Genomic DNA, 230,686 nt, shown 5'->3' on the forward strand with positions numbered 1-230,686 from the left:
TGCGCTCCAGGGCCGTCAGGGAGAATTCCGCGGCGACGAACAGCGCGGTGCCGGCGGTGAGCGCGATGAATCCGAGCAGGCTGAGCACCGTGAGTGCGACCGACATCGTCAGCACCCACCGAACATGGTGGTGGGAAGGGAAGGGAAGCGGAACTGGGGAGCGGTACGGAGGGCGCCGGGTTTGTCACCCGGCTCGGTAGAGGAGCCCTCCTGTGCTGCGCCCTCGGACGCGGGTGACAACTGGATCCTTTCGCAAACCGGGGTGGATGGTGCCGGAGACCGGCGACCACCATGATACCGGCCCACGCGCCGGGCAGCGTGGGCCGGTGGTGTCTTCGCGTGTTGTTCACCAACCGCCGGGCAGCGGCCGTCCCTCGGCGAAACCGGCGGCCGATTGCACGCCGAGCACCGCCTTGTCATGCAGCTCGGTGAGGGTGCGTGCGCCCGCATAGGTGCATGCGCTGCGCACACCGGAGCAAATGTGGTCGATCAGGTCCTCGACGCCGGGGCGCTCGGGGTCCAGGCGCATCCTCGACGTGGAAATGCCCTCCTCGAACAGTGCTTTGCGCGCGCGGTCGAAACCGCTGTCGGCGGAGGTGCGCGCGGCGACCGCGCGCTTGGAGGCCATGCCGAAGCTTTCCTTGTAGGCATTGCCGTCGCGGTCGACACGCAGGTCGCCGGGGGATTCGTAGGTACCGGCGAACCACGAGCCGATCATCACGTTGGACGCACCGGCGGCCACCGCGAGCGCGACGTCGCGCGGGTGTCGGACGCCGCCGTCGGCCCAGACATGCACGCCGAGTTCCTTTGCGGCGCCGGCACATTCGGCGACGGCGGAGAACTGGGGGCGACCGACGCCCGTCATCATCCTGGTGGTGCACATCGCGCCGGGGCCGACACCGACCTTGATGATGTCTGCGCCTGCCGCAGCGAGGTCGCGGGTACCCGCCGCGGAGACCACATTGCCCGCGACCAACGGCACACCGAGGGCGAGAGCGCTGATGGCGGACAGGGTTTCGAGCATCTTGGCCTGGTGGCCGTGTGCGGTGTCGATGACCAACAGGTCGGCGCCCGCGTCGACCAAGGCCTTGGCCTTGGCGGCGACATCGCCGTTGATCCCCACGGCGGCGGCGACGCGCAGTTGATCCTTGGCGTCGACCGCCGGGGTGTAGATGCCCGCGCGGACCGAACCGGTGCGGGTCATCACCCCGGCGAGGGTTCCGTCCTCGGCGGTGAGGACCGCGACCGTGGCGCGCGCGGCCTCGAGCAGCGCGAAGATCTCCTTGGGCGCGGTGCTGGCGGGCGCCTGCACGAAGTCGGTGGCGGCGACCTCGCGCAGGCGTGCGAACCGATCGACATCCGCGCAGGCGGCCTCGGTGACCACGCCGACGGGCCGCCCTTCGTCGATGACGACGACCGCGCCGTGCGCGCGCTTGTGCATCAGGGCGACGGCCTCGGAAACCGACCGCTCCGGGCCGAGGCTCACGGGAGTGTCGGCGGTGAGCGAACGACTCTTCACGAACGCGATGGTCTCGGCGGCGGCACTGTTGGGGAGGTCCTGCGGGAGCACGACGATGCCGCCTCGGCGGGCGACGGTCTCGGCCATTCGACGACCGGCTACCGCGGTCATATTGGCCACGACGATCGGGATCGTGGTGCCGGACCCGTCGACCGTCGTGAGGTCGACGTCGAACCGGGATGCGACATCGGTCTGGTTGGGGACCAGGAAGAGGTCGTCGTAGGTCAGGTCATACGGCGGCGCGTGGCCAGGAAGAAACTGCACTGTACCGATGATAACGGCGATGGGGTGTTGTTGTACGCGGCGTCCGACGATCCGGTGCGCGGGTTCACGCCCGCGACGCTTCGGCCGCAGCCTGGGTGCGGGACAACGCGACGGTGGTGACACACATGACCAGCACGGTCAGGGCGACGACGATCAGTCCGAGGGTGCCGGTACGGAAGTGTTCGCCGAGGACGGTGAGACCGATGAAGGCCGCGGCCAGTGGCTCGGCGATGGTCACCGCTGGCAGCGAGGCCGCCAGCGATCCCGCGTGAAACGCCCGCTGCTGCCAGTAGACGCCGAGTAGCCCCGCCACGATCAGCGCCCAGGTCTGCCAACTGCCGAGCACGTGGGCGATGCCGTCGTCGAACAGGTGCGTGACGTCGGCGGTGAGCGCGGCGGCGAGACCGTAGAGCGAGCCGCTGGCGGTGCCGAGCAGTAGTGCGCGCGTCGCCGAAGCGCCAGCGACGCTGCCGAGCACCACCGCGACCGTGACGAAAGCCAGGAGAACGATCAGCGGAACAAGCCAATGCCGCAGTGGCGCACCGGAGTTGCCTTCGGTCGGGTTGCCGACGACGAGGAAGCAGACCAGTGCCGCGGTGAGTGCGAGCGCGGTCGCGGTGGTGCGTGCGGTGACGCGGATGCCGTTGAGGCGGGCCGAGAGGGGGAGCGCGAAGATCAAGGCGCTCACCAGGATCGGCTGGACCAACAGTACGGCGCCGAGCGCGAGCGCGGCGACCTGCATCGTGTATCCGCCCGCGTCACCGACGATGCCCGCCCACCACCGTGGATTACGGACGAGCGCGCGTACCAGTGCTTCGCGTTCGGGCACGGCCGCCGCCGCGTTTTGCTGTGCGACGGCCGCCACCGCGAAGAGAACCGCTGCGATCAGCGCGCAAATGGTCGCGCCGATCGGGTGGTTCACCATCCGATCAGTTTGCCCCGCGGTTGCGCTGTCCCGTAGGCCGCTGCGGACGGACGGCGCGTCGCCGCCCCTGCCTCGGCGTGTCGCCGGACGCGGAGCCCGCGGAGCGTCCCGAAGGTGCGGACGCGGAGCCTGCGGAGCGTCCCGAAGGTATGGACGCGGAGCCTGCGGAGCGTCCCGAGGTTGCTTGCGCGGAGCTTGCGGAACGTCCCGAAGATCCTTGTGCGGAGGCCGAGGAATGGCCGGCGAATCCGGTCCTCGACCCTCCCTGGTGCCCGGAATTTCCGGCGCTCGCGGGCCGACCGGATCCCGTGTGCGGCTTGCCCGACAGTGACCCGCCCCGTGCGGGCGCACCCTTGCTCGCGCCGTTGCGGCGGGGTTCGGCGGCGCTCGCGCCGCGACCGCCCGGTGCGGACGCGCGTCCACGACCCGCGCTCGACCGTGCGCCCGCCCTCTGCGATCCAGCTTCGGCCTCGCGAGTGGACGCTGCGCCCGCACGACCGGACTTGCCGCGACGGCCACGGCCGCCGGACTTGCCGCCCTCGCTCGCCGCCGGTTGCGGTGGCGTAGGCGCCGCGATCGGAACGCCGGAAGGCTTTCGGGCGCCGGTGATTTCGCGTAGGCGCTGATCGCCCGGCCGGACTTCGACGCCGTCGACCTCGACGCCGGCCTTGCGTGCCATGGTCTCGACTTCGCGTCGTTGCTCGTCCATCACCAGCGTGACGACCACGCCGTCCTCACCCGCGCGGGCGGTGCGCCCGGCCCGGTGCAGGTACGCCTTGGACTCGGTGGGCGGATCGACGTGCACGACGAGGGAGATGTTGTCGACGTGGATGCCACGCGCGGCCACGTCGGTGGTCACAAGCACGGGGATCGAGCCGTCGGCGAACGCGGCGAGCGTGCGGATCCGGTTGTTTTGTGCCTTGCCGCCGTGGAGCGCGCCGGACGGGATACCGGCGCCGCGCAGTTGCTTGGCGAGTCGGTCGGCGCCGTGCTTGGTGCGCACGAACATGATGGTCAACCCGTCGCGTGCGGCGATCTCCGTGGCGACATTGCGCTTGGCGATCTTGTCGCGCACGTACAGCAGGTGGTGCGACATCGTGGCGACCGAGGCCGAGGGCGGCGCGGTGGAGTGGGTGACCGGCGAGCGTAGGTAACGCTTGACGAGCTTGTCGACATCGCCGTCGAGGGTGGCCGAGAACAGCAGGCGCTGACCATCTTTCGGCGTGCGGTCGAGCAGCTTGGTCACCTGCGGGAGGAAGCCCATGTCGGCCATGTGGTCGGCCTCGTCGAGCGCGGTGATGGTGACGTCGGACAGGTCGGCACAGCGCTGCGCGATGAGGTCGCTGAGCCGGCCAGGGGTGGCGATGAGCAGGTCGACGCCGCGCGCGAGCTTGTCGGCCTGACGCTTGATCGGCGCGCCGCCGACCACGGAGGCGATGCGCAGGCCGAGCGCGAGCGCGGCTTCGTCGAGCGAGCGTTCGATCTGTGCGGCGAGCTCCCTGGTCGGGACGAGCACGAGGCCGCGAGGGCGACCCGGCTTGGCGCTCGCGCCTGCGAGACGCGTGAGCATCGGGAGACCGAAGGCGAGGGTTTTGCCCGAGCCGGTCGGGCCGCGGCCGAGGACGTCTTTACCGGCGAGTGCGTCGGGCACCGTCGCGGATTGGATCGGGAACGGTGCCTCGATGCCGTCGCGCCGCAGTGCTTGCACGAGCACGGCGGGCAGGCCCAGGTCCGCGAAGGTCACGGTGGGCGCCGCGGCGACGGTGGTCGAGGGGGTCACGAGGTGTGTGCCTTTCGTTGCACGGCGCGTTCTAGTAGCGAACGCACTGTTGGTGGGTCGATCGCGGCGAACGAAGTCCGGTTCGACGCGGGCGCCGCGGCACGATCATTCGGCGCAGCGCGAAAAAAGTTGATGTGACCGACTGGAAGACGGCCCAAGGGTCCAGAGTACGTGCCCTCGGCCATCCATGTGGACCTCGGGCTGCGGTCGGGTGGGTTCGGCGGGGCTTTCGGCCGTCCTCAGCTCCGGAAAAGCCTGCTCAGTTCCTCCAGCCAAGGCACGGCGACCGCGAGGGTGGGGACCACGAGGATGGCGGCCGAGCCGAGGTAGGCGGCGGTGGCGACCCTGGTGTCGCCGATGCGTTCGCTCAGGCGCTGGATTCGGATGAGGGTGGTGGGTCCGCCCGCCGCGAGCGCGCCTTGCGGCGCGGTGGATTTGGCGCAGGTGACCAGTGCGCGGGCCAGCGGCTTGGGGCCGGTGACTTTGACCGCGGAGTCGTCGGCGAGCAGCTCGATGAGCAGTTTGACCGAGCCGAGCGCGGCCTTGCTGCGCACGACGCGTGGAAAGGCCTCGTGCACCGCGGTGAACGCCTCGAGCACCAGGTCGTGCCTGGCCCGAAGGTGCGAGCGCTCGTGGCTGACGATCGCGGTGACCTCGGTGTCTTTCAGGTTGCTCAGCGTGCCTTCGCTGATCACTACGCGTTGGCGCAGGCCGGGCAGGCAGTAGGCGATCGGTTCGGTCGCGGCGAGCACCCTGATGTCGGTGCCGCGGCGCTGCGGGCCGCTCTGGTCGAGCAGGTCGACGAGCATGCGGTGGCGTGCGCGTCTGCGGCGGGTGTGCACCCCGACGCGCAGTGCCGCGTAGCAGAGCCTGGCGCCGACCAGCAGGGTGAGCGCGAAGACGAAAACGTAAGCGGCCCAGAGCGGCAGGCCGAGCGCGTCGATCTCGCGGGTGGGTGCGGTGGTCGGGCGGCCGTCGGAGCCGGGCACCAGCAGCTCCGCGGCGATGGCGAGGCCGGAGCCGAAGGCGCTGAGCACGGCCGCGAGCGCGATCGCCTGCCAGAGCACGAGCGCTGCGCGGGGTGTCCGGTAAGTCCAGGTCGCCCGGCTGAGCAGGGCAGGCGCGGGTCCCGCCAGAAGCAAGGCGAGTCCGGCGAATACCGGTGCGGTCGCGTTCATCGAGTCAGCTCACTGCGTTGTGGGGCGATCGGTGGGAAACCATTGCCCGAGGAACTTACTCCGCTGGTGGCGTCGAGTCCTCGGTTGCCTCGAGCTTAGCGAGTGCTTCGCGTAGTGCGTCGGCCTCGTCCTTGCCGACCTGTTCGACGAAGTGCACGAGCGCGGCGGCGCGGCTGCCCGCGGCGTCTGCCTGTTGCAACGCGTCCACCATCAGGCCCGCGACCAGCTCGTCGCGGGTGTGCACGGGGGCGTACCGATGCGCGCGGTCGTCGCGCTTCTGCACGACGAGATTCTTCTTCGCCAAACGCTGTAGCACGGTCATCACGGTGGTGTACGCGAGCTCACGGCGTGCGGCCAATGCCTCGTGCACCTGCCGGACCGTCTGTGGTTCATCGCTGGACCACAGTTGGTCCATTACCGCCTTCTCGAGTTCACCAAGTCCTGCCATTCCACCGATTTTACGTTCCCAACGACACCGATGCGTACTACGGGGTGTCGTAACCAGGGAATAACTGGTGTGTGGTTTGTCATACCTGGGCTTTTCGGGCGAGTCGAGCCGCCCGGCTTGCTTAGTTAGGTAAGCCTGACCTATAGTGGTGCACGGCGTACGGATCGCGAGAGAGTCCCGAGGGCTGCGGTGACCCCCGATCCCTTGCCGCGGCGGGTCCCACACGGTGGGGCCCGCCGCTTTGTTTCCGAGGTGTGCCCAGGGGAGTGCATCGGCTGGTGTGTCACAGTGGGTCGCATGACGCAGCAGGAAACCGAGAAGGTCGAATCGCTCGCGGGGATCACCCCCGAGCAGATGACGAAGGCGAGCGAGGGAACCTTCACCGACCTGATCGGCCTGCGCTACCTCGAACTCGGCCCGACGCTGGTTCGCGGCGAGTGGGGCGTCGAGCCGCACCTGTACCAACCCGCCGGAATCCAGAACGGCGGCGTCTATTGCACCGTCATCGAGACGCTCGCCAGTATCGGCGGTTCCGTGTGGTACGGCGACCGAGGCACAGTCGTCGGTGTCAACAACAACACCGACTTTCTGCGCGCCGTGCGCGAGGGTGTGCTGACGGCGACGGCCACGGCCGTGCATCAGGGACGGTCGCAGCAGTTGTGGCAGGTGGTGGTCACCGATGAGCAGCAGCGGCCGGTCGCGCGGGGCCAGGTGCGGTTGCAGAATCTCGCGAAGCGGTCCTGACGGTGCGGCCGATCGGTGGTGGCGTAGTCGGTCGGTAGTGGCGTAGTTGCCCTGTCGCCCTGGAACGAGAAACGGCGTCGTGCGGGGTTATGTGGGGTTGGAGAACCCCGCGAGGCGGTTCTGGCGGTGCGGTCGGTAGTGGCCTAGTGGCCTAGTGGCCTCATGGTCGTGGATCGAGAAACGGTGTCGCGCCGGGGAATCCACGGTGGCGAATGGTCCTTGCTTCCCGTCGCGGAGCTGTCGGGAGTGTGGCAGGAAAGCGAACACTCGGGCCAGTCGATTGACGGGTGGTGTGCGCGCGACTTGTAATGGACGACGGCGCGATTCACGCGTCGTGACCATGCGGAGCGAACGAGGAATCGGGGTGAGTGGCGGATGCCGGGTGACTGTAGCCACCGCGCATGCCGCACTGTCGGTTCCCGGCGCCGCATGATGGAACCGGTGGTGCCGGTTCGCCGTTGATTCATTCGTACGCGCGCTAGGCCCGGCGGTTTCGCGGCGCACGCCGAATCGAGGGTTGTTCGACCAGGCGATTGCTCGACCGGATTCGACCGGGTGTCCGGTCGGACGGTGGCGTGTGCCGGTATTCCCGCCCATGCGGGGTGGCCGACGAGAGTGCTCGAATAGTGCGAGACGAGGACGACGAGAAAGGGAGGTCTCGGCATGGCGACCGGTTCACCAAGGTCGGAAGACCTTGCCGCGCACCGGAACCAGGCTATCCGCGTGCGGCGGCGGATGGGTGTGTGTCTCGGGCGCGAACGGTGCTCGGATGAGCGGTGGCGCACCGTCGGATCGGTCCGGCACCGGTGACCGCCATCATGGAATCCGTGGCAGCCGACCGATTCGATACCGAGATCCTGCAACAACATTGGATCCCGCTGGCCTACGCCGACGCCGATACCGCGGCGGTGCTGCGGGAACGACTCGGTGTCGAGTTCGATGCCTTCACCGGTGCTCGCCACCGCGTGCTGGAGACCGATCACTTCCTGTATCTCCCGGTCGTGGCCACCTATCGGCGCGGCGGGACCCTGCGACGCGCCACGATCGTCTTCGCGCTGGGCACCGACTTCCTGGTGACCTGGCAGCCGGAGGAACACTTCCGCCCCTTCGACGCCGCTGTCGCCGAGATGCGACGTGACCCCGCACTGACCGACTCCGCGCCGGGCGTGATGTACGCGCTGTTGGGGGCGCTGAACGAGGCGTCGCAGGAGGTTCTCGAACACGCCTGTGGGGCATTGGACGCGGTGCGCGGGCGAATCGAGGCGGCGAGCGGGGCCGGGTCGGGCGCGGCCATGAGAATCGATACCGGCGAGCTCCGCGCGATCATGACCGACTTGGCCGGGGCCGAGGAGAGCGTCGCGTGGCTGCGTCGGACGCACCTGGAGTCGGCCCGTGCGACCCGTCGGTTGATGTCGGCGGTGCAAGACACCGAAAGGCTCTCGCTCCGAAACGGGTTCGAAGGCAGGGTCGCCGAATTGGCGGCCGATATCGAAGCGGAGGGGCGGCGAGCCGCCGTCGAGCACGACAGGGCCGTCTTCGCTCAGCAGTCGGTAATGAGTTGGCTTGTCGCGCAGGAGAATCGAACCACGCGGGCGTACGCGACGAGTATGGCGCTGGTGGCGGCCCCCGTCTTGCTCCTGGGTGGCTGGGGTATCCATCTGCTGTGGTTGTCGGAGCTCGGCTGGGAGTTGGCCGCGGTGTGCACCGTCGTGTTGATCGCGCTGGTGACGGTGGCTCCGCTCGGCTACGCGAAGCGGAGCATGGCGCGCTGAACGGTTGGCGTGGGTGCGGGTCGACGGTGGGGCGTCGGAACTCGCTGTCGACGGTCCACCCGAGGTGGTGCGTTCGGAGGCGTAACCGTCAGAGTTCGGGAATCGGCAGACGGTGCGGCGTGCCAGAGGCGCCGACTATGACCCTCGAGGTCGTGAAACTCTTACTTCGCGGGTAATCGACTCCGTGCGCGGTGACGGGCATGGTTGGTACATCCGATTCGGACGGCCGGATCGGACGACGAAAACCCTTCCAGCACAGGAGATTCCACCATGTCACGTTACGCGGACGCTGTCGATCGCTATTTTGCCGCCTGGAATGCCGGCAGCGACGAGGTGTTGGTCGCGGCCGTCGCGGCGGCCTGGGTCGAGGACGGCTACTACACCGATCCGTTGGTCGACGCCGTGGGGCACGACCAGCTGCGGTCCGCGATCGAGGGTGTGCGCCAACAGTTTCCGGGATTCCAATTCCGGGTGCACGGCGAGGTCGACGGGCATCACGACACGGCGCGGTTCTCCTGGGAGTTGGTCTCGGTGGCCGACGGGAGCGCTCCGGTGGCGGGGTCGGACGTTCTCACCCTGGCTGAGGACGGGCGAATCAGCGGTGTGCTCGGCTTCCTGGATCGGGTACCGACGGCGTAATGCGCGCGTTGAGCAACGATAACGGCCGGTTGCCTGAAGTCGGGTATTCGGCCGTCTCGGCTGGTCGTGGCTGCCCGTGGGGTAACGATTCGGCGATTAAATGTTTGCTGATCGGTTGCGAATAGACGGTAATTGGGGTTACGGTCGAGGAGTTGGTGGCGCACTTGCCGCGCCATTTGTCGAGTATTACGGGAGATCCGATGCGGAATCTGCTCATAGCTACCGTGTTACTCGATATCTGCGCGAAGCGGGGGAGCGCCGGGGCGGCGGGGGTGATCGCATGATCATGTCGAACGCGGTGCGCGACGATGTGTTGGCGACGAAAGAGTATGTGGAGGACGGTGTCCCGGTCTGGGTCGTCATCGGCAGGCCGGAACCGCACCCGACCGGGGCGGGCTGGCGCTGTGGCGTTCGGGTCGAGCGTGGGGATGTCCGGTTCGAACAGTCGCAGGTGGTCGCGCCGAGTGAGAAGGAAGTGCTTCGACTAGCGCTCGAACTGGTGACCACGCGGCTGGGGATGACCGAAACGCAGTTCTTCGACGACGTCGACACCGAGACCACGCACCGGTAGGTCGGGTTCGCGCGCCAGCAGGCGCCGGACGTCGCCTGCTCGACGAGGGGCACCGCCGAGTAGTGCTCAACCCGAAGCGCACAATCGCCGGTTCTCGACGGTGTGGGCGCAGGTTATTCCGACACGGACACGGGGGCGGGTTCTTCGGTGGGGGCGGTCGTCTTCCATTTCGTATCCACCACCAAGCCGATCACGCCGATCGCGAGACACGTCGCCGAGACCACGATCATCGCGGGATGGGTGCCGCCGGTGAGCGCGTCGGCGAGGATCACCGTGCCGACAGTGCCGGGCAACGATCCGAGGAATGTGGCGACAAGGTACGGCCAGAAGTGCATCGACGACAATCCACAGCAGTAGTTGACCACCGAGAACGGTGCGAGCGCGATCAGTCGCAACGAGCCGACGGCGAGCCATCCTCGTCGTTCCAGTCGCTCATCGATCGCGCGTACCGCGGGATGGGTGAGCCGCGCGGCGACCTGCTCGTGATCGAGTGCGCGTACCAGTAAGAAGGCCAGTGCCGCGGCGACGGTGGTCGCCGCCAGTGCGACGGTGATGCCGAGGACGGGACCGAACAAGACCCCGCAGCTCACGGTGAGCACCGTGCGTGGAATCGGCGCGACGGTGACGACCGCGTAGACGACGAAAAACAGCAGCGGGAACAACGGACCCACCGAACTCGCCCAGTCCTGGATCTGCTGCGGGGTCGGTAAGGGAACCAGCAGCGCGGCCACGAAAACAGCGGCGACAGCGACGAGTAGAGCGACGACGCGCGACGCGCGAATCAGCCTGGTCACTCCGGCGAGGTTACCGGTTGGTAGCGGCGGCCAGGGACGGGTGCGGGTAACACTGGCGCTAGCATCAGAGGAAGCGGGACGAATCCTCGTTAACCAACGTAGGCGCTGAACTGGGCGAATGCGACGGTATCGGTTGCGCAGAGGGGCGTGGCCGTCATCGAGTGGAAGAGGGACAGCAAGCATGCCGATTGCTTCAGACGTCGGAAAAGATGCCGCGTCCAATAACAGCGGGTCCAATAACAGCGGGCCCAATAACGGCGGGCCCGACTACGCGACATGGCGTAAAGGCGTTGCCGGGGTGCTCGCCAAAGCGCGCAGAGTCGACGCCGAGCAGCTGCCCGACGATCCCGAACGGCTGCTGGCCGAGCTCACCGACGACGGATTGACCATCGCCCCGCTCTACACCAGCAGGGACGAACTGCCGGAACTGCCGCTGCCAGGACAGTTTCCGTTCGTGCGAGGACGCGACGCCACCCGTGACGTGCACCGGGGTTGGTTCGTCAGCGGATACATCGCCGACCGGGACGCGGCCGCGGCCAATCGCGCGATTCTGGCCGGGTTGGAGAACGGGCTCGGCGCGGTCTGGCTCGGCGTAGGGGAGCGCGGCGTCCCGGTCGCCGACCTGTCGACGGCCTTGTCGGGTCTGCTGTTCGACTTGGCGCCGTTGAGTTTCGACGCGGGCGCCGAGGCCGCCGAGGCGGCGCGGGAGATCTTCGCCGTGATCGAAGGCTACGGCGCGCGGGATCGATCGAAGATCGAGATCGCCCTCGGCGCCGCGCCACTGACCAGTCGCTTCGCCGAGATCGCCGATCTGGGGCTTGCCGAGACCGTCGCGCTGGCCGCCGCGGCGAGCGAGCGGACCGAGACGGTACGCGCGATCACCGTGGATGCCACCGTCTTTCACGAGGCGGGTGCCTCGGACGCGCAGGAGCTCGGCGCGGCGGTGGCCGCGGGTCTGGCGTATTTGCGCGCGCTCACCTCCGAAGGGGTGGGCATCGCGCAGGCGCTGGCGCAGCTGGAATTCCGGTTCGCCGCCACCGACGATCAGTTCGCCACGATCGCCAAATTCCGTGCCGCACGCCAACTGTGGGCCAGGGTCGCGCACGTGTGCGGTGCCGCGGAATTCGGCGCCGCGCCACAGCACGCCGTGACGTCCTCGGCCATGCTCACCCAGCGTGATCCGTGGGTGAATCTGCTGCGCAGCACGCTGGCCAGCTTCGGTGCCGGCGTCGGCGGCGCGGACTCGGTGACGGTGTTGCCGTTCGACGCGGCGCTCCCGCAGGACGAACTCGGTATCTCGCGTGTCTTCGCCGAGCGGATGGCCCGCAATACCCAACTGCTGCTGTTGGAGGAATCCCACCTCGGCCACGTCCGCGATCCCGGCGCGGGCTCCTGGTACGTGGAGGATGTGACCGCGACGCTCGCCGCGAAGGCGTGGGAGTTCATGCAAGAGCTCGAAACCGAGGGCGGCTATCTCGCCGCGCTGGAGTCCGGGTGCCTCGCCACGCGGATCGCCGCCACCAGGGACGCGCGCGACAGCGATGTCGCCCACCGCAAGTCGGCCGTCACCGGCGTGAACGAATTCCCGAACCTGGCCGAGAAACCACTGTCGGAGCAGGCAAGAAAGCCCGGCAGGGTCGCGCGCTACGGTGGCGCGTTCGAGGCATTGCGCGACCGTTCGGATGCTTATCTCGCCGCCAACGGTGTGCGGCCGAGAGCGCTGCTGGTGCCGTTGGGTTCGGTCGCCGAACACAATGTGCGCACCAGCTTCATCGCGAATCTGCTGGCCTCGGGCGGCATCGAATCGATCAACCCCGGCCCGCTCGACCTCGACGCGATCGAGGCGGCGGCCGAGGAAGCCGCCGTGTCGATCGCGGTGTTGTGTGGCACCGATAAGCGATATGGCACCGAAGCCGGTGCGGCGGTGCGGAATCTGCGCGCCGCGGGGGTGTCGACGGTGCTGTTGGCAGGCAAAGACAAGGCGGTCGCCGACTTGGCGGACGCGCAGCGCCCTGATGGTTACCTCGCGGCCGGGATCGACGCGGTCTCGGCGCTGTCGCAGCTGCTGGAGAAGGTGGGAGCCTGATGACCGACGTCCAACACGTGATCGGCAACTTCGCCGAGGTTCCGCTGCGCGAAAACGCGCCCGAACCCGCCGCGGTCGATGCCGCGCAGGTCGAGAGCTTCACCAGGACGGCCGCCGAGGCGAACAACTACTCGCCGGAGCAATTGGTCTGGTCGACGCCCGAAGGCATCGACGTCCCACCGGTGTTCACCAAGGCCGACCGGGACGCGGTCGCCGCGGCGGGCTACCCGCTCGACAGCGTGCCCGGCACCGCGCCGTTCGTGCGCGGCCCGTACCCGACGATGTATGTCAACCAGCCGTGGACGATTCGGCAGTACGCGGGTTTCTCCACCGCCGCCGACTCGAACGCTTTCTACCGCCGCAACCTGCAGGCCGGGCAGAAGGGTCTCTCGGTCGCCTTCGACCTGGCCACCCACCGCGGCTACGACTCCGACCATCCGCGCGTGCAGGGTGATGTCGGCATGGCCGGTGTCGCGATCGATTCGATCCTCGACATGCGCCAGCTCTTCGACCAGATTCCGCTGGACCAGGTCAGTGTCTCGATGACGATGAACGGCGCGGTGCTGCCGATTCTCGCGCTGTATGTGGTGGCCGCCGAGGAGCAGGGCGTCGCACCGGAACAGCTGGCAGGAACGATTCAGAACGACATTCTGAAAGAGTTCATGGTCCGCAACACCTACATCTATCCGCCGAAGCCCTCGATGCGGATCATCTCCGACATCTTCGCCTACACCAGCACGAAGATGCCGAAGTTCAACTCGATCTCCATCTCCGGCTACCACATTCAGGAGGCGGGGGCGACCGCCGATCTGGAGCTGGCCTACACCCTCGCCGACGGAGTGGAGTACATCAGGGCCGGGATCGAGGCGGGCATGGAGGTCGACAAGTTCGCGCCACGCCTGTCGTTCTTCTGGGCGATCGGGATGAACTTCTTCATGGAGGTCGCCAAGCTGCGGGCCGGTCGACTGCTGTGGAGCGAGCTGGTCGCGAAGTTCGCGCCGAAGAACGCGAAATCGCTGTCGCTGCGCACCCATTCGCAGACCTCGGGGTGGTCGCTGACCGCGCAGGACGCCTACAACAATGTGGCGCGCACCTGTATCGAGGCGATGGCCGCGACCCAGGGACACACCCAGTCGCTGCACACCAACGCACTCGACGAGGCACTGGCTCTGCCGACGGACTTCTCCGCCCGCATCGCCCGCAACACCCAGTTGCTGATCCAGCAGGAGTCCAACACCACGCGGCCGATCGACCCCTGGGGCGGTTCGTATTACGTCGAGTGGCTGACCCATCAGCTGGCCGACCGGGCGCGTGCGCACATCGCGGAGGTCGAGGCGCACGGCGGCATGGCGCAGGCGATCGGTGAGGGCATCCCGAAGCTGCGGATCGAGGAGGCCGCCGCGCGTACCCAGGCGCGCATCGACACCGGACAGCAACCGGTGATCGGCATCAACAAATACCAGGTGGAAGAGGACCAGCAGGTCGAGGTCCTCAAGGTGGAGAACTCGCGGGTGCGCGCCGAACAGCTGGAGAAGTTGGAGCGGCTGCGGGCCGACCGCGACCCCGATCAGGTGCGTCGGGCCTTGGACGAACTGACAAGGGCCGCAGGCTCTTCCGAGGGCGGCATGGGTAACAACCTGCTTGCCCTCGCCGTCGACGCGGCTCGTGCCAAGGCGACCGTCGGCGAGATCAGCGACGCGCTGGAACAGGTGTACGGCCGCCACCAGGCCGAGATCCGTACGCTGTCGGGCGTGTACCGCGACGAGGCAGGCAAGGCGAGCAATATCGGCACCGCGATCACGCTGGTCGAGCAGTTCGCCGAGGCCGAGGGTCGGCGTCCCCGCATCCTGGTCGCCAAGATGGGACAGGACGGCCACGACCGGGGACAGAAGGTGATCGCGACGGCGTTCGCGGACATCGGCTTCGACGTCGACGTGGGCCCGCTGTTCCAGACTCCGGAAGAGGTGGCGCAGCAGGCGGCCGACAACGACGTGCACGTCGTCGGTGTCTCCTCACTCGCCGCGGGCCACCTCACGCTGGTGCCCGCCCTGCGGCAGGCACTGGCCGAGGCCGGACGACCCGACATCATGGTGATCGTCGGCGGTGTGATCCCACCCGGCGATTTCGACGCCCTCTACGAAGCCGGTGCCGCGGCGATCTTCCCGCCCGGCACGGTGATCGCGGAGTCGGCGATCGATCTGTTGAACAAGCTCGCGGTCGAACTCGGTCACGAAACCGGTAGCGGCGCCGAGGAATCCGCCGCCGCCGAATGAGTGCGGCGGGCGCGGTGCGACGGCACGGGCGTCGCCCGATCGATGTCGACGCACTCGCCGAGGCGGTGCTCGGCGGCGAGCGTGCCGGGTTGGCGCGCGCGATCACGCTGGTGGAATCCACCAGGTCCGATCATCGTGACGCGGCGCAGCGGCTGTTGTTGCGGCTGACGCCGGAACCGGGTGCGGCGCTGTCGAATCGGGTCGGCATCACCGGCGTTCCCGGCGTCGGGAAGTCGACGTTCATCGACGCGCTCGGCATGTCGTTGATCGGGCAGGGGCATCGGGTCGCGGTGTTGGCCGTCGACCCGTCGTCCACTCGCACCGGTGGTTCGATTCTGGGTGACAAGACCAGGATGGCGCGGTTGTCGGTGGAGCCGAACGCCTATATCCGGCCGTCACCGACCGCGGGCACCCTCGGCGGGGTGGCGAAGGCGACGCGCGAGACCATCGCGCTGCTCGAGGCCGCGGGTTACGACGTGATCCTGGTGGAGACCGTCGGTGTCGGGCAGTCGGAGGTCACGGTGGCCAATATGGTCGACGTGTTCTGTTTCCTCACCCTCGCCCGCACCGGAGATCAGTTGCAGGGCATCAAGAAGGGTGTGCTCGAACTCGCCGACCTGGTCGCGGTGAACAAGGCCGACGGCAAGCACGAGATCGAGGCGAAGTCCGCGGCGCGGGAACTGTCGAGCGCGTTGCGGCTGATCCACCCGCACGACGCGTTGTGGCGCCCCCCGGTGCTCACGATGAGCGGTCTGGAGGGTCTGGGTCTGGAGAAGTTCTGGGACACCGTGCTCGACCATCGCAGGGTGCTCACGGAGGCGGGGGAGTTCGCGGAGAAGCGGCGCCGCCAACAGGTCGACTGGACCTGGACGATGGTGCACGACCAGCTGTTGCGTCGGCTGGCCGACAATCCGAAGGTCCGAGCGATTCGGGCCGAGGTGGAACAACAGGTGCGTGATGGTTCCCGCACCGCGGCCTTGGCCGCCGAAGATCTCTTGCGCGCTTTCGACGGCGGCTGAGCGGCCACGGCCGATCTGTCTGTCGTCCATCCGTTTTCGGGTGGCGCCGGGTCCCTGTGATATTCCGGTGTCTTCCGGCGCCGAGCTCGACTCGGTGGGGCGGTCGGTCCCGCTCGAATCCACGCTACGGATCGGCTGTCTGTCCGGTTCGGGGACGATCGCCGCTGTCTGGTCACCGGCTGCGCGCGGCGTCGGTGGATTGGGTGCGATCGACGCCGACCCGGATGCGGAGCGGACCGATCGCGCGCGGATCGCCACCATCTAGGACATTGGTTCCCGCAGGAGGTCGGGTGCCGCCGAGGATGAGCTGCGCTGCGCCAGTGCCGCCGCAGTGGCGATGATCGATCGCGCACGGCATGCTGTCCCTCTTGACGTGCGGAATGCCGACGGGCTCAACGATTTCGGTCTGACTTGCCGAGTCCTGAGCTCGCGTCATTGGGCGAGACGGCCGGCTCCGGCGCGTGGTCGCCACGGTTCGGGGATTCGCGTGGCCGATGCGGCGGTCACGGTCCACGGGAGTGGCGAAACAAGGAGGGCCTGGGCGAGCGCTCGAGGGTGGGGGCGCCGGTTCAGCTCAGGTCGAACATGCGGGCCGCGTTCTCGTAGCAGACCTGGCGTAACCAGTCGTCGCCGAGCTCGAGGCGTTCCAGGGCGTAGAGCGAATGTCCGTAGGAGTACGGGATATTCGGGAAGTCGCTGCCGAACAGGATGCGGTCGCTGAAATAGCGTAAGCGGCCGCGTTCGGTGTCGGGGAATGGGCAGTCGGCCTCGGAGAAGTCGGTCCACACCATGGTGGTGTCGAAGCCGACGCCGGGATAATCCTGGGCGAGATCGAGGAATTCGGAGTATTCCGGCATGCCCATGTGCGCGATGATCAACCGCAGCCGGGGGAAGCGACGCAGTACCTCGGCGATCGGGCCTGGTCCGGTGAAGTCGCCGGGTGCCGGGCCGGAGCCGCAGTGGATGACCGTAGGAATTCCGCTGTCCTGCAATTGTTCCCACACCGGGTTCAAGAGCGGGTCGCCGGGGTGGTAGTGCCCTACCTGTATGTGCGCCTTGAAAACTCGCGCACCGGCGGCGATCGCGGCCTCGACATAACTGCCCGCGTGGTGTTCGGGGTAGAACGTCGCGGTGTGCAGGCATTCGGGTGTGTGCGCGGCGAACTCCGCGGTCCATTCGTTGAGCCAGGCGGCCATATCCGGCTTGTGTGGGTATACCAGCGAGGTGAAGCCGCGAACGCCGAAGTCGCGCAAAGTTTTCAGGCGTACCATCTCATCGGTGCGGTAGGTGATCGGCCACTCGCGACCAACCAGCGGGCCCGCCGAGTCGAAATACGCCCAGACCTTGCGTAACACCTGATCGGGCATGAAATGGGTGTGGATGTCGATGATTCCCGGCAGGTCGAGACGCTCGCGCAATCGCGTGAGGTAGGTGATGTCATCGGCGTCGGTCATCGTTATCGCCCCTGTTCGTGCGCTGTCGAGATGTCGCGCGTCGGTGTGGTGGCCAGTTCGTGCGGTGGATAGCGGTTGCGGGCGAAGTCGCCGATCTTGGCGATCATGCTGTCGAAGAATCGCGCGGGGTCGGTGTCGATCACGATGTCGGCGTTGGGCTCTCGGCCCCACATGCCCGACCAGTCGGCGACCGTCGTCGCACGGGTGAGCGTGCCGGACAGTTCGACATCGACCGTCGCGGGCCTGGTTCGCGCGAGCGTCGAGTCGAGGGCGACCGCGGCGGCGAACGGGTCGTGCATGTGTGCCAGGTATCCCTGGTCGTGCTGCTGGTGGAACTCGAAGTAGAAGCGCACCGCGTCGGTGAGGTGGGCGATCACCGGGTTGCTCGTCGCGGACCTACCCGGCGGGGTGGACTCCGAAAGGTGTTCCAGCGGGAGGCTCTGCGCGCGCTCGGCCAGTCGCAGCAGATGGTGTGGCCGCATCTCGATGGTCTCGGTGATATCGAGGGCGCACACGATCGGACGACGCTGCGGCGGCGCGGCGGAGAAGGCGTCGAAGACCGCCTTGGCGGCCTCCGGGTCGACGTGCACGTTCCATTCGTTGGTGGGTGTGGTGTTGCCGGGGTGGTGGAAGGCTCCGCCCATGATCACCAGGCGGCGCAGGAGGGTCGGCAGTCGCGGTTCCTCGCGCAGGGCGAGCGCCAGGTTCGTCAGCGGTCCGGTGCACAGCCCGACGATCTCGCCGGGCTGCGCGCGCGCCTGCTCGACCCACAGGCGCGCGGCCGAACGAGCGGACAGTTCCCGTGTGCTCGCGGGCAATTCGGCGTATCCGATGCCGCACGGTCCGTGGGTGTCCTCGGTGGTGCGCAAGGGGATGGCCAGCGGCTGCGCGGCGCCGAGCGCGACCTCGATCTCGGGTGCGCGGCACACGTCGAGCCAGGCGAGATTGTTCGCGGCCACCTGGGCTGCGGGCACGTTGCCCGCGGTGGCCGCGATACCGATCAGGTGTGCTTCGGGGGAGGCGAGCAGATACAGCAGCGCGAGGGAGTCGTCGATCCCGGTGTCGACGTCGATGAGGATCTTCTGGCGCACGCGTCGAGACTAAGCGCGCCGCTCCGGCTGGTAGCGGGCGGGTTGGTGGGAGTGTTGTGGTCGGGTTGGTGGGAGTGTTGTGGTCGGGTTGGTGGGAGTGGTGCAGCCCGGTTGGTGGGAGAGGTGCACGCGGGCTGGTGAGGTGGTTGCGGGCTGTGCGTCGTTGCACGCCCGGCAAGTACGCACCGACCGTGGGGGGCTGATACGGCTGTCTGGCACAAATGTCTCATCGCCTTGTAGCCTGACCGAATGGGCAATCGCGAAGACCTGCTGGCCGGTGCGCGCAAGGTGATCATCGAGCGCGGCGTCGCCAAGACCACCGCGCGCGATATCGCCACCGCCGCCGGGGTGAGCCTCGCGGCGATCGGCTACCACTTCGGTTCCAAGGAACAGCTGATCTCCGAGGCGCTCTCGGCCGAGCTCGGCACGGCGATCGGTGACAACATGGAAGAGCTCATCCGCGCGCAGCGTGGTAGTTCCCTGTTCGAGGGCTTCAGTGAACTGTGGACCACGATGCCTTCGGTGTTCGCGAACAACCGGGACAGCATGGTGGCGAGCATGGAGAACCTGGTCAGGGTGGCGCGCGAGCCGGACTCGAACAACTACCTGGAGCAGGGACTTCCCGCGATCTACGACGAGATGGCCGTGGCGCTGCGCGCGGCGCATCCCGAACTCGACGAGTGGCAGGCCAGGGTGGTGGCCCAGCTGTATTTCGTTCTCGTGCAGGGCCTGGGCGTGCTGTGGGCGATCGCGCCCGAAGGTGAACTACCCGACGGAGACCAGCTGGCCGCCGCCCTGCTGACGATCACCGCGGGTGCGCCGAAACTCGACTGAGCCTCGCGCGCGAGCTCGGGCTAGGCGTGCAGCCGCCATGCCGGGCGGTCGATCCCGTAAGCCGGTGCGGGCCAAGGGTATCCGGCATACTCCGCGAGAGCGGGCAGCGCGGTGACTACCTTGCCGTCGTCGGCTGTTTCCTCGGCGGCGGGCTCGGTGGCGGGCGGATGGCCAGGGGTGCGGTCGCGGGACGCGAGCAACCAGGAAGCGGTGCGCGCCAGCGAAACCCGCACATCACGCCCCACTCCGTCGATCGATCGGGCGCCGAGCGCGTCGACGACACCGGCCGCGAGCAGATATCCGGAGGCGTGGTCGAGTACCTGGGCGGGCAGCGCGCCGGGCACCGCGGGGGCGCCCTCGATGATCGCGATCCCGGACGCGGCCTGCACGATGCTGTCGAAACCGCGGCGCTCACGCCACGGGCCGGTGTCACCCCACGCGCTGACGCTGCCGTGGATCAGCCCGGGACGCGGCGCGACCGAAAGCCCGGCGCGTTCCAGGGCGCCGGGGCGATACCCGGTGATCAAGACGTCGGCGGCGGCGAGGAGGTCGTTGAACACCGGAAGCTGGGTGCGCAGATTGAGCTGCGTGGACCGCTTGCCCTGGCAGGTATCGGCGTACTGCCAAGGGATTTCGGGCAGCTGTGGGGGATCGACTCGAATCACCTCGGCGCCGAGCAGAGCCAAAGCCCTGGTCGCCACCGGCCCCGCGATGACGCGGGTGAGGTCGAGCACGCGCACGCCGTGCAGAGGGTAGGCGCTGGTTGCTCCGGTGGGCAGGCCCGGTGCGGCGCGATCGGCGCGCGGATCGACCGCCACCAGCGGGCCCGCCGCCGCGGCGCGGCCCTGCGGACTGTCGGCCCACTCGTGTTCGGTACGCACCTGCACCGCGATCGCACCGGCGGCGGCGGCCCTTCGTTCGATCTCCACGGCGCGACTCATCGCGATCTGCGCGATCACCGCTTCGGTGGGCGCGTTCTCGGCCAGCCGCAACGCCGTCAGCAGGCGGGCATGGTGGTGCGGGTAATTGGCGTGGGTGCGCACCCAGCCGTCGAAGGTGGGGAAGAACCCCGACAGTTCGGCGAACGGCGACGCGCTCGCGCCGTCGACACGGAACACGCGATCGCTGGCGAACGAAGCGGTGATGCGGCGCGGGTCGATCCGATGGTCCACCCGATCGTGGCCGCGCACGGCGCGAATGCGATTGGCCGCGGTGGCGAACGCGGTGACCGAACCCGCGGCCAGTGACCACGCGGGCAGCGTCGCGGCGAGCGCACCGGCGGGATCGGCGGTCGGGACGAGTGACGTTGGAGTGATACCGATTCCGGCTTCGTAGTCCTGCACCAACCGGTTCGGCACCGCGGTGTGCGGTGATATTCGATCTTCGGCGGGTACACGACTCACGACTGCCCATACTGTCACAATCGGTCGTGCCCGGACGGGATGTCTCAGTGTGGAAGTGCGGAGCCGCTGACCGGACCGGCCGCGCGATGACGCTGCAACCGCACGTATCCGACCCACGACACCGCGACGCCGACGATCACCAGCGCGCGGACCAGACCCAGTGCGCTGTCCGGGTAGAACACGCCGGTGATGTAGTTGTCGATGAAGCCGCCCGGCGGCAGACCCTCGGTGCCCGCGCTATCGCGCGCCCAGTTCTCCAGAAACGTGAGCGGACAACCCACCGGGTACAGCACCGTGCCGAAACCCCACGCGACCGCGATCACGTGCGGCCAGATGGTGCGGGTCCAGTGCCACGCCAAGAACCCGCCGACCACCACATACCCGATGAAGGCGAAGTGGACGGCCGCGACTAGGTCGGCCAGTGCCTGGAAGAACACCCTTCAAGGATAGCCGTCGGCGCGCGGGGTGAGCGTGGTTCGCGCGTGCTCACCAGGGCGCGGGGCGGTAGTCCTTCAAGAAGCAGCCGAAAAGGTCGGTTCCGTTCTCGCCCTGCACGATCGGGTCGTAGACCCGCGCGGCACCGTCCACCAGATCCAGGGGCGCGTGGAAGCCTTCGTCGGCGAGCCGAACCTTGGTGTAGTGCGGACGTTCATCGGTGATCCACCCGGTGTCCACCGCCGTCATCAGAATGCCGTCGGCCTCGAGCATTTCGCGAGCGCTGGTGCGGGTCAACATGTTCAACGCCGCCTTCGCCATATTGGTATGCGGATGACCGGCGCCCTTGTACGCGCGGGAGAACTGGCCCTCCATGGCGGAGACGTTCACCACGTACTTGCGGCGCGCGGGCGCCGAGGCCATGGCCGGGCGTAGGCGCGAGACCAGGATGAACGGTGCGACCGAGTTGCACAGTTGCACCTCGAGCAACTCTGTGGCATCTACCTCGGCGACGGTCTGCACCCAGCTGTTGGTATGCGCGAGGTCAGGCACCAACCCGCCGGCATCGATCGCGATTCCCCGCGAAATGCGTTCGGGCGTAGCCGATCCCGCGACCAACGCCAACTCCGCGACCTCGGCCGAAGACAGGCTGGGTGTGAGCGAGGAGGTGAGCGCCGTGGGATGGGCCTGCATCGTCTTGCCGAAGGTGATGACGTCGGGCAGCGTTCCCAGCGGCAGGGCGTCGGACTCCGCGGTGACCAGCGCGCTGTAGGAGCCGGGGGAACGGCGCACGGTTTGCGCGGCATTGTTGATCAGGATGTCGAGCGGGCCGTGGGCGGCGACGTCGTCGGCGAGGGCGACGACCTGTGCGGGGTCACGCAGATCGATGCCGACCACGCGCAGTCGGTGCAACCAGTCGGCGCTGTCATCCATCGCGGCGAAGCGCCGGATGGCGTCGTTGGGGAAGCGAGTGGTGATGGTGGTGTGCGCGCCGTCGCGCAGCAGGCGCAGCGCGATGTACATGCCGATCTTGGCGCGACCACCGGTCAGCAGAGCGCGGCGGCCGGTGAGATCGGTACGGGCATCGCGCTTTTCGTGGCTCGCCACGGCGCACTCGGGGCACAACTGATGGTAGAAGGCATCGACGCGGGTGTACTCCTGCTTGCAGATGTAGCAGGGTCGCGCCCGCAACAGCGTCCCGGCGCTGGCTCCGGTGGCCTGCGAACTGATCGGGATGCCCGCGGTCTCATCGTCGATCCGGTTCGGTGACCCCGTCGCGGTCGCGGCGATCACCGCGCGGTCGGCGGCGGCGAGCGCCTCGCGCGCCGCGGACCTGCGGCGTTGCTTGAGCTTCTTGAACATGTGCCCGACCGCGCGCTGCACCGTCAACGAATCGGGGTGGTCGCTGTCGAGCTGCGCTGCCATGTCGAGCACCCGAAGACAGGTCGCCAGGTCGTCGGGATCGATCGTGGTGTCGGCCATCGGTGCTTCGGGAGTCCTTCGGGTGAGCTGGGCAATCGCGCGTCCATTGTCGCAAACACGCGTTGCCCCGTTCCCCGAGGGCAGGTCAGCCGCTGCGCGGGGTGCTCGCGGCGTGATCGGCGCGCAGATCGTCGACGAAGTTGGCGATCGCCTCGGCGACCAGTAGCGGTTCGGTGATCGGCAGCCAATGGTCGGCGGGTACCGCGCACCGCCACAGCCGGTCCACCCAGCGCCCGGAGGCGCCGTACACCGACAGCGGCACGAAGGGATCTGTGGTGTCGACGAGTAGTTGCACCGGCACCGCGGTGCGCCGCAGCCGGGGCTTGCGTAGGTGGTGCGCGACATTGGCGTCGGCGATCCTGGCACCGGCGAGCAGGTCCGAACGCCACGTCGTCGCGACCCGTGCCGGGACTGCCACGGCTCCGCCGAGCTGTCGCACCAGCAGAGCGCGTGCCCTCGGGGTGGCGAGTCTGCGTGCGATCGTCGCCGGTGCCAGCGTGCTCGCGCCGCGCACCCACCAGGCGGGGTCGATCGCGCGACGGCGTGCGATCGGCAGGGCGGCGCGCAGCCAGAGGCCGAGATGGTCGAGGTTGGGTCCGGAGATCGCGGTGAACGAGGCGACCCTGGTGTTGGCGCGGGGGTCGCACGCGGCTTCCCACAGTTGCACCGCACCCCACCCATGTCCGCACGCGTGCACGGGTGTGCCGGGACTGGCGGCGTCGACGATGGCGAAGAAGTCCTCGGCCAGCCGATCGAGTCGATAGTCGCAGCGCCCCGCGGGCACCTCGGAGTGGCCGTGGCCGCGCACGTCGTAGGTGATCACCCGGAAGCCGTCGGCGAGCAGGGTGGCGACCCGAGCCCAGATGTCGTGGGTGTCGGTGAGGCCGTGGACCAGGACGAGTGGCTCGGCGTTCGGATCACCCCACTCGAAGACTGCGATGTCGGCGCCGCCGGTGACCGTCCATCGTCGGTCGGGCGGGAGCGTCCCTGTGTGATCGGATGCGGTGGGGAGATCGGGCTGATCGGCGGGTTCGGTCATGTCGCTGCCTCGTTCACGCGTGGCTCGCGCACCGCGAGCTACCGGGTCGGTGGCACTTCGCCGCTGCGCGTACCGACAATACGTTTCTACCGTTGCCGACAGTACGAAGGATCGCGGTCCGATGGGGGTGTGAAGCCGAGGAATATGGCGTAGCTCACGTTATGGTTTCGTGCGCGGCGCGCGCGAAGTCGGCTACCGGCAAGGGGTTTCGGGGCCGTTTTCTTCCTCGGCGCGATATCCGGGCCGATCCGGATATGCCGTCGACACGGAGGGCGCGCGTGGCGTATCGGCCGACCGCTCGGATGCGCGGATCGTGCGGAGCCGACGCGTCGGCGGTTTGTTGACATTATGCCAATAGTGCGGAAATCTGGTCGTCGGATGGCCCGCGTCGAGTCGGGAAACAGCGAGCAAAGGATCGATCGATGGCACGCGCCGCATGGAGTGACGACGAGGTCGAGGCGGTTCGCGACCTCGCCAAGACCTTCTTCGACAAAGAGGTCGTCCCGCACACCGAAAGGTTCGTCGCCCAGGGGCATCCCGATCGCGCGCTCTACAACCGTGCGGGTGAGCTCGGCCTGTTGTGCACCGCCATCGACGCCGAATACGGCGGTGGTGGTGGCACTTTCGCGCACGAGGCGGCGATCATCGAGGAACAGGCGCGCGCGGGCGACGGTTCGATGGGCATCCCCGTGCACAGCTCCATCGTCGCGCCCTATCTGGCGAAGTTCGGCTCCGAGGAGCTCAAGCGCGAGGTGCTGCCCAAGGCGGCCAGCGGTGAGGTCGTGCTTTCGATCGGCATGACCGAGCCCAGCACCGGGTCCGACCTGCAAAACATCAAGACTCGCGCGGTGCGCGAAGGCGACGAGTACGTGATCACCGGCTCGAAGATCTTCATCACCAACGGCTGGCTCTGCGATGGCATCATCATCGCCGCCAAGACCGACCCCACCAAGGGTGCGGCGGGTGTCTCGCTGATCTACGCCGAAGTCGGCGACGACACCCCTGGTTTCCAACGCGGCCGCATCCTGAACAAGATCGGTGGCAAGGCGCAGGACACCGCCGAGCTCTTCTTCGACGGTTTGCGCGTCCCCGCGAGCAATCTGCTCGGCGAGGCCGAAGGCCAGGGCTTCTATCAGATGATGCAGCTGCTCGCGCAGGAGCGATTGGTGACCGCGGTGATCGCGGTGACAATGGCCGAAGAGGCGGTGCGGCTGACCGTCGATTACACCAAGGGGCGCGAGGCGTTCGGTAAACCGCTGTTCGCCATGCAGAACACCAAGTTCGAGCTCGCCGAATGCGCGACCCTCGCGAAGGTCGGCCGCACTTTCCTCGACAATTGCGTGGTCGAGCATCTGCGCGGCGAACTCGATATTCCCACCGCCGCAATGGCGAAATACTGGCTCACCGATCAGCTCGGTATCGTGGTTGACCGCTGCCTGCAACTGTTCGGCGGCTACGGCTACATGACGGAGTATCCGATTTCCCAGCTATACACCGGCGCGCGGGTCCTGCGGATCCTCGCGGGCAGCAACGAAGTGATGAAGGATCTCATTGCCAGATCACTCTGAGGAACCCAGTGCCGAGACCTCCGGCGTCGAGATCACGGACGCCTCGGGTGCGCTCGGAAACCACGGCGACGGCTCGCCGCGGCGTCGGCGGCTCGGCCCCGACGAGCGCCGCGCGCAGATCCTCGCCTGCGCGATCGACATGTTCGGTGAGCGGCCGTACGCGGCGGTGTCCACCGCGGAACTGGCGCAGCGGGCCGGGGTGGCGCGCGGGCTGATCAACCATTACTTCGGCAACAAGCGCGAGCTCTACCTCGCGGTGGTGCGCAGGATGGTGACGCTGCCGAGGGGCGACGACATGATCGTGCCCACCGGCACCGAACGCGAACGGGTCGAGGCCAGTGTGCGCTGGCTGCTGGATGTGATCGCCGAGCACGGCAATACCTGGGTGAAGGTGACCAGCCACGAGGGCGTCGGCGACGACCCAGAGGTGCAGCAGATCCTCGACCGCGCCGACGATGCCGCCGCCGAACGCCTGCTCGCCATGGTGGGCATGGCCGACTCCGACCACGACGCCGCGATGCGCGCGTTCGTCCGCGCCTACGGCGGACTGGTGAAAGTCGCTGGGCGCGAATGGATCACCCGTGCGACGGTGTCGCGCGAACAGGTGCACGCATTGCTCGTCGATCTGCTGGCCACCTTGGTGGGCGAGTCGCTGCCCCGGCTGCATCGCTCGCACTGACCCGGCGCGGCCCGGACGCGTGCGCCGTCGTGTCGGTATTCGGTGTGTCCTCGCTGACGCTTCGGCCGACCCATCGGACATTTCGGATCGTCTGCGGAGCGTTCTGCCCTTATTGTGTGTCGATATCGGGGCGGGTCCGAGCGGTCGAGGTTCCTGCGCGATGGGTGGAGAGGGACCTGAGATGGCACGGACGACGCAACGCCGTCAGTCGCAGCGCTGGCCTGCGGCCGAGACCGAGGATCGGTGGGCCGCCGAGGAATCCGACGGTCGCTGGGCCGAGGAGGACGACCCCGACGCGGGGTGGCAGGAACCGGCGCCGAGTCGCCGCCGACAGGGTCGGCTCCGGTTGGAGGTGCCGCCGATCGTCAACCCGTACGCGATGGTCTCCTTGGCCGCGGCGCTGGTCGGGCTGTTTCCGGTGGCGATCGTGTTCGGGTTCATCTCCTACAGCCATCCGCGCGGGCGGGTGATGGCGCTGTTCGGGTTGCTGATCGGGTTCGCCGAACTGGTGGTGGCCGCCGGTGCGGTGCTGATCGTCGGGAACTTCCTGCCCGAGGTCCCTCGGCCGGATTTCCTGGCGTCGAGCACCAGCACCAGCGCGGCGACGACCGCGCAGGCGAGCCCGACCCAGCCGACCGTGCCGCCCGATCCGCCGGCGCCGAACGCGGGGACGGGCTCGGCTCCCACGCCTGAACCAGCTGTCGTTCGCAAGGGGTCCGCGTGCACCGACGCGGGCCAGATCGGTGTTGCCGCCGAGGGTGGCGACCTGATCTGCCTGGCCACCTCCGGCGGAGCACACCGGTGGGGTGGGCCGTACACGGTGTCGTCGACGCTCGCCGAACCCGGCACCACATGTGAAGGGGGAGCGGCGAAGACGGCGCGGACGGCGGACGGGCGCGCTCTTGTCTGCGAATCCGCGGCGCGCACCTGGGTGCTCTGGACGGAATAACTCGCGCGGCGTTACTCGGCTTTGCGCGCGCGACTCGGCTGCACCCTCGGCGGTTCGTTGGGCATTTTCGGATACTGCGGCGGCCACGGCGCGTCCAGCAACCCGTCGGCCATGTCGCGCTCGGACATCTCCAGCAGGGCGGCGATGGATTGCGGCGGCCGGTCGGCCCACGGGTCGCCGAGCTCGGCCAGCCGGTCGGGCACCGTCGCGAGGGTGAGTTCGTCGGGGACCACGTCGTCCAATGCCGACCAGTCGATCGGCGTCGAGACCTGCGCACCCACCTTGGGTCGCACACTCCATGCTCCGAAAACCGTTTTGTGCGGGGCATTTTGGTTGTAATCGACAAAAACGCGTTGACCGCGTTCCTCTTTCCACCAGTGCGCGGTGATCTCCTCGGGATGCCTGCGTGCCAATTCGCGCGCCAAGGCCACCGAGGCCGCGCGCACCTGGTAGCCGTCCCATTTCGGCTCCAGCGCCACATACAGGTGCAGGCCCCGCGAACCGGAGGTCTTCACGCGGGAATCGATACCGAGCTCCTCGAAGAAGTCGCGGGTGCGCCGCGCGGCCCGCTTCAGGTCCTCGAAGGTGATGCCGGGGGAGGGGTCGAGATCGATGCGCAGTTCGTCGGCGACCTCGAGGTTGTCGGCGCGGTTGGGCCACACGTGAAATCCCAGGCAGCCCTGGTTGACCGCCCACAGCAGGTGGGCCAGATCGTGGGCGACCAGTGCGTCGCTCGTGGTGCCGTTGGGGGTGGAGACTTCGACGGTGTGTAGCCAGTCCGGCGCCGATTTCGGCACCCGCTTCTGAAACCACGACTTGCCGGACGCGCCATCCGGATACCGCTCCAACAGCACGGGTCGGCCGCCGATCACCCGCAGCAGCGGCTCGGCCACCGCCTGGTAGTAATGCACCAGATCGAGCTTCGTCTCGCCGCGCTTGCTGAAATACACCTTGCCGGGGTTGCTGATCGTGACGAGGGTGCCGTCCACATCGATCTCGACCGATTCGCTCATCGCGGCTGCTCGATCCGCTCGGGCCGCGGGAAGATCGCGCTCAATTCGGCGGGCGCGACCTCGTCGAGTTGACCGTAGGTACACGACTCGGGAGTGCGATCGGAGCGGAAACGCACCAGCCTGCCGCCGTGGCGCAACCGACCCGACTGCACGTGTTCGTAACGCACCTCGGCGACGAGTTCGGTCCGCAAGGGTTCCCAGGAAAGATCCTTGCCGCCGGTCCAGCGACTCACCCCGCCCGGCATCTTGCCGTCCTCCTTGGCCCGTGCCACCGCGTCGGCCCAATCCCGCCACGGATGCCGCGCCAAGGCGTTCTCGCGCAAGGGCGCCAGCTCGTCGACCAGTTCCTTGCGTCGGGCCGCGGTGAAGCTGCTCGCGACCCCGACATGATGCAGCGTGCCCGCGTCGTCGTAGAGCCCGAGTAGCAGTGAGCCGACGCCCGCGCCGTCCTTGTGCCAGCGGAAACCGGCGACCACGCAGTCGGCGGTGCGTTCATGCTTCACCTTCAGCATCACCCGCTTGTCCTGGAGGTAGGCCAGTTCGTCGGCCTTCACCATCACCCCGTCGAAACCGGCGCCTTCGAAGCGGGTGAACCAGTCCTCGGCGACGTCGGGATCGTGGGTGAGCGGGGTGAGGTGCACCCGCGACAGTTCGGTATCGAGGATGGTCTCCAGTAGGCGTCGGCGCTCGGTGAAGGGTTCACCGGTGAGATCGCGATCGCCGAGTGCGAGCAGGTCGAAGGCCACGAAACTGGCCGGTGTCTCCTGCGCGAGCTTGTTCACCCTGGACGCGGCCGGGTGCAGGCGGTTTTGCAGTGTGTCGAAATCGAGGCCGCGCTCGGTCACCACGACGATCTCGCCGTCGATCACGCAGCGCGGCGGCAGCGCATCGCGCAACAATGCGGCGACCTCGGGGAAGTATCTGGTGAGTGGGCGGTCGTTGCGCGAGCCGAGCTCCACCTCGTCGCCGTCCCGAAAGACGATGCAGCGGAAACCGTCCCACTTGGGTTCATAACTCAGGCCGGGGTCACGCGGCACCGAGCGGGTCGATTTGGCCAACATGGGCCGAACGGGTGGTTGCACCGGTAGATCCACGCGATCCTCCTCGGGTGTCGATCCTGGTACCGGTATCGACGTCGCGGCGACCCCGAACTAATCGCCTGGTGTGCGGACTCGCGCTCGATCCTAGGCGCGGGGACCGACAAGAAACCCGGATTCGCGGTGGTGCCACCACCACGAATCCGGGTCAGGGGAGTGAGCGGGACGACCGATCAGTCGTCGAGCCAGCCGTGCTCGTCGGCGAACTCGGTGAGGCGATCGCGGATGATCACGATCTCGCCCGCGGTGAGCGCGGGACTCGCGTCGAGCAGGAGTTCGGTGACCAGTCGCCGGTGTTCCTCGACCGCGAGCCGACCGTCAGCAGGACGGTCGGGCCGAGGTCGCGGCGGGGGTAACGCAGCTTGCTGCCCGCCGACCGCGGTGAGGTTCACCGCCTTGGGTCCACGATCTCCTTCGGTCACCTCGAATTCGAAGACCCTGCCCTGCCGGAGTTCGTTCTCGTCGAGCCCGATGTCGTTGACGTGAACGAACACGTCCGGCCCGCCGTCCTCCGGCCGAATGAACCCGAATCCCCGAGAGCCGTCGAACGACACCAATTTCCCGATGGACACCAACACCCGCTCCTCGTTCCCGCCGTAATCTATCCGGCCACCCTAGCCCGCTTTATCGTGTTCGTCGGACGAAAGCGCCTTTTGCAGGGAATTGAAAACGGTGAGTCCTTGCCCGACCATTCCATTGATCATTTCGCCGACGCCCTCGGGTCCGTTCAACACGGTGAGATTGGCGCCCGACAATCCGCTCGCCGCCTGTCGGACAATTTCCGGCAACTGTTCGATCAGCATCTGATCGAGTGCGATGCGGTTGTTCGACGCCGCGGCGGCGGCCTGGATCTTGGTGCGGTCGGCTTCGGCCTCGGCCAGGATGCGCACGCGCTCGGCCTCCGCCTGCGCCGGCTTGACCACCTCGGCCTGCAACTGCTGCTGACGCAGCTCGGCTTCCTTGCTCGCCTGCACCGCCTGCGCGATCAGCACCTCCTGCAGGGCCTTGGCCTCGGCGAGCGGACCAGCCTGTGCCGCTTCGGCATTCGCCTTGTCGATATCACGCTGGTACTGCGCGCGCAGGATATCGGTCTCGCGTTGGTATTCGGCCTGCTTGCGCAACGATTCCTGCTCGGCCTGTGCCGAGAGCTGCGCGGCCTGGGAATGCGCGATCTGCGCATCACGTTGAATGGCCGCGTTGTGCGGTGCGGCCAATGCCGTGATGTATCCGAGGTTTCCGTCGTCGATCGACTGGATCTGGAACGAATCGACCCAGAGGCCGATGTTTCCCATCTCCACTTTGGAGGCGACGAGAACTTCGTCGGCCAGTTTCTGGCGTTCCCTGATGATCTCCTCGACCGTCATCGAACCGACGATCGAACGCAGGTGACCGGAGAAAATTCGACCGGTCAGTACCGACATCTCCTGTTCCTGTTCGGACAGGAATCGTTGTGCCGCATTGACGATCGACTGCGTATCGTTGGCGACCTTGAACGCGATCACCGCGCGCACTTCCAACTGGATCGCCTGTTTGGTGACGCAGCGTTCCTTGATCTCGGCCTCGAACATCGCCAAGGACAGATAACTGACCTTACGGAAGAACGGAATAACCCAGCTTCCCCGCCCGATAACCACCCTGAATGGTGCATCGTCCCTGACTTTGGCGCCGCTGACCAGCATTGCCTCGTCCGGATCCGGTACGTGGTACCCCAGCACTTGTGCTCCTCAATTGTTCAGATATGTCGTGCTTTTCAGCCTTGCTCGGTCGAATCCGTCGACAAAGGAATCCACGGAACGACATCCACGATCCGACCCGGATGGGCTTCGATGATCAGCACCGTTGTCCCCGCGTCGATCGGCTCGGCCGCGCGCGCGATGTACAACTCGGTTCCCCCTCGAATCGAAACCAGGACCTCGCCAAGCATCCCGGTGTCTCGGATCGGCGAGGTCAGTTTACCCGTGCGACCTCGTACAGGATCGGTCATCGCGGTGATCTCCTCGAATTTGCCGCCGAACCCTCAGCGTACGTGCGACCACCGACCGCGGTGCGCGGGCGCTGGGCGCCGATAGCGTTGTGTTCGAATCGAAAACGCGCTCGGCGACCGGTGTCAGCGGCGATACAGCGACCGATACGCGCCGATCATCTCCACGGTGTGCTCGACGATCTGCTCGCGGGTGGCGCGCAGCGAGCCGTTCAACCACGCGGAGAACATGCCCGCGTTGCCGCTGGCCATCGTCACCGCGGCCAGCCTGCGCTTGACCGGATCCTCGATGTGGGCGAACAGATGATCCTGCATCAACCGGGTGAACACCGGCATCACCGAGAGGGTGGTCTGCCCGAGCCCGGTACTGGAATAGGGCTCCACCAGCAATAATCGGGATTTGCGTGGGTCGTCGAGGATCTTGTCGACCAGGATCTCCGACATCTCGTGGTCGCGTGCGGGATCGTTGGTGGTGGCGAATCCGGTCATCGGGGCGAGGAATTCATCGGCCACCTCGCGGTAGAGCACGTCGAGCAATTCGTCACGGCTGGCGAAACTTTCGTAGAAGTATCGGTCGGTGAGCCCGGCGCCGCGGCAGACGGCACGCATCGTCACACCCGGCGCCCCCGCCTCGCCGATCAGTTCCAGCGCCGCCTCCATCAATGCCGTTCGGCGCGCCTGCTTGCGCTCGGTGAGCGTGGTTCCACCCCAGATTCGGGGCCCGTCGCCATGGTCTGGATGCTGGCCTTTCTGCACCGCACCACACTATCGGCTCGGTCCATGGGGCGACGCACACGCCGCGTCGCGCCGTTCAGCGGCTGTTTTCCATGGCGAGACCGGCATCGCGCCAGGCGATGACACCTCCCGCCAACGCGGCGGCGCGGTACCCGTCGCGTGCCGCGCGGGCGGCGAGACCCAGTGCCAGCTCGCCGACGGGGCAGACGAACACCAGCGGGCGTGAGCGGGGAAACGGGATGCCCTCGGCGAACATGTCGTCGAGTCGATCGTCGCGAATGTTGATCGCCCCCGGCACGTGCGCGATGCGGTAGGCCATCGCGCCCCGGGTGTCGATGATCACCGGTCGCTCGGTGCGATCGAGTTCGGCCAGCTCATGCGGGGTCAGCGTGCGGGTGGCGGCGAGTTCGGCGGCGTCGGGTGGTGCGGCGCGCTCGCGACCACCGAACAGTTCGGGACGGCGTTTTTCGATGTAGGAGAGATAGGGCTCCAGCCGGTCGCAGACGATGAGCACCGCGACAAGGGGACGGCCGTCCGGACGCGGTGTATCGGCGAGCGTGCGGATCGCGGCCGCGTAGCTCGCGCCGCTGGTCGGTCCGGCGAGGATGCCGTATCCGGTAGCCATGCGCAGGGTGGCGTCGATCGCCGCACCCGCTTCGACCGGAAGAATGCGATGGTAGAACTCCGGCTGGAACAGCCCGACATCCCACATCTCGTTCTCCGAACGGATGCCGGGAATGAAGTCGCCGCGCGCGGAAACCACGGCTACGGTGCGCAATTCGGGATTGTGCCGACGCAGATAGGTGGCCGTGCCCCTGGTAGATCCCGTGGTGCCGAGCCCGCCGATCAGGTAGTCGACCGCCTCGATTCCGTCCGCGACGAGGTCATCGTGGATCTCCCGGCCCGTGCCGTCGTGGTGGGCGGTGATGTTGTCCTCGTTGGTGTACTGCGACGGGTGATGGTAGGCGCCGGGCTCACTGGCCATGGCCGCCGCGATCACCGAGGAGACGTCATTGGGTGTTGTGGGATCGGGACACTCCGAAAGCCCTGGCAGCTCCACGATGTCGGTCCCCAACAGGCGCAGCAGCGACCGGACTTCGTCGACCTTGATCCGGTTGGTCACCGCGCGCAGGCCGACCCCGTGTAGCGCGCCGAGCACGCGCAGCGCCTTGGCGGTATTGCCGCTGGAGGCCTCGATCATCGTCTGTCGACCCGCGACGATATCGGGGAGTTTTTCGCGAATCATGGCCCACGCGACCCGGTCCTTCACCGAGCCGAAAGGGTTGTGCGACTCCAGTTTCGCGTACAGCCGCACGCCGTCCAGGCCGTGCACGGTCGGGTCGAGCAGCAGCAGGGGAGTGTTACCGATGAGTTCGGTGATGTGGTGATAACGCATCAGCACCTCCCGTGGGTATCGACGTCGCCGGACGGGCGATAGTCCGCGTCGGGCACCACCCGGAAGTCGTCGCCGTTGCGGGTGACGGCGAGCTTGGGCGGCGGCGGGCGCATCGACGCCGAGGCCGAGGACAGATCCATGTTGTATGCGGCCGTATTGGGAAAGACCACCAGGTCGCCGGTGCGGGGGCGGCGCGGCAACCACACCTTGTGGGTGGTGATCATGTCGCGCTCCAAACACAGCTGTCCGGCGAAATACACCCCGACGCTGTCGGTTTCGGTTTCGTGATCCGTGTCGTCCGTGTCGTCCGTGTGGTCCGGCAGCAGGATCGGGTCGACCATGACCTCCTGGTCGGCGGGGGTGACCCGATCACGGCTGAGGTCGAGATGCACGAGCAGGCTGCCGTCCGCGGCCTCCTTGACGAACTCCACCGTCGCGAGGGTCACGCCCGCGTGATCGACCAAGGACTTCCCCGGTTCGGCCCACACCTCGAGCAGGTTGTCGGCGAGCACTTCGGCGATGGTGCGTGCGCCGTGGCGTGGGAGGGGGGTGGCGAGCAGCTCGGCGAGCATGGCGGTGCTCTCGACGGTATTGGCGTACTTGTGGAAGATCGGTATTCCGTGCACGGCTTGCGCGTCGATGCGGTAGCCGAAGGTGTTGTTGCCCCAACTCATCGGCGTCGCGTGACCGACAAGCGCGGCTCGGAGCGCTTTCGTGTAGCGGTCGAACCGGTCGACGTCAGCGGTGAAGACCTGGCGAAAGCCACCACCGATGTCGAGCACAGCGGCCGTGAGCCCGTAGGCGGCGGCCCGTTCCACGAGCGTCAGGCACCCGTCGATGGCACGTACTCGATCGGCGATCGCGCCGGAATCGAGATGAAAAGCGAACCCGAGGAAGCGGATTCGGTTCCGCTGCGCGGCCAGCAGCTCGAACGCACCGTCGAGCTGGTGCGGAGCGAAGCCGAAGCGGCTGATCGATGCGTTCGCGCCGGGAGGATCGAAGCCGTTGACGCGCAGCAACACTCGGACGGGATTTCCGGTGTCGGCCAGTTCCGCGATACGCGACAATTCCCACGCATTGTCGACATTGACCGTCGCCGAGGCGGCAAGCGCGGCGCGCAGCAGTGCCGCACCCTTCGGTCCGGTCACTTCGATGCGGTCGCAGGAGAACCCCGCGGTGTGCGCGGCTGCCAGCTCCTGCGGGGAAGCGACATCGATATCGATGCCGGCGTGCTCGACGGTGCGGACGAAGGCACGCGAGTGATTCACCTTGTGCGCGTAGCAGAGCCGATATCGCAACGGGTGTGCGTCGAGGACCGCGCGTAATGCGGCGAGATTATCCGCGACGACCTGGGGGAACAGCAGGTGCAGCGGTGAGCCGTTGGTACGCAGAGCGTGGTCCAGGAGGTCGCGTCGATCCAGGAATGCGCGAACCACCGGTGCGAGCTTCGCGGGGAGGGCGGGGGACGTCGGCATGCGGGCAGCTCGCTCTACGGTGCGGGGTTGATCGAGGATGCGGGGTTGTTCGGGGAAGCACTGTTGTTCGCGGATGCTCCGCTCGAGCGCGCGGCGGTGTCGGCAGGTACGCCGGCATTCGGCGGCGACGTGTCCTGCGGGTCGACGGGCGCATCCGACGGGTTGTACCCGCTGTCGCGCAATGCCTCGAACGCGCGCGCACGATTGCGGGGACTGCGGAACTCGGCCACCACACGCTTGCTGAGCAGGTCGATCTCCAGCACCTCGATACCCATCGATTCCAGTACCCCGCCGATCGTGCGAACACAGTGGCGGCAGTTCATGTCCGGGACGGCGAAGATCTGATCCTGCGCGGTGGCGGGGCGTTCGGCGTGCGCGTCGTGGTCCGCGCGCACCTCGACGATCGCGCAGCGCGGCGCGAGCTCGGCGAACACCGCGACGAAGCGGTCGACCACCAGCGACAGCAGGTTGTGATGCTGGCCGCCGCGCCGATGTGCCTGCGCGGCAAGGCATGCTGGCTGCGCACCGGTGGGCAACAGCGCGTACTGGCGTGAAATCAGGTCGAGGTCGTCGTGGTACTTCGCGATCGCGGCGTCGACATCGAGTCCTTCTTCGGTGGTTGCCCGGTGCATCACGGCGTGTGCGTCGGCGATGGTGGCGTCCTTCATGGCACGCAATGTCGTGAGCGTGTCCTGGCTGTAGGCGACGGTGCCGTCGGGACGCGCAACCAGGTCGACCGGGATCATGCCGCGTCGATAGGTCGAGGCTTGCAGCTCCCAGTACCACCTGGTCGCGGCGGCGGTGAAGATCCCGGAATCCCTGAGGCCGTGCGCGAATTCGGTGGCCGTCCGGTAGGGGGTCCGATCGGCGAGCAGGGCGTGTTGCACGAGAGTGCGCGCGGTGGCCTCGATACCGACGCGGAAGATGTCGACCGGCTCACCGTCGGTGGTGGTGGCGTCGAGGATCCTGCGGTCCGCCGCCGGCAGCGCCGAAACGCGGTGCGCGAAACCGGGATCGGTGTCGATCGTGGCCCAGAGTACGCGTGCGGCCTCGCGCGCGACGATCGGTACGGCGGGGCCGAGGCCGCCCACCCGGTAGTGCCCGGTATTGGGTACACCGGCGCTGTCGTTCCAGGTGAGCCGATGGCTGGCGGTGGTGACCTGCTCGGGCGTGCACGGGCGCATGAAGCGTTCGAGGTAGAGCCGCTGCGAGAGCGTGAGCTGCCCGCCGGGCTCGGGCCGGATCTCGGTGCTGGTGTAGTCGAAGCGTCGAGGTGTGAACGTGAGTGACGGTGTAGGGAAGAGATCGGGGTACGCGAGCGCGGCCACGATTGTCGCCGCGGCGTTCCGGTCGTAATCGTCTGCGCCCGAGGTGGGTTCGTGCGGTGCGGCGTTGCCGTGTGGTGACAGGGGTAGGTACTCGGTCATGGCGGAGCTCTCCTTCGTGCTGGTCACCTCAGACGATTCGGGGTCCGATCATCCGAGCTCGTCGGCGATGGCGCGCACCCGCAGGACGAATCGGTCGATGTCGTCGACGGTGTTGTAGACATGTGTGCTGACACGCACGGATTCCGCCTGCGCCGGGTCGCTGGGCGCCGTGGCGTTCCCGCTCGCGGGCACGCAGTGGCCGCCGGTGCGGACCATGAACCCGAATTCGCTGAGCACGAACCCGAGATCCGCCGCGGAGATCCCGTCGAGAGTGAAGGAGACGATGCCGTAGCCGACCCCGCATGCCGCGTGCGCGGGTCCGGGCAGGAATCGCAGCCGACGCACCGGGCGCAGGCCGTCCACGAGACGCACTGTGAGCGCGCGATTGTGCGCGGCGACCTTCGGCATGCCGATCGACTGCAACACGTCCAACGCACGTTCGAGTCCGAGAACGGCGGGAATGTTGGGGGTGCCGCCCTCCAGGAGTTCGGGCATCGCGCCGGGGACCAGCCCGGTGGTATCGATCCGGACCGCCGAGTTGCCGCCCGGCAGGAAAGGCAGCAGCTCGGCGTGCACGCGTCGGCGGCAGTACAAGATACCGAGCCCGGGGGCACCGAGCATCTTGTGCGCGGCGAAAACGGCGAAGTCGGCGCCGAGCGCGGTCACGTCGACGGGCACGTGACCGCCGCTCTGGCTGGCGTCGAAGCACAGCCGCACCGAGGGATCGATCCGACCGCGCAGCTGCGTCAACGTATTCAACGCGCCGAAGACGTGGTGCAGATGGCTGACGGTGAGTAGCCGGGTGCGCGGGGTGAGTTTCGCGAGGATGTCGGCGGTGTCGGCTTCGCCGGTGACTGTGGTCCGGTAGGGGACCAGGGTGATCTCCTGCCCGAAGCGGCCGAGCAATCCGCGCACCTGATGCCACGGAAAGACATTGGCGGCGTGATCGTTCGGACTGTAGAGAATCTCGTCGCCGGCGCGCAGTTCGGCCACCGCCCACGACATCGCGATCGCGTTGAGCGCGGCGGTGGCGCCGCCGGTGAAGACCACCTCGTCGGTGTGCTCGGCGCCGATGAACCGCGCGGTGCGTTCCCGTACTCGGGCGATCGCCTCGGTGAGCCCGGTGGCCCACGGGTAGGTTCCTCGGCCCGAATTGGCGGTGCGCGCACTGTGGTATCGGTCGATCGCTTCGATCACCGGCAGCGGCTTCTGGGTGGTCGCCGCGCTGTCGAGGTAGATGGTCTCGGTGCGCGCGGCGGCGAGGACGGCGGGGAACATGCCGCGAAGATCGCCGAGTGTCGCTGTCTCGGACGGAGAGTCGCGCGGCGGCACAGCATTCGCGGTACGGCCTGAGGCGGGTCCGGTCTGCGGCGCCGACCCGGCGCGCAGGTCCGTGGCTGTTGCCGGTGCGGGCTCGAGCTCCCGGTCGAAACGCGGGGTCGGGATGGCGTCGGTGCTCGCCGTGCGCACACGGGAGCGCTCTCGGGGAGACCGCACCGTCCTCGTCTCCCTTCGCCACGCATCACCACTTCGGCGACGCTGGACCCATTCCCACGATACGCATCCCGAAGCGGCCACGCGGGCAACATGTTTGAGATATGGGTAATGGCGATGCGGTGTCGGTGTGTCGCGGGGTCGGTCAGTAGCGGCCCTGCACGTACTCGACCAGGTGTTGGTGCTCGGTGGTGAGCTCGGAGATCGCGCTCTTGACGACGTCGCCGATGCTGACAAGGCCGACGAGCCGATCGCCGACGACGACGGGCAGGTGGCGGACCCGGTGTTCGGTCATGATGTTGCGCAGGCCGTCCACCTGATCGTCGAGCGCGCAGGTGCGGACATCGGCGGTCATGATCGCCGAGACCGGGGTGTGCAACAGTTCGGCGCCGCGGCTGTGCAGATGGCGCACCACGTCGCGTTCGGTCACGATCCCGGCGAGCCGGATCCCGTCCGGTGACACCACCACCGCGCCGATATTGTGCTCGGCGAGCACCCCGAGCAGGCTGGCGACCGTGGTGCCCGGCGCGACCGTGGTCACCGTGGCACCCTTACTCCGCAAAATCTCCGCAATTCGCATGTGGCACCGTCCCGAGAACGTCGTGGCATTACCAGGGTCGCAAGTTCGTACCCGAGACGACAAGCACGGACGCGTCACGCCTGCCGCGCGATTGCACCGCGTTCAGGTCACGGCGGGAACACTCACAGCGGTCGTGCGGCGTTGCGGTTCAAGTCGTGGGCCAGCAGCGCGATCGCGGCCTGCGAGATTCCCGCCGAGGTGGTGAGGTCGATCGCGGTGAGTTGGCTGATGCGCCGCAGCCGGTAGTCGACGGTATTGGGGTGGACGAACAGTTGTCGCGCGGTGAGCCTGCGGTTCATATCGGTGCCGAGATAGGCGCGCATCGTCTCGAACAGCTCGGCGTGCGCCTCCAGCGGATCGAGGATGGTCGCGATTCTGCGCGTTGCCGGGCCGCCCCGGGTGAGCTGGTATTCCACGGCCAGATCTGTCATCTGGTACAGGCCGGGCGCGCGGTCGCCGACCCGGACGAGGTTGAGTAGTTCGTGTGCCTGATCGGCCGCGTCCGGAACCTCGTCGATCCCGCTCGGCACCATCGTCGCGGTGAGTGGCACCTCGGCGGCCTTGGCGAGCAGATCGAGGGTGGCCTGGGTCATCGCCGTCGCGGCGGGGTCGGCGCCGAGCGGGATGAGGAGGGTGCCGCCCTTGGTGCTCAGCAGCGCGAGGGCGCGGGTGGCGAACACGGTCGCCAGTTCGGATTGCAGCCTGCGCAGCTTGCGCCGGGCCGCGACATTGCCGTCCACCTTGGGATCGCGCTCGTCGGGATGCTCCGGAATCGCCAGTGCCACCACCTGGTAGGACTCGGCGATCGGCATGCCCGCCTGCCGGGCCAGGGCCGAACTGCCTCGTCCGCTCAGCAGCGCCGAGGCCAGGGTCTGCGCCGCGGTCTGATGCTCTTTCGCCACCAGATGTTGTTCTTCCACATAGGAATCCGCGACCGTCGCGGTGATCACCTCGACGAGTTCCATCATCAGGTCGGCGGCAACCAGCAGCTCATCGACGTCGGTGCTCCCGGCATGTCCGGTCACCAAACCGAAAGCGATACGCAGACCTTCGTGATAGGCGCGCAGGATTGTGCTGAGCGGCACGCCTTCTCGCGACCACTGGGTCGCCGCTTCGCGAACCTCGTCGAGCTGGGTGTCATCGGGCACCGCGCGGCGGTCGAACATTTGGGCGGCCAACGCCAGGCAGCTGCGGGTGAGTTTCGTGACGTCCCCGCGCAATTGCTCGCCGGGCAGGGTGCGGCAGGGGGCGAGGCAGGTGGCGAAGTAGCCGACCATGCGTGCGGCCACGTCATCGGTGTTCGCCAGCGGTGTCGAGGCGGGTTGCCCGCCGATCTCGAGCGCCGTATCGGGCGCGCCACCGGACAGGTCCAGTGCGGAGAAGGTCATTCGGATCGCTCCATCACCACGTCGAGCGCGATGCGACTGCACTCGAATCGTTGGCTCACTATACGAAGCGGAGTCCGTTCGGCGAGGCGATCTTCGAGAGGTATTGGGAGGGTTCCACATTGCCGAGGTGCGCGGTCGTGAACAGGCACAAGCACACTGCGCTACCGCGTCGTGCGAGTTACCTTCGCCTGCGAGCGCGCACGAGGCGAACGGCCCACTGCGTCAGGTTCTTTTGGTGACTACTCGTCGTCGAGACCGGCGGAGAGATAGGCGGCGGCGGCCAGCCACTGTCGACACCGGGGGCCGTGGACCTCGTGGGCGTACAGGATGTCTCGCGCCTGCCGGTAGGTGAGTCCGCGTGGCTCGAAGCCACATTCGGACATCGGAAGCTCCGGCGTGGCGCGCGGCTGCGGTGTTCCGGCACCGGGCCCGTCGATCACGGCGACTCGGTGTGGAGTTCGGAATGGCTCACTCATTCGACCGCCCCTCGCTATGGCGTGGTGGGGAGGGTGGTGTGTCGGTGCCGCCGGAACGAACTCCGGTGCGGCCTCCCCGATTCTGAGGTCGAGTCTAAGCCGCTGTCGCTTACAGATGCAAGTACATTTGCAAGCTCGCAGACGAAATATTGCATCGAGAATCCTCGGCAACGAACTGGCGATCAGGACTGTGCTGCTTGTGATTTCGGCATGACGGTAGCCAGTGCATGGCCTTGCCGCTCGTGCGATCGCACGGGTCGATCGCGCGGGTCGATCGCGCGTGATCGCGACGTCGCGATCACGCGCGACGAACGCGGCGCCGGGGTGGAGCTATCGTCGCCGTCGCGGTGTGGCCGCCACGGCGATCGTGAAGGTCGAGTGTTCGCGAATGTTGTTGGTGCGCAGCGGGGTCGCCGTGACCACCGAGGTGCGTGCCGGTGATAGGCGGGTCCGGTCGTTGTCATCCCGTGCGCGCGTACGTACGCGCGCACGGGATGACAACGACGTCGTCGAATGTCGTGGGCGGCCGGAACGGTTCGGCGAGTGGGGATCATGCCGAGCGTCGGGGGTGGTCGGGAGGCTCGGGTGGCTCGGCCTGGTCGTGCGTGGGGGCCAGGTCGTCGACATAGGCGGAACTCCTCGGCGGCAAGCGAACCGGTGTGGTGGGCGAGCGTGCTGCGCCGAACTGTCTGGTGTGCCACGAAGATCCGCGGCCGATCCGGCGCGTTCGAGCTGTTCGTCGACGGTACAAGCCGGCGCCGCGCGGCGGGTGCGAACGGGCGGAAAACCTGATGGTCGTACCGGGAGATCCGCGACCTGTCTGGACCGGTTCGAAGGTTCGAATTGATAGCAGTGCTAGGACGAACGACGTGCTATCGTCCAATCTGTCGGTGCAGATGCAAGAACGTTTGAGCGTGCATCTGCACGAACTTCCATCCACTGACAGACCCGAACTTGAGATACGAGGAGTGGGCACGATGTCGGATACCACCGCGAACAAGGTCATCGGGGCTTGGCGCAAGAGCTCTTTCAGCAATCCGAGCGGCAACTGCGTCGAGTTCGCCGAAGCGTCGAACAACCAGGTGGCCGTGCGTAACTCGCGGGCCCCCGAGAGTGGCACGTTGTTCTACACCCGTCCCGAGATCGATGCATTCGTCCGCGGCGCGAAGGCCGGAGAGTTCGACTATTTGACTAGCTGACAGGTAGCATTGGCGATCGGTGCGGTGCGCTTCGTGACAGGTGGTCGCGACGCGCTGCGGGTAACCCCGAGTATCGGAGACGGAACTCCATGATCGCTGAAGCCGATGACGATGGCCGGACGCAATCCGTTATCGCGGAACGTGGTCCGACAGTGCTACGAATCGCGCTCGGCGGCCAGCTACGGAAACTCCGTGAAGCCAGGCGGATTACGCGTGAGGAAGCGGGCGAGGCCATTCGTGGCTCGCACGCCAAGATCAGCCGCCTGGAGTTGGGGCGCACCGGTTTCAAAGAACGCGACATCCGCGACCTGCTGACCATGTACGGCGTCTTGGACGCCGAAGAACGTGAGACGTTCCTGGATCTGGCCAGAAGGGCGAATGAGCCGGGCTGGTGGCATCGTTACAGCGACCTCCTACCCTCGTGGTTCGGCACATACCTAGGACTGGAGCAGGCCGCGAGCAAGATTCGCACCTATGAGGCGCATCTTGTGCCCGGCTTGCTCCAGACCCCCGAATATGCGAGGGCCGTCATGGCTCTCGGCTACGAAGACGCCGATATGGACCGTCGGGTGGCGGTTCGTCAACGCCGCCAAGAGATTCTGCACCGGACCGAAGCCCCCGTGGTGTGGGCGGTGATCGACGAGGCGGCGCTGCACCGCCCGGTCGGCGGGCCGAGGGTGCACCGCGAGCAGATGGAGCACCTGGTCGAACTCGCGCAGCTACCGAATGTGACCCTGCAGGTGCTGCCGTATTCCGCGGGCGAGCACGCCGCGGCGGGAAGTTCTTTCAGCATCCTGCGTTTCGCGGAGCGGGAGCTACCCGACATCGTGTACCTCGAACACCTCACCAGCGCGCTCTACCTGGACCGCAGGCAAGACCTCGCGCTGTATCTCTCCGTGATGGACCGACTGAGTGTGCAGGCCGAGCGGCCGGACCGGTCGATGGAGATCTTCAAGAAGTACGCCGAGGAAACGGCGGACTGACCACGGACGACGGCACATTCCCCTGATCGGACGCGAACATGTCGGTCGCGGCGTGCCGTGGATGTGCCGGTGACGAGAAGTTCCGTTGTCCGACCGAGCGGCGATGCGCTGCGCGCGATGGGCGGTGGTCGAATGTCTCGAAATGATCACGACGATCGGGCGTACGGCAATCGCGGCACCGGCGGGACGCGTGCGTGTCCGGCCTTCCGACTTGGACGGCCGATAACGAAGTCTTTGCGGCACGGTCGATTACCGCGGCGCCGACGAGTTCGACTATTGGCCGCGCGGATGGTCGTTGACCTGGTGAATCGCTACCTGATGAAGGTTGAGGCGATCCGCCAGAACGCCACGGGCTGCAAGGCGGAAATGTCCCAGTCCTCGGCCATCGAGTGCGCGATGGTGACGATCTGATCAATATCGAAGTCGTGTCGCGTTGCGGCGCCGGTGGATTCGACGGCGTCGACAACGAACGCGACCGCGGTCTCGCGCGAGGACGCGGTATTCGGATGGCCGATTGAGGCCGACGGTGAGTTCATATATTTACCGTTCGCTGACTGGTCGGCCGGTGCGGACCCGGCTGCTCAGCCGGTCGATCTCGGGCCTGCGTGTGCAACCGCAACCCCGAAATATGACGACAGCGAACCCACGGCTATGGCAGCCCTCGGCCCGCTCGCACGGCCTCCCCTTGGTTTCCCCTGTAAAGCGTTGCGCGACTGAGTTTATGCCGCCGTCCCACACGGTTGCAAGTACATCTGCACGGTCAATCGCAATATGGCGAGTTGGGTGTAGCGGCAGCCGTCGGCAGTGCGGGGGTGCCGCCCAGCGGGTGGTGGCGCTACGCCACCACCCGCGCGAGAGATCCGGGTCCGGGATGCGCGGGCGCCATCGCCGCCGCCGAACCCGGTGGGGTGTGTCCGCGTCGGTCAGTCGGTGTGCGACGGGCCGCCCACGCGCTCGACCGCTTCGGCGATCGGCGTTGTGCCCTCGATGAGTTCGAGGGTCAGGCTCGCGGTGGTCGACTTGGGCCGAGATCCGGCGCCGGTGTCCGAGACAGTTGTCGGCGACAGCAGTGCGACGACTACGGCCGCGACGTCGGCCCTCGACACCTCCGCGCGCCCGACAGGAGGTGCGCCGAGGGTGACCAGGCCGGTGGGCTCGGTGTCGACGAGTCGGCCGGGGCGCAGGATCGTCCAATCCAAATCCCTTGTGCGCAAGTCGGTCTCGGCCTTGGTCTTGGCGTCTATATAGGCTGCCCACACCTCGTCGGTGCCCGGTGCCGGGTCCTGCCCCGCACCCATGGCGGAGATCTGCACGAAACGAGAAACGCTCGCGCGCTCGGCGGCGTCGGCTAAACGGACCGAGCCGCCCAGGTCGACGGTGTACTTGCGTTCCGCGCTACTGCCAGGACCCGCGCCCGCCGCGAAAACGATGGCGTCGCTACCTTTCACGGCGTCGGTGAGGTCGCCGTCGGCGGCGTGCTCCAGGTCGAGGACGAGGGGTTCGGCGCCGAGCGCGGTGAGTTCGGGCGCGTGGTCGGGGTTGCGGATGAGCGCGACGGCCTGGTGGCCGTCGCGGACGAGTAGCTCGGCCGCCAATAGGGCGATCTTTCCGTGTCCACCTGCCAGGACGATGCGCATGAAGGTCTTCCTTTCGGTCGCCGAAATGTGCGGAGGTCTCCCTGCATGTCTACCCGGTGTCGCGACCGCTCGGCGCGCTCAGCGCTCGGGACCGCCGGGATTGCACAACGCGTTGACGGTCTCCTGATATCCGACGGCTGGTCTCCACGGTTCCAGGTTCCAGCTCGGCTTGTTCGGTTTCACCACACGCGCCCATTGCCAGTGGCACAGGAACTGGTCGTACATGCCGGGGGTGTCGGCATCGACGGTCGTGGAGTCGTCGACGACCTCCTGCCACGCACGGTGGACGGAGTCGGGAAAGGTGGTGTCGCGTCCCGCCTGGGTGGGGAAGACCAGCAGGCGCGGCCCGTCCACGGCGTCGGTCCATGCGGTGTGGTCGATCAACGCCATGCCTTCGAACGGGTCGACCGCGGGCGGCGCGGGCGCGACCGGCGGTGTCTGCGTCCCGAGCTCGGGTGCCGTTGTTCGGGCGGCTGTCGTGGAAGGTGTGGTGCGGGAAGGGGTTTCGTGCGCGGGGACGGTGGCCGACGCTGGTTCGGCGGTGTCGGCCGCTTCAGTGGCGCACCCCGTCGCGCAGGCAGCGACGGCGAGGACCGCTCCGATAATCCTCGGCCACTTCGCACGGTACGAAGAAGCGAGACGGTCCGGGTACCGCTGTGCCACGGATGATCCTCCTGGGTTGGTCGGTGCGGCGGAAGGTCCGGCCCCTGCTGGCCCGAGCCTAGCGACCGAGGCGGGTGTGGGCGAGCATGCGCTCGCCGCCCAGACCCCTCGTTTGTGGTGGCTTGCGGCGGAGGAGTCGGCTGACGATCATCGGTCGATGATGTGCGCACGGATCGTCGCGGGGCTGCTGGTGGTGGTGTCGGCGAGTCTGTTGCCGACGACCGCGGCGGCGCATGCGCAGCAGCCGGGAGTGGTGACGGACTCGAGTGCGATCGAAGGGCGACTGCATGTCGCGGGGGCCGCGAGCGCGACGCGGTTGACCTACTGGTCGCGGGGGCCGCGTGGCCCGATGCGCAGTACCGGTGTGGTCTACGTTCCGGAAGGCGACGCCCCGGCCGGTGGCTGGCCGATCGTCGCCTACGCGCACGGCACGGTCGGTCTCGCCGATCAGTGCGTTTTCACCATGCAGGCGCGCGATTACTACCTCGATTCGGTCTATCCGGACCTGTTGCGTGCCGGATACGCGGTGGTGGTCTCGGACTATGTCGGGCTGGGCACGGAGGGCACCCATCCGTATCTGGACGGGCCTGCGCAGGCGCGCAGCGTGGTCGACGGTGTCCGCGCGGCGCGTGCGCTGACGCCGACGCTGGGGGTGGATTGGGCGGTGGTGGGTCAGTCCCAAGGTGGGCAGAGCGCGTTGTTCACCGGAAACCTCGGGCCCGGCGACGCGAAGGAACTGCGGTTGCGCGGTGTCGCGGCGACCGGACCCGCCTCGAATCTGGAACTGCTCGTTCCGTTGGCCGGGCCGTGGATACCGCGACTACCGCTGCGCAATACGACCACCTATTTCGCCATGTTGCTGGCCGGGTTGCGGGACAACGCGCCTGAGCTGAACATCGATGGCTATCTGACACCGCTGGGTCGCCGGTCGGTCGAGCTCGCGGCGACGACGTGTATGACCGAGGCCGACGAGCAGTTGGGCGAGGTGTCGATCGGTTCGATGCTCAGCCGTCCGCTGAACGATCCCGCGCTCTTGGCCGAGACGCACCGGATGTTGCACGTACCGACCGACGGGTACTCGGTGCCCGTGTTGATCGGTCAGGGCGCCACCGATCAGGATGTGCCGGCTCCGCTCACCGCCGCATTGGCGGCGCAGCTGCGGTTGTCGGGCACGGATGTGCAGGTCGAGGTCTATCAGGGGGACCATCTGGCGACGGCGCGGGACTCGTTCGCCGATGTCCTGGTGTTTTTGCGTCGGGTGATGGGCCCGTAGGGCCGGTCGGGTTCAGGCCCAGAGCGAGCGGCAGGGTAGTCGCCGCAGTTCGGGGCGGATCTTGCCGTCGACGGTGACCGTGAGTCCCGCCTGGACGGCCGCGGAGGTGAATTCCCAGGCTTCCGCGTCGGTGGCGGCGTATTCGAGGACGAGCGTGTCGCCGGGGGTCGAGCCGTCGAAGTAGACCGTGATCCGCCGTGTCGGTGCGGGGGTGTCGTAGCGACCGGCGATCAGTTGCGCAGTGCTTTCCATGCCACCGTCTCCTTCCAAAGCTCGGTGCTTCGTTGCGCCGAATACCTGTAACGCTATGTGCACACCATCGGTGTGAACATGCTGCGTGGGATCCCTTGGAGAATTCACATGTGCTGCTCGACGAGGGTGGGGGAGTGTCACGAGGCGAAATGCGCTACGGTCACATTCCGCACATCCGAAACTTGTGAATTGCCAACAGCTTCGCTGGAGGGATTGCCGTCGGGGGCCACGACTGTCGAGGATGTTTCACAGCAACACAGCATGCGAGAGGCACTTGTTGTCATGAGTAGGGCCCACCGTTGGACGGGCAGGGGAGTGCACACCAGACGAATGATCCGCGCGGTCGGCGCGGTCACTGCGGGATTGGTGTTGATCACGACTATGGCCGGTGCCGGCAACAGCGCGCCGATCTACCCGAAACCCGACCCCGACCCGTTCTATGCCGCCCCCGCCGATCTGGCGTCGAAGCAACCGGGTGACGTGCTGGCGACGCGGGCGATGCCGCCGCTGGCGATCTTCCCCGCGACCACCGTGACCGAGGTGTTGTTCCGTTCGACCAACTCCACCGGCAAGCCGATCGCGGCGACCACCACTGTGCTGACCCCCGACGCGCATCGTCCCGACGGCCCGTTGCTGTCGTTCCAGCACATCATCAACGGTCTCGGCGCCGAGTGCTCCGTCTCGCGGGTGCTCTACACGGGGGACCCGAACCTGATCGTGCGTGAGGCGCCGGGCTGGAATGTCCTGTTGGCGCGCGGGTGGTCGGTAGCGCTGCCCGATCACCTCGGGCCGACGTTCGCCTACGGTGCGGCGAAGCTGGGTGGTCAGGTCGTGCTCGACGGCATCCGTGCGGTCAAGCAGGTCGACGAGCTGCGGGTGCGTGCGAGCCCGGTGGCGATGGTCGGTTACTCCGGTGGCGGCATGGCCACCGCGTGGGCGGCGGCCGAGCAGCCGAGCTACGCGCCGGAGTTGAAGATCGCGGGTGCCGCGATGGGCGGTGTTCCGATGAACCTGGTGAAGATGCTGGAGACGCTGGGTCTGAACTCGCATCCGGTGTTCGGGCTCGCGCTAGCGGCGGGGGTCGGCCTCGAACGCGAGTACCCCGACCGCTTTCCGCTCAGCGAGCAGCTCAATGAGCAGGGTGTTGCCGCGCGGGATCAGATGTCCAACAGTTGCACCAACGACATCATCGCCGCGGGCGCCGGTCACGGCGCGCTGGACTTCGCCAAGACGACCTCGATGATCCAGGACCCGGACGCACGGGCCGTGGTGGAGGAGAACAGCCTCGAACTCTATGACGGTGTGCCGACCATGCCGGTGTTCGAATGGCATTCGCCCATCGATGGTCTCATTCCGATCGACGCGGTGGTGAATACCGACCGGCGGTGGTGCGAGGCGGGTGCCGTGGTGCAGAGCGAGGAGATCCCGGTTCCCGACCATCTCACCGCGGCGGTGCTCGGAATTCCGATGGCGCTGGACTGGTTGGACGCGCGGTTCCGGGGCGATCCAGCGCCGAGCAACTGTCCAGCAATGCATGATAACTGAAGAATGAGCGACAACCGAGCCGAATGATATTCCCCGCGAGCGGGATTCGGCTCGGTTGTTGCGATCCGGCCACGTGTCACGTACGACTCGACGTCGACGCGGTTTTCGCGCGCAATTCGCACGTAATCTAGTTTTCTGGCCCCGGTGTCACAGGGGCCGTCGGGGGCTTGACTGCATCTCCGGGGGCCAGGCGAATCTGTCGTCGCACCCGAAGGCGTGTGCTATGAGATGCTTACGTGCCCTTGCTGTCGCGTTGCTGTTGGTGCTGGGCTGTACGGTCGGTCGTGCGGCCGCCCAGCCGCCACTTCCGCCGCCACCGATTCTGCCCGGTTTCCCACAACTTCCGCCGCTGCCAGCGCTTTCCGACCTGCTCCCACCGCCACCGCCACCGCAGGATGCTGATCCCGCTCCCGTGCCGGAGGGCCCGCTGCCGCAGTTACAGGACCTGATCGATCGGGTGATTCCACCACCGCCCATTCCCCCTGTGGCGCAGGGGACTTCGATCCCCGTGCCGGTCACCACGCCGCCGTCGCTGGCGGCCCTGCAAGAGGCGGTGCGCCCCCTCGACGTCGGTGACCCGATGTTCGACGCGTGGCCGTCGGGCCTGGCGAACTACGCCGACGGCGCCGTCATCGAGACCAGGGATGTCACTGCCACCACCGCGCCGCTGATGCTCCAACCCATCAGGCAGGCACTGCAACTGAAGTATCGAACCACCGACGCGCACGACGGCGCCTCGTTCGCGACCGCGACACTGATCGTCCCCGCCGCGTCGTGGTCGGGACCGGGCGCACGACCCGTGGTGGTGAACAACCTGCCGATCGATGCGCTCGGGCGTACCTGCACGCCGGGATATACCTTCGCGCACGGCTACAACCCGGATTCCAGTCTCACCGACTACATTCCGCCGACGACGCAGTTGGGACTGTTGCGCGGATACGCGGTGTTGATCCCCGATCACGAGGGCCCGAGGATGGCCTACGCCGAGCCGTATGTGGCGGGACACGCGGTGTTGGATTCGATTCGCGCGGTGCGTGGCTTGCTGCCGGAGGAATTCGGCGCGAGCAGCTACGGCATGACCGGGTACTCCGGTGGTGCGATCGCGACCAACGGCGCGGTGAAGCTGATCGGTAGTTACGCACCGGAATTGGCGCCGTTGATCGTCGGTGCCGCGGTCGGCGGCGTCCCCGCCGACTTCGAATTGTTGACCCACAGCATGAATGCCAACCTCGCCTCGGCGGTGTTCATGGCGGCGACATTCGGCATCGGCAGGGAGCGCCCGGAGATTCTCGGTCAGATGAACAATCTGGCGCAGTGGATCGCCACCTCGCCCGCACGTAACCTGTGCGGCAACACCTTCGGTTTGGCCGGGGTGCTGATGTTGCCCATCGATGTGGCCGCCAACGCGCCGGATCCACTGAATTCCCCGGTCGCCGAGGATATTTATCACGTGACGAAAATGGCGGGCATGAAGTCGGCGACTCCGCTCTACATCTACAACGGTGAGCAGGAGTTCTGGATCCCCGCGGCCGGAGCGCGCGGCCTGTATCACGAACAGTGTGAGCTCGGTGTGCCTTCGGTGTATCGCAGTGTGCCCGGCGAGCACCTGATCGCCGGTGGGCTCGGCTATCCGGAGGCGATGACGTGGTTGGACCAGCGATTGCAGGGGGTGCCCGCGCCGAACGAATGCTGAGTCGGGCGGGCAATCTCCTCGACTATGAGGATTGACCTAGATCGTCGGCGTCGGTTGTTGCGCAGCCCAGACTTCGGCGGCGGGCACCGTGTCGGATGTCGGTCGTGGATACGGTGAGTCGCGTCCCGCGGGGGAGGGGCTCACTATATTCGCGAAAGAGGCACATGAACAGCATGACTACCACCGCATCCGAACAAGCACAGGCACTGGTGGGGCGCCACTATCGCGCCACCGACCATTACGAGGTCGGCCGGGAGAAGATTCGCGAATTCGCCAGGGCGGTCCAGGACGGTCATCCTGCGCATCGCACCGAGTCCGCCGCGCAGGACCTCGGGTACGACGCCTTGATCGCGCCGACGACTTTCGCATCGATCCTATGGGTTCTGGTGCAGCACAACATGTTCGAGTCGGTGCTCACCGGCTACGACATCAGTCAGATCTTGCAGACCGAGCAGTCGATCAAGCTGCATCGCCCGATCACCGCCGGTGACCGGATCCAATGCGATTCGGTGGTCGAATCCTTTCGCCAGTTCGGCGACAAGGACTTCATGGTGGTGAAGAACGTGCTGAGCAATCAGCACAAGGAGCTGCTGCAGACCGCGCACACGACGGTGGTGGCGCAGACGGGAGCCGAGGTCGCCGACGCGGTCGAGGAAGCGGTGGACGGTGTGATCATGAGCGGCCAGTCGCTGGCCGCTCGCTCGCAGGCCGAGAGTTGCCGCGACGAACCGTCGATTGTCGAGTGCTTCGACGAGGTGATTCCGGACAATGTCGTCGACGAGACGCAGTCGCGCACGCCGCGCACCATCCCGGCGTTCGAGGAACTGACCGTCGGTATGGAATTGCCGGTGAGTGAGGCCAGGGTTTCGCGCGGTGACCTGGTGAATTACGCAGGGGTATCGGGAGATTCGAACCCGATCCACTTCAGCGACAAGGTGGCCGCGGCGGTGGGCCTGCCGGATGTGGTCGCGCACGGTCTGCTGACGATGGGACTCGGCGCATCGTATCTGTCGCGATGGCTCGGCGACCCCGCGGCGATCACCGAATATGGTGTGCGGTTCGCGGGCTTCGCGCCCGTTCCCGCCGCGGCGCACAGCGGTGTCGAGTTTCGTGGGCGGGTGAAATCCCTCGACGCCGAGCAACGCAGCGCGACCATCGCGTTGACGGGTACCTGCGCGGGCAGGAAGCTGTTCGGTCGCGCCACCGCCGTTGTGCAGCTGCGCTGAGGTCGGCCGCGCCGCCATCGTGGTCGAAAACCTCGACCGTCGCATCGGGGGTCGTGCCACCGGCAGATCGGTGATCGGAGCAGCCGCGGGGTGACGCGCGGCTGCTCCACCCTTGTGCCACCACGGAATTCGTGTCGACGCGGCCTGGTGCGCTGAGAGTCGGCGCCACGGCCGGGTTTCGCACACGGTGGGCACGGGCACGGGCACGGGCACGGCCGCTGGGCCGCTCGAGCGCGTCGTCGGGTCGGCATCGGCCGTGGCGCGACTACTTCGGCAGTACTGGCACCAAGGGTGTCGCGGTGTCGCGCAGCAGCTCGCACGCCGAGCGTGGCGAGTCGGCCGGTAGCGGCCTCGAATCGACGCGCAGGCGTACCTGGCCACCGTCGGCGGTGTCGAAGGCGAGCGTGCAGTCCGCGCCGGTGTCCTGGCGGTACTGCAAGGCGGTCCGGTCACCGAGGGTGACGTCGGCGAAATCGTGGTTCGCTTGCGCCTCGCGAATCTGTTGTGCGGTAGCCGATTCGGAGAAGTAGACGCGCAATGCCGCGTCCTTGTTGCTCCAGCCGCAGCTGGCCCACCCCGGTTCCGGTGCCGCCGCGATGTCCTTGCGCTTGGTGGCGGGATCCAGCCCGGCCGTGCGCACGAGATCGTCGGGGATGCCCACGCAGGGGTCCCAGGACGGCGCCGGCGGCTGTGCGACCGCCGGCGCGGTGTCCCGGGTGGATTCGGAGCATCCGGCCAGGGCGGCGACAGCGAGCGCGGCGGCGGCGAGGCGGATTGCCGTGGCGGCGTGGCGCATCGGGGAGGGGCGCGGTTCGATTCGGGTGTTTCTTCGCATGTCCGCCTGCCTTCGCTGTGGGGTGCCTCGGCCGGTGTGAGCGTATCGGCGCCGCGGTGTCGGCTCGACCCCGTGAGGTGGTCTCTGTGGGATCTCCAAGCAGGTGTCGGTGGCGCGTGGAAAGATCACAAATCGATACACTCTGAGTCTGCCCGCGCTGCCTCGTCGGCCGAAACGAGATCGACGGCGGCGTGATGTGGGCGGTTCGAAGGGTGGAAAGGGGTGCAGGCCAGCGGATTTACCGCCGCTACGGGTTTGCGGCGTCGAGGAGGTACGTACCGATGTACTTACATTTGCACGAATACTATTGACACCGAGGCGATTTCGATGTGCGAACACAGTGGTCCACGTGGCAGACTCAGCGGATGCGTGCATCGGAAATGAGATTTCCTGACGAGTCCCCGGAGGGGAGAACGCATCCCGCCAGCGGTCCGACGGTGCTGCGGATGATGCTGGGCGGAAGGCTGCGTCGGTTACGTGAGGCGTCCGGGCTTTCCAGGGAGGAGGCGGGAGCGTCGATCCGTGGGTCGGATTCCAAGATCAGCCGATTGGAACTGGGCCGGACCGGCTTTCGTGAGCGCGACCTGTTCGATCTGCTCACCGCGTACGGCGTCACCGATCCCACCGAGCGCGAGGAATTCCGGGAACTGGCCAGGCAGGCGAACGCCTCCGGTTGGTGGCATCGCGACAGTGACTGGCTACCGAAGTGGTTCGACACCTATCTCGGGCTCGAGCAAGCCGCTCGTCTGATCCGGGTGTACGAGCCGAGGGCCGTGCCCGAGCTGCTCCAGACCCACGATTACGCCAGCGCACTGCTGAGCCTCGCGCATCCCGACGAGTCCGGGGAGTCCATCGAGCGCAGGGTGGCGCTACGCATGGACCGCCAGCAGATCTTCGACCGCGCCGATCCGCCGCACGCGTGGTTGATCGTGGACGAGGCCGCGCTGCGTCGTCCGATCGGCGGCTCGGCGGTCTGGCACGACCAGCTCGATCACCTGCTGCGCGTCGCCGCGCGTTCGAATATCACCGTCCAGGTGCTCGCCGATCACGTCGGCGGACCCGCGGTGGCCGACGGCGCGTTCACCATGCTGCGTTTCGCCGAACCCGACCTGCCCGACATCGTCTACCTCCAGCAGCTCACCAGCGCGCTCTATCTGGACAAGGGTTCCGATCTCGGCGCCTACCGCGCGGTCGCCAATCGGCTGTCGGTCTTGGCCGCACCACCGGAATACACCACCGGGCTGCTCGAGGCGCTGCGTGAGCGGCACAAGCCGATCCTGGATCGGCCCTTGCGCGAGGACTAGCCCGAGCCCGACGAGCGCCGATGACGTTGTGGCGCACACCGTCCTGGCGCGCGCGGCGGCCGAGACGGTGTGCGTCGCGGCCGCCGCGATCGATCACATGGGGTACAGATTGTGCTTGCGCGGATTCGGTTCCGCGGAGGCTTCCTTCTCGCGCAGCAGACGCAGGGCGTGGCGGATCTCCAGACGCGTCGAGGCGGGTTCGATGACGGCGTCGACGTAGCCGCGTTCGGCCGCGATCCACGGGGTCGCGACGGTTTGGTTGTACTGATCGATCATGAATTCGCGTGCGGCGCTGCGGTGTTCGGCCGGGACCTGCTGGAGACGACGCTTACCGACGATGCCCACTGCGCTCTCGGCGCCCATCACGGCGATGCGGGCGGTGGGCCACGCCAGGCTCACGTCGGCACCGAGCTGCTTACAGCCCATCACCGCGTACCCGCCGCCGTAGGCCTTGCGGGTGACGATGGTGACGATGGGGACGGTCGCCTCGATGACGGCGCGGAAGAATCGTCCGCCGCGCTTGATCACGCCGTTGCGCTCCTCCTCGATACCGGGCATGACGCCCGGGGTATCGACGAGGAAGATCAGCGGCAGTCCGAACGCATTGCACAACCGGATGAAATGTGTTGCCTTATCCGAACATTGGGCGTCGAGTGCGCCGCCGAGCACCATCGGCTGGTTGGCGACGACACCGACACTGCGGCCGTCCACCCTGGTGAATCCGGTGATGAGATTCTGCGCGGAACCGGCGTTGATCTCGTGGAACTCGCCGTCGTCGAAGATGCGCATGATGATGTCGTACATGTCGTAACCGGCGCGGTCGGAGTCCGGGATGATCGCGTTCAGTTCCAGATCCGTGGCGGTGAGCTCCGGCTCGAGTCCGGGATTGACCGTCGGGGGCTGCTCGAGGCAGCTGCTGGGTAGGTAGCTCAGGTAGGCGCGGGCCCAGTCGTAGGCCTCCTCCTCGCCCCCGGTGACGTGGTGGATGGTGCCGTTGCGCGCCTGATTGTGCGCGCCGCCGAGCTCCTCCATCGTCACCTCCTCGCCGGTGACCTCTTTGATCACCTCGGGGCCGGTGACGAACATGTAGGACTTGTCGGTCGCGATCAGCACATCGGTGTTCACGGGTCCGTACACCGATCCCGCCGCGCACTTGCCGAGCATGATCGAGACCTGTGGCACGAAGCCCGAGAGTCGTTCCTGCTTGCGGCTCATCACCGCGTACCAGGCCAGAGAGGTGACGGCGTCCTGGATGCGGGCACCACCGGAATCGTTGATCGCCACCACCGGGCACGCCTTCTCGTAGGCGAAGCTCAGCGCGTTGGCCACCTTGCGGCCGAACATCTCGCCCACCGAACCACCGAAGACGGTCTGATCGTGCGCGACCACCACCACCGGACGACCGTCGATCCTGCCGTGTCCGGTGACGACGCCGTCGCCGTACATCGCGTCGTCCTTGCCTGGTTGGCGTACCAGCGCGCCGATCTCCATGAAGCTGCCGGGATCGAGGAGCGTCCGCACGCGCTCACGCGCACTCGGAATTCCCTTGCTCGCCCGTTTGGCGATACCGGCGGCACCGGCCGGTTCCGCGGCGACATCCAGGATCTCGTGCAGGTGCTCGAGCTTCTGTTGCGTGCTGGTCATGCGCGATGTGCCCCTTTCGGCAGTCTATGGGGCAGAACGTAGTCGGGCGACCGGTGTGGCGACGATCGGAAACCGACTCGATTGGACAGCTCACAGTCGCGACCGAGTTGGCTTTGGCGGATGACACGAGGTTCGTGACTCACTATTGTCCCGCCGGGACAATAGTCATACACTCGGGGTATGAGCGGCGACGACGTGGTCGGCCTCGACGGCAGACGACTGCGCACCCGACGAAGTCGGGAGGCGATGTCGCGCGCCGCGTTCGATCTGCTCACCGAGGGTGGGCTGGACGCGATCGCGGTGGAGGATATCGCTTTTCGTGCCGGGGTGACCCGTCGAACCTTCAGTCGCCACTTCTCTTCGATCGAAGAGGCCGTGCTCGGCGAACTCGATCAAGACGTGCATCGCTTCAATCGGGCACTCGCGGCCAGGCCGGCCGACGAGTCGCCGCTGCTGTCGTACCGAAACGCCGTAGATGACTGGTGCGCAGCAGAATTCGGGGGCGGCAGGGCAGCTCAGTTGGCCATGCGCTGGCGACTGTTCCGTTGCTTTCCCGACGAGCCGGACCTGTTCGACAGCTACCAGCGCATCAGGACGGCGGGGCAGCAGGAATCGGTGCGCATCATCGCCACCCGCCTCGGTGTCGACCCCGCGCGCGACCCGCGCCCCTCGGCGGCGGTCGCCGCCGGTTCCGGGCTACTGCTCGCCGCACTCCAGGCCTGGGCAGTCGGCGACGACCCGACCGGGTTGCCCGCCGTGATCGATCAATACTTCGACACCCTCGTCGAACTCATCGTCGAATTCCGCAACGAGGAGCCACCGTCATGACCACAGGGTCGGCGAACATGTACCGCAGGACGTGCCGTCGCGTCGGACTGGATCGAAATCCGATGCGGCGCAGAGAAGACCGCGTGCAAACCGGTTGCGCGGCGTGCCTGGCGATGCTGTTCCTGGTCGTCGTGCCGCTGCTCGCCGTCTTGATCGGCGGCTCGGTCTACCGCGAGCAGTCGGCGGCCGTGCAGGCCGAGCGCGCGCGCATGCACGAGGTGGAGGCGACGGTGGTCGAGACCGGCAAGGCGCCGTTGTACGCGCCGATCATGCCGGTGCACGTGCGCTGGCGTGCGGCCGACGGGACCGAGCGCGACGGCGACTACCAGTCGACGGTGGTGCTCGAACCGGGTGCCCAGGTGACGATTTGGCTCGATGACACGCAGCGGATCGTCGAGCCGCCGTCCTCGACCCAGGCGTTGAGCAAAGCGGTGCTGCTGACGGCGGGTGCGGTGTGCCTCACGCTACTGGCGTTGCTCTGCTGCTACGCGCTGCTTCGCTTCGAGCTCGATCGGCGTCGCCTGCGGCAATGGGAAAACGAGTGGGTGGCGGCCGATCTCCTGTGGGGCAGTCACGGCTGAGCGCCGTCACGTCGAGGTGGGCCGCCGCGTTTATTGCGGCGTGCTCGTCGGGCGAGGGTAGGGTACTGGCCGACGAGCACGCCGCGTGCCGGGCGCGACGCGGCGAACGAAGGCCCGACACATCCCGACGTTATGGCATGCGCGCACGGTCGCGCTCGTCCCGAACCGGATCGCCGGAGATTACACCACTGTTTCTCGATCATGTTGTGACACAGCACAAGTCCGTGTTTCGTGCGGGTGAACGAGGGTGGGGCGGCGGTCGGGGTCGCGTATCGGTCGGTGTTCGGGCACACACTCGACGGCGCATCCGCCCGTGTGCTGGGGAGGGAAAACTCGGCTGCGGTTGTGTTAGTTCCCAGTCGCGGCGCCCGGTGCCGATGAAGGTTCCCGAGGACTGCGCCGATGTCTTTTCGCCATGGCTGTCACGGCCTTAGGGTGGCCGTGACGCAGCGCCGGAATGCGCGGTCGGCGCTGCGTCACATAATCTCGGTGTGGGATCGACCGTCGACGTCGGAACATCGGCGTCACGGCATCAACGATCCCTCGCGGTGTTCATCGACCGAACCTCGCGACGTCGCTCCCACGCTGGTGATTTCACCCAACTCGCAGCGACGCGACCGATGACCTGCCCAATCCGGTGCACGCATCCCGATCTGATCATCGGCCGCCGCTAACCTTCGGGAGTCATGATGGGTATGCAGTCGAGGTCTGGGACCGAACGTTTGGCCTTGAAGCTCGTCGAACACTTGGCGCGGCACGGCGACGCCGACGACGCGAACCGTGGTTCCGGACCGCACAGTGCGTTCGGCGCGGGCGCCAGTATCGGACTCAACGGCGATGTCGCGGTCACCACCAGGCACTGTCTGGCGGCGGCGCTGAAACTCAACGCCCGTCGTGTGGACGAGCAGCCGGTGCAACCGCCGGAGGTGGCGGGTTCGGCGACCCGGTGGGCGCGTGAAGGCGTAGCGCTGGAGACGGTGCTTGCCGCCTACCATGAGGAAATCCGTTCCGGCCTGGAGTTTCTCGCCGAACACTCCGAGAACGAGGCCGCCGATCAGTTCGTCGCGGCGCAGTACGTGGTGCGGGTGTTGGAAATGGTGACCGTCGCGGCCTCGACCGCGTATGTCGACGAGCACCGTGAAGTCGCGCGCGAACACCAAACGGCCGCGCAGACCTTGGTCTCCGCGCTGCTCGGCGGCCACGGCATCGGAGAACTGGCCAGGCAGACCGGAATTCGGATCGCCTCGTCCTATCAGGTGGTGGCGCTGGGTATTCCGGCGCATCCGGACGAGCGACGACCGGGATCCGGTGCGCTCGCGGCCAGGCGCAAACTGCGGCGGGTGCAGTCCGCGCTGGCGACGCCGCTCGGCTCGCGAGCGCTTTCGGTGCTGACCGCGGCCGGTGGCACGGTGCTGGTGCCGATCGAGGGCACACCGTCGATCGCGGGATCGCTCACGATGACGCCCGAAGTTCTCGCCGTGGTCAGCGAGGCCGCCGAGGTGCCGGTGACGGCGACGGTGACCGCGGGACGCACCTTACGCATCCCCGAACTCGCCGGCCAGGTGCACGATCTGCTGGATCGTGTGCGCGCGAAGAATCGCCCTCCCGGCCTCTATGAGGTCTCCGAGCAGGGTGAAGCGATCGGTTGTGAGGTCCCCCAGCACCCCAAGATGGCCGTCGTCACCTCACCCAACGATCACCGGATAGGTCGCACCGCCTGACTTTACGGCGTTATGGTCGAGGGTGTCCGGAGGAGATCACGACCGTGCCGTAACCTCCGCGGCGGGTGAAGGAGTTGGGTGTGACCAGGGGCCGCTTACCGATGACGGCGGCGGCTGCCGCTGTGCTCTCGATCGCGTTGGCCGCTCCGATCGCTGCGGCGCCGCAGGTCCCCTCGCCGCCGCCCACCGCGCCGACGGTCGATCCCGCGATGACCAGAACCGGTCTCGTGGATCGGGTTCGCCTCGATGACCAGCGGGAACGATTGTCGATCGCCTCGGCGTCGATGCGCAGGGTGATCACCGTCGAAGTGCTGCACGGTTCGGGGAGTGGGCCACGCCCGACGCTGTATCTGCTCGACGGCGTGGACGGCGATCCCACCTCGGCCTGGTTGACGAAGGGCAAGGCGGCCGAATTCTTCGCGGACAAGCCGGTCGACGTGGTATTGCCCGGCGGTGGCACCGGCAGCATGTACAGCGACTGGGACCGCCACGACTCCGCGCTGGGCCTGAACCGGTGGGAGACCTTTCTCACGGCCGAGTTGCCGCCGATCGTCGAATCCCTGTTGCGCTCGGACGGTGTGCGCGCGATCGCCGGGGTCTCGATGGGCGCACAGGCGGCGATGATGCTGGCGCAACGTCATCGCGGCATGTATCGCGCGGTCGCGGGGATGAGCGGCTGCTATTCGACCTCCGACCCGCTCGGCCACGCCGTCACCGCGATCACGGTGGCCTCGCGTGGCGGCGATCCCACCAATCTGTGGGGTCCGCCCGGCTCACAGGAATGGGTCGACCACGACAGCCTGCTCGGCGCGGAAGCATTGCGGGGCACCGCGATCTATCTTTCGGCGGCCACCGGCATTCCGACGTCCGCCGATCTGCTCGCGGTAGCGCGGGCACCGTCGGTGCCCGACGCGTTGGCGGAGGCGGGCGGCGGCGCGGCACTGGAATCGGGTTCCCGTTCCTGTACCGAGCAGATGGCGAACAGGTTGAACGAACTGCGGATTCCCGCGACGGTGGAATACGAGCCGCACGGTGTGCACGCGTGGTCGGATTTCCAGGCGCAGCTGCCCAAATCGTGGAATGTGCTGTCCCGTGCCTTGGAAATCCCTAAGGCGCAATAACCTTCGGCTTCCGCGCTACCGGTTTTGATCGGCGAATCAACCTGATCGGCGCGATTTCCGGCGACCTCGATCGTCATTGCTGCTGTGTTGCTACAGACGTTGCGTTGCTACAGACGTTGCGTTGTTGCAGATGCTGCGTTGGTGCAGATACTGCGGGGCGACGGATATTTCGTGCGGCGTGCCGCTAAGCCGCGGGGCCGACCTGCAGGGCGATCGGCGGAACCTGTGCGGGCGTGAGCGTCCCGACCACCGGGACCCCCGCGGACCGGAACAGGCCGACCGCACGGTCGATGTGGTTGGCCGAGGTCACCACGACGGCGTCGCGAACGCCGATATCGCGCATGAGCGCGGCGGAGAAATCGGCGTTCTGCTCGGTGGAGTTCGCGGCCGGCTCTAGGTGGATACGTTGCGCGGGAATACCGTGGCCGATCAGCCATCCCGCCATCGTCGCCGCCTCGGTGATGCCATTGTGCGGATTGCCTCCGGTCACGATGATCGGCGACATCGGCGAGAGTGCGGCCTGTAGGTAGCCGGTGCGCAGCCGGTCGATCAATTCCGGACGCATGCTGCCGTCGTCGAGCAGGCCGTAGCCGAGGACGACGATCGCGGTCTGCGGTCCATGGATGCCGGGCAGTGGTCCGGCCGCGGCGGGAATCAGCGCGTCGATCGTGTCGGTGAGATCGGCATGGGCTACGGCCGGTGGGAATTGGGTGAGCGCGGCGGCGACGGCGACCGCGCCGAGCAGGGCGCGCGCGGTCATCCGTGCGGCGCGGGGGAAACCCAGGACAGTCGAAACCATGGGAGCGTTCATGGGATCTCCATAAGGTTTGCCGCCGATTCGCCATCGGCGGTTCGGGAGGGGTGAACACATAATCCGATACCGGCGGGTAATTACCGCGTCGACTCGCTGGATAATTGGAGAAATCACCGAACGGGCACCATTGTTTGGTGTATGCCCACGTGCCGTTTGTGAGTGGGGACATCGGGGGATCGCCCCGGCTGTGAAAGCTGCTCCCACAATTTCCGCAATGTCGGATTTGTGTTGTATCCCTATGCGCGGCAGGGGTATTGGTGAGCTCTCCAGAAGCCGTTGGGAGCTGTCTTCGACGCGGCGGAGTCGACTTAGCGTTGGCGCAGTTTCGGTGTCGACAACTCGCGTCCTTCGGTGCCGACCTCGAACATCGCGGTTCTGTAGAAAGGCCCCTCATGAAGCGAACTACCCTCGGCAGATCCACTGTCGTCGCGGTCCTGATGAGCGTCACGGTGCTCGCGATGGGCTTCGTGGGGAGTGCCGAGGCAGCGCCCGCGCAACCGGCGACCGACCGACAACTGGCGGACTACATCGCCTCGGGTCTGCACGCGGCGCCGGTCGCGGGCAGCGGTTCGGCGTGCACGTCCGGCAGTGGTGCCGGTTCGGGGAACGGCTCGGGCGATTGCTACGGCGGTTCGGGAAGCAGCTCCGGCTCCGCGGGGGGATTCTCCAGCGACACGGTGGGTTTCGGCCCGCCACAGACCTCGTTCCTCGGTGCGTTCGCCTTCGGCCTCACCGCCCCCGACGCGGCGCCGCCGGGATCCAACGATTGGCAGTGCAAGCCCAGCGCCGAGCACCCGAACCCGGTGGTGTTGGTGCACGGGACCTGGAGCAACGCCTACAACGCGTTCGCCTACATGGGTCAGCCGATCAAGGACGCCGGGTTCTGCACATTCACGTTCAACTACGGTCGGTCGAATCTGATCGAGGGCGGTGGTCTCGGTTCGGTACTGCCCGGGGTGAACGGGACCGGATACATCCAGGATTCGGCGAAGCAGTTGAGTGCCTTCGTGGATCGGGTACTGGTCGCCACCGGTGCGCCGGAAGTGGATATGGTCGCGCACTCGCAGGGCGGCCCGATGTCGAACTGGTACACGAAGTTCGAGGGCGGCGCGGACAAGGTCGGGAAGTTGGTGACCCTCGGCGCGACCAACCACGGGACGACGCTGGTCGGCATCGGCGCGCTCGGGCGCGCGGTCAACAACCTCGGCATCGACATCCTGGGATTCATCGAGATGTTCGTCGGCCACGCCGGTATCCAGCAGACGGTGGGCTCGGACTTCGTCAACAAGCTCAACGAAGGCGGCGACACCGCCTCGGGAGTGGACTACACAGTGATCGGGACCAAGTACGACGAGATCACCACGCCGTACAACCTGACGTTCCTCCAGCCGGGCCCCGGCGCCACGGTGCGCAATGTGACGTTGCAGGACGGCTGTGAGCAGGACGTCTCCGACCATCTGACGATGATGTATTCGCCGCGCGCGCTCTCGCTCGCGCTGCAAGCGTTGGATCCCGTCGGGCACCCGAATCTGCAATGCACTTTCAACCCCTGGTTGATCGGCGGCAGCGGAAAGCTGTAGCGCCGAAAAGGCGTGCACCCTTCGGTGGGGGACGAACCCTGACTCCCTCGAAACCCCGCTGAGCCGGTGCACAGACCGTCATGTGACCGCGTGCGCCCGAACAGGAGCCCTTTCCCCCGACCCCCTGTTCCGCCCCACGCCCCGAACACATGACGGGCACACAGCCCGCCGAGCGGTACGTCGCACCGTCCGCTCGGTGGGTTGGCGCGTCCCCGCCGTCGTGGCGGGGTCATCGTTCGACGGAGTTGTCGCGAAAGAGGATTGGCTTGATGAGTAGCGAAAGACGGTGTGGCGCCCGGGCGCGAGCCCTTGCCAAGGCACGGGCGCGAGCCCTTGCCATGGCCGCGGGACTGTTTGCCGCGGTCGCCGCGCTGAGCGTACTGACTCCGGCGCAGGCGCGGGCCGACGACGAGGTCGCGGCGATCACCGGCCAGTGGGACAAGGACGACCGCACGGTGCAGCTGCGGGTGTATTCGGCCGCGATGCACCAGAACATCATGGTGAACGTCCTGCGCCCGGTGGACCGCGCTGCCGCGCGCCCGACGCTGTATCTGCTCAACGGCGGCGGTGGCGGTCAGGACAGCGCGACGTGGCAGGCGAACACCGACGTGCTCGATTTCCTCGGCAGCAAGGACGTCAATGTGGTGCAGCCGGTGGGTGGTCGGTGGAGCTACTACACCGATTGGCGCGCCGCCGATCCGAAACTCGGGTTGTACAAGTGGAAGACGTTCCTCACCGAGGAGCTGCCGCCATTGATCGATGCCGAGCTGAACACCAACGGCGTCAACGCGATCGCCGGACTGTCCACCTCGGGAACGTCGGTGTTGCAATTGCCGATCGCGAAGCCGGGACTCTATCGCGCCGTCGCCGCCTACAGCGGGTGCGCGCAGATCAGCGACCCACTCGGCCAGCAATTCGTGAAGCTGTCGGTCGAGGACTGGGGTGGCGGCGACACCGCCAACATGTACGGGCCACCCGGCGACCCGATGTGGGCCGACAACGACCCGTATGTGCACGCCGACCAGCTGCGTGGGCTGAAACTGTTCCTGTCGACCGGTACCGGCGTGCCCGGCATGTACGACGTCTACAACGGTCCCTACATGCAGTCGGGGCCGCGCGGATATCTGAATCAGTTGGTGATCGGCGGCGTGATCGAGGCGGCGGTGAACCACTGCACCGAGAACATGCGCACCAGGCTGGACGGTCTCGGTATTCCGGCGACCTACGACTTCCAGCCGACCGGAACGCATTCGTGGGGGTATTGGGAACAGGCACTGAAGGATTCGTGGCCGGTACTGGCCGACGGCCTCGGGGTGCCCGCCTGATCCGGTCCGGCGTGCTCGCCGCCAGCGGCTGGCGGGCACGGCTGGCGAGTGCACTGCCGGTGGGGCCGTGGCGTTCGCCTGCTACCTTGAACATCGTTCAAGCTGGTAGCGAGGAATGTCGCCGTGGAAGATATCGAGACCCCCCGAAGCCCGAGGAAATCCCCGGTCCGCTTCTCCGCGCGGGATATGGCGCAGATCGCGGTGTTCGCGGCGTTGATCGCCGCCATGGGATTGCCCGGTGCGATCACCGTCGGATTCAGCGGCGTGCCGATCACCGTGCAGACGCTCGGAGTGATTCTGGCCGGTGCCGTCCTCGGCGCGCGGAAAGGTACCGCCGCGGTGCTGGTCTTCCTCGCGCTCACCATGATCGGCTTGCCGTTGCTTTCGGGCGGTCGCACCGGGCTCACCGCCTTGGCCGGACCCAGCGCCGGATATCTCGTCGGCTGGATCCCCGCCACCCTGTTCATCGGCCTGCTCACCACCCGCATCCTGCCGAAATACCCCACCGCGCTCGGCCTGCTGATCAATGCGATCGGCGGATTGTTCGTGATCTACCTCGTCGGCACCCTCGGCCTGTTGCTGCGCACCGACATCGGGGTGTGGGCCGCCATCGGTACCAATGGCGCGTTCATCCCCGGTGACCTGGTGAAGGTGGTTGTCGCGACGGTCGTCGCGAAGGGTGTGCATCGCGCCTACCCCGGTCTTGCCGGTGGGTAGTCGCGCGCTCGGCGGCGCAGGTTCGCAACCCGCCCTCGCCCTGGCCGGGCGCACCTACACCTACGGCGAACTAGACGCCGCGATCGAGGCCCGCGTTCGTGATCACCCCCCGAACACCCGTTACGACGCCTCCGAGCTGTCGCTCGCGGACGCGCTGATCTGCGTCTGCGCGGCGCAGCGCAGCGGCGTCGGGGTCGTGGTGGAGGACCCACGGGCGCGCCCGGAGCGCACCGACTTCCCGCCCTCGGCGTTTTTGCTGGTGGCGACCTCGGGGTCGACCGGTCGACCGCGTCCGCTCGCGCGGACGGCGGCGTCCTGGTACGACAGCTTCCCGGTGTTCACGACGATCACCGGGATCGAGCCCGTCGACACCGTGCTGATCACCGGGCCGCCGCACGCCACGATGCACCTGTTCGGCGCCTTGCACGCATTGTGGCTGGGCGCGTGCGTTACCGATGATCCCGAGCTCGCGACGGTCGTGCACGCCGTGCCCTCGGTACTGCGCGGTGTTGTCGAGCGTGCCCCGAAGTTGCGCGTCGCGGTCGTGGCGGGGATCGCCCTCGACGACGGCGCGCGGGCCGCCGCCGCGGAATTGGAGGTGATCGAGTACTACGGTTCCGCGGAAGTTTCGCTGGTCGCGGCCCGACGCGTACCCGAGCCGCTGCGGCTGCTCGACGGTGTGCGGGCGCGGGTGCGTGCCGGACTGCTGTACGTGCGCTCGCCCTACACGGTGCTCGACGCCCCGGAATGGTTCGGCGTCGGCGACCTCGCCGAACTGACCGAAGACGGCGAACTGACCATTCGCGGTCGCGGCGACTGTGCGATCAATGTCGGTGGGACGACGGTGCTCGCCGAAGACGTCGAACGCGTGCTGAGGACCATCGACGGAGTCACCTCGGTGGGTGTACTCGGCTCACCGCATGCCGTTCTCGGCGAAACTGTCACCGCGGCGGTGGAACTCGACGGAGTATCGATCGAACAGGTGCGGCGACGAGCACGCGCGCTGCTGGCCAAGGAGTCCATGCCACGACGCTGGGTGGTGTTGTCGACCTTGCCGCGCACCGCCACCGGCAAGGTCGCCAGGGGTGAGCTGAAAGACTTGCTCGCATGAACCCCGTCCTGGTCGCGCCGCGCCGCACGCCGATCGGCAATGCGGGGCACGGATTCGCCACGCTGACCACCACCGACCTCGCCGCGCCCGTCCTGGCGTCGGTGTCGACCACACTGCGGGAGGCGGGTGTGGACGCCGAGATCGACGACGTGATCCTCGGTAACTGTCTGGGGCCGGGCGGCGACCCGGCGAGGATCGCGGCACTGCGGGCGGGGTTCGGCGTGCGTGTGCCAGGCGTCACCGTCGACCGGCAATGCGGTTCCGGCCTGGAGGCGGTGTTGCAGGCGGTCTCGCGGGTGCGTGGCGGTGTCGACGAGTTGATCGTCGCTGGCGGTGTCGAGTCCGCGAGTACCGCGCCGTGGCGCTTCTGGCCACCGGCAGCCGACCGGGAGCCGGTGCGCTACACCCGCGCGCCGTTCGCGCCGTCCGGCTTCCCCGACCCCGAGATGGGTTCGGCCGCCGACGATCTCGCTCGTCTTCGCGGAATCGATCGCGAGCGCCAAGATGCCTACGCCGCGCGCTCGCATGCTCGAGCGGCCGCCGCCGCGGCCGACTCGATGTTCGCGGCGGAGATCGTGCCGATCGGCGCCGTCGGCCGGGATGAACGGATTCGCGCCGGAATGACCGAAGCCAGGCTGGCCCGGTTGCGTCCGAGCTTCGGTGCCGACGGCACCGCGACCGCCGGGAACTCCTGCGGGATCTCCGACGGTGCCGCCGCCATGGCCGTCACCGACGCGTCGATGGCGGCGGGACTGCCCGCGGTGCGTGTGCTTGGCGCGGCGGTCGCCGGTTCGGATCCCGCGCTGCCCGGCCTCGGTCCGGTGCCTGCGATTCGAAAACTGTTGCGGCGCCAGGGTGTCACGGTGGCCGACCTCGAGATCGTGGAGATCACCGAGGCTTTCGCGTCGGTCGTGCTCGCGGTGTCCGACGAACTGGGGTTGGACGAGTCGACAATCTGCCCGCAGGGCGGCGCCATCGCGATGGGTCACCCCTGGGGTGCTTCGGGAGCGATATTGCTGGTGCGGCTCGCGGCGCAGATGTGCGCGCCGGACGGCCCCGCGCTCGGCGTGGCGGCCTGTGCGATCGGCGGGGGACAGGGGATTGCGATGCTGGTGGAGCGGGTGCGGTGAGCGAGATCGTCTTCACCTCGGTGAATCATGCGTACGGTGATCGAAAAGTGCTGCGCGACATCGATATTCGGATTACCGAACGCCGCGTGGGCATCATCGGATCCAATGGCTCCGGCAAGTCGACGATGGCGCGGATGATCAACGGTCTGCTGCGCCCCACCTCGGGCACGGTGACCGTCGACGGAATCGACGCGGCCAAGAAGGGCGCGCGGGTGCGCCGCAAGGTCGGGTTCGTGTTCACCGACCCCGACACCCAGATCGTCATGCCCACCGTGTCCGAGGATCTGGCGTTCTCCCTGCGGCGTTCTGGCGCAGGTAAACAGGAGATCGCGCAGCGGGTCGAGGAGATCCTGGCGCGATTCGGCCTGCACGAGCACGCCGAACATCCTTCGCACCTGCTCTCGGGCGGACAGAAACAGCTGCTCGCGCTCGGCGCCGTGCTGATCCGTCGACCCGAGGTGATCGTCGCCGACGAGCCGACCACCCTGCTCGATCTGCGTAATGCGCGGGTGGTGGCCGATGCGCTCGATTCGGTGGATCAGCAGGTGATCGTCGTGACCCACCAGTTGTCCCTGTTGGACAGTTTCGAGCGGGTCATCGTCATCGCCGAGGGCGCCGTCGCCTTCGATGGGGCGCCCGCCGACGCGGTGCCCGCGTACCGGGCGTCGGTCGAATGATCGGGGTCTATCGGCCGGGCGATTCGCCGATACATCGGCTACCCGCCGGGGTGAAACTGCTGCTGCTGATCCTGGCGATCGTGGCGGCGACGGTTTTCGTGCGCACTCCGTCGACGACTGTGATCGCCGCATTGCTGGCCGCGGGACTGTTCGCGGTCGCCGGTATTCCGTTGCGGGTCGCGGTGGCTCAGTTGCGTCCGGTCTTACTGACGTTGACGGTAATCGCGGTATTCCAGGTGCTGATCACCTCGGTCGAGCGCGCGGTGGTGGTCTGCGGGGTGTTGCTGGTTTCGGTGGCCATGGCCGCGTTGGTGACGCTGACGACGCGGGTCACCGACATGCTCGACGCGGTGACGCGCGCATTGGGTCCGCTGCGACGGGTGGGTGTCGATCCCGAACGGATCGGATTGCTGCTGGCACTGGCCATTCGGTGTGTGCCGTTGCTGGCGACGATCGTGCACGACGTCGCCCAGGCGCGCAGGGCACGAGGATTGCAGTGGTCGATGACGGCGCTGGCGACACCCGTGCTGGTACGCGCTCTGCGCACGGCGGACGCGATGGGTGACGCGCTGGCCGCGCGGGGGGTCGACGATGAGTGACCCGGCGAGTGCGCTGCTGACCGACCGGATCGCGCGCCGGGTCGCCGAACATCCGAGGACACCGGCGATCCTGGCGGGCACGGACGATGTGGACTATGCGACGTTCTGGCACAGGGTGATTCGGGTGGCTGCCGGGCTCGGCGACATGCGCAGGATCGCGGTGCTTCCCACCTCGGATATCGACTCGCTGGTCGCGGTGACCGCCGCGATGCACGCGGGTGTCGGCGTGATCTTGCTGCACCGGCATCTGTTGGCGCACCAATTGACTCGGGTGCTGGACCTGGCGCAGCCGGGCGCCGTCGTCGCGGCTGCTCGCCAACATCGACGGTTGCGCGGACTCGGATTCACCGGTGTCATCCACACCGCCACCGATCTCGAATCCGACGCGACGCCGCGCACGAGCGCGGGGGAGGACGCCGAACTGCTGGTCGGTATCACCTCGGGGACGACCGGCGAGCCGAAACTGTTCGTGCGTGGCCAAATGTCCTGGGCCAGAACGCTGGACCGCTCCGATATGGTCTTCGACATCGGTCACTCCGACCGGGTCTCGGTGCCCGGCGTCCTTGATCACACGCATTTCCTCTACGGCGCCCTGCATGGCTTGACCCGCGGTGCGACGGTGGACCTGCGTTCGGTGACCCATGCGCTGACCGAAGGCGCCACCCACCTCTATTCGGTACCGACGATCGCCTGGGACGTCGTGCGGTCGGGAATCGGTCCACTCGATCAGGTGCGCGAGGTGTTGTCCTCGGCGGCGCGCTGGCCGCGAACCGGGCGCGTGGCGCTGCGGTCGGTGCTGCCGAACGCGTCGCTGGTGCATTTCTACGGCGCGTCGGAGCTGAGCTTCGTATCCTTCGATCGCGGTATCGGCGAAGCAGACGAGAAGTCGGCGGGCGAACTGTTCGACGGCGTCGAGGCACGGATCGCGGACGGTCTCGTCCACATCCGCAGCGACATGCTGTTCGACGGCTATCTCACCGAGGCGGGATTGCGGGACGGTCCGGTCGAAGGATGGATGTCGGTGGGCGATCGCGGCGAGGTGCGTGCTGGCCGGTTGCGGTTGTTCGGGCGCGACAGCGAGCTGCTGATCCGCGCCGGATTGAATGTCGTACCCGCCGAGATCGAGGCCGCGTTGCTGGCGATACCCGGCATCATCGAGGCCGCGTGCGTGGCGATCCCCGATGCGCGGATGGGGGAGGCGCCCGCGGCGGCGGTGGTGCTCGATGAGAATCCGCCCGGTGGTACCGAGGTATGGCGTCGGCTTCGGGCGGCGCTGCCGAGCCCGAGCATGCCGGTGCGAGTCGCGACGATGGCGAGTCTGCCGCGTACTCCTCGGGGAAAGCTGGATCGTCCGGCGTTGTCGGCCACTCTGGCCGCCGGTCGCGGCACCGGTTTCCTCGACGAGTCGGCACCGGAATAGTCGCGCGCTGCTTTCTCGGCCACGCCGATCGGCATCGGGTCGAACACTGTGGGCGACGGCGAAGTCCGTCGCCCGCCAATGGTTTTCGCTAGTTCGTTCGGTAGCTGCGGGCGACCAATGCCGAGCGTAGGTACCAGAGGCCCGAGGGCTGTGACGGGTCGAAGCCGGTGAGTTGGCCGATCCGCTTGAGTCGGTAGTCGACGGTGTTGGTGTGCACGTGCAGCACCCTGGCGGTGCGCTGGCGATTGAGGTTGTTGCCGATGTGGCGTTGCAGCGTCTCCAGCAGTTCCGGGTGCTCGTCGAGCGGGTCGAGCAACGACCCCAGGTATTCGCGGCCGGGGCCGGGCCTGGTCAGCTGGTATTCGAGCGCCAATTCGTCGAAGCGGTAGAGCCCGGGCACCGACTCGAGGCGCTGCACCATGTCGAGCAGTTCGTGCGACTGGTCGGCGGCGTTCGGGATCTGTTCCGGTGTGGCCTCGACCATGGTCGCGGTGATGCCGACCTGCGCCGCCTGCGACAGCTGGGTGACCAGCGGGTCGACCCCGGTCTCGTCGAACGTGTCGGACGGGATGAGGATCGTGCCGCCGTCCACGCTGAGCAGCGACAGCGCGCTCGCGCCGCAGCGGGTGGCGAGTTCGGCCTGCACGCGACGCAGCTTGCGCCGTGCGACCACCTGGCCGTCGAGCATCGGGTTGTGTTCGTCGCGGTGTGGCGGAATCGCCACGGCGAGAACGACATACGACGTGGAGATGGCGATGCCGCATTCGCGAGCCATGGTGGAGGTGCTGTGGCCGCCCAGTAGCGCGGAGGTGAGCGTGTGCACCGCGGTGTGGTGCTCGCTGACCACGCCGCGCAGTTCGCGCACGTAGGCCACGGAGATCGCGGAGGTGATCATGTCCAGCAGCTCGACCACCATCTTGGCGCCGTCGACGAGATTGCCGTAGTCCTTGATCGTCGCATCGGAGACCACGAGGTCCAGGCCCATCTTGAAGCCTTCGTGCACCGCGTGGTGGATGGTGTCGATCGGCACGCCTTCGCGTGCCCAGCCCGCGGCGGCATCCTGGAGGCGCTGGAGCTTCTCCGGGATGTCGCGTCCGTCGAGCATGCTGACGGCCAGCTCGAGACAGACCCTGGTGATGGTGGTGACATCGCCGGAGATCGCATCACCGGGCAGTGTCCCGCACGGTATGACGTTCTCGACGAAGTGGCCGACCATCTGCCGGGATAACGCACGGACGTCCTTTAATGGGGACGACATGGGTTTTCCCGACATCGTGAGACTCGGCCTGGTCGAACTGTCGACGGACATTGGCGACTCCTTCCGCCCCCGATCCAGCTGTGCGGCGAATTCACACTAATTGGTGTGAATGCTGCGCGGACCGATTCGGTGGGTTCTGTGCGACCCGTGCAGCCGGCGGCTGCACGGCTGTGACGAGTCACAAGTCTTTGTGTCAGGCTACGGCGAGATGTGCCTTTTGCCGAGCCGTCGCTGTCCGATTATCCATGTTCTCGGCGACCGATTCACTTCGGTGTGTCGGTGTGGATCCGCGTGTCGAGCGAAATGTCGACATGGTCACTTGACCATATACGAAGTGGGCGTTTGACCAAAAAGAAATGTCGGAATCTCCGCACTGCCGCATATTGCTCGATTCATTCGAGGCCGCATGTTTTGCGACAGCGCTACTTTTGGCTGCCTCGTTCGTCCGGGAAACGAAGGTGCCGAACAACACCGACCGCGCCGCGCGCGACACCGAGCAGCCGGTGCCCCATCCGTTCTTCGCGTTCGGCGCCGAGGGTTCGTCCTTCAGGTGCGTGCACCGCACGATCGACCAGAAAAGACAACCGGCGATCAGTCGAGGAGGAACTTCGCCGCCTGCTCGCCGACGAACACCGTCGGCGCGTGCGTGTGCCCACGCACCAAAACCGGAAGGACCGAGGCGTCGGCCACCCGAAGACCCCGCACACCACGCACTTCGAGCCTCGGTGTCACGACGCTCGCCGCATCGGAACCCATTCGGCAGGTACCCGCGGGGTGGTAGAGGGTGTGCGCGAACCCGTTGAGGGTCCGTTCGAGCGTGCGCTCCACATCGTTCGGCGCTTCGGGTGGGTAGATGAGCGGGCCGAGTACCGCGCGCATGGCCGGTTCCTGCGCGATCGCCGCACAGGTGCGTAACCCCGCCATGAGCGCGGCACGGTCGATACCCGCCTCGTCGGACAGGTAGCGCGGATCGATCAGCGGCTTGTCGGTGGGGTCGGGGGAGGCGAGAGCGATCCGGCCGCGACTGTGCGGGCGAAGGAGCACGGTCGCCAGAATGACGCCGTGCTCGGTGGGCTCGCTGAGCGCCTCGTAATAGAACGGCGCGGGCGCGAAGACGAGTTCGAGGTCGGGCAGCGCCAATTCGGCGGTGCTGCGCACGAATCCATACGCCTCGCCGACATTGGAGGTGAGCATGCCGCGATGGCGGATCAGGTAGTCGAGGAGCTGGCGCGGCTTCTCCGCGTCGAACAACGAGTCCGCGGCCACGCCGTAGCCGATGCCGGTGACGAGGTGATCCTGAAGATTCTCGCCCACCTGCGGCGCGTGGTGTACGACGTCGATGCCGTGGCGCGTGAGCTGGTCTCGATCGCCGATGCCCGAAAGCATCAGCAGTTGCGGACTGTTGATCGCCCCGCCGCACAGCACCACCTCGCGACGCGCGGTGACGCGTTGGGTCCGGTCGCCGACGCGGTACTCGACGCCGGTCGCGCGCGTGCCGTCGAACAGCACGCGGGTGGCGAGCGCCCCGGCGCGCACGATCAGGTTCGATCGCCGCAGTGCCGGACGAAGATACGCGTCGGCGGCGCTCCACCGGCGACCGTCGCGCTGGGTGACCATGGTTTCGCTGAAGCCGACCGGCTCCGGGCGATTCGCGGGCTCGACGACGTACCCCGCCTGCCGCACCGCCTCGAGATAGGCCGCGGTCAGGGCGCGTGGGCTGCGTTGCCGGGAAACGTGCAGCGGGCCTTCGCGTCCCTGGTCCGGGAATTGCGCGTCCTCGACACGCTCGATGCGGCGGAACTGTGCCACCGCCGCGTCGAATCCCCATTCGTCGCCGGCGAGTTCGGCCCACTCGTCGTAGTCCGCGCGGAAGCCGCGCACCCACATCATGGCGTTCATCGAGGACGATCCGCCGAAGAGTTTGCCGCGTGGCCAGTAGATCTGCCGGTTGTCCAGCTGTGGTTGCGGCTCGGTGAGGTAGTCCCAATCCGCCTCGGTGCGAAAAAGTTTCGCGAACGCCGCGGGGATGTGCGCGAACTTGTTCTTGTCGGGCAGACCGGCCTCCAGCAACACCACCGAGGTGGTGGGGTCGGCGCTGAGCCGGTTGGCCAGCACCGAGCCCGCCGAGCCGGAGCCGACGATCACGTAGTCCGCGGTGAGGTCTTGATCTGCTGGCACTGGCGCACTCCGCTGGGGTCGGCGGTGGGTGTCGCGGTTCCCTGCGGCCTCGGCCGCCCTGGCACGACGCTGCCCACCGGTGTCAGCCGGCGGCCTCGGCGTCGAACGCGAGAGGGGCCGAGAACGTGCTGCGCGCTCTCGCTCGGCTCGGAAACAACGGCTCGGTCAGACCGGAGTGTACGTGGGGCGCGTCGTGTCCTGCTGGCGTTCAACGGTGTTCACCGCAAGATCAGCAATGCCGATTTCTCCAGGCGATCGGCGATATCGGCGTAGGAGGCGTACCCCATGCCCGCCCGGACCAGCGCGCCCGCGTACAGCAGTTCGAGTGATTCGATGATGTCGGGATCGGGCTCACCGTCGCCGGTGCGCAGCGCGCGGATGAGACGTTTGCGGATCTCGGCGCCGATGCGCGCACGCAGGTGTTCCACGTCGGGGTCGCGCCCGAGTAGCGCGCTGGTCACCGCGCCGGACAGCTCTTTCTCCTCGGCGACGAGCATCGCGATGCCGCGCAGTTCGGCGACGACGCGGACGGTGGGGTCGCCGTCCTCGCTGGCCGGTGTCGACGCGGCGTTGAGGCGTCGCCAGAAGATCTCGGCGACCAGATGTTCCTTGGAGGAGAAGTAGGTATAGGCGGTCGCGGTGCCGACACCGGCCGCCGAGGCGACCATGCGGATGGTCATTCCCGCGAATCCTTCGCGCGCAAGGACTTCGACCGCGGCCTTGGTCAGTTTGTCCACAGTGTCGGCCTGCTTGCCGGACAGGCGTCGGCGGGTCGCTTCGACGGTGCCGGATTCAGTTTCGGACATGTGTCTGGATACTACTACGATCAGCGGATGGCGACGAAGCGGCCACGGCGAGGCCCGCGCGACGTCCGTAGAAACTGCCGTCCCCCAACGACGCTCCGCTGGCGTAACCGCCGGCGCACAACCCCGAGGTGCACCGCCCCGCCGCGTAGAGCCCCGCGATCGGTTCACCCGAGACGTGCAGCACCCTGGAGTCGAGATCGGTGCGCAGTCCGCCGAGGGTGAATCCCGCGGTGAACCCGCGCATGTCGAAGGCCGCCAGCGGACCACGCAGCGGCCGAAGCCATTCGGGCTTCTTGCCGAGCAACGGGTCCCGGCCCTGCTCCGCGTGCAGGTTGTAGACCTCGATGGTGGATTGCAGTGCGCGGGTGGGCAATCCCATTTCCGCCTCGAGTTCGGCGGAGGTCTCCGCGACCCAGGTCGGCGGCTGTCGGAAGAACGGTGTCGCGGTCTCGGTGGTCAGCGCCTTTTCATAGGATTGCTCGTCGATCACCAGATAGGACTGGTTGTCCTGCTGGATCAAGGTGGCCTGGCCGATCCGGCCGGGGTAGGTGTCCTCGGTGATGTAGCGCTGTCCTCGGCCGTTGACCACGATGCCGCGCGCCATCAGCTGCGGATCGGCCATGAACGCGACCTCGGTGGCGTCCATGTGCGCCAGTTGCGCGCCGAGAGCGTGCGCGAGGCGGATGCCGATGCCGTCGTGCTCCTCGATCGCGGCCGCCGGTCGGCCGATCAGTCGCGGCGCGTACCCCTCGATCATCTCCTTCTGATAGGCGAAACTTCCGGTGGCGAGTACCACGCCGCGGTCGGCGCGGATCGCGATCTCCTTCCCGTACCTGCGTGCGGTCAGCCCGACGACGCGGTCGTCGTCGACGACGAGTCGTCCGATCCTGATGTCGTATTCGACACGCACGCCCAGTGATTCGGCGGTCTCGACGAGCGGTTTCATCAACATGTACCCGCCGCCCTTGGCGCCGGTGCGCTTGTTCGCCATCTGCGGTACATGTCCGCGGGGTGCCGGCACGGCGAGGGTGTTGAACGGTGCGGAATTCTCGCCACCGGAGTACATCAGGCCCTCGTCGTGTGGCGGCTCCCAGCCGGGTTCGCCCCAGAACGCTTCGCGGAACGGCACGCCGCAGTCGACCAGCCAGTTGTAGTGTTCGACGCTGCCGCGGCTGTAATCGGCGATTTTCGCCTTGTCCACGCCGGGCCCGAACGCGGCCAGCATGAAGGTCTCCATGTTCTCGGGAGTGTCCTCGAAGCCGAGCGCCTGTTGCAGTGGCGTGCCGCCGCCGAGGTAGATGAACCCGCCGGCCATCGAGGCGGCACCGCCCCAGCCGCCCGTGCGTTCGAGGATCAGGACGTCGGCGCCTGCGCGCGCGGCCTCGATCGCCGCGCAGACCCCGGCGATGCCGTATCCGGCGATGACCACATCGGCCTGCTGGTCCCATGTGCTGACCTCGGCGGCGCGCAGCGGGCGAATCGTGGTGCTTTCGGACATCGTTGGTTCCTTCACTGACGAGGTTGCGGGTTTCTCAGGCGCTTTCGGGCACGTTCGACACGCCGACGCCGAGGCCGGGCCCGAGCCGAGCGAGCGCGAGTTCGGCCAGCGGGAGGTCGACATCGAGTCGGGCACCGAGGTCGAGGGCGAGGGAAAGGTCTTTCTCGCCGAGGTCGCGGACATGACTCAGGATCGGCAGCCAGAAGTCGCCCTCGGCGATCGGGGAGGTGTTCTCGCGCAACATGATCGCGCCCGCGCCGCCGGTGACGGCGTCGGAATGCCGGACGACCTTGCCGAGTTCGGTGATGTCGAGCCCCGCGCTCTCGGCGAGGCGTTGCGCCTCGGTGGCCGCGGTGAACGCCACGAAATGCAGCAGGTTGCGCGCCAATTTCATGGCCGTTCCCGCGCCGACACCGCCGGCGTGCACGATCAGGTCGGCGAAGCAGCCGAAGGGTGCGCGCACGCGCTCGTACGCGATGTCGCTGCCGCCGACCATCACGGCGAGTCGGCCGTGTTCGGCACCGCCGGCACCGCCTGTGATCGGCGCGTCGACGAATTCGACGTCGCGGCTTGCGCATTCGGTGGCGAGTTCTTCGGCGGTGCGGTCGCTGATGGTGGAGTGGACGGCGACGACGGTGCCGGGTTTCGCGGTGCTGAGCACTCCGTCCTGGCCGGTCACCACGTCGCGGACCTGCGCGTCGTTCACGACGGCGATCGAGATGACCGTCGTGCGCTCGGCGACGGCGGCACCGGTGGGTGCGAAATCGGCGCCCTGCTCGAGGTAGGGGAGTGCGACGTCGGCGCGTGCGTCGCACACGGTGAGTCCACCCGACCAGCTCGCGAGCTTGGTGGCCATCGGAGCGCCCATATTGCCGAGGCCGATGAACCCGACGCGGTCGGTCGGCTCCGTGCGCTGACTGTTCATTGTCGCTCCGATGCTGTCTGGACACGTGTACGGAAAATCTGAAACCGAATGTACACAAGAACGCGTTCTAATATCAGGGGTATCGGCGCGGGGGCTCCGCCCGGGGTGTCGAAACTCGGCTCGTTCGGGGTTTTTCGGGTCGACGGCGGCGGATTGCCCTGATATCCATTGTCGCCAGGGTGTGGTGCTGCTATTGTCCAGACACTTGTCCAGCTGCGTGTCTCTGATGCGGCCGTGCACCTCGATCCGTTTCGAGAACGTGTTATCGAAGTGACCGGCAAACGGTGTGCGCGGCATCGGCCCGTGGTGGAGGAGATCCCGTGCCCCGTTTCGAACCGCATCCCGTCCGTCGACCCGCGCTGGTAGCGGGTGCGTCTTCGGGCATCGGAGCCGCCACTGCCGAGGCGCTCGCCGAGCTCGGGCATCCCGTCGCGCTCGGTGCCCGCCGGGTCGAACAGTGCGCCGAGTTGGCGGAAAAGATCACCGCGAACGGCGGTACCGCCGTCGGCTACCGGCTCGACGTCACCGACCCCGCCTCGGTGGACGCGTTCGTCGCCGGGGCCGAATCCGATCTCGGTCCCGCCGAGATTCTCGTATCCAGCGCTGGCGACATCGAGTTCGGGTTGGCGGGGGAGATGGACCCCGAGCGTTTTCTCGCGCAGGTACAGGTGCATCTGGTCGGTGCGCAGCGGCTGGTGCACCGGGTGCTGCCAGGCATGTTGCGCAGGCGTAGGGGCGACATCGTCCTGATCACCTCCGACTGCGCGGCGATCGTGCGACCCCGCACCGGGGCGTACAGCGCTGCCAAGGCGGGCCTGGAGGCGATGGTCGAGCAGCTGCGGATGGAGTTGGAGGGCACCGGTGTTCGCGCTTCGGCTGTGCGGCCGGGCCCGACGCTCACCGGCATGGGAATGAACTCGACGCCGGAGATGGTGGGGCCGGTGCTGGAGGACTGGCAGAAGTGGGGTTTCGCCCGTCATCCGTACATGCTGCGACCCAGCGATATGGCCGCCGCCGTGACGGCCGTGGTCGGTACGCCACGTGGGTCGCACCTGGTGCTGGTCGAAGTACAGCCCGAGGCGCCGCTGCGGCCGCTGGCCGAAGTGCTCGGTACACCCGAGAGTTCCGCGCAGTAGCGGCGCTGTCGCGCGTCCACGGATGCGGACACCGCGATCCGGTACGGTGGCGAACGGGTTATCAACCGAATCGAGAAGTGGCAGGTCCGAACACAATGAGCATTCGAGACGTACCCGTACGCACCCTGGCCGGTGCCGAGTCGACGCTGTCCGACCTGGTCGGCGACCGCGTGGTGCTACTGGTGAACGTGGCGTCGAAATGCGGTCTGACTCCGCAGTATTCGGGGCTGGTCGAGTTGCAGAAGCAGTTCGGCGAGCGTGGATTCAGCGTGGTCGGCGTTCCGTGTAACCAGTTCATGGGTCAAGAACCTGGCTCCGCCGAGGAGATCCAGGAATTCTGTTCCACCACATACGGTGTCGACTTCCCGTTGCTGGCGAAGACCGACGTGAACGGCGACGAGCGCCACGAGCTGTACCGGACGCTGGTCGAGGTCCCCGACGCCGAAGGCAAGACGGGCGACATCCAATGGAACTTCGAGAAGTTCCTGATCGCCCGCGATGGCGCGGTAGCAGCCCGATTCCGCCCCACCGTCACCCCGGACGCCCCCGACCTGGTCGCGGGAATCGAAGCGGCCCTCTGAGCCCTCCCCGCCACCCCATGTGAACCACCCAGGGTCGCCGACGCGCATCGTCGGCGACCCTGGTTTTGTGCTGTCCAGGAGAACAGACGGCAACCACGGCCCGGTAGCGCGCGCGAGCCGCCCACGCCCTGCGCGCCCGTAGGCGACCCCGCCACAGCTCCCGCGTACCCCGCTGTGTCCTGCGTCGTGACACCCGAGCCTGTCGTGCGCCTATCGCCCCCCGCCTGCGCCCCCCGCATTCCTAATATGTTGCGCCCCAACATGTTTACTGATGCCCGTTATGTCCACCTCGCCTGTGGCACGCACCACCGCTCGGTTGACATCTCATCGATCGGCAAATGATACTTAGACTAGCTAACGTGTTGCCGGGTGTCCGTCCCCGATTCGCGAAGCTCCGACAGTGTCGCCGGAGCGCTCACCGTCTTCTCCCCGGTTGATCACGTGCGCCCAGAGCATGACCGAAGGTTGTCCAATTTCGACTCAGGGAGGCACGCCGTGGAGTTCGATCTCCAGAACCAGCGACTAGAGCAGCGCATCGCCGAGGTGTACGCCGAGCATCCGCAGATCCGTGCCGCGCATCCTTCCCCCGACGTGCGGACCGCGATCGATGTGCCAGGCCTGCGGGTCGCGCAGGTTATGGACGTGGTGACCACGAGCTATGCGAATCGGCCCGCGCTGGGGCGGCGTGCCTCGGAGCCGGTGACCGATCCCGCGACCGGCCGCACCGCGCTGCGTACTCTCGATCGGTTCGACACCCTCACCTACGCCGAGCTACGCACCCGCGTCGACGCGATCGCGTCCGCGTGGCATTCCGATCCCGAAACCCCGCTTCGAGCAGGCGATTTCGTCGCCAGCATCGGATTCACGAGCGTCGATTACGCCACCCTCGAGTTGGCCTGCCTCCAATCGGGCCTGGTTTCGGTGCCGTTGCAGGCCGGCGCGACGGCGACGCAGCTGGCCTCGATCCTCGCCGAAACCGAGCCGCGCGTGCTCGCGGCGACGCCCGAACTGCTGGACACCGTCGTCGAGTGCGTGCTCGCCGGTACCGCACCCGAGGTCGTGACGGTGTTCGACTTCCATCCCGAGGTCGATGATGAACGGGAGGCGCTCGAATCGGCGAAGGTGCGCCTGGCCGAGGCGGGTGTCCGCACGCGTCTGGACACCCTCGACGCGCTGATCGCTCGCGGCCGCGACCTGCCGAGGGCGCCGCTGTTCGTGCCCGCTCCCGACGAGGACCCGCTGTCGCTGCTCATCTACACCTCGGGAAGCACGGGCGCGCCCAAGGGGGCGATGTACACCGAGCGCATGGTCGCCACCCAGTGGTTCCCCGAGATTCCGCTGGCCGGGATCAACCTCAACTACATGCCGATGAGCCACGTCGCGGGCCGCGCGACCCTGATCTGGACGCTCGCGCGTGGCGGCACCGCCTACTTCGCGGCGAGCAGCGACATGTCGACCTTGTTCGACGACATCGCCCGGGTGCGTCCCACGGAATTCTTCTTCGTTCCCCGGGTGTGCGACATGGTCTTCCAGAAGTTTCAGAGCGAGTTGGCTCGGCGTGCCGATCAGGGGGAGCAGTCGGTGCGTGAGGTGAAAGACGAACTGCGCGAACACTTTCTGGGCGGTCGCCTGCTGATGGCGCTCACCGGCACCGCCCCGCTGTCGGGGGAGATGAAGACCTTCATAGAGTCGGTGCTCGACCTGGACCTGCACGACGGTTACGGCTCCACCGAGACCGGCGGTGTGGTGGTATTCGACAACGAGGTCATGCGGCCGCCGGTCATCGATTACAAGCTCGTCGACGTTCCCGAACTCGGCTACTTCGGCACCGATCGGCCGCACCCGCGCGGCGAGCTGTTGGTGAAGACCGCCACGATGATCCCCGGCTACTACAAGCGCCCCGAGGTCACCGCGGCGATCTTCGACGAGGACGGCTTCTACAAGACCGGCGACATCGTCGCCGAACTCGGGCCCGACCGCATCACCTACGTCGACCGGCGCAGCAATGTCTTGAAACTGTCGCAGGGCGAGTTCGTGGCCGTCTCGCATCTCGAGGCGGTGTACGCCGGAAGTCCGCTGATCAAGCAGATTTTCGTCTACGGAAACAGCCAACGCGCCTATGTCCTCGCGGTGATCGTTCCCACCCCGCAGGCGCGCCGTGAGTACGCCGACGACGGCGCACTCAAAGCGGCACTGGCCGATTCGCTGCGGGAATCCGCCAAGCACGCGGACTTGCAGTCCTATGAGATCCCCCGCGATTTTCTGCTAGAGGCCGAGCCGTTCACCGAGGCCAACGGCCTGCTGTCGGGCGTGGCGAAACTGTTGCGCCCCAAGCTGAAAGCGCACTACGGCGAGCGCCTCGAACAGCTGTACGCCGAGCTGGCCGACGGTCAGGCCGACGAATTGGCGCAGCTGCGCCGCGAGGGCGCCGATCGTCCGGTGCTCGACACCGTGAGCCGTGCGGCGGTGGCGTTACTCGGCTGCGCGGATTCGGACCTGCGTCCCGACGCGCACTTCACCGACCTCGGCGGCGATTCCCTGTCGGCACTGTCGTTCTCGACGTTGCTCGGCGAGATTTTCGCGGTAGACGTGCCGGTAGGTGTGATCGTCAGCCCCGCCAACGGTTTGCGCCAATTGGCCGACTACATCGAGACCCAGCGCGGCGCGGGTAACGGAGTCACCGGCTACGACGCCGTGCACAGCGGCTCCGAGGTGCGCGCCGACGAACTGACCCTCGACAAGTTCATCGACGCCGAAACCCTCGCCGCCGCAAGCACACTCCCACCGGTGGTCGAGGCGCCGCGTACCGTCCTGCTCACCGGTGCCACCGGCTACCTCGGCCGGTTCCTCTGCCTGGCCTGGCTCGAACGGGTCGCCGAGCACGGCGGGACGGTCATCTGCCCCGTGCGCGCGACCGACGACGGTGCGGCGCGGGCCCGCCTCGAGGCGGTGTTCGACACCGGCGACCCGCAGCTGCTCGCGCACGTGCGCACGCTGGCCGCCGAGCATCTCGAGGTGATCGCCGCCGATATCGGCGAGCCCGATCTCGGTGTCGGCGAAGAAAAGTGGCGCGAGCTCGCCGAGCGCGTAGACGCGATCGTGCACCCCGCGGCGTTGGTCAACCACGTGCTGCCCTACCGACAGTTGTTCGGCCCGAACGTGGTCGGCACCGCCGAGATCATCCGCTTGGCGATCACCACTCGGCGCAAGCCGATCACCTACCTGTCCACCGTGGCGGTCGCCGCGCAGATCGATCCCGACACCTTCTCCGAGGACGGCGATATCAGGGAGATCGGCGCGGTGCGCGCGGTCGACGACGCCTACGCCAACGGCTACGGGAACAGCAAGTGGGCGGGCGAGGTGCTGCTGCGCGAGGTCAACGACCTGTGCGGACTGCCGGTCGCGGTGTTCCGCTCGGACATGATCCTCGCCCACAGCAGCTACCGCGGTCAGCTGAACCTGCCGGACATGTTCACCCGGTTGGTACTGAGCCTGTTGCTCACCGGCATCGCGCCGCCGTCGTTCTACGAGACCGAGGCCGACGGCGCGCGTCGGCGCGCGCACTACGACGGCTTGCCCGCCGATTTCACCGCCGAGGCGATTACCGTTCTCGGCGCCGAGGCGACGGAGGGATTCCACACCTACGACGTGCTCAATCCGCACGACGACGGCATCTCGCTCGACGAATTCGTGGACTGGCTCATCGAATCGGGCCGGCCGCTGCGTCGCCTGCCCGATTACGCGGACTGGCTGGAACGCTTCGAAACCGCGCTGCGCGCGTTGCCGGACAAGCAACGGCAGGCCTCGGTGTTGCCGCTGCTGCACGCGTTCGCGCGTCCCGAACCCGCTGTGCGGGGGTCGATGCTGCCCGCCAAGCAGTTCCAGGCGGCAGTGCAGGCGGCGAATATCGGTGGGGACGGCGACATTCCGCACCTGTCGCGGGCGCTCATCGCGAAGTACGTCAGCGATCTCGAATCGCGCGAACTCCTGGATTCGTAGCGAGTTCCGTTCCCACACCCATCCGGGTGTCGCGACAGGGCGAATTCGTTACATTCGACGCCATGACGGCCGGATAGGTCGCGCGAGGAACGGACAAGACCATGACATCGACACAACGTTCGGCACCCGACCGCAGCCCGTTTTCGTTCACTCGCTGACCGCGAGAGAGGAACGGATCCATGAGCCCGCTGGCCACGGGTGCCGACGTTGTGTCATTGTGGGTACATCACACCCATCCGACGACGTTTGCGCACCGAAACCCTAGCCATGCACGTATGGGACAGAGTATGAGCTTCGAACCGGAGGCATCTCCGGTCCGTCTGCGTTCCGCGGAACACGACGATTCGAGCACCGCACAGTGCTCCGTCCGACCCGGCGCGGCGGCTGCCGCCGCCGAGAGCGCGCAGCTGGCCGACCTGCTCGGTCGCGTCGCCGACGGCGACCGCGACGCCTTCACCGACTTCTATCGCGCGACGAGTCACCGCGTGTTCGGGCTGGCCGTGCGTGTACTACGTAGCCATTCCGCCGCGGAGGACATCACCCAAGAGGTGTACCTGCAGGCATGGTCGTTGGCCGACCGCTACGACCGCAAGCTGTCCAGCCCGATCGGCTGGTTGATGATGCTGACCCATCGCCGCGCCGTCGACAGGGTGCGTCGGGAAGAGTCCGCCGCCGCACGCGACATCGTGTACGGGCACGCCCATTTGGGTCGCGATCACGATGTCGTCGCCGAGGACGTCACCCAGCGTCTCGACGAGCAGGCGGTCATCGGGTGTCTGGACCGGTTGACCGAGATCCAGCGCGAAGCGGTGGCGTTGGCCTATTACGGCGGAAGAACCTACGTCGAGGTCTCCGAGCACCTCGACGTTCCGCTGCCGACGATCAAAAGCCGCATCCGTGACGGGTTACGGAGGCTGGAGAACTGCCTGACGGGAAGTGACAAGCGATGACCGACATCGAGTCGAAGGACGGGGGTTTACTCGACCTTGCCTATCCGTACGCGCTCGACGCGGTCACCGAACTGGAACGTCGCAGGATCGAAGATCGTGTGCGTACAGCGGATGCGGAGACCGGTGCCGAGTTCGATTCCACGGTGAGTCGGGTGCGCGAGGCGATGGCCGATCTGTCGGCGCTCGATCGGCTCGCGCCACCGGCGCGGGTGGAGGCCGAACTCATGGCCGCGCTCGACCGAATGCCCGCCAAGCGGCAAGCATCGCCGCAGGAAGCCACGAGGACGCCACACCGAGGTGGCCTCCGTTCGGTGCGCAGGGTTCCACGGACCGGTTGGCTGGCCGCGGCCGCCGCCGTGATCGTGGTCGGTGTCGCCGGTGGCGCGATCATCGCCGACCGCACACAAGACCAACCGACCCGCGACCAAGTCGCCGCGCAGGTACTGGAACAGCCCGACAGTCACACCAGCACCGCGCCCATGACCGGTGGCGGGCGGCTCGTCGTGGATTCGTCCATGGAACTCGGTCTCGCGGCGGTCCGCTTCGACGCGGTCGCGCCGCCGCCCTCGGGCTCGTCGTATCAGCTGTGGTTGGTCGGCGCGGATGGCACCCCGCGTTCGGCGGGCGTTCTCGCGCGCATGCCGTCCACGTCGGCGCCGGTCTCGCAGATCACCGCGCAAGACACCCTGGCGGTGACGATGGAACCGGAGCAGGGGTCGCCGCAGCCAACCACTCCGATCATCGCGAACGTCACATTGAGCTGACCAGGCAGCCACCGCGCGCGGTCCTCCCGCCATCGGGCACAGTGGTGGGATGACCGTGGAAGTCCGCACCTTGACCAACGATGCCGATGTCCGTGCCGCCACCGACGTATTCCGTACGGCCATGGTCGGATTGCCGCCGATGACCGAGCCCGACCGGCCACTGTCGGAACCGGGACGCACGCTCGGCGCGCGGCTGGACGGTCAGTTGGTCGGCGCGGCGACCTCGTTCACCAGTTGGCTGGCCGTGCCCGGTGGGGCGCGGGTGCCGCATGCCGCGGTCACCAGGGTGGGTGTGTTGCCGACGCATACGCGTCGAGGTGTGCTCACCGCACTGCTGCGTCGCCAACTCGACGATATCGCCGCGCGCGGCGAGGTGGTGGCGTCGTTGCGCGCCTCGGAGGGGCTGATCTACGAGCGTTTCGGCTACGGCGTCGCGAGTTCGTTCGTTCGGCTGAATATCCGGCGTGCTCGCGCGCGGTTGCGCGACTCGGTGCCGCCCTCGGGGGAGGTGCGACTGCTGGACCGGGCGCAGGCATGGAAGGTGCTGCCGCAGATCTACACGGCCGCCGACATTCGCTGGACCGGCGCTATCGATCGCCCCGAATACTGGTGGCGCCAACAGGAATTGATGACCGGAGATCCCGCCTACGTCGCGGTGCACGGCCCGGTCGGCGCGGAGGACGGGTTCCTGCGCTACCACCCGATCGATACCGCGCAGTGGTTCACCGGTGCCGACCGCACCATCGTCGTCGACGATCTGGTGGCGACCACACCGGCGGCGCTGCTCGGACTCGTGCGGTACCTGTTGTCGGTGGACCTGGTACACACCATCACGATCGCCTTCGCCGCGCCGGACAATCCGCTACCGCATCTGTTCACCGACCCACGCGCGGTGGAGACGGTCGCGGTTCGCGACGAGACCTGGCTGCGTTTGGTCGACGTCCCCGCCGCGCTGAACGCGCGTACTTACCGCGAGAATGCCGCTGCGGTGCTGGTCGAGGTGCGCGATGACGTGCTAGGCGCGAATACCGGTGTCTACCGGATCGCCGCCGACGGCGTCACCAGGGTGGATGCCACCGCGGATCTACGCACCGACGTCGCCGCGCTGGCCGCGGTCTACCTCGGCGCCAGTTCCTGGCGCCAGCTGGTGGTGTCGGGTCGCGCGCAAGAATCGCGTCCGGGTGTCGCTCGGTCCGCGGACGAGCTGTTCGTCACCGACGAACAGCCCTTCAGCGGCACCTTCTTCTGACCGAGGGCGCGGCGTCAGACCGCGGCGCGTGGTGCCCGAGTCGCGATGCGCGGCACGGCTTTCGGCGCGACCGTGGTGTCTTTGTCACCCGACTCGAAAACGCGAGCGATGAGCGCGGAACGCAGATACCACAGCCCGTGCGCGTGTCCCGGGTCGTAGCCGGTGATCTGTTCGATCCGCTTGAAACGGTGGTCGACGGTGTTGGCGTGCACGTGCAGCGCGCGTGCGGTGCGTTGCCGGTTGAGTTCGTTGCGGATGTAGGTCGTCAATGTCTCCAGCAGGTCGGGATATTCGGCCAGCAGGTCGACCAGGGTCGCCAATTGCTGACGAGCCGGTCCCGGCCGGGTGAGCTGGTACTCGAGGACGAGCTCGTCGAATCGGTGCAGGCGGCTCGGCCACCGCAGGCGCTGCACGATGTCGAGCAATTCGTGCGCCTGTTCGGTGAGCGCGGGGATGTCGGCGGGGGCGCCACGTAGGACGGTGCCGATGATCGGTACCTGCGCGGCTTGGGAGAGCTGGGTGATGAGCTCGTCGAGCGAACCGTCGACGAAGCGGTCGGTCGGCAGCAGGATCGTGCCGCCGTCGATGCTCAGCAGCGACAACGCGTGCGAGGCGCCACGGGTGGCCAGTTCGGCCTGCACCCTGCGCAGCTTGCGCCGCGCGACGACCTGCGCGTTGAGTGCCACGTTGAACTCGTCGCGATGCGGCGGGATCGACAGCGCGACAACGAAGTACGAGTCGGCGATCGCGATGCCGCTCTCCCTGGCCATGGTCGAGTTGCTGTGACCGCCGAGCAGGGCGGAGGTGAGCGTGTGCACCGCGGTGTGGTGTTCCCCGGTCACCGCGCGCAGTTCCTTCACATACGCGCGGGTCACCGTGCAGCTGATCTGGTCGAGGATCTCCATGAAGCGGCGCGCGACGTCGACGAGTGTGGGGTAGTCCGGCGCGGTGGCGTGGGCGAAGATCAGGTCGAAGCCGACGCGGAATCCCTCGTGGACGGCGTGCTGGATCGCGTCGATGGGGATGCCTTCGCGCGCCCATTCCGCGGCCGCGGCCTGCACCCGCTCGGTTTTCGCGGGGACGTCGTTGCCGTCGAGCATGTTCATCGCCAACTCCAGGCAGATGCGGGTCACGGTGGTGACCTCGCCCTGGAGCGCGTCGCCGGGCAGGGTGCGGCACGGCACCACATTGTCGACGAAGTGGCTGACGAGTTGGCGCGCGACATTGCGGACGTCACGCAGGTGGGTCGCGGCCGGGCGGCCGGAGACGATATAGGGGGTGGTGAGGGTGTTGTTCTCGGTCATCCCGGCTCCTGATCATCGATCCCGCGTGGAATTCCGCACGGTGCGCTGCGGCGATGTCCCATTGCGGCTTTCGCTCCGTCGCGGCCGATCGAAGCCCATCGCGCGTGGGGTCGCGCTGATGTCTTCGAGGGCTGTGGCCGTCGTCGGTGGTTCAATCTGCAATTAATGCAGCCAGTTCTAACTGGCACAGTCAGAAGACTAAGCGATCAATGCTGACTTGGTAAGTGTTTGAGGCCAACTTGTTTGTGGGTATTGCTGCTTGCTGTACTGCAAGCAGGTGTGCAAGCTGCCAGCTTGCAGTGGCATACTCTGGTCGAAACCCGATCGATGCAGGGTGGCGCGCGACCTGAGCGCCGCTATGGCAGGATCGCACCGATTTCGACCGACGACCGACGAGCCGCGAGGGGTACCGATGGATGAGCGCCGCGAGTACCGCAGCACCGAGCTCGCCGAAGAGGCCGGAGTCCCGGTCCGCACGCTGCGCTACTACCAAGAACGCGGGCTGCTACCACCGCCGCGCAAAGAGGGCCGCAACGGCTGGTACAACGACATCCACCTCGAACGCCTGCGGCTGATCACCGACCTGCTCGCGCGCGGGTATCGCCTCGACGGCATCGAGGAACTGATCAACGCGGCCAGTGAGGGGCGCGCGCTGTCGGACCTGATCGGGTTCGAATCCGCCGCGACCGTGCCATGGGCGCCCGCCGCGCCGGTACAGACCTCGTTCGAAGCGTTGCGCGAGCAGTTCGGCGATCAGGTCGACGACGAGGTGGTGGCCGAGGCCGTCCAGCTCGGCTACCTCGAACGCGACGGCGACCGGTTGCTGGTGAGCAGCCCGCGATTGCTCGACGCCACCAGGGAATTGGTGCGCTTGGGTATCCCGCTGCGCGCGGTCCTCGCGATGGGCTGGGAGCTGGGCGCTGCCTTCGACCGAATGGCCTTCATGTTCGTGCACGCCTTCCGCACGCACCTGGTGACGCCCACGTTGGCCGACGCGTCACCGGAGAACGTGGAGAAGCTCATGCACTCGATGGGTGAGCTGCGGCCGGTGGCCCGTGTGCTGGCCGACGAACATTTCGGGCGTTCGATGGATCGCCGCGTCGGTCACGACATCACCGAGGTGGTGCAGCAGTTGGCCGAAGCGGCCTCTCGCCAGACGTAGTCGCGTCAGAGTGCGTGCGCCAGCGCCGCCGCCGCGCGTGCGCATCCGTGGCCGATGGTGACGCCGGAACCGCCGTGGCCGTAGTTGTGCACCACCGGGATACCGTCGACGGTGTCGTGGTCGATCTCCAACCGGACGGTGGCTCTGCCCGGTCGTAAACCGACGAGCGTCTCCAGCACCTCACAGTCGGCCAGTTCCGGTGCCAGGTCGCGGCACCGTTCCAGGATCGACTGTGTCAGTTCGGGGTTCGGTGTGCGGTCCCAGGCGTCCACGTCGAGCGAACCGCCGAGAACGCAATCCCGTGCGCGCGGATGCACATAGGCGCGGCCGAGGGGGTGTTGCTCATCGCGGATCGACATCGATAGTCCGGGGTTACGCACCCGCACGATCTGGCCGCGAATCGGATGCATCGCGGGGTCGTCCACCAGCGCGCCCGCCCGCAGGCCAGCACAATTCACGATGACGTCCGGTCGAAGATCGGCCACATCGTCCAGGCGGTTCACATACCGATACAGCCAGCGCGCACCCGAGGCGGCGACCTGGTCGTGCAGGTACGGCAGGTAAATCGGCATCTCCACCAGTGGGACGACGAAGCGGAAGCCGTGGGTGTACCCGTCGGGTAGGCAGGCGGGCTCGGCGGGCCGAAAGTCGCGCACCGTCGGCGCCCACTCCGGGATCGCTGGCGGCTCGCGGTAGAGCGCCAGCGATTCACACATGCGCACACCGGGTGTGCTCGCCACCGCGAGCCCCTCGAGGTGAGCGAAGGTCGCTCGGCCCCACTCGCGGACCAGGTCCTCGGGTCCGGCCGCGGTCGGAAACCACACCGCGGCCGCGAGGAACGAGGTGGTCGCGGACACGGCTTCGGCACTGATGATGGTCACCTGATGGCCGTCGCGTAGCAGTTCGGCGGCAGTGGAGAGCCCCGAGATACCCGACCCGACTACGACGACGCGCATGGCTTCGAGCTTACCGGCCCCCCGGCACGGAAAGGTGGTGCTGATCATTATGTGCGACAGGCGAGTTCGGGCCCGGCAACAGCACCCGTCGGCTTTCCTCGCGTGCGGCACCGCCGGCCTTCGGCAAGCGGTGCCGGTGGTGAACCGACCGAGTGACTTCGAGCCGATCCGAACATGTCATGGTTGTCGCTGACGGGGCCTCGAACAGCTGCGCGCCGACGAAAGCCGAGCTATCGAACCCCGCGGCGGGGCCGTCGAGGCAACGCCGCGAACCTCGGCGGCCGAGCCAACGGACATCCGCGTCCTGTCGAGAAGCCACCGCGCCGGATTTGCGCAAACGGTCCCGAATGCGCAGTGACGCAGGCGGTTTCGCTGACCGGGTGGTTCGCGACAATGTCGATGAGGTGGCCGAGGAAGCCGCATCCGGGTCCGTGGCGAGTACCCAGGTCACCGAGAAACTACCGCCGCCAACGGATAAATCCGCGAGCATCGCGACGCTGTCGTCGGCGGCGGCCTGCGATCAGCTCGCCGCCGACGAGTTCTTCACCTCGACGATCGGAAGCACCAGTGCCGCAGGCGAGCTCGCGGGAACGGCGGGACGCGCGGGTGCGACCGGCGCGATCCGCTGGTAGCCGGTGCCCACCGGGGGACGGGTGTCGGCCTCGCCCTTGTTGGGCCAGTAGGCGGCGGCGCGCTCGGCCTGCGCGGTGATCGTCAGCGAGGGATTCACGCCGAGGTTGGCCGAGACCGCCGCCCCGTCGACGACGCTGAGGCTGGGGTAGCCGTACACGCGGTGGTAGCCATCGATCACGCCGTGCTCGGGGTCGGCACCGATCGCCGCGCCGCCGAGGAAGTGCGCGGTGAGTGGGATATTGAAGATCTCACCCCAGCTGCCGCCCGCGATCCCGCCGATCTTCTCGGCCACCCGCCGGGTGACGTCGTTGCCCGCGGGGATCCAGGTCGGATTCGGCTCACCATGCCCCTGTTTGGAAGTCAGCTTGCGGCCGAACAGGCCGCGCTTGGTGTAGGTGGTGATGGAATTGTCCAGGTGCTGCATCACCAGCGAGATGATGGTGCGCTCGCTCCAGTTCTTCGTGCTGAGGAAGCTGATCAGGTCGAAGGGATTGCGCACGAGCAGGCCGAGGAAGCGCAGCCAGCGCGGAATCCGACCGCCACCGTCGACCATCAGGGTTTGCAGCAGCCCCATCGCGTTCGAACCCTTGCCGTAGCGCACCGGTTCGATGTGGGTGTCCTCGGTCGGGTGGATGGACGAGGTGATCGCGACGCCCTTGGTGAAGTCGACGCCGGGTTGCAGCTTCTTGGTGGCGGCGCCGACGATCGACTCGGAGTTGGTCCTGGTGAGCACGCCGAGACGCGGTGAGAGGTCGGGCAGCGCGCCCTTGTCGCGCATGGCGAACAGTAGCTGCTGGGTGCCTCGGGTGCCCGCGGCGAGCACGACCTGGGTCGCGGTGTAGGTCTTCGGGCTCTTGCGCAACCAGGCGCCGGTGCGCGCGGTCGAAATGTCCCACGTGCCGTCGGGGTGGGGGCGCACGCCGGTGACCGTCGTCATCGGAATCACCTCGGCGCCACCCTGTTCCGCGAGATACAGGTAGTTCTTCACGAGGGTGTTCTTCGAGCCGTACTTGCAGCCGACCATGCAGTCGCCGCATTCGATGCAGCCGGTGCGGTCGGGGCCGACGCCACCGAAGTACGGGTCGGACACGGTCTTGCCCGGCTCGCCGAAGTAGACGCCAACGGGGGTCTGCACGAAGGTGTGGCCGACGCCCAGGTCGTCGGCGACTTTCTTGAACACCTCGTCGGCCGGAGTCATATGCGGGTTCTGGACCACGCCGAGCATGCGCTGCGCGCGCTCGTAGTAGGGCGTGAGCTCGTCTTTCCAGTCGGTGATGTCGCGCCACTGCGCATCACGGAAGAACGGCTCCGGTGGCACGTAGAGGGTGTTGGCGTAGTTGAGCGATCCGCCGCCGACGCCCGCGCCCGCGAGGATGAGCACGCTGCGCAGCAGGTGTACGCGCTGGATGCCGTAGCAGCCGAGCTTGGGGGCCCAGAGGAACTTCTTGAGTTCCCAACTGTTCCTGGGCAATTCGTCGTCGGCGTAGCGTTGGCCCGCTTCGAGGATGCCGACCTTGTAGCCCTTCTCGACCAGCCGCAACGCGGTGACGCTACCGCCGAAACCAGAGCCGACGATGAGGACGTCGTAATCCGTCGTCCGCTGGTCCATGGGGAACTCCTTGGGTCGTGCCAACCTTGTGACTCGGCTTACACTACTCCCGAGTAGGTTGTGTTTTCCAATTCGCGTAGCCCAGCGCACAGAGCGCTGCTCTCGACAGTTGACAGCGCTCACTTTCGCGGACGAAGGTGTCCGCATGGCGACCACTCCACGCGACCGTGCCAGGGCGCAAACCATGAACGACATCGTGCGGATCGGCCGCGATCACCTGGCCACCCACGGTGCCGCCGCGCTGTCCCTGCGTGCGGTCGCCCGTGATCTCGGCGTCGTGTCCTCCGCGGTGTATCGGTACGTGAGCAGTCGCGACGAACTGCTCACCTTGTTGGTCGTCGACGGCTACACCGCGCTGGGCGACGCGGTCGACGAGGCGTTGCGGGCCGCTGAAGCCGCCGACGACGACCCGATCGCCCAGATACGCGCACTCGCTCACGCCTTTCGTCGGTGGGCCTTGGCCGAACCCGCGCGCTTCGGATTGCTCTACGGCACACCGGTTCCCGGTTACGCCGCGCCCGCCGAGCGCACCGGAGGACCAGGAACCAGGGTGATCGGCACCCTGCTCACGCTGTTCGCGCGCGGCGAGCAGGCGGGGAAGCTGGCCGCGCCGCGACGAGCGCGAGCCCTCTCGGCCACCCTCGCCGCCGACATCGCGCGCATCCGCGAGGAATCCGGCGCCGAGGCCTCCGATCGGGTGCTGGTGGGCGCCATGACGTTCCTGGTCTCGATGATCGGCGCGGTGAGCGCGGACGTGTTCGACATGTACGGGGTGGATACCTTCACCGACCGCGGTGAGCTGTTCGAGCATCTGCTCGACGACATGCTGGAAACGGTCGGGGCCGAGCCCCGGTGACCGGTGTGCTGCGATGGACGGCATGAACTCGTCGCCGCCCGGACCCGAACGCCATGCGGACGCCGTCGCCTCGACCGCGTGGTCGCGGCGTCTCGGCCTGCGGGTTCCGCTGGTCAACGCGCCGATGGGTGGCGTCGCCGGTGGCGCACTCGCGGCGGCCGTGACCGCGGCCGGTGGGCTCGGCATGATCGGCATGGGCAGTGCGGGATCGGTGCCGGCGCTGCACCGCGAACTGGTCCACGTGCGCGAGACCGAGGGACGGTTCGGCATCGGCTTGGTCGACTGGGTGGTCGCGGCGCACCCGGACCTGCTCGACGTCGCGATCGCGGCGCGCCCGGCGATGATCTCGGTGAGCTTCGGGACCGACATGAGATGGGTGGAGCGCGTCCGCGCCGCCGGAATCAGTACGGCCACACAGGTGTACAGCGCCGAGGAGGCCAAGCGCGCGGCGGAATCCGGCGTCCAGGTCCTCGTCGCGCGCGGCAGTGAAGGGGGAGGGCACGGCGCGGTCGAACAGCCGCTGCGTCCGCTGCTCGCGTCGGTACTCGAGGTCGTGGCGACGCCCGTGCTCGCCGCGGGCGCGATCACGACGCACGCCGATCTCGCCGCCGTGCTCGCCGAGGGTGCCAGCGGAGCATGGGTGGGCACCTGCCTGGCGGCATGCACGGAGTCGCTACTCGCACCGTCGGGTCGGCGGGCGCTGGTGGCCGCTCGCGGTGACGACACGATCGTGACCCGTGCGTTCGATGTCGGCATGGAATTGCCGTGGCCGACAAGGTTTCCCAGTAGGGTGTTGCGCAATCCGTTCGCCGAGCGGTGGACCGGTCGTGAGGACGTGTTGGCGCGGGACGCGCACGCGCGAGCGGACCTCGCCGCCGCTACCTCCGCCGAGGATCCCGCGGCGGTGCCGATCGACGCCGGTACCGGCGTCGGCGCGATCACCGCGGTTCGGTCGGTCGCCGAGGTGATCGAAAGCCTCTGCGCGACACCCTGACCCGCTCAGTCCTCGCTGCTGGTCCGTTCGCCGAGAAAGCGCAATAGGAGCGGGTCGCGCGATGCGATTCGCTCCATCTCCGTACCGCCAGCGCAGTCATAGAGTCCGACGACCACCGAATCGCCCGTGTGTGCGAGCACGCGCCACAGCGCGCCCGACTGCTCCCAGCGCCGCAGCGCCGCCACGTCGGCGGAGTCGTCGAATCGCGGATCTTCCTCGGTCATCGCTCAGCCGGGGACGGTGACGGGGTCGTCGCAACTTGCCGTCGCGTCGGTGAACGAGCAGGCCGCCGGCAGTCGGGTGGGTCGGTAGTTCCTCGGCACGCCACCGGCTTTGGTGATCGCGGTATAGGCGGCTACCGCGTCGGTGGGTTTGCGGGTCAGCGTGGGGTCGGTCAGCACGTCGACGGTGTAGAGGCCGAAACGTGGTGTGTAGGAACCCCATTCGTAATTGTCGGTCAAACTCCAATAGTTGTAGCCGATCACGTCGATGCCGTCGGCCCTGGCGCGTTGCAGCCAGTAGACGGTGTCGCGCAATGAGTCCGCCCTGGTGTAGCCGTCGGCGCGGGTCGCGCCATCGCGTGTCGGCATTCCGTTCTCGACGATGTAGAGCGGGACGCCGGGGAATTGTCGCGAATAGTGTTGCAGCGCATAGTAGATCCCCTCCGGCTGCAAGGGATTGCGCCAGAGTTCCGACAGCGAGAACTGGGTGAGCGAATCGGGGGAGAGGCCGTAGTAGTAGTCGATGCCGATGAAGTCCAGCCGGGCGCTGATCTGATCGATCATCGGCTTGTTCACCACGTCGTCGCCACCCGGAATGTAGGCGACATTACTCGTCACCATGGCATCCGGCTGCACCTCGTGAATGTGGTCGTAGATGCTGTTGTGCGCCTGCGCGATTCGGTCCTGCATCATGGGCACCGCCCACGGCGAGATCCCGCCGTGGCGCAGTTCGTTCACGATGTAGAACGCGGGTTCGTTGAAGGTGACCCAGAGCGGGTCGTAGTCGGCGTAGCGGTCGACGATGCGTGTCGCGTAGGCCAGCCAGTCCCCGACGATCCCCGCGTTGTTCCAGCCGCCTCGATCGACTTCCCAGCCGGGGTAGACCCAGTGATCGAGGGTCAGCATCGGGCGCATACCGGCCGTGCTGATCGCCGCGATCACGTCGTCGTAGAACGCCAACCCATTTTTGTCCCACTCGCCGGGTTTGGGCTGCACTCTCGCCCATTCGATACCGATGCGGTACACCTTCACGCCGAGTCGGGCCGCGAGTGCGATATCGGACCGGTAGCGCGTGAAGAAATCGATGGAATTCAGATAGGGGTCCTCGGTGCCGCCCGCGGCGACATACCGCGACCAATTGCTGTCGGGCGCATGCCCTTCGGATTGATATCCGGATGCCGCGACACCCCAGAGAAAGTCAGGGCCGAGCGGCTCGATCTGTTCGGGCGGCTCCGGGCGCGCAGTGGCCGTGGTGGTTGCGCCGATCGCGAATGCCGCGGTGGCTGCGGCGAAGGTGGCGAATGCGCGACGACGACTGTGTGATCGCATCGAACTCCTGTTTTCCGAACGGACCGACGTGTTCGTGGACCCCCTGCACGTACGCCGGGTCGCCGGTGGTGCCACGAACACAGACTACTGGTCGGTTGTCCGTTTCCGTGGAATTCGCGGTTGTGAGAAAACGGTGTCGTCGCGGCCCCCGATTGGGATTCGCTGTGCCGTTGCCCACCTAACCCTTTACCTCGGTGCGGCAATGGCTCGGGCGCGACCACTCGGCGTTCGAACACGGTGGTTACCATCGGGTGGGCCACGCCATCCGTAGAGGGAGAACAATGTGACTGAAACTTCGTCGCTTCGTCGTCTCGGTAATTCCGGTCTCGCGGTGTCGGTTGTCGGGCTCGGCACCAACAACTTCGGCATGAAACTCGACTTCGAGCACAGCAAGGCCGTGGTGCACGCCGCGCTCGATCACGGCATCACGCTGTTCGACACGGCCGATTCCTACGGTGACTCCGAACATCGGCTCGGCGAGATCCTGCAAGGCCACCGCGACGATGTCGTGATCGCCACCAAGTTCGGCAACGATGTCCGGCGCCTCGGTCAGGACAACGGTCTCGATTGGGAAGCGCGCGGCTCGCGTCGCTATATCCGTCGCGCGGTGGAGAACTCGCTGCGTCGGCTGCGCACCGACTGGATCGATCTGCTCCAGCTGCACCGGCCCGATCCCGCGACCCCGATCGAGGAAACCCTTTCCGCGCTGGACGATCTCGTGCGCGAGGGCAAGGTGCGCTACCTGGGGCATTCGAACTTCAGCGGCTGGCAGACCGCCGACGCCGAGTGGGTCGCGCGCACGCGTCACCTGGAGCGTTTCATCAGCGCGCAGAACAAATACAGCCTGCTCGAGCGGGGGATCGAGGCCGACCTCGTGCCGGCGCTCGAGCACTACGGCATCGGGCTGCTTCCGTTCTTCCCCTTGGCCAGTGGCCTGCTCACCGGCAAGTACCGCCGCGGCGCCGCCGCACCGGAGGGTAGCCGAATCCAGGCGTGGAATCGCGAATCCGTGCTCACCGACGCGACTTTCGATGTACTGGAGCAACTGGAGGCGTTCGCCGAGGAGCGTTCGGTCACCCTGCTCGATGTGGCGATCGGCGGTCTGGCCGCACAGCCCGCGGTCAGTTCGGTCATCGCTGGCGCGACAACGCCGGAGCAGGTCGCGGCCAATGTGCGCGCGGGACAATGGCAACCGACCCTGGCCGACCTCGCCGAGATCGACCGGATCACCGCGCGGGACAGCGCCGCCTGAGCCGTGCCGAGTGCTGGCACCCGGCACGGCCGCTCGATCAGTCGCGCAGCGCGAGTGCTTGTCGCATCGACAGCCGCGCCTGGGTCTGCATCAGCGATCGGCGGTAGATCTTCTCGGCGACGATCACGATCCCGTAGGTCGCCACCGCCATGACGATCAACGACAGGATCGGCTCCCACCACGCGGCGGTGCCCTCGGCCATGCGACTGGGCATGGCGACGATGGAGACGACGGGAATATAGGACGCGACCACGCGGGCGGTGCCGCTGAGGAAGATTCCGGCGAACAGCACGATCATGATCAGCATCGACAGTGGAGTAGCGGTCGACTGCAGGTCCTCGTTGCGCGTCGCGAGCGATCCCGCAACCGCCCACAGGCTGGCCTGTGCGAGGAAACCCACCACGAAGAAGACAACGAACCAGCCTGCGGCGCCGCCGATCTGGGCGACCTGATCACCTCTGCCCGTAGCCGCCAATCCGATCAGTCCCGCCCCGGCGAACAGGACGAGCTGGACGAAGGCCATCACGGTATTGCCGACCACCTTGCCGATCAGCAACTGCCGCAAAGGTATCGCGCTGGCCAGAATCTCGACGATGCGGTTCTGTTTCTCCTCGACCACGCTCTGCGCTATGGACATGCCGAACAGCAACGATCCCAGATAGAACAGGAACGCGAAAACGAACGCGACGACCTTGGCCAGGCCGGGATCGATCGCGGCCGGGTCGAGCAGGTCGTAGGCGACCGATCCGCCCCTGCCGAGTTCCTCGGTCGAGGTGCCTGCCGCGCGAGCGTTCTGCTCGAACGCGATCGCCTGCGCGGCGGCGGTCAAGTAGGTCGCGGCGTCGTCGTCGCGTTCCGACTTGCCGACCAGTCGCCATCCGCCCGGCTGCGTGGGGACCAACCCGACGTCGGCCGATTCCGCGTTCACCTGCTGTCGCACGGCCGCCTCGTCGCGCGCGGGGTGGGTGTTGAAGGTGACGTTCTTGTCCGCGGCCTCGGCGAGCCGGTTGGCGGTGGCGACGACCTGGTCGGCGGAGTCGCCGGTGATCGCGATATCCACGGTCTCGGTGCGAGCCGAGACGAACCCGCTGATGGCCAGCGACGCGATGATCGCCACGATGGTGAAGACCGTCGAGAGCAGAAATCCGCGGTCACGTAGCTTCACCGTGATCTCGCGGGTGGCGACCAGTCGCCACACATCCCTCGGTGCCGAACGCCGCTCGGTCGAGGTGGTCATGCGGTCACCTCGCGATAGATCTCCGATACCGACGGGCGAACTTCGGCCAGTTCACGCACCGAGCCGCGAGCAAGCGCCTCGGTGAGCAGCTCGCGCGTCGAGGTGCCCTCGAGTTCTAAAAGCACCGTGGCCCCCTCGGTTTCGAGTACGCGCACGCCGGGGAAGGCGGCGACCCACCCGCTGTCGCCATCGACAACGAGTCGATATTTGACGCGAGCACTGCCGCGCAGATCCGGCACCGAGCCCTGGGCGACCACCCGGCCATTCGCGAGAATCACCAGTTGGTCGCACAACCGCTCCACGAGATCCAGCTGATGGGAGGAGAACAGCACCGGCACATCCTGTGCGGCGTACTCCTGTAACAGCTCGACCATCGAGTCCACCGCCACCGGGTCGAGCCCGGAAAACGGTTCGTCGAGAATCAGCGCGGCAGGCTCGGCGATGACGGCGGCGGCGATCTGTACCCGCTGCTGATTGCCGAGCGAGAGCGACTCCAGCTTGTCCTTAGCTCGGTCACCGAGGTGAAACCGCTCCAGCAATTGCGCGGCCCGTTGCCTGGCCGAGCTCGCGGAGCTGCCGCGCAGCCGTGCCAGATAGACGAGCTGATCGAGCACCGGTTGCTTCGGATAGAGTCCGCGCTCTTCGGGCATGTACCCGAACGAACGACGATCCGCCGCCGTCACCGGCTGTCCGTTCCAGCGCACCGCGCCGTCGTGAACGGCAAGTACTCCCATGATCATTCGCATGGTCGTCGTCTTGCCCGCACCGTTTCCACCGACGAACCCGGTCAGCACCCCGGGCGGCACCGTGAACGACACATCATCGACGGCGACTTTGTCGTCGAATCGGCGCACCAGGTGCGCGGCTTCCAACATCGAGCTCCCCTGTCTGGCATCGGATCGGCCCCAACCCTACTGGGCGGTGCGCAGTGGGGTGTCCGATACGTCGGGGTCGGGCGTGCCGAGCGTGACCAGGTCCGGGTCAGGTCCGTTTCAACGCGCCGATGCTGAGCGATCCGCTCGCCCCCGCGGGCACACCTTGCTCGACTCGGCGCACATACCCGGACGGGTCCTTGTCGACGGAGCGCACACCCGCGAAGTTCCTGGCCTCGTACGCGGCGAAGGCGACAGCGAGTTGGTGCCGTTGCGACACCCCCGTCAAACGGCGAAAATCGGTGAGCCCCTCGCGTTCTTCCTCGGCCATGTGATCGCTGTTGGCCAGGTTCGACGCGGCGACCGCCGCGAACCAATCGTCGGTGCCGACGGCGTAACGCGCGACTTCGGCGACCGCGTCCCTGATCTCGTTGTGATCCTCGATCGCGTCGAGCGTCTCGTCCTCGACTCCGTCCTTGCGCCGGGCCGCGACGCCGACGCGCAGGAGTTCCGGGTAGAAGATCTCCTCCTCGGCCTGGGCGTGCAGTTCCAGGAAGCTGGCCAGCCGATCCCAGATCAGGGACAGTACGTCGGTCTGCGAGCGGTCGATCTCCTCGAGGATCGAGAACAGCCGCCGCTGCTCTTGATGGTCATCGAGGATCAGCTGGGTGATGTCCACAAATTCCTCCTGATAGGCGCGATGGTTGTGCACGACAGTTCCCGATGTACCTCCCGCCGTGGATGTTATGCGTCGGGGGAGCGGGCGACGGCGTTCTCGCTGATCGCGTCGGGTTCCGGCTTGCTCGAGCCGGGGGAGTGGCGCACCCGGCTCGATGCTGGTCACGTTCGGGGTATCTGTGCGAAAGCGATTGTCGAGGAACGAAATCGGGGTTTTACGGATGGCCGAGACGCGTCGGTTACTCAGGCTATAGGCGGTATATAACATGCGTCTACTGAAATATGCGCATCTAAACATGTGTCTCCGAATCAACGGTCGGCACTGTCACCATCACAAACAAGTTCCAAAAAAGCCTGGACAGGGAAGGGTGGAAGCGCTTCGTGGGAGCGGAGTCGGCTGGTCTGCCGTACGGCCGGGAGCGGTCCTGGTCTCGTCCCTGGCGCACCGCATGTGCGGAGCTACGGTGCGCCAGGAGATCGAGCATCCGCTGGCCTACGACGAGTGCGCTTGTCGCAGGCCGGGTTCAGTGCGCCGCCCGCGCGGGTTCTTGGGGACCGGCGTCGGGGTGTTCGTCCTCGAGGACCGGTTCGGCGAGCCCGATCTTGGCGTGCAGGCGACGCATCCATGCCGGTGCCCACCAACAATCGTCGCCGAGCAGCTTCATGACGGCGGGAACCAGCAGCATGCGCAGGATGGTGGCATCGATGAACAGCGCCGCGATCATGCCGTAGGCGATGTACTGCATCATCACCAGATCGGAGAACGCGAACGCACCGGTGACCACGAGCAGGATGAGCGCGGCCGCGGTGATGATGCGGCCGGTGTTGGCGGTGCCGATGCCGATGGCCTCGGTGGTTGTCGCGCCCTTCGCTCGCGCTTCGACCATGCGTGACAGGAGGAAGACTTCGTAGTCGGTGGACAGGCCGTAGATGATCGCGATGATCAAGATCAACACCGCCGATTGGATGGGCTGCGGCGTGAAATTGAGGAACCCGGAGCCGTATCCGTCGACGAAGATCAGGGTGAGGATGCCGAGCGTGGAACCGAGGCCGAGCGCGCTCATGAGCGCCGCCTTGATCGGCAGAATCAACGAACCGAACGTCAAGAACATGAGCAGGGTGGTGAGCGCAAGCACCACCACGACCATGAAGGGGATGCGCCCGAGTAGTCCGTCGATACCGTCCTTTTGAATGGCCGGTTGGCCGCCCACCAGCATCGTGACGCCCTCGGGCTGGGGCAGCGAGCGCAGGTAGTCGATCGTCTTGTTCGGATCGGCCGTGTCCTCGAGGTGTGTTTCGGTGCGATAGACGTCGTCTCGGGTGGGTGAGCTGCTCGGCACCGGGAAGTTGCCGGTGAGGCCGGGGGCCTTGTCGGCGTCTTCGAGGAGTGAACCGACGGCGGTGGTGTCGTCGGTGACGAAGACGAGTTGGATCGGATCGGTTTTCCGTAACGGGAACGCCTGATCGAAGTCCTGCTGCGCGGTGCGCGTCTCGTTGTCTGGCGGCAGGTAGGTTTCGCTGAATCCGCCGAAGGCGATGTTCTTCATCGGGATGATGAGCAGAACAAGGCCGAGGAAGATCGGCACTGCCACCTTCAGCGGATGGCGCATCACCCAGCGCGTGGTCTTGCCCCAGAATCCGGCCTCGACCTCCTCTGCGGTCTTGGTGCGGCGGAACCATTTGAGGCCGAACCGATCCACGTTCGGCCCGAGGATGGCGAGGACCGCGGGCAGAATCGTCAGCGCGGTGAGTGCGGCCAGGGAAACGGTCGCGATCGCGCCGTAGGCGAGTGATCGGAGGAAGCCTTGCGGGAACAGCAGCATGCCGCCGAGGCTGACGATGATCATCGTCGCGGAGAACACGACGGTTCGGCCCGCCGTCTGTACCGATCTTCGCACCGCGGTAGGTGTGTCGTACCCTGCGGCGAGTTCTTCGCGGAATCGGCTGACGATAAAGAGTCCGTAATCGATGGCGAGGCCGAGGCCCACCATCGAAACGACACTGGAGACAAAAGAATTCACTTCGGTGAATTCGGTGATGAATCGGACGATGCCGTTGGCACCGATGATGGTGAGACCGCCGACGATCAGCGGCAAGGCCGCGGCGACAACGCCACCGAAGATGAAGAACAGCAGCACCGCGACGGCGGGAATGGCGATGACTTCCATGCGGCGAACATCGACTTCGAGCGTTTCGCTGAGTGTCCCCGCGACCGGTTGTAGCCCGGCGACCTGCACGGTGATTCCCGGAATGCTGAAGGCGTCGGACTCCTTGACCTTCCGGTAGTTCTTCATCGTCTCGGTGTCGTTGTCGCCCTTGATCGCGAGCGCGGCGAACGCCTTGTCTTTGTCGGGTCGACCGAAGAGGGCGGGCTGAGCGATTCCGGATTCGGTGGGCCAGTAGGCGCCGTTGATCTTGTCGATCTCGTCGGGGTGTTCGCGCGGCAGGCTGTTGAGGTTGTCGACGACGGCACGAGCGAATTCGGGGTCGTCGACGGTCTTTCCGGTGGGCGCGGTGTAGAGCAGCAGCACGTCGACACTGTGGTCGCGGCTGAACGCGGCATCCGACAGGCGTGCGGCTTCGGCGGATTCGGAGGTGGGGTCGTCGAACCCGCTCGAACCGAGGCGGTCGTTGAGCCCGAGGCCGTAGCCGCCGAGCGCGAGTAGCGCGGCGACGACGAGTCCGATGACGGCGAATCGGCGGCGGACCACGAAATTTCCCCAGCGCGTGAACATTACGCGGCTCCGGGGGTTCGAAGCAGGCGTGGTGCCGAGGGGTGGCGGCCTGTCGGTGGTGCCGGCCGTTGTCGTCGGGCGCCGATCAGCAAGGGCTGCTTCCTTTCAGGGGGTACGCGGGCTGCGCCTCATCCAAGGTACCGACGATTCGAACGCGATCGCGGGTACGGCGAAGATAAGCTACCGGTGCGTAACCAGCAACGTGAGTTCTGCTGTGCAACGGTCGCGGCGATAAAAATGTGAGATGCGCCCCGCTTACGGCTGGGCGCTGCGCATCCGAAAGATACGCGTGCCAATATTCGGGGGTGGCGACGAAACCCTTGACCATGTTCGCTCGGTGGTTCGGTCGGCAGCGGTGGGCGATGCGCACGGCGCCGATGGTGTATCCGCTGGAACGGTTCCTGCGTCGAATCAGCGGTGGGCGCAAGGGGATTCTGGATCTGGCCGGGTTGCCCTCGGTGCGGATTACGGTCGCCGGACGCAAGACAGGCATCCCGAGGACCACTTCGCTGTTGTATGTGCCGTACCGGGGCAACATCCTGGTCGTCGGTTCGAATTGGGGTAGCCGGCAGCACCCCGTGTGGTCGGCGAACCTGCGTGCCGCCCCCTCGGCAACGGTGTGGCGTGCCGGCGAAGAGTTCGAGGTGACGGTGACCGAACTCGCCGACGACGAGCGCGCACGCGCGTGGCAGGCCGCCGTGGACTTCTGGCCCGGCTACCGGATGGAGGCGGAACTGTCGGGCGGTCGGCGCTTCCGGGTGTTCGAGCTCGTGCGGAAGTAGCGCTCGGTACGCAGGGAACGGTAGGGCCGCATGCGGTGGTTCGTTGTCGGCCGTGGGTGATCGCATTGAGGTGGCGCGGCAGTACCGCTGCGGCGTCGGGGACCGTAATAGCCGCACGTGGTGCGGTGGTTTGTTGCCAAGCCTGGGCGATCGCGGTGAGGTAGCGCGACGGTACGGCCGCGGTGCCGGGGTGGGGGACGTGTCGGTGGCTGCCTTTACGGTGGAGGCTATGACCACGCATCTGACGCATTGGGGTGCCTTCGAGGCCACCAGTGATGGGCGGCGCCTGACGTCGGTGCGGCCGTGGGCCGGCGACCCGGAACCGACGCCGTTGATCGAGAATGTCGCGTCGGCTCAGCATCATCCGACGCGTATCGATCAGCCCTACGTGCGGCGCGGCTGGCTCGAGCGCGGGCCCGGCGCCGAGGGGCGTGGTGACGAGCCGTTCGTGCCGGTGTCCTGGGAGACCGCGCTGAATTTGCTTTCGGGTGAGTTGGGGCGGGTGTATCGGGAGCACGGTGCGGAGTCGGTGTTCGGCGGTTCGTACGGGTGGGCCAGTGCGGGGCGGTTTCACCACGCGCAAAGTCAGTTGCACCGGTTCCTGAATTGTCTCGGCGGGTACGTGCGGCACGTCAACAGCTACAGCCTCGGCACGTCGACCGTCCTGTTGCCGCACGTCATCGGCAGCATCGGCTGGGTGTCGGATCAGGCGACCGCGAAGTCGGTGATCGCCGAACACACTGAACTGGTCGTCGCGTTCGGTGGTCTTTCGCCGAAGAACTCCGTGGTGTCGCCCGGTGGAGTGTCGCGGCACAACACGCGCGGGTGGATCGCCGACGCACGGTCGCGGGGGTGTCGGTTCGTGTCGGTCGCACCGTTGCGGGACGATATTCCCGGTGCGGCGCAGGCCGAATGGTTGGCCGGGCGGCCGGGGACCGACGCGGCGCTGATGTTGGCGTTGGCGCAGGTGTTGGATGCGGAAGGGCTGGCGGACAAGGCTTTTCTCGCCAAGTACACCGTGGGTTACGACAGGTTCGTGCGCTACGTGCGCGGTGCGGCCGACGGCGTCGTCAAAGATCCCGAGTGGGCCTCGGCGATCACCGGTGTCCCGGCCGACCGCATCCGCGCGCTGGCGCGGGAAATGGCGGGTTCGCGCACGTTCGTGACGGTGAGTTGGTCGTTGCAGCGCGCGCAATACGGCGAGCAGCCGCTGTGGTTGGGCATTGTGCTCGCGGCGATGCTGGGTCAGATCGGCTTGCCCGGTGGTGGATTCGGCCACGGCTACGGGTCGGCGCACGGTGTCGGCGAGTCCGCGCGGCGGTTCTCGCCGCCCGCGCTGCCGCAAGGCAGCAACGGTGTCGAGACCTTCATTCCGGTGGCGCGGATCGCGGATATGCTGCTGAATCCCGGTGCGTCCTATGAATACAACGGTCTGCGTCTGACCTACCCCGACATTCGGTTGGTGTACTGGTGTGGCGGCAATCCGTTTCATCATCATCAAGATCTGGCTCGGCTGCGGCGCGCGTTCGCCCGTCCGGAGACCGTGGTGGTGCACGACCCGTTCTGGTCGTCCACCACTCGGCACGCGGACATCGTGTTGCCGTCGACGATGTCGATCGAGCGCGATGACTTCGGTGCCGGGCAGAACGACGAGATCATGTTCCCGATGCGGGCGCTCACGCAGCCGCATGCCGCGGCGCGCGACGACTACTCGATCCTTGGCGAGCTCGCCGAATTGCTCGGTGTCGGTAAGGAATTCACCGAGGGTCGCACGGCCGACGAATGGCTGCGCCACCTCTATGATCGCTGGCGCGGCTGGCATCTCGACGAGGTCGAGTTGCCCGATTTCGATACCTTTTGGGCGAGTGAGCATCTGAATCTGCCCGTGCCGGATCGTGCGCAGGTGCTCGGTGTCGACTTCCGCGCCGATCCGCGCCGATTTCCGTTGATCACGCCGAGCGGCAAGATCGAGATCTTCTCCGACACCATCGACGGGTTCGGTTACGCGGATTGTCCAGGGCACCCGGTGTGGCTGGAGCCGGAGGAATGGTTGGGTGGGGCGGCGGCCGCACGTTTCCCTTTGCAGCTGATCGCCAACCAGCCGAAGTCGAAGCTGCACAGTCAGCTCGACGTGGGTTCGCACAGCCGCTCCACGAAGGTGGCGGGTCGCGAGCCGGTGCGGTTGCATCCCGAGGACGCGGCGGCCCGCGCGCTGCGCGACGGTGATCTGGTGCGGTTGTTCAACGAGCGGGGCAGTTGCCTGGCCGGGTTGGTGGTCGACGAGGCGGTCGGTGTCGGTATCGCGCAGCTGTCCACGGGTGCGTGGTACGACCCGGACCCCGCGGATTCGTCGTTCTGTCGGCACGGCAACCCGAATGTGCTCACCACGGACCGTCCGTCTTCGACCTTGAGTCAGGGATGCGCGGGACAGTTGGCGTTGGTGCAGATCGAGCGGTTCGACGGTGTGGCGCCGGAACTCACCGTCGACGGCCCACCCGAGTTGGTGCGTTCGGAGGCGTAACCGGCAGGGTTCGGGGAACCGGCGGTCATCGATCATGGTGGACGGCACTACGATTGCCTGGGTGACCGGATACGACGACTACCTCGACGGGCTCGATACCTCTACGCTGCCGCAGCGTCAGCAACGGATTCTGCTGACGATCCAGGAGTGGGTGCAGCGCCACGGTTACGCGCCGAGTACCCGGCAGATCGGTGACGCGGTGGGTCTGCGGTCTTCGTCGTCGGTGTCGAAGCATCTGAAGAGCCTGGAGGACAGGGGTTTTCTGCGTCGCGGGGACGCGGTGGCGCGCCCGGTCGATGTGCGCATGTTCCTGCGGCATGCCGGTCCCGCTGTGTCCGAGGAGAATTCGGTGACGGTGCCGGTGGTCGGCGATATCGCCGCGGGCACGCCGATCCTCGCGGAGGAGCACACCGACGACATGCTGATCTTGTCGCGTCAACTGGTCGGCAGTGGAACGGTGTTCGGTTTGCGGGTGCGTGGTGATTCGATGGTCGACGCGGCGATCTGCGATGGCGACATCGTGGTGGTGCGTCAGCAGCACGAGGCGCACTCCGGTGACATCGTGGCCGCGATGATCGAGGACGAGGCCACGGTGAAGGTGTATCGGCGACGCAACGGGCACGTGTATCTCGAACCGCGCAATCCGGCCTACGAGGTGATCGACGGCGACCAGGCGGTCGTGCTCGGCAAGGTGGTTTCGGTGATGCGGCGGGTCTAATTGGCGCGCGGTCCTCGCCGCCGCGACTGCCACCGTCTCGCCAGGAGCGCTTTTGTCTTTCGCTCTGCTGCTCCCCGCTCGTCAGCGAGTGCTGCGTGATCGACGGCGAGATCGTCGCTTCCGTACGCCGCACCGCACCCGGTGCGCAGCCTCGCGCAGCACCTGGTGACCGAGTACAGCCTGCTCGCGCACCTCGGCCTCGGCCGTCCGCCGACGACGAGGTCATAGCGACCCGATCCTGCGTGTCGGCGCATGCGCGTGCGAACCGGCGGCGAACTGCTGCGATGCTGACCCACGTACTCTGAGAATCATGTCGGACACCTCGCGATCGCGTGTCGGCGGCGACGTCGAGCAACTGCTCGAGTTGCTGGCTGGCCGCAGGGTCGCGGTGTTGACGGGTGCGGGTTTGTCCACCGACAGTGGCATCCCCGATTACCGTGGGCCGTCCTCGCCGCCGCGCAATCCGATGACCTACCAGCAGTTCGTGGGCGACCCGGTGTTCCGGCAGCGGTACTGGGCGCGTAACCACATCGGTTGGCGGCGGATGGACGCTTCGGTTCCGAACCGCGGCCATCGCGCGCTGGCACGGTTGGAACGTATGGGGGTTGTCTCCGGCGTGATCACGCAGAACGTCGACATGCTGCATACCAAGGCAGGCCACCGCGCGGTGATCGATCTGCACGGGACCTACGCACGGGTGCGGTGCCTCGGCTGTGACGCGGTGATCTCGCGTATGGCATTGGCCGATCAGCTGGAGGCCATGAATCCCGGTTTCGCCGAGGACGTACTGACCGACGGCGTGGAGGTAGCGCCGGACGCAGACGCGGTCCTCGACGACACCGCCAGTTTTCAGATGGTCGATTGCGCGCAGTGCGGCGGCATGCTGAAACCCGACATCGTGTACTTCGGCGAGAACGTCCCGAAAAATCGAGTGGCGGCCGCCTTCGACCTGGTGGAACACTCCGATGCCCTCCTGGTCGCAGGTTCGTCACTCACCGTGATGTCGGGCCTACGCTTCGCCCGCTACGCCGCGAAAACCGCACGGCCGATAGCAATACTGAACCGCGGCCACACCCGAGGCGACGACCTGGCCACCTTGACGGTGCACGAGGGCTGCTCCGAAACCTTGGACGCAGTGGCCGATGGGTTCGCGACGGTGCCGGTGCGGTTGAGCGCTTAGCCACGGGCTTGTGTGCGCGTCGCCGCTGCGCGACCGTTGCCGAGGGAAGGGGTTTCGGGCGCGCGAGCGAGTTCACATCATCTATGCGGTACGTGCGTATTATCAAGCCCTCGGCTTTCGATGGGATGCGGGAGGTGGCGGGGCTCGTGCCACGGTTGGTGGATCATGAGGTGCGGCGCAGGCAGATCACCGATGCGGCGCGGCGCGTCATCGTCGGGGGTGGGCTCGACGCCGTGACTTTCCAATCGGTCGCCGCCGAGGCGGGGTTCTCGGTGCGGCTGGTGCAGTACTACTTCGGTACCAAGCGTGAGTTCCTGTTGGCGACGCATCGCTCGGTGATGGCGGATGCCGGTGCCCGTTTCGCCCGGCGCTGGGCAGAATTGGGGGAGCAGGCAGCACCTCGCGCGGCGCTGCGCGCGCTGTTCGAGGAATTACTGCCGCTGGACGAGCAACGTCGGGAAGAAGAGATTGTGCTCGGCGCGTTCAATACCGCGGCGATCGCGGGGCAGGGCATCAGCTCGGAGGAGACGCTCGCGGCGCCGCGCGCGCTGTTGATGCTCATCGGCGAGCAGTTGAAACGAGCGAACGCGACGAGTGTCGAACTCGACGCCCAGCTGATGGTGGCGGCCCTCGGCGGTCTCGCGCAGGGCGTGTTGTCTGGGTATGCCGATCCAGGGCGTGCGGTGGAACTGGCTGAGCATATACTCGACCGGGTGCTCGGTCCGGAAATCGGCGACAACGGAGGCGGTGCGGACTGACTCCGCACCGCGTATTCCGCTGCGGGGCCGCAGGAGCCCTGACACTTACGCTTTGTGGATGACCGTGGTGCGATCGATTCTGCTGTTCGTTCTGGCCGCCCTCACCGAGATCGGCGGCGCCTGGCTGGTGTGGCAGGGCGTGCGCGAACACAAGGGCTGGATCTGGGTGGGCGCCGGAGTCGTCGCACTCGGCGTCTACGGTTTCGTCGCAACCCTCCAGCCCGACGCCAACTTCGGTCGCATCCTGGCCGCCTACGGTGGAGTCTTCGTCGCGGGCTCCCTCCTGTGGGCCATGGCGATGGACGGATTCCACCCAGACCGCTGGGACGTGACCGGTGCGACCATTTGTCTGCTCGGCGTCGCGATCATCATGTACGCCCCGAGACCTGCTTGACGGCAGATCTTTTCGTCTTTCGCGCGTGTGCTGGGGAGGGCTGATCAGTCGGATTCCCACCGGGCCTCGTGGGCGGATTTGTCGGTGCGTAGGCCGCGCCAGCTGGGGTCGACCCACGGCCGGTAGCGATCCTGAACCGCGGCCGCACCCGAGCCGACAACCTGGCCACCCTCACAGTGAACGAGGGTTGCTCCGAAGCGCTGGACGCATTGGCCGAGGGTCTCGCGACGGCGCGGATGCGAGTGATCGCGTAGCCGTGGAATGGCATTTCGGGCGCGACGCCGGGCGTTCGGGTCCAGCACGCGATGTGCGCTACAGCTGCCCTACGGTCTCGGCGTCCGGTTGTGGGTTCGTCGGAGGCGTCCATTCTCGAAGGTGGCGGACGACAGCGGAGTGAAACGTGTCTGTCGCCGAAGTGACGCTGGCGATGAAGCTTGCCGCCGTCCCAGCTCGTCGATTGCCCATCGGGAAGGTTTGAGTGAGTGTGAAGGAGATGATGACCGCCGAGCGGGTCCCGGTCAGAAGCTTGGGGTTGTCGCGCACCGTGGCGAGATGTTCGCAGACCTCGATGCCCTGTTCGGTATAGGTGGCCTCGACTTGGAGGTCACCAGGTGCGGCGTCGAGCTGCTTCAACAGCCACGATAAGCGACGTGTCGAGGTGCCTTCGGTGGGCGCGTCCAGTGTGGTCCTGCAGGACACTTTGTTGGTTCGCACGTCGGCGGTGACAACGAGATCGGCTGGAGCGCCGGGTATCTGGAGGACAGCCTCGAAGACCCCTTCATTGGCGAGTCGCTCCGCGACGGCGATGGTGCGGGCGGCGGGGTCGCTGCGGTGTCGCCGCGGAAGGACATGTTTCACCGTGGCACCCAGTTCGGCGGTGAGCCGCAATGCGAGGTGGCGCGACAGTGATGTCCATGTATCGGCAACGGACAATGCTTTCTGGTCTCCGGCCCGGAGGATGCCTGCCGTCACCGAATCGCGGACCGCCACCCAGTGCTTGCCCATGTCGGCGAACTCTGTCGCACCGGATTTCGGATGGTCGAGGTAGCGCAGGAATTCGCTCAGTATCCACGTGTGTAGTTCGTTGTCGATTCCCCCGTGCGAGAGGAGCATGCGTGCCTCGTGTGCGATTTCAGCCCAGGACAGGTGACGGAGCGCGACTTTGGTGAGTTTGCGCCGATCGACTTCGACGGGGAGTTCGCCGGGACCGGCCGGGATGTCATTCGACAGACTGACGACTACGTCGTATTTCTTCCGTCGTGCCACGTCCAGATAGCTCTCGAGTTGGTCGCGCCGTAGCTTCGCGTTACCGGTCTTGACCTCCAGTAACCCCGTCCAGATACGGCTGCCTCGTGCGACCTTGAGTACCGCGTCCGGGATGACTTTCGATTCGCCCCGTTCGAACGGAACTTCCACATACCCTTCGAAAACACCGACGGGCGCGCCGATCCGCGCACATACCGCTCGGGCGAAGGGGCGCACGGTCTGCATGGTGGCCAGGAGTGCCGACGTCGCCCGGCGTTCCTGTTCTTCTCCGTTGCCGACGCCGATGACCGAGAACAAACGGGCCGGTGTCCAGCTGTCCGACTCGGCGAGGGTGAGTTCGACCGGTTTAGCCTTGCGTACTGCGCGTTTGGCGGTGCGCACTCCTTGTTTCCTGACCGCGGGTCGAGGGGGCGGCGCGGTGTCGGCAGGCGATTGCGCCGGCTGCTTGTCGACAGGGGCAGCGTCTGAGGGGGGTTCGTCCGGTTCGGTGTCGGCGTCATCGATGGTGACGCCGAAATCTGTCGCCATGCCAGCCAGTCCGGATGCCCATCCCTGGCCCACGGCCCTGATCTTCCATGTCTCGTCGCGACGATAGACCTCGCCGAAAACGAGCGCCGACTCGGTTGTCGCGTCCGCGGTGAGAAATTCAGCGAGTGTACTGCCCGCTTCGTCAACGACCAGAAATGACAGTTTGCCCAGTTTGCCGAATGTTTCGGCGCCGACGCTGCCTGCCACGACGATGGTGTGGACGTTGTTTGGTACAGCGGAGAGATCAATCGCGATCCGCGCCTGAGTGCCGTCCTCGGTGGCACTGGTGCCGAGGAAGCGCACGGATTCGTTCGGTGACTGGGGTTGGTTGTAGAAGACGAAATCGGCGTCGCCGCCGACCTTCCCGTCGTCGCCGAGCAGGAGCGCTGAGGCGTCGAGCTCGGTCTGTGAGTCTGTCCACCCGATTACCACGTCGACGCGGACCACACCGTCGGGCAGCGCCATGTTCTGGCCTTTGGCCAATGTGGGGAAAGCCCGAATCTCCGAAGACGTCACAGCATCCACCCTTCTGGTGGTCCAGCTACAGCCACGGGCTTGTCCACGGCGATCGTCCGATGACGACATCCGATCGCCCCGGTCCCGTAACCAGCAGCGACGCAGTGGTATTCGGCCGTTACGTTGCGCCCGTTACACGGTTATGACGGAACCGAGGATCCGTTCGTCGCCACCCTCCAGCCCGACGCCGACTTCGGCCGCATCCTCGCTGCCTACGGCGGAGTCTTCGTCGCAGGCTCCCCGTTATGGGCCATGGCGCTGGACGGGTTCCGTCCCCGACCGCTGGGACGTGAGCGGCACGACCATTTGCCTGATCGGCGTCGCGGTCATCATGTACGCCCCGAGACCGGCCTGACATCAGACCTTTTCGTGATGCGGTGCCTACCTGGGAGGGATGCTTTTGTCGGTGATGAGGTCGTGGAGCTGCGAAGAGGTGATCGGGCCGAGCAGGGTTCGGATCGGCACGGTCCTGCCGAAGCTCGATTTGATCTTCGTGCGCAGTTCCACGGCCAGTAGCGAGTCCAAGCCGATACCGCGCAACCTGCTTGCCGTGCGGACGGTCGATACCTCGGAGATCTTCAGGGTCTCCATGATCAGCGACTCCACGACGGTGGCTCGTTCCGCCGGTCCAGCCGTGGTAACGACTCCAGCGGCAGCGGAGTCCGAGTCCGAGTCCGTGCGCTCCTGCTGATTGCCGAGATCCAGTTCGTGCAGTAACGCGTCGCGCTGTAGCCGTTGATAGCGCTGGCCGACCGCCTCCCAGTCCGCCGGATAGCAGACCGGGAATTCGGTGTCCGTCGCGGACAACACCTCCTGGAGAAAGGTATGGCCTTCGTCCGCGTCGATTTCGCCGACCCCGACCGGGGTGAAGGCTCGGTTCGGATCCAGATCGTGCAGCATGCCCGCGCCGGCCCAGAAGCCCCACCGAACACCCCGTACTCGCAATCCCTCGGCCGCCGCGAGGATCCCCTCCATCGCGGCATTGGCTGCGGCGTAGTGAGCGAACTGGGGTGAGGGAAGAACCGACGACGCGGACGAATACGCGACGAGCATATGCGCGCCCGCACGTCGGGCGACCTCGACGAGGTGTCGGGTGCCGTCGACTTTCGGGATCAGCACCCGAAGCCAATCCGAACGGTCGAGGTCAGTGATCGGGCCGGTGGACAGTCGTCCGGCCAGATGGAAGACGAACAGCTTGTGCGCGTCGACCTGTTCGAGCCGATCGTGCAGGAGTTCCACCGCTGACGGGTTGCCGATGTCGCACCGCAGATACTCGAAAGGTGTTTCGCTGCTGTCGATGTCGCGGGTTCCGACCAGAATGATCTGGTCGAATCCCCGTGCGGTGAGGTCGGCCGCGAGCGATGATCCGAGTCCGCCGTTGCCGCCGACGATCATGGCGGCTCGTTTGTGCCGGGTAGGCGTCGGATCGGGTTCGCGTTGTTCGCCTGAGGTTTCGGGCAGGCCGAGCAGGGTTTCCTCGAGTTCTGTCGAGGTTGTTCGATAGGTGACCGATCGTGGCCAGTCGCCGGTGGGTGCTAGACCGGGGACGACGAGTGCTGTTCGATCGGGTGAATTGTCGGCTGCCAAACCGGCGTGAATGTCGTTTCCGTCGACGGTGATCGAGACGCGGCGGTCGTGCGCGAGGCCAGGCGTCGCGTGGGGGATCCTGGTGTCGAGGGCGGCCCGCAACAGTGTGGCACGTCGATCCGTGCCGACGACCACGACATCATCCTCGGGCACGAGCCGGGCGATCGACTCGACCTGCTGTGCGGCCTGTGCTGCCCACAGCGCGTCCGGCCACCGCTGTGCCCGTCGATAGGTCTCGAGCAGGTCGCGTGTGGCGACAACGCGCGGCCCGTGTCGGGGGTCGGACCAGACGATGTCGACGTCGCAGGACTTCGCCGAGTGTGGCCGGACTTCGAGTGACCAGCTGTCGAGGTGGCTGCCCGACGGGTGCGAACACCGCGGGATCGAGGCATTGATGTGATGGGAAAGTCGTGCTGCCCAGAGTGATCCGGCGTGATCTCGGCGAATTCGGTACTCGCCTCTGGCCGCGAGTGCCCGGATCGAGGGGAGTTCGCCGAGCGGCTGGTGTGCTTCGGCGCAGACGACCGCGGTCATGAGGGTCGGGAGTTCGTAGGGGAGTGCGCCCGTCAGTGAGAAGACGAATCTGCTGACGGCGCCGTCGAATTCGGTCACGCGTGCGCGCTCGGTGTCGTTCACGACGATACCGAGCGGTGTGTGATACTCGGCCGCGGTTCGGGCAAGGCTGGTCAGCACTTGGCCCAACCCGGCGAGATAATCGATGAGTGTCTTGGCCTTGCCGAGGGTGGGTCGACGCGCGTCGACGAGCAGTTCATGGCCGTCCTCGACCGTCGAGAGTACTGCTGCGCAGGTGGTGTCGATCAGCTCGCGCGTGGCGGGTGCGGTATCGGGTGTGATGGTCTGTGCCGCGGCGTCCACCGCGCGGCCCAGCGACGAGTCGAACATGTCGACGGTGCGCTGTTCGGCCGGAGCGGTGGCGGTGGTCAGTGGCCGCCATACCGGACGAAGGGCGGGGATGCGAGATCGGTTGCGCAGCGGTCGAATTCGCACGCCTTCGCATCGGATGGCGAGACGGTCGTGCGCGTCGAGGATGGCGATGTCGAAACCGGCCCCGCTCGTGCTGGGGGCGATGAGGGAGCGCGAGCTGCCCCGCAGTAGCGAACGATGGACGGTGATGCGGTCGGCGCCCTCGAAATAGAAGGGGCTGTGGATTTCTCCGCCGTCGACGAGCTGATAGTGCACCGCCGCGAGGCCGTGCAGCGCCGCGTCGAACAATGCGGGATCGATAGGGCCGCCGAGTGGGGACGCGTCGTCGAGGCGGGCGGTGACACAGGCATGCGAGGCGGATGCCCAGAGCTCGGAGATAGCACGGAACGGCCCATCCCAGTGGTTTCCGGCCGCGGCGAACCCTGCGTAGAAGTCGGTGACCGACAGCGGTGCGAGATTCAGTGGCAGGGTGATCGATGGCGTCGGTTCCGTGGGGGCGCAGGGCAGCACGGTCGCCGTGCAACACAAGGTCGGTCCGGTGCTGGTGTCGGTGGTGAAGTGGACCTCGACGCGATTGTCGGTGCGCGACACCGTCAGTGCGAGTTGTTCGGCGTTGTCGTCGATGACGATCGCCTCCACGAACCGGACGGTGTCGACGGTCAACGGCCGATCCGCGTGCTGGAGGGCGCGCGCGAGGCAGCTGAGTGTCAGCGTGCCCGGCGCGACCGTTTCGCCGCGAACTCGGTGCCCGGCCAGGGCCCGCACCTGTGGGCCGGTGAACCGGTAGGTCACCGACTCGCTCGCTTCGCCTTCGGGTGCGGTGGGTCGGGACGTCGTTCGCGCGGCGGGAGGCAGTGAAGTGACGTGGCGCGGTGAATGCTGCCAGCTCAGCGTGGCGGCAAGCTCGGATGTCCACGGCGGCAACCGTTCCGGACGCAGGGGGCAGTTCGCCGCGAAGAGCGCACCGAGGACCGTGCGCAGGAAATTGTCGCCACCGAGGGCGTCGGTGGCCAGTACGGTGCCTGGAACCAAGGCGCGCAGGTGTCCTGCCAAGACCGCACGCGGGCCGATGTCGACGATGATGCCGTACCCGTCCTCGCTCAGACGCTGCGCGACCGGTGGAAGTTCGACCGGCGCACGGAGGTTGTCGAGCCAATGTTGCGGGGGCAGCGCAGTTTTCGGTGCGCCGCCGGCGGGGCCGGTCGAGGTGTAGAACGGCACGTCGACAGCACGTTCGCCGAGAGCGGTGGCGGGCTCGAACGCGGGCAGCGCTGGTTCGACGAACCGGCTGTGCGATCCGAACACGACCTCGAGGGCGCGTGCCTCGTGTCCCTGATCCATCGCGAGCTCGGCCACGGTGTCGAGGGTGTCGGCGGTACAGGCGAGGACCACGCAGTGGGGGCTGTTGACCACCGCCACATCCGCCGATGCCGGGATCCAGTCGCGTTCGTGTGCCACCTCGGCGCCGGTGATCACGATCATTCGGGTGTTGTCCGAATGCATGCGCACCGATTCGGTCCGTGCGACGAGCAGTCGTGCCGACTCCTGTAGGTCGAGCGCGCCCGCGACACAGGCCGCCGCGATGTCGCCGAAACTGTGTCCCAGCACCGCGTCGGGGACGACACCGTAATCGCGCAGGGCGAACGCGATGGCCAGTTGCGAGGCCCACGTGGCGTAGGGCTGGAGGGCGGCGGGAGTGTCGGGACGTCCGTCGAGCACGGGCCGGTCCTGGTGGGCGGCATGGTCGCGCACGGCGGAGTAGGCGGCGTCCAAGTGGTTTCGCAGGATCGGGTCGCGCACCGCCGTCGGGTCCAGCCAGTCCGCGCCGAAACCGCCGAACGCGAACACCACCTTCGGCACCTCGCGCCAGAGACCGGCGAGGAGCCCGCTGCCGGTGCTGCTCGTCTCGGGTCGGCTCGCAGTCGGGTCTGTTTGCCCGTCGGCCTGTCGCTGGTCGACGCTGTGATTGACCCGGTAGGCGAGTGCGGGTGCGAGTGGTTCGTCGTCGTCGACGGCGTGGTCGGCTGGCGGGCGGGCTCCGCTGGAAGTCAGGTGCGGCAGTGCGGGAAACGAGGGCGATGCGGTCTCTGGCGAGGTGGGCGGTGCGGACAGTACCGCGTGCGCATTGCTTCCGGTGATGCCGAAGGAGCTGACGCCTATCGCGGCATTGTTCGGCAGTGCGAGGTTGTCTTCGATGTGGGCGAGCAGCCCGCGCGCCGCCGTGGACAGATCCGTGTGCAGCTCGCCGTGCACCAGCATCGGTGGCACCGACGCGTGGTGCAGGCTCAAGGCGGCCACGACGAGCCCCGCCATGCCGGAGGCGGCCTCGCAGTGCCCGATTCGCGTTTTCACCGATCCGATCGGCAACGGGTGCGTGCGATCGGCGAAAACCGTGGCGAGTGCGTCGAGTTCGACCCGGTCGCCGACTGTCGTTCCGGTGCCGTGCGCCTCAACGTAGGAGAAGTCGGCCGGTTCACGGCCCGCCATCGTCATGGCGCGTCGGATGACCTCGACCTGACCCGCCACGGACGGCGTGGCCAGCGAACCGCTGCGGCCGCCGTCGTTGCCGGTAGCCACGGCGTCGAGGACGGCGTAGATGCGGTCCTGATCCTCCAGCGCGTCCTGTAATGGCCGCAGCGCGAGCACCGCGAACCCGTCACTGCGGACGAACCCGTCCGCTCGGGTGGTGCCGAATTTGCAGAGGCCGTCCTCGGCGAGCATGCCGGATCGGTAGAACGAAAGGGTTTCGTACGGGTCGAGGATGAGGTTGGTCGCCGCCGCCAGCGCGATCGAGCAGTTGCCGAGCAGGATGTTGTCCGCGGCGGCGGCCACCGCCGACAATCCGGAGGAGCACGCGGTGTCGATCGTGATGGCGGGGCCGGTGAGACCGAAAACGTGCGCGAGCCGACCCGACAGGCCACTGCCGGTGTTCCCGACATTGCTCATCGCGTCCAGACTGGTGTGGTGTCGGGCACTGTGCCAATAGTCGCGGGTGATGTATCCGCTCACCACGGCGGTGACGTGGCGTTGCAGATACTCCAGGGTGAACCCGGCGTCGCCGATCGCCTCGAACGCGGTTTCCAGCAGAATGCGTTGTTGCGGATCCATCACCTCGGCCTCGCGGGCGGAGACGCCGAAGGCGGGATGGTCGAATTCGTCCCAGCCGTCGACGAATCCGCCGGTGCGGCAGACGGTGGCGAATCCTGGGTCGGGGATGTCGTGGTCGGCGAGATAAGGTGCGCGGCTGTCGGGCGCCGTCCCGATGGCGGTGTCGCGACGGTGCAGCGCGCGCCACAGGCCGTCGGGCCCGCGCCCGCCCGGTAGCCGCACGCCGATGCCGACGATGGCGATCCGTCGATCCATGGCAGTCACTCTCGTTGAGTCGCGGAACAGGTTTTCGACACGGGATCGTCGATGCGCAGGGCCTGTCCAGGGCAACAGCCGACTGCGTGCTGGAGCAGCGCGGGATCGGCGGTGTGTGCCTCGGCCTGGTCGATGACGACCAACCCTCCCTGGTCCTGTGTGAAAATGTTCGGGTCGATGAGGACACACATTCCGGCGCCGCAGCAGCGCGACCGGTCCGCGCGAATCACGGTGAGCGCTTCGGTCGCACGGTCAACCGGGTCAGGCCGTGCACGATGGTGTCGTCCTTCATCGCGTAGGAGTCGAGGGCGAATTCGTCGTAGCGCTCGAGAAAGACGCGTAGTGCGACCGTGAGTTCCACCCTGGCGAGTTGTTGTGCCACGCACTGGTGGACACCGAATCCGAAGGCGAGGTGGCCGCGGTCCTTGCGGGCCACGTCGAGGACGTGCGGGTCGGGAAAGCGCGTGGCGTCGAAATTGGCGGCGGGCAGGGACACCGTGATCGTCTCACCGGGCTGGATGACAACCCCGCCCAGCGACACCTCCGCCACGGCGGCGCGGGATATCCCGTACTGAATGATGGAGAAGAACCGGAGGAACTCTTCCATGGCATGTCCGATCGCGGTGTCGTCGCCTCGGATCGCCTCGGCCGTTGCGGGATTGGCCAGCAGGTGCAGCCAGCTCAGTGCGATCATGTTGGTGGTGGTCTCATGTCCCGCCGTGTACAGCTGGAACGCGACGCTGGTCATTTCCGCGTGGCTCAGCTGTCCGTCGTCGATCATGTTGGTGATGAACCCCGGTGCGTGGTCGCCTTCCCGGCGCAGCACCACTCGACCCAGCTCGTCGAAGATGGTGCCGAACATCCCGCGCACTTCGTCTGCGGAGGACTCGAGTGAGAGCATGCGTTCCAGGCAACGGGTCAGGGTGTGGCTCGTCGTCTCTTCGACGCCGAGCAGTTGGGTGATCACCAAAGCCGGTAGCGGTGAGGCGATACCCGAGACCAGATCGATCGTGTCGCCGCGGCAGGCGTCCCACAGCGCGTTCGCGCGATCGGTAATGCTTGCCTGTAGTTTTCGCATCTCGCCGAGCCGCAACGCGGCGGCGACGATGCGACGATAATGGGTGTGTTCGGGCGGGTCCATGCCGACGAACATCCCCGGCCGGTCTTCCGGGGGCTGTCCGTCACCGATCGCCTCGTGAATGGCCGAATGTCTTAGGTCGGGGCGGGAACTGAACTCCGGCATGGTGAGGACCCTGCGGCACAGCTCGTAATCGGTGACGATCCAGCCGACATGCCCTCCCGCGTAGCGCAGGCGGTGGATCGGTCCGGCCTCGGCCATGGCCACGAGGCCGGTCGGCAGCGCGAAGACACCGGTTCGTCCGCGTGGAATGGTCGGCAGTGTGTGGGTGCGACCGGCTGCGCCGGTGGGTGTTTCCGTCACTGTTGCTCCCCGAACTGAGTGAGTGTGTGCGCGAGGGTGTCGACGATGTGGCGCGCCTCGGTGGGTGTGTAGTCGGCGGGGTCGGCGATCAGCGAGATGTCGATGATGCCGGAGGCCGGTCGTTCGTTCACCGCGATCATGGGCAAGGCCGGAATCGAGGACTCGGGCAGGACGAGAACTGTGCCTGCCTCGGCGAGCCGGGTGAATCGCCGAGCCGCGCCACGCGCGTTCGATACGACCAGCTGTGCGGGCGCATTGTGTTCGGGTAGGTAGAGCCGACCGTCCCGGAACGGTGCCGCGGGGACCTCCGACTCCAATTGATCCATGAGTTCGGTGTCGACAGCTTGCGCCGTCTCGATGAACGCGGCCCCGGTGCGGGCCGAACGCGGGACCGTCACCAAGGCTCCGTGGCTGCAATTACCGATTGCTCGAGTCGGAATGGTCTGTGTCCGTTGCGGATCGGCGAACACTCGGCAGTCAACCGGTGTACCGACGACCACGTCGTCGCCGGTACCGATGAGGGGTGCCAGCGCGGTGGCGATCACGCCTGTCAGTGCGGTGGAGGTGGCGGCACACGCGTCGTCGATGGCTCGTACGAGCGCACGGTCGAGCGAAAGGTGTATCGGTTGTGCGGGTTTCAGCGGTGTGCTCGGCGCTTGGCTGAAGAACTGTCGGGTCGTGCGGATCGTCGCATCGGGTTGGACACCGCCGAGTATTTCCTCGGCGGTGTGGGGCCAGTCGCGCGCCGCCACAGTGGCTATCGAATCGGCTTCGGGCGCAATGCCGATCAGCCCGAGTAGGTGATCGATGACGGAGAGAGCGCCGGTCACATCGCATAGAGCGTGATGCAAGCGTCCGGTGATTCGCGTTTCGCCGTCGCGGGCGGTGTCGATCTCGAATGCCGAGAGCGCCGCCGCCACGTGCGCGCCGTGTGCGGACGTCGCGACCGTCGGGTCGGAATCGGGGGCGTGGAAGGCGAAGCCGTCCGGTGTCCGGACGATGCGGCCGCCGAGTCGAGGGAACTCGGCATGCAGACGGCTCAGCCCCTCGGCGGCCGCGTCGAGCCCTACCGCGGTAGGGATCTCCACCTCGAAACCGGTGTGCCAGTCGAGGAACGCGTGGAATACCTCGCTGGGCGCCAGGAGCCGGGTCACGTCGTTTCATCTCCGGTCGCGGACAGTCGTCGTACCGTGGCGTCGACGGAACCGGGAATGATGGTGGCGAGCGGACGGCCCTTCGGGTGCTGCGCTGCCGCGGATTCGACACGGACCGTCGTCAACATTTCCGCGACGGCGATCCACATCATCTGCCAGGCGTACTGTTCGCCCACGCAGTGCCGAGGACCGAGCCCGAACGGTGTGTAGGAGCCTTTCGTGACCGGGCAGGCACCCTGGGCGAAGGTCTTGGGCTCGAAGCCGGCCCCCGCGGCGAAGTAGGCACGGTCCCGATGCATGGCCCACGGGCTGTACATGACCTCGGTGCCACCGGGCAGCGCGACACCGCGCAGATCGATATCCCGGTTGGTGCGCCGAGAAATGACCAGAATCGGCTGGCGGCAGCGCAGTAGCTCGGAGAGCACTCGCTCGAGCACCGGCGTCTGCGTCAAGTCGGGGCCGTACTCGACGCCGTGGTCGCGTGCCAGGGTGAGCTCCTGGCGCAGGGTGTTCTGGAGGACGGGGTCGGCGGCGAGTTCCACCGTCAGCCACGACAGTGCCGTGGCGGCGGTCTCCGCACCGGCCATGGTGATGGCCACGATCTGATCGGCCATCTCGTCGGCGGTCAGTGGCGCGCCGGACGGGCCACGGACCGAACGCATCACCGAGATGAGGTCGAGGCGCTCGGAATCGACCACTCGCGGTGCGTCCATGGCTGCCGTGATCGCCGCGCGAAGCTGGTCCATCGCGTTGCTGTGCCGCCGATTTCGTGCGGTCGGTATCCGCAGATACCAGTTGGGTGCCACGGTTCGGAACATGATGGCCTCGAGGACGGTGCCGAGCCATTCGTGGATGCGGTCGAATCCTTCGTGGTCGATCTCCGTACCGAACATGGTGGCGGCCAGGATCTTGAAGGTCATCCGGTGTAGGGCGGCATCGATATCGAGGGTGTCTTCCCACTGTGCCAGTTCCTCGCGCACCACATCGAGCATGAGTTCGGAGAGACCGACCACGTGTTCGCGTTTGAAGAACTGGTCGAGGTAGCCGCGTTGTCTGCGGTGTTCTTCGCCGTTGGCCAGCACTACCCCGTTGCCCGCGAGTCGGCGCACGCGGTCGTAGAAGATGCCCTTGTCGAAGCTGGCCTTTCGGTCCACCAGCATGTCGTTGACCAGTAACGGATCGGTGAGAAAGACGAGGTCCTTGCCGAGCGCGCGGAAGACGTGGATGTCAGCGGTGGTGTTGAGTTCGGCGACCCAGGCCAGTGGATCGCGCGGGAGCCCGAGCAGGGTTCGCAGGAGCCCGACACCGGAGTGCACCCGGGTGGTGTATCCGGCGGTGCGCTCATGCCAGTCCGTCGGCGACGAGGTCGCGGTAGGACTTGCCGGTGAACAGCGTGCTTCCCTTTTGGAATTGAACAACCCGAGGATACCGGCCATCCCACACATGCCTTTCTCCGTTGTATCGCGAGGTGCGATAGGACCAGTCGACATTGCCGCACATCATGTGCCACAGCAGCGTGCCGTAGCGGCTCACCGTGTGGTCGGGGCCGAGTGCGGCGACGGCCTGGTGCAGTGTCTGGCGGAAGGTGTTTTCGTTGCGTTGCACTTCGAGGCCCACGCGGTCGAACGCGTCTTGTACCGCGAGGTTCTCGCTGAGCATCAAGGTGGCCACCGCGTTCACGGTGTCGTTGGCGTCGGCTTCGGCGCGGAAGGAAAACAGGTCGTTCGCGAGCGCGATGTGGTCGAGCGCGTGGTCGAGCAGTTGGTCGCGCAACCGCGTCGCTCGCGCCGACTCGTCGATGAACGGTGGTGCGAGGGCCGTACCGAGGGCGAAGTACATGCCCATGCCCACGCTGTTGCGGCGCATCCGCAGGTAGGCGTCGAAGTCGTAGATGGTCTCGGAGTTGCGGTAGAAGACCTCTTCGACACAGCCGATGAAGAAGCGCTCCACCTCGTGGTGGAAGCGTGCCCACACCGGTTCGGTGAGGTAGCCGCGCAGTGTGGTCAAACAGTTGTGCAGCGGCTTGAACCAGATCGCCAGCTCTTCGTTGGCCGGCTCGTCGATATTCTCGCCGTCGAACAGTACATCGATGGCGGCCTTCATCTCCGCGGCGTAGCCGGGGTCGCTGCCCAGCCGGTCCTTGTCCACCAGCGCGTTGTCCAGGATGGAGAGGTACTCGGTGTATCGCGCTGCGGCGACGAGGAATTCGTAGGGTGCGGTGGGTAGGACCAGGATGGTCCACAAGGATGCGCGCTCGGCGAGCAATGTGGTGAGCGCGGCGGGCGAGAGCAGATCGGCGAGGCCTTCTCGACACCAGTTCTGACTGTCGAGTACCAGCTGCTCGGCGTCGGGTCGTTCGAGGGTCGGGACACAGTGTTCGAAGCTCGGCAGCAGCACGTGCAGGCCGGCGAGCGTGTGGGTGAAATTCTCGGCCATGATGTCAAGCGCTCTCGTAGAGAGTTACCGGAAACGGGTTGTGCGGATTCAGTTCGTCTTCGATCCGACCGACGGTGTCGTCGCGGAAACCGACGCTGCGCAGGTGGGAACGGGCCCGGTTCATCAGTGCTTCGAGTTCGGCACAGATGTGCTGGCCGTGCGCGGTGACCAGGAGTCGATACCGTTCCAGGTCGCGTGCGCTGCCGTTGCCTCGGCCGTAGATACGGTCCAGTACGGCACGTTCCGCCGGTGTGGCGTGGGTCGCCACGATGTGGTGCAGCAGGGTTGCCTTGCCCGAGTTCAGATCATCGAGTGGGTTCTTGCCGGTCAGTGCGGCGTCGGTGAGTACCTCGTTGACGTCGTCGAGGAGTTGGAACGCTTCGCCGTACGCCGACCCGGCGCCGATCAACGCACCGGTGCGTTGCTGCTCGATGTTCGCGCACCTGGCGGCCAGCACCATCGGTGCGGTGACGGTGTACCACGCGGTCTTGTTCACCGACATCTGGGTGATGGTGGCCCGGTCGTGGCGGATTCGTCGGTGCTCGAGCATGGAGTCCTGGAGTTCGCCGACCAGGGTGCGGAGTTGGATCTCTTGAAAGAACCCCGACACTCGTTCGCGAACGGGGCTGGCGATGCGGTCGATCGCGCGGGCACACAGCACCAGTACCGCGTCACCGCCGAGCAGTCCTGCGGTAACACCGAGCGACACCGACGTAGGGGACCGGTCGGCGGTGTCGCCCCAGCCGGTGTGGAACGCGGGGTTGCCTCTGCGGGTGGGGCTTTCGTCGATGATGTCGTCGTGGATCAACGCGGCGGCGTGAAAGAGTTCCAGCGCGGCACAAGTGTGTGCGAGCGCGAGGACGGTCGCCTCGTCGGTGCGGCGGAAATTGTCGAGCGTGTGTGCCGCCACTCGGGTGCGGCGCATGCTGCCGAGGCGGAGGACGTAGTCGCGCAGGCGTTGCGTGAATTCGGGGACACCGATGGTCGAATCGGCGGTCTTCGAATCGGCGGTGAGGTGGGCGAAGTCGGCGAGTAGCTCGGTGACATCGGTGCGCACCAGCTCCACGAGTCGGGTGGCCGCCGGTGTGCTGCCACTCATCGCGATACCACGCTTTTGATCCGCATCGGCAGCGCGCCGGGGACCAGAGCGCCCATGGCGGCGGCGGGTACTTGTTGGCCCGGCTGTAACGAAATCTCGTAGCGTTGCAGGATGTTCACGAGGGCGATGGCGATCTCGACCCACGCGAAATGCTCGCCGATGCAGTTGCGCGCACCTGCACCGAACGGCAGAAACGCTGTGCGCGGGTACTTTTTGGGGGTGTCGATCCACCGGCGCGGCTTGAACGTGTCCGGGTCCTCGTACACCGATTCGTCGCGATGGATGGCGTAGACCGAGTAGAAGACCTGGGTGCCCGGTGCGAGATCGAATCCACCGAGGGACGCCTCCTGCACCGTGCGCCGTCCGAGCGCCCAGACCGGGGGATACAGACGCAGCGACTCCTTGATCACGGCTTGCAGCAGTGTCAGTCCTTGAATATCGCCGACCGTGTTGTGCACGCCGAGATCGAAGCCGCCCACCTCGGCGCGTACCTGTTCCTGAATCTCTGGGTGTTCGGCCAGCAGGTAGCACGACCATGCGATCGCGCTCGGCGTGGTCTCCGAACCCGCGGTGAGGAAGGTGAGGAACTCGTTCAGGATCTGGGCGCGGTCGTTGTCGCGGCGGGCGATCTCGTCGTCGGTGTCGGTGAGGACAGCCATGAGGTCGGCATGTGCCTCGGCGTCTCGGTTCGTGCGCAGCCGCTGGTCGACGAGTCGGTTGCCGAGCGCGCGCAGGTCGGCGATGGCCGCGTAGAAGGCGCGGTTCTCCGAGGTGGGGATGGTGTCGAACAGTCGAGGTGGCAGCGCCCCTCGCTTCTCGATACCCGAGATGACGAGGGGCATCTTGGCGCGCACCAGTTCGACATCGTCGTCGGTCATGACGGTGGAGAACAGTGTGTCGATGACGACGCGGGTGGCCAGCCGGAAGAATTCCGGGTAGACCTCGACGACCTGTTTGTCGCGCCACGACTCCACCATCGCCGCGCTGTAGGTGTGCATGGTGTCGACGTAGTCGCTGATCGAGGGCTTGTTGAACATGGGCTGCATCAGGCGGCGTTGCCGCATGTGCAGGTCGCCCTCCGCCAAGAGGACTCCGTCACCGAGCATGGCGCGTGCCCGCTCGAACTGGATGCCCTTGTCGTATTTCTTCGCGTCGGGGACCAGGATTTGGTACAGCAGTTCGTGGTTGGCGATCAGGCAGGCATCTTTCCAGCCGATCTTGATACGAGACAGGGGTGCGACGCTGGCCGCGGAGCTGAAGAATTTCAGCGGGTCCTGCCAGATGTCGAGTGCGTGGCCGATAAGTGGCTTGGTGTTCGGAACGAGCGGTGGCTTGGCAACCATGACGGAGAACTCCCTCACCAACAAATGGGTAGTGAACTGAAACTGCGGAAGACGAAGCCGCCCGGCGTGCGCTCTGGCGGGCGGGCGTGATCCAGACGTGGCATCGCGGGAACGGCCGCGAGCAGGACCTCGAGTGCGACGCGTGCCTCGATGCGGCCGAGGTGCGAACCGACGCAGCGATGTATGCCGTGCCCGAAGCCGATATGCGGGTGGCTCTGGGCATTTGGGTCGGGGCCGGGGGCGCGGCGGCCCGACAGCGCGCCGTACGCGCCGATCGCCAGGTACAACCGCGCACCGGAGGGGATCGTGATGCCGTGGAGGTCGATCTCCTGATCCACCGATCGCGGCGCGCTCTGTACCGAGGGGTCGGCGGCCAGTGTCTCTTCGACGAATTCCGGTATAGCAGCGGGCGTTTCGGCAAGGTGTGACCAACGGTTGGTCTCGATGAGACGGGACACCGCGTTGCCGATGAGGCCGGAGGTGGTCTCGTGTCCCGCGGCGATCATGACCCGGATGGCGACGATGATGTCGTCCACCTCGTGCACCGCGCCCGGCGTGTCGATGGCGTCGGCCATCTCCAGGATGAGGCTGGGCCGACGCTGGGCTCTGATCTCGGCGATCAGGTCGCGCACGTAGTCCTCGTAGGCGCGCGTGGCTTCGGCGGCCTGCACCTGGGCCTCCGGCGGAAGCGGTGCCGCCTGGAGCGCGAGCCACAGATCGTTCCACTGTTTGACCTGCGTGCGGTCGTCTTCCGGGATACCGAGCATGTCGGAGATGATTGTGACGGGCAGGGGGTAGGCGAGCTCCCGCATGACGTCGAAGCTCGTGCGCGCACCGAGATCGCCGCACATGCCCTCGGCCAGCTCACGGATCTTCGGGACCAGTTTCTCCACGGCGGTGGGCGTGAAGGGTCGTATGAAGGTCTTGCGGAACGCCGAATGTGCTGGTGGGGCTTCGTTGAAGAGTGCTCCCCGGTAGAAGAGGGTGTCGCGGAGGATCTCCTGTGCCCCTTCGTAGATCGGGACCTGACCTTCGAGGTTGTGGACACTCGTGAATTTCTCGTGGTCGGCGAAGATTTCGAGCACCAGGGCGGGGTCGGTCACGATGAAATCGGTGGGGCCGATGGCGGTCAGGGGCGCCTGCGCGTTCATCGCTCGATAAATCGAGTACGGGTCGGTGGCGAAGTCGTCAATGGTACCGGAAAACGGCACGGAGATACCTCCTGGTCCGATAAATGGTGCGCCGACATCATCGGTCGACAAATTGGCAGGTGCGAGGGCGCACACCTGCGATTGCTCGGAATAGTTCTCTGGAACCCAGACCCGAACCGTCTGCTCTCCTCCTCCGCGGAGGGCAGTCAGCGACTTGCTGTGGATTCGAGATTAACTCGAACTCCGAAGGCGTGCAACCTGTTTTCCGAATAATTCAAGTAGGTGCCCCCAGGGCTGGGGTCACCCTGTCGCAATCGCCCCTGTGCTGAGCAGTGGACGGGTCGGTGGTGGGCGTTCGTGCTGCGGGCCGGTGGGATCGTCGGTCGGCTCGAGTGCACCGTCTACGGGTGTGGGGCTTCGAGTCGGTTCGTCGACGACCCGCGGTCGACCCGCAGCGGAGTAGTGCGCTGGCTTCTCGTGTAACCCCGTCGTGAACAGTGGATTTCGGACAATTGGCACGGCAAGTCGTCGTGTGAGCCGCTGCCGTGCCGAGCGCGTCGCGTGCGTGTCCGAGTCTGTGGTGGGTGGCGCGGTCGCCCTCGGGTCATCGATCCCCCGCAGGCGTGCATGGTGCCCGTTCAATGCGCCGAATTCGTGGGGGTGTGGGGTTCGCCGCAGGATGTTCGTATCGCGATCATCGATAATTCGACGTACAGCAAATATTCGGCGGAAAGCGTGATGGGCGAGAAATTACCGAGGGGAATTTATCATTCCAACAGTTTCCTTCGAGATATATCGACATGCGGAAACGGTATTTGGCCCAGTGGGCGTATTTCGTCAGTCGAAAAAATGGATGTCGGCCATGCTCCGATACCGAGGTTTCCTGGGTGCTAATTCCGCCTTGTCCGCCACGGCATGAGGCGCGCGCGTTTCCAGCTTTTTTTGTCAGTCGGATTCCCACTTGGCCTCGTGGGCGGATTTGTCGGTGCGGAGGCCGCGCCAGCTGGGGTGGCGGAGGCCGTCGGGGGTGGCTTCGCGGTATTCGACGTCGGCGACCAGTTCGGGGCGGACCCAATGGGCGACGGCGGTGACCGAGCGCGGCGGTGGGGTGGTGAAAGGGTTTGTGTCGGAATGGAGTTCGTTCAAGCGGGTTTGGAGGACCTTGCGGTCGCGCAGTGTCCACCCTGTTCCGACGTTGCCCAAGTACACGAGCTTTCCCTCGGAATCGTAGGCGCCCATGGCGATTGAGCCGAAGGTGGTAGAGAAGCGGCCGTTTCCCGGCACCCATCCGGCCACCACCACTTCCGTCGTCCTGCGCAGCGGTGTCTTGATCCATGTGGGGCAGCGGCGGCCGGGTTGGTAGGTGGAGTCGAGCCGTTTGGCGAGAATGCCTTCGAGGTCGTGTTCGCGCGCGATGTCGAGGAGCGTGGCGGGGGTCACATCGGTGTAGTAGGGCGGCGTGCGGATCGTCGCCGTTTGGAGGTCCAATGCGTCCAAATGGCGGCGACGTTCAACGTAGGGCAGACCCATGATCGATTCTCCGTTTACCTCTAGCAAATCGAAAACAAGGTATTGGACGGGTATTTCTCTCAGCAGTGTGGCGGTGGGCCGGACGACATGCATCCTGCGTTGCAGGAGCGCAAAGGACGGCGCACCGGTGGCGGGATCCGGTGCGACGATCTCGCCGTCGACGGTCACGTCCGTGTCCGGGAAGACTTCGGCAAAAGCGCTGGTGATATCGGGAAACGACCCGCTGATATCGCGCTGATTCCTGCTGTGCAGCCGCAGCGATCCTGCCCTGTGGCGGCCGACCGCGCGGATACCGTCCCACTTCATCTCCAGCGCCCACCCCGCTACCTCCCTCGGGGGCTGTCCCGGGGTGGCCAGCATCGGAGTCGGCGCTGAAAGCATCGGTTCAGCATACTTTCAGCGAACGATTGCTGGGCTCGATGTTCGGAAGTGGTGCTCACCGCGCCGACAGCGATTCCCCCATACGCGACCGTTGCTCCCCTCGACGACAACCCGGCAACGCGCGGTCGAGCTATGGCGCCGAGAGCTGGCCCCGCACTTCGAAGTGCCTTTTGCCAGCCTCCGAATACTCACTCATGATCAGCGCGGCCGGCGTCGCCGCTCGGAATAGCGAGGAGCAGGCGGCCGCCGCCGTGCAGGACTCGCTGATCGCGGAGTTCCTGTCCTCCGGCCCGCGAAAGGCTCCGGCGCATCGGTGCGCCGCAGCTCCTGGAGCGCTGGGCGGCGCAGCTGTCGGTGGCACGAGTCCCCACACGCGGGCAGCCGGACCGAGATCGAGGACGCCCTGGAGAACACGTTCGAGTGCCGCCCTGCCCGCCGACCTCCAGTGCGGTTTGCCGACGGGTGGCCCTCGGTCCCTGTTCTGCCCCATGAGCATCAAGAACAGGCTCTGCATCGCGGCCAGCCCGCGGGCTCGTCGGATCGTGGCCTCGTCTGTCCGCGCGTACACCTCGAAGAACCGTCCCGCCGTGCCCGAGGGCCGCAACACCCACGCGGCCGCAGGATCCCACGCCGGGTTGTGCGAGCCACATGCGGTCGAGGTCGTAGGTGAATTGGCAGTCCCGAGTCAACCGCGGGCGGTGTGGAAGGTCACCGGAGGTTCCAGTACCTTGCGAAGGGCGTCAGGTATCGAGATCGGGCGTGACGGTGTGGGTCAATCGAGGGTCCGGCTCCGTGCCCGCCATCCCGAGTGCTCCCACCAGAGCGCGGGCGAGGGTGAGCAGGTCGGCGGGGTTTTTCTTGTCGAGGCCGCCGACCAATTGCCCGAGGATGGTGAGTTGGTCGAAGTAGATGCGCTCGACGATCAGGTTTTCGTCGGCGTCGAAGAGGAAATACGCGGTCATTCGGGTGCGGTGCTTGGATCCGGTCGGCGGGATCTTTCCCAAGGGGCCGAGGTGGGTGCCGGTCAACCAGAACTCGACGATCACGGCACCGGTGCTGTGTCGGAAGGCGATGATCTCGTGGTTCTGATCAGGAAACGCAACCCGAGTGTCTTGGTAGTACTGGCGGACTTCGGCAGCGCCGTCGTGCACGGCCATCTGGGCGATGAGCTCGTAATGCGGATGCGGAAACGTCGACAGGGTCGCGTCCCAGTCCTGACTCACCTCATCGTGGAAATGGTCGAGCACCACCTTCTCTCGCGCGCGCAGGATGTCTTCGGGCGGCAGGGTGAAGCGGGACATGGCTGAGCTCCTTCGACGTTGGCTCCGTGCCGGTGCGGTACTCGAAGGTGGGTTTCGCTCCCCGCCAACGAGACTCGCCGCGCTAGCAGAATACGGGTCCGTACAGCAGAGTTTCCGCACGCGGCCGTCGAGCCGTCGTTCGCGCCAGCAGGCCGGTGTCCGGACGCGGGATCGAGGCGGCAGGCAGCGAAGCCAGTGGCGGCCCATGTCCTCGGGGTATCGATTGTGGCTCTGCCGCAACATGTTCCGTGGGAGTGTGGCAGTGAGCGCGCGATCGCCGCGGATTCGCCCACGGGTCACTCGCTCTCGAAGGCGGAGTCGGGGACCCGCGATGTAGGGCGCGCTCGTCGCCCGTCATCGCGTCGAATCAACCTTGGCCGCAGGGGAGTCCGCCGGCTCACGACGGTGCTCACTGGACGCGAGGGCGCGCGCGACGATCGGTCGCATCACCCTCGATTGGATTGCGCGCATCGCCCACGCGTTGACCCGGATCCCGAGTGCCGAACTCGGGGCCATCGATGCGACCCGGCCGGGCGGAAGCTGCTGTGCGGAATCGGTTTTGGTTCGCATCGCGGTTTCGAAAGTGTCCCATGCGGCGGGCAGTCGGTCGAGGTCGTCGAGCACGCGGGCGGAGCGGAACGCGGCCGCCGCGTCGGCGGCGCCACGCAACGCCAAGGCTGTGCCGAGGCCGCTGAGCGGACTGGCGCACCACGCGCTGTCGCCGAGCAGGACCACTCGTCCGTCGCGCCACGCGGGCACCCGCACCTGGTCGTAGGTGTCCATGGCGAAGTCGTTGCTCTCCTTGGCCGCGGCCAGGAATTCTGCCGCGCGCCAGCCGACTCCGGCGAAAGTGCTGGCGAGCAAGGCGAATTGGGCTTCGCGGTCGTGGCGGTGCGGAAGTGTGTCGGCGGCGAAGGTGAACCCGATTTCTTGTTCGCCGGGGTGGCCTGGCCTGGCCGTGATCGCGCGGCGACCCGGGGCATTGTGGATCAGGAACCAGCCGTCGAGGGGTGGTGTACCAGGTGTTTCGGTCAGCGTGAACAACGCGTGGGCCAGGCCGAGTGAGGTGCGGAAGTTCGCTTCGGGGCCGAATCGTAGGGCGCGTACGCGTGAGTGGGTGCCGTCGGCGCCGACGACGAGGTCGAATTTCTGCCGTGTTCCGCTGCGGAACCGCACCGCAACGCCGTCTTCCACATCGTCCAGCTCTTCCACCGTCTCGTCGAAGCGGTGGGTCACGCCCGCGCCTGCCGCCTCGTGAATGATCCTGGCGAGGTCGGTGCGCAGCAACTCTTCGTCGGACACCAGACCTTGCCCGCCGAACGCCTCCACCGGCATGGTCGCGCGCCGCCGTTCATCGGCCTTGATCCATGCCGCGCCGCGTTGCGGGATCAGGCAGCGCAATGCTTGTTCGAGCAGTCCCGCTTCCTCGAGCACGGTGCGGGAGTCGCCGCGCAGGTCGACGGTCTGACCGCCGGTGCGCGGAGCGGGCGCGATCTCGGCGACGGTGACCTCCCAGCCGTCGCGTTCCAGTAGCAGCGCGAGGGTGTCTCCCGCGATGCCGCCACCGACGATCAGTGCGTGTGCCATGTGCTTCTCCCTGCTCCGAGCGCCAACCGAGCAGTTGACGCGAAAGTATTCGCGTTAACGGTAGGTCGTCGCGCTCGCTAACGCAATAGTTTCGCGATAGCCTGGCGGTGTGACACAAGCATCGGGCGTCACTCGCCCAGGCGGACGCACCGCGCGGACCAGGGAAGCGGTGCACACGGCCACGCGTGAGCTGCTGGCCGAATCCGAGGACGGCACCGTCGACATCGCCGCGGTGGCAGCACGTTCCGGTGTGCACGCGGCCACGATCTATCGACGGTGGCGCACCGTCGAAGCCTTGATCATCGACGCGGTCGTGGACGAGCTCGGCGCCAGTTCGCCCGTACCCGCGACCGGCGACCTACGCGCCGACATGCTCACCTGGGCGACTCGTCTGCTCACCGGTCTCACTCAACCGGGCCACCTCGCGTTCTTTCGCGCGCTGGCGCGGGCGGGCGGGAGTGGTGCGAACGGGTTGATCGACGTCGCGCAGTTCGTGGCACCCCGCGCCAGGCAGATCCAGGCGAGCTTGGCTGCGAGCGGTACCAGTGTGCTGGACAGCCAGGATGTGCTGGAGGTCATCCTGTCGCCCGCCTACATTCGCGCCCTGCTGTTCACCCCCATGGACCCGGTAACCGACGCCCCACGCCTGGTCGACAATCTCATGGCCATCCGCGATCACCGGGCCCACCACGGCTGACGCCGTGCTCGCCCGCGCTCGCCCGCTCGAATCGCATTGCCGGGGTGGTGGCTGAGACGGAAGAGAAAGTGCCGCAACATCCTACGGCGATCAGGTTGTGCGACGTGCGGTCGAGAAACCCTTGCGCCAGGCCTCAGCTGTGCCGCGCACGATGATCGCGCCCGCCTCGGCGTCGGTGAACCGAGTATTGATCGGCACCAGCACGCGGCGAGCAGGCCGGACGCGGCGAGGGCCCATTCGGCGGAATTCGGTTCCGGCGCGCGGTCGCCGGTGATCGGTGCGTCAGTACAGGTCGACACCTTCCCAGAGCTCGCGGACCCGGCAGGAATCGTCCACCACGGTGGGCTCGAGGTCGAAGCGCATGCTCGATCGGTGGGTCGACTCGTACTGTAGCCAGTCGAGTCGGCCGGATTCGGCGAAGCGCACCCAGGCGCCGTGCACGGAATCGGCGAGTTGTTGTGGCGGGTTCGGGCCGGTAATCCACCGCATCTGCTCGTCGTGGAGTTGGTCGAAGACGAACGGCACTTCGAGGAAGTGACACGCACCGAGTTCACCGTCGAATTGTGGGGAACGCCAGGCGAACTCGTACATGTAGGTGGCCGCCGGTGCGGTGGCGCGTGCTTCGGCGAGCCGGATGCCGGGGATGGTGTAGAACCAGTCTGCTTGCAGAATCGACAGTAGTGCGCCGGGGTTCGCGCCGGGGTAGGCGGCGCGATAGGCAGGCAGCGCCTGCTCGGCGGGGAGCCGGTAGAGCCGCATCGCGGTGCCGAGTTCGGCTTCGGTGACCGAATCCAGGCTCCGGAACGGCACGATCGACAGGCGGCCTTCTTCGGAGTTGTGTCCGATCAACAGGTCGATGTCGGCGCTGGCGCCGACGAGGGCGGCGTCGATGGGTTTCGACGGGAGCGTCTCGCCGTCGAGGGTGGGTCGCCACATATTGATGCGGCAGCCCGGCTCCCCGCCCCACTGTTGTGGATTCGGTTGGCGAGCAAGGTCTCCCATTACCGCGGCTTGCGCGGCGAGCACGCGGTCCACGCCCGCCGCGGCCACCGCCTCGCGGGTCGGGGCGACGTCGAGTTTCGCGATCAGTCGCCGACCCAGCTCGCGCGCCGTGTCAGTGGAGTAACACAGGTTGCCCGCGCCGCTTTCGAGAATGGCCCGCCGGAACAGGCCGTTGGCACGCGGCATGGTCAGCAGCGTGCCGACGGCCATCGCGCCGGCGGACTGACCGAAAATGGTGACGTTCGCCGGGTCGCCGCCGAACGCGGCGATATTGTCGCGCACCCACTCGAGCGTCATGATCTGGTCCAGGAGGGCGACATTCGCGACGCCGTCGTCGAGGAAAAGGAATCCTTCGGCACCCAGCCGGTAATTGATCGATACCAGCAGAACGCCGTCACGAGCGAAGGCGCTGCCGTCGTAGAACGGGGTGGCGCCGGTGTCGAAGCCGCCACCGAAGATCCACACCAGCACCGGCAGTCGCGTCGAACCCGGTTCGGGTGTCCAGATATTCAGGTTCAGGTAGTCCGCGCCGGGAATCGGCGGTGCGAACGCTTCCAGTGGTGGTGGGGTGGGTGGCTGCGGTGAGGTGGGGCCGAAATCGAGTGCGTCGCGCACCCCGCTCCATGCCTCGGCGGGCTGGGGTGGCAGGTAGCGGCGCGCGCCCTGTGGGGGTGCGGCGTAGGGGACGCCTTTGAAGACGTGGATGCCGTCGGCCACCGCGCCGCGTACGCGTCCGGCGCGAGTCGTGACGATCGTTTCGGCCGGGTCGCTGGCGCCGCACCCGGTGGCGGCGAGGCCGGTCAACGCGGACGCCGCAGCGGTGAAATGAAGAAAGTCCCTGCGATTCACCGTGTTTCACGCTCCCTTGGATTGCCGCGAGCGAATCCGATATTCGCTACCTTAAGTATCGAAACCAAGAGTAGCGGAAATCGGTAAGCTGGGGGGATGACGACTGAGTCCGATTCCGTTCGGCCGCGCGGACGACCGCGCGCCGGTGTCAGCGTCGAGGTCTTCGCGGCGACACTGCGCACGGTCGACGAACTCGGTTACGCACGCGCCACGGTCGAGCGTATCGCCGCCTCGGCGGGGATCGCGAAGACGACGATCTACCGTCGCTGGCCCTCGAAGGGCGCGCTGGTCGTGGACTGCCTGCTCGACGCGTTCGGGCCCGCGCCGGTGGCGTCACCGCGGCGAGCCGAGCAGCTGACTGCCCTGGTGGGTTGGATCGCGGCGAAGATCGCCGAGCCGGGCGTGGGGGACGCGTTCGCGGGAGTGTTCAGCGACGCCGTCAGCGATCCCGAACTGCGCGTGGTGCTGTCGACCCGATTGCAGGACCCCTATCGCCGCGCGCTCCAGGAAGCGCTCGGCGAACCGGAAAGCCGCGTGCTGTTCCTGATCGACGTCGTCGTCGGCACCTTGCTGCACCGCATGGGGATGACCGGGGCACCGATGGTGGAAACGGACGTCGACGCGCTGACCGCGATGGTGTTGGCGAGCTTCGGGGCCGAATAACCGTCCGGCGCTGCGTTCGTGGTCGCGACCGCGAGTGGTCGAGTTCAGGACGCCAGCAAGACGATTCCCGCGACGAGTAGTGCGACCACCTTCACAACCTCCAGTCCGACATAGACCCAATGCCCGTTCGAGCGTGGTGCGTCGAGTCCGGCGAGTACCGCGTCGCTGCGCTTGGTGAGCCCCGGGCGCACCGCGACGAGTTGGACCAGGAGCACTACGACCGCGACCGCTGTGGCGATCACCCCGGGCGCGTCTGGCGTGTCGACCACGGCGGTGATCAAAATGGCAAGCGCCAGAACGACTTCCGCGATATTGAGCGCGCGGAATATCAGCCGGCCGATCCCGAGTCCGATGCGCAGCGTCACGTCGGGCGCGCGAAATTTCAGCGGTGTCTCCAGGAATGAGATCGCCAGCACCATCCCCAGCCAGACGAAGATCAGTGCGGACATGACAGCGGCTCCGGTATTCACGGGTGTTTCCTTACTACGCTGGGCTGGGGGATGTCGAGTATCAGTCGGTGCGGGTCAGGTGAGCGATGCAGACGTCGGGTTCGGCGAAGGGTTCGAGGCGCTCCACGGTGACCGGCGCGTCGAGGGTCCGCAATGCGCCGCGCATCAGTCCGAGGTGGATGGAGCACACGACCTCGGCGTGCGAATGCGCCAGATCGAGGAACGGGCATTGATGCAGTTCCACGCGCGGAGTGCTGGTTTCGGTGCTCGACCGAGGAGCGAAACCCATCTCGTCGAGCAGGTGCACGAGTTGGTCGACCGCGTATCGCTCGGTCGATGGTTGCGAACTTGCTGCGGTGACGTGCTCACCGAAGCTGAACCCCGCGCGAGTGGCGCGATCGGTGGGGTCGTCGGTGTCGGCGAGTTCGCCCGCGAGGATGTCGGCCAACAGGAGGTAATTGCGCGGTGCGGCGGGGTCCATGCCCGGATGAGCCTCGAACATCTGGGCGGGGCGACCGGGGCCTTCGGTCGAATCCGCGGCTCGTCGGGCCTGTCCGGTCCGCAGTAGCGCGTCGAGGTGGAACCGAACCGTGTTGGGGTGCAATCGAAGTCGCTCGGCGATCTCGACGATGCTCAGCGATCGCTGAGCTTCCCGCAGTGTCGCGAGCACCGCCGCGCGTCGGCCACCGCGGCGGGGGGTCGGTGGCGACGGTTTTCGAGTCATGAGGTTTACCCAACCCGACGCGGTAGCCGCGCCACCAGGGGGGTGTCCACTCCGAGGGGTCCGAGCGTGGCCGCGCCGCCCGGTGACCCCAGCGCGGCCTCCTGCCCCGGCAGTGGATCGGCGAAGAACGCGGCATTGTCGGCGAGGTGTTCGCCCATCTGCGCCGGGAGGTCGTCTTCGAAATAGATCGCGTCGACGGGGCACGCGGGGACGCACGCTCCGCAGTCCACGCACTCGTCGGGCTGAATGTAGAGGCTGCGTCCGCCCTCGTAGATGCAGTCGACGGGACATTCCTCGACGCAGGCGCGGTCCATGACGTCGACACACGGTTCACCGATGACGTAGGCCATGCTTCGGAGTTTACACAATCTATGATTGTATAAATTACTGACCAGGAGGGCTGTCATGACCACACCCGAGCTCGATGTCCGCACGTTGCCCAAGCCGGACAAACACCCCGCGATTTTCGCCAGATACGACGAGCTGCGGGTAGGAGAGTCGTTCGTGCTGGTGAACAACCACTACCCGAAACATCTGCTCGACGAATTCGAGATCGAACACGCCGGTGGCTTCGTCTGGGAACGTGTGGAGGACGGCCCGCCGCTGTGGCGGGTGCGGATCGGCAAACTGGCCTCCACACCCTTGCCGCGCGTGCTCACCGAGACCGGCATCGAGTCGTCCGGCGCCGACGCCGCCGGGGTCGTCTGGAAGCTGCCGCTGCGTCGACGCGACCTGGATTCCAACATCATCGGCCTCGCGCCGGAATCGCGCATCGCCACACACACGGGTCCCGATCTCGACGTGCTCGTGCATGTTCTCGACGGCGCGGGGACGTGCACGACCGAACTGGGCGAGATCGCGCTGAGCCCCGGTGCGCTGGTGTGGCTGCCGCGTCGGTCGCAACGCGCGTTCACCGCGGGCCCGCACGGTCTGCGCTATCTGACCGTGCACCAACGTCGTCAGTCGCTGCTGCTGGAACCGATCGCGCCACCAGCGAATCGAGCGGGGTCGGACTAACGTGAGATCCGCGCGAGCTCGAAAACCACGCACCGAGGTCGGGGAGACCAGGAGGTAGCAATGACCGCTCGACCTGCGGTGCGCGTGCGCAGAATCTACGAGGAACCGGCCGCCGATGACGGGGCCCGCGTACTCGTGGACCGGATCTGGCCACGAGGGGTCAGCAAGGCGGCCGCGAAGCTGGACGAATGGTGTCGACAGATCGCGCCGTCCACCCAGCTGCGCCAGTGGTACGGCCACGATCCTGACCGCTTCGCCGAGTTCACCGCGCGTTACCACCGTGAACTGGCCGATACCGAGCACGCGCAAGCGCTCGATCGTCTTCGCGACACCGCGGTCGAGCGCGGGCTCACCCTGCTCACCGCCACCAAGGATCCCGGAATCAGTGCCGCCGCCGTGCTGGCGGAGTTGCTCGGGGCAGCATCCGGTGTCGAGAGATGATGTCCGCTCCCGAAGCGAGTGCTATCGCCTGCCCGTGGGTTCCCATCCACAACAGTTGAAGGTTCTCCCACCATGTGCTGCGAGAAGTTCGCAGAAGTCTCCAGCGAAGGTTCAACGATAGTGTTGAGCAGGGCAGTCGCGGCGCTGACGATCGACACAGCGCTCCCGGTTCGTCGCCACCGGCCGTAGTGTGCGATCGCGGTGTTGATCAGTAATGGAGAAGCGCGCGCTGTCGATGTGTCGCTAGCGTGTGAACAAACAGCATTTCTGCTGGTTGACGGTGATGGGAGAACAATGGCCACGAAGGCGGTCGCGGACAGCCACGAGATAATTCGGGTGCATGGCGCGCGGGTGAACAATCTCCTCGACGTGAGCGTGGAGCTGCCGAAACGGCGGCTCACGGTGTTTACCGGTGTGTCCGGTTCCGGCAAGACCTCGCTGGTATTCGGGACGATCGCCGCGGAATCACAGCGGATGATCAACGAAACCTACAGCGCTTTCGTCCAGGGATTCATGCCGTCGTTGGCGCGGCCCGACGTCGACGTGCTCGAGGGCTTGACCACCGCGATCATTGTCGACCAACAACGGATGGGCGCCGACCCGCGCTCCACGGTCGGCACCGCCACCGACACCAATGCCATGTTGCGGATCCTGTTCAGCCGCCTGGGTACCCCGCATATCGGTCCGCCCGGCGCGTTCGCCTTCAATGTGGCCTCGGTGCAGGCCAGCGGTGCGATCAAGGTCGACCGCGGGGTGGGCAAGTCGAAAGCGGTGCGGGCGGACTTCTCCCGCACCGGTGGAATGTGCACGCGGTGCGAGGGACGAGGGTCGGTCACCGACTTCGACCTCACCCAGCTCTACGACGACGCCAAGTCGCTCAACGAGGGCGCGCTCACCATCCCCGGTTACAGCGTCGACGGTTGGTACGGCCGCATCTTCAGTGGTTGCGGATTCTTCGACCCGGACAAGCCGATCCGTTCGTTCACCAAGAAGCAGACCCATGACCTGCTGTACAAGGAGCCGACCAAGATCAAGGTCGATGGCGTCAACCTGACCTATGAGGGGCTGATCCCGCGCATCCAGAAATCGTTCCTGGTGAAGGACGTCGACGCGATGCAACCGCACATCCGTGCCTTCGTGGAGCGGGCGGTCACCTTCACCGTGTGTCCCGACTGCGACGGCACGCGGCTCAGTGCGCACGCACGCTCCTCGAAGATCAAGGGAATCAGCATCGCCGACGCGTGCGCCATGCAGCTCAGCGACCTGGCCGAGTGGGTGCGCGAACTCGACGAGCCCTCGGTGGGGCCGTTGCTGGAAACTTTGCGCCAGACCCTCGACTCGTTCGTCGAGGTCGGACTCGGCTACCTGAGTTCGGATCGGGCATCGGGGACCCTGTCGGGCGGTGAGGCGCAGCGGGTGAAGATGATTCGTCACCTGGGTTCCGCGCTCACCGATGTCACCTACGTCTTCGACGAGCCCACCGCCGGCCTGCACCCGCACGACATCCAGCGGATGAACGCCCTGCTGCTTCGGCTGCGCGACAAGGGCAACACGGTGCTCGTGGTGGAACACAAACCGGAGACCATCGCGATCGCCGACCACATCGTCGACCTCGGCCCCGGGGCCGGGTCCGAGGGCGGCACCATCTGTTTCGAAGGCACAGTCAAGGGGCTGCGGGCCGGAAACACCATCACCGGAAAGCATTTCGACGACAGGGCCGAGGTGAAGGATTCGGTGCGTGAACCGACGGGCGCACTCGAAATCCGGGGCGCGTCCACGCACAACCTGCGCGACGTCGATGTCGATATTCCACTCGGTGTGTTGACGGTAATCACGGGTGTCGCGGGGTCGGGCAAGAGTTCGCTGGTGCACGGGTCGATTCCCGCGGGCGCGGAGGTGGTTTCGGTCGACCAGGGCGCGATTCGCGGGTCGCGGCGCAGCAACCCCGCCACCTACACGGGCTTGCTGGAGTCGATCCGCAAGGCGTTCGCCAAGGCCAACGCGGTGAAACCCGCACTGTTCAGCGCCAATTCCGAGGGCGCGTGCCCGACCTGCAACGGCGCCGGGGTGATCTACACCGACCTCGCGATGATGGCGGGGGTGGCCACCACCTGTGAGGACTGCGAGGGCAAACGCTTCCAACCCGCGGTGCTGGAATACCATTTCGGCGGCCGCGACATCAGTGAGGTGCTCGCGATGTCGGTGGCCGAGGCGGCGGAATTCTTCGGCGAGGGTCCCGCCCGCACGCCCGCCGCGCACAAGATTCTCGAACGGCTCGCCGATGTCGGTCTCGGCTACCTGCGACTAGGACAACCCCTCACCACCCTGTCCGGTGGTGAGCGTCAGCGGCTCAAGCTGGCCACGCACATGGCCGAAAAGGGTGGAATCTACGTTCTCGACGAGCCCACTAACGGCCTGCATCTCGCCGATGTCGAGCAGTTGCTGGGGCTGCTCGATCGGTTGGTCGACTCGGGCAAGTCGGTGATCGTCGTCGAACACCACCAAGCGGTCATGGCACATGCCGATTGGATCATCGATCTCGGACCCGGTGCCGGTCACGACGGCGGAAGCATCGTCTTCGAGGGCACTCCCGCCGAGCTCGTCGCCAAGCGCTCCACGCTCACCGGCGAACATCTTGCCGACTACGTCGACGCGTGAGTCCTGGCCACCAGCGGCCGCCCGATCGATCGCGGCCGTTCATGGCTCGTAACCCGCAGATACCGCCACCGTCATGAGAACCGAGACCGTGCGGGACCCTCACCCAGATCGCCCAGCGCAAAGGGCTGAGCCGCTCGGCGGGTTCGGCGGGACGGGGGTGACCCTTGCGACTACTGGTCGCGTTTGGCGGCTGTGGTCGAAGTGAGGCGCGGGGGAAGTTCGCGGCCCAACAGCTTCTCGGCTGCACGGCGATTCACTTCGTCCTGTCCAGGTGTCAGCCTCGCCCTGCGTGCGTGCCATGTTTCCTGCGTCAACGCACTCACTGCTCGCCTCCCTTCACTATTGATGCGACACGGCGACTGGTGACGTAGCGGTATTGCCTCAGAGACCGAGTTTCGTGACCGCGTTGTCCTCCAACGGATTCGCCGTGCGGATGTAGCCGTGGACGGTGCGCGGGTTGGACCAGCGGCCCTGACGCATGATCTCGCGGTCGCTCGCGCCACCGAGCGCCGCCTGGGTGGCGAAGCCCGCGCGCAGGGAATGTCCGGAAAACAGGTCGGGGTCGAGGCCCGCGCGGGCAGCATAGCGTTTGACGAGTTCCGCGACGGCGCGCCCGGACATCGCGGTGGCACCGATCGTGCCGTGCCTATTGATCGTCGGGAACAACGGCAGGTCGGGATGGTGGGCGAGGGGAGTGCCGGTGAAGCCGTGGCAACGGTGGATCTCGGGATCCTGCGAGTTCTCGTCGAGCCACGCGCGCACGCCGAGAGTTTCCTCGGAGACCTGGATTTCGAGCAGTCGCACCCAATCGGCGAACGCGCACACCGGGCAGGTCTGTGGGCGGCGCCCGCGCGGCAACGCGACCCGCTGCTCCGCGACACCGGTCGGGTCGGTCTTCGTGCTCGGCAGATGAACCAGCAGAATCGGTTCGCCGGTCCCATGATCGATGCTCACCCGAACATCGGCCACCCGTAGCCCCGCCAATTCGCTGCGCCGCAACGCGCCCGCGAAACCCATGAGCAGCGCCAAAGCGTCACGGCGGCGGGCCGGTTCGGTCGGCCACCCCGGATCCGGCAGCCCCGCCAGCAGTTGGTCCAGGGTGTGCAGCAGTACCGGACGTTTGCGCGTCGGGGGAGTGCGGCGGGTGCGACGCATTCCGCGCAGCGTCAACCGCACCACATCCGAACGAGTGGGCGAGGGCAGACCGTTGGCCGCGTGCACGGCGGCGATCGCGGCCGACTTCCGCTCCAAAGTCGCTGGACTGAAGGCCCATTCACCATTCGGGCGGCGCGCGTCGGCGGCGGCCGCGAGGTACACCGCCACATCCAACGCGTCGGCGGGCAACGCCTGCCGCCCCTCGGTCGCACACCACCCCGCCCACGCCACCCAGTCCGTCCGATAAGCGCGCAGCGTATTCGCCGACTGCGAAGCCTCCAGATAACGCCGCAGAGCCGCCGCCTGCGTACCGTCGAATCGCTCCCGAACCAGCCGCAACGCCGCAGTATCGACCAACACACTGCGCACTCCATGCCGCAATTGCGTGCGCACCGAATCAGGCACCGCCACAACAGCATCCAGCTCAGCCACGGTGCTCCTTTCGCGGATGTGGTTGTCGTCGAACGACTTATCCCGCCAAGCCTATGTGTTGGGGCGTCGGATGTGCGGGAGCGGTGTGCGCGTCAGATTGGAATAGTGGGGTGAGTGGTTGTAGGCAAATAGCCGGTTTCGCATGATCCGGAGCGAGAATGCCCCTAAAAGTTGGTGGGTGATCTTGCTTCTACGGGTGAGTAGCATGAGTTATGTGGAATATGCATCAGAACATCAGGCTCTCCTGTCGCGATAGCTGGCGGTGAGTGATTCCGCTCGATGTTCGATGGCAACCAAACGGTTATCAGTGACCGTGCCGTAGAAGGAGGTACCGAGATGATTCCGGATGTGTATGGCTGGTTCCTGGATGCCTTGCGCTGGTTGTTTGTCTGACGAACGGGCGCGGTGCTCGCGGGGGAAACGCGCCCGCAGGCACCGCGCCGCCGTCGGGGGCTGAAGTCGACGCACGGCTGTCACGCATGTAGGTCGATGACTCGGCTGCCCGGTAGGCGGGCGACGGTAGCTCCCGCGCGACGGTTCAGTGCTGTGGGTGTGCGGGCGATCGGTTCATCGGTGTTTCGAGACGTCGTCGTCGGGCACTCGCACCCCGTGGCCTCGAACGGCGCCGTCGTTCTCGCAGGCCACCGCTCAAAGCATGCAGCGGACCGGTGGTCCAATCCGATCCGTTCGCCGACGAAAGGAGCGCACATGCCGCAGAACCTGCAAGGAAAGCGCGTCGCGATTCTGGCTGCCGACGGGGTGGAGCAGGTCGAACTCGTCGACCCGCGCGACGCCGTCCGGGATGCCGGTGCCGAAACGAAGTTGCTGTCGCTGCGTACCGGCGAGATCCAGGCCATGAATCAGGACGTGGAGAAGGGCGACACGTTCCCGGTCGACAGCGTCGTCTCCGACGTCAGCCCCGCTGATTTCGATGCCCTCATCCTCCCTGGTGGCACCACCAACCCCGACAAACTGCGCCTGGACTCCGGTGCGGTCCAGTTCGTGCGGGACTTCTTCGCCACCGGCAAGCCGGTAGGTGTGATCTGCCACGGACCGTGGACCCTCGTTGAGGCCGATGTCGTCCGGGGGAGAACCCTCACCTCCTACCCGAGCATCCGCACCGACATCCGCAATGCGGGCGGCAATGTCGTCGACGAAGAGGTCGTTACAGACAAGGGCCTGGTCTCGAGCCGCAACCCCGACGACCTCCCTGCCTTCTGCGCGAAAATCGTCGAAGAATTCGCCGAAGGCAAGCACCCGGTCCACCCGGAAGGCGCCACCGCGCCCTGAACGCTTGGATCAAGATCACCACGGCGTCCGGAGCCCAGCTGATGCCGTGGTGATCTGGTCTTCGTCCGAGGTCGTAGGCAGCCGGTCCGCCTGGCGATGGGGGCTCGTGTCTGGTCGTAGTCGGTCGAAATGCTAAGTGCCCATGACGAATTCACAAAACGCGCCGAGTTGGATTCCTCGATCACCTAACGGCCGCTCACATAATGGTTATTGCGACTCTTCTCGTAACGTGACGGAACGTAGGTGTGCTCCCGTTACGCCGAATCACGTTGCTGAGCAACGTTGCCAGCGCTTTTTGGCGGCTGTTCCTGCGCTGGTGCGGAGGCAAAGCGCCGCTGTGAGTTCTCATCCGAACATGACCGTCTCCGCGCGCATCGCGGGAGCGTGACGCCGCCCGCCCGGTTCAACCGCGCCTTCGCCGGAGGTCGGACCCGCTCGAATGCGAGCTCTTCACGAATCGGCTCGACGACGCTCGCCATACCCCAATGCCGTTCGACCCGATCATGGCGCGCCATAAGTCGATCACCCACCGGTAGGCTCTCGCCCTTCCGCAGGATCCCGTCGGCATCCGCTGCGCGCCCGCCCGCTCAGCGTCTTCGGTAGCCGGATGCTCGATCAGCGCCCGCAGCAAGCCCCGTGATTCGTGAACCACTCCTGATCGTCACCTGACCACCTTGCTCCGCTACGGCCCGCTGTCGCCTCATCGCCAACCCGGTCCGCGAACGCGACCCTGCGTGCACGGCCGTCAAGATTCCGTCTGCGTCGTCGGATTCGAGGGGTACCCAGTTTTTGAACCATTGCGTAGCAGTTACGTTTCGTATGCAATAACCAAACGAAACGAAACACAATTGGGATTCTGACCGCCGATAATGTTCACTTATCGGTGGTCAGAGGGAATGCGCTCGGCGGCGGTCGATACAGGAACTGTCCTCGCTCGATCAATGTGATTCTGAATCATTGAATCTGATGTTCTACCGGACTTACCTGATGCTGGCCCAATAGAAGTGATGTCGCCATGGTTGTTCCGTCTTGATGGATCTCGGGTCGGCGGGAGTCCTGGACGTCGAGACCGCCTCCGGCGGCCTTGCTCAGAGTCTCGCCGGCATGGGCCCCGGCGGTATCGTCACGATGGGTGCAGCCGCTACGGTGGCGGAGTGCATTTCACGAATGGGGGATCGGTGATCGATCGACGTCCACTGGCCGGCTGGAGCCGCACCGCACCGACTGTCGCGCAGGTGCTGTGCAGTCCCGACATCGAAACGGTGGCGAAGGCCGTAGGCGAGGCAGGGCCACGCGGTGTCATCGCGCGAGGGCTTGGACGCAGCTACGGCGACCCTGCCCAGAACGGTGGCGGCTTAGTCGTCGATATGACCGTGTTCGATCGCATCCATACGATCGACCCGGACAGTGGTGTCGTCGATGTCGATGCTGGTGTCAGCCTCGACACGTTGATGCGGGCGGTTCTGCCGCATGGCCTGTGGGTGCCGGTGTTGCCGGGCACTCGGCAGGTCACCGTGGGTGGCGCGATCGCGTCGGACATCCACGGCAAGAATCATCACTCCGCGGGCAGCTTCGGCAACCACGTGCTGTCGATGGATCTGTTGACCGCGGATGGCACGGTCCGGACGATCGGTCCGGATGGCGCCGATGCGGAGCTGTTCTGGGCCACGATCGGCGGTATGGGTCTGACCGGAATCGTTGTGCGGGCCCGGATCCGGATGAAGCACACAGAGACCGCGTACTTCATTGTCGACTGCGACCGCACCCGCAACCTCGACGAGACGATGGAGCTGCTGACCGGCGGATCCGACGAAGGATACGAGTACTCGGTCGCGGTGCCGGACACGATCAGCACCGGCACGAAACTGGGACGTGCGGGGTTCAGCCGCGGAAACCTTGCCAAACTCGATCAGCTGCCAGCCAAGCTGCGCAGGAATCCGCTGCATTTCACTGCGCCGCAACTGCTTACAGTGCCCGACGTTTTCCCGAGCGGGATGGTGAACAACCTGACCAATCGGATCGCAGGCGAGGTCACTTACCGGGTCTTCGGCAAGCAGGGGCGGGGAATGATCCAAAACATCACCCAGTTCCTGCATCCGCTGGATGTGCTCGGGGAGTGGAATCGTGCCTATGGTCGCCGCGGCTTTCTCCAGTATCAGTTTTCGATGCCGTTCGGCGCTGAGGACCAGTTGGCCGATGCGGTGCGGGCCATCGCTCACTCGGGACACCGGTCGTTTCTGAACGTGTTCAAGCGCATGGGCCCGAGCAGCCGGGCGCCGCTGTCGTGGCCGCATCCGGGATACATGCTGAGCCTGGACTTCCCGCTCAAGTTGGGAGTGAACGAGTTCTGCGCTGATCTCGATCGGCGGGTGCTGGGTGCTGGTGGCCGCCTCTACTTTGCGAAGGAGTCGCGCACCACGCCGGAAATGATTCGAGCGATGTATCCGCGGCTCGAGGAGTGGCGCAAGATTCGTGACGCGGCGGACCCGGAGCGCGTGTTCGTCTCGGACCTGGCTCGCCGGCTTCGGCTGGTGGACGACGAGTTGGTCCCCGCACGCTGATGCCATCACCAAATGCCATCCGAAGGGGCGCGGCTGGCCGAATCTGATGCGGGTGTGTCGTGATCACTGCTCGACAGGGTGTCGGTGAGAGATCGGGAGCGGGGATGTCGTCTGGGTTGCGTGTCGTCGCAGGTGCGCGAACGGCCCAGCTGACGGGATATGAGCTGGTCTTCATCGACAGCGACGGCAGCGAGGCACGGTGTTCGCTGCCGGAAGCGGCCGGGATCGGTTTCGAGCATGTCGCGCCAGTTCGCTCGATCCCCTCGTATCAGGGCCAGCGCAACAATCCCGGTTTCTACTGGGCGGCAACAATGGCCGCGCATGTGGAGTTCGAGTCATGGCTGGAACGTGACGAGGCGATGGCGCTGGATTTCGATGCCGAGGTGACAGGGTTTGCCGCGCAACCATTCTGGTTGTTCTGGCCCGATGCCGGCCGGGTCCGCTCGCACGCCCCGGATTTCTTCGCCCGCCGCGCCGACGGCACCGGGATCGTGATCGACTGCCGGCCCGCAGACCGGGTGCGGCCCCGGGACGAGGCCGCGTTCACCGCAACCGAACGTGCGTGCGCTGAGGTCGGCTGGAGCTACCGGCGGGTGAGCGGGCACGATCTGATGTGGTTGGCGAACGTGGGCTGGCTGGCTACCGGCATCCCCGCTATCTGGTCGAACCGGTTGCGGCGGAACTGATGTCGGTGTTCGCGACACCGCTGGCATTGATAGAGGGAGCGCGGGAGGTCGGTGATCCGATCGCGCGGTGTTGCCGATGCTGTTTCACCTGTTGCGGTGCAGGGAGTTGACGACGGATTTCGGGCAGCGATTGGAGGCGATCTCGACGGTGGTGCGGCGATGACAGCGTTGCTGAAGGTCGGCGATCGGGTGACCACCCGGACCCGTGACTGTCTCGGCTTCGCCGACGATGGCGAACCCGGACGATCCCACCAAGTGCGAGACCAGGACTGCGGTGGCCGTCCCGTCCGGCGCCGACAGCCGCACCCGCACCCCCGACAACGCCGCCACCACGTGTTCGGTGTCGTCGTAGAGGTTTGGTGGGGCAGAGTCTCGAGGACGTTCCCGCCGAGGCCGCAGCGCGTGCTCGGGAGTGGGAACGGCATGTGATCGAGGTCGAGACCGGGCGACCGCCCAGCGCCGCACCGGATGCACTGCCCCGTCCACAATACGATCCGGCGACCACGACGGTGAGGCAACGCGAAGCGGCCAAGGCTGCCGAACTCACCGCGGCTGGCGTCGCCACCAGCGCGATCACGGTCCAGCGGATGCGGCACCGCTACCGTTCCGGCGGGTTGCGGGCCTTGGTGGACGGTCGGCTCACCCGGCCGATGACCCCCCACGGCCGCACCGATCCCCGGGTGGTCGAGGCCATCCGCGCCGCGATCGCGGCCGAGACGAACACCTCGACCGGCACCCGGGACCGGCTGCGACACCGGGTCCAGATGGCCCTGGCCGACAGCTACGGCGACGACGCTCCATCACTGCCGTCGAAAGCGACGTTCAACCGGCTGGTCACGTCGATGACCACCGGCCGGCACACCTTCGGATCGGCCAAGACGCGCCGCTCGGCAGCCAACCGGCCACCGGGCGCGTTCACCGTCACCTGGGCGTCGCGGCCGGGCCAGCATGTTCAAATCGACACCACCCCGCTGGATGTGTTGGCCGTCTTCGACGACGGTGTCGCCCGCCGCGTCGAGCTCACCGCCGCGGTCGACGTCGCGACCCGCACCATCGGCGCTGGGCTGCTGCGTCCGGTCGGCACGAAAGCCGTTGATGCGTCTCTGTTGCTGGCGCGGATGCTGGTGCCCGAACCGATGCGGCCCGGCTGGGCGGATTCGCTGCGGATGTCGGTGTCGCGGTTGCCGCACCGCAGCCTGGCCGACATCGACGCCCGCATGGCCGATGCGGCGGCCAAGCCGGTGATCGTGCCGGAGGCGAGCGGCTGCGACCGCGGCAAGGTGTTTCTGTCGGAGACCTTTGTCCGGTCGTGTGAACGGCTGGGGATCTCCGTGCTGCCGTCGTATCCGCGCACCCCGACCGACAACAGCATCGTCGAGGCAACATTCTCGGCGATGAATACCCTTTTCTGCCAATATGTTTCCGGCCATGTCGGCCGCGATGTCACCCGCCGCAGCCAAGACGCAGAGGCCGAAGCGGTGTGGTCGCTGGCGCAGTTGCAAGAGTTGTTCGACGAGTGGGTGCTGCACTGGCAGCGGCGTCCACACGAGGGCCTGCTCAGTCCGGACGCCGCCCGCGCTGTCTGCCAGACGCAGCACACGCAAGCAGTTCCTCACCGAACTCGGCAGACGCATGACCGGACAACTCAGACCCTACTGGCCACGACGCAACAGCGACCCCATCGCCACCTGGATGGACGGCCTATCCCGCGCCGGCACAAACTGGAACAACGAACGACCACCACGCGACTTCTACGCGCCTCAGAAATACTGAGCCACATTGCCGTCCAACAGACTCAGCCAATCTGATTCGTCCCAGGTCAACACGAACAGCATGACATCAGATCAACTGAGCCAGAACAGGAACTCGATCCCGTCGGACCTGGCCCGATGCAACCAATCTCGCCGTTCGGCCGTCCCGTCCGCGATGTGTTGCGCAGTGCCTAGGTTTGCGAGATCCGGCGGTGGTCGCTGGGGCGTGAGCCGCGTACCCGTTTGAACGCCGCGCTCAACGCGAATGCTCCGGAGTAGCCGACCCGCCTGGCGATGGCGTCGACGGTCAGGTCGGTGGTGCGGAGCAGTTCGACGGCAAGGGAGAGCCGCCAGTTGGTCAGGTAGGTCATCGGGGGGTCGCCGACCAGCGACGTGAAGCTTCGGGCGAACGCCGCTCGCGACAATCCTGTCGATGCGGCGAGGTCGGCCACCGTCCACGGATGTGCCGGGCTGTCGTGCATCAGCCGCAGTGCGATGCCGGTCCGGGGGTCGTCCAGGGCGCGCCACCAGCGCGGGGCATCGTCGAGCCAGCCGCGCAGTGCCGCCACCAAAATCAGGTCCAGTAAGCGTTCCGATACCAGCGTTTGACCGGATCGAGCGCGGGTCACTTCCTCGGCCATCACCTGCGGTGCCGGGATCGCGGTCCCGGTAGTCGGCACGACGAGGATGGCGGGCAGGGCGCGCAATAGGTGCTCGCTGAGTCCGTCTCGGCCTACGAAGGCACCACTGAGCAGCAGGGGACCCTCCTCGCGGTCGTTGTCGCCGCTGCCGCAGGAGCGTGTGGGCCCGGTGCCGCCGGGGCAATAGTCCGCAGCGGTGACCGTCCACGTCGGGCTCGACGACAGAGCTGACGACGGAGTGTCGCCCACGACGTAGGGCGCACCGCCACGCACCACCGCGATATCGCCCTCGGCGATGCGCACGGGATCTTGCCCGTCGGCCACCACCCATGCGTGGCCGCGCAGCATGGTGGCCACCATGAGCGGGGCACCGGTGGACATCCGCAGTGCCCAAGGCGGTCGCAGAACCGTCGGCCGAAACACCGCCCCACGGCCCCACACTCCCGCCAGCAGTTCGGAGACGGCATCCACCGCCGCGAGTGTAGACGCCGTGATATCACTCGGATCGTCCTGAGCATGGATGATCGCGTCTGGTCCCGGTTGACTCGGGACATGAACCGATCACCGATCCTTGTCACCGGCGCAACGGGGAAATCCGGGCGTCGCGTCGTCGCCCGGCTGCGTGCCGGCGGGATACCTGTGCGCGCGGCGTCGCGCACCGGCGAGCACCCCTTCGATTGGACCGACCCCGGCACCTGGGATGCCGCACTCGACGGCGTGCACGCGCTCTACCTGGTGCAGCTCAACGGAAGTCGCCTCGTCCGACCCTTTGTCGACAACGCGCTGCGCCACGGGGTCCGACGCATCGTCCTGGCCTCTGGCCGTGGCCTCGATGATCCCGACTACATCCGCGGCAACGGCGACATCCGAAACGCGGCGCTCGACAGCGAGGCCGCCGTACGCGACAGCGGCTTGGAATGGACGATCAGTCGCCCGGGCTGGTTCGCGCAGACCTTCACCGAAGGCATCTATGCCGACGCCGTCCGCGCTGGTGAGCTACGCCTACCCGCCGGTGACGGCGCCGCCAGTTTCCTGGACGCCGACGACGTCGCCGCGGTGGTGGTCGCCGCACTGACCGGGGACGACCACGTAGGTCGGACCTACGAGCTGTCGGGCCCGCGCGCGGTGACGCTCACCGAAGTGGCCGCCACCCTCTCCGAGATCACCGGACGCGCCATCCGTTATGTGCCGCTTTCGAGGCCGGAGTACGTCGCCGAGCTCGTGCGACAGGGGGTATCGGGTAAGGACGTCGAAGCTTTCGCCAACGTGGCCGAGTCGCTGCGGCTGCGGAAAGATGCGCACGTGTCCGACGGGGTGCAACGCGCCCTCGGCCGCGCACCGCGCACCTTCGCCGCAGCGATTCAGGGAGTCGAAGCCGTCATCGACCCGCCGGTTCGCCAGGGCCGCTGAGCACGCTCGTCGCCGAGGTCGATCACCCCGTGCGATGGCAGAATAGTGCGATGACGGCTGTCAGAAGTGATCGCTACCAAAGGGTCTCGACCCTTCTGGCCGCGCGCAGCGACGGCGAGCTCGCCGAACTCACGGCCACGGGTCGGCCGAATACCGTGGGGGTGGGCGGTGGCACGGCGGTTCTCGACGTGGAGGGCGTGTCGGTGTTCGTCAAGCGCATTCCGTTGACCGAGCGAGAACTCGCTCACTCGCATTCCACTGCGAACCTGTTCGACCTGCCGGTGTTCTGTCAGTACGGCATCGGTGGCCCGAGTATCAACGCGTGGCGGGAACTGGCCGCGAATGTCATTGTTACCGACGGTGTTCTGGCCGGTCGGACGCACTTGTTTCCGATGCTTTATCACTGGCGGGTTCTGCCTGGCCGGTCGCCGGTCGCCGCCGAACACGAAGACATCGATACGGTGGTCGCGGAGCAAGGGGATAGCCCGGCCGTGCGTGCCCGACTCGAAGCGCTGGTCGCCGCGCCGTGCAGTCTCGTGTTGTTCTGCGAGTACATCCCGTACCCGCTGCCGGACTGGTTGCGCGAGAACCCGGTCGGCAAGGCAGCGACGGTCGAGCGGCAGTTCGCCGACATCGTGACGTTCCTGAGTAATCAGGAGCTGCTGCACATGGACGGACACTTCGGCAATATTCGAAGCGACGGGGAACGGATCTATCTCAGCGACTTCGGTCTGGCGACCTCGCCGCATTTCGAGTTGTCCTCGGTCGAGCGTGATTTCGTCGAGCGCCACGTCACCCATGACGCCGACTACGCCGCCATGCGACTGGTCAACTGGCTGGTCACCGGTGTTTGTGGGATGCCGACGACGACCAAGGCCGAGTTCGCCGCCCGCAACGACTTCGTGTCTCGGTGCGCGGCCGGTCGCATCCCGCAGGACGTGCCGTCGGTGGTGGCGACGATTCTGGCTCGGCACGCACCGGCTGCCGCCGAAATGAACGCCTTCTACTGGAAGTTGTTCGATGGTGACTTCAGTGCGCGATACCCGACAGGTCGGGCTCGGGTACCGCAGGTCAGGGGATGAGCGAACGCGCGACGCGGAACCCGACGTCATCGACGCGGAAGGTGGGGTGACTGCGGCGGCGAACACCGGCACGGCAGCTCCAGTGCTCATCGAACCAGCCGCCACCGCGCAATACTCGGTACGTGCCGTAGACCTCGGGGTCGTAGAAGTCCCAGCACCATTCCCACACATTGCCGAGCGTGTCGTAGAGACCGAACGGGTTGGGTTGCTTGCCGCCGACATCGTGTGGACGTTCCTCGGAATTGCCTCTATACCAGGCGATCTCGTCGAGTGAGCCGTAGCGCGGCCCGGTGGTGCCTGCGCGGCAGGCACGCTCCCACTCGGCTTCGGTGGGCAGTCGGTATCCGTCGGCGGAGGTATCCCAGTTGATGCTTTCGCCGTCGTCGGGAAGGGAATAGACCGGTGCGAGGCCCTCGTGCTCGGACAGCGCGTTGCAAAACGTGATCGCATCCCACCAGGAGACTTCCGATACCGGGAGTTGGTCCCCGACGATCGTGCTCGGACGCAACCCGGTAACTCGTGCGTATTGCTCCTGGTCGACCGGAAACGCACCGAACCTGTAGGGAGGGAGTTCGACCACCCATGTGCGCTGGGTTCGCCGGTCCGACAGTTCCACCGGCCCCGCCGGAATATCGATCATCTGCGCTGCGTCCACGATTCGGCAACCATACTGACACCGATCGTGTGCCTTCCTACCCGCACTGGGAGAACGGTGATCGCGCGCGTGTACGTCGTCGCGTTGCGCGCTGACGCGACGATGTTTCGCGCGATTCCCCGGGTGCCGATCGGGGGCACAATACGTGGCGTATTCCGTGTCGGCGGTGCGGGTTTCGCGCCGCGCACCGGGTGGTGCGGGATGTATCGTCACCAACCCCGACCAGGACCCCTCGGCCGGTGCCGAGTTCGCCCGTTGCGATATGTCGGGGTGCGTCCCGGTCCGCGGCCCACGTCGCGTATGTGCGAGCGGAAGTGGCCGTAGGCAGACGGGAGCAGGCGGGCGGGCAGTCGCCGGGGTCCGGACCTTGCCGGGGCGAAGAATGCGGCGTTCATGGGATCAGCGGGAGGGATGTCTGCGGAAACGCTGGAGAAGGCGTGTCCTCAGCTCGCCTACGTGCGGTAGGCGAGCCGAGGACGGCGAGACAGGTGGTGTCGGTCAGATGCCGAAAGGTGCTGCGTAGCGGACGGTTCCGCCGGGCAGCGGTTCGGAATCCAGGCTCAGTGCCATCAATGCCTCGTCGGGGACCTCGATGCTCAGCCGAATACCGTAGTCCGATGCTCGAGTGAACCCGAACCGCGGATAGTAGGTCGGGTGACCGAGGACGATGACGAGATGCTCACCCGCCTGTTCGGCGGCCCCGAGCGCGGCACGGATCGCCGCGGAACCGGCTCCGGTTCTTTGGTATTCGGGCGGGACCGCGCACGGCCCCAGACACAACGCCGGAGTGTCATCGACGTGACAGCGAGTCAGCAGGGCGTAACCGACGGGCTTGCCGTCCGGCGCCGCGCTGAGAATCGAGAGGTCGTCGAGCCAAGCCGGGTCGTCGCGTAGGGCATCGACGAGGTCGGCTTCCTCCGCGGTGTCGAATGCGGCGAGGTTGATCTCGCGGATCGCGGGGATGTCGGCGTCGGTCTCGGCGCGAGTGATCCAGTTGGTGCGAGTGCTCACAACGGTGGTCTCCGTTTCGTGGTGCTGGGTTGCTCGGTGCGGGCGTCGGCAGGTCTTGGTGCCGAGATGGGTCGGTACGCGGACGCGTGCGGCCGGGATGCCTCGGGATGTGTGTTGCCCTTCAGCGCTGGCGATCGCGGAATCGATAGGTCGCGCAGATCTCGCGTGATCGCCTTCTGGGTTTTGCGTTTGCTCGCGTCGCGGGCGTCGCCTCGGGCCGCTGCCCACTCGCTCTCGCGGTCGCGTACGGGATGAATTGTGTCGCAAACGAATCGTCCCAACCGAGAGCGGACAAATCGAACGAGGACGGAGAAGAAAACAAGGTGAGACCCTTGGCAAGGGGCCCCGCTCGAACACCGAAACCATCGCGGCGACAAGCCGACACGGCTCGCGCCCCTATTGGCGAGAAGAATCGATCAGACCGGAGCCCAGGACGTGAGGATGATCCAGGCGCTGCGTAGCGCAGCGGTCTTCACCGCAAACATCAACCCACCTCCTTCTCTCGTGTACCGGTCGAACATGTACCGGTCGAACTCGGACGAATGACGCTAACACCTGGGTTGGGAACTTGCCACTGAATTATGGCCGGCTCTTTCCCGCGGTGTCCGCGTGACAAGTCGCTGCGAAAAGGTGGCGGATCGGCGAGCCGCTGGCGGGTGGGATCCATTGCGGCAGTTCAAGGATGGATCGCGCCTCGACTGATCTCGGCGTTGCGCGATGGAGGCGGAGCGCGACGGCCGCGCCGGGGTGCGCTCCGGAAGTTTCCGGGCGGCCATCGACGGTCCGCGTCGAGATCTGGTGCGTTTGCACTAGGAGCCGTATGGAACTGGTCTGGTGGCACCAGCGGAAGACGGTGGCAGGGGGCGATGCCGGGACGGGGGTCTGGAGGGAATTCTCGGAGGTGCGCGCAACGAGTGCGTGGCGCACAGCTCGAGCACGGCACGTCCTTGCTCGTCACCGATGAGAAAAGGACGCTTATGTCCCACACCGTGGTATCTCCGGCCCGTATCGGGCGGTCGTCGCTCGGCGCGCTCGGCGTTTTGGCGCTTGCCCTCGGCGCCTTGCAAACAGTGGTCGAGCCCGCGCTGCCGCTGCTGCAACGCGAGCTGGGCGTCAGTCCTGCCGAAGGGGCGTTGGTCGGCAACGCGTTACTCATCACCGGCGCGGTCCTCACACCCGTGGCAGGCAAACTCGGCGACCGCTACGGCGGAAAACGGGTACTGATGTGGCTGATGGCCGCGGTCTCGGCGGGTGGACTCTTGGCGGGTTTCGCGCCGAACCTGCCGGTGTTGTTGCTCGGCCAGATCCTGCAGGGTGCCATGGTGGGCGCGCTGCCACTGTCGTTCATCCTGGTGCGCAAACATCTCACGACCGGTGCGTCACAGGCGGCGATCGGGGTGGTTGTCGCGCTGTTCACCGGCGGCGGCATGGTGGGAACGGCGATCGCCGGGCCGATCGCGGAAGCGCTCTCGTGGCACGGGATGTTCGTGGTGCCGACGGTGGTGATCATCGCGGCAACGGTGGTCGTGGCTCGACTGATGCCGCACGATCCGCCGATCGACGCCGAGGGCGGGATCGATTGGCCCGGTGCGGTTTTGCTGAGCGGCGCATTGCTGGCTTTGATGATCGGGCTGGTCACCGTGACGAGTGGCGGTCTGTCGCCGCTCGCGATCGGTGCCATCGCGGTGCTTGCGGCCGCCCTCGCGACCGGATGGGTCGCCGTCGAGCGCAAAGCGGTCTCGCCGATGGTCGATCTCCGCATGCTGGCCAAGCCCGTGATGCGAAATTCGTGGGTGCTCACGTTGGTGATCACGGTCAGTTCCGGAATGGTGGTCTTTCTGCTTCCGCAGCTGTTCGCCGTCGACGCGAATGGGTATGGCTTCGCGGCAAGCACCACCACGATCGGACTGTTCTTGTTGCCCGGTGCCCTCGCCGGGGCGTTCAGTGATTCGGTCGGTGGGATCGCCGCACGACGCTTCGGGCCGCGCGCGGTGGTCATCGTTGGTGCCGTCGTCACCGCGGCCACGATGCTCGGTCTCGCCGCACTGCACACTGCCGCATGGCAACTCGTCCTGGCAAAGATGCTCACTGCGGTCGCCGCGGGCGTCGCGACTACGGCATTGCTCGCAAGCACCGCCACCGCGGTCGAGGCCGAAGACACCGGAATCGCCACCAGCCTGCTCGTGGTGACTCGCGTGATCGGCGTTGCTCTCGGCGCGCAGATCGGGGGCGCGATCCTTGCGGCCGGTGGTGACGCACTGACCGATCAACCAGCCGAATCGGCCTTCGTTCTGGGGTTCGCCGTCTCGGGTCTTGTCGCCGCATCGGCTCTGCTCGTCGTCCGTTCCACGAAGAAGGGAATCAAGGCATGACCGCCACCGGCCCGTCGAGGGGCAGTCGTACTACCGCACAGCGCAAGGTGCTGATTTCCGGGGCAAGCATCGCCGGGCCCGCGCTCGCGTACTGGCTGCACCGTTTCGGTCTCGCTGTCACGGTGGTGGAGAAGGCAAGCGCATTGCGCGGCGGTGGATATCCGATCGATATCCGAGGGACCGCCATCGAGGTGGTTCGCCGGATGGGGATACTGCAGCAACTGCGGGACGCGCATATCAATTCGCGGCGTTGCACTTTCCTCAACGCCGACGGCAGCGAATTGATCGCGCTCACCCCGAGCGCCGTGGCGGGCAGCGTCGAGGGACAAGACCTGGAGGTGCGCCGTGGAGATCTGGCCGCCCACCTGTACGCGATCGTTCGGGACGACGTGGAGTTCCTCTTCGACGACTCCATCGACACCCTCGATCAATCGGAGCACGGGGTCGACGTGACGTTTCGCAGTGGTCGACGGCGCACGTTCGACCTGGTGATCGGGGCCGACGGTATGCACTCCCAGATTCGCGAGTCCCTGTTCGGCCCCGAGGAACAGTTCCACCGTTACCTTGGCTACTGCTTCGCCATATTCACGATGCCGAACACCTTCGGCTTCTCTCGTGAACTCACGATGTGGAACGCGCCGGGCAGAGCCGCCGCGCTCTACGCCGTCGGTGCGAACGACGAACTCCACGCATTCCTGAACTTTCACCAACCACAACCGCCGCTGGCGGCACTCCGAAATCCCGAGGCCCAACGGGATCTGGTCGCCGACGTCTTCGCGGGGGCGGGATGGGAGGTGCCGGGCATGGTCGCCGCGATGCGCGACGCAGACGATCTGTTCTTCGACACGGCCGGTCAGATCCGTATGCCGCGCTGGTCGCATGGTCGCGTCGCGCTCGTGGGCGACGCCGCCTATGCGCCCTCGTTTCTCACCGGGCAAGGCTCGAGCCTCGCGCTGGTCGGCGCCTACCTGCTCGCCGACGCGCTGGCCGAGAACCAGGACCACGCTGCGGCGTTCGACGCTTACGAACGCGGCCTCCGTGAGTTCGTCGGCATGAATCAGGCCCTGGTAGGCAATGGTTCGGCCACGCTGTTTCCCACCACGGCGCGGGCGCTCGAACAACGCAACGACATGCTGCGTGACCTCGCGACTATGCCTTCTGCCTCGGCGCGCCCCGCCCATTCCGCGCTGACACTGCCTGATCCCGTCTCGACGCCGTGATCGGCACGGCAGCAGTGTGTATCGCCTTCGGCGCCTGTGCGATCCGGATCGTGATCACACCCGCGGTTTCGGCGGCGCTGGGACGCCGACCGTCGGGGTCGACCCGTATCGTGACCCGTGTGCTGGCGAATCCTGGTACCGAGGTCGAGCCACTGACCAGGCATGACTCCGTCGCACCGTGCTGTCGACCAGCACCGAGCCGGCCATGATGGCGACGGACGACGGTCCGCGACCAGACGGGTGGCGGCGGGAAGCAGCGATCACGGTGGCGGCGTTCGCGCTCTGCCTGCTCAGTGGCGTGATGCAGGTCGACAACACGCTGTCGCCACCACCCGCCGCCGCGTACCTGATCGCGGTGCTGTCCTGTGCCGTGCTGCCACTGCGGTACCGAGCGCCGTTGACCGCCATGGCGGTCACGACCGCGGCCGGTGTGCTGGTTCCGTTCGCGGGTCTGCTGTTGACCCCGCTGATCGTCGCTCCGGCCGTGATCACCGCCTACTCGCTCACCGCACACAGCGAGCGACGAGCAGTGAGTGCGATGTTGCTCGCCTCCGTGGCGCTGCTGGTTGCTTCCACACCACTGATCGGGGCGCTCTCGTGGCAGGACGCGAGCAGGGTGGGCTCGGTGGCGGTCTTTCCGCTGGTCGCCGGTGCGCTCGGGTATTCGGTGCGCAATCGGCGGGCCTATCTGGCGGCTGTCGAGGAGCGGGCTCAGCGAGCCGAACGCAGCCGCGACAGTGCGGCGGGTCAGCGAGTCGCCGAGGAACGTGTGCGCATCGCGCGGGAACTGCACGACCTCGTGGCACACCAGATCACCCTCGCCAACGCCCAAGCCACGGTCGCCGCACACCTTTTCGACGCGCGCCCGGAACAGACTCGCAAAAGTCTCTACGAGCTCGTCGAGACCACCGGCAATGCGATCGATGAACTTCGTGCCACGGTGGGTCTGCTGCGCCAGACCGGCGATATGGCCACGCCCGCCGAACCGGCGCCGGGGTTGTCGCGGCTGCCCACACTGCTCGAGTCTTTCCGCGGTGCCGGACTCGAGGTGTCGATGCACCACCAGGGCGTGGCGCGGCCGTTACCGCCGGGACTGGACCTGACCGCGTACCGGATCATTCAGGAAGCGCTGACGAACGTGACCAAACACGCGGCGTTCGGTAGCGCCAGGGTACGGCTGGACTGGCACAGAGATCGCGTGGACATCACCGTCGCCGACGACGGGGGCGCGACCGTGCCCGCGGCCACCGGACCGGAGCGCCCGCCCGGTTACGGACTGATCGGGATGCGCGAACGTGCCGCCGCCGTCGGCGGACAGCTCACGGCGGGCAGGCGTCCCGAAGGTGGTTTTCTCGTTGCTACCCAGCTACCGATACCGGCCGTGAAGGACGCGAACACGACCCGGCGAAATGACGACGCAACCGTATGGACCGAAACGGCGAAAGGTGAAGGGCGAATGGATGATCCAGCCGATGGTGTCGAGTCGTGAAGCTGCGGGTGCTGCTCGCCGACGATCAGGCGCTGCTGCGCGGTGCGTTCCGTCTGCTACTCGACTCCGCCGACGACATCACCGTGGTCGGCGAGGCTGCCGACGGCCGGCAAGCCGTCGGGCTCACCCGCGAGCTGCGACCGGATGTCGTGATCATGGATATCCGCATGCCCGACGTGGATGGCCTCACCGCCACCTCCCAGATCTGCGCGGACCCTGAGCTGCACGGCACCCGTATCCTCATCCTCACCACGTACGAGACCGATGAGTACGTGGCGCAGGCACTGCGCGCCGGGGCGAGTGGGTTCATCGGCAAGGGGATCGGAGCCGAAGCCATGCTCGACGCGGTGCGCACCATCGCGGAGGGCGACACTCTGCTCTCACCCGCCGCGACCCGATCCCTGGTCACCCGTTTCCTCGCCACCCCGGACAACCCGCCCCGTCACCCCGAACAGCTCGCCCTGCTCACCCCGCGCGAGCGCGAGATGGTGGCCCTGGTCGCGACGGGCCTGTCCAACCAGGAAATCGCCGAGCGAATGTTCCTCAGCCCCTTCACCGTTCGCGCCCACGTGCAGCGCGCGATGACGAAGCTCGATGCCCGCGACCGGGCGCAACTCGTCGTCATCGCGTACCGAACCGGTCTGGTCGACAGCGATCGTGGCCACTGCGAGTGAAGCGAAATAACGGCGAATTCGCCTGACGTCCGGTGCTGCCGGAGTGCGGTGTCCTACCGATCATTTGGATTCCAGGTGGCCCAGCGGGTGGGGGTCGGCGAAGGTCTTGTGGACGGCGGCCCATTCTGCGTCGTCGACGCCGAGTGCGTGCCGTAGGTAGGCGAGGGTGACCTGCTGGACCATCGCCACGCGCTCGGGGTTCTCGTCGGTGGTCTCCGCGGACTGGTAGCCGGAGATGCCGCCGAGGAAGTGTTCGCCGCCGAAGACCGTCAGGAGACTTTTCTTACCGGGGGCGAGAACGTAGGGGTCGGTCATCCAGTCCGCGCCGCGGACAGTCAGCGGGAGGATGTCCTTGTCGCCCGCGACGACGAGAGCGGGGGTCGTCATGTAGGTGAAGTCGGGGTGGCGCAGCCACGGGAGCTGTTCGGCGGCAAAGGGAGTCAGGTCGTCGCCGCCTCTTCCCGCTGTGGCCAACAGCACGCCCGCGGTGACTCGGGAGTCGGACAGGTCGTCGGTTTGTCCGGTCTGTGGGTCGCGCACGCGCAGACCCGACAGGATGCCAGCCGTTTGGCCGCCGAAGGAATGTCCTGCTGCGGCGACGCGGTCCCGGTTCGTGCGACCACGCAATCCGGGGACGGCCGATTCGAGCTCGTCGAGGTGGTCGAGGGCGAGCCGCATGTCTTCGACACGGAAACGCCACAATTGCGGCCTGCGAGGGTCGTCCTCGGGGAGGGCGAGTGTTTTCGAGTCGAGGTGGGTGGGTTGGATGACGACGAAACCGTGTGCCGCCCAATAGTCGGCGAGCGGTGCATAGCCCTCGAGTGAGGAGCCGAAACCGTGTGCGAACACGACGATCGGTAGGTCGGTTCCTGTCACGGGCGCGGAAACTCGGATGTGCAGATCCGTGCCGCGTGCGGGCGCGGGCAGCACGATCGGTTTGACCGAGATGAGAGCGGTGTCCGCGCTCGGCGGTGTCACCGGGTTCGAGGTGCTCGACATAGCACTTCCTTCTACGCTTCGGGCCTCGTTTCGGGAGGCGAGGCGGCGATGGTCGCGGCCCCACGAGCTACGCTAGAACCTGACGCCGATGTCAGAGGCAAGGGTCTGTGACCCAGATCGCAACGAGGTGCATGATGCGGATCGGTGAACTCGCCGACAGAACCGGGGTCAGCGTCCGGGCGCTGCGCTATTACGAGCAGCAGGACCTGCTTACCTCGGAGCGTAGCGCCGGTGGTCAGCGGCATTACTCGGGCGGCGCCGTCGAACGTGTGCGACTCGTGCAGGAGCTCTACGCCGCCGGGCTGACGAGCAAGACGATCGTCGCCCTGATGCCCTGTGTGGTCGAGGGTGCGGCTACGCCGGAACTGCTCGACCGGCTGGCCGTCGAACGCGACCGAATCGACAACCATATTTCCGCCATGTTGGGTGTCAGGGACCGGCTCGACACCGTGATTGCCGGCGCGGCAACGCAATTGCACACCGGTCGGCACTGCCGTGGCGATGCCGACCGCCACGATCGCTCCGGGTAATGCCACGCGGCAACCGAAACCACCGCCACCCCTGTCTCGCACGCTCCGCGCACCGTGCGGCGAACTCTTCGACATCCCGCGAACGCGGAGCACCGGTCGATTCCACGCGAGCGCATCCGCCGGCGGGGAGCCTGCCACGGTGCGGAAACACCGACCGACATGCGACCGAAATGTTTCGGCGTATCGTGCCTCCGGTCAGCGGCCCGACCGCGATCAGCTTCGCGACGGCCCGGGCTGATCTGATCGGCGGTGACGTCGAGCTGGGACTGTCGAACAGCCTATTCCCTTCTGCCGGGTGGGCTTCGGCGTGCGGGGTGCGGCGATATCGACTACTCGAAGCGCTGCTTACGCGCGTGCGTGCGCGCTTTCATACGGTTTCCGCAGGCCGCCATCGAACACCATCGGGCCGTCCCCGGCCGACTGTGGTCGATGAGGAAAAGATTGCATTCATGATTGGCGCACGCCCGAAGCCGGTGCGGTAGTTCGGTATTGACCCGCGACCAGGCGAGGATGACGCGGACGGCGAGTTCTTCGTCCGCTGGTGCCTCCAAACGCCAGGTGACGCCCTCAGCGAAGGGGACGGGCCGAAGTCGCGCATGATCGAGCGCGGCTTCGAGGAGGGTGATATCGGTCGACGCTCGGCGAATCAGCGCGTGGAGAGTGTCGCGGACGCGGCGCAGGAGGTCGCCTTCGGCCCGCGTACCGCCCCCACCGAGGGCTCGTATCCAGTCGCGCGTGCCGTCACCGCTCAGCGCGTCCGTCGGATTCCCGTCGATCACCGGAGCGCTGTTGAGCACGGTGAGCAGCAGTTCCTCGTCCTCGACCACGGCCAACTCTCCCTTGACATGCCATTCGGCGCTGTGCATGATCAGCTTAGTCTAACCAGTTAAAGTCAAATAAGGGGTTATTGTGGTTGCTGTACATCACCGGACCGTGGATGTCGACGGCGTGCGCGTCTTCTACCGGGAGGCCGGGCCCGCCGATGCCCCCGTCCTACTGCTCCTGCACGGCTACCCGACGAGCTCACACATGTTCCGTCACCTGATCCCCGCGCTCGCCGGTCACTACCGGGTCATCGCGCCCGACCACATCGGTTTCGGCCGCTCGTCGGCACCCGACGTGGCGGACTTCGACTACACCTTCGACGCGCTCACCGAGGTGCCCAGCGGCTTCTTGACCACCCTCGGCGTGCACCGCTACGCGATCTACGTCCAGGACTACGGCGCGCCGATCGGCTGGCGACTCGCCTTGGCGAACCCCGACGCGATCCTCGGCGTCGTCTCGCAGAACGGCAACGCCTACGAGGCAGGGTTCGTGCCGGACTTCTGGGCCCCCATCTGGGCCTACGGCTCGAATCGCAGCGCGGAGAACGAGGCGCGGATGCGGCCCGCGCTGGGGCGAGACGCCGTCGAATGGCAATACACCCACGGCGTTCCCGACATCAGCCTGATCGACCCCGACGCGTGGGAACACGACCTCGCGCTGCTCGCTCGCCCCGGCATCGACCGCGCCCAACTCGCCTTGTTCGGCGATTACGCCGGCAACCGCGCGCTGTATCCGGCGGTGCACGAATGGGTGCGATCGAGTCATGTTCCGGTGCTGGCGATTTGGGGGCGCAACGACGAGATCTTCGCGGCGGCCGGTGCGGAAGCGTTTCGCGGTGATGCCCCCGACGCGCAGATCGTCCTGCTCGACGGAGGGCACTTCCTGTTGGAAAGCCACCTCGACGAGGTTGCCGACGCGGTCATCGGGTTCCGGCCCCGGGTCCTTCGCGCCGCGGGGGTCGGCTGAGTCGACCGCAAGGTTTCGCACGGTCGAGTGCGTGGCGACGGAACTCGGTGGGGTAGTGGGCGATCTCGAATCGTGGCGCAGCGATCGGCAACCGACGTAGGTGCGCCGAGCAAGCGTCACGCCGCCCACCCCGGCGCCCACACGCCATGGTCGCCCCCGCGATATTCGGCACGCAGATAGTCCAGAAATGTCGCCAAACCGGGGTGCGCGTTGTCCGCTCGCCACACAATCGACAGCGGATACACCGGACACGGATCGACGACCGGGATCCGCCGCAGCTCGTAGCCGTCCGGCCACAGATGCCGAGAACCCGCGCCGACGAACGTGGAAAGACAAGGGGAGTGCGCCAATTCGGCGGCGACCGACTCGAAACCGAAACTCGGACCGTCGGTGTCGATCGTGAGCCCGAACGTTGTCGCCAGATCGCGGTAATAACCGATCGGTTCCTCGTCCGACATGCCGGGCATCCAGATTCGATGGTCCGTGAGCTGCGCCAGTGTGACCGAGTTGGCGTCCGCCAAGGGGTGCCGAGGGCCGACCAGGAGCTGATGGTGGTCGTCGATGACACGTGCCGAGCGCAGCTCACCCGGTACCTGACGCGCGGTGGCACGCAGCGATCGGAAGGTGGCGTCGAGCGTGCCAGCGGTGACCTCGGCAAGCGCCGTGGCGGTGTCGGCGGTGAGTAGGGCGATCACATCGAGTTCGATATCGGGATGATGCTGGTAGAAGGCGTGTAGTCGGCTCGCCGGTGCGATCCTGCGGCTGATCACATCGACCCGCAGCGCCCTGCGTCCCGGCCGCACCGACGACGCCGCACGCTCGGCGGCACCCACCAGTTCGCGCGCGTGGGGCAGCAGCGCTTGCCCGTCGACGGTGAGCCGAACCCCCTGGGCGGTGCGGGTGAACAGCGCGACGCCGAGTTCGCGCTCCAAGCTCGCCACGCGTCGCGACGCACCCTGCTGGGTGATCCCCACCTCGTCGGCGGCTGCCTGGAATTGGCCGGTCTCGACCACCGCGAGAAAGGTTCGTACCGCTTCGAGATCCACGCAGGGAACCTACCGCCACAACGCCGCGTTGTGGCACGGCGTCCGGTGCGTTGTTGGTGGTGGAGCCCGTTCATCAGCTTCAATCACTTTGCGGTGAAGCAGAGTTCGGCGAGGGGAATGGGCATCCATGCGGCGAGGGCAGAGTTCGGTTTCCGCGTTCGGGTGGTTGTGGGGCGCGTACGCGGTGAGCGCGTACGGCACCGGACTCGGGTTCGGCGCCTCCGCGGTGGTCGCCATTACCGTATTGGACGCGAGTTCGGCCCAGGTCGCGCTGCTGTCGTCGTGCGGGCTCGCGGTGGGTGCGCTGCTGGCGGTACCACTGGGGCCGTGGATGGAGGTGCGCGCGAAGCGGCCGGTGATGATCGGCGCCGATGTGGTTCGCTTCGCCGCGTTGGCCTCCATCCCGTTCGTCTACTGGCTGGGCGTGTTCTCCTTCGCGCAACTGTTGGTGGTGTCGATCGTCGCCGCCGTCGCGAAGATCGCGTTCGGTGCCGCCAGCGGCACATACCTCGGGACCGTCGTCCCCGCCGAGCGACTTGTGGTGGCCAACGGGCGTTTCGAGTCCACGAACTGGTCGGCCACGATCGTCGGCCCGCCGGTCGGCGGTGCCGCCATCGCCGTCATGGGTCCGGTGACCACCGTGCTCCTCGACGCCGTGAGCTACCTCCTGTCGGCCCTGTGCCTGTTGGTGATTCGCGCCCCCGAACACGTACCGACACGACCGACCACACCGCAGGGTCGGTACCGCGACCTTCTCGAAGGATGGCGCTACCTGCTCACCCACCCTTCGTTGCGTCGATTCTTCGGCAACGCCATGGTGGTGAACGGGCTGATCCTGGCCACCCAGCCGGTGGTGTCGGTGCTGATGCTCGCCGACCTGGGATTCTCGGTGTGGGAGTACGGACTCGCGTTCGCGCTGCCCTGCGTCGGCGGCCTGGTCGGCGCACGATTGGCGCAACCACTCGTCACCCGCTGCGGTGAGCAGAAGGTGCTGCGCACATTCGGCGCTGCGCGTCTGCTGGTCGCTCGGCCTGGTATTCATCCAACCCGGCTGGGTGGGTCTGATCACCGTCGTGCTCATCGAACTCGGCCTCATCACCTGCGCGAGCATCTACAACCCGGTCTTCGCCGCCTACCGCCTCAACGCCATCGACCCCACCCGCCGCGCCCGCGTCCTGTCCGCATGGTCCATCGGCACCAGCCTGAGCATCGCGGCGATCACCGTACTGGGGGGTGTCCTGGCCGAACTCACGACGGCGCGCACGGCAATCGGACTAGCCGGAGTCCTCCTGCTAGCGACACCCTTGCTACTGCCACGCCGCTTCAGCACACCACCAGCGGCGGAGAACGAACCGGTCGATTTGGCCAAAGGCAGTGTGTGAGTAGGGGTTCAGCGCGGTTCGATGACACGTGTTCGATATGGCAGTCACGGTTGAAGCGAACGAGGCCGACTGCCTCTCGAACACCATGCATCTGTTCCATCGCACCGGAATTCGAGGAGGCAGCGTTGGTCAGTGAGGTCGGTGATGGTGTCGAGGATCAGGTGGTGGGTGGCGGCCAGGGCGCGGAATTCTTCGATCCGGCGTTCTCGGCCACCGTAGATCGCGAGCATCGAGAGGTCCATGTCCGTGCGGGCGCGGCGCTCGCCGATGGGCTCCAGTATCAGGATTCGGCCGGAAGGTGTTGCGGCCGCGGCGCATTGCGCGAAAATGTGGTGAGCGTGCTCGTCGTCCCAGTCGTGCAGGATGTCCGACAGCAGGTAGGCGTCCGCGCCCGAGGGGAGCGGGTCGAAGAAGCTTCCCTCGGTGATCTCGGTTCGGTCGGCGAGGCCATGCGTGGCGAAACGGGCTTGACCATGACGCAGGGTCAACCTCGCACCATGGTCGGCATGAGCACACCAGTTGAAGAATTCACGGTTCAGCACGAGGGCGTCAGTATCTCGGTGTCGCGGGGTGGCGCGGGGCAAGTTCTGGTGCTGTGCCCCGGATTGACCTCCAGTCGTGCCGAATTACACGAGCTCATCGCCCTGTTGCGGTGCGCGTTCGAGGTGGTGGCCTTCGACCTGCGCGGACACGGGTTGAGTTCGGCAGCGCAGGACTACTCCTTCGCGGCGTTGTCCGGCGATGTCGCCGCCGTGATGACGGAGATTCTGCGGCGCGCAGTCGCCTCGAAGCCGGTGCTCGTCGGTCACTCATTGGGGGCGGACCTGCTTGTGCACTACGCCGCCCAGCACCCCGACGCGATCGGCGGACTCGTCGTCATCGACGGCGCGAACCCGTTACCCGCACCGTTCATCACCGCGGTGGACCTTCCTGAGCTGCAAGCGATGTGGGGCGCGCTGGGACAGTGGCGCGACAGCCTCCTCGGTACCGCGAAGCAGGTCTTGCTCACGCCGCGACAGATCCTCGACCTCAATCTCGAGCTCGATGTCATCCGTTCGGGCATCGATCTCGACATCGATGTGGTGGGGCCGGGAATCCTCGAGCAATACCGCCGGATCGACTGCCCCGTTCAGCTGATCATGTCGACCTCGATGGGTGGTGACAGCGCGCGAGCGCCGAGGCACAATCGGCTCTGGCGCGCGGGCGTCGAGCGCCTGGTTCGGGAGCGTCCGGCGATCACCACCACGTGGTTGGATGCCGATCACGGTCTCGTCGTTACCCACGCGCGCCAGATCGTGGACACCATCGGGGCCGGATTCGTTGCGAGCGCGCGGGGTTCAGGATCGGTTCAGCGCTGAACGTGGGCCACAGATCTAGAGAACGATCGCGACTATTCCGACCGCACAGATGGTCCGGTAGCAGCGCAGGATGGCTCATCGACCGAGCCCTGTTCGTCTAGGTCGTGAACGGGGCAGGTTCGCCGCCCGCATCGGATCCGGGAGACTAGCCGGATGCTGACCATCGGGGAGCTGGCGTCCTATTCCGGCGTGACCGTGCGCGCGGTGCGGCACTATCACGCGAAAGGGTTGCTGCCGGAGCCCGAACGCGACCATTCCGGCTACCGCCGATACGACGCGGGCGCCGTGGTCGAATTGATCAAGATCCGCACCCTGGCCGAGGCGGGCGTCCCGCTGGCACGGGTGCGGGAACTGCTCGTCGCCGACGAGGCGGAGTTCGCCAGTGCGCTCGTGGAGATCGATGAACGCTTGCGGGCGGAGATCCGGCAGCGTCGGGTGCATCGGGGACGCATCGCGCGGCTGGTTTCCGGTGAAGGTCTCGCCCTGCCGCAGGAAGTCGTCGAGTTGCTGGAGCGACTGCGTGCGCTCGGTGTGGACGAGCGGATCGTGGCCGCCGAACGGGACGGGTGGATTCCGCTCGCCGCGCACGCACCGGAGCTCGTGCGCGAGTTGGTGGCGCGCAAGGGCGAACAGCTCACCCACCCGCAGCTGATCGACTTCTATCGCACCTTGAGCCTGGCCATGGACCGTCCCGGCGACGACCCCCTCCTGATCGAACTCGCCGACAAGATGGCGGCCTACCTGACGCGATTGGCCGAGGAGAACGGCACCGACTACGTGGGTGGCGAGATCGAATCCTCGCTGGTCATGTTGCTCGACACACTGGCAGCCGACACCCCGCCGACCGGTCGACTGATCGAGCTGTTGGCCGCGCGCGGTTGGATCGGGTGGACGCGGCTCGAACGCGACGACCGCTCGTAGCCGACTTGGCATGCGGTGCAAGGGTTTCGGCACCGTGTGGCGGGCCGAGTCGGCGGTCTGCCCGTCACGCAGCGTCGAGCATGGTGAGGTAGCGGTCGAGTTGTCCCGCACCGGTGAGGAAATGGCGGCTGCGTTCGGTCAGTCGGGATTGCCAGGAGTCGAGGAACGTGTGCAGAGCGTCCGCGCCGCCCGCGGTGTGGAGTGACTCGACGAATTGTGCGACGCGGTGCAGGGGGTATCCGCCGCGGCGCAATTGCCGGGCGATCTCGGCGTCGCGCACGTTGGCGGCGTCGTATCGGCGATATCCCGTCGCCGGGTCGCGGTCGGGATGCAGGATGCGTTCGGTTTCCCAGGTGCGCAGTGTCGCGGGGTGGAGGTCGAGTCGGCGCGCGAGTTCGCCGACCGTCAGCGGACGGCCCACGATCGGGGAAGGGGGCGCACTGGACAGGCTGTCGAGCGCCGCAGCGACGTCGGCACGGGTGTGACGTTCGGCGCCGAGCGTTTCGTGCGCGGTGTCGATGAGGCGGTAGGCGGTCTCGCTGTCGCCCCGATTGATCGCGAGCATGATGCGCGACGCCCCCTGATGGCCGTGGCCGCGACGCAACGCGAGAAAGGCGCGAAGGGCCTGCGCGTGCAGGGCGGTGTAGCGGCGGTAGCCGGATTCGCTGCGTTCGGTCGGTGGGAAGACGCCCGCGTCGTCGTAATTGCGGATCGCTTGCGCGGACAAACCGTGTTCCCTGGCGAGGTCGATGGGTCGCAGTGGGAACCTCCGTTTGAGGGTTTTGCAGTGTGGGATGGCGAAATATCGAGCAACTCTCACCGGAATCTTCAACGATACGGTCGAAGTATCCACAGGAAGAAAGGGGCACCCATGTCCACAGCCGTATCGCTACGCGCGATCGCTCGCCAGCTCGACGATTCCGCGAGTCTCGGTCGTGCCGTCGACGACCTGATCGCCGCCAGGGCCGAGCCGCCGGTGCTGTTCGGGCTCGGCGAGCCGACACACGGCATCGAGGCATTCCCGTTGCTGCGCAACGAACTTCTGGCGCATCTGGTCGAACGGGGCTACCGGTCGATCATCCTGGAGACCGACATCTTCGCCGCCTCGATCGTCGACGACTACGTCTGCGGGTCGACGACGCCGATCGACACGGTGCTGAAGACCGGGTTCAGTCACGCCTTCGGCGCCGTACCCGGCAACCGTGAACTCGTGGAATGGTTGCGCGCACACAACGAGGACCGCGCACCCGGGGACCGCGTTCATTTCTACGGCTTCGACGCCCCTCTGGACCAGACCGACGTGCCAAGTCCGCGCCGCTCGCTGTGCGCGGTCAGCGAGTTCCTGCCAGCGACGCGACGACCCTGCTCGACCGAGGAGTTGGCGACACTGCTCGGCGACGACGCCGACTGGACGAATCCGTCCGCGATCTACGATCCGGCCGAGTCCATCGGTGCCGGTGAACGTGCACGCACCCTGCGCGTTGTCGCCGACGATCTCGCCAGCGCCTTGCACCGCGCGGGCCCCATACTTCGCCCCGCCGATCCCGCCGGCTACGACCTCGCCGCAGCACACGCGCGAACTGTCAAGGGCCTGTTGCGCTTTCACGCCGCGATCGCCAGTCGCGCCACCGACCGCATCGCGACCATGCTCGGTGTGCGCGCCGAGATGATGGTCGAGAATCTGCTCGCGATCCTGGCGTGCGAGCGCCGCCGCGGGCCCAGCCTGGTGTTCGCGCACAACGTGCACCTGCAACGCGCGCAGTCCACCATGGCGGTCGGCGTACAGGAGGCGCAATGGTGTGGCGCGGGTGCGCTGATCGACCGCACCCTCGGTGAGCGTTACGTGGTGGTCGCCACCGACGCCAACCCCCACAGCGAACCCGATACCCTCCACCGAGCATTGGCCGAAGCCACCGACCGCCGAACCTTGTTCCCCACCTCGGCATTACGAGCCGCGCTACCGCCCACCGCGGCCGCGACCCCTCCGCTCGTCCCCGGCCACATCCCCGTCACCCTCGCGACCCTGACCACCACCGACGCTCTCCTCTTCACCACCGACACCGACGGCACCCGCGTTCAATACTGGTAGCCAGGACATCAACACATGCTCGAATCGGGAAGCGCCCCAGCATGTCCTGGTCAGCGCCTAGAGCCAGTCGCGCCACTTGAAGATGCCCCAGAGGCCTACGCCGAGGCCGAGCATGAGGGTGAGGGCGAAGGGGTAGCCCCAGAGCCAGTGCAGTTCGGGCATGTGGTCGAAGTTCATGCCGTAGACCGACGCGATGAGCGTCGGGGTGAACAGGATCGCCGCCCACGACGAGATGCGCTTCACCTGCTCGCCCTGTTCGAAGCTGGCGCTGGACATGCGGCGCATGGCGTCGTTCTGTTCCAGCGACACCAGGGTGGAATGGACGGTGAGCGCGTTGTCGAGCAGCGCGCGACAGGTGTCGACGCGTTCGGTGACCCGGACAGTGTGGTCGAGGACATTGCGCAGCCGGTTGTGCACCTCATCACCGGAACCGCCGGAACCGTCCGCGCCGTCGAGCAATTCGCGGATCATGGCGGGCAACGGCCCTATCGCGCGCTGGAAGGCGATGACCTGCTCGAGCAGTCGGTAGATCCGTTCCGACAGGGAGATGTCGACGCCGGCGCCACCGAACAAACTGTCTTCGACCTCGTCGATGTCTTCCTCCAGCCCGGCGACGACGGGCACGTCCTCGTCGACGATCGCATCGAGAAACGCGGTGAGCATCGCCCTCGGCCCGATACCGAGAAACCGTGGTTCGGATTCGAGCGTGTCGCGAACCGCGTTCAGATCCGGGCGTCGTTCACGGCGCACCGTGACGACGAAATCGGGTCCGACGAACAGGTGGACCTCGCCGAACTCGACGCGTTCGGCGGCGTCGTCGTACCAGGTCGGGCGCAGCACGACGAACATGGTGTCGCCGTACCACTCGAGTTTGGCGCGCTGGTGGCCCTTCTGTGCGTCCTCGACCGCGAGCGGGTGCAGGTCGAAGGTCATCGCGACCGCTTCGAGATCGGCGGGAGCGGGACTCTGTAACCCGATCCACGCCACCACGCCCGATTGCCGCATTTCTTCGACCGCGGCCGCGAGGTCGTCGGGACTCGAGGTGAGGTGCCCGTCGACGTAGATACGAGCATCGATCGTCGTCATCGGCGGAAACCTCCCTCGGTTCAGTTCTGCTCGACGCGTGGTGCACAACCGCTGCGGTCACAGTACGGCGCGGACGCGGGTGTTCGGTGGTGTCGAGGCTTCTGCATACTCACGAACGTGGTGAATGACGAGCAGTGCGGTGTGACCCTCGACCATGACAACGGGGTACTCGACGATCCCGTCGGTGCCTCACTGCGTGGTGCGCACGCGCACCTGGGCCACACGCTCGGCAACACCGGACTGTATCGGTCCGGCGTCGCGACTTTCGCGACCGTCGGCGTCGACCCCGGGCCCCAGGAATGGCGTGACCTGGCTCAGCAACTCGGACGCGGCGAGGTCGCCGACATGTTCAGTTGCGACTCGCTGCCACCACGCGACTGGGCGCCGCTTTTCGCGCTCGAGGGCCGCCAGATGGTCGGGCCGGAGCGCGTCGGCCACACCGAAACCGCTCCCGCGGTCGAATTGGGCGCCGAGAGCGTGCCCGAGATGCTCGACCTCGTCGCACGAACCCGACCGGGCCCGTTCTGGCCACGCACCCACGAACTCGGTACCTACCTCGGCATCCGCGACGCGGGAACACTGGTGGCGATGGCGGGCGAACGACTGCACCCACCGGGGTGGACCGAAATCAGCGCCGTGTGCACGGACCCCGAGCACCGTGGACACGGCTACGCCGCCCGCCTGATCAACGAGCTCGTCGCGCGCATCCTCGCCCGAGGCGAACGCCCTTTTCTGCATGCCGCCGAAGCGAATACCGGTGCGATCGCCCTCTACGAGCGACTGGGGTTCCGCACGCGCAGGCACGTTACGTTTCGGGGATTCCGCACGCCGTCATGACCACCCGGTCGGTACGCGGTAATCAGGCGAGGAGTTCCGGCGAGCTCGTGTGCGTGATACGGAAAACATCCACCCGGGTAGGACCGAAAATGCGCGCCATCCGCACCGAACGTCGTTGCCTGCGCCCTCGTGTGGTGGCGCTGTGGCACCGGGTCCCGACCTCGAAACCGCCACGTGGTGTGCGTGTGCGAACTGCTGGGCGTGCCCTCAGCGGTGTGTTGTCCGGTTTACCGCAGGGCGAGCGGGTTTTCGGCGTCGATGCGGGTGAGCTTGTGCGGGTTGCGGACGTAGTAGAGGCCGGTAATGCGGTCGCCTTCCATCTTGACCGCCAGCACGCCGTCGACTTCACCGTCGATGCGCATCAGCAGGGCCGGGTTGCCATTGACGGCGGTCGGTTCGCCGACGAGCTGCACGCCGGCCTTCGCGATACCACGCACCAGCAGTGTGCTCACCTTCTCGGCGCCGACGATCGGCACCCGCGAAGCCAACTTGACGCCACCGCCGTCGGCGAGCAGCACCACGTCGGGGGCGAGGACGTCGAGCAGTCGGGTCGGGTCGCCGGTGGCGAGTGCGCGTTGGAACGAGGCCAGCGCCTCGCGAGCCTGGTGGGGGGTGGCCGTCGCGCGTGGGCGCCGAGCCTCCACGTGTCGGCGGGCGCGGTGCGCGATTTGGCGGACGGTCGCGGGTGTCTTGTCGAGGGCTTCGGCGATCTCGTCGTAGCTCACGTCGAATACTTCCCGCAGGACGAACACCGCGCGCTCGGTCGGTGTCAACGTCTCCAGCACCAACATCAGCGCCATCGAGACGCTTTCGGCGAGCTCGACATCGTCGGCGACATCCGGGGAAGTGAGCATCGGTTCCGGCAACCACGGACCCAGATACGCCTCCCTGCGTCGCTGCATGGTGCGTAACCGGTTCAGCGCCTGGCGTGTGGTGATGCGAACCAGGTAGGCGCGCTGGTCAAGCACCGTTGTCAGGTCGACATCGACCCAGCGCAGCCAGGTCTCCTGGAGCACGTCCTCGGCGTCGGCGGCCGAGCCGAGCAGCTCGTAGGCGACGGTGAACAGCAGATTGCGGTGCGCGACGAAGGTGTCGGTCGCCGCGTCCTCGGAGCGATCGGTCATCGGTGGAGCCTTTCTTCGTCGGCGCGCCAGGAGATCGTGCGGGAGTTGAGTTCATCCTCCCCGGGGGCGCCAGCGGGTTGTCACAGATCAGGAGAAGGTGTGCGGGCCGAGTCGTCCCCACGCGATGAACACCGCGAGAGCCAGATAGATCAGATTGAGAAACACGAACCGCGCGCTGCCGTGGCGCACATGGGTGGTCATCGCGCCGACCATGAGCACCACCCAGCAGATCGCGGTGACCGGCACCAGGATCGGAGCGATATCGAGGACGGCGGGCAGAACGAGCCCGATCGCGGCGAGGATTTCCAGCGCACCGAGGGTACGGACGAACCCAGCGGTAGCGTCCTCGGTCCATTCGCCGCCGTGGGTTCGCGCCAGCTTCTGCTTGGGCACGAACGCTTTGGTGACTCCGCCGACCAGGGCGATGGCGGCGAGCAGTCCCGCGGCGATCCAGAGTGCGAGGTTCATCATGACTCCTTGGTTCTCGAACGGTCGTCATCCAGACACCGCGAGATCCAGGAGTGTGACACCGTATGAGCCAGGTCACTCGATGCCTCTCGGCAGAGTGTGCAGAATGGCAGCGCAGGCACCCGGCGCGTCACCGAGGGTCGATCGGCTTCACCATCACCATTTCGCGCTGGCCGTTCTCGACGACGTCCGCACCCGCCACGACCTCGAACCCATGACGTCGGTACAGCGCGACGGCATGCCCGTTTCCGTACCTGACGGCCAATCGCAGGGCCGTCGCACGGTTCGATCTCGCCCATCGCTCGACAGCGCGTATCAACGCGTCGCCGACACCCACCCCGCGCGCCGACGCCTCGACCCACAACGAAATCAACTCGACAACACCGTCTTCGCCGGTCGGCACACCACTGACCATCCCGACCGGCCTCGCATCGAGGGAAGCGAGCAGATTCTGTGATCCGGGAATGGCGAGCCGGTCCTGCCACCGCTGCTCCCGACCTCCCGCACCCTGCCAGTCCGCCAGCCGGGAACCGAATGCGTACGGTGCCTCGGCCAGCGCCGCCAGTCGCAGTGTGCGCCACAGCTTCCAGTCATCGGTGGTCAGCACCCGCATGTCGATCACCCGCAGATCTTGACCTCTCGGCGCTGCGGCGACAACCGATTTCCCGAGCATGGCCCGCGACCCCACCGATGTCGTGGGAAACGCCATACCCTCCGATACCGCATGACGTCCGCGACGGCGCGTAGTAGGGGCTCGGCAGGTCCCGGTAGCGTCGGTCCCCGTGACCGCATTTTCCAAAATGGCTGACAGCGCCGTTCAGACTCGTGTATTCGGTCCACCGATCTTCGTGCTCGGTGGGTTGCAGCTGCTGGTGGTGTTGGACGGAACCGTGGTCGCCCTCGCGTTGCCCCGTATCCGGGAGGCCCTCGGCCTCGACGAAGCAGCGGGCAACTGGATCATCACCGCGTATGTGCTGGCCTTCGGCGGGCTGATGTTGCTGGGTGGTCGTCTCGGTGACGCCTTCGGACGCAAACGGGTGTTCGTGGCGGGTGTCGCGGCATTCACGGTGAGTTCGTTGCTGTGCGGATTGGCGTGGGATCCGATCAGTTTGATCGTCGCGCGCGCCGTACAAGGCATGTCGGCGGCGGTGGCCGCGCCGACCGCGATGGCACTGATCGCCACCACCTACGCGCCGGGCAAGCCCCGCAGTCAGGCCTTCGCCGTGTACGCGGCGTTGACCGGGGTCGGGTCGGTGGCCGGGCTGATCGCCGGTGGTGTGCTCACCGAATTGTCGTGGCGGCTGGTGTTCCTGGTGAACGTTCCGATCGGGATCGTCGTCGTGGTGGGCGCGCTGGTGTGGTTGCGTGAATCGCAAGGTGCGCGTGCCGAACTGGATGTGTTGGGTGCGGTGCTGGCGACGGTCGGCATCACGTTGCTGGTGTTCGCGGTGAACGAGGGGCCCGGCGGGTGGGGACGGTGGATCGTCATCGCGCCCGCGGTGGTCGCCGTGTTGATTCTCGCCGCGTTCCTGGTGGTGCAACGCCGCGCCGAGAACCCGATCCTGCCGTTCGTGTTGTTCGGCAGCGCGAGTCGCGTCGCGGCGCTCATCGCGATCGTGCTCGCGGGCGCCATCATCATGTGTCTCGCGGTGTTCATCTCGCTGTACCTGCAAGGGGTGCTGCGGTACTCGCCATTGCAGAGCGGCATGGCCGTTGTCCCGTTCGCGTTCGGATTGGGGATCGCCGCGGCGCTCGCCTCCAAGCTCGCGCTGCGCTTCCAGCCGAGGTGGTTGGTGATGATCGGCGGCGCGATCATCCTGGTCGGATGCCTGTACGCGGCGACGATCACGGGGGATCGGCCCGCCTACTTTCCGAGTATCGGCGTCCCGGTGATCACCATCGGATTCGGTATCGGTCTCGCGGTCATCCCGCTGACCTTGTCGGTGGTCGCCGGGGTGCGCTCATCGGAGATCGGCCCACTCACCGCGCTGGCTCAGGTGGCTCAAAACCTCGGCGGCGCGGCCGGACTCGTCGTCGTCGGCGCGCTGGCCAGCTCACGCACCCTGTCCGAAGGCGGCATCACCACCCCGCGCCCGAACATGTCCGAACACCAGATCGACGCCCTCGCCAGCGGATACAGCGTGGCCTTCATCAGCTGCGCCGTGATCGCCGTCGTCGCGGGCCTGGCAGTGCTGCTGATGCGTTTCACCCCCGAAGACATCGCGGAAGGTCAAGCGGCCCAGGAAGCCGCACACGCCAACGGCGAAGTCTGAGCACCCGCTCGCGAGTGGGCACCGCCACGAATGCGGAGTGCGGCCGCGAGGATTCATCAGGGCCGGGCAACTGCGCCCCCTTGTCGTGGCCACATCCCGCATTCATGCTCAGCCTGGAATTTCCAATGAAGCGGGGCTGGGGAGTTTTGTGCGGGGATCTCGATCGGCGAGTACTTGCCGCCGGTGGTCGCCTGTATTTCGCCAAGGATTCGCGCACGACTCCGGAAATGGTGCGGGCGATCTCCCCGAGGCTCGACGAATGGCAGCGGGTTTGTGACGGTGTCGACCCGGAGGGCGTGTTCGTCTCCGATCTCGCGTGTCGGTTACCGCTTGTCGACGACCGTGTCGGGGAGGCTTGTGCGGGGTAGTGGTGGGCTGTAGGTATTAGCTATGAGCACAGTTCTGGTAACCGGGGGTACCGGTGCGTTGGGCAAGTTGATTGTCGAACGGTTGTCCGGTGGTGATCATGAGGTTCGGGTGTTGTCGCGGCGGGCGGGGGCGGGGACGCACGTGGGCGACCTCGATACCGGGGCGGGCGTCGCGGCGGCGGCCTCGGGGGTCGAGGTGATCGTGCACGCGGCGACGGATTCGCGGAGCTTCGGTCGTCCCGATCTCGCGCACACCCAGCACGTGCTCGATGTGGCGGGTTCGGTGGGCCATCTGGTGTATGTGTCGATCGTCGGCGTCGACCAGGTGCCGTTGCCGTATTACCGCCGCAAACTGGCGTGCGAGCAACGCATTGTCGACAGCGCGATCCCGCACACCATCCTGCGCGCGACCCAGTTCCACGAATTGATCGCGACGGTGCTGCACCGGGTGGAACGCCTACCGGTGGCGCCGCTACCCACGGACTTCCGGTTCCAGTCCGTGGCCGCCGCCGATGTCGCCACTCGGCTCGCGGAACTCGTCGACCTCGACCCGCAGGGGCGCGCACCAGATTTCGGCGGTCCGGAGGTGTTGACGCTCGGGCAGATGGTCGACCAATGGCGCAGCGTCCGGGGTAGGCCGCGGCGCACTCTTCGGGTCCCGATCCCCGGCGCACTGGCCCGCTCGCTGCGTGCGGGTCGAAACACCGCACCCGAACATCTCGACGGCACCCGAACGTGGCGCGACTACGTAGCGTCGACACCGCGGGACGCCTACACCCTGCGCACGCCGCGCAAGTAACGAAACCTCCCCGCACCCGCCGTAATTCGTGCGCTACCAGGCGAAGGCGCTTGGCGGACCGGAGCGGGTCGCCTTCGCCGCGCCGCTCATCCGATCCATAATCTCGCGCTCCCCGGCTTCGAGGCCGTCGAGGGCAAGCCGTGCCAGGTCGGCGGTTCGATGACGGCGTCTTCGGGGAGTTCGATCCCGGCTTGTGTGGCGGAATCGAGCAACGTCTGGGTGCCGATCATGCCGGGAACCAGCACGGCGACAAGGGTTTCTGCGCTATCGACCTGATGAGCGCCCGGCAGAGGACCGTGTCCTGTGCTCGTCGTCGTCATGGACCGCGGAGCGCTCATTCACTCACTCGTGGGAGGCGCGCCGATCGTCGGGGAGGAACCGGACGAAGATGCGGGGAAGGTGGCCGGTGAGACCTTCTTGACCGAGAATGCCCACGCGGCGGAAGTCGTTCGGCAGGGAGTGATCGGTGCTGACGTGTGATCATCACCGTGGCGTGAACGCGCCGGTCATCAGCAGGCGGATCGGCTGATCGACGTCGCCCCGCATGGCATGTTGCGCACAACGTAGGTCTGCGTCTCTAGGCCAGCGAGACGGGCTTCCGTGAACCGATTCTCGAGGAAGAGGGCGGGCACCAGCTAGTGTGCGACGGCTCCGGGCGTCGGCGCGGCGGTCTCTTGCGCGCGAGTGGTGGGTTCGCACACCGCGCGGACGAGAACGTAGTTGATCACCGGAATGATCAGCTCGACCGGCACCATGAGGACGTAGAACCAGTTCGGTTGACCGCTGATGATCCAGGCCAGTAGGCGTGCCAGGCCGCCGACGAAGAAGAGTAGCCCGAGCAGGTTGATCGGGGTTGCCTTGGTCTCGACGTCGCGGGCGCACCAGACGACTGCGAGTCCGTAGGCGGCGAACAGGGCCGCGTAGAAACGCATATCGGAATCGATCGTCGCGGTGACGGATCCACCGCCGATGATGCTGGCGGTGCCGAAGAACAAGTGCGCCACGGCGATTCCCGTGCAGACCACACCGAATACAAGCAACCAGACCTGGAGAACTCGTCGCATGTCGACCCCTATTGGACGCGTGTTGAATAACGATAACGGTAGGCGCCGTGGCATCGTCGCGTCAACCCCGCGGCGCCTACGATGTGCGGATGAGTACCCGCCGTCGTTTGACACCCCAGCAGCGGCGTGACGAATTGTTGGACACGGGTGAACAGCTGTTCGGTGAGCACCCGTTCGACGAGGTCGCGATGGAAGACATCGCCGCTCGCGCCCACGTATCGCGGGCACTGATGTATCACTATTTCCCGACCAAGGGCGAGTTCTTCGCCGCCATCTGGAAACGCGCGCACGACCGCCTGATGGGGACGGTGCGCATGGTGGCGACGGAGTCGGTGCGCGCGGCCGTCGCCACCGGACTCGGTGCGCACCTCGATTTCTACCGTGCGCACGCCGCGCTGGTGTTCATCGCCAACCGCAGCACGATCGCCACCGATCCCGCGGTGCGCGGCCCGATCGCCGAGGATATGACGGCGCTGTGTGACCGGATCCTCGACGCCTGCGACGCCAGTGGTCACGCACGCGAACTCGCCGCGGCGGCGCTGGCCGGGTGGGTGGCGTTCGTGCGCGAGGTGGCGCTCGAATGGGTGTTGTACGAACGTATTTCGCGGGAGGAGACGATGGAACTGGCGATGGCCGTCTTGGACGCGACCGTGGGGTCGCGGGTAGATTTGGCGGCGGCCCCGGCGCGCTCGGGCTGAGCCGCACGGTGCGATCGCAAGGGGTGAACGCGCCGGTCCGGCATGCGATCACGGGGTGCGGTGACGACGACGCTCGGAAACTGCGGCGGTCGCAGGCGTTAGGATTTCGCGGTGTCGAATGTCTGCAATTTTCCGGGGTGTGCCCGTCCGATCCCACGGGGCGGCGGGCCGGGGCGTCCCTCGGAATACTGCGACCACCCCGAACACACGCGATGGCGGGCATGGCGGGAACGTCAACGGCAACAACAGGAATCGGCCGCGGACCCGAATCCCGCACCGCCAGCCGCGCAGGGCCCGGTCACGGTGGCCAGGCTGCGGGCCGACGAACTGCTCACCGAGTTCCGTGGTCTCGCCGACAAATTGGGTGACACCCTCAAGACCGCGACGGCGGAACTGTCGACGTTGGCTGATCCCAGCGTCGCCGAGGCGCAAGTGCAAGCGGCGCAGGCGGACGCGGCGCAGCGGATCGGCGAGGCCGAGGGGAAAGCGGTGGCCGCCGAACAGCAGCGGCGCGCCGAGCGGGAAGCACGCACTCGCGCCGAAGCCGCTGCCGACGACGCGGTCGCTGCCGCCGAACAGGCGGAGGCCGAGGTAGCACAGGCGCGGGCGGCACGCGAGGATGCGCTCGCCGAGGTCGAGCGTGTCACCAAGCAGGCGGCCGACGAGGTGTTCACGGTGCGCAGCGAGGCCGAAGTCGAGGTCCGTGCGGTCCGCAACCGAGCCGACGACGACGTCGAGAAGGCGAAAGAGCAAGCCGCCCAGGACGTTCAGCGTGCCGAACAGCGGTCGGCGAAGGAGATAGCGCAGGCACAGCGCGCCGCGCAAGCGCAGGTCTCGGCCGCGCTGTCGGAACGCGATGTCGCCGTGCAACGCGCCACCGACGCCGACCGGGTGGCCCAGCGCGCCGAGCAGGCGGCCGCGGAGCGGGTGGAGGCGGCGAACGAGGCACGCGCCGAATGGCGCAACGCGCGCGCCGAACTCGAGGCGACCCGCGCGGAGCTGGCCGAGGTTCGCCGATCCGCGACCGCCGACCTCGCCGCTGTGCGGTCCGAAGCTGCCGCCGCGATCGAGAAGACACGCGACGAAGCCGCCCATCGCGTCGCCGCGTTGGACGACGCGCGCGCACAAACCCTGGTGCGGGCCGAACGCGCCGAGGCGCAGTTGGACGAACTGCTGGCAGCGAACCGTCGGGCGGGCGTTGCGGCGCCAGCGAAACGGCAGGACGGTCCCGACGCCGAATCCGAGCGCGAGGCGTAGTCGCGGATCTCGAACTGCTGGTAACCCCGCTGCGACGCTGGCCGACGCGTTGCCGCGAAGCGAACGGAGTTGTCATGGCTGTCATCCACAAAACCACCCTGGTGCCGACGAAACTCGAACTGCTGACCTCCTGGTTGCCGACGCGGCCATGGCATCAGGGCGGCCCTGAGCCGGTCCTCGCCAAGGTCGGCGGATTCCGGCTCGATGACCCACACGGCGCGGTCGGCATCGAGTTCCTCGTGGTGACCGACAGTTCCGGCGCGGAACCGGTGACGTGCCATGTTCCGCTTGCCTACCGTGGCGCGCCGCTGGCGGGCGCCGAGGACGGGTTGATCGGCACCATGATGCACGGGGTGCTCGGACAGCGGTGGGTCTACGACGGTGCGCGGGATCCGGTCGTGGTCGCGCAGATCGTCGCAATGCTCGCGGGGAACGCGCAGCCGCAAGCGCAGAGCGAGAGCGATGCGATCGACGAGACGGTGACGGTGTCCGCGACGCAGATCGCGGTACCCGCCGCCGACACACTCACCGCCGCGGGAATCCACGTCGTCGACGGCTCGTCGCACACCGACGTCCGAGTCGGTGACGCGGAGATTCGGATCAATCGAATTCTCGAGCCCGCCGAGGAACCCACCGGTGTGGGCTCGGTGACCGCACCGTGGCGTGCGGCGGGCGCCGCCGCACGCGGGGTCTTCCTCACCGCACACCGCTGATCCGACCCGGCGATCGGCCCGAATACATACCGGAATTGGCAATCGCTCGGCTACCGGATTGGCTGGTCATATCATGTGGCTATGTCCGAAACTGAGATCGGCGATAAAGCAGACCTGCTTTCCGAAGGCGCCAAGCAATCGATACTGGTGGCGGCGGTCTGCACGATGATCGTGGGTGTGGTTCTCGCGGTGTGGCCACACAAGCCGCTCGTCGCGGCCGAGCTGCTTACCGGGGCGTATCTGCTGTTCAATGCGGTGGTGCAGTTGAGTCTGACGTTCGGCACGAAGATCGCTGTCGCATTGCGGTCGCTCCTTTTCTTCAGTGCGGCGCTGTCGGCGTTGCTCGCACTGGTGTGCTTCAGCGGGGGAAATACGCCGATGCTGCTTTCGGTATGGGTCGGCGTCGCGTGGGTGGCGCGCGGGATCTGTCACGCGACGGTGTCGGTCTGGGTGGATGAGTTGCCCGGTCGCGGCAGGCAGGAGTCGTTCGGCCTGTGCACGATGGTCGGTGGCATCGCACTGGCTGTCATGCCGATGGCGTCGCTGACTGCGTTCGGCTGGATCGTCGGCGTGGCGGTGATCGTGGTGAGCGCGTTGGAGTTGGCGAGTGTGCTCGCGGGCCAGCAGGAGTTGGACCGTTCGCAACAGTGGGTACCGAGCGCCGGAATGCGTGCGGGGGAGGCGCAGTTGGATCGCTGATCGGACGCGGGGGAGGTGTGGAGGAGATCTTGCTGCGGTGGCGAGCGTCGCGAACACGAGGTTGACTGGGCGGCATGGCAACTCAGGATCGACGCGTTCGCTCGCCAGAGGAACTCATCGTCGTCACACACAGCACCGAAACGGCACTCACCCCGATCGCTCTGACTGAGAACCGCGGTACCGAATCGCGATTGACCGACCTGCTTCCCGCGGGCGCCTCGCTGGTCCGAATCTTCGGACCAGCCAACCGGTTGGCCTCGAGGATCGCTGAAACTCCGCATGCCGACGCAGGTTTCGGCGCCGACTACCTCAACTATTTCTCGGTGCGGGGCGTCACCGATGAACTGGCCGCGGTGGCCGAGCGCTTGCGTGCCGACGACGCGGTGAACGCGGCATACGTGAAACCGCCCGCCGAACTCCCGATCGCGCCGAGTATCGCCGCGTCGACGGCTACGGACGAGGCGCCGGCGACCACCCCGAGTTTCGAACAGCGTCAAGGATATCTGGATGCCGCACCGCAGGGCATCGATGCGCGGTGGGCGTGGACGGTGCCCGGTGGCCGCGGTGCGGGCGTGCGCATCGTCGACGTCGAAGGGGCGTGGCGGTTCAGCCACGAGGACCTGCGCGCCAATCAGGGCGGCATCATCGGCGGTAGCCCGTCGTCGGATCAGGGGTGGCGCGACCACGGCACGGCGGTCGCCGGGGTGATCAGTGGCGATGTGAACGAGTACGGCATCACCGGCATCGTGCCCGACGCGTTGATTCGCGCGGTGTCGGTGTTCGAGGCGGGCTCGGCGGCGGCGATCAGGACGGCGGCGGACGCGCTGAGTCCCGGCGATGTGATCCTGCTCGAATTGCACCGTCCCGGACCGCGATTCAATTTCACCGACAAGCCCGATCAGGCTGGTTATATCGCGATCGAGTGGTGGCCGGACGATTTCGCGGCCATTCGGTACGCGACCGGCAAGGGGATCATCGTGGTCGAGGCCGGTGGCAACGGCGGCCAAGATCTCGACGACGCGATCTATGACACGCGCCCGGCCGAGTTCCCCTCGACGTGGCGTAATCCGTTCCGCGGCGGCGCGGACGATTCCGGCGCCATCGTCGTCGGCGCCGGTTCACCCCCACCGGGTTTCCACGACGCCGACCACGGGCCCGCGCGCTCGCGACTCGATTTCTCCAACTTCGGTTCGCGCGTCGACACCCAGGGTTGGGGTCTGGAAGTCACCACCACCGGGTACGGCGATTTGCAGGGCGGTGCCGACGAGGACCTCTGGTACACCGACGTTTTCAGTGGAACCTCCAGCGCTTCGCCGATCGTTGTCGGCGCGGTCGCCAGCTACCAGGGCATCAGCGCGGCGGCCGGTGGCCGCAAGACTCCCGAGGAAGTGCGCACCCGCCTGCGTGAAACAGGTTCACCGCAAACGGATGCGCAGCAACGCCCGTCCTCGCAGCGCATCGGCAACCTGCCGGATTTGCGCGCGCTGAACGGTTCCAGCTAGTCCGCTCATCGACGCCCATCGCGCCCTCGCCCAGGGAAGCGGCAACCCGCTGCGCGGACAGTTCCGCAGAATATAGTGCGGCCCTTGGCTATTAGACCGATGCGCCGCATGTCCACTGGTCATCCTGTAGAGGGTGACCAGTGGGCATGGCGATGTCGGCTCGCTTGGCGCTGACCGCGGCATGTCATGCCGCGTACTGCCCGCAGGGCTACCGGCGCCGTCGATCGGGTTTCTGCACCTCGACCAGTTCGGGTCGCTGATCGCGCCCGCGTTGGCCGTCGCGGCGCTGGCCGCCCTCGAGTCGCTGCTTTCGGCGACCGCGGCGGACGCCATGTCGGTCGGCACGCGCCACAACCCCGACCGCGAACTGTTCGGCCAGGGCCTGGCGAATATCGCCGCGCCACTGTTCGGTGGTGTCCCCGCCACCGGTGCGATCGCGCGTACCGCCGTCAACGTTCGCTCCGGCGCTCGGACGCGGCTGGCCGCGCTGACACACGCCGCCGTCCTCACCGCGATCATCTATCTCGCCGCGCCGTTGGTCGCCGACATCCCTTGGCCGCGCTCGCCGGTGTCCTGCTCGCCACCACCGTGCGGATGGTCGAAACCGCATCCGTGGCCGCGATCGCCCGCGCCTCACGCGGTGACGGAGCCATCATGGTGGTCACGTTCGTCGCCACCGTCGCGTTCGACCTCGTCACCGCCGTCGCGGTGGGCGTGGGGATCGCGGTCGTGCTCGCCTTGCGGTCGGTCGCCCGAGAGGCGCGTCTGCACCAGGTTCCGCTCGACGACACCGACCATCTCACCGAAGAACAAGATCTCCTGCGCGACCATATCGTCGCCTACCGGATCGACGGCCCACTGTTCTTCGCTGCCGCGCACCGTTTTCTGCTCGAGCTCGCCGATGTTTCCGACGTCCGGGTCGTCATCCTGCGTATGTCCCGGATCACCGCCCTCGACAGCACCGGCGCGCTCGTGCTCAAAGACGCCATCACCAAACTCGAACACCGCGATGTCACCGTGCTGCTGTCCGGGCTGCGCGAGGACCACCACCGCCGCCTGACGGCACTGAACGCGCTGCCCGCGCACGCCGACCATGTGTTCGCGCATACCGAGGAAGCCATCGCTTACGCGCGCGGCCACCTGCCTGCCACGGCGCCCGCGTGACCGGCGGGCCCGGCCACGCTGTCGCGGACAGGGAGCTGTTGTCTCGCACGGGTTATCGGTAGCTGATCTCCGAAGCCCGGCGCTGGGGGTCGGCGACCGGCTGAGGTTCGATCATCTCGACACCACGGGATCGCGTGGCGTAGCCGCGAATAATACTGCCGTCCAGTACCTCTCGCCGTAGGGGTGTGGCCGCGGATTGAGCCGGGTGGGTGCGGCCCACTCGATACGGGCACCGCGAACCCTGCGCTCTTCGCTGACGTAGTTGTTTCTTCGCCGCGCAGTTGTCGGTGACCGGCTATTCGGCTCGCCACGGCGAGGTTCGGCGACCAGACCACTCGTCGGCCGCTACCGATCGTGCGCCGCGGCGCTCGAGGGCCCGGGATCCCGCGGTACCGCGGCCGGACGTCGTCAGGCCAGCAGCAGTGCCAACAGCAGCGTGGTGAATTCCTCGGGTGCGTCGGTGAATCCACTGTGACCACCGGGGAATCGGACGACATCGATCCCCAAGCGATCGGCCAGGGTGGCGGCGGGTCGACACGGCAAACGGTCAGGGTCGTCGCGCCCGGCGCCGAGCACCAGGCGGTCGGCGACCGCGGCGAGCGCGGTCTCGTCGGGGCGGTAGGAGGTGACTATGCCCAGCTCGTGTTCCATCATGGCGGGCGTATTCGCCTGGATGCGTTGGATCATTTCCGCTCGGCGCGGCGGCAGTTCGGCGGGGTCGGGTAGCGGCTTCATCGATCCGCCGATGCCTGCCAGAAAGTGCGCGCCCGCTGCCGCGAGGCCCTCGGTGTGGAACAGTCTGCGGACTTCGTCCACGAACGCGCGGTGTGTCCGCGCATCCGGCAATACCTGGAAACACGGCGGCTCGTGGGCGACCACCTTGCGCAGGCGTTCCGGATGGCGAGCGAGTAGATCGAGCGCGATCACCGCGCCGCCGCTTCCGCCGAAAACATACGCGTCTTCGCCTGCGGGGGTGAGGAATTCGAGTAGGCGATGCAGGTCCTCGCTGATCACGTCGATGGCCTGGTCCAGCGGCTCGTCGACGGCGAGGGTGCTGCGCGAGTACCCGCGTGGATCCAGGGCCACCGTCGTGAAATGCGCGGCGAGCGAGTCGATGATGGTGTCGAAAATCGCGGCGTCGCCACCGCTACCGGCGAGCAGCAGCAGGATCGGACCGCTGCCACGGGTTTCGTAGTACAGGGTCGCGCCGGGGGTGGCGAAGGTTGCGGCGTGCATCAGGGTTCCTTGGTGTCGGTGGGTGGCGTCGGTGCGGCCCAGTGTTCGAGCGCGCGGTGCAGTGTGTCGATGATGCGATCCCAGGATGCGCCGGGGTCGCGAGAGTGTTGGAACGCTCCGCTTGCCTCGAGGTCAACGTAGCCGTGAAAAGTGCTGCGCAGCAGGCGCACCGCGTCGGTGAGCGCGGGTTCGGCCAGTCGGTATTCGCGCAGCATGCCGTGCATGAGTTCGACGGCACGGAACGCGGAGGGGGTGCCCGTGGCGCCGGGGACGACGTGTTGCGTGGCGGCGTAGCGGCCGGGGTGACGCAGCGCGTAGTCACGCCACGCGTGCGCGTAGGCGGTCAACGCGTCGCGTCCCGCTCTGCCGACCACCGCGCTCACGATGAGTTCGCTCTTCTCGGCCGTCGCCGCCTCGGCGACGCGTGCGCGCAGGTCGGTCATACCCGCGACGTGGGAGTAGAGGCTCGCGTCCTTGACGCCGAACTGTTTGGCCAGCGCCGACATGGTGACGTTGTCGAAGCCGATCTCGTCGGCGAGATCTGCGGCGGCCGTGACAATCCGTGGCACGGTGAGACCGGCACGCGCCATTCTCGTTCACCTCCGATGAAAACTATCTCTCATCGTTTATAACCTAGAGATATTAGTTTCGCCAAGTCGAGGGGTCACGCAGCGGACGGTCGACGGACCGCCGAGGAACCGACCGTCGGGGTTGTGCTTGGCTTCACTGTGATTTCGAAGGTCATCGGTATCGGATTCGGCGTACTCGGCTGCGCGGCGGCGCTCACGGGGGTTGCGCTGCATTTCCACCGTTTCTCGGCGCAGCTGCTGGTCTTGGCCGCGTCGGGAGCGCCCTATCTGATGGTCGGCGCGCTTGTCGGGGCAATCTCGTTTCTGGTAGTCGGGCAACGCTTCGGTGCGGGTGTCGCGGTCGTGGTGCTCGCGGTCGGGGCGTGGACGCAGGCGCCGCTGTATACGGGACAGTCGGGCGATGACGACGGCGTCGCGGTGACGGTGATGCAGTCCAACCTGCTGTTCGACGGCGCCGACCCCTCCGCATTGGTCGAGGCGGTTCGTGCGCGAAATGTCGCCGTGCTCACCGTCAACGAACTCACCACGACCGCCGTGGCTGACCTGGGTCGCGCAGGTCTCACCGAGCTACTGCCTTACCGATATGTCTCACCGGGGCGCACCGCCACCGGAACAGGCATCTGGAGTCGCTATCGGCTCACCGACACCGTCGAATACGACGGGTACGTCTTGAACCAGCTCTCCGCGACCGCGCACATCCCCGGCGCGGGGCCGGTCACGATCTTCGCCTTCCACCCGGTGCCCCCGGTTTACGGCGCCGAAGTCTGGGCCGACGAATTGTCCCGTCTGCGTGCGATTCTGGAGCACGCACCCGAGGGGCGTCCGGCAATTGCCGGCGGCGACTTCAACGCCACCTACGACCACCACCAGTTCCGCGCGTTGACTTCCGGTCGCTTTGCCGACGCCGTAGAACAGTGCGGCGCAGGACATGTGGTCACCTACCCGACCGACAAGTGGTTCCCCCCGCTGATCGGCATCGATCACATCCTCGTCGCAGAAGGTCGCGCCACCGCAGTAGACACCGTACGGCTTGCCGGCGCAGACCATCGAGCATTAACCGCGCACCTGCTGCTCGACAAGCGTCGGTAGGAGCGCGGTCGTCGCGTGAAACCTGTAGCGCGAGAACCGGCCGCTGCGTACGAGGGGTGGCGCAGCTGACCGGTGTTCGTCGGGTCGGCGAATGACGGAACGCTCAGCGCTGGTGTGCTAGCAGGGTGCGGCACTCCGGTACAGCCGCGCAGGCACGCCGTGAACTGGTCACATGTTGGTCAGGTCTGCTGAGCGGGCGGTTTCGAACCGGTCGAGCGAGCGGCCGTGAGTGGTGCGGCGGATGCGGCGCAGCACCACCAAGCACGACCGCGCAATTCCCGCTCTACCTGCGCTCCTACTGTCAGGCGGTCACGCCGTTGCTCGTTTCGATGCTCGCGATGAATCGCTCGACACTGTCGAGGGCGCTTCGGGCCTCGGGCAAGCGCGGGTATCCCATCTGGAACACATGGAACATGCCGGACCACACCTCGAGTTCGCATCGCCCGCCCGCTGAGCGCAGCACCTCGGCGTAGCGTTCGGAGTCCGAGGCGAGTACCTCGCTGCCGCCCGTTTGCAACAGCATCGGCGGCAGATCGGGTCCGACCGCGCCGAGCACATCCAGGCGCGGGTCACGGTAATCCACCCCTGCCAGATAGGTCTGGGTGATGCGCCGACCCGTGCGGGCGGAGACGAACTGATCCCAGACGAGCGCGTTGTGGGATTGGGCCAGTTGCCATGTCGGGTCGACGAGGCTGGAGAATCCGACCAGCGCCGCGGGCTGATCGACACCGAGTTGACGGAGCTGGCTACAGAGTCCCAAAGCGAGGTGGCCGCCGGCCGAATCGCCCATCACGACGATGTCACTGGCGTGGTGCCCCCGTGCGATCAACCAGAGGTAGCCGTTGAGAATGTCGTCGTGTGCGGAGGGGAAGCGGTATTTCGGCGCTCGACGATAGCGCACGGCGTACACGGGTCGATGCAGGCGGCGCGACAGCTCGGAGACGAGTCCACGATGGGTCGCCGGGCTGCAACTGATGTACCCGCTGCCGTGGATGTAATAGATCAACCGGCCGCGCGGCTCCGCCTCGCCGCCCACCCATTCGCCGACCGTCCTGCCGTTGGGCACCGCGACATCGACTCGCACGTGGGGGAGCGTCGGGGCGAACCACATTCGACAAGCCACGACCTGGGTAAAGCGATAGCCGAGCACTCCGATCAACGAGTGCAGCGGCAGCAGCCACAGTGCGGGTCGAACGAAGATCCGCGATGCCCAGATCGTCATGCGTGCGGCGAATGAGCGGGGCACCGTCCGTACGTGATCAGCGGGCCCCTCGGTTTTCCGGTGCGGTGGGTCGTGCTCGACCGAGACGCCGATCGGATCGGGTGTGTTCATCGGAGTCCTCCGAGGTCGGGGGCACAAGCCCGGCAGCCGGGACAAGAGACCGGGTCAGTGGGTGGGGGCGGTGATCGTGCCGTAGTCGAGGCCGCCGTGGCTGAAGGTGGGCACGACCGGCCACTGACGCTTCCAGTCCGCGCACTCCGAGGACGGAATGATCTGGCGCCACTGCGGGTTCCGCGGAGATGGGGAGGCGAGGGTCTTCTCCTTGACCATGGAGTCGTACTGGTCGAGGGAGTCCTCCAGCGTGTTCGCGTTGAGTACGACCTCGCGGCCGTAGAACTCGGCGGTGCGTCGCACGCCGGGAATCTTCGACAATTCGGGCTGCCAACTGTCGGCGGCCATGCCGTTCTCCGAGGAGACCCAGACCCCGTCCGGTGTGTTGACCACCAGCGAGTGATTACCGTCGGTGTGCCCCGGCGTCCACAACAGGCTCACCCCTACGCCGAGTTCCACGTCACCCTCGAAGATTTCGAGCCGTTCTTCGGGGACGCCGTTCATACCGCCGTCGACGTACCAGGCCCACTGCATGGGATGCATGGATTCGAAGGTGCCCAGTTCCTTGCGGTGCACGAGCAATTTCGCGTGCGGGAACAGGGCTTCGCGCGGTGCGGCCTCGCCCGCGATGGGCTCGGTGCTGCCCATGATCATGCGTACGTCCTGCACGTGGAGGTGATCGAAGCTCAGGTAGTCCACGTCGTCGTTGGTCAGTCCGAGGCGCCCCAGCACCTGATCCGGGTCGTTGTAGTACTTGACGAACAGTGATTCCAGCCGGGCCCGACGCGCGAAGCGTTGCAACTTCCCGTAGAACGGGGCTTCGGCCGACCCCGCGGCGACGGTGGGTTCCCACACCAGGGTCTTGGGCTTGCCGTCGAAGCCTTCGAACTGGATCACGAACATGCGGTTGATGATCGAGATGAAGGGATTGACATTCAGGGAATAGTTCTGGAACGCGTACTGCGCCGGATACGGCGCGGCAGCGATGTCGACGCTCTTGACCGCCCGCACCTGACCCTGGCGCAGGAAACGCTCCCGGTAATTCCTGGCCGCCTCGCGGATGGCGTCGAGGCGCTGGCCGCGTGGCCAAATATCGTGCACCCCTTCGAATTCCGGGATCGGACGCAGAGTGGTCGGTTGGGCCGTGGTCATCGGGTCCTCTTCGGGTCGGTGATGTGGGACAGGGCGCGGTGTTCGTAGTGGTCGCGAGCGGTGGAACGTGCCACAGCCTCGACCTGGTCGGGCACCGCGCGGCGCAGCACTCGATCGCGCAGGAATTGCGGAAGTAAGCCGGTGCCGCGGACGAGCAGGCCGATTGTGGCGGGGAGGGTGACCTCGAAGCGCGGGCGCCGCAGGACCCGCAGCACGGCGGCGGCGACATCGGCGGGTTGGAGCCGGGCGGTCGCGCCGCTGGCGGTGCCGACCGCGAGTTCTGTGTCGACCACGCCCGGCATGATCACCGACAGGTGCACACCGCTGCCGCGCAACTCCTCGCGCACGCCGGTGAGGTAACCGAGGACGCCGTGTTTGGTTGCGGCGTAGGTGGATTCCCCTGGCGGGGTCAGCTTGGCAGCGGCCGAGGCAACAGTGACGATATGACCGCTGCCTCGGTCGCGCATCCGTGGTGCGACGAGCCGCACACCGCGGATCACCCCGTGCAGATTCACCGCGAGCATGCGCTCGGTCGCGGTCTCGGGTTCGTCGCCGAAGGGCCCGACCCACATCACGCCGGCATTGTTGACCAGCACATCGAGCGGACCCCACAGCTCGTCGATTTCGGCGAGAAACCGGCGAAAGGACTCGGTGTCGGTCACATCGAGAGCGAACGCTCGTACTCGACCAGGCAGCGCCTGCGCGGTTGTCTCGGCGGCCAGGAGGTCGCGGTCGCCGATCGCCACCAGTGCGCCGGCCTCGGCGAGCTGGCGCGCGATCTCGCGCCCGATGCCCTGGGCGCCGCCGGTCACGGCAACGATGCGCCCGGCCATGGTTGTCGTCATGGCTGCCCTCCTCCTGGTCGGTGTCTGTCATCGCCCAAATCAATATTGGACAATCGTGATTGTCAGAATTGCTGCGGCTAGTATTGCACCTCGTCAGCAGAAGGGAAAGGCACATGACACGACCGGGCACGGGAACTGCCAACCCGAAGCTGTCCGGCCGCAGGTACTCGGGCGTCGCACCGGAGGAACGGGTGCGCCTGCGCCGCGCCGCGATCCTCGACTCCGCGCTCGAACAGTTCGGCACCTCCGGCTACGCGACGGCGTCGATCAAGCAGATATGTCGCGGCGCCGGGGTCACCGAGCGGTACTTCTACGAGTCGTTTCCCAATCGCGAGGTGTGTCTCGCAGCCCTCTACGACACCCTCTCCGGGGAGATGCGCACGGCAACACTGGCCGCGCTCACCGCGGCCGAACCTGATCTCGACGCGCTCACCTCGGCGGGACTGGAGGCGTTCATCCACTACCTGACCGACGATCCACGTCGTGCGCGGGTGGTGCTCGTCGAAGTCGTCGGTGTCTCACCCGACATGGAACAACGTCGCCACCGGGTGCTTCGCGATTTCGTGGACACCGTCATGACCACCTGGACCGCCGACGGCAATCGCCCCCTCGCACGCGGTGCCAGGCTCGCCGCGACCGCGCTGGTGGGTGGCGTCAACCACCTGCTGGTCGACTGGCTGATGGACGGTCGCCGCGACGACCCCGCCGACCTGGTCGCGGTCTGCGTCGACCTCTTCGCCGCCGCGCGGACGCACTGGGACGTCCCCGCATAGTTTTCACCACACAAGACACCTTGCGCCACAACGGTTTATCGCGTGGCTCACGATGTGGGGTCCCGGTAGTAACCGCGCGAAAATCAACACATATGGCTGGACCAGCAGTGATGGCGTTGTGATCGGTTCGGGCTGCGGGCGGGTACGGTAGGTGCTTGGCTTGGCTGCCGATGAGGTTGGTCGGTGTGCTGGAGGTCAGGTTTCGTGGCGACGCAGGTGTTCGCGACCGAGGAGTTGGCGCGTCTGCGGGAGTTTCCGGAGATCAGCCGCGAGGAGCTGTTCCGGTTCTTCACGCTGACTCCCGCCGATATCGCATTCGTTGCACCGGGGCGCGGGCGTGGCCCGGAGGACCAGCTCGGCCTTGCGGTGGCATTGTGCACGTTGCCGTGGCTGGGGTTCGTGCCTGACAAGGTCGCCGCCGCGCCGCCGGTCGCGGTGGCACGTTTGGCGGATCAGCTGAAAGTCGATGCGTCGCAGATCCGTTCGTACGGCCGACGGGCACAGACCCGCACCACGCATCTGCGCCTGGTGGCTCAGTATCTGAGCTGGCGGCCAGCAGGTGCGATGGAGCTGAAAGAGCTGGACGAGTTCTTGTTGGCGCGGGCGATGGAGCACGATTCCCCGACCTTGCTGTTCCGGCTGGGCTGTGAGTATCTGATCTCGGCACGCGTGGTCCGGCCCAGCCCCGACACCGTGGTTCGCCGCGTGGTGCACGCTCGTGATCAGGCTCAACGCGAGACCTACGATCGGCTCGCGCACGAGCTGACTTCGCAACGCTGCGCCGAGTTGGACGGCCTGCTGGTCACCGATTCCTCGATCCGGATGTCACGGTTGCGGTGGCTGTCCACCGGCCCGGTGGAGGCATCCGCGGCCGCGGTGAAAAACGAGGTCGAGAAGCTGGGGTTCGTACGGAGCCTGGGCGCGGACACCCTCGATCTGTCGGTGCTCCCGGCGGAGCGCCGCCGATTCCTCGCCACCCTGGGCCGCCGCCTGACTCCGCAGGCGCTGGAACGCCGTGACCCGCAGCGCCGGTATCCGATCTTGTTGACAGTGCTGGCGCAGTCGGCCGCCGATGTGCTCGATGAGGTGGTAGCTCTGTTCGACCAGGCGCTGTCGGGGAAGTTCAGCGCCGCCGAGAACCGGATGCGGGAGCAACTGGCCGACCGCGCCAAGATCGGGGAAGACCGGCAGGCGCTGCTGGATGACCTGCTGAAGATCCTCATCGACCCGCAGATCTCCGACGAGGACGTGGGCGGATTGATCCGGGGTGAGGGCATCGGGTTAGAACGGTTGCGGGCCGCGATCGCCCAAGCCCAACCACGGCTGCCGCGTGACCACGGGCACCTGGCCGCCCTCGATACGTCGTATTCGTATCTGCGGAAGTTCACCCCGGTGGTGTTGTCGGCGGTCCGGTTCGCCGGCGGTACCGCGGCGACGGAGCTGCTGATCGCGGTGGACATGCTGCGCAAGCTGAACGCGACCAGCCGCCGCAAGGTGTTCGACGACGCGCCGACCGGGTTCGTGCCGACCAAATGGCGCGGCTACCTGGAGGAGGCGCGCAAGAGCGGCAACACCGTGGCCTATCGGCACTATTGGGAGCTGTGCGTGCTGCTCGGGCTACGGGACGGGTTACGCACCGGTGATGTGTTCGTGCCAGGGTCGCGCCGCTACGCCGACCCTGCCGCCTACCTGCTTACGCCCGAGCAGTGGGAGCCGCAGCGCGGCGAATTCTGTCGCCTGGTCGACAAACCAGCCGACCCGGCTGCCGCGTTGGCCGCGCTCACCGACGAATGGCACGCGGCGGTCGCCGAGCTGGAGCAGCTGCTCGCCGCCGGTGACGGGCCGGTGCGCCTGGACGAGGCCGGTGATCTGGTGATCTCACCTTTGACCGCCGAGGACATCCCGACCGAGGCTATCGAGTTGAAGGCCGAGTTGACCGAGATGCTGCCGTTCGCGCCGATCGTGTCTCTGTTGATCGAGCTGGACAAACGCACCGGCTACCTGGACTGTTTCACCCACGCGGGCGGTAAGCAGGCCCGCAGCCCGGAGTTGAAACGCAATCTGATCGCGGTGCTGCTGGCGTATTCGACGAACCTCGGATTGACCAATATGGCTGCGGCGTCGGGGATCTCCTACGACATCCTGTCCTGGACCGCGGAGTGGTATGTGCGGGAGGAGACGCTGCGCGCGGCGAACCTGGCGCTCATCGGCTACCACCAAAGACTGCCGCTGACAGCGGCGTTCGGCACCGGCACCCTGTCGTCCTCGGACGGGCAGCGGTTCCCCACCCGTGGCAAGTCGACCACCGCCCGCGCGGTGAATCACTTCTTCGCCGAGGAGGGCCTGTCGACCTACACTCACGTGACCGATCAGCACACCACCTACGGCACCAAGGTGATCGTCACCACCCGCCGCGAGGCCCATTACGTTCTGGATGAAATCCTGGGCAACGCAACAGATCTGCCGATCACCGAGCACGCGACCGACACCCATGGGGTCACCCTGGTGAACTTCGCGCTGTTCGACTTGCTCGGGATGCAGCTGTCCCCACGCATCCGGGACCTGGGCAAGATCACCCTGTACCGGCCGGTGCCGCGCGCCGAGGCCGACGCGCGGTTCTCGCACGCGGGACCGCTGCTGATCCGCAAGCTGAACCTGGACCTGATCGCCGAGCACTACGACGACCTGCTGCGGTTGGCCGGATCGCTGAAGTTCGGGCATGCCACCGCGTCCCTGCTGGTCGGCAAGCTCTCGGCCTCGGGTCGCCAGAACGCGCTGGCCGCGGCGCTGAAGGAATACGGGGCCATGCGCCGCACCATCTACGCCGCCCGTTACCTGACCGACCCGGACTACCGGCGCAAGATCTCGCGCCAGCTCAACAAGGGCGAATCCATCCACGCCCTCAAACGCGGCCTCATCTACGCCCACGAAGGAGCGTTCCGAGCGCGGCACCTGGAAGCCCAGACCGAACAAGCATGGTGTTTGACCTTGGCCACGAACGCGGTAATCGCCTGGACGACAGAGTATTACGGGCTCGCAGTGGAACAGATGCGCCGTCAGGGCCGCCGGATAGACGCCGAAGTGCTGGCCCATATCTCCCCGGCGCACAGCGAGAACATCAACTTCTTCGGCGCGATCGAGGTCGACATCGACGCCGAACTCGCCGCACTCGGCCCGACCGGCTACCGACCGCTGCGGGTGCGCGACACCTTGTTCTAACCACCGGGTCCTGCAATCACAGTTCACCCGATCCTTCGCAGCAGACTCACGAGTTGGCGGCGTTCGGCTCCGTTGAGCCCGCTGGTGACCACGGTTTCGGCGTCGCGCCACGCGACCCGCACCGCCTCGACCGCCTGTTCTCCTTGCGCGGACAAGCGCAGTCGGATCACTCGCCGGTCGGATTCGTCGTGGGTGCGCTGCACGAAGCCGGAACGCTCCATCCGGCTGATGGTCTTGGCGATCGTGGGCTGCTCGATACCCATGCGTTGCACCAGCTCGGCCTGCGTCGACTCCGGGTTCTCGTGGAGGTCGACCACGATGAGCTCTTGGCCGGGATGCAGCCCGAGCCGGGCGAGCCGCTGCGTCAGATCGACCCGGTGTGCACGCGCGGCGAGCGCGAGAGCGTAGCCGATGGGGCCGACGTCGCGAGCGATGTCGCGGCCTGACCGAGGTGGTGGTTCCATAGTCGGCTATTGTACAGTCGGCTATTATATGGTCGGCTATGTAATTGAGCGGAGACACCGTGGCGCATCTGCTGCACATCGATACCAGTCCCAGAAGAAACTCCTTCTCCCGCGAAGTCTCGGCAGTGTTCGCCGCCGAATGGCGCACCGGACACCCCGGCGGTGACTACACCTACCGGGATCTGGGCGCCGATCCCGTGCCACCGGTCGACGAGGCCCGCACCGAGATCGCGATCCAGGCATCCGCCGCGGGAATCCGAGAGCTGACCGGCATGTCGAACGTGGTGCGTACACCGGCGCAGGAGAAAAGCTGGGCGGTGTGCCGGCCACTCATCGAAGAACTCCTCGCCGCCGATGTGCTGCTGATCGCGAGTCCGATGTACAACTTCTCACTCCCCTCGACGCTCAAGGCTTGGATCGACCAGATCTCCTTCCCCTGGCTGCCGCTGGCCGGGCGGACCGCGGTCGTGGTTACCGCCAGGGGCGGCTCGTACGCGCCGGGAACACCACGTGCAGCCCACGACTACCAGGAGCCCTACCTGCGGGCCTATTTCGAGACACTCGGGCTCACGGATCTGCATTTCATCCATACGGAACTGACCAACGCACTGCACGTCCCATTCCTGGCCGAGTTCAAGGACGCTCACCAGGCATCGCGAGCTGCCGCGTTGAAAGCCGCCGCCGCACTCGCCACCTCGATCGGCCGACGGCTGCAACCGTCGAGCTGAGCAACTACTCCTGCAACAACCTTCAAGCGGGCGCTCGCAAGCCCGCAGCACCGGGAATCGGAGAAACATGGATACAGGAATGAAGGGGCGTGTGGTTCTGGTGACCGGAGCCTCCAAAGGCATCGGCGCTGCCACGGCTCGCGCATTCGGGGCCGAGCAAGCCCGGGTGGCGATCACCTATAACACCGACCGCGCGGGCGCGGAGACGGCGGCCTCGTCGGTCGAGGCAGCCGGCGGAGAGGCGATGGTCGTACCATTGCGGCTCGCCGATGCCGCCACCGCAACCGCGGCGGTGGGAGCGGTCACCGAACGCTGGGGCGATATCGACGTCCTCGTCGCCAACGCGGTCGACTGGGGCGGCGACGCCCCGCCCGACCCCAGCGTTCGGTTCGAGGATGTACCGCTCGACCACTGGCACAGGATGATCGACGCCAACCTGATCGGCACCGTGGCGGTAATCCGGTCGGTGCTGCCGGGAATGCGCAGGAAGAACTGGGGGCGGATCGTGCTGATCTCCTCCAGTGTGGCCGAGGAAGGGATCCCCGGCCCCGGCCCGTACGGCACGGCCAAATCGAGCCTGTACGGCCTGTCACGCAGTCTCGCCTGGGAAGGCGGACGGGACGGCATCCTCGTCAACGTCGTCGCACCCGGGTTCACCCTCACCGAAACCAGGGCGGCGTTTCCCGACGCCGTGATCGCCAAGCTGGCTGCGGGGACTCCGACCCGGCGACTGTCCAATCCCGACGATGTCGCCCGCCTGATCGTATTCCTGGGATCGGACGCCAACCGCAACCTCACCGGAGAGGTCCTGCGAGAAGGATCCTCCGCAGCACGCGCCCCACACGCAGGCGGCTAGCGCGTCGGGATGGCGGAGGCTTTGCTGGTCCACTCCGGCGGAGGGGGCCAGCTCAAACGCCACGACATCCTGAGCCGTTCCGTAAGACGATCGGCCACCGGAACACCGCGGCCGGGCGAATCCAGCCCTGGTCGCAGGTGTTCCGTAGAGGTGTTCCGCGAACCGTTCCGGTGAACCCCCCTCCTATGGAACGATTTCCGGCGTGATCGAGCCCTTCCGCGTCGGATACGTGCGCTGCTCCACCGACGAACAAGACGTCGAGATCCAGACCGAGCAGCTGCTCGCCCTCGCGGTGCCGCGCGAGCGGATCTTCATCGACAAAGGATTCTCCGGCACCACCCGAAAGAACCGCACCGGCCTGGACAACGCGCTCACCGCGGTCACTTCCGCAGCGGCGGCCGCGGCCGGCCGGCAGGTGGTGCTGACCACGACGAAGTTCGATCGGTTCGCGCGGAACATGGCCGAGGCCGGAGAGATCCTGACCGACCTGCGCAAGCGTGAAGTCCTGTTCGGGCTCGGCAGCTCGATCTATGACTGGCACGACCCGTTCGGCAAGCTCTTCCTGCAAACCTTGGCCATGGTCGCCGAATTCGAGGCCAACCTGAACCACCTGCGCACCCGCGAAGGCATGGCCAAGGCCCGCGCGAAGGGACGCCTCAAGGGCAAACAGCCGAAACTGCCTCTGGCAGCTCGCAAAACAATCCACCGCCGCTACCACGACCCGGCCGACGACGCGAGCCTGGCCGACCTTGCCGAGGAATACAGCGTCGGCCGGTCCACCATCCACCGCATCACCAGCGGAGACATACCCCGAGCGTAGTCACTCCCCCAACCGAACCATTGGCTAATCCTCTGACAGACAGGGGATTACGTCACATCCACCCTGATTCTCCGGGGCAGACCCATCTGCATCGGGTACCGGCACCACGCCATTACCGCTGGTCAAAGCAACTTCGTTGTTTTTCGCGCGATTACTACCGGAACCCCGATGTCTCCAACGTCCGATCCGTGCGTGCGATTTCGCGGGGAGCGACGTTCGGTCGCCGCTGAATCAGCGGTGCCGCGTTGCTCAGCGGAGGAAAGTGCCCGCGTCGGCGGCGAGGTCGAGGAGGGGTTGAGGAAAGACGCCGAGGACCAGGGTGGCGGCTGCGGTGAGGGCTATGACGGTGGTGGTGAGGGTGGGGGTGACGACGAGGGGGGCGTCTTCGGGTGGGTCGGTGAAGAACATCAGGACGATGACGCGGATGTAGAAGAAGGCGGCGATCGCGCTGCAGATCACGCCGACGATCACCAGGTAGCTCACTCGGCTCGCGGCGGCGGCTTCGAAGACGGCGAACTTCCCGACGAAGCCACTGGTGAGCGGGATGCCGGCGAAGGAGATCAGAAACAACGCGAATACCGTGGCCAGCCAGGGGGAGCGGCGGCCGAGGCCCGCCCACTGCGACAAGTCGGTCGCTTCGTCGCCGGAACGGGAACGCACCAGGGTTACCACACCGAAGGCGCCGAGCGTGCCGAGGCCGTAGGCCAGCAGGTAGAACAGGACCGCGCTGATGCCGCGGTCGGTGGCGGCGACCAGCGCGGTGAGCAGGAAACCGGCATGGGCGACAGACGAATACGCCAGCATCCGCTTCACGTCGGTCTGCGTGATCGCCATGACGGCGCCGACCGCCATGGTCGCCACCGCGATCGCCCCGAGGATCGGGCGCCAATCGTCGATCAGATTCGGCACCGCGACGTGCAGGACGCGCAATAACGCACCGACTGCCGCGATCTTGGTGGCGGCGGCCATGAACGCGGTAATCGCGGTGGGCGCACCCTGATACACGTCGGGCACCCAGGATTGGAAGGGCACAGCGCCGATCTTGAACAGCAGTCCGACGGTCAGCAGCCCGGTGCCGAGCAGTGCCAGCAGGGTGTCGTCGTGGTGCGACGTGATGGCGTCCGCGATGCCGCTCAAGCGGACCGTCCCGGCCTGTCCGTAGAGCAGCGCGACTCCGTACAGGAAGAAGGCCGACGAGAAGGCCCCGAGTAGAAAGTATTTCAGCGCCGCTTCCTGGGAGAGCAGCCGCTTGCGGCGCGCGAGCCCGCACAGCAGGTACAACGGCAGCGACAGCACTTCCAACGCGACGAACATGGTGAGCAAGTCGTCGCAGGCGGGAAACAGCAGCAGCCCGCCGACGGCGAGCATAGCCAGCGGGAAGACCTCGGTGACGGCGATTCCCGAGCGCAGCGCCGCTTGCTCGTGTGCGCTGCCGGGCACGGCCGAGGCTTGCGGGGTGAACGCGTCGACCCGGCGCCCCGCACGGGAATCGACGAGACTCCAGGTGCCGGGACCGGGTTTGTGCGTCCGCACGGGCGGTTCGGCGCCGCGCTCGGCGAGCAGCAACAGCGCGAGGATCGCCACCACGAGGAGGGTGCCCTGGGTGAACAGCGCGATACCGTCGACGGCCACCGCGCCACCCATCACGGTTTCGGCGGTCCCCGCGAGCGCGATCACGGCGACCAGCGCGGCCGACAAGCCCAGCAGACCGAGCGTCAGTTGGGTCCAATAACGAAAACGCTTGGCGACGAAGGCTTCCGCGAGCACACCGAGCACGGCGGCGCCGAAGACGATGAGCATCGGCGAAAGTGTGCCGTAGGCGATGCTCGGCGCGGGCAGCGACTCGGCGGCGACGAACACGGGTGTCACGGGGCTCATCTCGGTGCCTCTCCATGGTGTTCGGCGCCGACCGCTTCGGGCTGCGGGGGAGTCGACGGTGTCGGGTCGTCGCGGCCGATGGTGGTGAGTGTCTGTGTCACGGCGGGATTGATCAGATTCAGTACGGGCTTCGGGTAGACCCCGAAGAACACCAGTGCCGCCAGCAACGGCACCACCACGACGAGTTCGCGTGGCACGAGGTCGCGCAGCCGCTCATTACCTTCCCGCACCGGGCCGGTCATCATGCGCTGATACAGCCACAGCACATACAACGAGGCGAGTACCAGTGCCGCCGCCGCGATCACCGCTGCGGCCTGGTAGCGGCCGAAAGTGCCTACCAGTACCAGGAATTCACTGATGAATGGTGCGAGACCGGGCAGCGACAGTGTCGCAAGGCCCGCGACCAGGAAGGTGCCGGCGAGTACCGGCGCGACTTTCTGTACGCCACCGAAATCGGCGATGAGCCGAGTGCCTCTGCGCGAGACCAGGAATCCCGCGATCAAGAACAGTGCGGCGGTGGAGATGCCGTGGTTGACCATGTAGAGCGTCGCGCCGGATTGGCCCTGGCTGGTCATGGCGAAGATGCCGAGAATGATGAACCCGAAGTGCGAGATCGAGGTGTAGGCGATCAACCGCATCACGTCGGTCTGTCCGATCGCCAGCACCGCGCCGTAGACGATGCCGATCACCGCGAGTGTAATGATCAGCGGCGCATAGGTTCCCGCCGCGTCCGGGAACAGCTGTAGGCAATAGCGCAACATGCCGAAGGTGCCGACCTTGTCGACCACGGCCATCATCAGCACCGCACTGGCGGGGGTGGCCGAGACCGCCGCGTCCGGCAACCAGGTGTGCAGCGGCCACAGTGGCGCCTTCACGGCGAAGGCGAACATGAAGCCGAGGAACAGCGCGTTGAGTACCGCGGGTGCCGCACCGAGCTGCCCGGAATTCGCCGCTTCGACCACGGCGCGGAAATCGAAGGTACCGCTACCGTCGGAGCCGAGTCCGTCCCGCGCGGTGACCACATACAGCCCGATTACCGCGGCCAACATGATCAGCCCGCCGAAGAGGTTGTACAGCAGGAATTTCACCGCGGCGCGCGATCGCTGCTTGCGTAACAGGCCGTCCGCGCTGCGCGGGCCGAAGCCGCCGATGAGGAAATACATCGGGATGAGCATCGCCTCGAAGAACACGTAGAACAGCAGGATGTCCAGGGAGACAAAGGAAACCAGCACCATCGCCTCGACGAGCAAGGTCAGTGCGACGTAGGTGTGTGTCACTCGCCGTCCACTGCCGACCTCGCGGTCGTCGTGCCAACCCGCGACCAGCAGCAGCGGCACGAGTGCGGTGGTGAGCAGGACCAACACCAAGGCGATGCCGTCGACGCCGACCGTGTACCCGGCACCGAATGCCGGAATCCACTCGTGATCCTCGACGAACTGGTATTGGGCACCGCCAGGGTCGAACCGCACCGCGAGCACCACGGCAAGGGTGAAGGTGAGCACCGAGGAGCCGAGGGCCACCCACCGCGCGACCGTGCGCTGTGCGGCGGGCAACAGCAGCACGATGGCCGCGCCGAGTACCGGAAGCAACCACAGGGCGCTCATCCAGGGAAAATCTGTCACCACAACCTCACCGCCAGCAGGGCGGCGGCGACCAGCGCCGCGCCGGTGAACATGGACAGGGCATAGGAGCGCACGAAACCGGTCTGTGCCCGGCGAATTCGCGTCGAGAGCCCGCCGATCAGCGCGGCGGTCCCGTTGACGATGCCGTCGACCCCGCGATTGTCGAGGAATACCAGGCCACGCGTGAGTTGGCGTCCCGGTCGCATGAGCGCTGCCTCGTTGACGGCGTCACCGTAGAGGTCCTTGCGTGCGGCGACCGTGAGCGCGGAGACCGATTGCGGTGCGGTGTCGGGAATTTCGCGCCGCGCGTAGTTCCGGTAGGCGACGCCGACACCGATCGCGACGACGACCAGCGCGAGCGTGGTCACCACCGGCGCGGGAATGGTCGCCTCGCCGTGGTGCGCCCCGACGACCGGCTCCAGCCAGTTCTGTAGCGACGACCCCAGGACGAACAGTCCTCCGGTGACGACGGAACCGATGGCCAGCAGAATCATCGGCCCGGTCATGACGGCGGGCGACTCGTGCGGGTGGGTGTCGGGCTTCCAGCGTTGCTTGCCGAAGAACGTCATCAGCATCACGCGGGTCATGTAGAACGCGGTGAGTCCCGCGCCGAGCAGGGCGATCGCACCGAGCGCGATGCCACTGGCGCCGCCTTGATCGAAGGCGACCTCGATGATCTTGTCCTTGGAGAAGAATCCGGCGAACGGTGGCACACCGATGATGGCGAGGTAGCCGAGGCCGAACGTGATGTAGGTCAGCGGCAACAGTTTTCGCAGTCCGCCGTAGCGGCGCATGTCGGTCTCGTCGTCCATCGCGTGCATCACCGAACCGGCTCCGAGGAACAATCCTGCTTTGAAGAAGCCGTGGGTGAGCAGGTGCATGATGGCGAACGCGTATCCGGCGGGTCCGAGGCCCGCGGCGAGCACCATGTAGCCGATCTGGCTCATGGTCGAGGCGGCGAGTGCCTTCTTGATGTCGTCTTTCGCGCAGCCGATGATCGCGCCGAACAACAAGGTGATCGCGCCGACGAGAATCACCGCGAACCGCGCGTTCGGCGCCAGATCGAAGACCGGACTGGAGCGGGTGATCAGGTAGACGCCCGCGGTAACCATGGTGGCGGCGTGGATGAGCGCGGAGACCGGGGTCGGACCTTCCATCGCGTCGCCGAGCCAGGATTGCAACGGCACCTGTGCTGATTTCGCGCACGCGCCGAGCAGCAGCAACAGCCCGATCGCGGTGAGTGTTCCCTCGCCGGCACCCGACGCGCTCGCGAACACGGTGTCGAAGTCGAGGGAGCCGAAGGTCGCGAACAGCACGACCATGGCGATCATGAGGCCCATGTCGCCGACCCGGTTGACCACGAACGCCTTCTTGGCCGCCGTTGCCGCGCTGGGCTTTTCGTGCCAGAACCCGATCAGCAGGTAGGAGGCGAGGCCGACGCCCTCCCAGCCGAGGTAGAGCACGAGGTAGTTGTTGGCAAGGACCAGCAGCAGCATGGCCGCCAGGAACAGGTTGAGGTAGGCGAAGAACCGGCGTCGTGCGGGGTCGTGGCTCATGTAGCCGATCGAGTAGACGTGGATCAACGATCCGACGCCGGTGATCAGCAGCGCGAAACACACCGAGAGTTGGTCGATCTGGAGCCCGAAGTCCACCTGGAGTCCGGCGACGGGCACCCAGCTGAACAAATCGGCACCGATGGCTCGCGCTCCGCTGTCGCGGCCGAGCATCCCGAAGAATGTCACCGCGGCGACGACGAACGACGCGACCGCCATGAGGGTGCCGAGTAGGTGCCCCCACGCGTTGCTGCGGCGCCCGACCAACAGCAGGATCAGCGCGCCCGCGAGGGGGAGCGCGGGCAGCAGGACGAGCGTTGCGGTATCCACGTCAGAACTTCAGCAGGTTGGCGTCGTCGACCGAGGTCGAGCGACGGGCGCGGAAGATGGTCATGATGATCGCGAGGCCGACGACGACCTCGGCGGCGGCGACCACCATGGTGAAGAACGCGAAGACCTGCCCGTCGAGATTGTCGTGCATGCGTGCGAAGGTGACGAAGGCCAGATTCACCGCGTTGAGCATCAGCTCCACGCACATGAACACCACGATCGCGTTGCGCCGCAACAACACTCCGGCCGCGCCGATGGTGAACAGCAGGGCGGACAGATACAGATAGTTCTCGGGGTTCACCGCTGGCCTTTCTCGTCGCTGTGCTCATCGAGGGCACCGGGGTGCTCGACGCTTCCGGGGTTGCCGACCGAGATGATGGCCGCCTCGGTGAGCGCTCGGGAGCGACGGTGGCGCAGGATCGTGCTCACCGACAGTTCCTCGAACGAGCCGTCGGGCAGTCGCGCCGGAATGTCGACCGCGTTGTGCCTGGCGTAGACGCCGGGGGTGGGCAGAGGGGTGGCGCGGTGACCGGGTTCGCGGAAGCGGCGTCGTGACATTTCGCGTTGTCCATTGTGTGGTCCGAAGCGTTCGCGGTGAGCAAGCACCATCGCGCCGATGGTGGCGGTGATCAGCAGGGCGCCGGTGAGTTCGAAGGCCCACACGTAGCGGATGAACAGCAGTTCGGCCAGTTCGGCGATCACGTCGCGCCCGCCGAAACCGTGTGCGGGGAAGACGATTCCGGATTCGCGCAGGCCGGTGCCGATGCCGCCGATGAGGAGGAACCCGAAGCCGAGGCCGACCACCACGGCGGCGATGCGCTGTCCGCGCAGCGTTTCCTTCAGCGATTCGGCGGAGTCGACGCCGACGAGCATGAGGACGAAGAGGAACAGCATCATCACCGCGCCGGTGTAGACGACGATCTGCACGACCCCGAGGAACAACGCGTCCTGGGCGATGTAGAACACGGCGAGCGTGATCATGGTGGCGGCCAAGCAGATCGCGGAGTGCACCGCGCGTTTGGCGAACACCATTCCGAGCGCACCGATGAGGGCCAGCGGCCCGAGGATCCAGAACTGAACGGCTTCGCCGGTGGAGGTGTGGGTCAGCGTCTCAGCGGCCATGAGTGCGGTACTCATCGCGGGTCCTCGTGGAGGTCGTCGGCGCCAGATCCCTTGTCGCTGTGTGGTTCCCAGCCGCCTTCGGGCTCGTTGACGTCATGCGGGTCCCAGCCGCCGTCGGGTTCGTTCATTTCGGCTCTCCCTGCGTTCCGACGGTGGCGGGCTCTCGTGGGGATTCCGTGCTCCGGGCGGCACCGGATTGCTTGGCGCCGTGGGGTTCCCAGCTGATATCGGGTTGGCTGATCTCGCCGAGCACATTGCCGAGGTAGTAGTCGGCCTGGTCGGTGCCTGGCGCCATGGCGTGCGGTGGCGCGGTCATGCCCGGCTCCATGGGTGCGAGCAGCCGGTCCTTCTCGTAGATGAGGCCCGCGCGGTTGTCGTCGGTCATCTCGTAGTCGTTGGTCATCGTCAGTGCCCGGGTGGGGCAGGCCTCGATGCACAGGCCGCAGCCGATGCAGCGCAGGTAGTTGATCTGGTACACGCGGCCGTAGCGTTCGCCGGGCGAGAAGCGTTCCTCGTCGGTGTTGTCGGCGCCTTCCACGAAGATGGCGTCGGCGGGACACGCCCACGCGCACAGCTCGCAGCCGATGCATTTCTCCAGGCCGTCGGCGTACCGGTTGAGTTGGTGGCGGCCGTGGTAGCGGGGTGCGGTCGGCACCTTCTGCTCGGGGTAGAACTCGGTATTCGGCTTCTTGAACATGGTGGCGGCGGTGACCGCGAACCCGGCCAGCGGGTCGAACAGGCCGGGACGTGGGGCGTCGGCGGTGCGCTCGGGTAACGGTGGCGTCGGGAAGCCGAGGAACACCGTGGAGTCCGGCCGGTCGGGGTCCTCGGTCGGCGGCGCCGACCCAGCGGCTCGGCCCGCGCGCAGGAACCTGCCGATGATCAAGGCGGTGATGACGATTCCGCCGATGACCAGGATGGGCGTTTGTACGGGGTAGCCCTCGTTGTCGAGTACCCGTGCGGTGGCGACGATCATCACCCACAGCAGCGACGTGGGGATGAGTAGCTTCCAGCCGAGACCCATGAACTGGTCGTAGCGCAGCCGAGGCAGCGTGCCGCGCAACCAGATGAACACGAACAGGAACGACCAGACCTTGAGCGTGAACCACAGCACCGGCCACCAGCCGGAGTTCGCGCCGTCCCACATGTTCAACGGCCACGGCGCATGCCAACCACCGAGGAACAGGGTGGTCGCCAATGCGGAGACGGTGCCCATGTTGACGTATTCGGCGAGCATGAACATGGCGAACTTCAGCGAGGAGTACTCGGTGTGGAACCCGCCGACGAGTTCGCCTTCCGCCTCGGGAAGGTCGAACGGCGCACGGTTGGTCTCGCCGACCATCGCGACGCAATAGATCAGGAACGAAGGCAGCAGCAGGAACACATACCAGGTGCCCTCCTGTGCGGCGACGATGCCCGAGGTGGCCATGGTGCCACCGAGCAGGAAGACCGTGGCGAAACACAGCGCCATCGCGATCTCGTAGGAGATCACCTGCGCGGTCGAGCGCAAGCCACCGAGCAGCGGGTACGTGGAGCCCGACGACCAGCCCGCGAGCACGATTCCGTACACCCCGATCGAGGTGATCGCGAGAATATAGAGCACCGCGACCGGCATGTCGGTCAGTTGCAGCGCGGTCCTGTGCCCGAAAAACGACACCTCGGGGCCGAACGGGATCACCGCGAACGCCATGAAGGCGGGGATCACCGAAATGATGGGGGCGAGAATGTAGATCGGCTTGTCGACGATGGCGGGAACGATGTCTTCCTTGAGTGCCATCTTCACGCCGTCGGCGATGCTCTGCAACGATCCGAACGGACCGACGCGATGCGGACCGATCCGCATCTGCATGCGCGCCACGATCTTACGTTCCGCGACCACCGCGATCAGCGGGATCAACATGAGGAACACGAACACCGCGAGGGCCTTGACGATCACCAGCCACAGCGGGTCGTAGCCGAACAACGAAGGATCACTCATGATTGCGCTCCTCGGTCGGCCGGTGACTCGGCCTGCTCGGTGTCGGCGCGCCGCAGCCGCACGACCGCGCCGGGCTTGGTGGCCAGCTGTTCGGTGATCGAGCAACCGGGTGAATGCTGCGGCACCCACACCACGCGGTCGGGCAGATCGGCGATCGACAGGGGCAGCGTGACGCGGCCGGTGTCGGTGGCGACGATCACCGAATCCCCCTCCGCAGCACCGAGTTCCGCAGCCGTCGCGGCCGAGAGGCAGGCGACGGACGGGTGCGCGGTACCCGCGAGATGCGGTTCACCGTCTTGCATCCGGCCCAGGTCGAGCAGGAGACGCCAGCTGGCCAGGACGGCGGTGCCAGCGATCGGCTGGGGGAGTGGCTGCGGCAGATTCACCGGTGGCGCGGCCGGCGTGCCGCCCCAAGCGCCGAGCCGGGTGAGCTCCTCGCGTGCGGTCGCTCGATCGCGCAGTCCCAGCGGGACTCTCATCTCCTCGGCGATCGCTTGCAGCACTCGCTGGTCCGACAGCGGCGCGGCCTGACGGCGTGTCATGTCGTCGCCGAGCGCGGCCTCGAACGGCCGGGCCCTGCCCTCCCAGGTGCGGAAGGTGCCCGATTTCTCCATCGCCGACGCCACCGGGAACACCACATCCGCACGGTCGGTGACGGCGCTGTGGCGCAACTCCAGGCTGACGACGAACGGCGCGGTCTCGATAGCGGCCAGTGCCGCCGCGGGATTCGGCAGATCGGCGAGTTCGACGCCGCCGATGACGAGGGCACCGAGTTCGGGCGCGCAGGCAAGGATCGATTCGGTATCGCGACCCGCGCCGACCGGCAGTTCGGCCATGTTCCACACCGCGCCCACCTGCTTGCGTGCGACGGGGTCGGCGACGGGGCGCCCGCCGGGCAGCAAGCCTGGCAGCGCGCCCGCCTCCAACGCTCCGCGCTCGCCGGCCCTGCGCGGCACCCAGGTGAGTGCGGCGCCGGTGTCGTCGGCCAGTCGGATCGCCGCCGACAGTGCGCCGGGGATACCCGCCATCCGTTCACCGACCAGCATCACCGCGCCCGGTGCGCGCAGCAGATCCGCGACTCGCGCGAGTTCCTCGGCATCGGTTCCCGGCGTGCTTGCCTTGGTGCGCAGCGCGTCGAGCAGTTGTGGCTCCGCGCCGGGCACCGTGCGCAGCAGCGTGCCCGACATGCGGGTCAGCCCACGTGAGGACAGTGCCGCGACGGAATACACCGGCAGGCCCTGCTTGCGCGCGGCCTTACGCAGCCGCAGATAGACGATCGGGGATTCCTCTTCCGGCTCGAACCCGACCAGTAGGACGACCGGCGCGGTCTCCAGGTCGCGGTAGCCCACCGTCATCGGACTGCCCGCGACCCGTGCGGCGAGGAAGTCGGCCTCTTCCACCGAGTGCGCTCGCGCACGGAAATCGATGTCGTTGCTGTCCAGGGCCATTCGAGCGAACTTGCTGTAGGCGTACGCGTCCTCCTCGGTGACGCGACCGCCGACGAGTACACCGGCATTGCCGTGCGCACGTGCCAGACCCGCTGCGGCGACATCCAACGCCTGCGACCAGGAGGCGGGCGCGAGGCGGCCGTCGGCGGCGCGCACCAGCGGTGTGGTGAGTCGGTCGCGTTCGGTGGCGTAGGCGAAGGCCCAGCGCCCCTTGTCGCAATTCCATTCCTCGTTGACCTCGGGGTCGTCACCCGCCAGTCGACGAAGCACCTTGCCCCGGCGATGGTCGGTGCGCTGCGCGCAACCGGAGGCGCAGTGCTCGCACACATTCGGGCTGGAGACCAGGTCGAAGGGTCGGGCGCGGAAGCGATAACCGGTGCCGGTGAGCGCGCCGACCGGGCAGACCTGCACGGTGTTTCCGGAGAAATACGAGTCGAGCGGTTCGGCCTCCGCGGTGCCGACCTGTTGCAGCGCACCACGATCCACCATCTCGATGAACGGGTCGCCCGCGATCTGCGCCGAGAACCGCGTGCACCGCGCGCACAGCACGCAACGTTCTCGATCGAGCAAGACGGCCGACGACAACGGGATCGGTTTCGGGTAGGTGCGCTTGGCCCCCTCGAAGCGCGATTCCGGCCGACCGCTCGACATCGCCTGGTTCTGCAACGGGCATTCGCCGCCCTTGTCACACACCGGGCAGTCCAGCGGATGGTTGATCAGCAACAGCTCCATCACCCCGGCCTGCGCCTTGTCGGCGACGGTCGAGGTGAGCTGGGTGCGCGCGACCATACCTTCGGTGACCGGAATCGTGCAGGAGGCCACCGGTTTACGCTGGCCTTCCACCTCGACGATGCACTGGCGGCACGCGCCGACCGGCTCGAGCAGCGGGTGATCACAGAAGCGGGGGATCTGGATGCCGATGAGTTCGGCGGCCCGAATGAGCAGCGTGCCAGGGGGAACGCTGACGGTGGTGCCGTCGATGGTGAGCGATACCAGTTCGGCGGGTGTCACTTCGCTGGTGCCGGAATTGACGGTGGCGGTCATCGCGGTCCTTCCACTGCGGCAGCGGGTCGGTCGGCCCATGCGGTGGTGCGTGCCGGATCGAAGGGGCATCCGCCGCGCAGATGCTCGGCGTATTCCGCGCGGAAGTACTTCAGCGAGGAGACGATCGGGCTGGCGGCGCCGTCACCGAGCGCGCAGAACGACTTGCCGTTGATGGTGTCGGTGATGTCGAGCAGCGTGTCCAGGTCTGTTTCGGTGCCCGCGCCGGATTCGATGCGGTGCAGCAACTGCACCAACCAGTAGGTGCCTTCGCGGCACGGTGTGCATTTTCCGCACGACTCGTGGGCGTAGAACTCCGTCCAGCGCAGCACCGCGCGCACCACGCAGGTGGTCTCGTCGAAGATCTGTAAGGCCTTGGTGCCCAACATCGATCCCGCGGCGGCCACACCTTCGTAGTCCAGGGCGACATCGAGGTGTTCCGCGGTGAACAGCGGCGTCGACGAGCCGCCCGGCGTCCAGAATTTCAGTTCGTGTCCTGCGCGTACCCCACCCGCATAGCCGAGCAGCTCACGCAGCGTCACGCCCAACGCCGCCTCGTATTGACCGGGACGTGTGACGTGACCCGAGAGCGAGTACAGCGTGAATCCTGGCGATTTCTCGCTACCCATGGACCGAAACCAGGTGGCGCCGTGGTTGATCACCGCGGGCACGCTGGCGATGGATTCCACGTTGTTGACGACCGTTGGGCAGGCGTAAAGCCCGGCGACGGCGGGAAACGGCGGGCGCAAGCGCGGTTGGCCGCGCCGACCCTCCAGCGAATCCAACAGCGCGGTTTCCTCGCCGCAGATATAGGCACCGGCACCCGCGTGCACGATGAGTTCGAGGTCGTATCCGGAACCGAGGATGTCGCGGCCGAGGTAGCCCGCCGCGTAGGCCTGGGCGACGGCGGCTTGCAGCCTGCGCAGCACCGGAACCACTTCACCGCGCACGTAGATGAACGCGTGCGCCGCGCGGATCGCGTACGCCGCGATGATCACGCCTTCGATCAGGGTGTGCGGGGTCGCGAGCATGAGCGGAATGTCTTTGCAGGTGCCCGGTTCCGACTCGTCGGCGTTGACCACCAGGTAGTGCGGCTTCTCTAGACCGTCGGGGCCGGGCCCCCGCGGGATGAAACCCCATTTCATGCCGGTGGGGAAGCCGGCACCACCGCGACCACGCAGGCCCGCGTCCTTGACCGCCTGGATGACGTCGTCGGGTGGCAGCTGCAATGCCTTGCGCAGGGCGGTGTATCCGTCGTGCTCGGTGTAGGTCTCCAGCGTCCAGGACCGTGGATTGTCCCAGTGCCGACTGAGGACGGGTGTCAGCGTCATGTCAGCTGCCCTCCGAATCCGGTTGCGGCGCACGCATGTCCTGTTCGCGCGCGACGCGCAGTCCCGCGAGGGTGGGCTCCGGGGCGGCGCCGTCGAGGGCGCCCGGACGTTGGTCGGGGAAGCCGGCGAGGATTCGCGCGGTGTCGCGAAAGGTGCCGAGCGGTGCGCCCCTGCTCGGCACCACCTGCTGACCCGCACGCAGTGCATCGAGCAGCGCGCGCGCCGATTCCGGTGTCTGGTTGTCGAAGAACTCCCAGTTGATCATCATGACGGGCGCGAAATCGCAGGCAGCGTTGCATTCGACGTGTTCGAGGGTGATCGCGCCGTCCTCGGTGGTCTCGCCGTGGCCGATGCCGAGATGCCGTTGCAGTTCGGCGAGGATCGCATCGCCGCCCATCACCGCGCACAGCGTGTTGGTGCATACGCCGACGTGGTAGTCGCCGGTGGGAGCGTGCCGGTACATCGAGTAGAAGGTGGCGACCGCGGTGACCTCCGCGCCGGTCAAGCCGAGCAGTTCGGCGCAGAAGTCGATCCCACTGCCGGTGACGTAGCCTTCCTCGGCCTGCACGAGGTGCAATAACGGCAGCAGCGCCGAACGCGGATGCGGATAGCGTCCGATGATCTCCTTGGCGTCGGGTTCCAGGCGCGCGCGGGTCTCGGGTGCGTACGGCTGTGGCCGGGTGCTGAGCTTCAACAGGATCTGGGTCATCGGTCGACTCCGCCCATCACCGGGTCGATGCTGGCGACCGAGGCGATCACGTCGGCGACCATGCCGCCTTCGCACATCGCCGCCACCGCTTGCAGATTCGTGAACGACGGGTCGCGGTAGTGCACCCGGAACGGGCGGGTGCCGCCGTCGCTGACCATGTGCACGCCGAGTTCGCCGCGCGGGGATTCGACCGCCGTGTATACCTGTCCCGCCGGGACTCTGATGCCCTCGGTGACCAGTTTGAAGTGGTGGATCAGGCCCTCCATGGACTTGCCCATGATCTTGCCGATGTGTTGCGGCGAATTGCCCATGCCGTCGGGGCCGACGGAAAGGTCTGCGGGCCAGGCGATCTTCTTGTCGTCGACCATCACGGGCCCCGGCCGCAATCGGTCGAGGCATTGCTCGACGATCTTCAGCGACTCCTTCATCTCCTCCACCCTGATCACGAAGCGGCCGTAGCAGTCGCAGCCGGTGGTGGTGGGAATGTCGAATTCGTAGTTCTCGTAGCCGCAGTAGGGCTGCGATTTGCGCAGGTCGTGCGGCAGTCCGGTGGAACGAAGGACCGGCCCCGTCATGCCGAGCGCCATACAGCCGCGCAGGTCCAGGTAGCCGACGTCCTGGGTGCGTGCCTTCCAGATCGGGTTCGCGGTGAGCAGGTGCTCCATGTCGCGCAACCGGCCCGGCAGCACCTCGAGCAGCTCGCGCACCTTGGTGACGCCGTCCTCGGGCATATCCTGCACCAGGCCGCCGGGCCGAATGTAGGCGTGGTTCATCCGCAGGCCGGTGATGGTCTCGAACACGTCGAGGATCAGTTCGCGCTCGCGGAATCCGAACAACATCGGGGTGAGCGCACCCAGTTCCATGCCTCCGGTGGCGAGCGCGACCATGTGCGAGGAGATCCGATTGAGCTCCATGAGCAGGACCCGAATGATGCTGGCGCGCTCGGGAACCTGCTCGGTGATGTCGAGCAGCTTCTCCACGCCGAGGCAGTAGGCGGTCTCATTGTAGAACGGCGACAGGTAGTCCATGCGAGTGACGAAGGTGACGCCCTGGGTCCAGTTGCGGAACTCGAGATTCTTCTCGATTCCGGTGTGCAGGTAGCCGATTCCGCAGCGCGCCTCGACGACGGTCTCGGCCTCGATCTCCAGGATCAGCCGCAGCACACCGTGTGTTGACGGGTGCTGCGGACCCATATTGACGACGATGCGTTCTTCGTCCGAGCCCGCCAGCGAGTCGCTGACCTGTGCCCAGTCCTGCCCGGCGACGGTGACGGTCCTGGGTTCCTCCGGTGGCCGCTGTTCGGTGACGTGCGGCCGAAAGTCGGTGTCGCTCATCAGTTGTACGCCCTCCGCTCGTCGGGCGGCGGTATTCGCGCACCCTTGTATTCGACCGGTATCCCGCCGAGCGGGTAGTCCTTGCGCTGTGGGTGGCCGCGCCAGTCGTCGGGCATCAGGATCCTGGTGAGCGAGGGGTGACCGTCGAACAGGATGCCGAAGAAGTCGTAGGTCTCGCGCTCGTGCCAGTCGGTGGTCGGATACACCGCATGCAGCGACGGAATGTGCGGATCATCGTCGGGCGCCGAGGTTTCCAGGCGCAACCGACGGTTGTGCGTGATCGACAGCAGCGGATACACCGCGTGCAATTCGTGGCCATGGTCGTCGGGGTAGTGCACTCCGCTGACGCCGAGACACAACTCGAAGCGTAGCGCCGGATCGTCGCGCAGCGCGGCGGCGACCGAGGGCAGATGTGCACGGTGCACGTGCAGGGTCAGTTCGCCGCGAAAGACGACGATCCGTTCGAGCGCTGTTTCCCAGGCGAGGTCTTCGGCGGCGAGTGCGGTGCGCAGGGTGTCGACGGTCTCGTCGAAGTAACCGCCGTAGGGTGCGGGACTGCTGCCGGGCAGGGTGACGGGTCGGACCAAGCGGCCGTATCCGGAGGTGTCGCCACTGCCCGTGACACCGAACATGCCCCGGCGCACGCCGATCACCTCGTTGTCGGCCGCCGCGGCCTCCTCGGGTGGGAGGGTGGCCTCCGGGCCCGCGGTGGCCGCGCCGTCCGTATCGTCCTGTGCGGCACGGCGTTCGGATTCTCCCGGTGGGTCGAGCGTCATCGCAGCAGACCTTCCATCCTGATGGTCGGCGTACTGGCCAGCGCGGCCTGTTCGGCGGCGCGGATCGCTTCCTCGCGATTGACACCCAGTGGCATCTGCTGGATCTTCTCGTGCAGCGCCATGATCGCGTTGAGCAGCATCTCGGGCCGCGGCGGGCACCCGGGCAGGTAGATGTCGACCGGAACGACATGGTCGACACCCTGCACGATCGCGTAGTTGTTGAACATCCCGCCCGAGGAGGCGCACACCCCCATCGAGAGCACCCATTTCGGTTCCGGCATCTGGTCGTAGACCTGGCGCAGGACCGGCGCCATCTTCTGGCTGACCCGTCCGGCGACGATCATCAGATCGGCCTGGCGCGGGGAGGCGCGAAACACCTCCATACCGAAGCGTGCGACGTCGAATCGGCCGCCGCCGACGGCCATCATCTCGATGGCGCAGCAGGCGAGGCCGAAGGTGGCGGGCCACAACGACCCCTTACGCAGATATCCGGCGAGATCTTCCACCGTGCTCAGCAGAAATCCACTGGGCAGATTCTCCTCTAGACCCATTTTCGACGACACTCGCTTTCGTGCTCGACTTACGCTGGTGTTCGAAACGCGCTGTGCGGCAATCAGTCCCAGCTCAACCCGCCGCGTCGCCACTCGTAGGCGTATGCCACCGAGACATTGAGAATGAACAACGCCATCGCGACGAGCCCGAAGATGCCGAGCGCGTCGAAGTGGATCGCCCACGGGTAGAGGAACACGATCTCGATGTCGAAGATGATGAACAGCATCGCGGTGAGGTAGTACTTCACCGGAAAGCGTTGCCCCGTCACGTTTCCCGGTCCGCCCGCGATGGCGTGTGGTGTGGGTTCGATGCCGCATTCATAGGGCTCGAGCTTGGCCCGGTTGTAGCGCTTCGGGCCGATCACCCCCGCCAGGATGATGGAGAACACGGCGAACGCCGCGGCGATGGCGCCGAGCACGAGTGCCGGTAGTTCGATATTCACGACTGCTTCCCCTCCTTCTGCGCTGAAGCGAGTTCGAGCTTGCGAGTGGGTCGCCCGGTGTTGCGGGCGGTGACTTCCGAGGGGCTGGTCTCAGTCGTCCACCGCGGCCAGACTCGTCGCATGGCCTTGCTCGAGGCGGGTTATGGGCTGCCCGCTCTCATTGTGAGCTACGGCACAGCCTACAACTCATCACCCCGGTCGCCGCCGCGATTGACTGTCCGGTTTGATCGAATTCGCGACAGCGATTCATGACCGAAACGGTGGTAATCGACCGTCATGTCACAGGACGTTGTTCGATAGTGGAACATCCCGTGGAATCAGGGGCCGTGGTCGTGATTCTCGATGGCATGTCCTGGTCTGGGCGTTCGGACCGATGCGTGCCGCCGCCCCGGTCATGACCGGAGCGATGCGGCGATTTGGTCGGCGGGGAGTCGGTGGTCACGCAAATTTTTGGGACGACCGTACGCTATTGGTGATTAATCCTGGATCGCTATAACTGAATAGGCCGAAAGGCGAGCGAGTCAGACCGCCGAACGGTCCCGCAACAACCCGACGACCGTCGCGGTGAGTTCGATCGGATCGAGGGGGTGCGCGACCGAGGCCTCCGCGCGCGACCAATTGGCCAACCAGGCATCGTCGCGACGGCCCGTGAGCACGAGGACCGGCGGGCAGTGGTCGAGCTCGTCCTTGAGCTGCTTGGCGATGCCGAGACCGCCGGTGGGCGCCGATTCGCCGTCGAGGATCGCGAGATCGATACCGCCCGCGTCCATCCGCTCGATGACCACCGGGCCGGTGGCCACCTCGAGGTAGTCGAATTCGGGTAGCTCGGGGTGCGGGTGTTTACCCAGCGCCAGGATCACCTGACTCCGGGTGTCGGCGTCGTTGCTGTAGACGAGGACCCGCAGCGGGGTGGAACGATTCGAGTCGGCCACACGCGGATCGTACGTCCGAATGCACGCCGTCGGTGGCAGGTTGGTCCAGATCCGTGCTGGTTTCTTCGGAAATGGGTTGGCGCAGCGCGGTACCCCGGCCGGATCAGTCGGCTTCGAAGGCATCGTCGCCGACCAGCTCCGTATCCAGAAGATGGGCGAGAAACAGCAGCGCGGTGGGTGTCGGTGTGCGACTGGTGATCGCGTGCCACGGGCGATCCAGCGGCGTGCCCTCGACGTGGAGTAGGTGCAGCGCACCTGATTCGAGGTCGCTGGAAATCGCGTCGCTGTGAATCAGGGTGACGCCCAACCCCGCTCGCGCGGCAGCCAATACCGCGCCGTGGCTGCCGAGGGTGAGCGTGGGCGGTGTGATGGCGAGCCGGTCGAGCAAAGTGAGGGTCGCCTCCCTGGTGCCGGAGCCGCGTCCGCGCAGGAGCCAGGTGGCGTGTAGTGGGTCGAGGTGTGGGGGGCCGACCACGGTCAGCCGACTCGGCCGTCGGGCGCGCACCACCAGATCCGTGCCGTCCGGGGGGCGGCCCGCGATGACGAGATCGGTTTCGTGGTGGTGCAATTCGGCGAACAGTACGTCACGTGGCTGCACCGAGAGGCTGAGCTCGATGTCGGGAAAGCGGTCACGGAAGGAGGCCAGCGGGCGCAGCAGCACGTACTCGCCCGCCGTGGCGACGACGCCGATCCGCAGTCGACCCGTGTCCGCGCGCAGCACCGCCGCCTGCGCCTCGCGCATGAGTCCGATTATGCCCCGGCAATATTCGGCATAGATGCGACCGGCGTCGGTGAGCACGATGCCGCGGCCCGCCTTCGCCACGAGCTTGGCGCCGAGCTGTTTCTCGATGTACGCCACGGCCGCCGATACCGCGGCCTCGGTGATGTGCAGCTGGGCGCTCGCCCGCCGGATGCTGCTGTGGCGAGCGACGGCGAGGAAGGTTTCCATCCGCCCCGCGCTGACCCAAGCCACCCCGCAACGGTAACAAACTCAACGCAATGGTTGAGGGTTGCGAGAAACAATCAAATTGTGTGTGCAACGCCCCGGCCTCATCCTGGAATTCGCAAGGCGCACAACACCCGTCGGACCGACGAACCGGCGACGGGTCCGCAGAACGTTCAGCGCCCCGAGTACCCGAAAGCCCGACGCGCTCCGGCGAACAGCCGCGTCGGTGCCGAACGAAAACGGGTGCCGGCGTGATCTCGTGGAGGAACGATGGCCGAAGATACCGAACGGGACCGCTGGGATCCAGGCGTCCAGTCCTACGCGTCGATGGGGTATTACGCGCCGGACCATCAGCCGTCGGACACCGACGTGCTCGCCGTCTTCCGGGTGACACCGCAGCCGGGGGTCGACCCGATCGAGGCAGCGGCCGCCGTGGCGGGTGAATCATCCACGGCCACATGGACCGTCGTATGGACCGACCGGCTCACCGCACACTCGCGCTACCAGGCCAAGTGCTACCGCATCGATGAGGTGCCGGGCAGGCAGGGAGAGTACTTCGCCTACATCGCCTATGACCTCGACCTGTTCGAGGAAGGGTCGATCGCCAACCTGACCTCCTCGATCATCGGGAATGTCTTCGGGTTCAAGCCATTGCGCGCGCTGCGCCTCGAGGACATGCGCATTCCGGTGGCGTACGTGAAGACGTTCCAGGGGCCCGCGCACGGCATCGTGATGGAACGCGAGTACCTCAACAAGTACGGCCGACCGCTGTTGGGTGCGACGGTGAAGCCGAAACTGGGTCTGTCGGCGCGCAATTACGGGCGGGTGATCTATGAGGCATGCAAGGGCGGACTCGATTTCACCAAGGACGACGAGAACATCAACAGTCAGCCGTTCATGCGGTGGCGCGATCGCTTCCTGTTCGGTATGGAGGGTGTCCAGCGTGCGACGGCCGAGACCGGGGAGATCAAGGGCCATTACTTCAACGTCACCGCGGCGACGATGGAGGACATGTACGAACGCGCCGAATTCGCCAAGGAACTCGGCAGCATCGTGATCATGATCGACCTCACCATCGGGTACACCGCGATGCAGTCGATGTCGAAGTGGGCGCGGCGCAACGGGATGCTGCTGCATCTGCACCGCGCGGGACATTCCACCTACACCCGCCAGAAGACGCACGGGGTGAGTTTTCGGGTGTTGGCCAAATGGTGTCGGCTGATCGGCGTCGACCACCTGCACGCGGGCACCGTGGTCGGCAAGCTGGAGGGCGACCCGGCGACCACGCGCGGGTTCTACGACACCCTGCGCGACAACCACATTCCCACCAACCCGGCCAACGGCATCTTCTTCGACCAGGACTGGGCCAGCCTGCCGGGGGTGATGCCGGTGGCCTCCGGTGGGATCCACGCGGGACAGATGCACCAACTGCTCGACCTGTTCGGTGACGACGTGGTGTTGCAGTTCGGCGGCGGAACCATCGGCCACCCGCTGGGTATCGCGGCGGGCGCCGAGGCGAATCGAGTGGCGCTCGAAGCGGTGGTGCAAGCCCGCAACGAAGGCCGTGACCTGCTGCGCGAAGGCCCCGAGGTCTTGCGTGCGGCCGCCGCGTACTGCCGTCCGCTCGACGTGGCCTTGGCGACCTGGGGCGATGTCACCTTCGACTACACCTCCACCGACGCACCCGACGCGGTGGCGACCGTTACGCACTGACCGCCGCACCGGCGAGAGGAGCCACCCATGTATTTGCGGCACGGAACGTTTTCCTACCTACCCGAATTCGACGACGCACAGATCGCGGCGCAGGTCAGGTACGCACTGCTGAACAACTGGCCGGTGTCGATCGAATACTCCGACGACCCGCATCCCCGCAACGCCTACTGGGAGATGTGGGGACTGCCGTTGTTCGACCTGGACGAGCCGGACGGGGTGCTCGCCGAGATCAACGCCTGCCGAGCCGCGTTCCCGCGTCACTACGTTCGCGTCCTCGCCTACGACGCGCGTTACGGCAGACAGACCACGGCGCTGAGTTTTCTGGTGCAGCGTCCGCTCGAGGAACCGGGATTCCAGCTCACTCGCACCGAGGGCCTCGACCGCCGACAGCATTACGGCCTGCACGCCTACGCGACCGACGACAGTCAGGGACGACGCTATGGCAGCTGACCACAACGGCGCGGTCCGCGCGCCCGGATTCCAACTGCACCGTCCCGGCGGCGACCCGCCACGGGGGAGGGGACCCGCCGAACCGGATGCCGACGCCGAGCTGCTGGCCGACGACGCCATGGTGGACCTGTCGCTCGACCTCGCGGGTGTCGACGTCGAAACCACTCTGGCGCGGCTGGACGCGGAACTCATCGGACTCGCGCCGGTGAAACTGCGGGTCCGCGAGATCGCCGCACTGCTGCTGATCGACCGTGCCCGTGCGAAATTCGGTCTCGAGGCCGCCCGGCCGACCCTGCACATGAGCTTCACCGGTCCGCCGGGCACCGGGAAGACGACGGTGGCGCTGCGCATGGCCGGGCTGCTGCATACCCTGGGTTACATCCGAAAACCCAAGGTGCATACCGTGACCCGTGATGACCTCGTCGGCCAGTTCATCGGGCACACGGCGCCGAAGACCAGGGAGGCGCTCGCGAGAGCCGCGGGCGGGGTGCTGTTCGTCGACGAGGCGTATTACCTGTTTCGCCCGGAGAACGAGCGCGATTACGGACAGGAGGTGATCGAGATCCTCCTGCAAGAGATGGAGACCCAGCGCAGCAGTCTGGTGGTGATCTTCGCGGGCTATCCGGACCGGATGCAGCGATTCTTCTCCGCCAATCCCGGCCTGTCCTCACGGGTCGCCCACCACCTGCGCTTCGAGGACTACAGCCAGGCAGAGTTGCTCGCCATCGCCGAGGTGATGGTGGCGCACGAACATTTCCGCTTCGACGAGGATGCCAGGCTGGCGTTCGGTGAGTATGTGGCGCGGCGAATGGGCGAACCGCGCTTCGCGAACGCGCGCAGTGTCCGCAACGGCGTTGAGCGGTGTCGGTTGCGTCAAGCCAAACGACTGGTGGACGCGCGGCGTCCGCTGAGCCGGGCGGACCTGACCACTCTGAGCGCCGCGGATGTGTACGGCAGCAGCGTATTCGCCGACGACACCGAGCAGCAGGACGGGCCGAAGGATCGGGCCACCGCGTGACGAGATCGAGACGCCATGCCGAACAGATTGACGACCCTCACCCGCTACACCATCGAGGAAGAACATCGCCATCCCGGCTCGTCCGGTGAGTTCTCCGCGCTGGTGAACGTGGTCGCCACGGCCACGAAGATGATCGCGAACCAAGTGACTCGCGGCGCTATCGCCGGTGCGCTGGACACGGTGAGCTCCCCGGCCGGGTTGCCGGAGGACGTGGCGCCGCTGCGGCGGCGACTCGACGCCATCACCAACACCATCATGCTTACCGAAACCCAATGGACCGGCTATCTTTCAGCGTTGCTCTCGGAGGAGATGAGCGGGATCCATCCGGTGCCGGTGACGCATCGGCGTGGGAAGTATCTGCTGGCGTTCGATCCGCTGGACGGGTCGTCGAATATCGATGTCAACCTTCCGGTCGGGACCATCTTCAGTGTCCTTCGCGCACACGAGGATGCGCGCGAGCCCGCGCCGGGAGACTTCCTGCGGCCGGGCGTCGAACAGGTATGCGCGGGCTTCACCCTCTACGGACCCGCCACCATGCTCGTGCTCACCACGGGCAGCGGCGTCGACGGATTCACCCTCGACCGGGAAATCGGCGCCTTCGTGCTGACCCACCCCCGCATGCGCGTGCCCGAGGACACCTCCGGGTTCGCGATCAATGCCGCTAACGAACGTTTCTGGGAGCGGCCGGTGCGGCGCTACGTGCACGAATGTCTCGACGGAGTCGAGGGTCCGCGTGGTCGGGACTTCAATATGCGCTGGGTGGCTTCGCTGGTGGCCGATACCTTTCACATCCTGACCCGCGGCGGGGTCTACCTGTACCCGCACGACACGCGGTCGCCGATCTGTCATGGCCGGGTCGCGTTGCTGTACGGGGCGAATCCGATCGCGTTCATCATCGAGCAGGCCGGTGGCTGCGCCACCACCGGCGACCAGCGGGTGCTCGAGGTGCGTCCCGATCGGGTGCATCAGCGGGTGCCGCTGATCTTCGGTTCCCGCAACGAGGTCGAACGCATCGAGCGTTATCACCGTGCACCCGAGGAGGGGCCGAACTTCGATACCTCGTTGTTCGGCACCCGATCGCTGTTTCGTCCGGCTCAGCGTTGAGTCCGCGACACCAACGGTAGTTGTTCGGCGAGAGAAGGAGGGGCTATGTCGGTGAAGCATCCGGTCGTGGCGATCACCGGGTCCTCCGGTGCGGGAACGACCAGTGTGACACGAACATTCGCGGAGATATTCCGCCGAGAAGGCATCAATTCCGCTGTGGTCGAAGGGGATTCGTTCCACCGCTACGACCGCGAGGAGATGAAGGCTGCCATGGCGGCGGCCGAGGAGAATCAGGATCTGCGGTTCTCGCATTTCGGTGAGGAGGCCAATCTACTCACGGAGTTGGAGTGCTTGTTTCGCGAGTACGGCGAAACCGGTGTCGGCAACGTGCGTCGTTATCTGCACGACGAGAACGAAGCCGAACCGTACGGTCGACCCGCGGGCACCTTCACGCCGTGGGAGCCGCTCGCGCCGGGAAGTGACCTGCTGTTCTACGAGGGTCTGCACGGTGCGGCCGTGACGCAGAAGGTGGATGTCGCGCAGTACACCGACCTGCTGGTCGGTGTGGTGCCGATCATCAATCTCGAATGGATCCAGAAGGTCATCCGGGACAAGACCTATCGCGGCTATTCCAGCGAGGCCGTCATCGACACCATCCTGCGCAGGATGCCGGATTACGTCACCTATATCTGTCCGCAGTTCTCCCGCACCTACGTCAATTTTCAGCGGGTCCCCACCGTTGACACCTCGAATCCGTTCGTGGCGCGCAGTATTCCGACCGCCGACGAGAGTTTCGTGGTCATTCGCTTCGCTGAGCCCAAGGTGATCGACTTCCCGTATCTGCTCTCGATGCTGCACGATTCGTTCATGTCGCGACCCAATTGCATCGTGGTGCCGGGCGGAAAGATGGAGCTGGCCATGCAATTGATCTTCACGCCGTTGATCCTGCGACTGATGGACAAGCGACCCAATCGCGACTACTGAGCCGGTGCTCAACCCATTGTGGCGCAGGCGGTTTCGTGCAGCGAAAGCCACAGGTAGCGCTCCTCGTCGACCAGCAGCACGGCGGTGACGACGCGGCTGGCGCTGGCGCCGTCGCGCTGGTTCTCGGCGGTGAAGCGGACGGTCACGACGGTCTCGGTCGATGCGAGTTCCTCGACTTCGGTAACCTCGATATTCAAGCCGGGCTGCGCGCCTTTGGCCGCCCACACGCCCGCGAGCAGGGTGTCGCGCTCGATGATCTGCCCGAGCGTGGTGACCGAGGTGAATTCGGGGTGCAGCGCGTTCGCGAACCGATCGAACACCTTGGGCGCTGCCTTGGTGGCGAGCCATTCGGCCAGGTCCCCGTGCAATGCCGCGACGATTTCCGTCAGGAAGGGATGCGCGGACATGATGACACTCTCGATTTCGCCGGGCACACGCGGTGCGTTGTTCGAAAGCATAGCGAGAACCGTTGCGCGCGTTGGCGTCATCGGGAGATCGGTGCGGGGTGTTCGTGCGGAGTCCTGCGTTGGGTTAGGCTCGGACGCGACCCTATTCAACGAGTTGCATATACGAGGTGGCGGCATGCGCGCATTTCAGGAGGCCGTCGAGGCCGGAGACTTCGCGAGGATCGAGGCGCTGCTCGCCGACGACGTCGTGTTCACCAGCCCGGTCGCGTTCAAGCCGTATCCGGGTAAGGCGATCACGGCGGCGATCCTGCGCGGTGTCGGACGGGTTTTCGCCGACTTCCGCTACATCCGCGAAATCGTGAGCGCCGACGAGCGCGACCACGCGCTGGTCTTCGAAGCCCAGGTCGGCGGCAAGACCGTCAACGGCTGCGATTTCCTGCACTTCGACGACGCCGGCAAGATCGACGAGCTGACCGTGATGGTGCGACCGCTCTCGGCGGCGACCCTGCTCGCGGAGGCGATGGGCGCGCAGTTCGAGCAGATCCAGCGCGAAGCCGCCGAAGCTCTCACCGCCGCCGAAAACGCCGCGCGACCGTAGGTTTCGTCCGCGCTAGGCTTGCTCGTCGCGCTCGCGGCGCGCTTGTTCCTGGCGACGGAATTCGCGACGCTGCTGCTCGGCACGCTCGCGCAGCCCGCGCAGGAATTCCTCGTCCGCCTCGGCGTCGGCCGGAACGTAGCGTCCAGGGCGGTCGTACTCGCCGTAGGCGGTGGTGGAGCGGGGGCCGCCTTCGTTGAGCGGGCGGCCGAGCACTAGCCACAGCAGCGCGCCGAGCGTCGGGATCAGGATCACCACGATGAGCCACCCCATCTTGGGTAGCTGGCGGATGCCTGCTTCGGGGCAGGTGATGATGTCGATCAGGCAGTACACCCACAGGCACAGGGTGAGCAGACCGAAGACGGCGTAAGGCATCGAATTCTCCTCGATTACCGCAAAGCGGGGAACACGGAACAATGCTTAGCCCGTTCGTTCCCGTGGTTCACAACGCACCCCCCGAACCGGCTTCGCAAGAGCGTACCGGAGGCGGCGCCTCGGGGTCGGGTCGCACTCAGTCCGGCAGCAGCGGCACCGAAATCCCCTCGCCGCGACCGAGTAACGCGGCGCGGGTGACGGCGGACGAGCCGAAGCGCTGACGCAGTGCGTCGACGGTGGTGTCGAGGGTGTTGTCGGCGCGGGGTGTCAGCGGGAGGGTCAGTTGGCGCGGGTCCGCGTCAACGAGGTTGGTGAGCGCGAGGCCGATCAAGGTGAGTCCGCGCTCCTGGATCATCGGCCGTGCCTCGTGCAAAAGGGTGCGTGCCGCGGCCAGGATCACCGCGGTGTCATCGGTCCCGTGCGCGAGTGTGTGTGAGCGGGTGGCGCGGGTGAAATCGTCGAAGCGCAAGCGCAGCACCACGGTTCGACAGCAGCGCTCGGCGGTGCGCAGGCGTCGTCCGAGTCGGTCGATCAGCCCGTGTACGAACGCCTCGATTTCCGTGAGCGGGCGAGGCTGGCGTCCGAGGGCGCGTTGCGCGCCGATCGAGCGCCGACGTTTTCCGGTCTCGACGCGCCGAGGATCACGCGCCTGCGACAGTGCGTAGAGATGACGGGCGGCGGCGGGGCCGAGAATCGTCCGCAACCGCGTTTCGCCGAGTGCGGCGATATGGCCGACCTTGGTGATGCCGTGCTCGTGCAGATTGCGCGCGGTGACCTCGCCGACGCCCCACAGTCTTTCGATCGGCAGCGGATGCAGGAATTCCAGCTCACCGCCAGGGGCGACCAGCCGGAGTCCATCCGGTTTCGCAACGGCACTGGCCACTTTGGCGAGAAACTTGGTGCGCGCGATGCCTACCGAGATGGGCAGCCCGACCTCCGCCGCCACCCGTGCGCGTAAGCGGTGCGCGATGTCGACCGGCTCACCCGCGATCCTGCGCAGACCACCGACATCGAGGAAAGCCTCGTCGATGGAGATGCCCTCGACCACCGGGGTGGTGTCGTGGAAGACCTCGAACACCGCCGTGCTCGCCGCGGCGTACGCCGACATCCTCGGCGGCACCACGATCGCCTCCGGACACAGGCGCAACGCCCGATGCCCATTCATCGGGGTGCGTATTCCGCGCGCTTTCGCCTCGTAACTGGCCGCGAGCACCACACCACCGCCGACGATCACCGGCTTGCCGCGCAATCGGGGGTCGTCGCGCTGTTCGACCGCCGCGTAGAACGAGTCGAGATCGGCGTGCAGGATCGAGGCGTCATCGCGCGCGGTGATTCGCGGTCTTCGAGGCTCCGACACGAACATATGTTCGCATGGACCACCGACACGGTTGGCACGCGCTCCGGTGGGACGAGCCAGGGCGGCTCGAGACCCGGCGAACCTACGGCCGCTCTCCGTAGAAGGCGGTATGGTCGATCGACCAGCCTGCCGGAGCTGAGTATGAGGGAGCCGACGTGATGCGTGATTTCGGGGACCTGGAAGCGGTGATCATGGATCGCGTATGGGATCGCGACACCGAGTACACGACCGTACGGGACGTCTTCGAGCAGCTCTGTACCGAGCGCGACATCGCCTACACGACGGTCATGTCCACGATGGACAACCTGCACCGCAAGGGGTGGCTTGCGCGCGAACGTGCGGGGAAGGCGTACCGCTATTGGCCGACGCTCACCCGCGAAGAACACAGTGCGCGGCGGATGCTTGCGGCACTGGGTTCCGGTGGTCGATCCGACCTCGTGTTCAGCTATTTCGTCGACCGGATCAGTGCAGAGGAATCCGCGGGCCTGCGCGCGGCGCTGCGCCGACTGTCCACCGAGCGAGCACCGAACGTGCGCTAGCTTTCGGTCGCGCGACAGCAGTCCCGCGCGAACCCGTGTCGACGTGTTAGCCGAACGGATCGTGGCATTCGGGCTAGCGTGGCGAGCATGGCTGCGACGATTTCGAAGGACGTGATTGTCGTCGGTGGAGGCTTCGCCGGCGTTGCCACCGCACAGCACCTCGCCCGCGCGGGCGTCGAAGTGCTGCTGGTCGACAAGAACAACTACCACCAGTTCCAGCCGCTGCTGTACCAGGTCGCGACGGCGCAGATCGGGGTGTCGGAGGTCGCGCGCCCGCTGCGGGCCATCTTCCGCCGCCACCGCAGTGTGCGCGTGGCGGTTTCCGAGGTCACCGCGCTCGATCCGAAGGCCAAGACCGTCACCCTGGCCGACGGTACGGTGTGCTCGGCGAAGATCCTGGTCGTCGCGGTGGGTGCCGAGGCGAACTTCTTCGGCATCACCGGTGCCGCCGAACATTCCTATCCGATGTACTCCCTCGACGACGCGGTCGGGCTCGGCGCGCGCATGATCGCGGATCTCGACCGCGCCGATTCCGTCACCGGTCGCGACCACAACCTCGGCTTGATCGTGGTCGGCGGCGGCGCCACCGGTGTCGAACTCGCCGGCGCGGTCGCGCACAATTTGCGTTCGGCGGTGCCGCGTCTGTTCTCCGAGGAGTTCGCGCAGGCCACCGAGGTGCATCTGGTGGACATGATTCCGACTGTTCTCGCGCCGTTTTCGGAGCGGTCACAACAATACTCGCGCGAGCAACTGAGCAAGATGGGCGTGCGGCTGCACCTCGGGGTCGGTGTCACCGAGGTGCGTCCGGACGGTGTGACTCTCAAAGATGGGTCGAAGATCCCCGGCAGTTTGGTGGTGTGGGCAGGCGGATTGAAGGCATCCAGGCTGCTCGGCGAGTCAGGCTTGCCGCAGGGCAAAGGGGGACGCATCGACGTGAATCCCGACCTCACCGCGCCGGAATTCGATGGTGTGTACGTGCTGGGCGACGCGGCCAATATCACCGACAGCAAGGGGCGCGCGCTGCCCCAATTGGGTTCGGTGGCGCAACAATCGGGAAAATGGGCGGCCCGCAATATTCACGCCGACCTCACCGGGGGATACCGGCGACCGTTCCGGTACATCGACAAGGGGATCATGGCGATGATCGGTCGCGGTGCCGCCGTTGCCGAGGTCGGGCCGGGACGCAGGGAACTGCACGGCCCGTTGGCCTTCTTCGCCTGGCTCGGTGTGCATGCCGCGCTGCTGTCCGGGGTGTGGCAGCGGGTGGGCGCGGCGGCGTCGTGGAGTGTGGACTATCTGTCGCACAGCCGTCCGCAGGTGGTACTCGGCCGCGTCGATTCCAAGTAGTCGTTGCGCTGAAAACTGGTATCGCACAGCGGTTTCGCAGGCGAGTCCCCGGTTGATCCTGGTGAATCCGCCGGTCGGGTTAGGCTGCCGGTATGACGGAACGGCCCGCGGTGACCGCGCTCATCGACACGGTAGCGTGGGTGTTGATCGAGCGAGGTCGGGTGCTGTGCGCGCGACCCACCGGCAAGGACGTGTTCTACGTTCCCGGCGGAAAGCGGGAGGGCGCGGAGACCGACCTCGAGACCTTGACTCGGGAAATCGAGGAGGAACTCACCGTCGCGGTGCTGCCGGAGTCCGTCGCCCCGGTCGGCACCTACGAGGCGGTGCACGAGCCGGGTGCGGTCTGCGTGCGGATGAGTTGCTATACCGCCGACTATCGCGGAACCCTCACCCCGAGTAGCGAGATCGCGGAGATCGCGTGGTTCGGCTACCACGATCGCGTGCGGGTCCCTCCCGTCGACCAGTTGCTGTTCGATGATCTGGCGGCGGCGGGCCTGCTGCACTGACTGTGCGCAGACACGTGGCTCGAGCAGAGCGGGTGCACCGCACCGCAGGTCCCGGAAGCACCAGGCCGCTCACCGGAACGGCCGTGGCGGTTCGAGGAGGCCGGTTCAGGTGGTGACCCGTTGCCGTTGCGCGCGAGTGATCAGATGCTCGACCAGTGCCAGTAGCACCGCCTTACACGAGGCCCTGTCCCTGGCGTCGCAGAGCATCACCGGAGTGTGCGACTCCAGATCGAGCGCGTCACGCACCTCGTCCTCGGTGTAGTCGGGCGCGCCATCGAAGCAGTTCACGCCCACCAGGAATGGCAACCCCCTGCGCTCGAAGAAATCGATGGCGGCGAAGGAATTGCCGAGCCGACGCGTATCGGTGAGCACGACGGCGCCGAGCGCGCCGACCGAGAGCTCCTCCCACAGGAACCAGAATCGGTCCTGTCCCGGGGTGCCGAACAGGTACAGCACCAGCTCATCGTCGATGCTGACGCGCCCGAAGTCGAGCGCGACCGTGGTGGTCGTCTTCTGTTCGACACCGGACAGATCGTCGATACCGGTGCTGATCTCGGTGATCATCTCCTCGGTGCGCAGGGTCGGCACCTCACTGATCGCCGAAACGAGCGTGGTTTTACCGACACCGAACCCACCGGCGACGAGGATCTTGACCGAAGTGGCCAGTTGCGGCATGCCGCTCGGGTCAAAGTTTGCGGATTCCATCCATTACCGATCGCAGTATGTTGAGGTCATCGGGGCCTGCTTCCGTCGGAACGGGAGCACGGAAAATCAGTTGCCCGTCGCCGATGAGGTCGCCGACGAGGATCTTGGTCACCGCGAGCGGTAAGCGCAACCCTGCGGATACCTCCGCCACGGTTTGCGAAACCTGGCACCGCTGAAGTATTTCGGAGTACTCGGGTGCGGCGCGTCGCGGAGCGGGCGCGGAACGGTCCGTCAGGATCGACGTGAGCATGTCCAAAGTCGGACCGGCACCGGCGGTTCGGCCCCGGGTGAGCGCGTAGGGGCGCACCAGGGGACCGGCCGCGTCGTCGAACCATGACTCGCGCGTGCCGATCACGACTCGGTCGGCTCGGCTCGTCCGACCAGATCGGCTCGCGCGGTGGTGGACAGGAACTTGCCGATGCGTTGAATGGTGAGGTTCATCTCGTAGGCCACCATCCCGAGATTGGCGTCCTCGACCGCCTGCAACGCCAAGCACGCATTGTCGCCGGCGGCGGTCACGAACAGCACGGCGCGGTCGAGTTCGATCACCGCTTGGCGCACACCACCCCCGTCGAAACGGCTACCCGCGCTCCTGGCCAGCCCGTGTAGCGCCGAGGACATCGCGCAGAAATGCTCGGCGTCCTCGCGTTTCATCGCCGACGAGTTACCGAGCAGTAGTCCATCGGTGGACAGAACCACCGCATGTTCTACCCCGGCGAGCCGCTCGACGAGATCGTCGAGCATCCAATTGAGATCACCTGTCGCGGAAGCGGACACGTTCGACACCGTTGACACTCTTGACACCCTCAGCTTTCCTCTTCGCTCCGAATGTTAGCCGACGGCGCTGCGCCGGAATCGTTTTCGCGCAGCGGTCGGCGACCCTGTCTGGTTCCGGTCTCGATCGCGGCCATCAGGTCGCGCGCTTGCTCGGGACTGCGCGCCTGTCGCTCCCTGGTGGGCTGGGCCGCGCCGGAATCGGCCGCGGTGGAATTCGAGTCCTGTGGTCCCGCAGGATGATTGGCCTGCCTGGTGCGGCGGGGGAGTGCGGGTTTCGTGCCCTCCCGGTGCGGCCGCGATTCGCCGTTCGGCGGTGTCGATGTCGGTGGCGTCGGCGGTGTCGGTGGCGTCTCGGTCCTGCCGTTCGGTGCACCGGTCGCCGGTGGGAAAGGCTTTGCCGCCCCGACGCGGTCGATACTCGATCGGTGCGTCGGGCTTGTCGCCGCCGGCGCTTTCCGATCCGGCATCGCGTGCGCGGACGGTGGCTGATCGGTGTCGTCTGCCACCAACGCCGACGGGATGCGCACCACCGCCCGGACACCGCCGAAATCCGACTCCGACAGTCGCACCGACACCCCGTTGCGGGTGGCGAGCCTGGCGACGACGAACAAGCCGAGCCGCGAATCCGCCGACAGCGCGGCGACACCGAAATCCGGCGGATTACGCAACATCTCGTTGGCGCGCTCGAGTTCCAGGGCCGACATGCCGACACCCTGGTCGATGATCTCGGCGACGATGCCCGTGCCGACCACGCTGCCGCCCACCTCGACCCGCGCCTGCGGCGGTGAGAACGAGGTGGCGTTGTCGACGAGTTCGGCGAGCAGGTGGACCAGGTCCGCGACGATGGTGCCCGCGACCCGTACCTCCGGCATCCGAGCCACCCGCACGCGCGCGTACTCCGCGGTCTCGCCGACGGCGCTGCGCAGCACGTCGACCAGCGGGACCGGGCTGCGCCACTGTCGGCCGGGTCGCCCGCCGCCGAGGATCGTCAGGTTCTCGGCATTGCGCCGTTCCCGGGTGGCCAGGTGATCGAGGCGGAAGAAGATGTCGAGCAGCGCTGGATCTTCTTGCTGCTGTTCGGCTTTGTCCAGGATCTCGAGCTGCCGGTGCACCACGATCTGGCTGCGATGGGCGATATTGAGGAATACCGCGTTCACCCCTCGACGGGTGCGCGCTTCGGCCAACGCGGCCTCGACGGCGGCGGTATGCGCGTGCTGGAACGCCTTGGCGACCTGACCGATCTCGTCGCGTCCGTAGTCCAGCGTGGCGGATTCGGCGGCAGGGTCGATGGTCTCGCCCTCGTGCAGGCGGCGCATCATCTCGGGGAGTCGTTCGTCGGCCAGTCGCAGGGTTTGCCCGCGCAAGCGCTTCAGCCTGCGGATCACCCGGTTGGCCAGGACCACCGCTATCAAGAAGGCCAGCACGCTCACCGCGAGTACGCCGAACCCGCCGTAGGCCGAGCGCGCGGTGGAGTCGGCGGCCGAACTCTGCGCCGCGCGCTGAGAGGCACCACTGTGATCGGCCCACAGATCGATGAGCCCGTTCGACACGGTTTGCGCGGTGGCATGCCATTCGGCCGGGTTCATCGGCAACGGCGGCGGGTTCGGGGTGCGCACTCCGCTCGTGGACAGCACGGCCCGCCGGGCGAGGGCGTTCTCCATCGCGGTGAGGCGTTGGAAGGCGGGGCTTTCGGCGACCGCGCGCAGGTGCTCATCGTCCGGGTCACCGAATTCGGTGGTAAGCGTGCGGATTTCGGTGTGGTAGTAGCCGATCTGGCGCAGGTACTCCTCGGCGGGCAGCGCCGAGGGCGCGTTGCCGGTGCCGGAGAAGACGACGCCGAGCGCGTTCGCCCGCGACATCGCCTCCGCGACATGAAACAGCCGGTTGGAGGCGGCGATCGTCGCCGCGCTGCGTGCGTCGGGCGCGGTGCGCTCGGCCAACGCGCTCGCGCTGGCGATCAGATCGAGCACCCGGTTGTAGTAGGCGTACGCGTCGGCGACCGGCGTGGTCTTCGCGTCGACACCGGAGCGGATCGTGGCGATCTGGCCGAGCGCGGCCGCGAAGTCCTCGGACTGATCGCCGAGCTTCGACGGGCCGACGTCGCCGAGGGCGGGCAGAGCGCTGTCGAGTCGGCCGCGCGCGTCGGTGAGTTCGGCGGTGACCGAGGTGTCGCCGGAGAGCCGAGCGAGGGTGAGTTCGCGTTCCTGCTGCACGGATTCGAGGACCTCACGCGCCAGCGGTATCCACGTCTGGTTCGTCGCCGCCCACTGCTTGGCGGTGGAGGCCTCCGACATCAAATAACCCGCCGCGCTCACGCCGACCACGAGCAGGGTCAAGCTCGGAATGAGCGCGATCGCCAGAATCCGTGCACGGACCCCGAGCCTTGCTCTGAACATCAGCACAACGTAATCGACGGATCGGGTCATCTGGGCGGCAGGTCCCGGTAGGTGATTGCCGATTGGTGGCGGTCGTGGCATTGCTCGACGGTTGCCCAGTGACGATCACGTGACCAGGTCGGCGCGAGTTTCGCCACCGTTCCGTATCTTGCGGCCCAGCAGCGTAGATTGTCTGTACCCCGAAGTTACTCACAAGTAGGAGGCAAGATGTCGGCGCCGCAAGCCGAAGTCTTCGACCGTCTGAGCGCGCTGGCCGCGATCGACGCCCCCGACGACCGCCAGCGAAAGACCATCGCGGAGACCTTCACCGGCACACCGCTCGGTACGGTGCCCGTCGGCACCGCCGAGGACGTCACCGCCGCCTTCGCGAAGGCAGGCACCGCGCAGGAACTCTGGGCCGCGCGTCCGGTCGCCGAACGCGCGGCCGTGCTGGATCGCTACCGCGCGCTCGTGATCGAGCACCGTGAATTCCTGATGGACGTCATCCAGGCCGAAACCGGCAAGGCACGCTGGGCGGCGCAGGAAGAGGTCATGGGCCTGATCTTCGCGGCAAGGTACTTCGCCAAGAACGCGTCGAGCCTGCTCGGCGCGCGCAAGGTTCCCGGCGCGTTCCCCGTGCTCAACCGCGCCTCCGTACGTAGCACCCCGAAGGGCATCGTCGGCGTGATCGCGCCGTGGAACTACCCGATGCTGCTGTCGATCGGCGACTCGATTCCCGCGCTGGTCGCGGGTAACGCGGTGGTGGTCAAGCCCGACAGCCAAACCCCGTTTTCCTCGCTGGCCAGTGCCGAACTGCTCTACCGCGCCGGGCTGCCCCGCGACTTGCTCTCGGTGGTAACCGGTCCCGGTTCGGTGGTCGGCACCGCGATCGTCGATAAGTGCGACTACCTGATGTTCACCGGCTCCTCCGGGACCGGACGCACCCTCGCCGAACAGTGCGGGCGCAGGCTCATCGGTTTCTCCGCCGAACTCGGTGGCAAGAACCCGATGATCGTCGCCAAGGGTGCCGATCTGGCCAAGGCCGCCAAGGCCGCGGTGCGTGCCTGTTTCTCCAACGCGGGACAGTTGTGTATCTCGATCGAGCGCCTGTATGTGGAGCGCGCGGTCGCCGAGGAGTTCACCGCGAAGTTCGTCGCGGAGGTCAAGGCGGCGAAACTCGGTGCGACCTACGACTTCTCGGCCTCGATCGGCAGCCTGATCTCCGAGGCGCAACTCGAGACGGTCACCAAGCACGTCGCCGACGCCACCTCGAAGGGCGCCAAGGTGCTCGCGGGTGGCAAGGCGCGCCCCGACCTCGGTCCGCTGTTCTTCGAGCCGACCGTGCTGTCAGAGGTCACCGACGCGATGGAGTGCGGACGCGAGGAGACCTTCGGTCCGCTGGTGTCCATCTACCCGGTGGACACCGTCGCCGAGGCCATTCGCCTGGCCAATGACACCGAGTACGGCCTCAATGCGAGTGTCTGGGCATCCAGCAAGGGCGAAGGCGAGCGTATCGCCGCGCAGATCCACGCGGGCACCGTGTGCGTCGACGAGGGCTACGCGCCCGCGTGGGGCACTACGAGCGCGCCGATGGGCGGCATGGGGGTGTCCGGTGTCGGGCGCAGGCATGGTCCCGACGGACTGTTGAAGTTCACCGAGCCGCAGACCGTGGTGGTCACCAGGTTCATGAACCTCGACGCGCCCTCGTTCTTCCCGCAGGAGAAGTGGCAGCCGTTCCTGATGACGATCGCGCGCAACCTGCGCTTGCTGCCCGGTCGCTGAGTTGGGTGGTCGCCAGGCGGGTTTCGCGCCCGCCTGGCGCACGATTCGCGGGTGGTGGTGCCGCGACCACGAGCGGTCGAGCGTCTGAGGGCCTACTGTCCGCCGAAGATGGCGCCGACGTTGGCGTTCTTGATCGGGGCGTCCGCGTTGCCCTGGATGCCGCACAGCAGGTCGACCTGCACGATGCTGGCGTCGACGGCCGTGCCCGCGGGCTCGTGATCGTTGTTGGTCTGCTCCTTGACGAACTTCGTGATCGTGGTGCGCTTATCGTCCTGATTCTGCTTGTTGTACTCGCTGCACGGGGTGTCGCCGCCCTTGTTCAACGCGCGCTCGACATCGGTGCAGCCCGCGAGCGTCAAAGCGACCGCCGCGATCGCGAGGCCGGTGCGGCCGGTCCGTGACAGCGTGGTGTTCATGTGCTCCTCCTGAAGGCTTCGCCGAGCGGGGTTTCCCGCAACGATCGGTAACAGACTAGGGGAGCGGGGCGTCCGTGCCGATAACGCATCAGGGCATGGCGGGTAGCGCTCGGGTCAGGCTTGCCCGGTTTCGAATCGGCTCACTTTTCCGTCCCGGACGGTGAATCGCCAGGTGGTGCGCATGGAACCCCAGCGCGAGTTGGTGTAGTCGGCCACGAGTTCGGTGCCGCCCGCCGCGGCGGATTCGACCTCGAGGTGGCCGTTGCCGCCGAAGATCTCCTTGTCTGTCCACTGGGTGAGGTTGCGTTCCACCCCGTCGTCGGACATGGTCGCGTCGTCGGTGAGTACCGCCTTGAACCGGTCCTGGTCGTTGGCGTTGAGTGCCTCGACGAATTCCTGAACTACGGGATCGAGTTGTACGGTCATCCATCTCCCTCTCGAGTCGATGATCGAGCAGACAGCGAATCTCTGGCTTCCCACCCTAGGTCAGCGGTGTAGCGACCGTGTCCACCAGTACTGTGCGGCGATATATTTCCAGACGAGGGTCAGGCTAGGCCTCTTCCTGGATTTGCTCGCTCTTCGCACACTATGGGCAACCGTGAGGTGGGTGGTGTGCGACCGTGCTCGGTTTCCACGACCTCGACCAGGCGAGATCGTGTCGTGCAGCGTGGAGCGCACCGAAGCCGCTGTCACAGCGGTGATCGAGCCGTCCGCGCCCCGAACGATGGGCGTCGGACCAGAACCGAGCGCGCCGCCGGGCCGCTCAGCGCAGCAGAGCCATCACAGGGGCGAGCTTGTCCATGTTGTCCTCCAGCACGGTGACGTAGCTGAAGCCGTACCGTTCACGGCGGGCGCGCAGGTGCGCGGCCATCTCTTCGTGGCTGCCCAGCAATAAGATCGGCAGTTCCTCCGGGGTGTCCGCCACGTCGGGCGGTAGGAGCGGACCGTAGGTCGCCAGCAGTTCGGCACGTTCCTGTGGCTTCGCGATGGCCTGGATCAGCAGGTTGAACTCGACCTGGTCGGCGCGGTCCCCGAGGCATCGACGGGCAAAGGCCACACGGTTCTCGGTTTCCGCGAGTCCGGCGGCCAGGAGCGGTCCACCCTTGCGCGGCGACGCGGCCCCGGTGAACGCGATGACGGCGGCGTGTTCGGCGGCCAGGCGCAGCATGCGATCACCCCATCCCGCGATCAGCAACGGCGGGCCGTGCTGCTGGGCAGGGCGCGGCTGGTACTCCGGGTCGGCGTACAGGCGACGCAAGGTGCGGACAGTGTGCTCCACGCGGTCGACCCGTTTGCCGCCACTCTCGAAAGGCAGTCCCGCCGCGTCGAACTCGTCTTTCGCGTACCCCGCACCCAACCCCAATTCGATACGGCCCTCGGTGAATTGGTCTACTGTCGCGATCTCACGGGCCAGCAAGGTCGCGTTGTAGAACGGCACGTTCAATACGAAGGTGTTCAACCGCACCCGCTGCGTCGCCTCCGCCGCGAGGATCAGGGCGGGAAACGGCGCCGGTAGCCCGAGATGGTCCGCGACACCGACCACGTCGTAGCCGAGTTCCTCTGCCCTACGGCATTTTTCGATCCACGCGGCGCGTGAACCGGGAACCACCATATTGACGCCGAACCGGAACGGCCGTTGTGCGGTCATGGGAAATGTCTAACACGCGCGCGGCCACGCGGCACCCGAATGACCTGCTGTGCCGTGCGGGCTCGATTCAGGGCAGCGGGTCGATGATGACGCGAGAGTCGAGGCGGCGTAGCTGTTCGGGCCGACCGGTCAGACACGGCCAGTCCCGCCCGACGGCCTCGTGCGCGGCGTGGCTTGCCGGCAGCAGCGACTCGGCGTCGCGGTCGCCGGTGAGGGCGCCACCGAGCTGCTCGGCCGAGGTGCGGTGCAGTACCGGAATCACGGTGTGCGGCAGGTCGAGTAGTACGGCGAGTACGTCGAGCCGATCGGTTCTGATGTGCGCGCGGGCTACGGCCAACACGGTGGCGGGCACGACGATGGTATTGCCCGCGTCGGCGGTCGCCCACACGACGGCCTGTGCGTAGTTGGCCCGGTTGGCCCACCCGACCACCGCGGCGACGTCGAAGACGACGCCGCCGAGAACCGCGGGGCTCACGCGGCGCCGGCGCGGGGTCCGTCGGTGCCCTCCTCGGGCAGCGGCGGTAAGCCCTGGGCGGCGCGCGCGCGGTTGATCAGGTCCAGCGGCGGCCTGCCGCCGAACACCTCCTCGATTTTGGCGAGGGATTCCGCGGTCCCGATGCGCGAACGCACGGAGTCGGAGACGAATGCCGATACCGACTCGATACGTCCCTCGGCGCGCCAGGCCTCCAAAGTGGCGACGACGTCCTCGGGCAGCGTGACGGTGACTTTTCGGGTGCGCGGCGCTCGAGAGTGTGCCATCCCTCGACTGTATCGCCGGGGCGGCGTGTGGGGGAGGGGGTGCGGCTGCGGTCGCGCGGATCAGCGCTCGGTGAACTGCTGTGTCCCGGTGATCCGCAGCAGGTCCAGCGCCGAGGCGTCCCTGGTTCCCGGTGCGGCGGAGTAGACGACGACCGATTGGTCGGTGTCGGGCACCAGCAGCGTGTCGCAGTCGAGCACCAGCGCGCCGAGCTCGGGGTGGTCGATCCGTTTGGTTCCGGTGGTGCGGGTGCCCGAGGGGCGCTCATTCCACAGTTGTTCGAATCGCGGGCTGCGGGAGCGGAGGTCGGAGACCAGACGGAGCAGGCCGACGTCGTCGGGGTAGCGCGTGCGGGCGCTGCGCAGGATCGTCACCGAGAACTCCGAGGCCGCGTGTGCTTGCTCCGGGGTCATCTGGACGTATCCGTGTTCGGTTCCGAGGAAGCGCTGCCAGATGATGTTGCGTTCGGCGTGCGGCCAGCGCGAGAAATCACCGAGCAGCGCGGCTGCCATCGAATTCCAGGCCAGCACATCGCCTTTCGCCGAGAACACGATCGCGGGCAGATCGGCCATACGGTCGAGTAGTCGCAGAACGCTCGGGCGAACCACGAGCTCGATCTGGGCGAGCTGTGGTGGCGCCGAGCCCGCGAACTGGAACATCAGATCGCGATCCTCGTCGTTGAGCCGCAAGGCACGGGCGAGTCCAGCGAGCACGGAAACCGAAGGATGCGGCCCGCGCCCTTGCTCGAGGCGCACCACGTAGTCGACGCTCACCCCGGCGAGCTGGGCGACTTCCTCACGCCGCAATCCCGGCACCTGCCTGCGGATTCCCGAGGGTAAGCCGACGTCGCGTGGCGCGACGCGTGACCGCGCGTCGCGCAAGAGCGCCGCCAACTCGGAACGATCCATCATCCGATCATGCCGCAGTTATCGCTGTTGGGGGTGGGAGCTGGTCGATCCCGGCCAGCTGGCCAGGCGCGGTAGGACCGATCAGGTGGTGGGGCAGATCGCGACTGTCGGGCTCGATTTCCCGCAGTGGTCGATATGTGGGCCGCTGCTGTGCCGGGTGACCTCGACGGTTCACTCGGAGAAGTGACTGGCGGCGACCCAGGTGTTGGCCGCGGTGGCGACAAAGGTGTCGGCGACTGAACTCCGGCGCCTGCGTGCCCGTGGGCGGCGCCGCGACCGGCCGCCACCACCAACAGACATGAATGCGCTTTCGGCGCAGGGCGTTGCGCGGAACGAGGGCCGAATCACGCTGTCGGAGTTGGATTCACGTGGAACTGCGGTTGCACGTGATGCAAACCCGCAGTGGAGGGGAAGTCGCTGTGCCGCAGTGGACTCGACCGTCACGAATGTGCTGGTGAGATCGCTGCGCGGGGAAGGTGTCTCGCCGTCGACTACAACGCGAACACGACGAATGCAGACGATGCGCACGTGCATCCCGTGCCAATCAACGCGCTTTTTCGGCGCGCGGTGCGGGTTCTCCGCACAAAAACCCGGCGACAGGACGTGGCTGCGCCGGGTTGGCGCGTGCGGACTCTCGGCGCTCAATCACCACATGGGCATGTCGGCGCGCTCCGAGTCAACGCATCGCCGCCGTCGCCGAGGCTCGGGTTTCGCGACGATTTCGTGCCCGAGTGCGCCGTCCATGTGTCCTCGTCTGGCACCCCGACGACGGCTGGATGCCGCGTCCGCGAAGAACTCGATCAGACCCGTCGCCGGGCAGCGTGGCGCGCGTATCGGCTCAGCTGCTCGCCGATGCCACGAAAGGAGCCGAACTCGCGACGGCAGAGCTGGGCGCGGGGTGCTTCCACAGCCCTTCGCGTTCCAGGATCGGCAGCACACCCTCGCCGAACCAGTACGCCTCCTCCAGGTGCGGGTAGCCGGACAGGATGAAATGGTCGATGCCGAGGCGCGCGTACTCGACCAAGCGCTCGGCGACCTCGGTGTGCGAGCCGACCAACGCGGTGCCCGCACCGCCACGGACCAGCCCGACACCCGCCCACAGGTTCGGCGCGATCTCCAGTTGATCGGTGCGCCCGTCGTGCAACCGCGACATCCTGCGTTGCCCCTCGGACTCGCTGCGCGCCAGATTCTGCTGCACCCGCTTGATGTCGGCGGGGTCGATGCCCTGCAACAGCCGATCGGCCTCGGCCCACGCAGCCTCGCTGGTGTCGCGGGTGATGACGTGGATGCGCAGGCCGTAATCGAGGCGGCGACCTTGGGTTTCGGCGAGACCGCTGATCCAGTCCAGCTTCTCGCGCACCGCGGGCAGCGGCTCGCCCCAGGTGAGATAGGTGTCGGCGTACCGGGCGGCGACCGGGCCCGCGGGCGCGGAGGAGCCGCCGAAGAACACCGGCGGTGTCGGGTCGGGCCGGTTACCGAGTAACGCGTCGCGCACCTGAATGTGCTTGCCTTCGAAGGTGATCGGCTCGGTCGAGCGCCAGAGCTCGCGCACGACGTGCAGGAATTCCCCGGTGCGCGCGTAACGTTCGGCCTTGTCCAGGAAGTCGCCGTATGCCTGTTGTTCGTGTGCCTCACCGCCGGTGACGACGTTCAGCAGCAGTCTGCCCCGCGAATGGCGCTGGAAGGTGGCGGCCATCTGCGCGGCGAGGGTGGGGCTGACGAGGCCGGGCCGGAAGGC

Annotated in this window: 206 protein-coding genes and 5 pseudogenes (2 of these 211 only partly in view); 95 read left to right on the forward strand and 116 right to left on the reverse strand. The window is 66.7% G+C overall.

Annotated features, from left to right (window positions below; all coding sequences use genetic code 11):
- From ABEA50_RS09065 to ABEA50_RS09090, 6 genes and pseudogenes are all read right to left on the reverse strand, one after another.
- Positions 1-106, reverse strand: partial view of a hemolysin family protein gene (locus tag ABEA50_RS09065; RefSeq protein ID WP_345494785.1) — the start only. It extends 1,295 nt beyond the left edge of the window; the window shows 106 of its 1,401 coding nt (coding positions 1-106); its start codon is at positions 104-106; the stop codon falls past the left edge of the window.
- Positions 107-346: 240 nt separating this feature from the next.
- Positions 347-1,783, reverse strand: a complete 1,437-nt coding sequence (locus ABEA50_RS09070; RefSeq protein WP_345494786.1) for a GuaB1 family IMP dehydrogenase-related protein — start codon at positions 1,781-1,783, stop codon at positions 347-349.
- 64 nt (positions 1,784-1,847) lie between these two features.
- A complete protein-coding gene (locus tag ABEA50_RS09075) occupies positions 1,848-2,708 on the reverse strand; it encodes a DMT family transporter (protein ID WP_345494787.1) in 861 nt (286 codons plus the stop codon).
- 388 nt (positions 2,709-3,096) lie between these two features.
- A pseudogene (locus ABEA50_RS09080) lies at positions 3,097-4,488 on the reverse strand (DEAD/DEAH box helicase); the annotation flags it as partial.
- Positions 4,489-4,727: 239 nt separating this feature from the next.
- Complete coding sequence (locus ABEA50_RS09085) at positions 4,728-5,666, reverse strand: M56 family metallopeptidase (RefSeq protein WP_345494788.1); 939 nt, start codon at positions 5,664-5,666, stop codon at positions 4,728-4,730.
- Between the two features lie 55 nt (positions 5,667-5,721).
- Complete coding sequence (locus tag ABEA50_RS09090) at positions 5,722-6,123, reverse strand: BlaI/MecI/CopY family transcriptional regulator (protein WP_425577632.1); 402 nt, start codon at positions 6,121-6,123, stop codon at positions 5,722-5,724.
- A gap of 288 nt (positions 6,124-6,411) precedes the next feature.
- Here ABEA50_RS09090 and ABEA50_RS09095 point away from each other — a divergent pair, with 288 nt between their 5' ends.
- The 4 genes from ABEA50_RS09095 (at position 6,412) to ABEA50_RS09110 (ending at position 9,840) form a co-directional block, all read left to right on the forward strand.
- A complete protein-coding gene (locus ABEA50_RS09095) occupies positions 6,412-6,858 on the forward strand; it encodes a PaaI family thioesterase (RefSeq protein WP_425577580.1) in 447 nt (148 codons plus the stop codon).
- A gap of 827 nt (positions 6,859-7,685) precedes the next feature.
- Positions 7,686-8,630 (forward strand): CorA family divalent cation transporter, encoded by a 945-nt coding sequence (locus tag ABEA50_RS09100; protein WP_345494790.1) that lies wholly within the window; start codon positions 7,686-7,688, stop codon positions 8,628-8,630.
- Between the two features lie 270 nt (positions 8,631-8,900).
- Complete coding sequence (locus ABEA50_RS09105; protein ID WP_345494791.1) at positions 8,901-9,269, forward strand: nuclear transport factor 2 family protein; 369 nt, start codon at positions 8,901-8,903, stop codon at positions 9,267-9,269.
- Positions 9,270-9,549: 280 nt separating this feature from the next.
- A complete protein-coding gene (locus tag ABEA50_RS09110) occupies positions 9,550-9,840 on the forward strand; it encodes a hypothetical protein (RefSeq protein ID WP_345494792.1) in 291 nt (96 codons plus the stop codon).
- Positions 9,841-9,953: 113 nt separating this feature from the next.
- Here the strand turns inward: ABEA50_RS09110 and ABEA50_RS09115 are convergent, their stop codons facing one another.
- Complete coding sequence (locus ABEA50_RS09115) at positions 9,954-10,634, reverse strand: TVP38/TMEM64 family protein (protein ID WP_345494793.1); 681 nt, start codon at positions 10,632-10,634, stop codon at positions 9,954-9,956.
- 181 nt (positions 10,635-10,815) lie between these two features.
- Between ABEA50_RS09115 and ABEA50_RS09120 the strand changes: the two genes are divergently transcribed.
- The 4 genes from ABEA50_RS09120 to ABEA50_RS09135 all read left to right on the forward strand — a co-directional run bounded on the left by ABEA50_RS09120 (position 10,816) and on the right by ABEA50_RS09135 (position 16,277).
- Positions 10,816-12,720 (forward strand): methylmalonyl-CoA mutase family protein, encoded by a 1,905-nt coding sequence (locus tag ABEA50_RS09120; RefSeq protein WP_345494794.1) that lies wholly within the window; start codon positions 10,816-10,818, stop codon positions 12,718-12,720.
- Positions 12,720-14,993 (forward strand): methylmalonyl-CoA mutase, encoded by a 2,274-nt coding sequence (gene scpA / locus ABEA50_RS09125; protein ID WP_345494795.1) that lies wholly within the window; start codon positions 12,720-12,722, stop codon positions 14,991-14,993. Before ABEA50_RS09120 ends, scpA begins: the two co-directional genes overlap by 1 nt.
- Complete coding sequence (gene meaB / locus ABEA50_RS09130; RefSeq protein ID WP_345494796.1) at positions 14,990-16,012, forward strand: methylmalonyl Co-A mutase-associated GTPase MeaB; 1,023 nt, start codon at positions 14,990-14,992, stop codon at positions 16,010-16,012. The genes scpA and meaB overlap by 4 nt, the downstream gene beginning before the upstream one ends.
- 67 nt (positions 16,013-16,079) lie before the next feature.
- Positions 16,080-16,277 carry a hypothetical protein gene (locus tag ABEA50_RS09135; RefSeq protein ID WP_345494797.1) on the forward strand — a complete coding sequence of 66 codons (198 nt, stop codon included), beginning with the start codon at positions 16,080-16,082 and terminating at the stop codon, positions 16,275-16,277.
- A gap of 304 nt (positions 16,278-16,581) precedes the next feature.
- On the opposite strand, the gene ABEA50_RS09140 is transcribed toward ABEA50_RS09135, so the two are convergent.
- Entirely contained in the window at positions 16,582-17,466 is an 885-nt protein-coding gene (locus tag ABEA50_RS09140) for an amidohydrolase family protein (protein ID WP_345494798.1), read from the reverse strand.
- Between the two features lie 2 nt (positions 17,467-17,468).
- Positions 17,469-18,557 (reverse strand): nucleoside hydrolase, encoded by a 1,089-nt coding sequence (locus ABEA50_RS09145; RefSeq protein WP_345494799.1) that lies wholly within the window; start codon positions 18,555-18,557, stop codon positions 17,469-17,471.
- A gap of 249 nt (positions 18,558-18,806) precedes the next feature.
- Between ABEA50_RS09145 and ABEA50_RS09150 the strand changes: the two genes are divergently transcribed.
- Entirely contained in the window at positions 18,807-19,391 is a 585-nt protein-coding gene (locus tag ABEA50_RS09150; RefSeq protein ID WP_345494800.1) for a TetR/AcrR family transcriptional regulator, read from the forward strand.
- A 20-nt stretch (positions 19,392-19,411) separates the two neighbouring features.
- Here ABEA50_RS09150 and ABEA50_RS09155 read toward each other — a convergent pair whose 3' ends face one another.
- The 4 genes from ABEA50_RS09155 to ABEA50_RS09170 form a co-directional block, all read right to left on the reverse strand.
- Positions 19,412-20,794: a CoA transferase gene (locus tag ABEA50_RS09155; RefSeq protein ID WP_345494801.1), complete on the reverse strand. Its 1,383-nt coding sequence runs from the start codon at positions 20,792-20,794 to the stop codon at positions 19,412-19,414.
- Between the two features lie 44 nt (positions 20,795-20,838).
- Positions 20,839-21,231 carry a DUF2784 domain-containing protein gene (locus tag ABEA50_RS09160; protein ID WP_345494802.1) on the reverse strand — a complete coding sequence of 131 codons (393 nt, stop codon included), beginning with the start codon at positions 21,229-21,231 and terminating at the stop codon, positions 20,839-20,841.
- A 49-nt stretch (positions 21,232-21,280) separates the two neighbouring features.
- Positions 21,281-22,711, reverse strand: a complete 1,431-nt coding sequence (locus ABEA50_RS09165) for an SDR family NAD(P)-dependent oxidoreductase (protein ID WP_345494803.1) — start codon at positions 22,709-22,711, stop codon at positions 21,281-21,283.
- Between the two features lie 85 nt (positions 22,712-22,796).
- The gene (locus ABEA50_RS09170; RefSeq protein ID WP_345494804.1) at positions 22,797-23,750 is read right to left on the reverse strand and encodes an alpha/beta fold hydrolase; all 954 of its coding nucleotides are present in this window, start codon (positions 23,748-23,750) and stop codon (positions 22,797-22,799) included.
- A gap of 422 nt (positions 23,751-24,172) precedes the next feature.
- Here ABEA50_RS09170 and ABEA50_RS09175 point away from each other — a divergent pair, with 422 nt between their 5' ends.
- The 3 genes from ABEA50_RS09175 (at position 24,173) to ABEA50_RS09185 (ending at position 26,946) form a co-directional block, all read left to right on the forward strand.
- The gene (locus ABEA50_RS09175) at positions 24,173-25,318 is read left to right on the forward strand and encodes an acyl-CoA dehydrogenase family protein (protein WP_345494805.1); all 1,146 of its coding nucleotides are present in this window, start codon (positions 24,173-24,175) and stop codon (positions 25,316-25,318) included.
- A 31-nt stretch (positions 25,319-25,349) separates the two neighbouring features.
- On the forward strand, positions 25,350-25,997 hold the full coding sequence (locus ABEA50_RS09180) for a TetR/AcrR family transcriptional regulator (protein ID WP_345496499.1): 648 nt from the start codon (positions 25,350-25,352) through the stop codon (positions 25,995-25,997).
- 181 nt (positions 25,998-26,178) lie between these two features.
- Positions 26,179-26,946, forward strand: a complete 768-nt coding sequence (locus ABEA50_RS09185; protein ID WP_345494806.1) for a DUF4190 domain-containing protein — start codon at positions 26,179-26,181, stop codon at positions 26,944-26,946.
- An 11-nt stretch (positions 26,947-26,957) separates the two neighbouring features.
- Here ABEA50_RS09185 and ligD (ABEA50_RS09190) read toward each other — a convergent pair whose 3' ends face one another.
- The 13 genes from ligD (ABEA50_RS09190) to ABEA50_RS09250 form a co-directional block, all read right to left on the reverse strand.
- Entirely contained in the window at positions 26,958-27,959 is a 1,002-nt protein-coding gene (gene ligD, locus ABEA50_RS09190) for a non-homologous end-joining DNA ligase (protein WP_345494807.1), read from the reverse strand.
- Positions 27,956-29,053, reverse strand: a complete 1,098-nt coding sequence (locus tag ABEA50_RS09195) for an ATP-dependent DNA ligase (RefSeq protein WP_345494808.1) — start codon at positions 29,051-29,053, stop codon at positions 27,956-27,958. The genes ligD (ABEA50_RS09190) and ABEA50_RS09195 overlap by 4 nt, the downstream gene beginning before the upstream one ends.
- A 176-nt stretch (positions 29,054-29,229) precedes the next feature.
- The gene (locus tag ABEA50_RS09200; RefSeq protein WP_425577581.1) at positions 29,230-29,628 is read right to left on the reverse strand and encodes a cold-shock protein; all 399 of its coding nucleotides are present in this window, start codon (positions 29,626-29,628) and stop codon (positions 29,230-29,232) included.
- Between the two features lie 42 nt (positions 29,629-29,670).
- A complete protein-coding gene (locus ABEA50_RS09205; protein WP_345494810.1) occupies positions 29,671-30,771 on the reverse strand; it encodes an SPFH domain-containing protein in 1,101 nt (366 codons plus the stop codon).
- A 35-nt stretch (positions 30,772-30,806) separates the two neighbouring features.
- The gene (locus ABEA50_RS09210; protein ID WP_345494811.1) at positions 30,807-31,040 is read right to left on the reverse strand and encodes a hypothetical protein; all 234 of its coding nucleotides are present in this window, start codon (positions 31,038-31,040) and stop codon (positions 30,807-30,809) included.
- A gap of 123 nt (positions 31,041-31,163) precedes the next feature.
- On the reverse strand, positions 31,164-31,793 hold the full coding sequence (locus ABEA50_RS09215) for a TetR/AcrR family transcriptional regulator (RefSeq protein ID WP_345494812.1): 630 nt from the start codon (positions 31,791-31,793) through the stop codon (positions 31,164-31,166).
- A gap of 55 nt (positions 31,794-31,848) precedes the next feature.
- On the reverse strand, positions 31,849-33,168 hold the full coding sequence (locus ABEA50_RS09220) for a pyridoxal-phosphate dependent enzyme (protein ID WP_345494813.1): 1,320 nt from the start codon (positions 33,166-33,168) through the stop codon (positions 31,849-31,851).
- On the reverse strand, positions 33,168-34,643 hold the full coding sequence (locus tag ABEA50_RS09225; RefSeq protein ID WP_345494814.1) for an alanine racemase: 1,476 nt from the start codon (positions 34,641-34,643) through the stop codon (positions 33,168-33,170). The genes ABEA50_RS09220 and ABEA50_RS09225 overlap by 1 nt, the downstream gene beginning before the upstream one ends.
- Before the next feature lie 14 nt (positions 34,644-34,657).
- Positions 34,658-36,070: a heavy-metal-associated domain-containing protein gene (locus ABEA50_RS09230; RefSeq protein ID WP_345494815.1), complete on the reverse strand. Its 1,413-nt coding sequence runs from the start codon at positions 36,068-36,070 to the stop codon at positions 34,658-34,660.
- Between the two features lie 48 nt (positions 36,071-36,118).
- Positions 36,119-37,567, reverse strand: coding sequence for an aminotransferase class V-fold PLP-dependent enzyme (locus ABEA50_RS09235; protein WP_345494816.1), 1,449 nt, complete (start codon positions 37,565-37,567; stop codon positions 36,119-36,121).
- A gap of 142 nt (positions 37,568-37,709) precedes the next feature.
- A complete protein-coding gene (locus ABEA50_RS09240) occupies positions 37,710-38,144 on the reverse strand; it encodes a CBS domain-containing protein (protein WP_345494817.1) in 435 nt (144 codons plus the stop codon).
- A gap of 122 nt (positions 38,145-38,266) precedes the next feature.
- On the reverse strand, positions 38,267-39,532 hold the full coding sequence (locus tag ABEA50_RS09245) for a PucR family transcriptional regulator (RefSeq protein WP_345494818.1): 1,266 nt from the start codon (positions 39,530-39,532) through the stop codon (positions 38,267-38,269).
- Between the two features lie 239 nt (positions 39,533-39,771).
- Positions 39,772-40,008: a hypothetical protein gene (locus ABEA50_RS09250; protein ID WP_345494819.1), complete on the reverse strand. Its 237-nt coding sequence runs from the start codon at positions 40,006-40,008 to the stop codon at positions 39,772-39,774.
- A gap of 977 nt (positions 40,009-40,985) precedes the next feature.
- On the opposite strand from ABEA50_RS09250, the gene ABEA50_RS09255 reads away from it, so the two are divergent.
- Both ABEA50_RS09255 and ABEA50_RS09260 read left to right on the forward strand, forming a co-directional pair.
- Positions 40,986-41,207: a DUF397 domain-containing protein gene (locus tag ABEA50_RS09255; protein WP_345494820.1), complete on the forward strand. Its 222-nt coding sequence runs from the start codon at positions 40,986-40,988 to the stop codon at positions 41,205-41,207.
- An 89-nt stretch (positions 41,208-41,296) separates the two neighbouring features.
- Positions 41,297-42,190, forward strand: coding sequence for a helix-turn-helix domain-containing protein (locus ABEA50_RS09260; RefSeq protein WP_345494821.1), 894 nt, complete (start codon positions 41,297-41,299; stop codon positions 42,188-42,190).
- A gap of 311 nt (positions 42,191-42,501) precedes the next feature.
- Here ABEA50_RS09260 and ABEA50_RS09265 read toward each other — a convergent pair whose 3' ends face one another.
- The 3 genes from ABEA50_RS09265 to ABEA50_RS09275 all read right to left on the reverse strand — a co-directional run bounded on the left by ABEA50_RS09265 (position 42,502) and on the right by ABEA50_RS09275 (position 44,490).
- Complete coding sequence (locus ABEA50_RS09265) at positions 42,502-42,726, reverse strand: hypothetical protein (RefSeq protein WP_345494822.1); 225 nt, start codon at positions 42,724-42,726, stop codon at positions 42,502-42,504.
- 387 nt (positions 42,727-43,113) lie between these two features.
- On the reverse strand, positions 43,114-43,827 hold the full coding sequence (locus tag ABEA50_RS09270; RefSeq protein ID WP_345494823.1) for an NAD(P)-binding oxidoreductase: 714 nt from the start codon (positions 43,825-43,827) through the stop codon (positions 43,114-43,116).
- Between the two features lie 78 nt (positions 43,828-43,905).
- Complete coding sequence (locus ABEA50_RS09275) at positions 43,906-44,490, reverse strand: DUF2599 domain-containing protein (protein WP_345494824.1); 585 nt, start codon at positions 44,488-44,490, stop codon at positions 43,906-43,908.
- Between the two features lie 157 nt (positions 44,491-44,647).
- Between ABEA50_RS09275 and ABEA50_RS09280 the strand changes: the two genes are divergently transcribed.
- Entirely contained in the window at positions 44,648-45,763 is a 1,116-nt protein-coding gene (locus ABEA50_RS09280; RefSeq protein WP_345494825.1) for a lipase family protein, read from the forward strand.
- 12 nt (positions 45,764-45,775) lie between these two features.
- Here the strand turns inward: ABEA50_RS09280 and ABEA50_RS09285 are convergent, their stop codons facing one another.
- A complete protein-coding gene (locus ABEA50_RS09285) occupies positions 45,776-46,015 on the reverse strand; it encodes a hypothetical protein (protein WP_345494826.1) in 240 nt (79 codons plus the stop codon).
- Between the two features lie 330 nt (positions 46,016-46,345).
- Here ABEA50_RS09285 and ABEA50_RS09290 point away from each other — a divergent pair, with 330 nt between their 5' ends.
- From ABEA50_RS09290 to ABEA50_RS09300, 3 genes are all read left to right on the forward strand, one after another.
- The gene (locus ABEA50_RS09290) at positions 46,346-47,560 is read left to right on the forward strand and encodes a lipase family protein (protein WP_425577633.1); all 1,215 of its coding nucleotides are present in this window, start codon (positions 46,346-46,348) and stop codon (positions 47,558-47,560) included.
- Positions 47,561-47,783: 223 nt separating this feature from the next.
- Positions 47,784-49,253 (forward strand): lipase family protein, encoded by a 1,470-nt coding sequence (locus ABEA50_RS09295; RefSeq protein ID WP_345494828.1) that lies wholly within the window; start codon positions 47,784-47,786, stop codon positions 49,251-49,253.
- A 164-nt stretch (positions 49,254-49,417) separates the two neighbouring features.
- Positions 49,418-50,479, forward strand: coding sequence for a fused (3R)-hydroxyacyl-ACP dehydratase subunits HadA/HadB (locus ABEA50_RS09300; RefSeq protein WP_345494829.1), 1,062 nt, complete (start codon positions 49,418-49,420; stop codon positions 50,477-50,479).
- A gap of 265 nt (positions 50,480-50,744) precedes the next feature.
- On the opposite strand, the gene ABEA50_RS09305 is transcribed toward ABEA50_RS09300, so the two are convergent.
- Entirely contained in the window at positions 50,745-51,314 is a 570-nt protein-coding gene (locus ABEA50_RS09305; RefSeq protein WP_345494830.1) for a DUF3558 domain-containing protein, read from the reverse strand.
- Between the two features lie 446 nt (positions 51,315-51,760).
- Here ABEA50_RS09305 and ABEA50_RS09310 point away from each other — a divergent pair, with 446 nt between their 5' ends.
- Entirely contained in the window at positions 51,761-52,618 is an 858-nt protein-coding gene (locus ABEA50_RS09310; protein ID WP_345496500.1) for a helix-turn-helix domain-containing protein, read from the forward strand.
- A 93-nt stretch (positions 52,619-52,711) separates the two neighbouring features.
- Here ABEA50_RS09310 and ABEA50_RS09315 read toward each other — a convergent pair whose 3' ends face one another.
- On the reverse strand, positions 52,712-54,262 hold the full coding sequence (locus ABEA50_RS09315; protein ID WP_345494831.1) for an acyl-CoA carboxylase subunit beta: 1,551 nt from the start codon (positions 54,260-54,262) through the stop codon (positions 52,712-52,714).
- 180 nt (positions 54,263-54,442) lie between these two features.
- Between ABEA50_RS09315 and ABEA50_RS09320 the strand changes: the two genes are divergently transcribed.
- From ABEA50_RS09320 to ABEA50_RS09335, 4 genes are all read left to right on the forward strand, one after another.
- Positions 54,443-55,090, forward strand: coding sequence for a TetR/AcrR family transcriptional regulator (locus tag ABEA50_RS09320; RefSeq protein ID WP_345494832.1), 648 nt, complete (start codon positions 54,443-54,445; stop codon positions 55,088-55,090).
- A complete protein-coding gene (locus ABEA50_RS09325; protein WP_345494833.1) occupies positions 55,087-55,671 on the forward strand; it encodes an Rv1733c family protein in 585 nt (194 codons plus the stop codon). Before ABEA50_RS09320 ends, ABEA50_RS09325 begins: the two co-directional genes overlap by 4 nt.
- 728 nt (positions 55,672-56,399) lie before the next feature.
- A complete protein-coding gene (locus ABEA50_RS09330) occupies positions 56,400-57,392 on the forward strand; it encodes a transcriptional regulator (protein ID WP_345494834.1) in 993 nt (330 codons plus the stop codon).
- Between the two features lie 80 nt (positions 57,393-57,472).
- On the forward strand, positions 57,473-58,513 hold the full coding sequence (locus tag ABEA50_RS09335; protein ID WP_345494835.1) for an alpha/beta hydrolase: 1,041 nt from the start codon (positions 57,473-57,475) through the stop codon (positions 58,511-58,513).
- Positions 58,514-58,697: 184 nt separating this feature from the next.
- Here the strand turns inward: ABEA50_RS09335 and ABEA50_RS09340 are convergent, their stop codons facing one another.
- The gene (locus ABEA50_RS09340) at positions 58,698-59,324 is read right to left on the reverse strand and encodes a YdcF family protein (protein WP_345494836.1); all 627 of its coding nucleotides are present in this window, start codon (positions 59,322-59,324) and stop codon (positions 58,698-58,700) included.
- 395 nt (positions 59,325-59,719) lie between these two features.
- Here ABEA50_RS09340 and ABEA50_RS09345 point away from each other — a divergent pair, with 395 nt between their 5' ends.
- From ABEA50_RS09345 to ABEA50_RS09380, 8 genes are all read left to right on the forward strand, one after another.
- Entirely contained in the window at positions 59,720-60,907 is a 1,188-nt protein-coding gene (locus tag ABEA50_RS09345; protein ID WP_345494837.1) for an esterase/lipase family protein, read from the forward strand.
- Positions 60,908-61,245: 338 nt separating this feature from the next.
- Positions 61,246-62,232: an alpha/beta hydrolase gene (locus ABEA50_RS09350; protein WP_425577634.1), complete on the forward strand. Its 987-nt coding sequence runs from the start codon at positions 61,246-61,248 to the stop codon at positions 62,230-62,232.
- A gap of 186 nt (positions 62,233-62,418) precedes the next feature.
- Positions 62,419-62,949: a biotin transporter BioY gene (locus ABEA50_RS09355; protein ID WP_345496501.1), complete on the forward strand. Its 531-nt coding sequence runs from the start codon at positions 62,419-62,421 to the stop codon at positions 62,947-62,949.
- Positions 62,942-64,060: an AMP-binding enzyme gene (locus ABEA50_RS09360; RefSeq protein ID WP_345494839.1), complete on the forward strand. Its 1,119-nt coding sequence runs from the start codon at positions 62,942-62,944 to the stop codon at positions 64,058-64,060. Before ABEA50_RS09355 ends, ABEA50_RS09360 begins: the two co-directional genes overlap by 8 nt.
- Entirely contained in the window at positions 64,057-65,190 is a 1,134-nt protein-coding gene (locus ABEA50_RS09365) for a thiolase family protein (protein WP_345494840.1), read from the forward strand. Before ABEA50_RS09360 ends, ABEA50_RS09365 begins: the two co-directional genes overlap by 4 nt.
- Positions 65,187-65,867: an energy-coupling factor ABC transporter ATP-binding protein gene (locus ABEA50_RS09370; RefSeq protein ID WP_345494841.1), complete on the forward strand. Its 681-nt coding sequence runs from the start codon at positions 65,187-65,189 to the stop codon at positions 65,865-65,867. Before ABEA50_RS09365 ends, ABEA50_RS09370 begins: the two co-directional genes overlap by 4 nt.
- Positions 65,864-66,466 carry an energy-coupling factor transporter transmembrane component T family protein gene (locus tag ABEA50_RS09375; RefSeq protein WP_345494843.1) on the forward strand — a complete coding sequence of 201 codons (603 nt, stop codon included), beginning with the start codon at positions 65,864-65,866 and terminating at the stop codon, positions 66,464-66,466. Before ABEA50_RS09370 ends, ABEA50_RS09375 begins: the two co-directional genes overlap by 4 nt.
- Positions 66,459-67,886, forward strand: coding sequence for an AMP-binding protein (locus tag ABEA50_RS09380; RefSeq protein WP_345494844.1), 1,428 nt, complete (start codon positions 66,459-66,461; stop codon positions 67,884-67,886). Before ABEA50_RS09375 ends, ABEA50_RS09380 begins: the two co-directional genes overlap by 8 nt.
- A gap of 88 nt (positions 67,887-67,974) precedes the next feature.
- Here ABEA50_RS09380 and ABEA50_RS09385 read toward each other — a convergent pair whose 3' ends face one another.
- From ABEA50_RS09385 to ABEA50_RS09405, 5 genes are all read right to left on the reverse strand, one after another.
- Complete coding sequence (locus ABEA50_RS09385) at positions 67,975-69,195, reverse strand: PucR family transcriptional regulator (RefSeq protein ID WP_345494845.1); 1,221 nt, start codon at positions 69,193-69,195, stop codon at positions 67,975-67,977.
- A gap of 540 nt (positions 69,196-69,735) precedes the next feature.
- On the reverse strand, positions 69,736-71,322 hold the full coding sequence (locus ABEA50_RS09390) for a GMC family oxidoreductase (protein ID WP_345494846.1): 1,587 nt from the start codon (positions 71,320-71,322) through the stop codon (positions 69,736-69,738).
- 218 nt (positions 71,323-71,540) lie between these two features.
- Positions 71,541-72,128 carry a TetR/AcrR family transcriptional regulator gene (locus ABEA50_RS09395; protein WP_345494847.1) on the reverse strand — a complete coding sequence of 196 codons (588 nt, stop codon included), beginning with the start codon at positions 72,126-72,128 and terminating at the stop codon, positions 71,541-71,543.
- On the reverse strand, positions 72,115-73,626 hold the full coding sequence (locus tag ABEA50_RS09400) for an FAD-dependent oxidoreductase (protein WP_345494848.1): 1,512 nt from the start codon (positions 73,624-73,626) through the stop codon (positions 72,115-72,117). The genes ABEA50_RS09395 and ABEA50_RS09400 overlap by 14 nt, the downstream gene beginning before the upstream one ends.
- 34 nt (positions 73,627-73,660) lie before the next feature.
- The gene (locus ABEA50_RS09405; protein ID WP_345494849.1) at positions 73,661-74,551 is read right to left on the reverse strand and encodes an NAD(P)-dependent oxidoreductase; all 891 of its coding nucleotides are present in this window, start codon (positions 74,549-74,551) and stop codon (positions 73,661-73,663) included.
- A gap of 320 nt (positions 74,552-74,871) precedes the next feature.
- Between ABEA50_RS09405 and ABEA50_RS09410 the strand changes: the two genes are divergently transcribed.
- The 6 genes from ABEA50_RS09410 (at position 74,872) to ABEA50_RS09435 (ending at position 83,230) form a co-directional block, all read left to right on the forward strand.
- Positions 74,872-75,687 carry an SDR family oxidoreductase gene (locus ABEA50_RS09410; protein ID WP_345494850.1) on the forward strand — a complete coding sequence of 272 codons (816 nt, stop codon included), beginning with the start codon at positions 74,872-74,874 and terminating at the stop codon, positions 75,685-75,687.
- A gap of 95 nt (positions 75,688-75,782) precedes the next feature.
- Positions 75,783-76,268: a glutathione peroxidase gene (locus ABEA50_RS09415; RefSeq protein ID WP_345494851.1), complete on the forward strand. Its 486-nt coding sequence runs from the start codon at positions 75,783-75,785 to the stop codon at positions 76,266-76,268.
- A 495-nt stretch (positions 76,269-76,763) separates the two neighbouring features.
- The gene (gene car / locus ABEA50_RS09420) at positions 76,764-80,267 is read left to right on the forward strand and encodes a carboxylic acid reductase (RefSeq protein ID WP_345494852.1); all 3,504 of its coding nucleotides are present in this window, start codon (positions 76,764-76,766) and stop codon (positions 80,265-80,267) included.
- A gap of 287 nt (positions 80,268-80,554) precedes the next feature.
- Positions 80,555-81,217, forward strand: coding sequence for an ECF RNA polymerase sigma factor SigK (gene sigK / locus ABEA50_RS09425; RefSeq protein WP_345494853.1), 663 nt, complete (start codon positions 80,555-80,557; stop codon positions 81,215-81,217).
- Positions 81,214-81,981, forward strand: coding sequence for an anti-sigma factor (locus ABEA50_RS09430; protein ID WP_345494855.1), 768 nt, complete (start codon positions 81,214-81,216; stop codon positions 81,979-81,981). Before sigK ends, ABEA50_RS09430 begins: the two co-directional genes overlap by 4 nt.
- Positions 81,982-82,030: 49 nt before the next feature.
- Positions 82,031-83,230 (forward strand): GNAT family N-acetyltransferase, encoded by a 1,200-nt coding sequence (locus tag ABEA50_RS09435; RefSeq protein WP_345494856.1) that lies wholly within the window; start codon positions 82,031-82,033, stop codon positions 83,228-83,230.
- Positions 83,231-83,244: 14 nt separating this feature from the next.
- Here ABEA50_RS09435 and ABEA50_RS09440 read toward each other — a convergent pair whose 3' ends face one another.
- A complete protein-coding gene (locus tag ABEA50_RS09440; RefSeq protein ID WP_345494857.1) occupies positions 83,245-84,534 on the reverse strand; it encodes a PucR family transcriptional regulator in 1,290 nt (429 codons plus the stop codon).
- A gap of 412 nt (positions 84,535-84,946) precedes the next feature.
- Here ABEA50_RS09440 and ABEA50_RS09445 point away from each other — a divergent pair, with 412 nt between their 5' ends.
- Positions 84,947-85,696, forward strand: a complete 750-nt coding sequence (locus tag ABEA50_RS09445; RefSeq protein WP_345494858.1) for a MerR family transcriptional regulator — start codon at positions 84,947-84,949, stop codon at positions 85,694-85,696.
- A 5-nt stretch (positions 85,697-85,701) separates the two neighbouring features.
- On the opposite strand, the gene ABEA50_RS09450 is transcribed toward ABEA50_RS09445, so the two are convergent.
- Complete coding sequence (locus ABEA50_RS09450) at positions 85,702-86,652, reverse strand: NAD(P)/FAD-dependent oxidoreductase (protein WP_345494860.1); 951 nt, start codon at positions 86,650-86,652, stop codon at positions 85,702-85,704.
- A gap of 520 nt (positions 86,653-87,172) precedes the next feature.
- Entirely contained in the window at positions 87,173-88,894 is a 1,722-nt protein-coding gene (locus tag ABEA50_RS09455) for a GMC family oxidoreductase (RefSeq protein ID WP_345494861.1), read from the reverse strand.
- 145 nt (positions 88,895-89,039) lie between these two features.
- Between ABEA50_RS09455 and ABEA50_RS09460 the strand changes: the two genes are divergently transcribed.
- The gene (locus tag ABEA50_RS09460) at positions 89,040-89,750 is read left to right on the forward strand and encodes a TetR/AcrR family transcriptional regulator (RefSeq protein WP_345494862.1); all 711 of its coding nucleotides are present in this window, start codon (positions 89,040-89,042) and stop codon (positions 89,748-89,750) included.
- A 22-nt stretch (positions 89,751-89,772) separates the two neighbouring features.
- The gene (locus ABEA50_RS09465; protein WP_345494863.1) at positions 89,773-90,744 is read left to right on the forward strand and encodes an NAD(P)H-dependent flavin oxidoreductase; all 972 of its coding nucleotides are present in this window, start codon (positions 89,773-89,775) and stop codon (positions 90,742-90,744) included.
- A gap of 5 nt (positions 90,745-90,749) precedes the next feature.
- Here ABEA50_RS09465 and ABEA50_RS09470 read toward each other — a convergent pair whose 3' ends face one another.
- Both ABEA50_RS09470 and ABEA50_RS09475 read right to left on the reverse strand, forming a co-directional pair.
- Positions 90,750-90,968 (reverse strand): hypothetical protein, encoded by a 219-nt coding sequence (locus ABEA50_RS09470; RefSeq protein ID WP_345494864.1) that lies wholly within the window; start codon positions 90,966-90,968, stop codon positions 90,750-90,752.
- A gap of 3 nt (positions 90,969-90,971) precedes the next feature.
- Positions 90,972-92,294, reverse strand: a complete 1,323-nt coding sequence (locus tag ABEA50_RS09475; protein WP_345494865.1) for a family 1 glycosylhydrolase — start codon at positions 92,292-92,294, stop codon at positions 90,972-90,974.
- Positions 92,295-92,577: 283 nt separating this feature from the next.
- On the opposite strand from ABEA50_RS09475, the gene ABEA50_RS09480 reads away from it, so the two are divergent.
- On the forward strand, positions 92,578-93,546 hold the full coding sequence (locus tag ABEA50_RS09480) for an aldo/keto reductase (protein ID WP_345494866.1): 969 nt from the start codon (positions 92,578-92,580) through the stop codon (positions 93,544-93,546).
- A gap of 37 nt (positions 93,547-93,583) precedes the next feature.
- Here the strand turns inward: ABEA50_RS09480 and ABEA50_RS09485 are convergent, their stop codons facing one another.
- The 4 genes from ABEA50_RS09485 to ABEA50_RS09500 all read right to left on the reverse strand — a co-directional run bounded on the left by ABEA50_RS09485 (position 93,584) and on the right by ABEA50_RS09500 (position 99,068).
- On the reverse strand, positions 93,584-94,783 hold the full coding sequence (locus tag ABEA50_RS09485) for an ABC transporter permease (protein WP_345494867.1): 1,200 nt from the start codon (positions 94,781-94,783) through the stop codon (positions 93,584-93,586).
- Positions 94,780-95,658 (reverse strand): ABC transporter ATP-binding protein, encoded by an 879-nt coding sequence (locus ABEA50_RS09490; protein WP_345494868.1) that lies wholly within the window; start codon positions 95,656-95,658, stop codon positions 94,780-94,782. The genes ABEA50_RS09485 and ABEA50_RS09490 overlap by 4 nt, the downstream gene beginning before the upstream one ends.
- Positions 95,659-95,764: 106 nt before the next feature.
- A complete protein-coding gene (locus ABEA50_RS09495) occupies positions 95,765-96,334 on the reverse strand; it encodes a hemerythrin domain-containing protein (RefSeq protein ID WP_345494870.1) in 570 nt (189 codons plus the stop codon).
- 523 nt (positions 96,335-96,857) lie between these two features.
- On the reverse strand, positions 96,858-99,068 hold the full coding sequence (locus tag ABEA50_RS09500; protein ID WP_345494871.1) for an MMPL family transporter: 2,211 nt from the start codon (positions 99,066-99,068) through the stop codon (positions 96,858-96,860).
- A 305-nt stretch (positions 99,069-99,373) separates the two neighbouring features.
- Between ABEA50_RS09500 and ABEA50_RS09505 the strand changes: the two genes are divergently transcribed.
- The 6 genes from ABEA50_RS09505 to ABEA50_RS09530 all read left to right on the forward strand — a co-directional run bounded on the left by ABEA50_RS09505 (position 99,374) and on the right by ABEA50_RS09530 (position 105,421).
- The gene (locus ABEA50_RS09505) at positions 99,374-99,850 is read left to right on the forward strand and encodes a nitroreductase family deazaflavin-dependent oxidoreductase (RefSeq protein ID WP_345494872.1); all 477 of its coding nucleotides are present in this window, start codon (positions 99,374-99,376) and stop codon (positions 99,848-99,850) included.
- Positions 99,851-100,079: 229 nt separating this feature from the next.
- The gene (locus ABEA50_RS09510; RefSeq protein ID WP_345494873.1) at positions 100,080-102,371 is read left to right on the forward strand and encodes a molybdopterin-dependent oxidoreductase; all 2,292 of its coding nucleotides are present in this window, start codon (positions 100,080-100,082) and stop codon (positions 102,369-102,371) included.
- Positions 102,372-102,405: 34 nt separating this feature from the next.
- Positions 102,406-103,089, forward strand: coding sequence for a transcriptional repressor LexA (gene lexA / locus ABEA50_RS09515; protein ID WP_345494874.1), 684 nt, complete (start codon positions 102,406-102,408; stop codon positions 103,087-103,089).
- Between the two features lie 310 nt (positions 103,090-103,399).
- Positions 103,400-104,269 (forward strand): NAD-dependent protein deacetylase, encoded by an 870-nt coding sequence (locus ABEA50_RS09520; protein ID WP_345494875.1) that lies wholly within the window; start codon positions 103,400-103,402, stop codon positions 104,267-104,269.
- A gap of 92 nt (positions 104,270-104,361) precedes the next feature.
- Positions 104,362-105,027 carry a TetR/AcrR family transcriptional regulator gene (locus ABEA50_RS09525; RefSeq protein ID WP_345494876.1) on the forward strand — a complete coding sequence of 222 codons (666 nt, stop codon included), beginning with the start codon at positions 104,362-104,364 and terminating at the stop codon, positions 105,025-105,027.
- A gap of 58 nt (positions 105,028-105,085) precedes the next feature.
- A complete protein-coding gene (locus ABEA50_RS09530) occupies positions 105,086-105,421 on the forward strand; it encodes a YnfA family protein (RefSeq protein ID WP_345494877.1) in 336 nt (111 codons plus the stop codon).
- A gap of 312 nt (positions 105,422-105,733) precedes the next feature.
- Here ABEA50_RS09530 and ABEA50_RS09535 read toward each other — a convergent pair whose 3' ends face one another.
- Positions 105,734-107,680, reverse strand: a complete 1,947-nt coding sequence (locus tag ABEA50_RS09535) for a TerD family protein (RefSeq protein WP_425577635.1) — start codon at positions 107,678-107,680, stop codon at positions 105,734-105,736.
- A 213-nt stretch (positions 107,681-107,893) separates the two neighbouring features.
- Here ABEA50_RS09535 and ABEA50_RS09540 point away from each other — a divergent pair.
- Positions 107,894-108,086: pseudogene (locus ABEA50_RS09540) on the forward strand (YnfA family protein); the annotation flags it as partial.
- A gap of 26 nt (positions 108,087-108,112) precedes the next feature.
- On the opposite strand, the gene ABEA50_RS09545 reads toward ABEA50_RS09540, so the two are convergent.
- The 12 genes from ABEA50_RS09545 to ABEA50_RS09595 all read right to left on the reverse strand — a co-directional run bounded on the left by ABEA50_RS09545 (position 108,113) and on the right by ABEA50_RS09595 (position 127,049).
- On the reverse strand, positions 108,113-113,626 hold the full coding sequence (locus tag ABEA50_RS09545) for an SDR family NAD(P)-dependent oxidoreductase (RefSeq protein ID WP_345494879.1): 5,514 nt from the start codon (positions 113,624-113,626) through the stop codon (positions 108,113-108,115).
- 5 nt (positions 113,627-113,631) lie between these two features.
- A complete protein-coding gene (locus tag ABEA50_RS30920) occupies positions 113,632-113,856 on the reverse strand; it encodes a ferredoxin (RefSeq protein WP_425577582.1) in 225 nt (74 codons plus the stop codon).
- Complete coding sequence (locus ABEA50_RS09550) at positions 113,853-115,067, reverse strand: cytochrome P450 (protein WP_345494880.1); 1,215 nt, start codon at positions 115,065-115,067, stop codon at positions 113,853-113,855. The genes ABEA50_RS30920 and ABEA50_RS09550 overlap by 4 nt, the downstream gene beginning before the upstream one ends.
- Complete coding sequence (locus tag ABEA50_RS09555; RefSeq protein WP_345494881.1) at positions 115,064-116,221, reverse strand: hypothetical protein; 1,158 nt, start codon at positions 116,219-116,221, stop codon at positions 115,064-115,066. The genes ABEA50_RS09550 and ABEA50_RS09555 overlap by 4 nt, the downstream gene beginning before the upstream one ends.
- The gene (locus tag ABEA50_RS09560) at positions 116,218-117,537 is read right to left on the reverse strand and encodes a cytochrome P450 (protein ID WP_345494882.1); all 1,320 of its coding nucleotides are present in this window, start codon (positions 117,535-117,537) and stop codon (positions 116,218-116,220) included. Before ABEA50_RS09560 ends, ABEA50_RS09555 begins: the two co-directional genes overlap by 4 nt.
- Before the next feature lie 25 nt (positions 117,538-117,562).
- Positions 117,563-118,657 (reverse strand): terpene synthase family protein, encoded by a 1,095-nt coding sequence (locus tag ABEA50_RS09565; protein ID WP_345494883.1) that lies wholly within the window; start codon positions 118,655-118,657, stop codon positions 117,563-117,565.
- A gap of 4 nt (positions 118,658-118,661) precedes the next feature.
- Positions 118,662-119,756, reverse strand: coding sequence for a polyprenyl synthetase family protein (locus ABEA50_RS09570; protein WP_345494884.1), 1,095 nt, complete (start codon positions 119,754-119,756; stop codon positions 118,662-118,664).
- On the reverse strand, positions 119,753-121,099 hold the full coding sequence (locus ABEA50_RS09575; protein ID WP_345494885.1) for a cytochrome P450: 1,347 nt from the start codon (positions 121,097-121,099) through the stop codon (positions 119,753-119,755). Before ABEA50_RS09575 ends, ABEA50_RS09570 begins: the two co-directional genes overlap by 4 nt.
- A gap of 14 nt (positions 121,100-121,113) precedes the next feature.
- The gene (locus ABEA50_RS09580) at positions 121,114-122,310 is read right to left on the reverse strand and encodes a cytochrome P450 family protein (protein WP_345494886.1); all 1,197 of its coding nucleotides are present in this window, start codon (positions 122,308-122,310) and stop codon (positions 121,114-121,116) included.
- A gap of 885 nt (positions 122,311-123,195) precedes the next feature.
- The gene (gene ligD / locus ABEA50_RS09585) at positions 123,196-124,161 is read right to left on the reverse strand and encodes a non-homologous end-joining DNA ligase (RefSeq protein ID WP_345494887.1); all 966 of its coding nucleotides are present in this window, start codon (positions 124,159-124,161) and stop codon (positions 123,196-123,198) included.
- Between the two features lie 740 nt (positions 124,162-124,901).
- Positions 124,902-125,462 carry an ester cyclase gene (locus ABEA50_RS09590; protein ID WP_345494888.1) on the reverse strand — a complete coding sequence of 187 codons (561 nt, stop codon included), beginning with the start codon at positions 125,460-125,462 and terminating at the stop codon, positions 124,902-124,904.
- 354 nt (positions 125,463-125,816) lie between these two features.
- Complete coding sequence (locus ABEA50_RS09595; protein WP_345494889.1) at positions 125,817-127,049, reverse strand: FAD-dependent monooxygenase; 1,233 nt, start codon at positions 127,047-127,049, stop codon at positions 125,817-125,819.
- Positions 127,050-127,158: 109 nt separating this feature from the next.
- Between ABEA50_RS09595 and ABEA50_RS09600 the strand changes: the two genes are divergently transcribed.
- A complete protein-coding gene (locus ABEA50_RS09600; RefSeq protein ID WP_345494890.1) occupies positions 127,159-127,746 on the forward strand; it encodes a TetR/AcrR family transcriptional regulator C-terminal ligand-binding domain-containing protein in 588 nt (195 codons plus the stop codon).
- Between the two features lie 282 nt (positions 127,747-128,028).
- Here the strand turns inward: ABEA50_RS09600 and ABEA50_RS09605 are convergent, their stop codons facing one another.
- Complete coding sequence (locus ABEA50_RS09605; protein ID WP_345494891.1) at positions 128,029-129,597, reverse strand: carboxylesterase/lipase family protein; 1,569 nt, start codon at positions 129,595-129,597, stop codon at positions 128,029-128,031.
- A gap of 96 nt (positions 129,598-129,693) precedes the next feature.
- Between ABEA50_RS09605 and ABEA50_RS09610 the strand changes: the two genes are divergently transcribed.
- Complete coding sequence (locus ABEA50_RS09610) at positions 129,694-130,260, forward strand: TetR/AcrR family transcriptional regulator (protein ID WP_345494892.1); 567 nt, start codon at positions 129,694-129,696, stop codon at positions 130,258-130,260.
- A 44-nt stretch (positions 130,261-130,304) separates the two neighbouring features.
- On the opposite strand, the gene ABEA50_RS09615 is transcribed toward ABEA50_RS09610, so the two are convergent.
- The 3 genes from ABEA50_RS09615 to fdxA are packed head-to-tail and all read right to left on the reverse strand — an operon-like array spanning position 130,305 to position 131,783.
- Entirely contained in the window at positions 130,305-130,730 is a 426-nt protein-coding gene (locus ABEA50_RS09615) for a hypothetical protein (RefSeq protein WP_345494893.1), read from the reverse strand.
- A gap of 40 nt (positions 130,731-130,770) precedes the next feature.
- Positions 130,771-131,433: a helix-turn-helix transcriptional regulator gene (locus ABEA50_RS09620; RefSeq protein ID WP_345494894.1), complete on the reverse strand. Its 663-nt coding sequence runs from the start codon at positions 131,431-131,433 to the stop codon at positions 130,771-130,773.
- Positions 131,434-131,438: 5 nt separating this feature from the next.
- Entirely contained in the window at positions 131,439-131,783 is a 345-nt protein-coding gene (gene fdxA / locus ABEA50_RS09625) for a ferredoxin (RefSeq protein ID WP_345494895.1), read from the reverse strand.
- Between the two features lie 55 nt (positions 131,784-131,838).
- Here fdxA and ABEA50_RS09630 point away from each other — a divergent pair, with 55 nt between their 5' ends.
- The 3 genes from ABEA50_RS09630 (at position 131,839) to ABEA50_RS09640 (ending at position 135,549) form a co-directional block, all read left to right on the forward strand.
- Positions 131,839-132,450 carry a DUF2249 domain-containing protein gene (locus ABEA50_RS09630; protein ID WP_345494896.1) on the forward strand — a complete coding sequence of 204 codons (612 nt, stop codon included), beginning with the start codon at positions 131,839-131,841 and terminating at the stop codon, positions 132,448-132,450.
- Positions 132,451-132,510: 60 nt separating this feature from the next.
- Positions 132,511-132,891 carry a DUF488 domain-containing protein gene (locus tag ABEA50_RS09635; RefSeq protein ID WP_345494897.1) on the forward strand — a complete coding sequence of 127 codons (381 nt, stop codon included), beginning with the start codon at positions 132,511-132,513 and terminating at the stop codon, positions 132,889-132,891.
- 294 nt (positions 132,892-133,185) lie between these two features.
- Positions 133,186-135,549 carry an excinuclease ABC subunit UvrA gene (locus ABEA50_RS09640; RefSeq protein ID WP_345494898.1) on the forward strand — a complete coding sequence of 788 codons (2,364 nt, stop codon included), beginning with the start codon at positions 133,186-133,188 and terminating at the stop codon, positions 135,547-135,549.
- A gap of 381 nt (positions 135,550-135,930) precedes the next feature.
- On the opposite strand, the gene ABEA50_RS09645 is transcribed toward ABEA50_RS09640, so the two are convergent.
- Positions 135,931-137,136, reverse strand: a complete 1,206-nt coding sequence (locus ABEA50_RS09645) for a site-specific integrase (protein WP_345494899.1) — start codon at positions 137,134-137,136, stop codon at positions 135,931-135,933.
- Positions 137,137-137,844: 708 nt separating this feature from the next.
- On the opposite strand from ABEA50_RS09645, the gene ABEA50_RS09650 reads away from it, so the two are divergent.
- The 3 genes from ABEA50_RS09650 to ABEA50_RS09660 all read left to right on the forward strand — a co-directional run bounded on the left by ABEA50_RS09650 (position 137,845) and on the right by ABEA50_RS09660 (position 141,673).
- Complete coding sequence (locus tag ABEA50_RS09650; RefSeq protein ID WP_345494900.1) at positions 137,845-138,426, forward strand: type 1 glutamine amidotransferase domain-containing protein; 582 nt, start codon at positions 137,845-137,847, stop codon at positions 138,424-138,426.
- Positions 138,427-139,580: 1,154 nt separating this feature from the next.
- Positions 139,581-140,987, forward strand: coding sequence for an FAD-binding oxidoreductase (locus ABEA50_RS09655; protein WP_345494902.1), 1,407 nt, complete (start codon positions 139,581-139,583; stop codon positions 140,985-140,987).
- A 104-nt stretch (positions 140,988-141,091) separates the two neighbouring features.
- Positions 141,092-141,673, forward strand: a complete 582-nt coding sequence (locus ABEA50_RS09660; protein WP_345494903.1) for a TnsA-like heteromeric transposase endonuclease subunit — start codon at positions 141,092-141,094, stop codon at positions 141,671-141,673.
- Between the two features lie 84 nt (positions 141,674-141,757).
- Here the strand turns inward: ABEA50_RS09660 and ABEA50_RS09665 are convergent, their stop codons facing one another.
- A complete protein-coding gene (locus ABEA50_RS09665) occupies positions 141,758-142,006 on the reverse strand; it encodes a hypothetical protein (protein WP_345494904.1) in 249 nt (82 codons plus the stop codon).
- Positions 142,007-142,098: 92 nt separating this feature from the next.
- Here ABEA50_RS09665 and ABEA50_RS09670 point away from each other — a divergent pair, with 92 nt between their 5' ends.
- Positions 142,099-143,481 (forward strand): hypothetical protein, encoded by a 1,383-nt coding sequence (locus ABEA50_RS09670; protein WP_345494905.1) that lies wholly within the window; start codon positions 142,099-142,101, stop codon positions 143,479-143,481.
- A 134-nt stretch (positions 143,482-143,615) separates the two neighbouring features.
- On the opposite strand, the gene ABEA50_RS09675 is transcribed toward ABEA50_RS09670, so the two are convergent.
- Positions 143,616-144,536 carry an AraC family transcriptional regulator gene (locus ABEA50_RS09675; RefSeq protein ID WP_345494906.1) on the reverse strand — a complete coding sequence of 307 codons (921 nt, stop codon included), beginning with the start codon at positions 144,534-144,536 and terminating at the stop codon, positions 143,616-143,618.
- A gap of 81 nt (positions 144,537-144,617) precedes the next feature.
- On the opposite strand from ABEA50_RS09675, the gene ABEA50_RS09680 reads away from it, so the two are divergent.
- Both ABEA50_RS09680 and ABEA50_RS09685 read left to right on the forward strand, forming a co-directional pair.
- The gene (locus ABEA50_RS09680) at positions 144,618-145,475 is read left to right on the forward strand and encodes an NAD(P)H-binding protein (protein WP_345494907.1); all 858 of its coding nucleotides are present in this window, start codon (positions 144,618-144,620) and stop codon (positions 145,473-145,475) included.
- A 50-nt stretch (positions 145,476-145,525) separates the two neighbouring features.
- Positions 145,526-146,557, forward strand: a complete 1,032-nt coding sequence (locus ABEA50_RS09685) for a serine/threonine protein phosphatase (protein WP_345494908.1) — start codon at positions 145,526-145,528, stop codon at positions 146,555-146,557.
- Here the strand turns inward: ABEA50_RS09685 and ABEA50_RS09690 are convergent.
- Together ABEA50_RS09690 and ABEA50_RS09695 are read right to left on the reverse strand one after the other, a co-directional pair.
- On the reverse strand, positions 146,547-147,197 hold the full coding sequence (locus ABEA50_RS09690; RefSeq protein WP_345496502.1) for a formylglycine-generating enzyme family protein: 651 nt from the start codon (positions 147,195-147,197) through the stop codon (positions 146,547-146,549). The genes ABEA50_RS09685 and ABEA50_RS09690 overlap by 11 nt on opposite strands.
- A gap of 513 nt (positions 147,198-147,710) precedes the next feature.
- Complete coding sequence (locus ABEA50_RS09695; protein ID WP_345494909.1) at positions 147,711-148,223, reverse strand: GNAT family N-acetyltransferase; 513 nt, start codon at positions 148,221-148,223, stop codon at positions 147,711-147,713.
- A gap of 977 nt (positions 148,224-149,200) precedes the next feature.
- On the opposite strand from ABEA50_RS09695, the gene ABEA50_RS09700 reads away from it, so the two are divergent.
- The 4 genes from ABEA50_RS09700 (at position 149,201) to ABEA50_RS09715 (ending at position 153,978) form a co-directional block, all read left to right on the forward strand.
- On the forward strand, positions 149,201-150,595 hold the full coding sequence (locus tag ABEA50_RS09700; protein ID WP_345494910.1) for an MFS transporter: 1,395 nt from the start codon (positions 149,201-149,203) through the stop codon (positions 150,593-150,595).
- Entirely contained in the window at positions 150,592-151,815 is a 1,224-nt protein-coding gene (locus ABEA50_RS09705; RefSeq protein ID WP_345494911.1) for an FAD-dependent monooxygenase, read from the forward strand. The genes ABEA50_RS09700 and ABEA50_RS09705 overlap by 4 nt, the downstream gene beginning before the upstream one ends.
- A 205-nt stretch (positions 151,816-152,020) precedes the next feature.
- Entirely contained in the window at positions 152,021-153,304 is a 1,284-nt protein-coding gene (locus ABEA50_RS09710) for a sensor histidine kinase (RefSeq protein ID WP_345494912.1), read from the forward strand.
- Entirely contained in the window at positions 153,301-153,978 is a 678-nt protein-coding gene (locus tag ABEA50_RS09715) for a response regulator transcription factor (RefSeq protein ID WP_345494914.1), read from the forward strand. The genes ABEA50_RS09710 and ABEA50_RS09715 overlap by 4 nt, the downstream gene beginning before the upstream one ends.
- A gap of 60 nt (positions 153,979-154,038) precedes the next feature.
- Here the strand turns inward: ABEA50_RS09715 and ABEA50_RS09720 are convergent, their stop codons facing one another.
- Positions 154,039-154,977 carry an alpha/beta hydrolase family protein gene (locus ABEA50_RS09720; RefSeq protein WP_345494915.1) on the reverse strand — a complete coding sequence of 313 codons (939 nt, stop codon included), beginning with the start codon at positions 154,975-154,977 and terminating at the stop codon, positions 154,039-154,041.
- 134 nt (positions 154,978-155,111) lie between these two features.
- Here ABEA50_RS09720 and ABEA50_RS09725 point away from each other — a divergent pair, with 134 nt between their 5' ends.
- Positions 155,112-155,507 carry a MerR family transcriptional regulator gene (locus ABEA50_RS09725; protein ID WP_345494916.1) on the forward strand — a complete coding sequence of 132 codons (396 nt, stop codon included), beginning with the start codon at positions 155,112-155,114 and terminating at the stop codon, positions 155,505-155,507.
- Between the two features lie 329 nt (positions 155,508-155,836).
- Here the strand turns inward: ABEA50_RS09725 and ABEA50_RS09730 are convergent, their stop codons facing one another.
- Entirely contained in the window at positions 155,837-156,373 is a 537-nt protein-coding gene (locus tag ABEA50_RS09730) for a CGNR zinc finger domain-containing protein (RefSeq protein ID WP_345494917.1), read from the reverse strand.
- A 43-nt stretch (positions 156,374-156,416) separates the two neighbouring features.
- Here ABEA50_RS09730 and ABEA50_RS09735 point away from each other — a divergent pair, with 43 nt between their 5' ends.
- On the forward strand, positions 156,417-157,298 hold the full coding sequence (locus tag ABEA50_RS09735; protein ID WP_345494918.1) for an alpha/beta fold hydrolase: 882 nt from the start codon (positions 156,417-156,419) through the stop codon (positions 157,296-157,298).
- A gap of 116 nt (positions 157,299-157,414) precedes the next feature.
- Here the strand turns inward: ABEA50_RS09735 and ABEA50_RS09740 are convergent, their stop codons facing one another.
- Positions 157,415-158,344, reverse strand: a complete 930-nt coding sequence (locus ABEA50_RS09740; protein WP_345494919.1) for a LysR family transcriptional regulator — start codon at positions 158,342-158,344, stop codon at positions 157,415-157,417.
- 127 nt (positions 158,345-158,471) lie between these two features.
- Between ABEA50_RS09740 and ABEA50_RS09745 the strand changes: the two are divergent.
- Both ABEA50_RS09745 and ABEA50_RS09750 read left to right on the forward strand, forming a co-directional pair.
- A pseudogene (locus ABEA50_RS09745) lies at positions 158,472-159,305 on the forward strand (MFS transporter); the annotation flags it as partial.
- 16 nt (positions 159,306-159,321) lie between these two features.
- Entirely contained in the window at positions 159,322-159,726 is a 405-nt protein-coding gene (locus ABEA50_RS09750; protein ID WP_345496628.1) for an MFS transporter, read from the forward strand.
- A gap of 44 nt (positions 159,727-159,770) precedes the next feature.
- On the opposite strand, the gene ABEA50_RS09755 is transcribed toward ABEA50_RS09750, so the two are convergent.
- Complete coding sequence (locus tag ABEA50_RS09755) at positions 159,771-160,214, reverse strand: methyltransferase (RefSeq protein WP_345496504.1); 444 nt, start codon at positions 160,212-160,214, stop codon at positions 159,771-159,773.
- Positions 160,215-160,232: 18 nt separating this feature from the next.
- On the opposite strand from ABEA50_RS09755, the gene ABEA50_RS09760 reads away from it, so the two are divergent.
- Together ABEA50_RS09760 and ABEA50_RS09765 are read left to right on the forward strand one after the other, a co-directional pair.
- The gene (locus ABEA50_RS09760) at positions 160,233-161,084 is read left to right on the forward strand and encodes an alpha/beta fold hydrolase (RefSeq protein WP_345496505.1); all 852 of its coding nucleotides are present in this window, start codon (positions 160,233-160,235) and stop codon (positions 161,082-161,084) included.
- A gap of 153 nt (positions 161,085-161,237) precedes the next feature.
- Positions 161,238-162,005: a MerR family transcriptional regulator gene (locus tag ABEA50_RS09765; RefSeq protein WP_345494920.1), complete on the forward strand. Its 768-nt coding sequence runs from the start codon at positions 161,238-161,240 to the stop codon at positions 162,003-162,005.
- Between the two features lie 64 nt (positions 162,006-162,069).
- Here ABEA50_RS09765 and ABEA50_RS09770 read toward each other — a convergent pair whose 3' ends face one another.
- Positions 162,070-162,765 (reverse strand): MerR family transcriptional regulator, encoded by a 696-nt coding sequence (locus ABEA50_RS09770; protein WP_345496506.1) that lies wholly within the window; start codon positions 162,763-162,765, stop codon positions 162,070-162,072.
- A 111-nt stretch (positions 162,766-162,876) separates the two neighbouring features.
- On the opposite strand from ABEA50_RS09770, the gene ABEA50_RS09775 reads away from it, so the two are divergent.
- A complete protein-coding gene (locus tag ABEA50_RS09775; RefSeq protein ID WP_345494922.1) occupies positions 162,877-164,094 on the forward strand; it encodes an erythromycin esterase family protein in 1,218 nt (405 codons plus the stop codon).
- Positions 164,095-164,151: 57 nt separating this feature from the next.
- On the opposite strand, the gene ABEA50_RS09780 is transcribed toward ABEA50_RS09775, so the two are convergent.
- Entirely contained in the window at positions 164,152-165,180 is a 1,029-nt protein-coding gene (locus ABEA50_RS09780) for a magnesium and cobalt transport protein CorA (protein WP_345494924.1), read from the reverse strand.
- Positions 165,181-165,297: 117 nt separating this feature from the next.
- On the opposite strand from ABEA50_RS09780, the gene ABEA50_RS09785 reads away from it, so the two are divergent.
- Positions 165,298-166,017 carry a GNAT family N-acetyltransferase gene (locus ABEA50_RS09785; RefSeq protein ID WP_345494925.1) on the forward strand — a complete coding sequence of 240 codons (720 nt, stop codon included), beginning with the start codon at positions 165,298-165,300 and terminating at the stop codon, positions 166,015-166,017.
- A 227-nt stretch (positions 166,018-166,244) separates the two neighbouring features.
- On the opposite strand, the gene ABEA50_RS09790 is transcribed toward ABEA50_RS09785, so the two are convergent.
- The 3 genes from ABEA50_RS09790 to ABEA50_RS09800 all read right to left on the reverse strand — a co-directional run bounded on the left by ABEA50_RS09790 (position 166,245) and on the right by ABEA50_RS09800 (position 168,282).
- Complete coding sequence (locus ABEA50_RS09790) at positions 166,245-167,141, reverse strand: RNA polymerase sigma-70 factor (RefSeq protein WP_345494926.1); 897 nt, start codon at positions 167,139-167,141, stop codon at positions 166,245-166,247.
- 87 nt (positions 167,142-167,228) lie between these two features.
- Positions 167,229-167,609: a DoxX family protein gene (locus ABEA50_RS09795; protein ID WP_345494927.1), complete on the reverse strand. Its 381-nt coding sequence runs from the start codon at positions 167,607-167,609 to the stop codon at positions 167,229-167,231.
- 130 nt (positions 167,610-167,739) lie between these two features.
- On the reverse strand, positions 167,740-168,282 hold the full coding sequence (locus ABEA50_RS09800) for a GNAT family N-acetyltransferase (protein WP_345494928.1): 543 nt from the start codon (positions 168,280-168,282) through the stop codon (positions 167,740-167,742).
- Between the two features lie 127 nt (positions 168,283-168,409).
- On the opposite strand from ABEA50_RS09800, the gene ABEA50_RS09805 reads away from it, so the two are divergent.
- A complete protein-coding gene (locus ABEA50_RS09805) occupies positions 168,410-169,882 on the forward strand; it encodes an MFS transporter (RefSeq protein WP_345496507.1) in 1,473 nt (490 codons plus the stop codon).
- Positions 169,883-170,272: 390 nt separating this feature from the next.
- Complete coding sequence (locus tag ABEA50_RS09810; RefSeq protein ID WP_345494929.1) at positions 170,273-171,049, forward strand: SDR family oxidoreductase; 777 nt, start codon at positions 170,273-170,275, stop codon at positions 171,047-171,049.
- 86 nt (positions 171,050-171,135) lie between these two features.
- Here ABEA50_RS09810 and ABEA50_RS09815 read toward each other — a convergent pair whose 3' ends face one another.
- Together ABEA50_RS09815 and ABEA50_RS09820 are read right to left on the reverse strand one after the other, a co-directional pair.
- A complete protein-coding gene (locus ABEA50_RS09815) occupies positions 171,136-171,387 on the reverse strand; it encodes a hypothetical protein (RefSeq protein WP_345494931.1) in 252 nt (83 codons plus the stop codon).
- Between the two features lie 297 nt (positions 171,388-171,684).
- Positions 171,685-172,113: a DUF4345 domain-containing protein gene (locus ABEA50_RS09820; RefSeq protein ID WP_345494932.1), complete on the reverse strand. Its 429-nt coding sequence runs from the start codon at positions 172,111-172,113 to the stop codon at positions 171,685-171,687.
- Positions 172,114-172,202: 89 nt separating this feature from the next.
- On the opposite strand from ABEA50_RS09820, the gene ABEA50_RS09825 reads away from it, so the two are divergent.
- The 6 genes and pseudogenes from ABEA50_RS09825 to ABEA50_RS09850 form a co-directional block, all read left to right on the forward strand.
- On the forward strand, positions 172,203-172,811 hold the full coding sequence (locus tag ABEA50_RS09825; protein ID WP_345494933.1) for a TetR/AcrR family transcriptional regulator: 609 nt from the start codon (positions 172,203-172,205) through the stop codon (positions 172,809-172,811).
- A 111-nt stretch (positions 172,812-172,922) separates the two neighbouring features.
- Positions 172,923-174,068 carry a coiled-coil domain-containing protein gene (locus tag ABEA50_RS09830; RefSeq protein WP_345494934.1) on the forward strand — a complete coding sequence of 382 codons (1,146 nt, stop codon included), beginning with the start codon at positions 172,923-172,925 and terminating at the stop codon, positions 174,066-174,068.
- Positions 174,069-174,142: 74 nt separating this feature from the next.
- Positions 174,143-174,781: a maltokinase N-terminal cap-like domain-containing protein gene (locus ABEA50_RS09835; RefSeq protein ID WP_345494935.1), complete on the forward strand. Its 639-nt coding sequence runs from the start codon at positions 174,143-174,145 to the stop codon at positions 174,779-174,781.
- A gap of 81 nt (positions 174,782-174,862) precedes the next feature.
- Positions 174,863-175,480 carry a DUF308 domain-containing protein gene (locus ABEA50_RS09840; RefSeq protein ID WP_345494936.1) on the forward strand — a complete coding sequence of 206 codons (618 nt, stop codon included), beginning with the start codon at positions 174,863-174,865 and terminating at the stop codon, positions 175,478-175,480.
- A gap of 191 nt (positions 175,481-175,671) precedes the next feature.
- On the forward strand, positions 175,672-176,982 hold the full coding sequence (locus ABEA50_RS09845) for a S8 family peptidase (RefSeq protein WP_345494938.1): 1,311 nt from the start codon (positions 175,672-175,674) through the stop codon (positions 176,980-176,982).
- Between the two features lie 145 nt (positions 176,983-177,127).
- A pseudogene (locus ABEA50_RS09850) lies at positions 177,128-178,146 on the forward strand (SulP family inorganic anion transporter); the annotation flags it as partial.
- Between the two features lie 408 nt (positions 178,147-178,554).
- On the opposite strand, the gene ABEA50_RS09855 reads toward ABEA50_RS09850, so the two are convergent.
- Positions 178,555-179,382: an alpha/beta fold hydrolase gene (locus tag ABEA50_RS09855; RefSeq protein ID WP_345494939.1), complete on the reverse strand. Its 828-nt coding sequence runs from the start codon at positions 179,380-179,382 to the stop codon at positions 178,555-178,557.
- A complete protein-coding gene (locus tag ABEA50_RS09860; RefSeq protein WP_345494940.1) occupies positions 179,382-179,972 on the reverse strand; it encodes a TetR/AcrR family transcriptional regulator in 591 nt (196 codons plus the stop codon). The genes ABEA50_RS09855 and ABEA50_RS09860 overlap by 1 nt, the downstream gene beginning before the upstream one ends.
- A 123-nt stretch (positions 179,973-180,095) precedes the next feature.
- Between ABEA50_RS09860 and ABEA50_RS09865 the strand changes: the two genes are divergently transcribed.
- On the forward strand, positions 180,096-181,061 hold the full coding sequence (locus tag ABEA50_RS09865) for an endonuclease/exonuclease/phosphatase family protein (RefSeq protein WP_345494941.1): 966 nt from the start codon (positions 180,096-180,098) through the stop codon (positions 181,059-181,061).
- 301 nt (positions 181,062-181,362) lie between these two features.
- Here the strand turns inward: ABEA50_RS09865 and ABEA50_RS09870 are convergent, their stop codons facing one another.
- The 3 genes from ABEA50_RS09870 to ABEA50_RS09880 are packed head-to-tail and all read right to left on the reverse strand — an operon-like array spanning position 181,363 to position 184,391.
- Entirely contained in the window at positions 181,363-182,394 is a 1,032-nt protein-coding gene (locus ABEA50_RS09870; protein WP_345494942.1) for an alpha/beta hydrolase, read from the reverse strand.
- A gap of 54 nt (positions 182,395-182,448) precedes the next feature.
- Positions 182,449-183,546, reverse strand: a complete 1,098-nt coding sequence (locus ABEA50_RS09875) for an MBL fold metallo-hydrolase (RefSeq protein ID WP_345494943.1) — start codon at positions 183,544-183,546, stop codon at positions 182,449-182,451.
- Positions 183,543-184,391 (reverse strand): SDR family oxidoreductase, encoded by an 849-nt coding sequence (locus ABEA50_RS09880; protein ID WP_345494944.1) that lies wholly within the window; start codon positions 184,389-184,391, stop codon positions 183,543-183,545. The genes ABEA50_RS09875 and ABEA50_RS09880 overlap by 4 nt, the downstream gene beginning before the upstream one ends.
- A gap of 113 nt (positions 184,392-184,504) precedes the next feature.
- Here ABEA50_RS09880 and ABEA50_RS09885 point away from each other — a divergent pair, with 113 nt between their 5' ends.
- On the forward strand, positions 184,505-185,164 hold the full coding sequence (locus ABEA50_RS09885) for a TetR/AcrR family transcriptional regulator (RefSeq protein ID WP_345494945.1): 660 nt from the start codon (positions 184,505-184,507) through the stop codon (positions 185,162-185,164).
- 204 nt (positions 185,165-185,368) lie between these two features.
- Entirely contained in the window at positions 185,369-188,383 is a 3,015-nt protein-coding gene (locus ABEA50_RS09890; RefSeq protein ID WP_345494946.1) for a Tn3 family transposase, read from the forward strand.
- A 23-nt stretch (positions 188,384-188,406) separates the two neighbouring features.
- Here the strand turns inward: ABEA50_RS09890 and ABEA50_RS09895 are convergent, their stop codons facing one another.
- Positions 188,407-188,847, reverse strand: coding sequence for a MarR family winged helix-turn-helix transcriptional regulator (locus ABEA50_RS09895; protein WP_345494947.1), 441 nt, complete (start codon positions 188,845-188,847; stop codon positions 188,407-188,409).
- Positions 188,848-188,891: 44 nt separating this feature from the next.
- Between ABEA50_RS09895 and ABEA50_RS09900 the strand changes: the two genes are divergently transcribed.
- The 3 genes from ABEA50_RS09900 (at position 188,892) to ABEA50_RS09910 (ending at position 191,251) form a co-directional block, all read left to right on the forward strand.
- A complete protein-coding gene (locus ABEA50_RS09900) occupies positions 188,892-189,575 on the forward strand; it encodes an FMN-dependent NADH-azoreductase (protein ID WP_345494948.1) in 684 nt (227 codons plus the stop codon).
- A gap of 79 nt (positions 189,576-189,654) precedes the next feature.
- On the forward strand, positions 189,655-190,431 hold the full coding sequence (locus ABEA50_RS09905) for an SDR family NAD(P)-dependent oxidoreductase (protein ID WP_345494949.1): 777 nt from the start codon (positions 189,655-189,657) through the stop codon (positions 190,429-190,431).
- Positions 190,432-190,633: 202 nt separating this feature from the next.
- A complete protein-coding gene (locus tag ABEA50_RS09910) occupies positions 190,634-191,251 on the forward strand; it encodes a recombinase family protein (RefSeq protein ID WP_345494951.1) in 618 nt (205 codons plus the stop codon).
- 249 nt (positions 191,252-191,500) lie between these two features.
- Here the strand turns inward: ABEA50_RS09910 and nuoN are convergent, their stop codons facing one another.
- From nuoN to ABEA50_RS09990, 16 genes and pseudogenes are all read right to left on the reverse strand, one after another.
- Entirely contained in the window at positions 191,501-193,129 is a 1,629-nt protein-coding gene (gene nuoN, locus ABEA50_RS09915) for an NADH-quinone oxidoreductase subunit NuoN (RefSeq protein WP_345494952.1), read from the reverse strand.
- Entirely contained in the window at positions 193,126-194,751 is a 1,626-nt protein-coding gene (locus ABEA50_RS09920; RefSeq protein WP_345494953.1) for an NADH-quinone oxidoreductase subunit M, read from the reverse strand. Before ABEA50_RS09920 ends, nuoN begins: the two co-directional genes overlap by 4 nt.
- Positions 194,748-196,634 carry an NADH-quinone oxidoreductase subunit L gene (nuoL, locus tag ABEA50_RS09925; protein ID WP_345494954.1) on the reverse strand — a complete coding sequence of 629 codons (1,887 nt, stop codon included), beginning with the start codon at positions 196,632-196,634 and terminating at the stop codon, positions 194,748-194,750. The genes ABEA50_RS09920 and nuoL overlap by 4 nt, the downstream gene beginning before the upstream one ends.
- 1 nt (position 196,635) lies before the next feature.
- A complete protein-coding gene (gene nuoK / locus ABEA50_RS09930) occupies positions 196,636-196,935 on the reverse strand; it encodes an NADH-quinone oxidoreductase subunit NuoK (RefSeq protein ID WP_345494955.1) in 300 nt (99 codons plus the stop codon).
- Positions 196,932-197,771 (reverse strand): NADH-quinone oxidoreductase subunit J, encoded by an 840-nt coding sequence (locus ABEA50_RS09935; RefSeq protein ID WP_345494956.1) that lies wholly within the window; start codon positions 197,769-197,771, stop codon positions 196,932-196,934. The genes nuoK and ABEA50_RS09935 overlap by 4 nt, the downstream gene beginning before the upstream one ends.
- A gap of 109 nt (positions 197,772-197,880) precedes the next feature.
- Positions 197,881-198,453, reverse strand: a complete 573-nt coding sequence (nuoI, locus tag ABEA50_RS09940) for an NADH-quinone oxidoreductase subunit NuoI (protein ID WP_425577636.1) — start codon at positions 198,451-198,453, stop codon at positions 197,881-197,883.
- Positions 198,454-198,498: 45 nt separating this feature from the next.
- Positions 198,499-199,734, reverse strand: a pseudogene (nuoH, locus tag ABEA50_RS09945) (NADH-quinone oxidoreductase subunit NuoH); the annotation flags it as partial.
- A complete protein-coding gene (locus ABEA50_RS09950) occupies positions 199,731-202,226 on the reverse strand; it encodes an NADH-quinone oxidoreductase subunit G (RefSeq protein WP_345494957.1) in 2,496 nt (831 codons plus the stop codon). The gene ABEA50_RS09950 and the pseudogene nuoH, both read right to left, overlap by 4 nt.
- The gene (nuoF, locus tag ABEA50_RS09955) at positions 202,223-203,554 is read right to left on the reverse strand and encodes an NADH-quinone oxidoreductase subunit NuoF (protein WP_345494958.1); all 1,332 of its coding nucleotides are present in this window, start codon (positions 203,552-203,554) and stop codon (positions 202,223-202,225) included. The genes ABEA50_RS09950 and nuoF overlap by 4 nt, the downstream gene beginning before the upstream one ends.
- A gap of 1 nt (position 203,555) precedes the next feature.
- Positions 203,556-204,263 carry an NADH-quinone oxidoreductase subunit NuoE gene (gene nuoE, locus ABEA50_RS09960; RefSeq protein WP_345494959.1) on the reverse strand — a complete coding sequence of 236 codons (708 nt, stop codon included), beginning with the start codon at positions 204,261-204,263 and terminating at the stop codon, positions 203,556-203,558.
- Complete coding sequence (locus ABEA50_RS09965) at positions 204,260-205,597, reverse strand: NADH-quinone oxidoreductase subunit D (protein WP_345494960.1); 1,338 nt, start codon at positions 205,595-205,597, stop codon at positions 204,260-204,262. The genes nuoE and ABEA50_RS09965 overlap by 4 nt, the downstream gene beginning before the upstream one ends.
- Positions 205,597-206,373, reverse strand: a complete 777-nt coding sequence (locus tag ABEA50_RS09970) for an NADH-quinone oxidoreductase subunit C (protein WP_345494961.1) — start codon at positions 206,371-206,373, stop codon at positions 205,597-205,599. The genes ABEA50_RS09965 and ABEA50_RS09970 overlap by 1 nt, the downstream gene beginning before the upstream one ends.
- The gene (locus ABEA50_RS09975) at positions 206,370-206,924 is read right to left on the reverse strand and encodes a NuoB/complex I 20 kDa subunit family protein (protein ID WP_345494962.1); all 555 of its coding nucleotides are present in this window, start codon (positions 206,922-206,924) and stop codon (positions 206,370-206,372) included. Before ABEA50_RS09975 ends, ABEA50_RS09970 begins: the two co-directional genes overlap by 4 nt.
- 62 nt (positions 206,925-206,986) lie before the next feature.
- Positions 206,987-207,367: an NADH-quinone oxidoreductase subunit A gene (locus ABEA50_RS09980; protein WP_345494963.1), complete on the reverse strand. Its 381-nt coding sequence runs from the start codon at positions 207,365-207,367 to the stop codon at positions 206,987-206,989.
- A gap of 521 nt (positions 207,368-207,888) precedes the next feature.
- Positions 207,889-208,299: an Rv3143 family two-component system response regulator gene (locus ABEA50_RS09985; RefSeq protein ID WP_345494964.1), complete on the reverse strand. Its 411-nt coding sequence runs from the start codon at positions 208,297-208,299 to the stop codon at positions 207,889-207,891.
- A 103-nt stretch (positions 208,300-208,402) separates the two neighbouring features.
- Positions 208,403-209,272, reverse strand: a complete 870-nt coding sequence (locus ABEA50_RS09990) for a LysR family transcriptional regulator (protein ID WP_345494965.1) — start codon at positions 209,270-209,272, stop codon at positions 208,403-208,405.
- A 243-nt stretch (positions 209,273-209,515) separates the two neighbouring features.
- On the opposite strand from ABEA50_RS09990, the gene ABEA50_RS09995 reads away from it, so the two are divergent.
- The 5 genes from ABEA50_RS09995 to ABEA50_RS10015 are packed head-to-tail and all read left to right on the forward strand — an operon-like array spanning position 209,516 to position 214,454.
- A complete protein-coding gene (locus tag ABEA50_RS09995; RefSeq protein WP_345494966.1) occupies positions 209,516-210,958 on the forward strand; it encodes a form I ribulose bisphosphate carboxylase large subunit in 1,443 nt (480 codons plus the stop codon).
- Between the two features lie 27 nt (positions 210,959-210,985).
- On the forward strand, positions 210,986-211,408 hold the full coding sequence (locus tag ABEA50_RS10000) for a ribulose bisphosphate carboxylase small subunit (RefSeq protein ID WP_345494967.1): 423 nt from the start codon (positions 210,986-210,988) through the stop codon (positions 211,406-211,408).
- The gene (locus tag ABEA50_RS10005) at positions 211,398-212,426 is read left to right on the forward strand and encodes an AAA family ATPase (RefSeq protein WP_345494969.1); all 1,029 of its coding nucleotides are present in this window, start codon (positions 211,398-211,400) and stop codon (positions 212,424-212,426) included. The genes ABEA50_RS10000 and ABEA50_RS10005 overlap by 11 nt, the downstream gene beginning before the upstream one ends.
- Positions 212,427-212,441: 15 nt before the next feature.
- Positions 212,442-213,530 carry a class 1 fructose-bisphosphatase gene (locus ABEA50_RS10010; protein WP_345494970.1) on the forward strand — a complete coding sequence of 363 codons (1,089 nt, stop codon included), beginning with the start codon at positions 212,442-212,444 and terminating at the stop codon, positions 213,528-213,530.
- Between the two features lie 45 nt (positions 213,531-213,575).
- Entirely contained in the window at positions 213,576-214,454 is an 879-nt protein-coding gene (locus ABEA50_RS10015; RefSeq protein WP_345494971.1) for a phosphoribulokinase, read from the forward strand.
- A gap of 8 nt (positions 214,455-214,462) precedes the next feature.
- On the opposite strand, the gene ABEA50_RS10020 is transcribed toward ABEA50_RS10015, so the two are convergent.
- Positions 214,463-214,861 carry a DUF4440 domain-containing protein gene (locus tag ABEA50_RS10020; RefSeq protein WP_345494972.1) on the reverse strand — a complete coding sequence of 133 codons (399 nt, stop codon included), beginning with the start codon at positions 214,859-214,861 and terminating at the stop codon, positions 214,463-214,465.
- Positions 214,862-215,036: 175 nt separating this feature from the next.
- On the opposite strand from ABEA50_RS10020, the gene ABEA50_RS10025 reads away from it, so the two are divergent.
- Positions 215,037-215,459, forward strand: coding sequence for a nuclear transport factor 2 family protein (locus ABEA50_RS10025; protein WP_345494973.1), 423 nt, complete (start codon positions 215,037-215,039; stop codon positions 215,457-215,459).
- Between the two features lie 12 nt (positions 215,460-215,471).
- Here ABEA50_RS10025 and ABEA50_RS10030 read toward each other — a convergent pair whose 3' ends face one another.
- Together ABEA50_RS10030 and dinB are read right to left on the reverse strand one after the other, a co-directional pair.
- A complete protein-coding gene (locus ABEA50_RS10030; RefSeq protein ID WP_345494974.1) occupies positions 215,472-215,831 on the reverse strand; it encodes a PLD nuclease N-terminal domain-containing protein in 360 nt (119 codons plus the stop codon).
- Positions 215,832-215,967: 136 nt separating this feature from the next.
- Complete coding sequence (gene dinB / locus ABEA50_RS10035; RefSeq protein ID WP_345494975.1) at positions 215,968-217,194, reverse strand: DNA polymerase IV; 1,227 nt, start codon at positions 217,192-217,194, stop codon at positions 215,968-215,970.
- Between the two features lie 152 nt (positions 217,195-217,346).
- Between dinB and ABEA50_RS10040 the strand changes: the two genes are divergently transcribed.
- The 3 genes from ABEA50_RS10040 (at position 217,347) to ABEA50_RS10050 (ending at position 219,580) form a co-directional block, all read left to right on the forward strand.
- Entirely contained in the window at positions 217,347-217,727 is a 381-nt protein-coding gene (locus tag ABEA50_RS10040) for a BlaI/MecI/CopY family transcriptional regulator (RefSeq protein ID WP_345494976.1), read from the forward strand.
- Positions 217,728-217,814: 87 nt separating this feature from the next.
- Positions 217,815-219,074: an NAD(P)/FAD-dependent oxidoreductase gene (locus ABEA50_RS10045; RefSeq protein ID WP_345494977.1), complete on the forward strand. Its 1,260-nt coding sequence runs from the start codon at positions 217,815-217,817 to the stop codon at positions 219,072-219,074.
- 92 nt (positions 219,075-219,166) lie between these two features.
- Positions 219,167-219,580, forward strand: a complete 414-nt coding sequence (locus ABEA50_RS10050; RefSeq protein WP_345494978.1) for an NUDIX hydrolase — start codon at positions 219,167-219,169, stop codon at positions 219,578-219,580.
- A gap of 105 nt (positions 219,581-219,685) precedes the next feature.
- Here the strand turns inward: ABEA50_RS10050 and ABEA50_RS10055 are convergent, their stop codons facing one another.
- The 4 genes from ABEA50_RS10055 to ABEA50_RS10070 are packed head-to-tail and all read right to left on the reverse strand — an operon-like array spanning position 219,686 to position 223,458.
- Complete coding sequence (locus ABEA50_RS10055; RefSeq protein ID WP_345494979.1) at positions 219,686-220,255, reverse strand: GTP-binding protein; 570 nt, start codon at positions 220,253-220,255, stop codon at positions 219,686-219,688.
- Between the two features lie 10 nt (positions 220,256-220,265).
- Positions 220,266-220,640, reverse strand: a complete 375-nt coding sequence (locus ABEA50_RS10060) for a DUF742 domain-containing protein (protein ID WP_345494980.1) — start codon at positions 220,638-220,640, stop codon at positions 220,266-220,268.
- Complete coding sequence (locus ABEA50_RS10065) at positions 220,637-221,062, reverse strand: roadblock/LC7 domain-containing protein (RefSeq protein WP_345494981.1); 426 nt, start codon at positions 221,060-221,062, stop codon at positions 220,637-220,639. Before ABEA50_RS10065 ends, ABEA50_RS10060 begins: the two co-directional genes overlap by 4 nt.
- A 29-nt stretch (positions 221,063-221,091) precedes the next feature.
- Positions 221,092-223,458, reverse strand: coding sequence for an ATP-binding protein (locus tag ABEA50_RS10070; protein WP_345494982.1), 2,367 nt, complete (start codon positions 223,456-223,458; stop codon positions 221,092-221,094).
- 207 nt (positions 223,459-223,665) lie between these two features.
- On the opposite strand from ABEA50_RS10070, the gene ABEA50_RS10075 reads away from it, so the two are divergent.
- On the forward strand, positions 223,666-225,219 hold the full coding sequence (locus ABEA50_RS10075) for a succinic semialdehyde dehydrogenase (RefSeq protein WP_345494983.1): 1,554 nt from the start codon (positions 223,666-223,668) through the stop codon (positions 225,217-225,219).
- 92 nt (positions 225,220-225,311) lie between these two features.
- On the opposite strand, the gene ABEA50_RS10080 is transcribed toward ABEA50_RS10075, so the two are convergent.
- The 7 genes from ABEA50_RS10080 to ABEA50_RS10110 form a co-directional block, all read right to left on the reverse strand.
- Positions 225,312-225,635: a hypothetical protein gene (locus ABEA50_RS10080; protein ID WP_345494984.1), complete on the reverse strand. Its 324-nt coding sequence runs from the start codon at positions 225,633-225,635 to the stop codon at positions 225,312-225,314.
- 114 nt (positions 225,636-225,749) lie between these two features.
- Complete coding sequence (locus ABEA50_RS10085) at positions 225,750-226,061, reverse strand: nuclear transport factor 2 family protein (RefSeq protein ID WP_345494985.1); 312 nt, start codon at positions 226,059-226,061, stop codon at positions 225,750-225,752.
- A gap of 337 nt (positions 226,062-226,398) precedes the next feature.
- Positions 226,399-227,283, reverse strand: a complete 885-nt coding sequence (locus ABEA50_RS10090) for an LLM class F420-dependent oxidoreductase (protein WP_345494987.1) — start codon at positions 227,281-227,283, stop codon at positions 226,399-226,401.
- Positions 227,284-227,350: 67 nt separating this feature from the next.
- The gene (locus tag ABEA50_RS10095; RefSeq protein ID WP_345494988.1) at positions 227,351-227,758 is read right to left on the reverse strand and encodes a hypothetical protein; all 408 of its coding nucleotides are present in this window, start codon (positions 227,756-227,758) and stop codon (positions 227,351-227,353) included.
- The gene (locus ABEA50_RS10100; protein WP_345494989.1) at positions 227,755-228,042 is read right to left on the reverse strand and encodes a ribbon-helix-helix domain-containing protein; all 288 of its coding nucleotides are present in this window, start codon (positions 228,040-228,042) and stop codon (positions 227,755-227,757) included. Before ABEA50_RS10100 ends, ABEA50_RS10095 begins: the two co-directional genes overlap by 4 nt.
- Before the next feature lie 60 nt (positions 228,043-228,102).
- Positions 228,103-228,948, reverse strand: coding sequence for a helix-turn-helix transcriptional regulator (locus ABEA50_RS10105; protein ID WP_345494990.1), 846 nt, complete (start codon positions 228,946-228,948; stop codon positions 228,103-228,105).
- A gap of 838 nt (positions 228,949-229,786) precedes the next feature.
- Positions 229,787-230,686: the 3' portion of an LLM class flavin-dependent oxidoreductase gene (locus tag ABEA50_RS10110; protein WP_345494992.1), read on the reverse strand. 246 nt of this gene lie beyond the right edge of the window; only the last 900 of its 1,146 coding nucleotides appear in the window; its start codon lies beyond the right edge, outside the window; it ends in the stop codon at positions 229,787-229,789.

It is taken from the genome of Nocardia callitridis (genome assembly GCF_039543305.1).
Classification (GTDB): domain Bacteria; phylum Actinomycetota; class Actinomycetes; order Mycobacteriales; family Mycobacteriaceae; genus Nocardia; species Nocardia callitridis.

Coding starts and splice junctions, on each gene's coding strand:
- ABEA50_RS09905 (WP_345494949.1), top strand. CDS start 189,655: ATGAAGGGGCGTGTGGTTCTGGTGACCGGAGCCTCCAAAGGCATCGGC.
- ABEA50_RS09775 (WP_345494922.1), top strand. CDS start 162,877: ATGTCCACAGCCGTATCGCTACGCGCGATCGCTCGCCAGCTCGACGAT.
- ABEA50_RS09415 (WP_345494851.1), top strand. CDS start 75,783: ATGAGCATTCGAGACGTACCCGTACGCACCCTGGCCGGTGCCGAGTCG.
- ABEA50_RS09840 (WP_345494936.1), top strand. CDS start 174,863: ATGTCCGAAACTGAGATCGGCGATAAAGCAGACCTGCTTTCCGAAGGC.
- ABEA50_RS09650 (WP_345494900.1), top strand. CDS start 137,845: ATGCCGCAGAACCTGCAAGGAAAGCGCGTCGCGATTCTGGCTGCCGAC.
- ABEA50_RS09450 (WP_345494860.1), bottom strand. CDS start 86,652: ATGCGCGTCGTCGTAGTCGGGTCGGGTATCTCGGGGCTCTCCACTGCC.
- ABEA50_RS09435 (WP_345494856.1), top strand. CDS start 82,031: ATGACCGTGGAAGTCCGCACCTTGACCAACGATGCCGATGTCCGTGCC.
- ABEA50_RS09185 (WP_345494806.1), top strand. CDS start 26,179: ATGGCACGGACGACGCAACGCCGTCAGTCGCAGCGCTGGCCTGCGGCC.
- ABEA50_RS09150 (WP_345494800.1), top strand. CDS start 18,807: ATGGGCAATCGCGAAGACCTGCTGGCCGGTGCGCGCAAGGTGATCATC.
- lexA (WP_345494874.1), top strand. CDS start 102,406: ATGGTGGACGGCACTACGATTGCCTGGGTGACCGGATACGACGACTAC.
- ABEA50_RS09565 (WP_345494883.1), bottom strand. CDS start 118,657: ATGGCCGAGAATTTCACCCACACGCTCGCCGGCCTGCACGTGCTGCTG.
- ABEA50_RS09640 (WP_345494898.1), top strand. CDS start 133,186: ATGGCCACGAAGGCGGTCGCGGACAGCCACGAGATAATTCGGGTGCAT.
- ABEA50_RS09610 (WP_345494892.1), top strand. CDS start 129,694: ATGACGACTGAGTCCGATTCCGTTCGGCCGCGCGGACGACCGCGCGCC.
- ABEA50_RS09950 (WP_345494957.1), bottom strand. CDS start 202,226: ATGACCGCCACCGTCAATTCCGGCACCAGCGAAGTGACACCCGCCGAA.
- ABEA50_RS09590 (WP_345494888.1), bottom strand. CDS start 125,462: ATGTCCCGCTTCACCCTGCCGCCCGAAGACATCCTGCGCGCGCGAGAG.
- ABEA50_RS09760 (WP_345496505.1), top strand. CDS start 160,233: ATGAGCACACCAGTTGAAGAATTCACGGTTCAGCACGAGGGCGTCAGT.
- ABEA50_RS09800 (WP_345494928.1), bottom strand. CDS start 168,282: ATGCTCGGGAAATCGGTTGTCGCCGCAGCGCCGAGAGGTCAAGATCTG.
- ABEA50_RS10080 (WP_345494984.1), bottom strand. CDS start 225,635: ATGAACACCACGCTGTCACGGACCGGCCGCACCGGCCTCGCGATCGCG.
- ABEA50_RS09265 (WP_345494822.1), bottom strand. CDS start 42,726: ATGAACTCACCGTCGGCCTCAATCGGCCATCCGAATACCGCGTCCTCG.
- ABEA50_RS10015 (WP_345494971.1), top strand. CDS start 213,576: ATGTCGGTGAAGCATCCGGTCGTGGCGATCACCGGGTCCTCCGGTGCG.
- ABEA50_RS09635 (WP_345494897.1), top strand. CDS start 132,511: ATGACCGCTCGACCTGCGGTGCGCGTGCGCAGAATCTACGAGGAACCG.
- ABEA50_RS10025 (WP_345494973.1), top strand. CDS start 215,037: ATGCGCGCATTTCAGGAGGCCGTCGAGGCCGGAGACTTCGCGAGGATC.
- ABEA50_RS10055 (WP_345494979.1), bottom strand. CDS start 220,255: ATGCCGCAACTGGCCACTTCGGTCAAGATCCTCGTCGCCGGTGGGTTC.
- ABEA50_RS09255 (WP_345494820.1), top strand. CDS start 40,986: ATGTCGGATACCACCGCGAACAAGGTCATCGGGGCTTGGCGCAAGAGC.
- ABEA50_RS10000 (WP_345494967.1), top strand. CDS start 210,986: ATGTATTTGCGGCACGGAACGTTTTCCTACCTACCCGAATTCGACGAC.
- ABEA50_RS09350 (WP_425577634.1), top strand. CDS start 61,246: ATGGCCGCGGGACTGTTTGCCGCGGTCGCCGCGCTGAGCGTACTGACT.
- ABEA50_RS09170 (WP_345494804.1), bottom strand. CDS start 23,750: ATGACCGAACCCGCCGATCAGCCCGATCTCCCCACCGCATCCGATCAC.
- ABEA50_RS09110 (WP_345494792.1), top strand. CDS start 9,550: ATGATCATGTCGAACGCGGTGCGCGACGATGTGTTGGCGACGAAAGAG.
- ABEA50_RS09815 (WP_345494931.1), bottom strand. CDS start 171,387: ATGAGCGCTCCGCGGTCCATGACGACGACGAGCACAGGACACGGTCCT.
- ABEA50_RS09345 (WP_345494837.1), top strand. CDS start 59,720: ATGAAGCGAACTACCCTCGGCAGATCCACTGTCGTCGCGGTCCTGATG.
- ligD (WP_345494887.1), bottom strand. CDS start 124,161: ATGCTTTCAGCGCCGACTCCGATGCTGGCCACCCCGGGACAGCCCCCG.
- ABEA50_RS09310 (WP_345496500.1), top strand. CDS start 51,761: ATGATGCTGGGCGGAAGGCTGCGTCGGTTACGTGAGGCGTCCGGGCTT.
- ABEA50_RS09095 (WP_425577580.1), top strand. CDS start 6,412: ATGACGCAGCAGGAAACCGAGAAGGTCGAATCGCTCGCGGGGATCACC.
- ABEA50_RS09860 (WP_345494940.1), bottom strand. CDS start 179,972: ATGGCGCGTGCCGGTCTCACCGTGCCACGGATTGTCACGGCCGCCGCA.
- ABEA50_RS09765 (WP_345494920.1), top strand. CDS start 161,238: ATGCTGACCATCGGGGAGCTGGCGTCCTATTCCGGCGTGACCGTGCGC.
- ABEA50_RS09440 (WP_345494857.1), bottom strand. CDS start 84,534: ATGACCGAGAACAACACCCTCACCACCCCCTATATCGTCTCCGGCCGC.
- ABEA50_RS09395 (WP_345494847.1), bottom strand. CDS start 72,128: ATGTCCGAAACTGAATCCGGCACCGTCGAAGCGACCCGCCGACGCCTG.
- ABEA50_RS09465 (WP_345494863.1), top strand. CDS start 89,773: ATGAACTCGTCGCCGCCCGGACCCGAACGCCATGCGGACGCCGTCGCC.
- ABEA50_RS10020 (WP_345494972.1), bottom strand. CDS start 214,861: ATGTCCGCGCATCCCTTCCTGACGGAAATCGTCGCGGCATTGCACGGG.
- ABEA50_RS09105 (WP_345494791.1), top strand. CDS start 8,901: ATGTCACGTTACGCGGACGCTGTCGATCGCTATTTTGCCGCCTGGAAT.
- ABEA50_RS09305 (WP_345494830.1), bottom strand. CDS start 51,314: ATGCGAAGAAACACCCGAATCGAACCGCGCCCCTCCCCGATGCGCCAC.
- ABEA50_RS09240 (WP_345494817.1), bottom strand. CDS start 38,144: ATGCGAATTGCGGAGATTTTGCGGAGTAAGGGTGCCACGGTGACCACG.
- nuoF (WP_345494958.1), bottom strand. CDS start 203,554: ATGACGCTGACACCCGTCCTCAGTCGGCACTGGGACAATCCACGGTCC.
- ABEA50_RS09660 (WP_345494903.1), top strand. CDS start 141,092: ATGTCGTCTGGGTTGCGTGTCGTCGCAGGTGCGCGAACGGCCCAGCTG.
- ABEA50_RS10030 (WP_345494974.1), bottom strand. CDS start 215,831: ATGCCTTACGCCGTCTTCGGTCTGCTCACCCTGTGCCTGTGGGTGTAC.
- ABEA50_RS09970 (WP_345494961.1), bottom strand. CDS start 206,373: ATGACGCTCGACCCACCGGGAGAATCCGAACGCCGTGCCGCACAGGAC.
- ABEA50_RS09260 (WP_345494821.1), top strand. CDS start 41,297: ATGATCGCTGAAGCCGATGACGATGGCCGGACGCAATCCGTTATCGCG.
- scpA (WP_345494795.1), top strand. CDS start 12,720: ATGACCGACGTCCAACACGTGATCGGCAACTTCGCCGAGGTTCCGCTG.
- ABEA50_RS09530 (WP_345494877.1), top strand. CDS start 105,086: ATGACCGTGGTGCGATCGATTCTGCTGTTCGTTCTGGCCGCCCTCACC.
- ABEA50_RS10005 (WP_345494969.1), top strand. CDS start 211,398: ATGGCAGCTGACCACAACGGCGCGGTCCGCGCGCCCGGATTCCAACTG.
- ABEA50_RS09250 (WP_345494819.1), bottom strand. CDS start 40,008: ATGAGTGAGCCATTCCGAACTCCACACCGAGTCGCCGTGATCGACGGG.
- ABEA50_RS09825 (WP_345494933.1), top strand. CDS start 172,203: ATGAGTACCCGCCGTCGTTTGACACCCCAGCAGCGGCGTGACGAATTG.
- nuoE (WP_345494959.1), bottom strand. CDS start 204,263: ATGACCCAGATCCTGTTGAAGCTCAGCACCCGGCCACAGCCGTACGCA.
- ABEA50_RS10100 (WP_345494989.1), bottom strand. CDS start 228,042: ATGGCACACTCTCGAGCGCCGCGCACCCGAAAAGTCACCGTCACGCTG.
- ABEA50_RS09790 (WP_345494926.1), bottom strand. CDS start 167,141: ATGACCGATCGCTCCGAGGACGCGGCGACCGACACCTTCGTCGCGCAC.
- ABEA50_RS09380 (WP_345494844.1), top strand. CDS start 66,459: ATGAGTGACCCGGCGAGTGCGCTGCTGACCGACCGGATCGCGCGCCGG.
- ABEA50_RS09210 (WP_345494811.1), bottom strand. CDS start 31,040: ATGACCGATCCTGTACGAGGTCGCACGGGTAAACTGACCTCGCCGATC.
- ABEA50_RS09835 (WP_345494935.1), top strand. CDS start 174,143: ATGGCTGTCATCCACAAAACCACCCTGGTGCCGACGAAACTCGAACTG.
- ABEA50_RS09995 (WP_345494966.1), top strand. CDS start 209,516: ATGGCCGAAGATACCGAACGGGACCGCTGGGATCCAGGCGTCCAGTCC.
- ABEA50_RS10040 (WP_345494976.1), top strand. CDS start 217,347: ATGCGTGATTTCGGGGACCTGGAAGCGGTGATCATGGATCGCGTATGG.
- ABEA50_RS09705 (WP_345494911.1), top strand. CDS start 150,592: ATGACCGCCACCGGCCCGTCGAGGGGCAGTCGTACTACCGCACAGCGC.
- ABEA50_RS09725 (WP_345494916.1), top strand. CDS start 155,112: ATGCGGATCGGTGAACTCGCCGACAGAACCGGGGTCAGCGTCCGGGCG.
- ABEA50_RS09270 (WP_345494823.1), bottom strand. CDS start 43,827: ATGCGCATCGTCCTGGCAGGTGGACACGGAAAGATCGCCCTATTGGCG.
- ABEA50_RS09175 (WP_345494805.1), top strand. CDS start 24,173: ATGGCACGCGCCGCATGGAGTGACGACGAGGTCGAGGCGGTTCGCGAC.
- ABEA50_RS09455 (WP_345494861.1), bottom strand. CDS start 88,894: ATGGACCAGCGGACGACGGATTACGACGTCCTCATCGTCGGCTCTGGT.
- ABEA50_RS09820 (WP_345494932.1), bottom strand. CDS start 172,113: ATGCGACGAGTTCTCCAGGTCTGGTTGCTTGTATTCGGTGTGGTCTGC.
- ABEA50_RS09300 (WP_345494829.1), top strand. CDS start 49,418: ATGAACAGCATGACTACCACCGCATCCGAACAAGCACAGGCACTGGTG.
- ABEA50_RS09700 (WP_345494910.1), top strand. CDS start 149,201: ATGTCCCACACCGTGGTATCTCCGGCCCGTATCGGGCGGTCGTCGCTC.
- ABEA50_RS09280 (WP_345494825.1), top strand. CDS start 44,648: ATGATGTGCGCACGGATCGTCGCGGGGCTGCTGGTGGTGGTGTCGGCG.
- ABEA50_RS09295 (WP_345494828.1), top strand. CDS start 47,784: ATGAGATGCTTACGTGCCCTTGCTGTCGCGTTGCTGTTGGTGCTGGGC.
- ABEA50_RS09570 (WP_345494884.1), bottom strand. CDS start 119,756: ATGAGTGGCAGCACACCGGCGGCCACCCGACTCGTGGAGCTGGTGCGC.
- ABEA50_RS10090 (WP_345494987.1), bottom strand. CDS start 227,283: ATGACCGCACAACGGCCGTTCCGGTTCGGCGTCAATATGGTGGTTCCC.
- ABEA50_RS09230 (WP_345494815.1), bottom strand. CDS start 36,070: ATGACCGAGTACCTACCCCTGTCACCACACGGCAACGCCGCACCGCAC.
- ABEA50_RS09490 (WP_345494868.1), bottom strand. CDS start 95,658: ATGTTGGAAGCCGCGCACCTGGTGCGCCGATTCGACGACAAAGTCGCC.
- ABEA50_RS09375 (WP_345494843.1), top strand. CDS start 65,864: ATGATCGGGGTCTATCGGCCGGGCGATTCGCCGATACATCGGCTACCC.
- ABEA50_RS09470 (WP_345494864.1), bottom strand. CDS start 90,968: ATGACCGAGGAAGATCCGCGATTCGACGACTCCGCCGACGTGGCGGCG.
- ABEA50_RS09290 (WP_425577633.1), top strand. CDS start 46,346: ATGATCCGCGCGGTCGGCGCGGTCACTGCGGGATTGGTGTTGATCACG.
- ABEA50_RS09575 (WP_345494885.1), bottom strand. CDS start 121,099: ATGGTTGCCAAGCCACCGCTCGTTCCGAACACCAAGCCACTTATCGGC.
- ABEA50_RS09595 (WP_345494889.1), bottom strand. CDS start 127,049: ATGGCACACGCACTGATCGTCGGTGGCGGCATCGCGGGAGACACCCTC.
- ABEA50_RS09885 (WP_345494945.1), top strand. CDS start 184,505: ATGACACGACCGGGCACGGGAACTGCCAACCCGAAGCTGTCCGGCCGC.
- ABEA50_RS09680 (WP_345494907.1), top strand. CDS start 144,618: ATGAACCGATCACCGATCCTTGTCACCGGCGCAACGGGGAAATCCGGG.
- ABEA50_RS09805 (WP_345496507.1), top strand. CDS start 168,410: ATGGCTGACAGCGCCGTTCAGACTCGTGTATTCGGTCCACCGATCTTC.
- ABEA50_RS09165 (WP_345494803.1), bottom strand. CDS start 22,711: ATGGCCGACACCACGATCGATCCCGACGACCTGGCGACCTGTCTTCGG.
- ABEA50_RS09325 (WP_345494833.1), top strand. CDS start 55,087: ATGACCACAGGGTCGGCGAACATGTACCGCAGGACGTGCCGTCGCGTC.
- ABEA50_RS09285 (WP_345494826.1), bottom strand. CDS start 46,015: ATGGAAAGCACTGCGCAACTGATCGCCGGTCGCTACGACACCCCCGCA.
- ABEA50_RS09220 (WP_345494813.1), bottom strand. CDS start 33,168: ATGCGTTATCACCACATCACCGAACTCATCGGTAACACTCCCCTGCTG.
- ABEA50_RS09400 (WP_345494848.1), bottom strand. CDS start 73,626: ATGTCCGAAAGCACCACGATTCGCCCGCTGCGCGCCGCCGAGGTCAGC.
- ABEA50_RS09520 (WP_345494875.1), top strand. CDS start 103,400: ATGTCGGACACCTCGCGATCGCGTGTCGGCGGCGACGTCGAGCAACTG.
- ABEA50_RS09690 (WP_345496502.1), bottom strand. CDS start 147,197: ATGATCGATATTCCGGCGGGGCCGGTGGAACTGTCGGACCGGCGAACC.
- ABEA50_RS09545 (WP_345494879.1), bottom strand. CDS start 113,626: ATGGATCGACGGATCGCCATCGTCGGCATCGGCGTGCGGCTACCGGGC.
- ABEA50_RS09075 (WP_345494787.1), bottom strand. CDS start 2,708: ATGGTGAACCACCCGATCGGCGCGACCATTTGCGCGCTGATCGCAGCG.
- ABEA50_RS09730 (WP_345494917.1), bottom strand. CDS start 156,373: ATGCACAGCGCCGAATGGCATGTCAAGGGAGAGTTGGCCGTGGTCGAG.
- ligD (WP_345494807.1), bottom strand. CDS start 27,959: ATGAGCGAATCGGTCGAGATCGATGTGGACGGCACCCTCGTCACGATC.
- ABEA50_RS09475 (WP_345494865.1), bottom strand. CDS start 92,294: ATGCGATCACACAGTCGTCGTCGCGCATTCGCCACCTTCGCCGCAGCC.
- meaB (WP_345494796.1), top strand. CDS start 14,990: ATGAGTGCGGCGGGCGCGGTGCGACGGCACGGGCGTCGCCCGATCGAT.
- ABEA50_RS09120 (WP_345494794.1), top strand. CDS start 10,816: ATGCCGATTGCTTCAGACGTCGGAAAAGATGCCGCGTCCAATAACAGC.
- ABEA50_RS09140 (WP_345494798.1), bottom strand. CDS start 17,466: ATGACCGACGCCGATGACATCACCTACCTCACGCGATTGCGCGAGCGT.
- sigK (WP_345494853.1), top strand. CDS start 80,555: ATGAGCTTCGAACCGGAGGCATCTCCGGTCCGTCTGCGTTCCGCGGAA.
- ABEA50_RS09965 (WP_345494960.1), bottom strand. CDS start 205,597: ATGAGCGACACCGACTTTCGGCCGCACGTCACCGAACAGCGGCCACCG.
- ABEA50_RS09720 (WP_345494915.1), bottom strand. CDS start 154,977: ATGTCGAGCACCTCGAACCCGGTGACACCGCCGAGCGCGGACACCGCT.
- ABEA50_RS09855 (WP_345494939.1), bottom strand. CDS start 179,382: ATGCACGCCGCAACCTTCGCCACCCCCGGCGCGACCCTGTACTACGAA.
- nuoN (WP_345494952.1), bottom strand. CDS start 193,129: ATGAGCCCCGTGACACCCGTGTTCGTCGCCGCCGAGTCGCTGCCCGCG.
- ABEA50_RS09430 (WP_345494855.1), top strand. CDS start 81,214: ATGACCGACATCGAGTCGAAGGACGGGGGTTTACTCGACCTTGCCTAT.
- ABEA50_RS09535 (WP_425577635.1), bottom strand. CDS start 107,680: ATGGCGCTGCCCGACGGTGTGGTCCGCGTCGACGTGGTAATCGGGTGG.
- ABEA50_RS09795 (WP_345494927.1), bottom strand. CDS start 167,609: ATGAACCTCGCACTCTGGATCGCCGCGGGACTGCTCGCCGCCATCGCC.
- ABEA50_RS09085 (WP_345494788.1), bottom strand. CDS start 5,666: ATGAACGCGACCGCACCGGTATTCGCCGGACTCGCCTTGCTTCTGGCG.
- nuoI (WP_425577636.1), bottom strand. CDS start 198,453: ATGTTCAAGAAGCCGAATACCGAGTTCTACCCCGAGCAGAAGGTGCCG.
- ABEA50_RS10010 (WP_345494970.1), top strand. CDS start 212,442: ATGCCGAACAGATTGACGACCCTCACCCGCTACACCATCGAGGAAGAA.
- ABEA50_RS09975 (WP_345494962.1), bottom strand. CDS start 206,924: ATGGGTCTAGAGGAGAATCTGCCCAGTGGATTTCTGCTGAGCACGGTG.
- ABEA50_RS09355 (WP_345496501.1), top strand. CDS start 62,419: ATGGCGCAGATCGCGGTGTTCGCGGCGTTGATCGCCGCCATGGGATTG.
- ABEA50_RS09500 (WP_345494871.1), bottom strand. CDS start 99,068: ATGTTCACGCGCTGGGGAAATTTCGTGGTCCGCCGCCGATTCGCCGTC.
- ABEA50_RS09225 (WP_345494814.1), bottom strand. CDS start 34,643: ATGCCGACGTCCCCCGCCCTCCCCGCGAAGCTCGCACCGGTGGTTCGC.
- ABEA50_RS09385 (WP_345494845.1), bottom strand. CDS start 69,195: ATGTCCGTCGACAGTTCGACCAGGCCGAGTCTCACGATGTCGGGAAAA.
- fdxA (WP_345494895.1), bottom strand. CDS start 131,783: ATGGCCTACGTCATCGGTGAACCGTGTGTCGACGTCATGGACCGCGCC.
- ABEA50_RS09685 (WP_345494908.1), top strand. CDS start 145,526: ATGACGGCTGTCAGAAGTGATCGCTACCAAAGGGTCTCGACCCTTCTG.
- ABEA50_RS10045 (WP_345494977.1), top strand. CDS start 217,815: ATGGCTGCGACGATTTCGAAGGACGTGATTGTCGTCGGTGGAGGCTTC.
- ABEA50_RS09445 (WP_345494858.1), top strand. CDS start 84,947: ATGGATGAGCGCCGCGAGTACCGCAGCACCGAGCTCGCCGAAGAGGCC.
- ABEA50_RS09710 (WP_345494912.1), top strand. CDS start 152,021: ATGATGGCGACGGACGACGGTCCGCGACCAGACGGGTGGCGGCGGGAA.
- ABEA50_RS09315 (WP_345494831.1), bottom strand. CDS start 54,262: ATGACCAGCACGCAACAGAAGCTCGAGCACCTGCACGAGATCCTGGAT.
- ABEA50_RS10075 (WP_345494983.1), top strand. CDS start 223,666: ATGTCGGCGCCGCAAGCCGAAGTCTTCGACCGTCTGAGCGCGCTGGCC.
- ABEA50_RS09320 (WP_345494832.1), top strand. CDS start 54,443: ATGAGCGGCGACGACGTGGTCGGCCTCGACGGCAGACGACTGCGCACC.
- ABEA50_RS09510 (WP_345494873.1), top strand. CDS start 100,080: ATGACCACGCATCTGACGCATTGGGGTGCCTTCGAGGCCACCAGTGAT.
- dinB (WP_345494975.1), bottom strand. CDS start 217,194: ATGTTCGTGTCGGAGCCTCGAAGACCGCGAATCACCGCGCGCGATGAC.
- ABEA50_RS09485 (WP_345494867.1), bottom strand. CDS start 94,783: ATGACCACCTCGACCGAGCGGCGTTCGGCACCGAGGGATGTGTGGCGA.
- ABEA50_RS09245 (WP_345494818.1), bottom strand. CDS start 39,532: ATGACCTTCTCCGCACTGGACCTGTCCGGTGGCGCGCCCGATACGGCG.
- ABEA50_RS09340 (WP_345494836.1), bottom strand. CDS start 59,324: ATGAACGCTCCCATGGTTTCGACTGTCCTGGGTTTCCCCCGCGCCGCA.
- ABEA50_RS09630 (WP_345494896.1), top strand. CDS start 131,839: ATGACCACACCCGAGCTCGATGTCCGCACGTTGCCCAAGCCGGACAAA.
- ABEA50_RS09935 (WP_345494956.1), bottom strand. CDS start 197,771: ATGAGTACCGCACTCATGGCCGCTGAGACGCTGACCCACACCTCCACC.
- ABEA50_RS10050 (WP_345494978.1), top strand. CDS start 219,167: ATGACGGAACGGCCCGCGGTGACCGCGCTCATCGACACGGTAGCGTGG.
- ABEA50_RS09870 (WP_345494942.1), bottom strand. CDS start 182,394: ATGAACACACCCGATCCGATCGGCGTCTCGGTCGAGCACGACCCACCG.
- ABEA50_RS10105 (WP_345494990.1), bottom strand. CDS start 228,948: ATGGATCGTTCCGAGTTGGCGGCGCTCTTGCGCGACGCGCGGTCACGC.
- ABEA50_RS09365 (WP_345494840.1), top strand. CDS start 64,057: ATGAACCCCGTCCTGGTCGCGCCGCGCCGCACGCCGATCGGCAATGCG.
- ABEA50_RS09460 (WP_345494862.1), top strand. CDS start 89,040: ATGGCGACCACTCCACGCGACCGTGCCAGGGCGCAAACCATGAACGAC.
- ABEA50_RS09895 (WP_345494947.1), bottom strand. CDS start 188,847: ATGGAACCACCACCTCGGTCAGGCCGCGACATCGCTCGCGACGTCGGC.
- ABEA50_RS09780 (WP_345494924.1), bottom strand. CDS start 165,180: ATGACGACGATCGATGCTCGTATCTACGTCGACGGGCACCTCACCTCG.
- ABEA50_RS09880 (WP_345494944.1), bottom strand. CDS start 184,391: ATGACGACAACCATGGCCGGGCGCATCGTTGCCGTGACCGGCGGCGCC.
- ABEA50_RS09875 (WP_345494943.1), bottom strand. CDS start 183,546: ATGACCACGGCCCAACCGACCACTCTGCGTCCGATCCCGGAATTCGAA.
- ABEA50_RS09810 (WP_345494929.1), top strand. CDS start 170,273: ATGAGCACAGTTCTGGTAACCGGGGGTACCGGTGCGTTGGGCAAGTTG.
- ABEA50_RS10070 (WP_345494982.1), bottom strand. CDS start 223,458: ATGTTCAGAGCAAGGCTCGGGGTCCGTGCACGGATTCTGGCGATCGCG.
- ABEA50_RS10085 (WP_345494985.1), bottom strand. CDS start 226,061: ATGACCGTACAACTCGATCCCGTAGTTCAGGAATTCGTCGAGGCACTC.
- ABEA50_RS09405 (WP_345494849.1), bottom strand. CDS start 74,551: ATGAACAGTCAGCGCACGGAGCCGACCGACCGCGTCGGGTTCATCGGC.
- ABEA50_RS09620 (WP_345494894.1), bottom strand. CDS start 131,433: ATGACTCGAAAACCGTCGCCACCGACCCCCCGCCGCGGTGGCCGACGC.